General features: G+C 70.3%; 197 protein-coding genes, 6 tRNA genes, 2 rRNA genes, 3 pseudogenes, 2 riboswitches and 1 other annotated feature (1 of these 211 cut by a window edge). Of the genes and pseudogenes, 150 read left to right on the top strand and 58 right to left on the bottom strand.

The window, feature by feature from the left end; translation table 11 throughout:
* Both OG883_RS18400 and OG883_RS18395 read left to right on the top strand, forming a co-directional pair.
* A protein-coding gene (locus tag OG883_RS18400; RefSeq protein ID WP_266542262.1) for a sigma-70 family RNA polymerase sigma factor crosses the window boundary here: on the top strand, window positions 1–521 show its 3' portion. It extends 19 nt beyond the left edge of the window; the window shows 521 of its 540 coding nt (coding positions 20–540); the start codon falls outside the window, past its left edge; its stop codon occupies window positions 519–521.
* A gap of 36 nt (window positions 522–557) precedes the next feature.
* Complete coding sequence (locus OG883_RS18395; protein ID WP_266542261.1) at window positions 558–1,088, top strand: GNAT family N-acetyltransferase; 531 nt, start codon at window positions 558–560, stop codon at window positions 1,086–1,088.
* Between the two features lie 39 nt (window positions 1,089–1,127).
* Here the strand turns inward: OG883_RS18395 and OG883_RS18390 are convergent, their stop codons facing one another.
* Window positions 1,128–1,547, bottom strand: coding sequence for a hypothetical protein (locus tag OG883_RS18390; protein ID WP_266542257.1), 420 nt, complete (start codon window positions 1,545–1,547; stop codon window positions 1,128–1,130).
* 2 nt (window positions 1,548–1,549) lie between these two features.
* Window positions 1,550–1,909, bottom strand: a complete 360-nt coding sequence (locus tag OG883_RS18385; protein ID WP_266542255.1) for a hypothetical protein — start codon at window positions 1,907–1,909, stop codon at window positions 1,550–1,552.
* Window positions 1,910–1,992: 83 nt separating this feature from the next.
* Between OG883_RS18385 and OG883_RS18380 the strand changes: the two genes are divergently transcribed.
* The 9 genes from OG883_RS18380 to OG883_RS18340 all read left to right on the top strand — a co-directional run bounded on the left by OG883_RS18380 (window position 1,993) and on the right by OG883_RS18340 (window position 14,622).
* Entirely contained in the window at window positions 1,993–2,640 is a 648-nt protein-coding gene (locus OG883_RS18380; protein ID WP_266549166.1) for an HAD family hydrolase, read from the top strand.
* A gap of 373 nt (window positions 2,641–3,013) precedes the next feature.
* Window positions 3,014–4,102: a methionine ABC transporter ATP-binding protein gene (locus tag OG883_RS18375; protein ID WP_266542253.1), complete on the top strand. Its 1,089-nt coding sequence runs from the start codon at window positions 3,014–3,016 to the stop codon at window positions 4,100–4,102.
* Window positions 4,099–4,767 carry a methionine ABC transporter permease gene (locus tag OG883_RS18370; protein WP_266542251.1) on the top strand — a complete coding sequence of 223 codons (669 nt, stop codon included), beginning with the start codon at window positions 4,099–4,101 and terminating at the stop codon, window positions 4,765–4,767. Before OG883_RS18375 ends, OG883_RS18370 begins: the two co-directional genes overlap by 4 nt.
* A gap of 78 nt (window positions 4,768–4,845) precedes the next feature.
* The gene (locus OG883_RS18365) at window positions 4,846–5,706 is read left to right on the top strand and encodes a MetQ/NlpA family ABC transporter substrate-binding protein (RefSeq protein ID WP_266542248.1); all 861 of its coding nucleotides are present in this window, start codon (window positions 4,846–4,848) and stop codon (window positions 5,704–5,706) included.
* 147 nt (window positions 5,707–5,853) lie between these two features.
* Window positions 5,854–6,501, top strand: a complete 648-nt coding sequence (locus tag OG883_RS18360) for a GNAT family N-acetyltransferase (protein ID WP_266542245.1) — start codon at window positions 5,854–5,856, stop codon at window positions 6,499–6,501.
* A 272-nt stretch (window positions 6,502–6,773) separates the two neighbouring features.
* Entirely contained in the window at window positions 6,774–8,000 is a 1,227-nt protein-coding gene (gene cbiE / locus OG883_RS18355; RefSeq protein WP_266542243.1) for a precorrin-6y C5,15-methyltransferase (decarboxylating) subunit CbiE, read from the top strand.
* A gap of 333 nt (window positions 8,001–8,333) precedes the next feature.
* Window positions 8,334–11,771, top strand: coding sequence for a nicotinate-nucleotide--dimethylbenzimidazole phosphoribosyltransferase (cobT, locus tag OG883_RS18350; RefSeq protein WP_266542240.1), 3,438 nt, complete (start codon window positions 8,334–8,336; stop codon window positions 11,769–11,771).
* Window positions 11,772–12,506: 735 nt separating this feature from the next.
* The gene (gene cobA, locus OG883_RS18345; protein WP_266542237.1) at window positions 12,507–13,739 is read left to right on the top strand and encodes a uroporphyrinogen-III C-methyltransferase; all 1,233 of its coding nucleotides are present in this window, start codon (window positions 12,507–12,509) and stop codon (window positions 13,737–13,739) included.
* Between the two features lie 64 nt (window positions 13,740–13,803).
* Entirely contained in the window at window positions 13,804–14,622 is an 819-nt protein-coding gene (locus tag OG883_RS18340) for an RNA methyltransferase (protein ID WP_266542234.1), read from the top strand.
* A 136-nt stretch (window positions 14,623–14,758) separates the two neighbouring features.
* Here the strand turns inward: OG883_RS18340 and OG883_RS18335 are convergent, their stop codons facing one another.
* The gene (locus OG883_RS18335) at window positions 14,759–15,943 is read right to left on the bottom strand and encodes a serine/threonine-protein kinase (protein WP_266549164.1); all 1,185 of its coding nucleotides are present in this window, start codon (window positions 15,941–15,943) and stop codon (window positions 14,759–14,761) included.
* A 203-nt stretch (window positions 15,944–16,146) separates the two neighbouring features.
* On the opposite strand from OG883_RS18335, the gene OG883_RS18330 reads away from it, so the two are divergent.
* The 4 genes from OG883_RS18330 to OG883_RS18315 all read left to right on the top strand — a co-directional run bounded on the left by OG883_RS18330 (window position 16,147) and on the right by OG883_RS18315 (window position 18,382).
* On the top strand, window positions 16,147–16,404 hold the full coding sequence (locus OG883_RS18330) for a hypothetical protein (RefSeq protein ID WP_266542231.1): 258 nt from the start codon (window positions 16,147–16,149) through the stop codon (window positions 16,402–16,404).
* A 188-nt stretch (window positions 16,405–16,592) separates the two neighbouring features.
* The gene (locus tag OG883_RS18325; RefSeq protein ID WP_266542228.1) at window positions 16,593–16,799 is read left to right on the top strand and encodes a hypothetical protein; all 207 of its coding nucleotides are present in this window, start codon (window positions 16,593–16,595) and stop codon (window positions 16,797–16,799) included.
* 303 nt (window positions 16,800–17,102) lie between these two features.
* Entirely contained in the window at window positions 17,103–18,026 is a 924-nt protein-coding gene (locus OG883_RS18320) for a phosphotransferase family protein (protein WP_266549161.1), read from the top strand.
* A 68-nt stretch (window positions 18,027–18,094) separates the two neighbouring features.
* Window positions 18,095–18,382: a zf-TFIIB domain-containing protein gene (locus OG883_RS18315; protein WP_266542225.1), complete on the top strand. Its 288-nt coding sequence runs from the start codon at window positions 18,095–18,097 to the stop codon at window positions 18,380–18,382.
* Window positions 18,383–18,586: 204 nt separating this feature from the next.
* Here the strand turns inward: OG883_RS18315 and OG883_RS18310 are convergent.
* From OG883_RS18310 to OG883_RS18295, 4 genes are all read right to left on the bottom strand, one after another.
* Window positions 18,587–18,661 (bottom strand) — tRNA-Val (locus tag OG883_RS18310).
* A gap of 18 nt (window positions 18,662–18,679) precedes the next feature.
* Window positions 18,680–18,751 (bottom strand) — tRNA-Val (locus tag OG883_RS18305).
* A 1-nt stretch (window position 18,752) separates the two neighbouring features.
* Window positions 18,753–18,826 (bottom strand) — tRNA-Cys (locus tag OG883_RS18300).
* A 37-nt stretch (window positions 18,827–18,863) separates the two neighbouring features.
* Window positions 18,864–18,936, bottom strand: a tRNA-Gly gene (locus OG883_RS18295).
* A 145-nt stretch (window positions 18,937–19,081) separates the two neighbouring features.
* Here OG883_RS18295 and OG883_RS18290 point away from each other — a divergent pair.
* The 3 genes from OG883_RS18290 to OG883_RS18280 are packed head-to-tail and all read left to right on the top strand — an operon-like array spanning window position 19,082 to window position 21,855.
* Window positions 19,082–20,146 (top strand): chorismate-binding protein, encoded by a 1,065-nt coding sequence (locus OG883_RS18290; protein WP_266542222.1) that lies wholly within the window; start codon window positions 19,082–19,084, stop codon window positions 20,144–20,146.
* Entirely contained in the window at window positions 20,143–20,973 is an 831-nt protein-coding gene (locus OG883_RS18285) for an aminotransferase class IV (protein WP_266542219.1), read from the top strand. The genes OG883_RS18290 and OG883_RS18285 overlap by 4 nt, the downstream gene beginning before the upstream one ends.
* A gap of 42 nt (window positions 20,974–21,015) precedes the next feature.
* A complete protein-coding gene (locus OG883_RS18280) occupies window positions 21,016–21,855 on the top strand; it encodes a GNAT family N-acetyltransferase (RefSeq protein WP_266542217.1) in 840 nt (279 codons plus the stop codon).
* Here OG883_RS18280 and OG883_RS18275 read toward each other — a convergent pair.
* Window positions 21,852–22,376: a DsbA family protein gene (locus OG883_RS18275; protein WP_266542214.1), complete on the bottom strand. Its 525-nt coding sequence runs from the start codon at window positions 22,374–22,376 to the stop codon at window positions 21,852–21,854. The genes OG883_RS18280 and OG883_RS18275 overlap by 4 nt on opposite strands.
* A 180-nt stretch (window positions 22,377–22,556) precedes the next feature.
* Here OG883_RS18275 and OG883_RS18270 point away from each other — a divergent pair, with 180 nt between their 5' ends.
* Entirely contained in the window at window positions 22,557–23,009 is a 453-nt protein-coding gene (locus OG883_RS18270) for a hypothetical protein (RefSeq protein ID WP_266549160.1), read from the top strand.
* Between the two features lie 103 nt (window positions 23,010–23,112).
* Entirely contained in the window at window positions 23,113–23,265 is a 153-nt protein-coding gene (locus tag OG883_RS18265; protein WP_170146558.1) for a hypothetical protein, read from the top strand.
* 18 nt (window positions 23,266–23,283) lie between these two features.
* Here OG883_RS18265 and OG883_RS18260 read toward each other — a convergent pair whose 3' ends face one another.
* The gene (locus tag OG883_RS18260) at window positions 23,284–23,841 is read right to left on the bottom strand and encodes a CGNR zinc finger domain-containing protein (protein WP_266542207.1); all 558 of its coding nucleotides are present in this window, start codon (window positions 23,839–23,841) and stop codon (window positions 23,284–23,286) included.
* Between the two features lie 191 nt (window positions 23,842–24,032).
* Window positions 24,033–24,446, bottom strand: a complete 414-nt coding sequence (locus OG883_RS18255; RefSeq protein ID WP_003959770.1) for an SsgA family sporulation/cell division regulator — start codon at window positions 24,444–24,446, stop codon at window positions 24,033–24,035.
* A 190-nt stretch (window positions 24,447–24,636) separates the two neighbouring features.
* On the opposite strand from OG883_RS18255, the gene OG883_RS18250 reads away from it, so the two are divergent.
* Together OG883_RS18250 and OG883_RS18245 are read left to right on the top strand one after the other, a co-directional pair.
* Window positions 24,637–25,116 carry a TIGR02611 family protein gene (locus OG883_RS18250; protein WP_266542204.1) on the top strand — a complete coding sequence of 160 codons (480 nt, stop codon included), beginning with the start codon at window positions 24,637–24,639 and terminating at the stop codon, window positions 25,114–25,116.
* Window positions 25,117–25,196: 80 nt separating this feature from the next.
* Window positions 25,197–25,268: transfer RNA gene (locus OG883_RS18245), tRNA-Val, on the top strand.
* A 62-nt stretch (window positions 25,269–25,330) separates the two neighbouring features.
* On the opposite strand, the gene OG883_RS18240 is transcribed toward OG883_RS18245, so the two are convergent.
* Window positions 25,331–27,994 (bottom strand): SCO7613 C-terminal domain-containing membrane protein, encoded by a 2,664-nt coding sequence (locus OG883_RS18240; RefSeq protein ID WP_266542201.1) that lies wholly within the window; start codon window positions 27,992–27,994, stop codon window positions 25,331–25,333.
* A 35-nt stretch (window positions 27,995–28,029) separates the two neighbouring features.
* On the opposite strand from OG883_RS18240, the gene OG883_RS18235 reads away from it, so the two are divergent.
* Both OG883_RS18235 and OG883_RS18230 read left to right on the top strand, forming a co-directional pair.
* Entirely contained in the window at window positions 28,030–28,254 is a 225-nt protein-coding gene (locus tag OG883_RS18235) for a hypothetical protein (protein WP_266542198.1), read from the top strand.
* A gap of 39 nt (window positions 28,255–28,293) precedes the next feature.
* Window positions 28,294–28,365 (top strand) — tRNA-Val (locus tag OG883_RS18230).
* A 107-nt stretch (window positions 28,366–28,472) separates the two neighbouring features.
* Here the strand turns inward: OG883_RS18230 and OG883_RS18225 are convergent.
* Entirely contained in the window at window positions 28,473–29,198 is a 726-nt protein-coding gene (locus OG883_RS18225) for a 3'-5' exonuclease (RefSeq protein ID WP_266542194.1), read from the bottom strand.
* 171 nt (window positions 29,199–29,369) lie between these two features.
* Here OG883_RS18225 and OG883_RS18220 point away from each other — a divergent pair, with 171 nt between their 5' ends.
* The 4 genes from OG883_RS18220 (at window position 29,370) to OG883_RS18205 (ending at window position 34,097) form a co-directional block, all read left to right on the top strand.
* The gene (locus tag OG883_RS18220; RefSeq protein ID WP_266542191.1) at window positions 29,370–29,966 is read left to right on the top strand and encodes a DUF4365 domain-containing protein; all 597 of its coding nucleotides are present in this window, start codon (window positions 29,370–29,372) and stop codon (window positions 29,964–29,966) included.
* A complete protein-coding gene (locus tag OG883_RS18215) occupies window positions 29,966–31,213 on the top strand; it encodes a hypothetical protein (RefSeq protein ID WP_266542188.1) in 1,248 nt (415 codons plus the stop codon). Before OG883_RS18220 ends, OG883_RS18215 begins: the two co-directional genes overlap by 1 nt.
* A gap of 265 nt (window positions 31,214–31,478) precedes the next feature.
* The gene (thrS, locus tag OG883_RS18210) at window positions 31,479–33,455 is read left to right on the top strand and encodes a threonine--tRNA ligase (RefSeq protein ID WP_266542186.1); all 1,977 of its coding nucleotides are present in this window, start codon (window positions 31,479–31,481) and stop codon (window positions 33,453–33,455) included.
* Between the two features lie 84 nt (window positions 33,456–33,539).
* A complete protein-coding gene (locus OG883_RS18205) occupies window positions 33,540–34,097 on the top strand; it encodes an HIT domain-containing protein (RefSeq protein ID WP_266542183.1) in 558 nt (185 codons plus the stop codon).
* A 40-nt stretch (window positions 34,098–34,137) separates the two neighbouring features.
* Here OG883_RS18205 and OG883_RS18200 read toward each other — a convergent pair whose 3' ends face one another.
* Together OG883_RS18200 and OG883_RS18195 are read right to left on the bottom strand one after the other, a co-directional pair.
* Window positions 34,138–35,793, bottom strand: coding sequence for a hypothetical protein (locus OG883_RS18200; RefSeq protein WP_266549157.1), 1,656 nt, complete (start codon window positions 35,791–35,793; stop codon window positions 34,138–34,140).
* A 195-nt stretch (window positions 35,794–35,988) separates the two neighbouring features.
* Complete coding sequence (locus tag OG883_RS18195; RefSeq protein WP_266542180.1) at window positions 35,989–37,188, bottom strand: GTP-binding protein; 1,200 nt, start codon at window positions 37,186–37,188, stop codon at window positions 35,989–35,991.
* Window positions 37,189–37,450: 262 nt separating this feature from the next.
* Here OG883_RS18195 and pgsA point away from each other — a divergent pair, with 262 nt between their 5' ends.
* From pgsA to OG883_RS18120, 15 genes are all read left to right on the top strand, one after another.
* A complete protein-coding gene (pgsA, locus tag OG883_RS18190) occupies window positions 37,451–38,116 on the top strand; it encodes a phosphatidylinositol phosphate synthase (RefSeq protein WP_266542177.1) in 666 nt (221 codons plus the stop codon).
* Complete coding sequence (locus tag OG883_RS18185) at window positions 38,116–39,018, top strand: phosphatidylinositol mannoside acyltransferase (RefSeq protein ID WP_266542174.1); 903 nt, start codon at window positions 38,116–38,118, stop codon at window positions 39,016–39,018. Before pgsA ends, OG883_RS18185 begins: the two co-directional genes overlap by 1 nt.
* Window positions 39,015–40,178 carry a glycosyltransferase family 4 protein gene (locus tag OG883_RS18180; protein ID WP_266542171.1) on the top strand — a complete coding sequence of 388 codons (1,164 nt, stop codon included), beginning with the start codon at window positions 39,015–39,017 and terminating at the stop codon, window positions 40,176–40,178. The genes OG883_RS18185 and OG883_RS18180 overlap by 4 nt, the downstream gene beginning before the upstream one ends.
* A 579-nt stretch (window positions 40,179–40,757) precedes the next feature.
* A complete protein-coding gene (locus OG883_RS18175; RefSeq protein ID WP_266542169.1) occupies window positions 40,758–41,303 on the top strand; it encodes a hypothetical protein in 546 nt (181 codons plus the stop codon).
* 212 nt (window positions 41,304–41,515) lie between these two features.
* Complete coding sequence (pdxS, locus tag OG883_RS18170) at window positions 41,516–42,427, top strand: pyridoxal 5'-phosphate synthase lyase subunit PdxS (protein ID WP_266542166.1); 912 nt, start codon at window positions 41,516–41,518, stop codon at window positions 42,425–42,427.
* A gap of 3 nt (window positions 42,428–42,430) precedes the next feature.
* The gene (gene pdxT, locus OG883_RS18165; protein WP_323181023.1) at window positions 42,431–43,051 is read left to right on the top strand and encodes a pyridoxal 5'-phosphate synthase glutaminase subunit PdxT; all 621 of its coding nucleotides are present in this window, start codon (window positions 42,431–42,433) and stop codon (window positions 43,049–43,051) included.
* Window positions 43,052–43,137: 86 nt separating this feature from the next.
* Window positions 43,138–43,890 carry a YebC/PmpR family DNA-binding transcriptional regulator gene (locus tag OG883_RS18160; RefSeq protein ID WP_266542161.1) on the top strand — a complete coding sequence of 251 codons (753 nt, stop codon included), beginning with the start codon at window positions 43,138–43,140 and terminating at the stop codon, window positions 43,888–43,890.
* Window positions 43,891–44,035: 145 nt separating this feature from the next.
* Entirely contained in the window at window positions 44,036–44,584 is a 549-nt protein-coding gene (gene ruvC, locus OG883_RS18155) for a crossover junction endodeoxyribonuclease RuvC (RefSeq protein ID WP_266542159.1), read from the top strand.
* Window positions 44,581–45,213, top strand: coding sequence for a Holliday junction branch migration protein RuvA (gene ruvA, locus OG883_RS18150; protein WP_266542156.1), 633 nt, complete (start codon window positions 44,581–44,583; stop codon window positions 45,211–45,213). The genes ruvC and ruvA overlap by 4 nt, the downstream gene beginning before the upstream one ends.
* Before the next feature lie 119 nt (window positions 45,214–45,332).
* Entirely contained in the window at window positions 45,333–46,409 is a 1,077-nt protein-coding gene (gene ruvB / locus OG883_RS18145) for a Holliday junction branch migration DNA helicase RuvB (protein WP_266542153.1), read from the top strand.
* Window positions 46,410–46,575: 166 nt separating this feature from the next.
* Window positions 46,576–47,061: a preprotein translocase subunit YajC gene (yajC, locus tag OG883_RS18140; protein WP_266542150.1), complete on the top strand. Its 486-nt coding sequence runs from the start codon at window positions 46,576–46,578 to the stop codon at window positions 47,059–47,061.
* Between the two features lie 149 nt (window positions 47,062–47,210).
* Window positions 47,211–48,980 (top strand): protein translocase subunit SecD, encoded by a 1,770-nt coding sequence (secD, locus tag OG883_RS18135; RefSeq protein ID WP_266542148.1) that lies wholly within the window; start codon window positions 47,211–47,213, stop codon window positions 48,978–48,980.
* Window position 48,981: 1 nt separating this feature from the next.
* Window positions 48,982–50,076, top strand: coding sequence for a protein translocase subunit SecF (secF, locus tag OG883_RS18130; RefSeq protein WP_266542145.1), 1,095 nt, complete (start codon window positions 48,982–48,984; stop codon window positions 50,074–50,076).
* Window positions 50,076–50,618, top strand: a complete 543-nt coding sequence (locus tag OG883_RS18125; protein ID WP_266542143.1) for an adenine phosphoribosyltransferase — start codon at window positions 50,076–50,078, stop codon at window positions 50,616–50,618. The genes secF and OG883_RS18125 overlap by 1 nt, the downstream gene beginning before the upstream one ends.
* Window positions 50,619–50,775: 157 nt before the next feature.
* Entirely contained in the window at window positions 50,776–53,274 is a 2,499-nt protein-coding gene (locus OG883_RS18120) for a bifunctional (p)ppGpp synthetase/guanosine-3',5'-bis(diphosphate) 3'-pyrophosphohydrolase (protein ID WP_266542140.1), read from the top strand.
* Window positions 53,275–53,372: 98 nt separating this feature from the next.
* Here the strand turns inward: OG883_RS18120 and OG883_RS18115 are convergent, their stop codons facing one another.
* A complete protein-coding gene (locus OG883_RS18115) occupies window positions 53,373–54,602 on the bottom strand; it encodes a DUF349 domain-containing protein (protein WP_266542137.1) in 1,230 nt (409 codons plus the stop codon).
* Window positions 54,603–54,825: 223 nt separating this feature from the next.
* On the bottom strand, window positions 54,826–55,623 hold the full coding sequence (locus tag OG883_RS18110; protein ID WP_266542134.1) for a peptidylprolyl isomerase: 798 nt from the start codon (window positions 55,621–55,623) through the stop codon (window positions 54,826–54,828).
* A gap of 154 nt (window positions 55,624–55,777) precedes the next feature.
* Between OG883_RS18110 and OG883_RS18105 the strand changes: the two genes are divergently transcribed.
* From OG883_RS18105 to OG883_RS18090, 4 genes are all read left to right on the top strand, one after another.
* Entirely contained in the window at window positions 55,778–56,485 is a 708-nt protein-coding gene (locus OG883_RS18105) for an MBL fold metallo-hydrolase (protein WP_266542131.1), read from the top strand.
* A gap of 11 nt (window positions 56,486–56,496) precedes the next feature.
* Window positions 56,497–57,759, top strand: coding sequence for a histidine--tRNA ligase (gene hisS, locus OG883_RS18100; RefSeq protein WP_266542128.1), 1,263 nt, complete (start codon window positions 56,497–56,499; stop codon window positions 57,757–57,759).
* A 421-nt stretch (window positions 57,760–58,180) separates the two neighbouring features.
* Window positions 58,181–58,822 carry a vitamin K epoxide reductase family protein gene (locus OG883_RS18095; RefSeq protein ID WP_266542125.1) on the top strand — a complete coding sequence of 214 codons (642 nt, stop codon included), beginning with the start codon at window positions 58,181–58,183 and terminating at the stop codon, window positions 58,820–58,822.
* A 39-nt stretch (window positions 58,823–58,861) separates the two neighbouring features.
* Window positions 58,862–60,235: a replication-associated recombination protein A gene (locus tag OG883_RS18090; protein ID WP_266542121.1), complete on the top strand. Its 1,374-nt coding sequence runs from the start codon at window positions 58,862–58,864 to the stop codon at window positions 60,233–60,235.
* A gap of 27 nt (window positions 60,236–60,262) precedes the next feature.
* Here the strand turns inward: OG883_RS18090 and OG883_RS18085 are convergent, their stop codons facing one another.
* Complete coding sequence (locus tag OG883_RS18085; protein WP_266542117.1) at window positions 60,263–60,991, bottom strand: DUF2470 domain-containing protein; 729 nt, start codon at window positions 60,989–60,991, stop codon at window positions 60,263–60,265.
* 188 nt (window positions 60,992–61,179) lie between these two features.
* Here OG883_RS18085 and rpsD point away from each other — a divergent pair, with 188 nt between their 5' ends.
* A complete protein-coding gene (gene rpsD / locus OG883_RS18080; protein WP_266542113.1) occupies window positions 61,180–61,794 on the top strand; it encodes a 30S ribosomal protein S4 in 615 nt (204 codons plus the stop codon).
* A 22-nt stretch (window positions 61,795–61,816) separates the two neighbouring features.
* Here rpsD and OG883_RS18075 read toward each other — a convergent pair whose 3' ends face one another.
* The gene (locus OG883_RS18075) at window positions 61,817–64,006 is read right to left on the bottom strand and encodes a regulator (RefSeq protein ID WP_266542111.1); all 2,190 of its coding nucleotides are present in this window, start codon (window positions 64,004–64,006) and stop codon (window positions 61,817–61,819) included.
* Window positions 64,007–64,163: 157 nt separating this feature from the next.
* On the opposite strand from OG883_RS18075, the gene OG883_RS18070 reads away from it, so the two are divergent.
* The 15 genes from OG883_RS18070 to nusB all read left to right on the top strand — a co-directional run bounded on the left by OG883_RS18070 (window position 64,164) and on the right by nusB (window position 77,857).
* Window positions 64,164–64,595: a DUF948 domain-containing protein gene (locus OG883_RS18070; RefSeq protein ID WP_266542108.1), complete on the top strand. Its 432-nt coding sequence runs from the start codon at window positions 64,164–64,166 to the stop codon at window positions 64,593–64,595.
* A gap of 6 nt (window positions 64,596–64,601) precedes the next feature.
* On the top strand, window positions 64,602–64,937 hold the full coding sequence (locus OG883_RS18065; protein ID WP_266542105.1) for a DUF6167 family protein: 336 nt from the start codon (window positions 64,602–64,604) through the stop codon (window positions 64,935–64,937).
* Window positions 64,937–67,606, top strand: a complete 2,670-nt coding sequence (gene alaS / locus OG883_RS18060; RefSeq protein WP_266542102.1) for an alanine--tRNA ligase — start codon at window positions 64,937–64,939, stop codon at window positions 67,604–67,606. Before OG883_RS18065 ends, alaS begins: the two co-directional genes overlap by 1 nt.
* Window positions 67,607–67,614: 8 nt before the next feature.
* On the top strand, window positions 67,615–68,079 hold the full coding sequence (ruvX, locus tag OG883_RS18055) for a Holliday junction resolvase RuvX (RefSeq protein WP_266549155.1): 465 nt from the start codon (window positions 67,615–67,617) through the stop codon (window positions 68,077–68,079).
* 96 nt (window positions 68,080–68,175) lie between these two features.
* A complete protein-coding gene (mltG, locus tag OG883_RS18050) occupies window positions 68,176–69,900 on the top strand; it encodes an endolytic transglycosylase MltG (RefSeq protein ID WP_266542098.1) in 1,725 nt (574 codons plus the stop codon).
* Window positions 69,878–70,720, top strand: a complete 843-nt coding sequence (locus OG883_RS18045) for a shikimate dehydrogenase (protein ID WP_266542095.1) — start codon at window positions 69,878–69,880, stop codon at window positions 70,718–70,720. The genes mltG and OG883_RS18045 overlap by 23 nt, the downstream gene beginning before the upstream one ends.
* Before the next feature lie 39 nt (window positions 70,721–70,759).
* A complete protein-coding gene (locus tag OG883_RS18040; protein ID WP_266542092.1) occupies window positions 70,760–71,122 on the top strand; it encodes a hypothetical protein in 363 nt (120 codons plus the stop codon).
* A gap of 146 nt (window positions 71,123–71,268) precedes the next feature.
* The gene (gene aroC / locus OG883_RS18035) at window positions 71,269–72,453 is read left to right on the top strand and encodes a chorismate synthase (RefSeq protein WP_266542089.1); all 1,185 of its coding nucleotides are present in this window, start codon (window positions 71,269–71,271) and stop codon (window positions 72,451–72,453) included.
* A gap of 29 nt (window positions 72,454–72,482) precedes the next feature.
* Window positions 72,483–72,965 carry a shikimate kinase gene (locus tag OG883_RS18030; protein ID WP_266549152.1) on the top strand — a complete coding sequence of 161 codons (483 nt, stop codon included), beginning with the start codon at window positions 72,483–72,485 and terminating at the stop codon, window positions 72,963–72,965.
* Window positions 72,962–74,056: a 3-dehydroquinate synthase gene (gene aroB, locus OG883_RS18025; RefSeq protein ID WP_266542086.1), complete on the top strand. Its 1,095-nt coding sequence runs from the start codon at window positions 72,962–72,964 to the stop codon at window positions 74,054–74,056. The genes OG883_RS18030 and aroB overlap by 4 nt, the downstream gene beginning before the upstream one ends.
* Window positions 74,053–74,493 (top strand): type II 3-dehydroquinate dehydratase, encoded by a 441-nt coding sequence (locus tag OG883_RS18020; RefSeq protein ID WP_266542083.1) that lies wholly within the window; start codon window positions 74,053–74,055, stop codon window positions 74,491–74,493. The genes aroB and OG883_RS18020 overlap by 4 nt, the downstream gene beginning before the upstream one ends.
* A gap of 150 nt (window positions 74,494–74,643) precedes the next feature.
* On the top strand, window positions 74,644–75,606 hold the full coding sequence (locus OG883_RS18015) for an AAA family ATPase (RefSeq protein WP_266549150.1): 963 nt from the start codon (window positions 74,644–74,646) through the stop codon (window positions 75,604–75,606).
* An 82-nt stretch (window positions 75,607–75,688) separates the two neighbouring features.
* Window positions 75,689–76,795, top strand: coding sequence for an aminopeptidase P family protein (locus OG883_RS18010; protein WP_266542080.1), 1,107 nt, complete (start codon window positions 75,689–75,691; stop codon window positions 76,793–76,795).
* A 58-nt stretch (window positions 76,796–76,853) separates the two neighbouring features.
* Window positions 76,854–77,420 carry an elongation factor P gene (efp, locus tag OG883_RS18005; protein WP_266542077.1) on the top strand — a complete coding sequence of 189 codons (567 nt, stop codon included), beginning with the start codon at window positions 76,854–76,856 and terminating at the stop codon, window positions 77,418–77,420.
* Between the two features lie 2 nt (window positions 77,421–77,422).
* Window positions 77,423–77,857, top strand: coding sequence for a transcription antitermination factor NusB (gene nusB, locus OG883_RS18000; RefSeq protein WP_266542074.1), 435 nt, complete (start codon window positions 77,423–77,425; stop codon window positions 77,855–77,857).
* Window positions 77,858–78,096: 239 nt separating this feature from the next.
* On the opposite strand, the gene bldD is transcribed toward nusB, so the two are convergent.
* Window positions 78,097–78,597, bottom strand: coding sequence for a transcriptional regulator BldD (gene bldD / locus OG883_RS17995; protein ID WP_266542071.1), 501 nt, complete (start codon window positions 78,595–78,597; stop codon window positions 78,097–78,099).
* 223 nt (window positions 78,598–78,820) lie between these two features.
* Between bldD and pyrR the strand changes: the two genes are divergently transcribed.
* The 14 genes from pyrR to OG883_RS17925 all read left to right on the top strand — a co-directional run bounded on the left by pyrR (window position 78,821) and on the right by OG883_RS17925 (window position 95,496).
* Window positions 78,821–79,399, top strand: a complete 579-nt coding sequence (gene pyrR, locus OG883_RS17990; protein ID WP_266542068.1) for a bifunctional pyr operon transcriptional regulator/uracil phosphoribosyltransferase PyrR — start codon at window positions 78,821–78,823, stop codon at window positions 79,397–79,399.
* An 89-nt stretch (window positions 79,400–79,488) separates the two neighbouring features.
* Window positions 79,489–80,475 (top strand): aspartate carbamoyltransferase catalytic subunit, encoded by a 987-nt coding sequence (locus OG883_RS17985; RefSeq protein ID WP_266542065.1) that lies wholly within the window; start codon window positions 79,489–79,491, stop codon window positions 80,473–80,475.
* A gap of 2 nt (window positions 80,476–80,477) precedes the next feature.
* The gene (locus OG883_RS17980) at window positions 80,478–81,764 is read left to right on the top strand and encodes a dihydroorotase (RefSeq protein ID WP_266542062.1); all 1,287 of its coding nucleotides are present in this window, start codon (window positions 80,478–80,480) and stop codon (window positions 81,762–81,764) included.
* Window positions 81,761–82,342 carry a hypothetical protein gene (locus tag OG883_RS17975; protein WP_266542059.1) on the top strand — a complete coding sequence of 194 codons (582 nt, stop codon included), beginning with the start codon at window positions 81,761–81,763 and terminating at the stop codon, window positions 82,340–82,342. Before OG883_RS17980 ends, OG883_RS17975 begins: the two co-directional genes overlap by 4 nt.
* Window positions 82,339–83,490, top strand: coding sequence for a glutamine-hydrolyzing carbamoyl-phosphate synthase small subunit (gene carA / locus OG883_RS17970; RefSeq protein ID WP_266542056.1), 1,152 nt, complete (start codon window positions 82,339–82,341; stop codon window positions 83,488–83,490). Before OG883_RS17975 ends, carA begins: the two co-directional genes overlap by 4 nt.
* Window positions 83,483–86,794, top strand: coding sequence for a carbamoyl-phosphate synthase large subunit (gene carB / locus OG883_RS17965; RefSeq protein ID WP_266542049.1), 3,312 nt, complete (start codon window positions 83,483–83,485; stop codon window positions 86,792–86,794). The genes carA and carB overlap by 8 nt, the downstream gene beginning before the upstream one ends.
* 76 nt (window positions 86,795–86,870) lie before the next feature.
* On the top strand, window positions 86,871–87,980 hold the full coding sequence (locus OG883_RS17960) for a quinone-dependent dihydroorotate dehydrogenase (protein ID WP_266542046.1): 1,110 nt from the start codon (window positions 86,871–86,873) through the stop codon (window positions 87,978–87,980).
* A complete protein-coding gene (pyrF, locus tag OG883_RS17955; protein ID WP_266542043.1) occupies window positions 87,977–88,816 on the top strand; it encodes an orotidine-5'-phosphate decarboxylase in 840 nt (279 codons plus the stop codon). The genes OG883_RS17960 and pyrF overlap by 4 nt, the downstream gene beginning before the upstream one ends.
* A gap of 289 nt (window positions 88,817–89,105) precedes the next feature.
* Window positions 89,106–89,429 (top strand): integration host factor, encoded by a 324-nt coding sequence (locus OG883_RS17950; protein WP_003956414.1) that lies wholly within the window; start codon window positions 89,106–89,108, stop codon window positions 89,427–89,429.
* Window positions 89,430–89,467: 38 nt separating this feature from the next.
* The gene (gene gmk / locus OG883_RS17945) at window positions 89,468–90,031 is read left to right on the top strand and encodes a guanylate kinase (protein WP_266542040.1); all 564 of its coding nucleotides are present in this window, start codon (window positions 89,468–89,470) and stop codon (window positions 90,029–90,031) included.
* Between the two features lie 42 nt (window positions 90,032–90,073).
* Window positions 90,074–90,346, top strand: coding sequence for a DNA-directed RNA polymerase subunit omega (gene rpoZ, locus OG883_RS17940; RefSeq protein WP_005319902.1), 273 nt, complete (start codon window positions 90,074–90,076; stop codon window positions 90,344–90,346).
* Window positions 90,347–90,446: 100 nt separating this feature from the next.
* Entirely contained in the window at window positions 90,447–91,649 is a 1,203-nt protein-coding gene (gene coaBC / locus OG883_RS17935) for a bifunctional phosphopantothenoylcysteine decarboxylase/phosphopantothenate--cysteine ligase CoaBC (RefSeq protein ID WP_266549148.1), read from the top strand.
* A 242-nt stretch (window positions 91,650–91,891) separates the two neighbouring features.
* Window positions 91,892–93,100 (top strand): methionine adenosyltransferase, encoded by a 1,209-nt coding sequence (metK, locus tag OG883_RS17930; RefSeq protein WP_266542038.1) that lies wholly within the window; start codon window positions 91,892–91,894, stop codon window positions 93,098–93,100.
* 251 nt (window positions 93,101–93,351) lie between these two features.
* Window positions 93,352–95,496 (top strand): primosomal protein N', encoded by a 2,145-nt coding sequence (locus OG883_RS17925; RefSeq protein WP_266542037.1) that lies wholly within the window; start codon window positions 93,352–93,354, stop codon window positions 95,494–95,496.
* A gap of 310 nt (window positions 95,497–95,806) precedes the next feature.
* Here the strand turns inward: OG883_RS17925 and OG883_RS17920 are convergent, their stop codons facing one another.
* Entirely contained in the window at window positions 95,807–96,343 is a 537-nt protein-coding gene (locus OG883_RS17920; RefSeq protein WP_266542034.1) for a hypothetical protein, read from the bottom strand.
* 251 nt (window positions 96,344–96,594) lie between these two features.
* Between OG883_RS17920 and fmt the strand changes: the two genes are divergently transcribed.
* Complete coding sequence (fmt, locus tag OG883_RS17915; RefSeq protein ID WP_266542031.1) at window positions 96,595–97,539, top strand: methionyl-tRNA formyltransferase; 945 nt, start codon at window positions 96,595–96,597, stop codon at window positions 97,537–97,539.
* A gap of 83 nt (window positions 97,540–97,622) precedes the next feature.
* On the top strand, window positions 97,623–99,056 hold the full coding sequence (locus OG883_RS17910; protein WP_266542028.1) for an RsmB/NOP family class I SAM-dependent RNA methyltransferase: 1,434 nt from the start codon (window positions 97,623–97,625) through the stop codon (window positions 99,054–99,056).
* 431 nt (window positions 99,057–99,487) lie between these two features.
* Here OG883_RS17910 and OG883_RS17905 read toward each other — a convergent pair whose 3' ends face one another.
* Entirely contained in the window at window positions 99,488–99,898 is a 411-nt protein-coding gene (locus tag OG883_RS17905; protein WP_266542025.1) for a Fur family transcriptional regulator, read from the bottom strand.
* Window positions 99,899–100,121: 223 nt separating this feature from the next.
* Here OG883_RS17905 and OG883_RS17900 point away from each other — a divergent pair.
* The 6 genes and pseudogenes from OG883_RS17900 (at window position 100,122) to OG883_RS17875 (ending at window position 107,737) form a co-directional block, all read left to right on the top strand.
* Window positions 100,122–100,456, top strand: a pseudogene (locus OG883_RS17900) (transcriptional repressor).
* A 33-nt stretch (window positions 100,457–100,489) separates the two neighbouring features.
* Complete coding sequence (gene katG / locus OG883_RS17895) at window positions 100,490–102,721, top strand: catalase/peroxidase HPI (protein WP_266542023.1); 2,232 nt, start codon at window positions 100,490–100,492, stop codon at window positions 102,719–102,721.
* 493 nt (window positions 102,722–103,214) lie between these two features.
* Window positions 103,215–103,901 (top strand): ribulose-phosphate 3-epimerase, encoded by a 687-nt coding sequence (gene rpe, locus OG883_RS17890; protein WP_266542021.1) that lies wholly within the window; start codon window positions 103,215–103,217, stop codon window positions 103,899–103,901.
* A 97-nt stretch (window positions 103,902–103,998) separates the two neighbouring features.
* Window positions 103,999–105,042: a sugar-binding transcriptional regulator gene (locus OG883_RS17885; RefSeq protein ID WP_266542018.1), complete on the top strand. Its 1,044-nt coding sequence runs from the start codon at window positions 103,999–104,001 to the stop codon at window positions 105,040–105,042.
* Window positions 105,043–105,254: 212 nt separating this feature from the next.
* The gene (locus OG883_RS17880) at window positions 105,255–106,718 is read left to right on the top strand and encodes a GuaB1 family IMP dehydrogenase-related protein (RefSeq protein ID WP_266549140.1); all 1,464 of its coding nucleotides are present in this window, start codon (window positions 105,255–105,257) and stop codon (window positions 106,716–106,718) included.
* A 143-nt stretch (window positions 106,719–106,861) separates the two neighbouring features.
* Window positions 106,862–107,737, top strand: a complete 876-nt coding sequence (locus OG883_RS17875) for an RNA polymerase sigma factor SigF (protein WP_266542016.1) — start codon at window positions 106,862–106,864, stop codon at window positions 107,735–107,737.
* 47 nt (window positions 107,738–107,784) lie between these two features.
* Here OG883_RS17875 and OG883_RS17870 read toward each other — a convergent pair whose 3' ends face one another.
* On the bottom strand, window positions 107,785–108,189 hold the full coding sequence (locus OG883_RS17870; RefSeq protein WP_266542014.1) for an ATP-binding protein: 405 nt from the start codon (window positions 108,187–108,189) through the stop codon (window positions 107,785–107,787).
* Between the two features lie 28 nt (window positions 108,190–108,217).
* Window positions 108,218–109,261 (bottom strand): GDSL-type esterase/lipase family protein, encoded by a 1,044-nt coding sequence (locus OG883_RS17865; RefSeq protein ID WP_266542012.1) that lies wholly within the window; start codon window positions 109,259–109,261, stop codon window positions 108,218–108,220.
* A 438-nt stretch (window positions 109,262–109,699) separates the two neighbouring features.
* On the opposite strand from OG883_RS17865, the gene OG883_RS17860 reads away from it, so the two are divergent.
* From OG883_RS17860 to OG883_RS17830, 7 genes are all read left to right on the top strand, one after another.
* Window positions 109,700–112,138 carry a nitrate- and nitrite sensing domain-containing protein gene (locus tag OG883_RS17860; RefSeq protein ID WP_266542010.1) on the top strand — a complete coding sequence of 813 codons (2,439 nt, stop codon included), beginning with the start codon at window positions 109,700–109,702 and terminating at the stop codon, window positions 112,136–112,138.
* Window positions 112,131–112,553: a roadblock/LC7 domain-containing protein gene (locus OG883_RS17855; RefSeq protein WP_266542008.1), complete on the top strand. Its 423-nt coding sequence runs from the start codon at window positions 112,131–112,133 to the stop codon at window positions 112,551–112,553. The genes OG883_RS17860 and OG883_RS17855 overlap by 8 nt, the downstream gene beginning before the upstream one ends.
* A gap of 3 nt (window positions 112,554–112,556) precedes the next feature.
* A complete protein-coding gene (locus OG883_RS17850; RefSeq protein WP_266542006.1) occupies window positions 112,557–112,925 on the top strand; it encodes a DUF742 domain-containing protein in 369 nt (122 codons plus the stop codon).
* Window positions 112,926–113,172: 247 nt separating this feature from the next.
* Window positions 113,173–114,645, top strand: a complete 1,473-nt coding sequence (locus OG883_RS17845) for an amino acid permease (protein WP_266542004.1) — start codon at window positions 113,173–113,175, stop codon at window positions 114,643–114,645.
* A gap of 72 nt (window positions 114,646–114,717) precedes the next feature.
* The gene (locus OG883_RS17840; RefSeq protein ID WP_266542001.1) at window positions 114,718–115,170 is read left to right on the top strand and encodes an Lrp/AsnC family transcriptional regulator; all 453 of its coding nucleotides are present in this window, start codon (window positions 114,718–114,720) and stop codon (window positions 115,168–115,170) included.
* Between the two features lie 272 nt (window positions 115,171–115,442).
* On the top strand, window positions 115,443–116,255 hold the full coding sequence (locus tag OG883_RS17835; RefSeq protein ID WP_266541998.1) for a carbon-nitrogen hydrolase family protein: 813 nt from the start codon (window positions 115,443–115,445) through the stop codon (window positions 116,253–116,255).
* Window positions 116,256–116,368: 113 nt separating this feature from the next.
* Entirely contained in the window at window positions 116,369–118,075 is a 1,707-nt protein-coding gene (locus OG883_RS17830) for an NAD(P)/FAD-dependent oxidoreductase (protein ID WP_266541996.1), read from the top strand.
* Between the two features lie 46 nt (window positions 118,076–118,121).
* Here the strand turns inward: OG883_RS17830 and OG883_RS17825 are convergent, their stop codons facing one another.
* A complete protein-coding gene (locus tag OG883_RS17825; protein ID WP_266541994.1) occupies window positions 118,122–118,871 on the bottom strand; it encodes a DUF5995 family protein in 750 nt (249 codons plus the stop codon).
* Window positions 118,872–118,942: 71 nt separating this feature from the next.
* Window positions 118,943–120,400: a uracil-xanthine permease family protein gene (locus OG883_RS17820; RefSeq protein ID WP_266541991.1), complete on the bottom strand. Its 1,458-nt coding sequence runs from the start codon at window positions 120,398–120,400 to the stop codon at window positions 118,943–118,945.
* A gap of 163 nt (window positions 120,401–120,563) precedes the next feature.
* Here OG883_RS17820 and OG883_RS17815 point away from each other — a divergent pair.
* A pseudogene (locus tag OG883_RS17815) lies at window positions 120,564–120,677 on the top strand (acyl-CoA thioesterase); the annotation flags it as partial.
* On the opposite strand, the gene OG883_RS17810 reads toward OG883_RS17815, so the two are convergent.
* On the bottom strand, window positions 120,637–121,851 hold the full coding sequence (locus OG883_RS17810; RefSeq protein WP_266541988.1) for an MFS transporter: 1,215 nt from the start codon (window positions 121,849–121,851) through the stop codon (window positions 120,637–120,639). The pseudogene OG883_RS17815 and the gene OG883_RS17810 sit on opposite strands and share 41 nt — an antisense overlap.
* Before the next feature lie 93 nt (window positions 121,852–121,944).
* Between OG883_RS17810 and OG883_RS17805 the strand changes: the two genes are divergently transcribed.
* Window positions 121,945–123,135 carry an ROK family transcriptional regulator gene (locus OG883_RS17805; protein ID WP_266541986.1) on the top strand — a complete coding sequence of 397 codons (1,191 nt, stop codon included), beginning with the start codon at window positions 121,945–121,947 and terminating at the stop codon, window positions 123,133–123,135.
* Here the strand turns inward: OG883_RS17805 and OG883_RS17800 are convergent, their stop codons facing one another.
* A complete protein-coding gene (locus tag OG883_RS17800) occupies window positions 123,136–123,882 on the bottom strand; it encodes an SDR family oxidoreductase (protein WP_266541983.1) in 747 nt (248 codons plus the stop codon).
* 442 nt (window positions 123,883–124,324) lie between these two features.
* Window positions 124,325–124,455: riboswitch (FMN riboswitch) on the top strand.
* 206 nt (window positions 124,456–124,661) lie between these two features.
* Here OG883_RS17800 and ribD point away from each other — a divergent pair.
* The 10 genes from ribD (at window position 124,662) to OG883_RS17750 (ending at window position 133,123) form a co-directional block, all read left to right on the top strand.
* Window positions 124,662–125,735, top strand: a complete 1,074-nt coding sequence (ribD, locus tag OG883_RS17795; RefSeq protein WP_266541981.1) for a bifunctional diaminohydroxyphosphoribosylaminopyrimidine deaminase/5-amino-6-(5-phosphoribosylamino)uracil reductase RibD — start codon at window positions 124,662–124,664, stop codon at window positions 125,733–125,735.
* 1 nt (window position 125,736) lies between these two features.
* Window positions 125,737–126,354 (top strand): riboflavin synthase, encoded by a 618-nt coding sequence (locus tag OG883_RS17790; protein ID WP_266541980.1) that lies wholly within the window; start codon window positions 125,737–125,739, stop codon window positions 126,352–126,354.
* A complete protein-coding gene (locus OG883_RS17785) occupies window positions 126,351–127,004 on the top strand; it encodes a nicotinamide mononucleotide transporter family protein (protein WP_266541977.1) in 654 nt (217 codons plus the stop codon). Before OG883_RS17790 ends, OG883_RS17785 begins: the two co-directional genes overlap by 4 nt.
* Window positions 127,001–128,290, top strand: a complete 1,290-nt coding sequence (locus tag OG883_RS17780) for a bifunctional 3,4-dihydroxy-2-butanone-4-phosphate synthase/GTP cyclohydrolase II (RefSeq protein WP_266541975.1) — start codon at window positions 127,001–127,003, stop codon at window positions 128,288–128,290. The genes OG883_RS17785 and OG883_RS17780 overlap by 4 nt, the downstream gene beginning before the upstream one ends.
* A 49-nt stretch (window positions 128,291–128,339) precedes the next feature.
* Complete coding sequence (gene ribH, locus OG883_RS17775) at window positions 128,340–128,825, top strand: 6,7-dimethyl-8-ribityllumazine synthase (protein ID WP_266541972.1); 486 nt, start codon at window positions 128,340–128,342, stop codon at window positions 128,823–128,825.
* Between the two features lie 34 nt (window positions 128,826–128,859).
* The gene (locus tag OG883_RS17770; RefSeq protein ID WP_142215995.1) at window positions 128,860–129,132 is read left to right on the top strand and encodes a phosphoribosyl-ATP diphosphatase; all 273 of its coding nucleotides are present in this window, start codon (window positions 128,860–128,862) and stop codon (window positions 129,130–129,132) included.
* Window positions 129,133–129,179: 47 nt separating this feature from the next.
* Complete coding sequence (gene hisG / locus OG883_RS17765; RefSeq protein ID WP_266541970.1) at window positions 129,180–130,028, top strand: ATP phosphoribosyltransferase; 849 nt, start codon at window positions 129,180–129,182, stop codon at window positions 130,026–130,028.
* Window positions 130,029–130,030: 2 nt separating this feature from the next.
* A complete protein-coding gene (locus OG883_RS17760; protein ID WP_266541967.1) occupies window positions 130,031–130,501 on the top strand; it encodes a PH domain-containing protein in 471 nt (156 codons plus the stop codon).
* Between the two features lie 190 nt (window positions 130,502–130,691).
* The gene (locus OG883_RS17755) at window positions 130,692–132,032 is read left to right on the top strand and encodes a hemolysin family protein (protein WP_266541964.1); all 1,341 of its coding nucleotides are present in this window, start codon (window positions 130,692–130,694) and stop codon (window positions 132,030–132,032) included.
* Window positions 132,029–133,123 (top strand): hemolysin family protein, encoded by a 1,095-nt coding sequence (locus tag OG883_RS17750; RefSeq protein ID WP_266541962.1) that lies wholly within the window; start codon window positions 132,029–132,031, stop codon window positions 133,121–133,123. Before OG883_RS17755 ends, OG883_RS17750 begins: the two co-directional genes overlap by 4 nt.
* Before the next feature lie 12 nt (window positions 133,124–133,135).
* Here OG883_RS17750 and OG883_RS17745 read toward each other — a convergent pair whose 3' ends face one another.
* Together OG883_RS17745 and OG883_RS17740 are read right to left on the bottom strand one after the other, a co-directional pair.
* Window positions 133,136–135,052 carry an AAA family ATPase gene (locus OG883_RS17745; protein WP_266541960.1) on the bottom strand — a complete coding sequence of 639 codons (1,917 nt, stop codon included), beginning with the start codon at window positions 135,050–135,052 and terminating at the stop codon, window positions 133,136–133,138.
* A gap of 358 nt (window positions 135,053–135,410) precedes the next feature.
* Entirely contained in the window at window positions 135,411–136,133 is a 723-nt protein-coding gene (locus tag OG883_RS17740) for a uridine kinase (RefSeq protein WP_266541957.1), read from the bottom strand.
* Window positions 136,134–136,286: 153 nt separating this feature from the next.
* Between OG883_RS17740 and OG883_RS17735 the strand changes: the two genes are divergently transcribed.
* The 4 genes from OG883_RS17735 to OG883_RS17715 all read left to right on the top strand — a co-directional run bounded on the left by OG883_RS17735 (window position 136,287) and on the right by OG883_RS17715 (window position 141,110).
* Window positions 136,287–137,663 (top strand): peptidase C39 family protein, encoded by a 1,377-nt coding sequence (locus tag OG883_RS17735; RefSeq protein WP_266541954.1) that lies wholly within the window; start codon window positions 136,287–136,289, stop codon window positions 137,661–137,663.
* A 120-nt stretch (window positions 137,664–137,783) separates the two neighbouring features.
* Complete coding sequence (locus OG883_RS17730; protein WP_266541951.1) at window positions 137,784–137,963, top strand: SCO1431 family membrane protein; 180 nt, start codon at window positions 137,784–137,786, stop codon at window positions 137,961–137,963.
* A gap of 468 nt (window positions 137,964–138,431) precedes the next feature.
* Window positions 138,432–139,604, top strand: coding sequence for an acyl-CoA dehydrogenase family protein (locus OG883_RS17725; RefSeq protein ID WP_266541948.1), 1,173 nt, complete (start codon window positions 138,432–138,434; stop codon window positions 139,602–139,604).
* A gap of 381 nt (window positions 139,605–139,985) precedes the next feature.
* Window positions 139,986–141,110 (top strand): hypothetical protein, encoded by a 1,125-nt coding sequence (locus OG883_RS17715; protein ID WP_266541942.1) that lies wholly within the window; start codon window positions 139,986–139,988, stop codon window positions 141,108–141,110.
* Window positions 141,111–141,208: 98 nt separating this feature from the next.
* Here the strand turns inward: OG883_RS17715 and OG883_RS17710 are convergent, their stop codons facing one another.
* The gene (locus OG883_RS17710) at window positions 141,209–141,502 is read right to left on the bottom strand and encodes a hypothetical protein (protein WP_266541939.1); all 294 of its coding nucleotides are present in this window, start codon (window positions 141,500–141,502) and stop codon (window positions 141,209–141,211) included.
* Window positions 141,503–141,694: 192 nt separating this feature from the next.
* Here OG883_RS17710 and OG883_RS17705 point away from each other — a divergent pair, with 192 nt between their 5' ends.
* The gene (locus OG883_RS17705) at window positions 141,695–142,765 is read left to right on the top strand and encodes a phosphotransferase family protein (protein WP_266541937.1); all 1,071 of its coding nucleotides are present in this window, start codon (window positions 141,695–141,697) and stop codon (window positions 142,763–142,765) included.
* A 12-nt stretch (window positions 142,766–142,777) separates the two neighbouring features.
* Here the strand turns inward: OG883_RS17705 and OG883_RS17700 are convergent, their stop codons facing one another.
* On the bottom strand, window positions 142,778–143,182 hold the full coding sequence (locus tag OG883_RS17700) for a hypothetical protein (RefSeq protein ID WP_266541935.1): 405 nt from the start codon (window positions 143,180–143,182) through the stop codon (window positions 142,778–142,780).
* A gap of 205 nt (window positions 143,183–143,387) precedes the next feature.
* On the opposite strand from OG883_RS17700, the gene OG883_RS17695 reads away from it, so the two are divergent.
* The 4 genes from OG883_RS17695 to fxsA all read left to right on the top strand — a co-directional run bounded on the left by OG883_RS17695 (window position 143,388) and on the right by fxsA (window position 147,428).
* Entirely contained in the window at window positions 143,388–143,828 is a 441-nt protein-coding gene (locus tag OG883_RS17695) for an Lrp/AsnC family transcriptional regulator (RefSeq protein WP_266541932.1), read from the top strand.
* Window positions 143,829–143,837: 9 nt separating this feature from the next.
* Complete coding sequence (locus OG883_RS17690; RefSeq protein ID WP_266541929.1) at window positions 143,838–145,478, top strand: amidohydrolase; 1,641 nt, start codon at window positions 143,838–143,840, stop codon at window positions 145,476–145,478.
* A gap of 496 nt (window positions 145,479–145,974) precedes the next feature.
* Window positions 145,975–146,742 (top strand): polyprenol monophosphomannose synthase, encoded by a 768-nt coding sequence (locus OG883_RS17685; protein ID WP_266541926.1) that lies wholly within the window; start codon window positions 145,975–145,977, stop codon window positions 146,740–146,742.
* A gap of 101 nt (window positions 146,743–146,843) precedes the next feature.
* Window positions 146,844–147,428 carry an FxsA family membrane protein gene (gene fxsA / locus OG883_RS17680; protein WP_266541923.1) on the top strand — a complete coding sequence of 195 codons (585 nt, stop codon included), beginning with the start codon at window positions 146,844–146,846 and terminating at the stop codon, window positions 147,426–147,428.
* Window positions 147,429–147,645: 217 nt separating this feature from the next.
* On the opposite strand, the gene OG883_RS17675 is transcribed toward fxsA, so the two are convergent.
* The 4 genes from OG883_RS17675 to OG883_RS17660 all read right to left on the bottom strand — a co-directional run bounded on the left by OG883_RS17675 (window position 147,646) and on the right by OG883_RS17660 (window position 151,107).
* Entirely contained in the window at window positions 147,646–148,020 is a 375-nt protein-coding gene (locus OG883_RS17675) for an RNA polymerase-binding protein RbpA (protein ID WP_161311542.1), read from the bottom strand.
* A gap of 255 nt (window positions 148,021–148,275) precedes the next feature.
* Window positions 148,276–149,622, bottom strand: coding sequence for an MFS transporter (locus tag OG883_RS17670; protein WP_266541913.1), 1,347 nt, complete (start codon window positions 149,620–149,622; stop codon window positions 148,276–148,278).
* Window positions 149,623–149,662: 40 nt separating this feature from the next.
* Entirely contained in the window at window positions 149,663–150,427 is a 765-nt protein-coding gene (locus OG883_RS17665; protein WP_266541910.1) for a glycerophosphodiester phosphodiesterase, read from the bottom strand.
* Complete coding sequence (locus OG883_RS17660) at window positions 150,424–151,107, bottom strand: YitT family protein (RefSeq protein WP_266541907.1); 684 nt, start codon at window positions 151,105–151,107, stop codon at window positions 150,424–150,426. The genes OG883_RS17665 and OG883_RS17660 overlap by 4 nt, the downstream gene beginning before the upstream one ends.
* 64 nt (window positions 151,108–151,171) lie before the next feature.
* On the opposite strand from OG883_RS17660, the gene OG883_RS17655 reads away from it, so the two are divergent.
* Window positions 151,172–152,671, top strand: coding sequence for a PLP-dependent aminotransferase family protein (locus OG883_RS17655; protein WP_266541905.1), 1,500 nt, complete (start codon window positions 151,172–151,174; stop codon window positions 152,669–152,671).
* 1 nt (window position 152,672) lies between these two features.
* Here OG883_RS17655 and OG883_RS17650 read toward each other — a convergent pair whose 3' ends face one another.
* The gene (locus OG883_RS17650; protein WP_266541903.1) at window positions 152,673–154,271 is read right to left on the bottom strand and encodes an ATP-binding protein; all 1,599 of its coding nucleotides are present in this window, start codon (window positions 154,269–154,271) and stop codon (window positions 152,673–152,675) included.
* 55 nt (window positions 154,272–154,326) lie between these two features.
* Window positions 154,327–154,521: a hypothetical protein gene (locus OG883_RS17645; RefSeq protein ID WP_266541901.1), complete on the bottom strand. Its 195-nt coding sequence runs from the start codon at window positions 154,519–154,521 to the stop codon at window positions 154,327–154,329.
* A gap of 312 nt (window positions 154,522–154,833) precedes the next feature.
* Between OG883_RS17645 and OG883_RS17640 the strand changes: the two genes are divergently transcribed.
* The 6 genes and pseudogenes from OG883_RS17640 to OG883_RS17615 all read left to right on the top strand — a co-directional run.
* Entirely contained in the window at window positions 154,834–155,226 is a 393-nt protein-coding gene (locus OG883_RS17640) for an ankyrin repeat domain-containing protein (RefSeq protein ID WP_266541896.1), read from the top strand.
* A gap of 255 nt (window positions 155,227–155,481) precedes the next feature.
* A complete protein-coding gene (locus OG883_RS17635) occupies window positions 155,482–156,900 on the top strand; it encodes a HEAT repeat domain-containing protein (RefSeq protein WP_266541893.1) in 1,419 nt (472 codons plus the stop codon).
* Window positions 156,901–157,008: 108 nt separating this feature from the next.
* The gene (locus OG883_RS17630; RefSeq protein WP_266541891.1) at window positions 157,009–158,133 is read left to right on the top strand and encodes a glycosyltransferase family 1 protein; all 1,125 of its coding nucleotides are present in this window, start codon (window positions 157,009–157,011) and stop codon (window positions 158,131–158,133) included.
* Window positions 158,130–159,293 carry a glycosyltransferase gene (locus OG883_RS17625; protein WP_266541888.1) on the top strand — a complete coding sequence of 388 codons (1,164 nt, stop codon included), beginning with the start codon at window positions 158,130–158,132 and terminating at the stop codon, window positions 159,291–159,293. The genes OG883_RS17630 and OG883_RS17625 overlap by 4 nt, the downstream gene beginning before the upstream one ends.
* Before the next feature lie 623 nt (window positions 159,294–159,916).
* On the top strand, window positions 159,917–160,783 hold the full coding sequence (locus OG883_RS17620) for an SGNH/GDSL hydrolase family protein (protein ID WP_266549135.1): 867 nt from the start codon (window positions 159,917–159,919) through the stop codon (window positions 160,781–160,783).
* Window positions 160,780–164,367, top strand: a pseudogene (locus OG883_RS17615) (hydantoinase B/oxoprolinase family protein); the annotation flags it as partial. The gene OG883_RS17620 and the pseudogene OG883_RS17615, both read left to right, overlap by 4 nt.
* On the opposite strand, the gene OG883_RS17610 reads toward OG883_RS17615, so the two are convergent.
* From OG883_RS17610 to OG883_RS17595, 4 genes are read right to left on the bottom strand one after another with little or no spacing between them, the layout of a single operon-like run.
* Window positions 164,355–165,341, bottom strand: coding sequence for a biotin-dependent carboxyltransferase family protein (locus tag OG883_RS17610; protein WP_323180931.1), 987 nt, complete (start codon window positions 165,339–165,341; stop codon window positions 164,355–164,357). The pseudogene OG883_RS17615 and the gene OG883_RS17610 sit on opposite strands and share 13 nt — an antisense overlap.
* Window positions 165,338–165,973 (bottom strand): 5-oxoprolinase subunit PxpB, encoded by a 636-nt coding sequence (gene pxpB, locus OG883_RS17605; protein ID WP_266541883.1) that lies wholly within the window; start codon window positions 165,971–165,973, stop codon window positions 165,338–165,340. Before pxpB ends, OG883_RS17610 begins: the two co-directional genes overlap by 4 nt.
* A complete protein-coding gene (locus OG883_RS17600) occupies window positions 165,970–166,734 on the bottom strand; it encodes a LamB/YcsF family protein (protein ID WP_266541880.1) in 765 nt (254 codons plus the stop codon). Before OG883_RS17600 ends, pxpB begins: the two co-directional genes overlap by 4 nt.
* A gap of 20 nt (window positions 166,735–166,754) precedes the next feature.
* The gene (locus OG883_RS17595) at window positions 166,755–168,032 is read right to left on the bottom strand and encodes an MFS transporter (protein WP_266541877.1); all 1,278 of its coding nucleotides are present in this window, start codon (window positions 168,030–168,032) and stop codon (window positions 166,755–166,757) included.
* Window positions 168,033–168,204: 172 nt separating this feature from the next.
* Here OG883_RS17595 and OG883_RS17590 point away from each other — a divergent pair, with 172 nt between their 5' ends.
* The 4 genes from OG883_RS17590 (at window position 168,205) to OG883_RS17575 (ending at window position 176,848) form a co-directional block, all read left to right on the top strand.
* Window positions 168,205–168,921 (top strand): GntR family transcriptional regulator, encoded by a 717-nt coding sequence (locus OG883_RS17590; RefSeq protein ID WP_266541874.1) that lies wholly within the window; start codon window positions 168,205–168,207, stop codon window positions 168,919–168,921.
* 62 nt (window positions 168,922–168,983) lie between these two features.
* Entirely contained in the window at window positions 168,984–170,510 is a 1,527-nt protein-coding gene (locus OG883_RS17585) for a hypothetical protein (protein WP_266541871.1), read from the top strand.
* 274 nt (window positions 170,511–170,784) lie between these two features.
* Entirely contained in the window at window positions 170,785–171,687 is a 903-nt protein-coding gene (locus OG883_RS17580; RefSeq protein ID WP_266541869.1) for a hypothetical protein, read from the top strand.
* 37 nt (window positions 171,688–171,724) lie between these two features.
* Window positions 171,725–176,848 (top strand): hypothetical protein, encoded by a 5,124-nt coding sequence (locus OG883_RS17575; protein ID WP_266541866.1) that lies wholly within the window; start codon window positions 171,725–171,727, stop codon window positions 176,846–176,848.
* Window positions 176,849–176,927: 79 nt separating this feature from the next.
* On the opposite strand, the gene OG883_RS17570 is transcribed toward OG883_RS17575, so the two are convergent.
* Window positions 176,928–177,425 carry a hypothetical protein gene (locus tag OG883_RS17570; protein ID WP_266541863.1) on the bottom strand — a complete coding sequence of 166 codons (498 nt, stop codon included), beginning with the start codon at window positions 177,423–177,425 and terminating at the stop codon, window positions 176,928–176,930.
* Between the two features lie 422 nt (window positions 177,426–177,847).
* Between OG883_RS17570 and OG883_RS17565 the strand changes: the two genes are divergently transcribed.
* Genes OG883_RS17565 through OG883_RS17550 form a run of 4 tightly spaced genes read left to right on the top strand, consistent with a single transcriptional unit; the run spans window position 177,848 to window position 182,152 of the window.
* Window positions 177,848–180,625: a nitrate- and nitrite sensing domain-containing protein gene (locus OG883_RS17565; RefSeq protein WP_266541860.1), complete on the top strand. Its 2,778-nt coding sequence runs from the start codon at window positions 177,848–177,850 to the stop codon at window positions 180,623–180,625.
* Window positions 180,622–181,077 (top strand): roadblock/LC7 domain-containing protein, encoded by a 456-nt coding sequence (locus OG883_RS17560; protein WP_266541857.1) that lies wholly within the window; start codon window positions 180,622–180,624, stop codon window positions 181,075–181,077. The genes OG883_RS17565 and OG883_RS17560 overlap by 4 nt, the downstream gene beginning before the upstream one ends.
* A 9-nt stretch (window positions 181,078–181,086) precedes the next feature.
* Complete coding sequence (locus OG883_RS17555; protein ID WP_266541856.1) at window positions 181,087–181,566, top strand: DUF742 domain-containing protein; 480 nt, start codon at window positions 181,087–181,089, stop codon at window positions 181,564–181,566.
* Window positions 181,547–182,152: an ATP/GTP-binding protein gene (locus tag OG883_RS17550; RefSeq protein WP_266541854.1), complete on the top strand. Its 606-nt coding sequence runs from the start codon at window positions 181,547–181,549 to the stop codon at window positions 182,150–182,152. The genes OG883_RS17555 and OG883_RS17550 overlap by 20 nt, the downstream gene beginning before the upstream one ends.
* Before the next feature lie 224 nt (window positions 182,153–182,376).
* On the opposite strand, the gene glpK is transcribed toward OG883_RS17550, so the two are convergent.
* The 6 genes from glpK to OG883_RS17520 all read right to left on the bottom strand — a co-directional run bounded on the left by glpK (window position 182,377) and on the right by OG883_RS17520 (window position 188,056).
* Window positions 182,377–183,891 (bottom strand): glycerol kinase GlpK, encoded by a 1,515-nt coding sequence (gene glpK, locus OG883_RS17545; protein WP_266541852.1) that lies wholly within the window; start codon window positions 183,889–183,891, stop codon window positions 182,377–182,379.
* Window positions 183,892–183,921: 30 nt separating this feature from the next.
* Complete coding sequence (locus OG883_RS17540; RefSeq protein WP_266541849.1) at window positions 183,922–184,683, bottom strand: MIP/aquaporin family protein; 762 nt, start codon at window positions 184,681–184,683, stop codon at window positions 183,922–183,924.
* Between the two features lie 307 nt (window positions 184,684–184,990).
* A complete protein-coding gene (locus tag OG883_RS17535) occupies window positions 184,991–186,181 on the bottom strand; it encodes a lipid-transfer protein (protein WP_266541846.1) in 1,191 nt (396 codons plus the stop codon).
* A complete protein-coding gene (locus tag OG883_RS17530) occupies window positions 186,178–186,615 on the bottom strand; it encodes a Zn-ribbon domain-containing OB-fold protein (protein WP_266549132.1) in 438 nt (145 codons plus the stop codon). The genes OG883_RS17535 and OG883_RS17530 overlap by 4 nt, the downstream gene beginning before the upstream one ends.
* A gap of 66 nt (window positions 186,616–186,681) precedes the next feature.
* Window positions 186,682–187,029: a DUF962 domain-containing protein gene (locus OG883_RS17525; protein WP_266541844.1), complete on the bottom strand. Its 348-nt coding sequence runs from the start codon at window positions 187,027–187,029 to the stop codon at window positions 186,682–186,684.
* A 163-nt stretch (window positions 187,030–187,192) separates the two neighbouring features.
* Window positions 187,193–188,056, bottom strand: a complete 864-nt coding sequence (locus OG883_RS17520) for a M15 family metallopeptidase (RefSeq protein WP_266541841.1) — start codon at window positions 188,054–188,056, stop codon at window positions 187,193–187,195.
* A gap of 59 nt (window positions 188,057–188,115) precedes the next feature.
* On the opposite strand from OG883_RS17520, the gene OG883_RS17515 reads away from it, so the two are divergent.
* A complete protein-coding gene (locus tag OG883_RS17515) occupies window positions 188,116–188,619 on the top strand; it encodes an NUDIX domain-containing protein (RefSeq protein ID WP_266541838.1) in 504 nt (167 codons plus the stop codon).
* A gap of 57 nt (window positions 188,620–188,676) precedes the next feature.
* Here the strand turns inward: OG883_RS17515 and OG883_RS17510 are convergent, their stop codons facing one another.
* Window positions 188,677–191,037, bottom strand: a complete 2,361-nt coding sequence (locus tag OG883_RS17510) for a glycoside hydrolase family 31 protein (RefSeq protein WP_266541835.1) — start codon at window positions 191,035–191,037, stop codon at window positions 188,677–188,679.
* Window positions 191,038–191,254: 217 nt separating this feature from the next.
* Here OG883_RS17510 and OG883_RS17505 point away from each other — a divergent pair, with 217 nt between their 5' ends.
* Window positions 191,255–193,249: an acetoacetate--CoA ligase gene (locus OG883_RS17505; protein ID WP_266541832.1), complete on the top strand. Its 1,995-nt coding sequence runs from the start codon at window positions 191,255–191,257 to the stop codon at window positions 193,247–193,249.
* A 12-nt stretch (window positions 193,250–193,261) separates the two neighbouring features.
* Here OG883_RS17505 and OG883_RS17500 read toward each other — a convergent pair whose 3' ends face one another.
* Window positions 193,262–194,581 carry an aminotransferase class I/II-fold pyridoxal phosphate-dependent enzyme gene (locus OG883_RS17500; RefSeq protein WP_266541829.1) on the bottom strand — a complete coding sequence of 440 codons (1,320 nt, stop codon included), beginning with the start codon at window positions 194,579–194,581 and terminating at the stop codon, window positions 193,262–193,264.
* A 45-nt stretch (window positions 194,582–194,626) separates the two neighbouring features.
* Here OG883_RS17500 and OG883_RS17495 point away from each other — a divergent pair, with 45 nt between their 5' ends.
* Entirely contained in the window at window positions 194,627–195,919 is a 1,293-nt protein-coding gene (locus tag OG883_RS17495) for an MFS transporter (RefSeq protein ID WP_323180930.1), read from the top strand.
* 103 nt (window positions 195,920–196,022) lie between these two features.
* Window positions 196,023–196,886: a hypothetical protein gene (locus tag OG883_RS17490; protein ID WP_266541826.1), complete on the top strand. Its 864-nt coding sequence runs from the start codon at window positions 196,023–196,025 to the stop codon at window positions 196,884–196,886.
* A 62-nt stretch (window positions 196,887–196,948) separates the two neighbouring features.
* On the opposite strand, the gene ptsP is transcribed toward OG883_RS17490, so the two are convergent.
* Both ptsP and OG883_RS17480 read right to left on the bottom strand, forming a co-directional pair.
* A complete protein-coding gene (gene ptsP / locus OG883_RS17485) occupies window positions 196,949–198,619 on the bottom strand; it encodes a phosphoenolpyruvate--protein phosphotransferase (RefSeq protein WP_266541824.1) in 1,671 nt (556 codons plus the stop codon).
* Between the two features lie 76 nt (window positions 198,620–198,695).
* The gene (locus tag OG883_RS17480; RefSeq protein ID WP_266541821.1) at window positions 198,696–199,145 is read right to left on the bottom strand and encodes a PTS glucose transporter subunit IIA; all 450 of its coding nucleotides are present in this window, start codon (window positions 199,143–199,145) and stop codon (window positions 198,696–198,698) included.
* Between the two features lie 625 nt (window positions 199,146–199,770).
* Window positions 199,771–200,426: a sequence feature (16S ribosomal RNA rRNA prediction is too short), on the top strand.
* 316 nt (window positions 200,427–200,742) lie between these two features.
* Here OG883_RS17480 and OG883_RS17475 point away from each other — a divergent pair.
* The 12 genes from OG883_RS17475 to OG883_RS17420 all read left to right on the top strand — a co-directional run bounded on the left by OG883_RS17475 (window position 200,743) and on the right by OG883_RS17420 (window position 214,247).
* Window positions 200,743–203,865: ribosomal RNA gene (locus OG883_RS17475) — 23S ribosomal RNA — on the top strand.
* A gap of 79 nt (window positions 203,866–203,944) precedes the next feature.
* Window positions 203,945–204,061, top strand: a 5S ribosomal RNA gene (gene rrf / locus OG883_RS17470).
* A 141-nt stretch (window positions 204,062–204,202) separates the two neighbouring features.
* Window positions 204,203–204,811: a CDP-alcohol phosphatidyltransferase family protein gene (locus OG883_RS17465; protein WP_266541818.1), complete on the top strand. Its 609-nt coding sequence runs from the start codon at window positions 204,203–204,205 to the stop codon at window positions 204,809–204,811.
* A gap of 112 nt (window positions 204,812–204,923) precedes the next feature.
* Window positions 204,924–207,419 (top strand): mannose-1-phosphate guanyltransferase, encoded by a 2,496-nt coding sequence (locus OG883_RS17460; protein WP_266541816.1) that lies wholly within the window; start codon window positions 204,924–204,926, stop codon window positions 207,417–207,419.
* A 97-nt stretch (window positions 207,420–207,516) separates the two neighbouring features.
* Window positions 207,517–208,446, top strand: coding sequence for a DUF881 domain-containing protein (locus OG883_RS17455; protein WP_266541814.1), 930 nt, complete (start codon window positions 207,517–207,519; stop codon window positions 208,444–208,446).
* Window positions 208,443–208,775: a small basic family protein gene (locus OG883_RS17450; RefSeq protein ID WP_003970459.1), complete on the top strand. Its 333-nt coding sequence runs from the start codon at window positions 208,443–208,445 to the stop codon at window positions 208,773–208,775. The genes OG883_RS17455 and OG883_RS17450 overlap by 4 nt, the downstream gene beginning before the upstream one ends.
* Before the next feature lie 5 nt (window positions 208,776–208,780).
* Window positions 208,781–209,584, top strand: coding sequence for a DUF881 domain-containing protein (locus OG883_RS17445; RefSeq protein WP_266541812.1), 804 nt, complete (start codon window positions 208,781–208,783; stop codon window positions 209,582–209,584).
* Between the two features lie 148 nt (window positions 209,585–209,732).
* Window positions 209,733–210,617, top strand: coding sequence for an FHA domain-containing protein (locus tag OG883_RS17440; RefSeq protein WP_266549127.1), 885 nt, complete (start codon window positions 209,733–209,735; stop codon window positions 210,615–210,617).
* Window positions 210,618–210,658: 41 nt separating this feature from the next.
* The gene (locus OG883_RS17435; protein ID WP_266541809.1) at window positions 210,659–211,402 is read left to right on the top strand and encodes a MerR family transcriptional regulator; all 744 of its coding nucleotides are present in this window, start codon (window positions 210,659–210,661) and stop codon (window positions 211,400–211,402) included.
* A gap of 53 nt (window positions 211,403–211,455) precedes the next feature.
* Entirely contained in the window at window positions 211,456–211,929 is a 474-nt protein-coding gene (locus tag OG883_RS17430; protein ID WP_006123076.1) for a bifunctional nuclease family protein, read from the top strand.
* A gap of 168 nt (window positions 211,930–212,097) precedes the next feature.
* Window positions 212,098–212,694, top strand: coding sequence for a MerR family transcriptional regulator (locus OG883_RS17425; RefSeq protein WP_266541806.1), 597 nt, complete (start codon window positions 212,098–212,100; stop codon window positions 212,692–212,694).
* A 50-nt stretch (window positions 212,695–212,744) separates the two neighbouring features.
* Window positions 212,745–214,247: a DNA polymerase IV gene (locus OG883_RS17420; protein ID WP_266541804.1), complete on the top strand. Its 1,503-nt coding sequence runs from the start codon at window positions 212,745–212,747 to the stop codon at window positions 214,245–214,247.
* On the opposite strand, the gene OG883_RS17415 is transcribed toward OG883_RS17420, so the two are convergent.
* Entirely contained in the window at window positions 214,154–214,540 is a 387-nt protein-coding gene (locus OG883_RS17415; protein WP_266541801.1) for a PRC-barrel domain-containing protein, read from the bottom strand. The two genes, OG883_RS17420 and OG883_RS17415, sit on opposite strands and share 94 nt — an antisense overlap.
* A 123-nt stretch (window positions 214,541–214,663) precedes the next feature.
* Window positions 214,664–214,761: riboswitch (glycine riboswitch) on the top strand.
* Window positions 214,762–214,958: 197 nt separating this feature from the next.
* On the opposite strand from OG883_RS17415, the gene gcvP reads away from it, so the two are divergent.
* The gene (gene gcvP, locus OG883_RS17410; protein ID WP_266541798.1) at window positions 214,959–217,844 is read left to right on the top strand and encodes an aminomethyl-transferring glycine dehydrogenase; all 2,886 of its coding nucleotides are present in this window, start codon (window positions 214,959–214,961) and stop codon (window positions 217,842–217,844) included.
* An 85-nt stretch (window positions 217,845–217,929) separates the two neighbouring features.
* Here the strand turns inward: gcvP and OG883_RS17405 are convergent, their stop codons facing one another.
* Complete coding sequence (locus tag OG883_RS17405; RefSeq protein WP_323180929.1) at window positions 217,930–218,136, bottom strand: DUF5999 family protein; 207 nt, start codon at window positions 218,134–218,136, stop codon at window positions 217,930–217,932.
* A gap of 314 nt (window positions 218,137–218,450) precedes the next feature.
* The gene (locus OG883_RS17400) at window positions 218,451–219,038 is read right to left on the bottom strand and encodes a hypothetical protein (RefSeq protein ID WP_266541792.1); all 588 of its coding nucleotides are present in this window, start codon (window positions 219,036–219,038) and stop codon (window positions 218,451–218,453) included.
* 481 nt (window positions 219,039–219,519) lie between these two features.
* On the opposite strand from OG883_RS17400, the gene OG883_RS17395 reads away from it, so the two are divergent.
* A complete protein-coding gene (locus tag OG883_RS17395; RefSeq protein ID WP_266541790.1) occupies window positions 219,520–221,037 on the top strand; it encodes a glutamate-cysteine ligase family protein in 1,518 nt (505 codons plus the stop codon).
* Here the strand turns inward: OG883_RS17395 and OG883_RS17390 are convergent.
* Window positions 221,028–222,890: a substrate-binding domain-containing protein gene (locus OG883_RS17390; protein WP_266541787.1), complete on the bottom strand. Its 1,863-nt coding sequence runs from the start codon at window positions 222,888–222,890 to the stop codon at window positions 221,028–221,030. The genes OG883_RS17395 and OG883_RS17390 overlap by 10 nt on opposite strands.
* A gap of 160 nt (window positions 222,891–223,050) precedes the next feature.
* Here OG883_RS17390 and OG883_RS17385 point away from each other — a divergent pair, with 160 nt between their 5' ends.
* Window positions 223,051–223,851 carry a CPBP family intramembrane glutamic endopeptidase gene (locus tag OG883_RS17385; RefSeq protein ID WP_266541784.1) on the top strand — a complete coding sequence of 267 codons (801 nt, stop codon included), beginning with the start codon at window positions 223,051–223,053 and terminating at the stop codon, window positions 223,849–223,851.
* Between the two features lie 97 nt (window positions 223,852–223,948).
* Here OG883_RS17385 and OG883_RS17380 read toward each other — a convergent pair whose 3' ends face one another.
* Entirely contained in the window at window positions 223,949–224,770 is an 822-nt protein-coding gene (locus OG883_RS17380) for a PhzF family phenazine biosynthesis protein (protein ID WP_266541781.1), read from the bottom strand.
* A 160-nt stretch (window positions 224,771–224,930) separates the two neighbouring features.
* On the opposite strand from OG883_RS17380, the gene OG883_RS17375 reads away from it, so the two are divergent.
* From OG883_RS17375 to OG883_RS17365, 3 genes are read left to right on the top strand one after another with little or no spacing between them, the layout of a single operon-like run.
* The gene (locus tag OG883_RS17375; RefSeq protein ID WP_266541778.1) at window positions 224,931–225,692 is read left to right on the top strand and encodes a TnsA-like heteromeric transposase endonuclease subunit; all 762 of its coding nucleotides are present in this window, start codon (window positions 224,931–224,933) and stop codon (window positions 225,690–225,692) included.
* On the top strand, window positions 225,680–227,800 hold the full coding sequence (locus OG883_RS17370; RefSeq protein ID WP_266541776.1) for a Mu transposase C-terminal domain-containing protein: 2,121 nt from the start codon (window positions 225,680–225,682) through the stop codon (window positions 227,798–227,800). Before OG883_RS17375 ends, OG883_RS17370 begins: the two co-directional genes overlap by 13 nt.
* Window positions 227,801–227,802: 2 nt before the next feature.
* The gene (locus OG883_RS17365; protein ID WP_266549124.1) at window positions 227,803–228,861 is read left to right on the top strand and encodes a TniB family NTP-binding protein; all 1,059 of its coding nucleotides are present in this window, start codon (window positions 227,803–227,805) and stop codon (window positions 228,859–228,861) included.
* Between the two features lie 1,060 nt (window positions 228,862–229,921).
* On the opposite strand, the gene OG883_RS17360 is transcribed toward OG883_RS17365, so the two are convergent.
* On the bottom strand, window positions 229,922–230,686 hold a 765-nt coding region (locus OG883_RS17360), incomplete at its 5' end, for a hypothetical protein (protein ID WP_266541773.1).

Below are 230,686 nucleotides of genomic sequence, written 5' to 3'. Positions count from 1 at the left end.
CCCCCGCCCACGTGGTCAGCGCGCTCGGCCCGCTGGTGAGCGCCGAGGCGACGGCCGAGGCGCCGGGCACCGCGATGGAGGCCGGCGACCTCGAACAGGCCGTCTGGGTGCGCCTGCTGGAGCGGCTCGACGGGAACGGGCCGCCACCCGACGCCGCGCGCTGGGTGAAGACGGCCGTACGCGCGGAGGCGCGCCGCGCCCGGCGGACGGCCGCACGTGAACTCCCCTACGGCGACGAGTCCTCGGCGGAACCCGACCCGGCCTGCGGCCCCGAGCGCGCCGCGCTCAGGGCGGAACGCCGCCGCACCCTGCGGGCCGCGGTGGCGCGGACTCCGGGAAAGTGTCCGCGGCTGCTGACCGCGATGCTGTCGCCCGAAGACCCCACCTACCGGGAAATCGCAGGGGCGTTGGGTATCTCACAGGGCAGTTTGGGGCCGATGCGTTCCCGCTGCCTGGGATGCCTGCGCAGAATGCTCGCGGCAGAGGTTGCCGCTCCTGAACGCGGGGGAAAGGAGCGGTAGACAACCGGCGGACAGGTGAGCGGGAGGCATGCGCACATGGGCATGAGCGTGACCATCTCAGCGGCAGTGGAAGAAGATGCGGAGCACATCCTCAAGCTGCAGTATCTGTGCTACCAGAGTGAGGCAGAGCTCTACGGCGACTACGGCATCGAGCCTCTCACCCAGTCCCTCGCGGATCTTCGGGCCGAAATAGCCCAGGGGCACGCCCTGGTGGCCCGGCTCGGCGGCGAGGTGGTCGCCTCCGTGCGCGGCAGGGTCGACGAGAGCGGAACGGCCCGGCTCGCCAAGCTCATCGTCCATCCGCGGATGCGACGCCACGGCCTGGGCGGGCGGCTGCTCGACGCGATCGAGGAGACTTTCGCCGACGGCACGGCCACTCGGCGGTTCCAGCTCTTCACCGGTCACCGCAGCGACGGCAATCTGCGGCTGTACCGCAGCCGCGGCTATCTGCCGGTCTCCAGCGAGCAGGTCGGCCCGCGTCTCACGCTCGTCACGCTGGAGAAGGAGGCGGCGGCGCTGGGGGCACCTCCCGGACACGGCCCGGGGGAACTCGCCGCCAGCGCTTAGGCCCCCTGCCCGCGCGCGGCTCTCTGTGCCGGGTCCCGTTCAGTCCCTGCGGGACCGGCGCAGCCAGAGAATCCCGGTGACCGGAAGCAGAACCGGGATGAAGATGTAGCCCATCCCGTACTCCGACCAGACCGTCGAATCGGGGAAGGCGGACGGCTCCAGCAGCGTCCAGGTTCCGACGATCAGTACGCCCGCGAGCTCGGCGGCGCAGCACACCAGCGCCGCCCTGCGGGCCGTCTCCCCGCCGCGTACGAGGGTGTACGTGATGAACACGTACACCACCGCCGCGACGGCGGAGAGCGCATGGGCCAGCGGCGCCGCGTCGAAGTCGGTGAGGATCTGGTAGACCGAGCGCGACACCGCGCCCACCGACATGACTCCGTACAGCCAGACCAGCAGCAGTCCGGGGCCCTTGACCAGTGCGGACTGCCGCTTCTCGCCGGTGGTGGACTCGGCCATCGTCAGCCTCCCCAGATGTCGTGGAGCCGTACTTCCAGCACGGCCAGGACCACCGCGCCCGCCGCGACGGTCGCCGAACCCCAGCGGGTCCGCTCGCCCAGCGACAGGAAGCCGGACGCCGGCACGGCTGCGAACGAGCCGATCAGATAGGAGAGGAAGATCGCAGTGCCCTGGTGGGCCTCCTCGCCGCGCCCCAGCTGCACGATCCCGACCACCAGCTGTGCGAGCGCCAGCACCGACACCACGGCCATGCCGATGAAGTGCCAGTCCTTGGTGGGCTGATCGCGGTAGGCGGCGTAGCCGCACCAGGCGGCGAGGGCGAGCGCGGTCACGGCGACCGCGACCGTCAGGGCGTCAAGCATGGCTCCGAGAGTATTACGGGCCAAAAGGCCCGATGCGCGCGGGCCCCGCACGCCACGTAGGGTCGGCCTACATGTCCACGATCATGAAGATCCACGCCGAAGCCCTGCTGTTCGACAACGACGGAACCCTCGTCTCCTCGATGGAGTCCGTGAACCGCTGCTGGACCCGGTGGGCGCGGGAGTACGGGATCACGGCGGAGGACTTCGCCCGCGTCGAGCTGCACGGCCGCCCCGCCGCGGAGATAGCCGCCGACCTGCTGCCCGCCGACGTGGTGCCCGAAGCGGTGGCCCGTATCGAACAGCTCGAGGTCGAGGACGTGGCCGGGGGAGTCGTACTGCTCCCCGGCACCGCCGAACTGCTCGCGCAGCTGCCCGCCGACCGCTGGGCCGTGGTCACCTCCGCCAGCCGGCGGCTCGCCGAAGCCCGCCTCGAAGAGGTGGGTATCCGGCCCAAGATGCTGATCGCCGCCGATGACATCACGCGCGGAAAGCCCGACCCGGAGCCGTTCCTGCTCGGGGCCAGGCAGCTCGGGGCCGACCCGGCGCGCTGCGTCGTCTTCGAGGACGCCCCGGCGGGGCTGACCGCGGGGCGCGCGGCCGGGATGCGGACCGTGGCCTTGGCCACAACGCACCGGCGTTCCGAGCTGTTCGCCGACGTCGTCGTGCGCGACCTCTCCGCCGTGTCCGTGCAGGCCACCGACGGGGGAGTGGAGATCAGCGCAGCGGAATGACGAAGTCCATATGCTGTATCAAGCATGTCCGCTATTCGGACATGCTTGATCGGTTCATCCTTCTGTCTGCTTTACTTGCCCACATGACCACGACGAGCAGCCGCACCCTTGCGACCGAGGCGATCACGACGCCCGGTGCTCGTTGTATGTGTCGAATGTGCGCCTTCTGAGGGCCCCTGCCTGAGTCTCGCGCCCCGAAGCGGGACCGACAGCCGCGCCGACTCCGATCGTCCCGACGGAACGCATCGGACCGAGCCTGCCCCCGCGCCCGTGTTGTGCCCCGGCCACCAGCCGAATCAGCCGTGCGCGTCGGAACCGAATGCCCCGTGCCCGGCGGACACCGCGCCGTGCACTCGACAGTGACGGAAACCCTGTGATCACCACGACGGGCCTTACGAAAATCTACCGGGCCCACCAGTCCCGAGGCCGCGAGGTCACCGCTCTGGACGACGTCGACCTGCACGTCCGTGAGGGCGAGGTCTTCGGCGTCATCGGCCAGAGCGGCGCCGGAAAGTCCTCGCTCATCCGCTGCGTCAACCTGCTGGAGCGCCCCACCTCCGGCACCGTGACCGTGGCCGGCCAGGACCTCACCGCTCTGGCCGGGCGCGGCCGCCGCGCCGGCAAGGACCTGCGCGAGGCGCGCAGCCGCATCGGCATGGTCTTCCAGCACTTCAACCTGCTGTCCTCGCGCACCGTGAAGGACAACATCGAACTGCCCCTGGAGATCCTCGGGATCTCCGGCGCCGAGCGCTCGCGCAAGGCACTGGAACTGCTCGACCTGGTGGGCCTCTCCGACAAGGCGAAGGCGTACCCCGGGCAGCTCTCCGGAGGCCAGAAGCAGCGTGTCGGCATCGCCCGGGCACTGGCCGGCGACCCGAAGGTGCTGCTCTCCGACGAGGCGACCAGCGCCCTCGACCCGGAGACCACCCGCTCGATCCTGCAGCTGCTGCGCGACCTCAACCAGCAGCTCGGACTGACCGTGCTGCTCATTACGCACGAGATGGACGTCGTCAAGACGATCTGCGACTCGGCGGCCCTGATGAAGAAGGGGAAGATCATCGAATCTGGAACGGTGAGCGAACTGCTCGCGACGCCCGGCTCCGAGCTGGCCCAGGAGCTCTTCCCGGTCGGCGGCGAGTCCTCCGGCCCCGAGAGCACGGTCATCGACGTGACCTTCCACGGCGAGGCCGCCACCCAGCCGGTGATCTCGCAGCTCTCGCGTACGTACAACATCGACATCTCGATCCTCGGCGCCGCGATGGACACCGTCGGCGGCAAGCAGATCGGCCGGATGCGCATCGAACTCCCGGGCCGGTACGAAGAGAACGTCGTCCCGGTCGGCTTCCTGCGCGAGCAGGGCCTCCAGGTCGAGGTCGTCGACCCCGATCCGGACACGGCCGCCGCCGAGCCGGTCCTCCTGCCCGCGCAGAGCGGCCCCCTGGCGAAGGAAGGTGCCAAGTGACCTGGTCGGAGATGCAGCCGCTGCTCAGCCAGGGCACCATCGACACCCTCTACATGGTGCTGTGGTCCACCCTGGTCACCGTCGCCGGCGGACTGCCGCTCGGTGTGCTGCTCGTCCTCACCGACAAGGGGGGACTGCTGCAGAACACCCCGGTGAACAAGGTCGTCGGCGTGATCGTGAACATCGGCCGCTCGCTGCCGTTCATCATCCTGCTGATCGCGCTCATCCCCTTCACCACGTTGGTGGTCGGCACCTTCATCGGCCCGAGCGCGATGATCGTGCCGCTCGCCGTCGGCGCCATTCCGTTCTTCGCGCGGCTCGTCGAGACGGCGATCCGCGAGGTCGACCACGGGCTGGTCGAGGCCGTCCAGTCGATGGGCGGATCCATCCCCACGATCGTCCGCAAGGTGCTGCTGCCGCAGGCCCTGCCCTCGATCGTCTCCGCCGTGACCACCACCGTGATCGTGCTCGTCGGCTACTCGGCGATGGCCGGCGCGGTCGGCGGCGAGGGGCTCGGATCGAAGGCCGTGACCTACGGATTCCAGCGCTTCGAGACCCAGTTCATGCTCATCACGGTCGTCGTCCTGATCGCGATCGTCACCGCCGTACAGCTCATCGGCGACGGAGTCGTACGGCTCCTGGCGCGCCGCGGCCGTACCGCCTGACCCCCACAAACCTCACCCCACACAGCCCGCACTCCTTGTCCGGGCGCCGTTCCGCTCCACCAGAAAGAGGCACTTTTCGTGCGCAAGAACATCAAGCTCACCGCGGCTGCCGCCGCCACCGCCGCCCTCGCCCTCGGCCTCAGCGCCTGCGGCACCGCCTCCGACCCGGCCGCCAAGTCCGAGTCCGGCGGCAAGGCCGACGCGTCCGCGGTGCTGGTCGTCGCGGCCTCCCCGACGCCGCACGCGGACATCCTCAACTACGTCAAGGAAAACCTGGCGAAGAAGGCCGGACTCAACCTCGAGGTGAAGGAGTTCACGGACTACGTCCTGCCGAACACCGCCACCGAGAGCGGCCAGGTCGGCGCCAACTTCTTCCAGCACAAGCCGTACCTGGACGACTTCAACAAGAAGAACAAGACGACCATCGTCCCCGTGGTGAACGTCCACCTCGAGCCGCTGGGCCTCTACTCCAAGAAGTCCAAGGACATCAAGGACATCAAGGCCGGCCAGACCGTCGCCGTCCCCAACGACACCACCAACGAGGGCCGCGCGCTCAAGCTGCTCGCCGACAACGGCCTGATCACGCTCAAGGACGGAGCGGGCACCGACGCCAAGCTCTCCGACATCAAGGATGCCAAGGGCCTGAAGTTCAAGGAGCTGGAGGCCGCCACGCTGCCCCGCGCCCTGAATGACGTCGACGCCGCGGTCATCAACGGCAATTACGCCATCGAGGCCGACCTCAAGCCCGCCGAGGACTCCCTGGCGCTGGAGAAGGCCGAGGGCAACCCCTACGCCAACTTCCTTGCCGTCAAGGAGGGCAACGAGAAGGACGTCCGCGTGGAGAAGCTCGCGAAGCTCCTCAACTCCCCCGAGGTGAAGAAGTTCATCGAGGACAAGTACACCGGCTCGGTCGTCCCGGCGTTGGGCGCCGTCAAGTAGCGCTCGCCGCAAGCCCCTTGAACGAGGCCCCGCGCACACCATCGAGGTGCGCGGGGCCGCGTCGTACCGCCACCCGGTCATGCACATCCTCCACCCGATGCTGCATGCTGTGCCTTTACGGCTACGACCCTTACGACGGTCTTCGGCATGGAGCTGCGCATGACTACCACCTTCCCGGACGTGTCCATCAGCACGGAGCGGTTGGTGCTGCGCCCCTTCGAAGCGGCCGACATCCCGGCGCACACCGAGATGATGAACGACGAGCTGGTCACCGCCTGGACGTCGGCGCCCCATCCGTACACGGCCGCCGACGCCGATGCGTGGGTGGGCAGGATCGCTCCTGCAGAGCGCACTCAGGGCTGCGGCATAGTTCTCGCCGTCACCGAGTTCCTCACTCAGCGCCTTGTCGGCACCCTCCGCCTGCAGAACACGAACTGGCGCACGCTCTCCACCGAGGCCGCCTACGTCACCGCCCCCTGGGCCCGCGGTGAGGGGTACGCCACCGAGTCGCTGCTCGCCGTCGCGCAGTGGCTCTTCCGCGTCCAGAAGTTCGAGCGCATCGAACTGCGTACGGCCGCCGACAACACCGCCGCACAGCAGGTCGCGCAGAAGATCGGCTGCATCAGCGAAGGTGTGCTGCGCAACGCGTGGATAGCCCGTACGCAGACGGAGGACGGCGGCTGGACCGACATCCGCACCGACCTGATCGTGTGGAGCCTGCTGCCCGAGGATCTCGAAGGCGTCGCGGACCACATGGCGGACGCGGGATACGCCTCCTTCAGCGACTGGAACTGACCGGCCGGACCTCGGCGACCGGAAACTGACCGGCCGGACCTCGGTGACCGGAACTGATCGGCCGAACCGACCGGCGAACAGGCCGGGGACCGCACGGGGAATCGGCTGACGGGAACCGGCCGGGGACCGCACGGCGAACCGACCGACGGGAACAGGCCGACCGGAACCGACGGCTACCGCCCCGGGCCGTCCGATGCCCACTCCAGGTACTCTCGCCATGCCCCCCTTCGCGGGCGGCCCCCACCTGCGACAACACCAGGAGACTGAGGACGATGGCCGACCGGGTCACGGTGATCGGCTGGGACGGTTCGCCCCTCACCGCCGCCGCCAGGTCCGCTCTCTCCGCCGCCACCCTGGTGGCCGGGGCCGCGCACCATCTGGCGCTCCCCGAGATACCGCCGGGAGCCGAGCGCATCCGGCTGGGCAGTGTCGACCTCGCCGCCCGCCGGATCGCGGGGCACCGCGGCAGCGCCGTCGTCCTCGCCGACGGCGACCCGGGTTACTTCGGGGTCGTACGCACCCTGCGTGCGCCGGAGCACGGTCTGGAGGTCGAGGTCGTCCCCGCCGTCTCGTCCGTGGCCACCGCCTTCGCCCGGGCCGGAATGCCGTGGGACGACGCCCAGGTCGTCGTCGCCCACCGCCGCACGCTGCGCCGGGCGGTCAATGTCTGCCGGGCGCACGGCAAGGTCGGCGTCCTCACCTCCCCGGGAGCCGGTCCCGCGGAGCTCGCCCTGCTCCTCGAAGGCGTCCACCGCACCTTCGTCATCTGCGAGGAGCTCGGTACCGACCGTGAGCAGGTCACCGTCCTGACCTCCGACAAGGTCGCCGACCATGTGTGGCGCGACCCCAACGTGGTCATCGTGATCGGCGGGGCGGCGAGCGCGAGCGCGGCGGGGGCCGGCAGCAATTGGATCGCGGGCCGTGATCCCGGCTATCCGCCGGTGGCGCGGGGCTGGGCACTGGGGTGGGAGTCGTACGGGGCGGGGCTCGGCGAGGGCGACTCGGTGCAGCTGCGCGCCGCCCAGCTGGCCCGCCTCGGCCCGCGCATCGGGGACCTGGTGTGGGACATCGGCTCCGGCAGCGGGGCGCTCGCGGCGGAGGCGGCCCGCTTCGGAGCCGCGGTGATCGCCGTCGACGCCGATCCGGCCGGCTGCGCCCGTACCGACGCCGCCGCACGGCGTGCGGGCGTCCGGCTCCAGGTCGTGCAGGGGCGGGCGCCGCATGTGCTGGAGCGCCTGCCCGAGCCGGATGTCGTACGCATCGGAGGCGGGGGAGTACCCGTCGTGACCGCCTGCGCCGACCGGCGGCCGGAACGCATAGTGACCCATGCCTCGACCCGCGACGAGGCCGAGGCGATCGGCGCGGCACTGGCAGGGGGCGGATACGCCGTCGAGTGCGCGCTGCTGCAGTCCGTCGAGATGGACACCACGGCATGGGCGGAGCGGGAGCGTTCCGTCGTCTTTCTGCTCTCCGGCAGGCTGCCGGACCGCGCCCCCTGACCCTGCTGCCGAGCGGCGCGGGGTAGGCTGGCCGATCGTTGTACCGCTGCCGGGCGTTCGTCGCTTCGTTCGTCAATGTCCGGAAAAAGGGGTCGCTTTGACTCCTGTTTGTGGTACGTCGGAACCAGGGGACGCGCAACGTGGCGCAGCCCACAGTGGACCGTGACGGATCTCCCTGTCGCGGCGGCGAACGACCGCGACAATGCTTGGTGTCCGGGGGTCATCGTGCCGCGCGGCGCACACGCTCGTTCTTGTTGACGGGCATCAGGTGTGCCGCGATCGGGGGCCCTGGGCGATGGGCGAAGGAGCAGAACCGATGGGCGAGGGGTACGCATGACTGACACCGGCCAGATCCCGGGCGAGGGGCTGCCGGAGGATGCAGGCATGGTGGAGCAGCCGGGCAGCCCCGCTCCCGGCGCGTACACCTTCCTGGACCCCTCCGAGAACGGTCCCGAAGATGATCTGCTGCTGATGCCGGGTGCGCAGGGCGCGTGGAGCGACCCCCAGCCGGTGCAGCCGGGTGGGGTGGCGCAGGGCTCCGTGGCGCAGACGGCGCCCGGGGCGGTGCCCGTATCCGAGTTCCGGGTCGATGTGCCGGCTGTGGCGATGCCGATGCCCGTACAGGTGCCGGCCCAGATGCCGATAGACCGGTCGCCGGTCGCCGAGCATCACATCGCTGAGCACCAGATCGCTGAGCACCACGCTGGTGAGCACCAGGTCGCTGCGCCCGCGCCGGTACAGATGCCGGTCGGCCCGGATGCGGCTCCCGAATTCGTGACTCCTGAGTTTGTGGCTCCGGACTTTGCGACCGCCCCCGCACCGGCGCCGCTGGTGGAACCGGTGGCTCCCGCGTTCGCGGAGACGCACTTCGCCCAGTCAGAGGTATCCGTGTCGGTCGCCGAGTCCTCCGTGTCCGCGTCGGCCGCTCAGGCCGCCCCCGTCGAACCGGTTGCCGGGACCTCTCCGGCGACCGAGCAGTCCGCGCCCGCGTACGCAGGACAGGCTGCCGTGCAGGGGGAGACTGCGTATGCGGACCCCGTGCACGAGACGGGCGCGCACGAGGCCGGGGGCCGTGACTCCGGCCACGTCGATCTCAGTGGCGTACGCAACCCGCCCTCGTCGGCCACCCCGACTCCGCCGCCCGCCAGGCGCCCCCTGCACATGGGGCCGCCGATGCCCGACAGCTCGGGCGGCGTGGTGCGCTCCCTGGCCGACCGGGGCCCGGCCGGCGCGCCTGCGCAGGCCATGCCCGTACGCAGCCCCGGGCCGGCCACGGCGGGCCTGGAGTACCTCGACGTCCCGCGCGAGGAGACGGCGGCCGCGCTGCCGGGTCCGCAGCTGGGCGAGATCCCGCCGCAGGCCGGTGAGCCGTGGAACCCTCAGCCTCCGCAGTCCCACACGCCGCCCCCCGCCCCAGCAGAAACGGTCGTGCCGGAGCCCGCTCCGGTGTTCGCCGAGGTCTCGGCTCCCGTCCCGGCGCCCGCGCCGACGTCTGCAGGTGAGTTCGTCCCGGTCGACGGATCGCTCCCGAGCACACCGCACCTGGCGCCGACACCGGTCGCGGTGATGGTGCAGCCCGAGCCGGAGCCCGAACTCGCGCCCGAGCCCGTCCCCGTCTCGGAGGATGTTCCCGAGCTCGAGCCCGAGGCGGTCGCCGAGGCGACGGTGCCCGCGCCGCGTGAGGAGGTCGAGGTGAGCGAGATCGTTACCGTCGAGGTCGCCGAGGAGCCCGCGCCGGAGCCCGTAGAGCCCGAGACCGCTCCCCAGCTTGAGGTCGAGCCCGAGCCCGAGGCCGTTCTCGAGGCCGAGGTGGCTCCCGTTTCCGAGCCTGAGCCTGAGCCTGAGCCCGTTCCCGAGGCCGAGGTGGCTCCCGTTCCTGAGCCTGAGCCTGCGCCCGTTCCCGAGGCCGAGCAGGCCGAGCCCGAGCAGGCCGAGCCCGCCCCCGAGCCCGAGCAGGCCGAGCCCGTCCTCGAACCTTCTGCCGAATCTGCCGCGGAGCCCCAGCCCGCTCCCGAGCCGACCCCCGTCGGCGGCGGGACGCCGCCCGCACCCGGCTATGACGACGTCGATCGCGAAGCCGTACTCCGCGTCATGCGCGAGCGCCGGGACATCCGCAACGGCTTCCGTTCCGACCCCATCCCGCACGAGGTGCTGCTGCGCGTCCTTGAAGCCGCGCACACCGCGCCGAGCGTCGGTCACTCGCAGCCGTGGGACTTCGTCGTCATCCGTTCCGCCGAGACCCGGCGGACGATGCACGAACTGGCGCAGCGCCAGCGTGAGGCCTATGCCAAGTCGCTGCCGAAGGGCCGGGCCAAGCAGTTCAAGGAACTGAAGATCGAGGCCATCCTCGACACCCCGGTGAACATCGTCGTCACCGCGGACCCGACGCGTGGCGGCCGCCACACGCTCGGCCGCCACACCCAGCCGCAGATGGCGCCGTACTCCTCGGCCCTCGCCGTCGAGAACCTCTGGCTCGCCGCGCGCGCCGAAGGCCTCGGCGTCGGCTGGGTGAGCTTCTTCGACGAGCGCGAGATGGTACGCGCCCTGGGTCTGCCCGAGCACCTCGAAGTCGTGGCGTACCTCTGTGTCGGCTACGTGGACGAGTTCCCCGAGGAGCCCGAGCTGCTGCAGGCGGGCTGGTCGAAGCGCCGTCCGCTGTCGTGGGTCGTGCACGAGGAGACGTACGGCCGCCGTGCGCTGCCCGGCGAGGAGCCGCACGACCTGCTCCAGGAGACTGTCACCAACATCCGTCCGCTGGACGCGAAGGCGCTCGGCGAGGCGTGGGAGCGGCAGAAGCGGATGACCAAGCCGGCGGGTGCACTCGGCATGCTGGAGATCATCTCCGCGCAGCTGAGCGGTCTGTCCCGGCTGTGCCCGCCGCCGATCCCGGAGCCCGCGGCGGTCGCGATCTTCGCGGGTGACCACGGGGTGCACGCGCAGGGGGTCACCTCCTGGCCGCAGGAGGTGACGGCCCAGATGGTCGCCAACTTCCTCGGGGGAGGGGCGGTCTGCAACGCCTTCGCCAACCAGGTCGGCGCCGAAGTCTGTGTCATCGACGTGGGCGTGGCCGGGGACCTTCCCGCCACCCCGGGTCTGCTTCCGCGCAAGGTCCGGCCGGGTACGGCCGACTTCACGACGGGCCCCGCGCTGACCCGCGAGGAAGTCCACACGGCGATCGAGGTCGGCATCGAAACGGCGCGCGACCTGGTCGCCGCCGGCAACAAGGCGCTGCTCACGGGCGAGATGGGCATCGCCAACACGACTGTCTCCGCCGCGCTGATCTCGGTCTACACGGGCATCGACCCGAGCGAGATCACCGGCCGCGGGACGGGCATCAACGACGAGATGCACGCGCGCAAGGTCGACGTGGTGCGCCGCGCGCTGGACCTGCACGCTCCGGACCCGGCGGACCCGATCGGCGTTCTGTCGGCAGTCGGCGGCCTGGAGCACGCGGCGCTGGTCGGCTTCATCCTGGGCGGCGCGTCGCTGCGTACGCCGGTGGTACTGGACGGCGTGAGCGCGGGTGCGGCGGCACTGGTGGCACGCGCGATCGCCCACGAGGCCCTGGCAGCCTGTATCGCGGGCCACCGCAGCGCGGAGCCGGGGCATGTGGCGGCCCTCAACAAACTGGGCCTGCGCCCCCTGGTGGACCTCGACCTGCGCCTCGGCGAGGGCACGGGCGCGCTGCTGGCACTTCCTGTTATCCAGAGCGCGGCCAGGGCGATGCACGAGGTGGCGACGTTCGACTCTGCGGGCGTGACGGAGAAGTAACGGCCGAGCAGCCCTGGGCGGTTACCCGCCCGGGGCTGCCGCCGGGACCGGCCCAAGGACCCCTCTCCGTCCCCACGCCACACCGCGCTCCTCGGTACCTGTACGGCGATCGCTTCGCGGCGTACCTGCGCCGCAACCCGGGTGTGCCGGAGAGTGATCAAGCCCTGCGTCGCGAGCCCTGCGTCGCGAGCCCTGCGTCGCGAGCCCTGCGTCGCGAGCCCTGCGTCGCGAGGGCCGGCGGTTCTGGAGGACGAGCGGGCGATCCCTTGCCGCGCCGCAATGCATGGTGGTGCGGGGGAGGGAGCCCACCCATTGCCACGGAGCGCGGTGTTGCGGGGAGGAAGCCCGGTTTCTCCCAGCACCGCAATCCGCCGGTGCTGCCGGGGAGGGAGGTTCTCTCGTTTCACGCGCTGCGGGGTTTGCTGCTGCCGCGGGGAGCAAGCACACCTCCTCCCCGCACCGCGGAGCGGTGGCTCCGGGGCTGTGGGGGCGCCGGCCCCCCCACGGCGGGCCGGGGGCGCAGTCCCCCGGTTTCGGGAACGGGCGGGTTTCGGGAACGGGCGGGCAGGGGAACTCCCCCCGGGCGCCCCACCCAGCCCAGCCGCCGACCGCGCATCCACCTTCCGCCCCCTGCCCCGTAAGGTGGTCGCCGGGAACAACCCCCCGCCCACCAGCCGCTTCACCGCCGCAGCGGCTCCGTACCCCGCACGTCCCGCCCGAGGAGCCAGTACCGTCATGGCCGAGCACGCCGCCGAGCACCCTGAGCGCCCCGCCTACCCCGTCGGACTCCGCCTCTCCGGGCGGCGCGTCGTCGTCATCGGCGGAGGTCAGGTCGCCCAGCGCCGGCTCCCCGCGCTCATCGCGGCCGGCGCCGACATCGTCCTGGTGTCGCCGTCCGCCACGCCCTCGGTCGAGGCGATGGCCGACGCAGGTGAGCTCCGCTGGATCCAGCGCCCGTACGCCGACGGCGACCTCGCGGACGCCTGGTACGCCCTGATCGCGACGGGCGACGCGGACGCGAACAACGCCGCCTCCGCCGAGGCCGAACGCACCCGCACCTGGTGTGTACGTTCCGACGACGCGACCGCCGCCACCGCCTGGACCCCCGCCACCGGCCGGTCCGAGGGCGTGACCGTCGCCGTCCTCACCGGCCGTGACCCCCGCCGTTCCGCCGCCGTACGCGACGCCATCGTCGAGGGCCTGCGTGACGGCACCCTCGCCGCCCCGCACCACCGCACCCGTACCCCCGGCGTCGCCCTCGTCGGCGGCGGTCCCGGCGACCCGGACCTGATCACCGTCCGCGGCCGCCGCCTCCTCGCCGAGGCGGACGTCGTCATCGCCGACCGCCTCGGCCCCCGCGACCTCCTCGACGAACTCCCGCCGCACGTCGAGGTGATCGACGCCGCGAAGATCCCGTACGGCCGCTTCATGGCCCAGGAGGCCATCAACAACGCGCTGATCGAGCACGCCAGGGCCGGCAAGGCGGTCGTACGCCTCAAGGGCGGCGACCCGTTCGTCTTCGGCCGCGGCATGGAGGAGGCCCAGGCCCTCGCCGAGGTCGGGATCCCCTGCACCGTCGTTCCCGGCATCTCCAGTTCGATCTCCGTCCCCGGCGCCGCTGGCATCCCGGTCACCCACCGCGGAGTGGCGCACGAGTTCACGGTCGTCAGCGGCCATGTCGCCCCCGACGACGAGCGTTCCCTCGTCGACTGGGCGGCTCTCGCCAAGCTGCGCGGCACGCTCGTCGTCCTCATGGGCGTCGACAAGATCGGGGCCATCGCCGAGACGCTCGTCGCCCACGGCAAGTCCGCCGAGACCCCCGTCGCCCTGGTCCAGGAGGGTACGACGGCCGCGCAGCGCCGCGTCGACGCCACTCTCGCGACCGTCGCCGAGACGATCAGGGCCGAGGACGTACGCCCCCCGGCCGTCATCGTCATCGGTGACGTGGTGACCGTGGGAACCAAGTAACCAGCGGTAACCGATCACGGCCCCAGCCGTTGGCACCACATCTCGGAGAAGGCAGTATCACCCTGTGGCTGATCTCATCACTGTCGAAGACCCCGACGACCCGCGCCTGCGCGACTACACGGGCCTGACCGACGTCGAGCTCCGGCGTAAGCGCGAGCCCGTCGAGGGGCTGTTCATCGCCGAGGGCGAGAAGGTCATCAGGCGGGCCAAGGACGCGGGTTACGAGATGCGGTCGATGCTGCTCTCCGCGAAGTGGGTCGATGTGATGCGGGACGTCATCGACGAACTCCCCGCGCCCGTGTACGCCGTCAGCCCTGACCTCGCCGAGCGGGTCACCGGCTACCACGTGCACCGCGGGGCGCTCGCCTCCATGCAGCGCAAGCCGCTGCCGACGGCCGACGAGCTGCTCCGGACGGCCCGCAGGGTGGTCGTCATGGAGTCGGTCAACGACCACACCAACATCGGCGCGATCTTCCGCAGCGCCGCCGCGCTCGGCATGGACGCCGTACTGCTCTCCCCGGACTGTGCGGACCCGCTCTACCGCCGCTCCGTGAAGGTCTCCATGGGCGCGGTCTTCTCCGTCCCGTACGCCCGTCTCGAAACCTGGCCCAGGGGGCTGGAATCCGTACGGGAAGCGGGCTTCAAGCTTCTCGCCCTCACTCCCGACGAGAAGGCCGCCGCGATCGACGATGCGGCTCCGCACCGGCTGGAGCGCGTCGCGCTGATGCTGGGCGCCGAGGGCGACGGGCTCTCCACACAGGCGCTGGTCGCCGCCGACGAGTGGGTACGGATCCCGATGGCGCACGGAGTGGACTCGCTCAATGTGGGCGCGGCCGCGGCGGTCGCGTTCTACGCGGTGGCGACGGGCCGCCCGCAGTCCTGAACAGCTGCCGAGCCGGAGCTCCTCCACCGCAGCCACCGAGCGTCAGCAGCCACTCGACCGCAGCCACCGAACCCCAGCAGCCACCCGGACCCAGCAGCAGCTGAACCTCCGCAGCAGCCGAACCGCAGCAGCCGGGCTACAGCTGCTGAGCCGCCGCGATGCCCAGCGCCACGATCAGCGTCACCACGACGAAGACGATGATCCGCTGCCGCAGCAGTCGCGGATTGGCGGGCCGCCGGCCCCCGGTCGACGTCGTCCGCACACCGGGCCTGGTGCCCTGACGGCCGTTCGTACGGGAGGTGTTGCGGGGCGTCTGGGGGCGTGTGCCGCCGGTGCGCGGGGAGTGCGGGGGGTACGGGCGCGGCGCGGAGTTGCCGGCCGTACGCCGTTCCATGCGTTCCGTGCGCTCGTTCCGCTCGGTGCGTTCCGGGTAGCGCGAGGTCGGACGGTCCTGCTCGATACGCTCGCGCTGGGCCGGCGGCCGGGCCTCGGGCAGTCCGTGGGCCTCCCTGGCCGCGATCTCCTTGAGCCGCATCGACAGTTGCAGCGTGCTGGGCCGCTCCTCGGGGTCCTTCTCCAGGCAGGCCTGGACAAGCGGAGCCAGTGCATCCGGAACCCCGTACAGCTGTGGCTCCTCGTGCACCACCCGGTAGAGCATGACCTCCGAACTGCCGTGTCCGAAGGGTGAGTCGGCGGTCGCGGCGTACGCGAGTGTGGCGCCCAGCGCGAAGACGTCCGTGGCCGGGGTGACCGCCGCGCCGCGCACCTGCTCGGGCGCGAGGAAACCGGGGGAGCCCACCGCGGTGCCGACATGGGTGAGCGTGCTCGCGCCGGTCGCCCAGGCGATGCCGAAGTCGATGATCCGGGGGCCCTTGGGGGAGAGCAGGATGTTCGAGGGCTTCAGATCCCGGTGGACCACGCCGGCCTCGTGCACCGCGACCAGGCCCTCGGAGAGCGCCGCACCGATCGCGGCCACCTGGGCGGCCTGCAGCGGACCGTCCTCGGCCACCTTGTCGTGCAGCGAGGGCCCGGGGACGTACTGGGTGGCGAACCAGGGGCGGTCCGCCTCGAGATCGGCGGCCACCAGGCGGGCCGTACAGCCGCCGCGGATCCGCCGTGCGGCGGACACCTCGCGCGCGAACCGCGATCTGAACTCCTGGTCCTCCGCCAGATCCGGCCGGATCACCTTCAGGGCCACCCGCTGGCCGCGACGGTCGGAGCCGAGGTACACGACCCCCATGCCACCCGCGCCGAGCCGCCGGTGAAGTCTGAACGAGCCGACGACACGCGGGTCCTCGCGCCGGAGCCGCATCATCGCCATGTCCATCCCCGCTGCCCGGTCGCCGTTTGACGTGGCACAGCTTACGTACCCCTGCCCCGGTGTGCTCATAGGCCGCGCCCTCACTGTCCGATGGATTGTCAGTGCCGGGTGGGAAACTTGAAGAGTGGTCAGGAGGCTGCGGGTCCATGGCTCCTGACCCGTGCGAGATCTCAATGGTCCGTCGCAGAAGGGGGATTGGATCGATGAAGGGTGACCGCGTGGAGATAGTCGTGGACGCGGGAGACACGACTCGTACCTACGAAGTAGTGGCAAGCCGGGCGGGCCGCCGGGTGGAGACGGCGGTGCGCAGAGGTGTGGTGGAAGTGAGCGAAGTCACCCGAAACGGATCAGTGGTGCGGACGGCCCGTTTCATGGCCACCCGGGTGCTGGCTCTGGTCGAGCAGCCGGTGCCGCGGGAGGAGGTCTCGGAGCGACCCCTCCGGGAAGACCCCAAGGCCTAGGTCCGCGTCTCCACCCTGGGGAGTACGCCGTCGGGGGGTGGCTCATCCTCCGGGAGGCCCGGCAAGCGGTACGCGGGCATGACGCCGTGGCCTTGTCGTTTCCCTAATGTTGAAGTCAAGCGGCGGGTGCAGCACTCGTCCCCCGAGGTCAGACACCCGCCGCTGCTACATACGACAGGAGAGGGACCATGGCGGACACGGCGTCGCGGACGATGATCCGCATGCAGGGACGCAAGGCTTTCGCCGCGTTCGGCGGCCGCCCGTCCGGTAGGCGTCACCCGCTGGTGGCGACGGCCATGGTGCTTCCTCTTGCGGCCCTGCTGGTGGTCGTCTTCGGCGGCTGGGAAGCGGTGGTCACACAGGCGTCGTCCGTGGGCGTGATGCTGGGGCGCTGAGAGGCGCCCCGGACCCGGAAGAGCGGTCCGGGTCGGGGACATCCGGCCAACAACCCCGTGGGGACGGGGGTGCGGCGGACGGCAGCGTTTGGCCGGTCAGCTGGGGAGCTGACCGGCCATCGCGCTGTCCGGGCTCCCTTGCGAGGGGTGCCCTCCGCCTCCGCGTAGGCTCCCTGCCGGACCGCATCGCATCCGGGGGAGACCGTGACCGTATCCGTCGTACACGCGCTCGCCGGCGTCGCTCGCGACGCCGCGCATCTGCCCGCGCCGCATCTGCCCGCGCCGCATCTGCCCGCGCCGCATCTGCCCGCGCCGCGTCAGCCGTGCCGCGCCTGCGGCCGGGACGAGCCCGTGCTCGCGGACCGGTCCGACGGCGCGGTAGTACGGCACGGCACGGCCGTGGCCAAGGCACACGCTCCCGGCACCGACCCGGACGGCCACCGCATCCGGCTCGCCGTCGCCGCGCACCCGCGCCTCGCGGGCATCCTGCTGCCCCCGCTGCCACTCCCGTCCGGCACGCACGACGTGCACGGCCGGCCCGTCACGGCCTGGCCCTACGGCACCCCGGTCGACCCCGCGGACCCCGACGCCGCACCCTGGGAGGACGCGGCGGTCCTCCTCGCCCGGCTGCACTCGGTCGCCCCCGGCGAACTCCCCGGCCCCCTCCCGCCCATGCGCGGGCCCGCCAAGGCCGCCCTGGCCGTCGCGCGGATGAGGGCGGCAGCGAACGACCACCCCGCCGCCGCGGCCTCCCCCGTCCAGCGCGCCTGGGAGCGGCTCCCTGCCTGGGCCCGCGCCGAGGCCCCCGCGCCCCGCAGCGGGACGCTCTGCCACGGCGACCTGCACCTCGGCCAGCTCGTCCGCCACCCCGCCCCCGACGGCCCCTGGCTGCTGATCGATGTCGACGACCTCGGCCTCGGCGACCCCACCTGGGACCTGGCCCGCCCTGCCGCCTGGTACGCGGCAGGGCTGCTGCCCCCGGAGATCTGGCAGCGGTTCCTCGGGGCGTACACCGCCGCGCACGGCCCGGCGGTCCGCGGCGACGCCGACCCGTGGCCCCAACTCGACGTCCCCGCCCGCGCCCTGACCGTGCAGACCGCTGCCCTCGCCCTGGCGAAATCGGCCGCGGAGCAGCGGGATCTCGACGAGGTGGAGGAGATCATGATCGACGCCTGTGCCCGAATTGCGGCCCTCCCGCCCGAGTTGGAGTTCGAGTCGTGGTCGTAGGGTGAACTCATCGTCGCCGGGCATGCATCCCGGCGACGTCGACCGAACGGCGAGGAGCTGAGCAGACCATGCAGTGTCCCAAGTGCCATGCAGCAATGCACACGTACAACCGCAACGGCGTCCAGATCGAGCAGTGCAGCGGCTGCCGGGGGATATTCCTGGACTACGGCGAGCTGGAGTCGCTGACCCGTCTCGAGTCGCAGTGGTCGCAGCAGGCACCGCCCGCGCCGCCCGCCCCACAGGCCTACCCGGCCCCCGCCGCCCCCGCGCCCGCCTGGGGCGCGCCGCACCACGGCGGCCACCACGGCGGGCACTACCGCCAGAAGGGCTTCGGCCGGATGCTCTTCTCCTCCTGAGCCCGGCCGGAGCCCGGCCCGAGCCCCCTGCCTGGGCTTCTGCCGAGCCCTTCAAGAGCTCGTCCTGAACCTGCCCCGAACCTGCCCGGGCTGCTGCGGGCCCGGATCACGCACCTCCGGGCCCGCAACCGGGTCCGGAGGTGCGTGCGACAGGAGGCGCGTACGACGAAGCCCCCGGTCGTCGAGACGACCGGGGGCTTCGGCTGGTGCGCGATACTGGGATTGAACCAGTGACCTCTTCCGTGTCAGGGAAGCGCTCTCCCGCTGAGCTAATCGCGCGGGATCCTTGCGGATCAGTGGACGATACTGGGATTGAACCAGTGACCTCTTCCGTGTCAGGGAAGCGCTCTCCCGCTGAGCTAATCGTCCTTGGAGGTGGAGACGGGATTTGAACCCGTGTAGACGGCTTTGCAGGCCGTTGCCTCGCCTCTCGGCCACTCCACCAGGAGTGCAGGGGCTTCGGGAAAGATCCCCCACTTCGAGCGGACGACGAGATTCGAACTCGCGACCCTCACCTTGGCAAGGTGATGCTCTACCAACTGAGCCACGTCCGCTTGTCGTTTCCGGTCCACTCGCGTGTCCCGGCGACGTGTTGAACTCTAGCGGATTCCTGGGCCAGCACAAAAACGCGTTTCCGCAGCGTGCTGAGGTGTGTTTGCCTTGCAGCAGGTCATCGGCGCCCGTCCTAGACTCACAGACGTGCATGACCTTGCTCCTTTGGCCCGCTTCGGCCGCCTTGTCGCTTCCGACCTGCGCGATGTCACCAGCGACCCCGCAGCGCTCGACTCCGCCGGCTTCTGGGCCGTCGCCGCCGACTTCGAGGGCCGTCTGACCTGCGCCCGCTTCGGAACTGTACGCACCGAGCCGGTGCCCGAACCCGTGCCGGGACAGTGGCGCGGCCCGGCCGCCGACGACTGGACGTCCTCGCTCGACCGCGCTGCGTACATCGCCGGTGTACGCCGTATCCGCGAGCACATCGCGGCCGGCGAGGTCTACCAGGCGAACCTCTGCCGCATCCTGTCCGCACCGCTGCCCGACCCGGCAGCCGCCGACATGGACGCCCTCACGGCACTGCTGGCTCGCGGCAACCCCGCTCCGTACGCAGGGACGATCCGGCTGCCCTCGCACGGCGTGGAGATCGCCACCGCCTCGCCCGAGCTCTATCTGCGGCGTGACGGATACACCGTCGAGTCCGGACCGATCAAGGGCACCGGCCGCACCGCCGAGGACTTGCTGGACAAGGACCATGCCGAGAACGTGATGATCGTGGACCTGGTCCGCAACGACCTGGGCCGCGTCTCTGCCCCGGGCACCGTGAGCGTTCCCGCTCTGTGCGCCGTGGAGGCCCACCCCGGCCTGGTCCACCTCGTCTCCACCGTGCGGAGCGAGCTGACCCCCAAGGCGGGCTGGAAGGACCTCCTGGAGGCCACCTTCCCGCCCGGCTCGGTGACCGGAGCGCCCAAGTCCAGTGCGCTGAAGATCATCGAGGCACTCGAGACGGCGCCCCGCGGCCCGTACTGCGGAGGAATCGGCTGGGTCGATGCCGACCGGGGCACCGGCGAGCTCGCCGTCGGCATACGCACCTTCTGGCTGGACCGCACCGCCCACACCACCGGCACGCCGCTGCTGCGCTTCGGCACCGGCGCCGGGATCACCTGGGGTTCCGACCCCGAGCGCGAGTGGCAGGAGACCGAGCTGAAGGCATCCCGGCTGCTCGCGGTAGCGTCGGGAGTGTACGAGGCAAGCGGAAGGACAGCTGGATGAAGCTTTGGGTCAACGGCGGACTCAGGGATCCCGACGACGCGACGGTGTCCGTGTTCGACCACGGCCTGACCGTGGGCGACGGCATTTTCGAGACCGTCAAGTCGGTCCACGGGCGGCCCTTCGCCCTCACACGGCATCTCGACCGGCTGACCCGGTCGGCCCGCGGCCTCGGGCTGCCGGAGCCGGACCACGACGAGGTGCGCCGCGCCTGCTCCGCCGTACTGGACGCCAACCCCATGGAGCTCGGGCGGCTGCGCATCACGTACACCGGCGGGCTCTCGCCCCTCGGCTCCGACCGCGGCACCGACGGCCCCACCCTGGTCGTCGCGCTCGGCGAAAGCACCAGGCGCCCCGACACCACCGCCGTGGTCACCGTCCCCTGGACGCGCAACGAGCGTGGCGCCGTGACCGGCCTGAAGACGACCTCGTACGCGGAGAATGTCGTCGCGCTCGCCAGGGCGCGCGAGCACGGCGCATCCGAGGCGCTGTTCGCCAACACCGTCGGCCGGCTCTGCGAGGGCACCGGCTCCAATGTCTTCGTCGTACTCGACGGCGAGCTGCACACCCCGCCCGTCTCCTCCGGCTGCCTCGCGGGCATCACCCGCGCGCTGACCGTGGAGTGGGCGGGTGCCAAGGAGACCGACCTGCCGCTCGACGTCCTGGACCGGGCCGAGGAGATTTTCCTGACCTCCACGCTCCGCGACGTCCAGGCGGTGCGGTGGATCGACGGGCGGGAGCTCGCGGGCGCGCCCGGTCCGGTGACCGCCAAGGCCATGCGGATCTTCGAGGACCGCGCTGCCGCCGACCCGGATCCGAAGAGTGCGTAAAACCTGGTGACGGGCGGTCGCGGGCCAGGTACAACACATCTGATGACCACCACCCTGCGGCCGACCGGGCCGATTCAGCACGAGGCGGACGGTGCGCAGGCTCGCACCTACGAGGTCTGCGTGAACAGCCGTCCCGTGGGTTCGATCGAGATCGCCACCTTCCCGGCTTTCAGCCCCACGGCGGGCGCCATCCGCTCGTTGCGGATCGACGAGGCGGACCGGCGGCGCGGACGGGGGACCGTCGCCGCTCTGGCCGCCGAGGAAGTGCTGCGCGGCTGGAGATGCACCCAGGTGCTGACATCCGTTCCGCCCGGCGCCACCGCCGCCCTGCGGCTGACGACCGCGCTCGGCTACACCGAACGCAGCCGCAGCATGAGCAAGGAGCTTCCCGAGGAGCCGCCCGCTCTCCCCGCGCATGTCGAGGGGCGCCCGATGAGCGAGGCGGAGTTCGTGTCGTGGCGGGCCGCGGCCGTCGAAGGCTACGCACAGGGCTGGATCGACCGGGGGCTTTTGCCCGCGGAGGCCCGCGCCAAGTCAGAGGCCGAGCACCGCGAGACCCTGCCCGAGGGACTCGCCACCCCCGGGTTCTCGCTGAGTGTCCTGGTCCACGAGGGCGCGCCGGTGGGCCACCTCTTCGTCGGGCCGCGCGAGGCGCGCTTCGCGGAGCGGGCGTCGTACGTGTACGACGTCAAGGTCGTCGAGGGGCATCGGGGCCAGGGCCACGGGCGTTCCCTGATGCTGCTGGCCGAGCGCGTCTCGCTGGACGCCGGGACGCGCCGGCTCGCGCTCCAGGTCTTCACGGGCAACACACCGGCGATCAGGCTGTACGAGTCACTCGGCTACGAGGCGACCTCCGTGAATCTCGTCAAGCAGCTGCTCTAGGAGCCGGCCCCGGCCTCGGCGAGCAGCCGGTCGGCGATCTCCTCGATGCGCGCCCGCAGCCCCTGCTGGCTCTTGCCGCCGTCGAGGCGCTCGCCGTCGATGACATACGTCGGGGTGCCCGTGACGCCGATCGCCTTGCCCTCGGCCTGGTCGGCGTCGACGATCAGGATGTGCCGCCCGTCGATCAGCGCGGTGTCCAACTCTTCTGCGTCCAGGCCCAGTTCGCGCGCGACCTCGAGCAGCAGCGGCTCGCCCTTCGCCGCGAGGTCCTCGGTGCGCGCGAGCACGGCCTCCACGAACGGCCAGCCCCGGCCCTGCTCGGCCGCCTCCTCCGCGGCCTGGGCGGCGGCGAAGGCATGCTTGTGCTTGTCGAGGGGGAAGTGCCGCAGCCGCAGCTCCAGCCGGTCGCCGTAGCGCTCTCGCAGGGCCCGCAGGTCCTCCAGGGCGCTGCGGCAGTCGGTGCACTGGAGCTCGCACCAGACATCGAGGACGACAGGGCGGGCGGTGGTGGAGTCGCTCATGGGATCAGTCTCCCAGCCCTGATCCGCGGACCCCAACCGGGACCTGGGGAGGAGCCGGCCCCGGAGATCTCCCGGAGATCTCCCGGAGGTCGTGCGGCGCCGTGGCCGCGACGCGGTCCCACGGTGCACGATGGAGAGGTCGTACCCGCCCATGCCCGCCGAATGTGCCTGGAGGACCGGATGATTGCCGAGACCATTTGCTCCGCGGCGTCCGCGGCGGGCCTGGGCATCGCCGCGATCACGGCGTACCGCAAGCGTTTCCTCGCCGCGGCCCGGATCGCCGCCTACTCCCTGGTCCCCCTCGGCCTGGTGCTCACCGGCGCCGTCGAATGGGCCGTGGACACAGCCTTCAGCCCCACCGCCTGGCTCGGCTTCGGCCTGCTCGGCGGCGCCTGGCTGCTGTTCATGACGACCAGGGCCGTCGAGCGGCGCAGCGGGGTGGGCACCCGCAAGGAGCGCAAGGCGGCCGCGAAGGCGGCGCAGCGCGAGGCCGTCACCCCGGCGGCGTCCGCGCCTTCCCTCGGGCAGGCGGCCGGGCGTTCCGCCGCCCAGCCCGCGGCGAAGCCCGGGGCCACCGGTTCCGGCGAGGACTTCAGCGACATCGAGGCGATTCTCAAGAAGCACGGCATCTGACGTATCCGGCCGCGGCCGGAAGCGCGAGATCTGAGGAACTGCCGCACCCGCGGGGCGTGTTGGTCGATCACGAGGCTCCGCGCTGCGACATCATCACCCCGAGATGCTCGATACCTCCCGGGGCCAGGCCCCCGCACCGACCGAAGAGCCGCGTGGCTGCCTCTTCGCGCTCTCCCAGCCGCCCCTGATGATCTTCCTCGCGGTGATCGGCTTCCTGCTGCTCATGGCCGCGGTACACGACCTCTTCGTGCTGTGAGGAGTCAGCCCGTGATGATCAGCCGGCCGCTTCCTTGCGGCGCGCGCGGTACGCGGCGACATGCAGGCGGTTGCCGCAGGTGCGGCTGTCGCAGTAGCGGCGGGAGCGATTGCGCGAAAGGTCGACGAAGGCGCGCCCGCAGTCCGGCGCCTCGCAGCGCCGCAGCCGCTCCTGCTCGCCGGCGACGACGATGAAGGCCAGCGCCATCCCGCAGTCGGCGGCGAGATGGTCGGCGACCGAGGCGCCCGGCGCGAAGTAGTGCACATGCCAGTCGTAGCCGTCGTGGTCGGTGAGCTGCGGTGTGGTCCCCGCGGCCGCCACCAGCTCATTGACCAGCTCGGCCGCGGTACGGCTGTCGGGCGCCGCGAAGATGTCCGCGAACTGTGCCCGTACGCCCTGTACCGCCTTGAGGTCCCGCTGGCCGAGCTCGCCCACGCCGCTGACATTGTGGTTCTGCACGAAGATGTACAGCGCCGCGACGTCCGCGAGCCCGTCGTCCTGCTCGCTGTCCGGTGCGGTGTTCACCAGATCGACGACGGTGTCGAGGGCGATGCGGGTGTCGTGAGGGATCAGCACGATTCGCTCCCTGGCCTGCTGCGGGCCGGTGCCCGCCGAATTGCGCTGACTCTAGCGGTTCGTGCCCGGAGCGCAGCGGCGCCGTCACCGCGGTGGATTCCGCGGTGCCGGCGCCGGTGTCTGCCATATGTGGCTGTCCGCGCGGCGCCGTCTCCCCGAGTAGGACGGCGCCGTGCAGCTCTCGGCCTGGCTCAGCTTTCGGCCAGGATGTGCGAGAGCTCCGTGTCGAGATCGAAGTGACGATGCTCGGTACCCGGTGGCACCGCGGCGTCGGTCCGCTTCAGGAACGACTCCAGGGCCCGCGCCGGGGCCTCGAGCAATGCTTCGCCCTCCGGGGAGCTCAACGCGATGCAGACGACGCCCTGGCCATGACTACGGGACGGCCAGACTCTGACGTCACCCGTGCCGGTGGGCCGGTGCAGCCCTTCGGCGAGAAGATCGCGGGCGAATACCCACTCGACCGTCTCTTCGGCTCCGGTGTGGAAGGTGGCGTGCACGGCGTAGGGATCGGCCGTGTCATACCGCAGGCCCGCGGGTACAGGCAGTGAAGACTCGCTCGATACAACGAGGCGCAGGTGCAGCTCGCAGCTGACCGTGGTGTTCATAAGCGCCAGGGCCTTTCGCTCAGTGTGCGCTCGGGGATTCGCACGTCGGCGAAATCGACATGCCACCTACGGTGCCGTTGTAAACCCCTCTGACCGTTTTGTGATCCTTCATGTCGCTCGTACGGCGGTGCGTCACTATGTGTTATACGGCCATTCTGGTGACGGGGTTCAATCCGGTAGGTTTGGCTCCATGAATGCGGAGAGTGACGAGCAGGCAAAGGCCGTCGGAGCGACGGATCCGAAGCCTGCGACGGGGGACGTGACGGGAGACGTGGTGGACGTGGTGGCGGCGGAGGATCCCGAGCTCGGCTCCAAGGCGCCCCACTTCATCAAGCGGTCCAGGACGCTGCACCTGAGCTGGCAGGTCGGCGTGTTCGTCGTCGGCCTCGCGGTCGTCGGCGCCGGCATCGTGATGCTGCCGCTGCCGGGACCCGGCTGGCTGGTGATCTTCGGCGGTATGGCGATCTGGGCGACCGAGTTCGTCTGGGCCCAGCTGGTGCTGCGCTGGACCAAGCGCAAAGTGACCGAGGCGGCTCAGCGAGCCCTCGATCCCCGGGTGCGCAGACGGAACATCATCCTCACCACGATTGGTCTCGTGATCATTGCGGTGCTGGTCGGAATCTACGTCTGGAAGTTCGGGATCGTGATGCCCTGGAAGATCAAGGAGTGACCTGAAAATCGTCCGGGGGACCTCCCCCCAGCCTCCGGCCGGGGGGACCCCCACCATGGGGTAATGTTTGCGATGCGCCCGGGCGATTAGCTCAGTGGGAGAGCGCTTCGTTCACACCGAAGAGGTCACTGGTTCGAACCCAGTATCGCCCACCCGGACCGAAGGCCCGGAGACTCGAAGTCTCCGGGCCTTCGGCGTTTCCCGGCCCTGACGCTCAGTGCATCCGGCCCAGGGTGTCCCGCAGCCTCCGGGCATCGCGCAGCCGCTGCTCGTAGGTCGCGCCCACGGCGAGGAGCAGCAGGCCGGCCAGCGCGGGCGGCAGCCAGCGGGGCAGCGCCCCGACGACCTGGACGACGTACGGCGCGAGCTCGTGCAGTGCATCCAGTGCCAGCACCGTGCCGCCGACCACCAGCAGCGCCTGCAGACGCAGCCGGGCGCCGGCGAGTGTGAGCGTCAGGGCCGCGAGGCCGAGGAGCAGCGGACGCAGCCAGTGCTCGTCGCCCCAGGCGGCGATGAGGCTCGGCAGCAGGGTCGCGGCGAGGCCGGGGCCGTACGCCGTCCAGGAGGACGTCTGCGGGTCGTGGCGCCGGCGCAGCACGCCGACGACGAGCGCCGGGACGGTCACCGGCAGGGTGTACGCCTCCGGTGACGCGACGTCCCAGGCGACCAGCCGCACCCAGGTGGCGAGGACGAACAGCACGGCGGCGAGATACCCGGCGGCGGGGCGGCGCTCGCCCCGTACGGCGGTGCCCGCGGCGATCACGCCGCAGAGCGCGAGCACCACGGCCAGGGCCGGCATGTCCGGTACGGCGAGGCCGACGGCGAGGAGTCCCGCCGCGGCCCCGGTGAGCTCCAGGGGGAGGGCGACGGGGTGCCGGCCCAGCCGCGCGCCGAGGAGGGCCGCGGCGGCGGGAACGGCGAGGATCATCAATGCGGCCCGGTGGGGCGGGAGCCCGACGGCCGCGGCGATCGCGCCGACGAGACCGGTCGCGAAGACGGTGGCGCTGCAGGCGAGGACGGCCTGCACGGAGGAGGCCCGGGCGGCGAGCGCGGCGGCCACGAGCGCGGTGACCAGAGCACTGAGCACCGCGAAGGTGGCGGGGCGCGTGGCCAGGGCCAGCAGGCCGACGCTGACGGCGCCGGCGAGGCCACAGGCCAGGGCGAGGTCCGCGCCTGCCGGGGCGACCCGGGCGATCCGGCCGGGTCGTACGGCGAGTACCAGGGCGGCCGCAGCCAGGAGCAGCTGGAGCATCACGGTGGCCGGGTAGGCCAGATCCAGCGCGGGCGGCAGAACCCACAGGCCCGCCCAGGCGAGAGCGATGCCCGCGCCGGCGATCGCGCCCCGCCGATCAGCAGCCGGGACTGCGCCGGTGCCCGGGCCGGTCAGGTGCGCGGTGGCTCCCGGGGCGCCTGTGACCTCGACGCCGGGCGCGTCGGGGCGGCCGGTTGTGTCCGTGCTGGTGCTCGGGTCGCCCGTCGGGCCGACGCTGCTTCCCTCCGCGTGGCCGGAAGGGCGCGCTGCCGTGCCGGCGGCGTGCGTGGTGCTGCCCGGGGCGGGGGTCGGGCGGCCGTTGCCGGGTGCCCCGGCCGGCCGGGCGTTCCCCGCTGCCGTTGCCGGCTCGCGGCGGGATGCCGCAGTCAGGACCGCCGCCACGATCAGCAGAACCAGCGGCGCGGAGGTCAGGCCCGACGCGGGCAGGTCGAGTGCGAGCGCCTCGCGGGCGCCGGACGGGGCGTCCGACCAGATCGTGTCCAGCCGGGTCACCGGGCCCAGCAGGGTCAGGGCGACCAGAGGCAGGGCCGAGACCGCCGCCATGGCGTGGACCGCGGCCGCCGCGCCGGTGAGGCCGTGCATCACACGGCGCGGTATGCCCGCCCGTACGGCCCCCAACAGAGCGACCGCGCACAGCAGATAGCCCAGAACGGACCAGCCCTCCGGCACCGCGGCGCGGACGACGCCGCCCACGGCCGCGATCACCGTAAGACCGGCCACGGCCGAGGCGGCGACAGCCGCCGAAGGTGCGCGCCAGGCCGCGAACAGGGCCACCGCGGCCGCACAGAGCAGCAGCACGGCGGGCGCGGCCGCGTCGAGGGGAGCTTCCGCCGATACCGACTGCCAACCACCGATCAGCAGCGCCCAGCCACCCGTCGCCGCAGCACCGAAGCCGGCGATGGCCCGCACGGCCGCCGGCTTTGTCCACAGCGCGACCGCGACATCGAGCGCGGCGGTCGCCAGCAGAGCCCACTCCATCGGCGGCGCGCCCGCCCCGGCGGTCAGCGCCCAGAGCGGGAGGGGGAGTTGCGCGGTCAGGAGCGCCGCCGGCAGCGGGATCCGCAGCCGGCCGAGCGTCACGCCGTACACCGACCAGAGCGCGGCGAGTCCGGCCGAGGCGAACGCCGCGTACCCGAGCCCGTCCGTCCCGGGCAGCGCCACGCGGTGCAGCGCGTACGCGTCCAGCACCATCAGCACCAGGCCCAGCCCGGCCAGCGACTCCGCCGTCGAGACGAGCCCCCGGCGCAGCAGTGCGACCGGCGCCGCAAGCGTCGCCACGGTCACCGCGCCGAGCACGGCGGAGCGGCCGCCGATGCCCAAGTGGCCCCAGCTGACCAGGGTGAAGGCGATCGCGGCGATGGTCAGCAGGATGCCGCCGAGGGTGAGCAGCACGTTCTGCACATTAGGCGGGGACGTCTCGGGCGGTGGCGCGACGAAGGGCCGTGCGACCGGTACCGGCGACGCGGTGGCTGCGGTGACGCGTGTCTGCATCGCGTTGAGCAGCCACGCCCTGCGGGCCAGCAGCTGTGACCTGCGCGCCTCGAGCTGACTCAGCTCGCGGTCGAGGAGTGCCAGTTCCTCGGCGGGTGGCGGAACGTTGTTCATAGTCCGGGAGTGTGGCCGCCGCCACATGCCACGGCATGGGTTGGGATACTCACTTCCCGGATGAGTACGTCCCCGGAGTCACTTCCGCTGCCGAACTGCTCGTCACCGCCCCCGCCCTGCGGCGCGACCCGGCAGCCGGGGTGCGCAAGCCGCCGGTGAGGCGGCCGCCACTGGCGTGCCGCCCGGTCCTCGTCGCAGGCCGTGCTGTGATGATGCGCGAGGGGCGGCGCGGGTTCACGGCGTACCTCGGCGGAGTTTGAAGGAAACCCGCAGGGGCCTGTATGGTTCAGTCCGTTCCCGGGCGATTAGCTCAGTGGGAGAGCGCTTCGTTCACACCGAAGAGGTCACTGGTTCGAACCCAGTATCGCCCACCGGGAGAGGCCGGTCCGTCAGCTGACGGACCGGCCTCAACGCATTCCGGGGCAGCCGCTGTCACCGGAGCCCGCTGTGCGGGGCGCCGAGCAGGGCCTCACCGGACTCAGGCGGCCGCGGGGAGTTCGGGCCGCAGCGGCCACGCGGGGTCCACCGCCTCCGGAGTGCCGCTGCGCGCGAACCACGCCTGCAGCCCGCGTGCCTGGGCCGCATGCCACACCGCCTGCAAGGTGTGCAGTTCCGGAGGCGACAGCCGCTCCATACGGGAGGCGAAGCGGTGGCCCAACGCCCGCACCACCTCCAGTGCCGCCGTCGCGTCGGCGGCCGCGTCATGGGCTTCGTCCAGCACCACCTCGTACTGCGTGCACAGATCGGTGAGCGTGCGGCGGCCCTTGCGGTAGCGGTCCAGGTGCTTGTCCAGGACCCGCGGGTCCAGCACACACAGCGGGACGTGCTCCAGATAGCGGCCGAGCGACGAGGCGCGGTGGCGCCGCAGTTCGCGGTCGAGGATGGTCAGATCGAAGGGCGCGTTCATCACGACGAGCGGGCGCCCGGCGGCGCACTGCTCGGCCAGCGCCCTGGCTATCTCCTCCACCACAGGCGCGGGCCAGCGGCCGTTGCGCTGCAGATGGTCGTCGGTGAGCCCGTGCACCTCGGTGGCACCCGCCGGCACGGGCACCCCCGGATTGATCAGCCAGCGGGTGACCCGCGGCCGGCCGCCCGTCATGTCCTGGACGACGACGGCGGCCGAGACGATCCGGTCCCCCTCGACGTCAACTCCTGTGGTCTCTGTGTCAAATGCGGCCAGGGGGCCGTCGTACCAGAGCGTCATCCCCGAACTCCTCGCACGTGCCTGGCAGATGGCGTGATCCCCCTGCCCGAATTGGTGATACCCGGGCTGTTTGCGCTGTACGCGGGGCGGTGACAACACAGATGACGGGACGGAAGTTGACGCCCCGTCGAGGGGACACTGTTCGGCACAGCCCGGAAGGCACGAAGAGCCATGGCGCTCCCGAAGCCCGAACCTGGGGGCACCTCCCGTGCCGACGGACACGGGGGAGGGCTGCTGCCCCAGCGGACACCACCGCAGCGGGGCGCACTCGCCACCACCGCCTGCATGGAGACACTCCAGGTGGGCTATCTGCACGCGGTCGCGGCTGCGGCCGGATGCTCGCTCTCGCAGCCGTTTCCGGACAACGGCATCGACTGGCATGTCAGTCACAGCTCAGCCGGACACATGGTCGACGACGAGGTGACCATCAAGGTGCAGCTCAAGTGCACGTACCAGATCCCCCCGCACCCACCGGGGCCCGCCTTCTCCTTCACGCTCGACAACGACCACCTGGTGAAGCTCGCCCGCACACCCGTGTCCGTGCACAAGATCCTCGTCGTGATGCTCGTCCCCCGGACCCAGGACGAGTGGCTGCGTGCCAGTCACGACCGGCTCGATCTGCGGCACTGCTGCTACTGGACCAACCTGGCCGGCCAGCCGGTGACGGGCAGGCGCAGAACCACTGTGCGGATCCCGACCTCGCGGATCTTCGACGACCGGGCGCTCTGCGAGATCATGACGCGGGTCGGCGCAGGAGGGAGACCCTGATGCACCGGCCTTTCGACGACTCGGTACGACCCCGGCCACCGCACGGCCCCCGTCCGACGGGCGATGCGTCCGGGTCCTGGTACGGCGGGGGAGGGGGCGGGGAGTCCGACCCCGCGCAGGTCGATCCCGTCGTCCTCGGCGCGCTGCTGGACCGGCACGGCTGGCGGCGGCGCGGGGGAGTGGCGGGACGCTATGCACGCTGGACCCCGCCGGGCGCGGCCACGGGCGGTACGAGTCTGCTCGTGCCGGAGAGCAGGTCCTTCCCCGACTGCGAGGATCTGCTGAGCGAGGCGCTCATCGCGCTCGCGCGCAGCGCCGCACCCTCGGCCCGCGAGGTGCTGGTCGGGCTCACCGTGCCGAGTGACGAGATCCGCTGGTGGCGCGATGTGCCGCAGGGGCCGTTGGGCGCGGCCTCCTGGACCGTGCAGGAGCAACTGCGCGCGGCAGCCCGGCAGATGCTGCTGGCCGGGGCGCTCGCGGTGCGTGAGCGCGCCGGGTACTACGGCGTACGGCACCGGCGCCAGGCGCAGGCCTCGCTGGAAGAAGTCCTGGTGGGCCCCGCGCCGGGCGGCCGCAGCCTCACCGCCTTCGTGCCGGTGGCAAGCGGCCGGGCGGTCGCGGTCCGGCTCTATCGCGCGCTGCACGCCGCCCGGGAGGCCACCGACTACCAGCGGGCGACCGGCGGCATGGAAGCGTTCGACGCGGCCGTGCAGGCGGGTGTGAGCCGGGAGCTGACGGCGGCCGTCATCACGCTGGTGCGCGGCTCCGAGGGGGCTCGGATCGCGCTGGAGTGGTCGCCGGCCGCGGGAGTGCCGCAGGGGTGCGCGGCGCGGATGGAAGCGGTGGAGTTCTCGCCCGGGGACCTGCCCGCGCTGCGCGAGGCGGGCGCCCGCTATCTCCAGGACGAGCCGTCCGTGCCGGTACGCATCACGGGCACGGTGGTACGGATGCGGCGCTCGGGGCCGCGCGGTGAAGGGACCGTACGGCTGCGCGTACTGGCCGGGGCGGAGGTGCCGCACGTACGGGTGGCGCTGGACGAGGAGTCGTACCGGACCGCGGGCCACGCGCATCTGGTCGGCCTGCCGATCCGGGTGGTGGGGCGACTGGAGAGCCGCGGAGGCTTCCGGCGGCTGACGGACGCGTCGAACGTGGTGCCGGTGCAGGTCGACGAGACGGAACGGGACAGGCTGATGAAGTCCCTCCACGAGAACTTGGACTTCTTCGAGGACACGTGGCAGGGGGAGTGAAGAGGGAGCGGGGCGAGCTGCTGGTGCGCCGGCGCGTGGGTGCGGCGGGCCTCTCGCCCACCCGCCCTTTCCCGACCCGAACCGGGGCTCCGCCGCTCCGGATCCCGCGCCTCCCGGAGGGCGTAGGCGAGTCCGGGGTGTCCCCGGACAAGGGAAGGCGCGGGCACCGGAACAAACCGTTTCGCGGCGCACCCCGCCGGATCGGTACGATTCGTAGCGCGCGTGCAATACGAATGCGGCGCACCCCTTCAGTCAGGAGAAACCGGTGTCAGACGTCCGTGTGATCATCCAACGCGATTCCGAGCGGGAAGAGCGCGTGGTGACCACGGGCACTACGGCGGCCGAGCTCTTCGCCGGCGAGCGCACCATCGTCGCCGCGCGCATCGCAGGTGAGCTGAAGGACCTCGCGTACGAGATCAAGGACGGCGAGGAGGTCGAGCCCGTCGAGATCTCCTCCGAGGACGGCCTCAACATCCTGCGCCACTCCACCGCGCACGTCATGGCGCAGGCCGTGCAGGAGATCTTCCCCGACGCCAAGCTCGGCATCGGCCCGCCGGTCCGTGACGGCTTCTACTACGACTTCGACGTCGAGAAGCCGTTCACCCCCGAGGATCTCAAGGCCATCGAGAAGAAGATGCAGGAGATCCAGAAGCGCGGCCAGCGCTTCTCGCGCCGCGTCGTCACCGACGAGGCGGCCCGCGAGGAGCTCGCGGACGAGCCGTACAAGCTGGAGCTCATCGGCATCAAGGGCTCCGCGTCCTCCGACGACGGCGCGGACGTCGAGGTGGGCGGCGGCGAGCTGACCATCTACGACAACCTGGACGCCAAGACCGGGGACCTGTGCTGGAAGGACCTCTGCCGCGGTCCGCACCTGCCCACCACCCGCAACATCCCGGCGTTCAAGCTGATGCGCAACGCCGCGGCGTACTGGCGCGGCAGCGAGAAGAACCCGATGCTGCAGCGCATCTACGGCACCGCCTGGCCCTCCAAGGAAGAGCTCAAGGCGCACCTGGAGTTCCTCGCCGAGGCCGAGAAGCGCGACCACCGCAAGCTGGGCACCGAGCTCGACCTGTTCTCCATCCCCGACCAGATCGGCTCCGGCCTCGCGGTCTTCCACCCCAAGGGCGGCATCGTCCGCCGGGTCATGGAGGACTACTCGCGCAAGCGGCACGAGGAGGAGGGGTACGAGTTCGTCTACACCCCGCACGCCACCAAGGGGAAGCTGTTCGAGACCTCGGGCCACCTGGACTGGTACGCCGAGGGCATGTACCCGCCCATGCAGCTCGACGAGGGCACGGACTACTACCTCAAGCCCATGAACTGCCCGATGCACAACCTGATCTTCGACGCGCGGGGCCGGTCCTACCGTGAACTGCCGCTGCGCCTCTTCGAGTTCGGGACCGTGTACCGGTACGAGAAGTCGGGCGTCGTGCACGGCCTGACCCGGGCCCGCGGCTTCACCCAGGACGACGCGCACATCTACTGCACCAAGGAGCAGATGGCGGACGAGCTCGACTCGACGCTCACCTTCGTCCTCGGCCTGCTGCGCGACTACGGCCTGACCGACTTCTATCTGGAGCTCTCCACCAAGGACCCGGAGAAGTTCGTCGGCTCCGACGAGATCTGGGAGGAGGCCACCGAAACGCTGCGCAAGGTGGCCGAGAAGCAGGGGCTCCCGCTGGTCCCGGACCCGGGCGGCGCGGCCTTCTACGGCCCGAAGATCTCCGTGCAGGCGAAGGACGCCATCGGCCGTACCTGGCAGATGTCCACCGTCCAGCTGGACTTCAACCTGCCGGAGCGCTTCGACCTGGAGTACACCGGTCCCGACGGCACCAAGCAGCGCCCGGTCATGATCCACCGCGCGCTGTTCGGCTCGATCGAGCGCTTCTTCGCGGTGCTGCTCGAGCACTACGCGGGCGCGTTCCCGGCCTGGCTGGCCCCGGTGCAGGCCCTCGGCATCCCGATCGGCGACGCACACATCCCCTACCTCCAGGAGTTCGCCGCGAAGGCGAAGGCCAAGGGGCTGCGGGTCGAGGTGGACGCCTCCTCGGACCGTATGCAGAAGAAGATCCGCAACGCGCAGAAGCAGAAGGTGCCCTTCATGGTCATCGCCGGTGACGAGGACATGGCCGCGGGCGCCGTCTCCTTCCGCTACCGCGACGGATCCCAGGAGAACGGCATCCCGGTCGACGAGGCCATCGCGAAGATCGCGAAGGTCGTCGGGGACCGGGTCCAGCTCTGACAGCAGTCACACCAGGCGCAGGGGACCCCCGTAGTGCGATCGGCACTGCGGGGGTCTCTGGCCTGTGCACCCGGGTGAAGTCATATGCTGCACAGCATGACGAGTGAGCCGGAGCAGCAGATCGGAGTGGGGACGCAGGATGCGTTCCAGCGCCTGTGGACGCCCCACCGGATGGCGTACATCCAGGGCGAGAACAAGCCCACCGGGCCTGGGGCCGACGACGGCTGTCCCTTCTGCTCCATCCCGTCGAAGTCCGACGAGGACGGGCTCGTGATCGCGCGCGGCTCCCATGTCTACGCGGTGCTCAACCTCTACCCGTACAACGGCGGGCATCTGATGGTCGTGCCCTTCCGTCATGTCGCCGACTACACGGACCTCGACGAGGCGGAGACGGCGGAGCTCGCCGTGTTCACCAAGCGCGCGATGACCGCGCTGCGTACGGCCTCCGGAGCGCACGGCTTCAACATCGGCATGAACCAGGGCTCGGTCGCCGGCGCCGGCATTGCCGCGCATCTGCACCAGCACGTCGTTCCGCGCTGGGGCGGGGACACCAACTTCATGCCGGTCGTCGGGCACACCAAGGTGCTGCCCCAGCTCCTCGGCGACACCCGCAAGATGCTCGCGGAGGCGTGGCCCGCATAGCGCGGGCCACGCACCCCTGCCGCTCACGTCGTAGCGTCCGCTACGCGTCGTAGAGATCGGCCTTCCGCGGCGCCGCGTCCTGGACCATGCCGCTCACGATCATCGAGCGGTTGCCGAAGCGCTCGGTGTCCACGCCGTTCTCCTCGAGCACCTTCATCGCCGCGGTGTGCGCCACCCGCAGCACGGGCGTGGCCGCGCGCATCGCGTCGTCCGCCATGAACCGGTGCCGCCAGGGCTTCTCCGCCCAGGCATGACGCAGCCCGAAGGGCTCGGGGAGCACCAGCTTCCCGCCGAGGAAGTCGAGCAGCGGCGGGTACCAGGTGAAGGGCGCACGCACCGCGAGTCGTACCACCTCGGGCGTCTCCACCAGCGGCAGCTGGCGCTCGGTGGTCTCCCAGAACCGCACCGTCTTGCTCACCGTCACGGTCTTGGGCGCGGGCTTGGTGGTGAACAGGGAGTGCACCGGACCGAGCGCGTGCCCGGTCACCTCGATGCGCAGCGTCTCGTGCAGCACAGTGACGGTGATCATCATGGTGATCACCAACTGGCCGTCCCAGAGCGTGAACTGGATGCCCAGATAGTGGCGGTTGCCACCGCCGAACTGCTGGTGGTTGCAGATCCGCTGTATCTCGTGGCCCTTGACCTGGAAGGTCTCCACGTCCTGGCCGTCCGGCCGGGACACCTCCTTGGCGTTCTCGCCCACCGGCGCCACGATCCAGTGCTTGACCGACGGAGTCGGGAATCCGCCGGAATTCAGCGGACCGCGCTCCAGCATCTTCAGCCGGTCGTGCATCGCCCGTATCACGTCCCAGCTGCGGAACTGGTTGATGTCCTTGCCCGGCTCCTTGGAGACCAGCTCCTCGGCAAGATGCCAGCTGCCCCAGCGGGTGCCCATGCCGAGTATCCCCTTGGGGCCGGCGTAGAAGACGGAGTTGGACTGCTGCTCGGCGGTGAGCTTCTCCAGGCCCTGGCGCAGTTGCTCCCGCGCGGTCTCGTCGGGGTTCCCCGGTACGGCTTCGGGCACCTTCGCACCGATACCGCCACCCGCGAGGAGGTTGTCCCAGCGGGCCCGCATGTCCTTCGCCGTGGATTCGCAGATCCGCTTGGCCAGCAGCCAGCCGACGACCGGGGCGATGATCATGCCCCGGATGTAGTAGGCCCAGAGCCCCCCGAACGGCAGCCGGATCAGGAAGATCACGGCCAGGCCGCCGACGGCGACGAGCAGCAGCGTGCCCAGCGCCCCCGCGCCCTTGTTCTGCGCCCCCGCTATCGTCCGCCGGAGCTGGAAGACCGCCAGCCACAGCAGCAGCCCGGGCAGGAAGAGCAGCCCGAAGACCGCCATCACGGCGGTGAGTCTGGAATCCCGCTCCTTGCGGATGCGGGTGGCGGCCAGACAGTGCTCGACCACGGCCTGCGGCTCGGTGCCGAAGGACTGGATCAGCGCACCGCGGGCCCCGCCCAGCATCCGCACCTGCACCGCCCGCGAGAACGCCTCGCCCAGATTCGGCTCGAAGAGCGAGAACTTGCCCTTCTTCACCTCGGACTTGTGCCACTCGCTGTTCGCCTTGAGGATGTCGGCCACGGCGCTGTCGCGGTACGCGGCCGAGGCGAGCGCATGCGTCGCAGCCGTCTGCCCGGCCGAGCCCAGGAGCGGGACCTGAGCCCCCGGAGTGAAGTCGAATCCGTTGTTCGCCACTACCGCCCCCATCGCCGCACGCTTCCGCACTGCGGCCTGTTCCCAACTACCGCGCCCCGCACACCTTCTGAGCTGGGGCACCACAGCGTATCGGTGGTGTGCCGTCTTCGTCAGGGCCACCGCTGTGTTTCACCGTGACACCCCGGCCCCGAAGTGCCGCCCGCCGCAAGGGGGAGCGGCGGGCGGCACCGTCAACTAGGAACCGCTGTCGGCCTGTTCACGCAGCTTGTCGGCCTGCTGCGGTGGCATCGCCTCATGACGGGCGTACGAGCGGCTGAACTGCCCGGTCCCGTGCGAGACCGACCGCAGATCCACGGCGTACCGCCCGATCTCGATCTCCGGCACCTCGGCCCGGACCAGCGTGCGCGCGCCGCCGGCCTGCTCGGTGCCGACCACCCGGCCGCGCCGCCCCGACAGATCGCTCATCACCGGACCCACATACTCGTCGGGGACCAGCACCCGCACCTCGGCCACCGGCTCCAGCAGGTCGATGCGTGCCTCCCCGGCCGCCTCCCGCAACGCCAGCGCGCCCGCCGTCTGGAACGCCGCGTCGGAGGAGTCCACCGAGTGCGCCTTCCCGTCCAGCAGCGTGATCCGTACGTCGACGAGGGGGTAGCCGGCCGCGACACCGCGCGCCGCCTGGGCGCGCACCCCCTTCTCCACGGACGGGATGAACTGCCGCGGCACCGCACCGCCCACGACCTTGTCGACGAACTCGATACCGGACCCCGGAGGCAGCGGATCCACCGCTATCTCGCAGATCGCGTACTGCCCGTGCCCGCCGGACTGCTTCACATGCCGCCCGCGCCCCGCGGACTTCTCGCCGAAGGTCTCCCGCAGCGACACCTTGTACGGCACGACGTCGACCTGCACGCCGTACCGGTTGCGCAGCCGTTCCAGCGCGACATCCACATGGGCCTCGCCCAGGCACCACAGCACCACCTGGTGCGTGGCCTGGTTCTGCTCCAGCCGCATCGTCGGATCCTCGGCGACCAGCCGCGAAAGGCCCTGCGAGAGCTTGTCCTCGTCCGCCTTGCTGTGCGCCTGAATGGCGAGCGGCAGCAGCGGATCGGGCATCGTCCAGGGCTCCATCAGCAGCGGGTCGTCCTTCGCCGAGAGGGTGTCCCCGGTCTCGGCGCGGGCCAGCTTCGCGACACAGGCGAGGTCGGAACGCTGCTGCCGGTGTTCGATCTCGTCGTAGTCGGAGACTGTCCCGCCGTCCTCGACCCGGCCCGCCCGATTGACGGCTCCCGCGGTCAGCGCGAGCGCCTCGACCAGAGTGGTTTTTCCCGATCCGCTGTGGCCGACCAGCACCACGTTCCGTACCGATGACGGCTGGTCGGCCGTTGCTGCCCTGCCGGCGGCTCCGGGGTGTGCATTCGCCTTGTCGCCCATGATTCTTGCCTCCCGATCGATTCACGGTGAGGAGAGGGGCCGCGGGCGCGGGGAGCCATGGAGGTCCCGGACGGCGTCCGGGGGCAGCTCCGGCCATGCCCGCGGTGGTCTTTCGAGCTTTCCACTCCGGTCACGGTGCGTCCATACGTCGTACGCGATCGCGGGAGGCCGGGTGCCCGGCAGTGGAGCGCGACGGTCCTGGCTACGATGGGCCAGCCGGTGGCCAATGGGGCCATGCGGCCCACCGACCCTCGGGAAGGCCATGCTGAACAAGTACGCGCGTGCATTTTTCACGCGTGTCCTCACACCGTTCGCCGCATTTCTGCTCCGCCGTGGGGTGAGTCCCGACGCGGTCACCCTCATCGGCACGGCCGGAGTGATGGCGGGTGCGCTGGTCTTCTTCCCCCGGGGAGAGTTCTTCTGGGGCACGATCGTCATCACGCTGTTCGTGTTCTCGGACCTCGTTGACGGCAATATGGCGCGGCAGGCGGGGATTTCGAGCCGCTGGGGGGCATTTCTGGACTCGACGCTCGACCGGGTCGCCGACAGCGCGATCTTCGGCGGCTTCGCGCTCTGGTACGCGGGCACGGGGAACGACAATGTGCTGTGCGCTGTCGCCATCTTCTGTCTCGCCAGCGGCCAGGTCGTCTCGTACACCAAGGCGCGCGGTGAATCGATCGGCCTGCCGGTCGCCGTCAACGGACTGGTCGAGCGGGCCGAGCGACTGGTGATCTCACTGGTCGCCGCGGGCCTTGCCGGACTGCACGGATTCGGGGTGCCCGGCATCGAGGTACTGCTGCCGATCGCGCTGTGGATCGTCGCCGTCGGCTCTGTGGTGACGCTGGGACAGCGGGTTGTGACGGTACGCCGTGAGTCCGCGGAGGCAGACGCCGCCGCGGCACAGGGGAGCGGGGCTGAGGCGACGTGATGCGGGACCGTCTGACCGACGGGCTGTACGGACTGGGCTGGAGCACGGTCAAGAAACTGCCCGAGCCGGTGGCCGCCGGCCTCGGCAGGGCCATCGCGGACACGGCGTGGAAGCGGCGCGGCAAGAGCGTGCTGCGGCTGGAGTCCAACCTCGCCCGGGTGGTGCCCGACGCGGGTCCCGAGCGCCTCGCCGAGCTGTCGAAGGCCGGTATGCGCTCGTACATGCGGTACTGGATGGAGTCCTTCCGGATGCCCACCTGGAGCGCCGAGCGCGTCAGGAACAACGTCGAGATCAAGGACTCCCACCACCTGACCGACGGGCTCGACTCCGGCCGCGGGGTGATCGTGGCCCTGCCGCACCTGGCGAACTGGGACCTCGCGGGTGTGTGGGCCACCAGGGCGCTGGGCGTCCCGTTCACGACGGTCGCCGAGCGGCTCAAGCCCGAGTCGCTGTACGACCGCTTCGTGGCCTACCGCGAGAGCCTGGGCATGGAGGTCCTGCCGCACGCCGGCGGCTCGGCCTTCGGGACGCTGGCGCGGCGGCTGCGCTCCGGCGGCCTGGTGTGCCTGGTCGCCGACCGTGACCTGTCCGCCTCGGGCGTCGAGGTGAAGTACTTCGGGGAGACGGCGCGGATGCCGGCCGGACCGTCGCTGCTGGCCCAGCAGACCGGCGCGCTGCTGCTGCCGGCCACGCTGTGGTACGAGGACGCGCCGTTCATGAAGGGCCGGATCCACCCACCTGTCGAGGTGCCGGAGACAGGTACCAAGACCGAAAAGACGTCCTCCATGACACAGGCGCTGGCCGATGCCTTCGCCACGGGAATCGCCGAGCACCCGGAGGACTGGCACATGCTGCAGCGACTGTGGCTCGCCGACCTTGAGCCGCGTGGGGAGCAGACGTGAGGATCGGCATCGTCTGCCCGTACTCCTGGGACGTGCCGGGCGGCGTCCAATTCCATATCAGGGACCTGGCGGAGCATCTGATCCGGCTCGGCCACGAGGTGTCGGTCCTGGCGCCGGCGGACGACGAGACGCCGCTGCCGCCGTACGTGGTCTCGGCGGGCCGGGCCGTTCCCGTCCCGTACAACGGCTCGGTGGCCCGGTTGAACTTCGGCTTCCTGTCGGCGGCGCGAGTGCGGCGATGGCTGCACGACGGCACCTTCGACGTGATCCACATCCATGAACCGGCCTCGCCGTCGCTGGGGCTGCTGAGCTGCTGGGCGGCGCAGGGGCCGATCGTGGCCACCTTCCACACCTCGAACCCGCGCTCGCGCGCCATGATCGCCGCGTATCCGATCCTGCAGCCGGCGCTGGAGAAGATCAGCGCCCGGATCGCGGTCAGCGAGTACGCCCGGCGGACGCTCGTCGAACACCTGGGCGGCGACGCGGTCGTCATCCCGAACGGCGTCGACGTCGGCTTCTTCGACAAGGCCGAGCCGAAGGCCGAGTGGCAGGGGAACACCATCGGCTTCATCGGCCGCATCGACGAGCCCCGCAAGGGCCTGCCGGTGCTGATGAAGGCGCTGCCCAGGATTCTCGCCGAGTGTCCGGAGACCCGGTTGCTGGTGGCGGGCCGCGGTGACGAGGAGGAGGCAGTCGCCTCCCTGCCCAAGGAGATGCGCTCGCGGGTCGAGTTCCTCGGGATGGTCAGCGACGAGGACAAGGCGCGGCTGCTGCGCAGCGTCGATGTGTACGTGGCCCCCAACACGGGCGGCGAGAGCTTCGGCATCATCCTCGTCGAGGCGATGTCGGCGGGCGCGCCGGTGCTCGCGAGCGACCTGGACGCGTTCGCGCAGGTCCTCGACCAGGGGGCGGCGGGCGAGCTGTTCGCGAACGAGGACGCCGACGCTCTGGCGACGGCGGCGGTCCGCCTGCTGCGTGACCCGGAGCGGCTGGCGGAACTGCGCGAGCGGGGCAGCGCGCACGTACGCCGCTTCGACTGGTCGACGGTGGGGGCGGACATCCTGTCGGTGTACGAAACGGTGACGGACGGCGCGGCCTCGGTAGCGGCGGACGACAGAACCCCGAGCCTCCGCACCCGCTTCGGCCTGGCCCGCGACTGAGGGGGCGCCGGGGCGGGGCGCCGTGCCTGGGCCGGGGCGGGGGCCGGGGGTGCGGGCTGCCTCCGGCGGTCTGTGCGGGCTCGGGGCGGGCCGGTGGGGCTGACCGGTCTCCGGCTGCGGGGCGGGCCCGGTCTCGTGCGCCGGACGTTCGGGTCCGCTCCGGGGCTCGTGTGCGGGACTGCGCTCCCCCATGGGGGGCTCCACCGCGTGGTCACCGTCCTGCGCGGGCATGGCGAGGCTCGTACGTCCGCCTCCGCCCCCGCGGCTCCTCGTACTCCAAAGCCTGGGACGTCCGGCAGCCCGGGAAACCCCGGCCGCTGCGGCGCGAAGCTGCCGCCCCTTGGGCTACGGGCCCGGCCGCATGTCCTCCTGTGCCTTCGGGACGAGGCGGCCCACGGCTCGTCAGGAGCAGTCCGGGGCCCGGGGGCGTAGGGGCGTCAGCCCCAACGTTCTCCTCCCCCAGGGGGCTGGGGGCATCGCCCCAGCTTCGGGAAGGGGCGGTGTGGGGGGCACACAACACCCCGCACCCCGCAGGTCCGGTCATCGGTCCGCCCTCACCCCCCGGTAGCCTTGCCGCCCGTGACCGCAACCCTCATCTGGATCGTCGTCGCCCTCGTCGCGATCGGCCTGTATCTGAGCTGGACCGCCGGCCGGCTCGACCGGCTGCATACCCGTATCGACGCCGCCCGCGCCGCCCTCGACGCCCAACTCCTGCGCCGCGCCTCGGTCACTCAGGAACTGGCCACCTCCGGTGTGCTCGATCCGGCCGCGTCGATCGTGCTGTACGAGGCCGCGCACGCCGCCCGCCAGGCGGAGGAGGAGCAGCGCGAGGTCGCGGAGAGCGAGCTGAGCGCCGCACTGCGGGCCGTCTTCGGAGAGGTGGTGCAGGTCGAGGCGGTGCGCGAGGTCCCCGGCGGCGAGGAGGCCGCGGGCGAGCTCGCCCAGGCCGTACGCCGGGTCCCGATGGCGCGGCGGTTCCACAACGACGCGGTGCGCGCCGCGCGAGCACTGCGCCGCCACCGGACGGTGCGCTGGTTCCGGTTGGCCGGCCACGCGCCGTTTCCCCTCGCCTTCGAGATGGACGACGAGGCGCCGGTCGCGCTGGCCGACCGCCCGGGCACCTGACCCCGGGCACCTGACCCCGGGCACCTGACCTGGGCACCTGACCTGGGGAGCCCGCCCTGGGCACCCGACCCGGACCTCCGACCCCGGCCCCCGCGCCGCCGCCCGACCGGTCAAAACGATCCACCGGCTGTTCATTGGCCCTTGCTGTGGACTGGTCCGCGGGGGTTGCATCGGTGCGGCAACACACCCTCTTCACCGAGTGAGGTTCACCCGTGTCCAGCACGCTTCCCACCACGCACACCCCCGAGACCGGCACCGCACGCGTCAAGCGCGGCATGGCCGAGCAGCTCAAGGGCGGTGTGATCATGGACGTGGTCAACGCCGAGCAGGCGAAGATAGCCGAGGACGCGGGCGCCGTCGCCGTCATGGCCCTGGAGCGGGTCCCCGCCGACATCCGCAAGGACGGCGGCGTGGCCCGGATGTCCGACCCGAACATGATCGAAGAGATCATCGAAGCCGTATCGATCCCGGTCATGGCCAAGTCGCGTATCGGCCACTTCGTCGAGGCCCAGGTCCTGCAGTCCCTCGGCGTCGACTACATCGACGAGTCCGAGGTTCTGACCCCGGCCGACGAGGTCAACCACTCCGACAAGTTCGCCTTCACCACCCCCTTCGTCTGTGGTGCCACCAACCTGGGCGAGGCCCTGCGCCGCATCGCCGAGGGCGCGGCCATGATCCGCTCCAAGGGCGAGGCCGGCACCGGCAATGTCGTCGAGGCTGTTCGCCACCTGCGCCAGATCAAGAACGAGATCGCCAAGCTGCGCGGCTTCGACAACAACGAGCTGTACGCCGCCGCCAAGGAGCTCCGCGCCCCGTACGAGCTGGTCAAGGAGGTCTCCGAGCTGGGCAAGCTGCCGGTGGTCCTCTTCTCGGCCGGTGGCGTCGCCACCCCCGCCGACGCCGCACTGATGCGCCAGCTCGGCGCCGAGGGCGTCTTCGTCGGTTCCGGCATCTTCAAGTCGGGCGACCCCGCCAAGCGCGCCGCCGCCATCGTGAAGGCCACCACCTTCTACGACGACCCCAAGATCATTGCGGACGCTTCCCGCAACCTCGGCGAGGCCATGGTCGGCATCAACTGCGACACCCTCCCCGAGACCGAGCGCTACGCCAACCGCGGCTGGTAAGCACTGATGAACACCCCAGTCATCGGAGTCCTGGCTCTCCAGGGCGATGTACGGGAGCACCTGATCGCCCTGGCCGCGGCGGACGCCGTGGCGAGGCCGGTCCGGCGTCCCGAGGAACTCGCCGAGGTCGACGGCCTGGTGATCCCCGGCGGCGAGTCCACCACCATGTCGAAGCTCGCCGCGCTCTTCGGCATGCTGGAGCCGCTGCGCGAGCGGATCACGGCGGGCATGCCCGTCTACGGCACCTGCGCCGGCCTGATCATGCTCGCCGACAAGATCCTCGACCCGCGCTCGGGCCAGGAGACACTCGGCGGCATCGACATGATCGTCCGCCGCAATGCCTTCGGGCGGCAGAACGAGTCCTTCGAGGCGGCCGTCGAGGTCGCGGGCGTGGACGACGGCCCGGTCGAGGGCGTCTTCATCCGCGCCCCCTGGGTGGAGTCGGTCGGTGCGCAGGTCGAGGTGCTTGCCGAGCACGACGGCCACATCGTCGCCGTACGGCAGGCAAACGTCCTGGCGACCTCGTTCCACCCGGAACTGACGGGTGACCACCGGATGCACGCCCTCTTCGTGAACATGGTGCGCACGGGCAGTCCAACAGGTGCTCACGTCACTGCCCCGTGAGGGTGGTGGTCGGGAGACGGGTGGACAGATCCCGGTAGGATCTCTGCCGAACGACGCAGAATTGGTTACGCGAAGGAGACAGGCAGATGTCCGGCCACTCTAAATGGGCTACGACGAAGCACAAGAAGGCCGTGATCGATGCCAAGCGCGGCAAGCTCTTCGCGAAGCTGATCAAGAACATCGAGGTCGCGGCCCGCACCGGCGGCGTCGACCCCGAGGGCAACCCGACGCTCGTCGACGCCATCCAGAAGGCGAAGAAGAGCTCCGTCCCCAACAAGAACATCGACTCCGCGGTCAAGCGCGGTGGCGGTCTCGAGGCGGGCGGCGTCGACTACCAGACGATCATGTACGAGGGTTACGGCCCGAACGGTGTCGCGGTGCTCATCGAGTGCCTCACCGACAACCGCAACCGCGCCGCCTCCGACGTCCGCGTCGCGATGACCCGCAACGGCGGCTCGATGGCCGACCCGGGCTCCGTCTCGTACCTCTTCAACCGCAAGGGTGTCGTCATCGTCCCCAAGGGCGAGCTGTCCGAGGACGACGTCCTCGGCGCGGTCCTGGACGCCGGCGCCGAAGAGGTCAACGACCTGGGTGAGTCGTACGAGGTCGTCAGCGAGGCCACCGACATGGTCGCCGTCCGCACCGCGCTCCAGGGGGCGGGCATCGACTACGACTCGGCCGAGGCCAACTTCCTGCCGACCATGCAGGTCGAGCTCGACGAAGAGGGCGCGCGCAAGATCTTCAAGCTGATCGACGCGCTCGAGGACAGCGACGACGTGCAGAATGTCTTCGCCAACTTCGACGTCTCGGACGAGGTCATGGAGAAGGTCGACGCCTGACGGGCGCTCAGTAACGCGTACGAGGACGGGCCGACAGGGACACGCCCCTGTCGGCCCGTCCTCGTACCGTCCTCGTTGTCAGTGCGAGCGGATAGCCTGCAACGACGCAGGAACACATGGTCGAAAGCGGCAGGGGAGGGGCATCGTGCGGGTACTGGGCGTGGACCCGGGGCTGACCCGGTGCGGCGTCGGCGTGGTCGAAGGTGTGGCCGGCCGTCCCCTGACGATGTGCGGCGTCGGAGTCGTCCGCAGCCCCGCGGACGCGGAGCTCGGCAGCCGCTTGGTCGCCATCGAGCAGGGCATAGAGCAGTGGCTGGACGAGTACCGGCCCGAATGCGTCGCCGTGGAGCGGGTGTTCAGCCAGCACAACGTCCGTACGGTCATGGGTACCGCCCAGGCCAGCGCGGTCGCCATGCTCTGCGCGTCCCGCCGCGGTATCCCCGTCGCCCTGCACACCCCCAGCGAGGTCAAGGCCGCCGTCACCGGCAGCGGCCGGGCCGACAAGGCCCAGGTCGGCGCCATGGTCACCCGGCTGCTGCGGCTAAACGCCCCGCCCAAGCCCGCCGACGCGGCGGACGCCCTCGCCCTTGCCATCTGCCACATCTGGCGCGCCCCCGCGCTCAACCGCCTCCAGCAGGCGCACGCCGCGGCCAGGTCCGCCCCCCGCACTCCCGTACGGAAGGTCACGCGATGATCGCCTTCGTGAGCGGCCCGGTTGCCGCCCTCGCCCCCACCACCGCGGTCATCGAGGTCGGTGGCATCGGCATGGCCGTCCAGTGCACCCCGAACACCCTTGCCGAGCTGCGCATCGGCAAGGAGGCCAAGCTCGCCACCTCCCTCGTCGTCCGGGAGGACTCGCTCACTCTCTACGGCTTCGCTGAGGACGACGAGCGGCAGGTCTTCGAGCTGCTGCAGACCGCGAGCGGGGTCGGCCCGCGCCTCGCCCAGGCCATGCTCGCCGTACACACACCGGACGCCCTGCGCGTTGCCGTCGCGACCGGTGACGAGAAGGCGCTGACCGCTGTCTCCGGCATCGGCAAGAAGGGCGCGCAGAAGCTGCTGCTGGAACTCAAGGACCGCCTTGGCGAGCCGGTCGGCGCGCATATCGGCAGACAGGGCATCGGCGCCGCCGTCGCCACCGCAATGGGCTGGCGCGACCAGCTGCACGGCGCTCTGATCGGCCTCGGCTACGCCACCCGCGAGGCCGACGAAGCGGTCGCCTCGGTCGCCCCGCAGGCCGAGGCCGCGGTCGCGGAGGGCGGTGCGCCGCAGGTCGGACAGCTGCTCAAGGCGGCTCTGCAGACCTTGAACCGCACCCGCTGACCGCGCCCCACCGCCGAACCGCACCGGATGCACCGCCCCCCGCTGACCGCCCTCACTGCCGAACCGGCCCACCCGCTGAACCGGCCCACCCGCTGAACCGCTGATCTCGCGAGGCCTTTGTGAACTGGGACGACACCGCACCGCCCAACGACCCCGCCGCCGAGCGGCTCGTCGGCGCGTCCGCCGACGGCGAGGACCAGGCTGTGGAGGCGGCGCTGCGGCCCAAGTCGCTGGACGAGTTCGTGGGCCAGGAGCGCGTCCGTGAGCAGCTGGACCTTGTCCTGAAAGCGGCCCTCGCCCGTGGCGCCACCGCCGATCATGTCCTGCTCTCCGGGGCCCCGGGGCTCGGCAAGACCACCCTCTCCATGATCATCGCGGCGGAGATGAACGCCCCGATCCGGATCACCTCTGGCCCCGCCATCCAGCACGCCGGCGACCTCGCCGCGATCCTCTCCTCCCTCCAGGAGGGCGAGGTCCTCTTCCTCGACGAGATCCACCGGATGTCCCGGCCCGCCGAGGAGATGCTCTATATGGCGATGGAGGACTTCCGGGTCGACGTGATCGTCGGCAAGGGCCCGGGAGCCACCGCCATCCCGCTCGAGCTTCCGCCGTTCACCCTGGTCGGCGCCACCACCCGGGCCGGCCTGCTGCCGCCCCCGCTGCGCGACCGCTTCGGCTTCACCGGGCACATGGAGTTCTACGACCCCGTCGAGCTGGAGCGGGTCATCCACCGCTCCGCCCAGCTTCTCGATGTCGAGATAGAGGCCGACGGAGCGGCCGAGATCGCCGGCCGTTCCCGGGGCACGCCCCGTATCGCCAACCGTCTGCTGCGCCGTGTCCGCGACTACGCCCAGGTCAAGCTGGACGGCCGGATCACCCGTGAGGTGGCCTCCGCCGCCCTGCGGGTGTACGAGGTCGACGCGCGCGGACTCGATCGTCTCGACCGCGCCGTGCTCCAGGCACTGCTCAAGCTGTTCGGCGGCGGCCCGGTCGGACTGTCGACGCTCGCGGTGGCCGTGGGGGAGGAGCGGGAGACGGTCGAGGAGGTGGCGGAGCCCTTCCTGGTACGGGAGGGACTGCTGGCCCGAACCCCCCGTGGCCGGGTCGCCACTCCCGCCGCCTGGGCCCACCTCGGACTCGTACCGCCGCAGCAGGCGCAGGGCGCAAGGGGACAACAGGGGCTGTTCGGGACGTGACGGCGCGCATACTCGCCGGGGCAGGAACCACGGTGCGATGCTGGGCGTTGTTCCATTGATGCGGACTCGCTTAGACTCCGCCGGTGCCGCCCTTAAAGGTCGGCGTGCCCACCCCCGTAGATAAGGCCGCCTCACCAGCGCGGTCGTGCGAAGGAAGTTCCGTCCCGTGAGTCTCGTGACCCTCCTCCCCTTCATTGTGCTCATCGGGGCCATGTTCCTGATGACTCGGTCCGCCAAGAAGAAGCAGCAGGCGGCTGCGCAGATGCGTGACCAGATGCAGCCCGGCACCGGTGTCCGGACGATCGGGGGCATGTACGCCACCGTCAAGGAACTGCACGACGACACCGTTCTCCTCGAGGTGGCTCCCGGCGTCCACGCCATCTACGCGAAGAACGCCATTGGCGCGGTCCTCGCCGACGAGGAGTACAACCGCATCGTGCACGGCGACGGTGAGGGTGATCTCAAGGTCGACGGCCCGGTTGTGCCGGACGACGCTTCCTCGCTGACCGACGACACGGACTCCGCCCCCTCGGACGACGCCAAGATCGACCTCGGCAAGAAGCCCGAGGCCGACGACGCCGAGCCCAAGGACGGCAAGGCCGACGCCGAGCCCAAGGACGGCAAGGCAGACGGCGAGACCGACGCGAAGTAGTCACGATCGGGGACCGTGAGGGCGCCCACCGGCGCTCGGCGGTCCCCCGGCCGTGCTGACTTTCTGCGGGGGCAGGTCCCCACAACACTTCGTGGCCGCCCCGGCGCACACAGTCGGCGCGGGGCGGTTGGACAGGGAGAATCGAGAAGGTGGCAGCACCGAATAGGGGCCGAAGGCCCGCGGGGGCTCAGGGCAAGCCGGGGCGCACCCTGGTACTGATCCTGATCGCCATGGTCGCGCTCACGGGCGGGATGTTCTGGGCGGGTCAGCTCACACCGCGTCTGGGTATCGACCTGGCGGGCGGTACGACCATCACGCTCAAGGCCAAGAGCCAGCCCGGCCAAGAGAACGCCGTCAACGAGACCAATATGAAGACCGCGGTCGGCATCATCGAGCGCCGCGTCAACGGTCTGGGCGTCACCGAGTCCGAGGTCCAGACCCAGGGCGATGACAACATCATCGTCAACATCCCCAAGGGGACGAATTCCCAGCAGGCCCGTGAGCAGGTGGGCACTACCGCCCAGCTCTACTTCCGGCCCGTGCTGACCTACGCCCCCGGCACCCCCTCGGCACCGCAGCCCACCCCGGCCCCGAGTGCCTCGGCGGGCGACAAGGGCAAGGGCGACAAGGGCAAGGACGAGAAGGACAAGGCCACCCCGCCGTCCGGAACGCCCACGGCCACGCCGACCACGCAGGGCCGCGCGGTGACCGACGCTCTCAAGGCCCCGACGCCCACGCCGACCCCCTCCGGAGCGGACAAGCCCAAGTCCTCCGAGCCCCCGAAGCCGCCCCCCTCCGGTGACGCGGCCGGCGCCGCCAAGCTGGAGAAGCAGTTCACGGCGCTCGACTGCACGGACAAGAAGGTCCGGGGCGCCCTCGGCGACAACGTCAAGCCCAGCGACACCGCCCTCGCCTGTGGCAAGAACGCCGCCGGCGAGTGGGAGAAGTACATCCTGGGCCCGGCCGAGGTGAGCGGCAAGGACGTCGACGACGCCAAGGGCCAGCTCGACCAGCAGCGTGGCATGTGGATCGTCACCATGGACTTCACCGACAGCGGCTCGAAGAAGTTCCAGAAGATCACCAGCAAGCTCTCGCAGCAGCAGCCCCCGATGAACCAGTTCGCCATCGTCCTCGACGGTGAGGTGGTCTCGGCGCCTTCGGTGAACCAGACGCTCACCGCCAACGCGGAGATCTCCGGCAGCTTCGACCAGGAGTCCGCGCAGAACCTGGGCAACATCCTGTCGTACGGCGCGCTGCCGCTCTCCTTCGAGGAGCAGAGCGTCACCACCGTCACCGCGGCCCTCGGCGGCGAGCAGCTCAAGGCGGGCCTCATCGCCGGTGCGATCGGCCTCGCGCTGGTCATCATCTACCTGGTGGCGTACTACCGCGGCCTGGCTCTGGTCGCGATCCTCAGCCTCCTCGTCTCGGCGATACTGACGTACACGATCATGGCTCTGCTCGGCCCCGGCATCGGGTTCGCGCTGAACCTCCCCGCGGTGTGTGGTGCGATCGTTGCGATCGGTATCACCGCCGACTCGTTCATCGTGTACTTCGAACGTATCCGGGACGAGATCCGCGAGGGCCGTACACTCCGGCCGGCCGTCGAGCGTGCCTGGCCCCGTGCCCGGCGCACCATCCTGGTCTCCGACTTCGTGTCGTTCCTCGCTGCCGCGGTGCTGTTCGTCGTCACTGTCGGCAAGGTGCAGGGCTTCGCGTTCACGCTTGGTCTGACCACCCTGCTCGACGTCGTCGTGGTGTTCTTCTTCACCAAGCCGGTCATGACGCTCCTCGCCCGCAAGCCCTTCTTCGCGAACGGCCACCCGTGGTCCGGACTGGACCCGAAGCGGCTCGGCGCCAAGCCTCCGCTGCGCCGCTCCCGCCGCGCCTCCACCCCCACCGACCACCCGAAGGAGGCGTGAGATGTCGCGACTCGGCACTCTCGGCGCCCGGCTCTACCGCGGTGAGGTCGGCTACGACTTCGTCGCCAAGCGGAAGATCTGGTACGGGGTCTCGATCCTGATCACCATCACGGCCATCGTCGGCCTGGCGGTGCAGGGTCTCAATCTGGGTATCGAGTTCAAGGGTGGCGCCGTCTTCACCACCCCGAGCTCGAGCGTCTCCGTCTCCCAGGCCCAGGAACACGCGGAAGAGGCCTCCGGCCATGACGCGATCGTCCAGAAGCTGGGCAACGGCGCGCTGCGGATCCAGGTCAGCGAGCTCGACCAGGCCCAGGCGAACAAGGTCAACGAGGCCCTCGCGGAAGACCTGCAGATCCCGGTGGAAAAGATCAACGCCGAGATCGTCGGCCCCAGCTGGGGTGAACAGATCGCCAACAAGGCGTGGACCGGTCTCGCGGTCTTCATGCTCCTGGTGGTGGTCTATCTTGCGATCGCCTTCGAGTGGCGGATGGCCGTCGCCGCCCTGATCGCGCTGATCCACGACCTCACGATCACCATCGGTGTGTACGCACTCGTCGGTTTCGAGGTCACACCGGGCACCGTGATCGGTCTGCTGACCATCCTCGGTTACTCCCTCTACGACACCGTCGTCGTCTTCGACGGTCTCAAGGAGGGCGCGAAGGACATCACCAAGCAGACCCGCTACACCTACAGCGAGGTCGCCAACCGCAGCCTCAACGGCACGCTGGTGCGTTCCATCAACACGACAGTGGTCGCGCTGCTGCCGGTGGCCGGACTGCTGTTCATCGGTGGCGGCGTCCTCGGCGCCGGCATGCTGAACGACATCTCGCTGTCGCTGTTCGTCGGTCTCGCGGCCGGTGCGTACTCCTCGATCTTCATCGCCACTCCGCTGGTCGCCGACCTCAAGGAACGCGAGCCGCAGATGAAGGCCCTGAAGAAGCGGGTGCTCGCCAAGCGCGCCGCTGCTGCCGCCAAGGGCGAGTCGGCGGACGACTCCGACGCGGCGCAGGACGCAATCCCCGGCGACGCGGCAACGGCCGGAGCCGTCGTCGGCCCGCGCAACCGCGGCCGTGGCCGCTCCTCGGACAAGCGCTGATGACCGTCACCACGCAGGAGCTCCTGCTCAGCCGCATCCGTGACGTTCCGGACCACCCGAAGCCGGGAGTGACGTTCAAGGACATCACTCCGCTGCTCGCGGACCCGGAGGCCTTCACGGCCCTGACCCACGCGCTCGCCGAGCTGAGTGCACAGCACGGGGCCACGAAGATCGTCGGCCTGGAAGCGCGCGGCTTCATCCTGGCCGCGCCGGTCGCCGTCCGTGCCGGGCTCGGGTTCATTCCCGTGCGCAAGGCGGGCAAGCTGCCCGGAGCGACGCTCTCGCAGGCCTACGAGCTGGAGTACGGCTCCGCCGAGATCGAGGTGCACGCCGAGGACCTGAGCGCGGGTGACCGGGTCATGGTCATCGACGACGTCCTCGCCACCGGCGGCACGGCCGAGGCCTCGCTGGATCTGATCCGGCGGGCGGGTGCCGATGTCGCGGGTGTCGCGGTCCTGATGGAGCTCGGTTTCCTCGGCGGCCGGGCCCGTCTGGAACCGGCTCTGCGAGGGGCTCCGCTGGACGCTCTGATTACCCTCTGAGCAGCCGTTACGACGTCGAACGGGCACCCGGGAACAACCGGGTGCCCGTTCCGCGTTCCATCCACCCTCCGGTCCCGGGGCGAGTGTTCCGCCCGAGGTCGATACGATGGCCTCTCCGGGCCTGACCGGGGGACCCGGAACCGCACGAGGAGCGCTCTTGCCAGACGAGGCCCAGCCCGCCGCCGCGCAGCCCGACCAGCAGGCCGAAAAGGCCGCGGCAGCCCCTGCCACGCCCGAGAAGAAGCCGGCCGAGAAGCCCCAGTCGGCCGTACCCGAGCGTGCGAACGGTGCGGCCCCCGTCTCCGCCCCCAAGCCCACGCCCGCGCTCACTCCCAAGCCCACGCCTGCTGCCGCGCCCCGGTCCGGCGGTTCCTCGAACCGTGTACGGGCCCGCCTCGCGCGCCTGGGCGTGCAGCGCTCCTCCCCGTACAACCCGGTGCTGGAACCGCTGCTGCGGGCCGTGCGCGGCAACGACCCCAAGATCGAGACCGCCACGCTCCGCCAGATCGAGCGCGCCTATCAGGTCGCCGAGCGCTGGCACCGCGGTCAGAAGCGCAAGAGCGGCGACCCGTACATCACGCATCCGCTCGCCGTGACCACCATCCTCGCCGAGCTCGGCATGGATCCGGCGACCCTGATGGCCGGGCTGCTGCACGACACCGTCGAGGACACCGAGTACGGCCTGGACACCCTGCGCCGCGACTTCGGCGACCAGGTCGCCCTCCTCGTCGACGGCGTCACCAAACTCGACAAGGTCAAGTTCGGCGAGGCCGCGCAGGCCGAGACCGTACGCAAGATGGTCGTCGCCATGGCCAAGGACCCGCGCGTCCTGGTCATCAAGCTCGCCGACCGGCTGCACAACATGCGCACCATGCGCTATCTCAAGCGGGAGAAGCAGGAGAAGAAGGCCCGCGAGACCCTTGAGATCTATGCGCCACTGGCCCACCGGCTGGGCATGAACACCATCAAGTGGGAGCTGGAGGACCTCGCCTTCGCGATCCTCTACCCCAAGATGTACGACGAGATCGTGCGGCTCGTCGCCGAGCGCGCGCCCAAGCGCGACGAGTATCTGGCCATAGTGACCGACGAGGTCCAGTCCGATCTGCGCGCCGCCCGCATCAAGGCCACCGTCACCGGGCGGCCCAAGCACTACTACAGCGTCTACCAGAAGATGATCGTCCGCGGCCGTGACTTCGCGGAGATCTACGACCTGGTGGGCATCCGTGTCCTTGTCGACACCGTCCGCGACTGCTACGCGGCGCTCGGCACCGTCCATGCCCGGTGGAATCCGGTGCCGGGGCGGTTCAAGGACTACATCGCGATGCCCAAGTTCAACATGTACCAGTCACTGCACACCACGGTGATCGGTCCCAACGGCAAGCCCGTCGAGCTCCAGATCCGGACCTTCGACATGCACCGCCGTGCCGAGTACGGCATCGCCGCGCACTGGAAGTACAAGCAGGAGGCCGTCGCAGGAGCCTCCAAGGTGCGCACGGACGTCCCGAAGAACAAGGACGACGCCGTCAACGACATGGCGTGGCTGCGCCAGCTGCTGGACTGGCAGAAGGAGACCGAGGACCCCAGCGAGTTCCTCGAGTCCCTGCGTTTCGACCTGTCCCGCAACGAGGTCTTCGTCTTCACGCCGAAGGGCGACGTCATAGCGCTGCCGGCCGGAGCCACGCCCGTCGACTTCGCGTTCGCCGTCCACACCGAGGTCGGCTACCGCACCATAGGGGCGCGGGTCAACGGGCGCCTCGTACCGCTGGAGTCGACCCTCGACAACGGCGACCTGGTCGAGGTCTTCACCTCCAAGTCCGAGGGTGCGGGTCCGTCCCGCGACTGGCTCGGCTTCGTCAAGTCGCCGCGCGCCCGCAACAAGATCCGCGCCTGGTTCTCCAAGGAGCGCCGCGACGAGGCGATCGAGCAGGGCAAGGACGCCATCGCGCGGGCCATGCGCAAGCAGAACCTGCCGATCCAGCGGATCCTCACCGGCGACTCGCTCGTCACGCTGGCGCACGAGATGCGCTACCCCGACATCTCGTCCCTGTACGCGGCGATCGGCGAGGGCCACGTGGCCGCGCAGGGCGTCGTGCAGAAGCTGGTACAGGCCCTCGGCGGCGAAGAAGCCGCCAGCGAGGACATCGCCGAGAGCACACCGCCCACGCACGGCGGCCGCAGCAAGCGCCGCGCCAATGCCGACCCCGGTGTGGTGGTCAAGGGCGTCGAGGACGTCTGGGTGAAACTCGCCCGCTGCTGTACGCCCGTCCCCGGCGACCCCATCATCGGCTTCGTCACCCGCGGCAGTGGCGTATCGGTTCACCGCGCGGACTGCGTCAATGTGGACTCGCTCTCGCAGCAGCCGGAGCGCATCCTCGACGTCGAGTGGGCGCCGACCCAGTCCTCCGTCTTCCTGGTCGCCATCCAGGTCGAGGCGCTCGACCGCTCCAGGCTCCTGTCGGACGTCACGCGTGTCCTGTCCGACCAGCACGTCAACATCCTGTCGGCGGCCGTCCAGACCTCCCGCGACCGGGTGGCCACCTCACGCTTCACCTTCGAGATGGGCGACCCGAAGCATCTCGGGCACGTACTGAAGGCGGTGCGGGGCGTGGAGGGCGTCTACGACGTGTACCGCGTGACCTCGGCGCGCAGGCCCTAGGGATACGCGGAAGGGGCTCGGGCAGGCCCTGTGGACACACGCAAGGGGCTCCCGTACTTCTCGTACGGGAGCCCCTTACGTGTGTGCCTGCGGCTCTGTCAGCCGCCGAACTCCTCCAGGCCCTTCAGCGCCTGGTCCAGCAGCGCCTGCCGGCCCTCGAGCTCCTTGGCGAGCTTGTCGGCCTTGGCGTTGTTGCCGGACGCGCGGGCCGCGTCGATCTGCCCGCGCAGCTTGTCCACGGCGGCCTGCAGCTGTCCCGTCAGACCCGCGGCGCGCGCACGCGCCTCCGGGTTCGTACGGCGCCACTCGGTCTCCTCGGTCTCCTGCAGCGCCCGCTCCACCGCGTGAATCCGGCCCTCGACCTTGGGGCGGGCGTCGCGCGGTACGTGACCGATGGCCTCCCAGCGCTCGTTGATGGCCCGGAAGGCGGCACGCGCGGCCTTCAGGTCCGTCACCGGCACCAGCTTCTCGGCCTCGGCCGCGAGCTCCTCCTTGAGCTTGAGGTTCTCCGACTGCTCGGCGTCCCGCTCCGCGAAGACCCCGCTGCGCGCGGCGAAGAAGACGTCCTGGGCGCCGCGAAAGCGGTTCCACAGGTCGTCCTCGGCGTCGCGCTGGGCGCGGCCCGCGGCCTTCCACTCCGTCATCAGCTCGCGGTAGCGCGCGGCCGTGACACCCCAGTCGGTGGAGCCGGAGAGCGACTCGGCCTCGGCGACCAGCTTCTCCTTGGCCTTGCGGGCGTCTTCGCGCTGCGCATCGAGCGAGGCGAAGTGTGCCTTGCGGCGCTTGGAGAACGCCGAGCGGGCGTGCGAGAAGCGGTGCCACAGCTCGTCGTCGGACTTCCGGTCGAGCCGGGGGAGGCCCTTCCAGGTGTCCACCAGCGCGCGCAGCCGCTCGCCGGCGGCGCGCCACTGGTCACTCTGCGCCAGCTCCTCGGCCTCGGTGACCAGCAACTCCTTGGCGCTGCGCGCCTCGTCGTTCTGCTTCGCCTTCTGGACCTTGCGCTCCTCGCGGCGCTTCTCCACCGTCGCGACCAGGCCGTCCAGGCGCTTGCTCAGCGCGTCGAGGTCACCCACGGCGTGATGCTCGTCCACCTGCTGCCGCAGATGGTCGATGGCGGTCTGGGCGTCCTTGGCCGACAGGTCGGTGGTCTTCACCCGCCGCTCGAGGAGGCCGATCTCGACCACCAGGCCCTCGTACTTGCGCTCGAAATAGGCCAGGGCCTCCTCGGGAGTGCCGGCCTGCCACGATCCGACGACCTTCTCGCCATCGGCAGTACGCACGTACACGGTGCCCGTCTCGTCGACACGGCCCCACGGGTCGCTGCTCACAGCGCCTCCTCCACCTGATGCCTGCGAGGGGGTTCGCCCCCCGGGCATCGTCCACAGTTTCCTGGACGGGCCTCGCCCGCCCTCCACAACGCGAATCCAGCCCGCGCTGCACAACGCCAATCTAGGCGACCGGCCGCCCGGCTGTCCGCACTCAGCGCGTCCGAAATTCCCCGGCTCGCACCTCGGCCCGCACCGTGGCGGACAGCTCGGCCCGCGGCTCGTCTCACGCCTTCTGGACGGCCGCCTTCTCGATGGTGACGGCCTTCTTCGGAGCGCCGTCCTGGCCACCGTCCGCGACACCGGCCTCCGCCACGTCCTGCACGGCCTTCAGCCCCTTGTCGTCCATGATCCCGAACGGTGTGTAGCCGGGCGGCAGTTTGCTGTCCTTGTAGACGAGGAAGAACTGGCTGCCGCCGGAGTTCGGCTTGCCGGTGTTGGCCATCGCCACCGTGCCCGCGGCGTACGTCACCTTGCCGTCCGCGCCCGCCTTGCCCAGCGACACCAGATCCTCGTCGGGGATCGTGTAGCCCGGCCCGCCGAAGCCGTCGCCCTTCGGGTCGCCGCACTGGAGCACGAAGATGCCCTGTGTGGTCAGCCGGTGACACTTTGTGCCGTCGAAGAATCCCTTGTCCGCCAGTGACTTGAACGAGTTCACCGTGCGCGGGGTCTTCGCCGCGTCCATCGTGACCGTGACGTCGCCCTCGTTCGTCTTGAGCGACATCGAGTACTTCGCCTTCCTGTCGATCGACATGGCGGGCTCGGGGGCGGTGCTCTCGCTCTGCGACGGGGTGGCCTCGGGGGACTGACTCTCACCCACCGACGAGGCGCCGCCGCCCTTGGTGTCCCCGTCGGACAGCCCGACCGAGGCGTAGGCCGCGGCGCCCGCGGCGAGCACCACCGCGAGCGCGGCCGCGATGACCGTCTTCTGCTGCTTCGCCTTACGGGACTTCTGCCGACGCTGCTGCTGGCGCTCGAACTTCTCCCTGGCGAGCTGCCGCCGCCGCTGATCGCTGCTGACCACCGGGTCTTCTCCTTGTATGTCGCACGATGCCGACCGGCCGAGTGTGCCCCGTACCGTATACGGGTTGGCTGTGGGATGAGCAGCGCCGGTAGGCTCTGATCTGCTGGAATTCGATACAGCCAAATCCCGTCGGACGACCACACTGAGGACGATCGTGCTTATTGCCGGGTTCCCCGCCGGGGCCTGGGGGACCAATTGCTACTTGGTCGCCCCTGCCGCAGGCGAGGAGTGCGTGATCATCGACCCGGGCCACCAGGCCGCCCAGGGAGTCGAGGAAGCGCTGAAGAAGCATCGGCTCAAGCCTGTCGCCGTCGTGCTCACCCATGGCCACATCGACCATGTCGCCTCCGTCGTTCCGGTGTGCGGAGCCCATGACGTACCGGCGTGGATCCACCCCGCCGACCGGTACATGATGAGCGACCCGGAGAAGGCGCTCGGCCGCTCCATCGGGATGCCGCTCATGGGCGAACTCACCGTGGGGGAGCCGGACGACGTCAAGGAGCTGGCCGACGGTGCCGAGCTGAAGCTGGCCGGTCTCGACTTCTCCGTCGCGCATGCGCCCGGCCATACCAAGGGGTCGGTGACCTTCCAGATGCCCGAGACGGCGGACATCCCGTCCGTCTTCTTCTCGGGCGATCTGCTCTTCGCCGGCTCCATCGGACGCACGGACCTGCCCGGCGGCGACCACGCCGAGATTCTCGAGTCGCTGGCGCGTGTCTGCCTGCCGCTCGACGACTCGACCGTGGTGCTGTCCGGCCACGGCCCCCAGACGACCATCGGCCAAGAGCGTGCCGCCAACCCGTATCTGCGGGAAGTGGCCGCCGGCCTGGGAGCGCACCCCGCTCCTCGACGAGGAATGTGACGAGAGATTCCGTGAGCACTTTTCAGGCCCCCAAGGGCACGTACGACCTGCTTCCGCCGAAGTCCGCGAAGTTCCTCGCGGTGCGCGAGGCGATCGCGGCGCCGCTGAAGAACTCCGGCTACAGCTACATCGAGACGCCCGGCTTCGAGAACGTCGAACTGTTCTCGCGCGGCGTCGGCGAGTCCACCGACATCGTCTCCAAGGAGATGTACGTCTTCGAGACCAGGGGCGGCACCAAGCTGGCGCTGCGTCCCGAGGGCACCGCGTCCGTGCTGCGTGCCGCCCTGGAGGCCAATCTCCACAAGGCAGGCAACCTGCCCGTCAAGCTCTGGTACGCGGGCTCGTACTACCGTTACGAAAGGCCCCAGGCGGGCCGCTACAGGCACTTCTCGCAGGTCGGCGCGGAGGCGATCGGCGCCGAGGACCCGGCCCTCGACGCCGAGATGATCATCCTGGCCGACCAGGCGTACCGCTCGCTCGGCCTGCGTGAGTTCCGCATCCTGCTGAACTCGCTGGGCGACAAGGAGTGCCGTCCCGTCTACCGCGACGCGCTCCAGGGCTTCCTGCGCGGGCTCGAGCTGGACGAGGAGACCCGCCGCCGCATCGACATCAACCCGCTGCGCGTCCTCGACGACAAGCGGGCCGAGGTGCAGAAGCAGCTGGTCGGCGCGCCGATGCTGCGTGACTACCTGTGCGACGCGTGCAAGGCGTACCACGAGGAGGTGCGCGAGCTGCTGACCGGGGCGGGCGTTGCCTTCGAGGACGACGAGAAGCTGGTACGCGGCCTCGACTACTACACCCGCACGACCTTCGAGTTCGTCCACGACGGTCTGGGCTCCCAGTCCGCGGTGGGCGGCGGCGGCCGCTACGACGGCCTCTCCGAGATGATCGGCGGCCCGGCGCTCCCGTCCGTCGGCTGGGCGCTCGGCGTGGACCGTACGGTCCTGGCGCTGGAGGCCGAGGGCATCGAGCTCGACCTGCCCTCCACCACCAGCGTGTACGCGGTGCCGCTGGGCGAGGAGGCGCGGCGTGTGCTGTTCGGCGTCGTCACCGAGTTGCGCAAGGCCGGCGTCGCGGCGGACTTCAGCTACGGCGGCAAGGGCCTCAAGGGCGCGATGAAGAACGCCAACCGGAGTGGCGCGCGGTACACGATCGTGGCCGGCGAGCGTGACCTCGCCGAGGGATTGGTCCAGCTCAAGGACATGGAGTCCGGCGAGCAGACCGCGATCGCGCTGGCCGAGGTGGTCGCGGCAGTCGCCGCCCGCCTGGCCTGACGCTTGCTGCAGGACCGGAACGACCGGCCCGGGTGCGGGAACGCACCCGGGCCGTGTGTCATTTCCCCGCCCCGTCCCGCCCCGTCCCGCCCCGGGGTCATACCGGGGAAACAGGAGGCGATCTCCCGGACCGTCAACTCCCCGGGCGCGGATTCGTCCTGCCGGATGATGCCGATACGGGAGCGCCTGGGGAGGTTCCCCTCGTGGGATCCGCCCCCGGGAGCGTCACCTCGCCCGCGTACCGCTTGCCACGTCCGCGTACGTGCACCGCGCGTCCCGGCATGGTCCGAAGTGTCCTGCGGAGGCGGAGTCTTCCGGGGTGACCGTCCGTACATCCTTATGTCCATCGAACGGTGGACAGGTGCCCCGGTGCGGCAGAATGACCGTGCCCCACACAGCTACTGAGCGATGGAACGGCGATATGACGACTGCAGCGGTTGACGACGTGTCCTCGGGCCGGAAGGGGGACGGCTCCCAGGGCACGGTCGGTGCCGGCCGGGCCTTCGCGTGGTTGCTGGTGGTCACGGGCGCGGCGGGTCTGGTGGCCGCGTGGGTCATCACGATCGACAAGATCAAGCTGGCGGAGGACCCGACGTTCAAGCCGGGGTGCAGCCTGAACCCCATTGTGTCGTGCGGCAACATCATGACCAGCGATCAGGCGTCGGCGTTCGGGTTCCCGAACCCGATGCTGGGTCTGGTGACGTACGCGATGGTGATCGCCATCGGTGTCGGTGTTCTCGCGGGTGCCCGCTACCGCCGCTGGTTCTGGCTCGGTCTCAACGCCGGCACCCTCTTCGGTGTCGGCTTCTGCACCTGGCTCCAGTACCAGTCGCTCTACAACATCAACTCTCTGTGCCTGTGGTGCTGTCTGGCCTGGGTCGCCACGATCGTGATGTTCTGCTACGTCACCCTGCACAACATCAAGCACCGGATCATCAAGGTCCCCGAGGGCCTGCGCAACGGACTGCTGGAGTTCCACTGGGTGCCCTCGGTGCTGTGGATCGGCATAATCGGGATGCTGATCCTGACCCGCTGGTGGGACTTCTGGACCGGGACGGCCTGACCCCCGGCGCTGTCAGTGGTCTGACATAGGCTTCACAGCGTGGAGCCCGACCTCTTTACCGCCGCAGCGGAAGAACGCCAGGAGAAGGACCCGTCCAGCAGCCCCCTGGCCGTCCGGATGCGCCCGCGCACCCTCGACGAAGTCGTCGGACAGCAGCATCTGCTCAAGCCGGGCTCGCCGCTGCGCCGGCTCGTGGGTGAGGGCGGCGGTGGCCCCGCCGGACCCTCCTCGGTCATCCTCTGGGGCCCGCCCGGCATCGGCAAGACGACCCTGGCGTATGTCGTCTCCAAGGCGACCAACAAACGCTTCGTGGAGCTCTCCGCGATCACCGCGGGCGTCAAGGAGGTCCGGGCGGTCATCGACGGCGCCCGCCGTGCCGCCGGCGGTTTCGGCAAGGAGACCGTCCTCTTCCTCGACGAGATCCACCGCTTCTCCAAGGCACAGCAGGACTCCCTCCTCCCGGCCGTGGAGAACCGCTGGGTCACTCTGATCGCTGCCACCACCGAGAATCCGTACTTCTCGATCATCTCCCCGCTGCTCTCCCGCTCCCTGCTGCTCACGCTGGAGTCGCTCACCGACGAGGATCTGAGCGGACTGCTCCAGCGGGCACTCATCGAGCAGCGCGGTCTGGGCGGCGCGGTCGCCCTCCCCGAGGACTCCGAGGCGCATCTGCTGCGGATCGCGGGCGGCGACGCCCGCCGGGCGCTGACCGCGCTCGAGGCCGCCGCCGGTGCGGCGATCGACAAGAGCGAGGAAGAGATCACCCTCCAGACCCTGGAGGAGACGGTCGACCGCGCCGCGGTGAAGTACGACCGCGACGGCGACCAGCACTACGACGTGGCGAGCGCGCTCATCAAGTCCATCCGCGGCTCCGACGTGGACGCGGCGCTGCACTATCTGGCCCGCATGATCGAGGCGGGGGAGGACCCGCGGTTCATCGCCCGCCGGCTGATGATCTCGGCGAGTGAGGACATCGGCCTGGCCGACCCGACGGCTCTGCCGACCGCGGTAGCCGCCGCCCAGGCCGTGGCCATGATCGGTTTCCCCGAGGCGGCCCTGACTCTCAGCCACGCCACCATCGCGCTGGCGCTGGCCCCCAAGTCGAACGCCGCCACCACGGCGATCGGCGCCGCGCTCGCGGATGTACGAAAGGGGCTGGCGGGTTCGGTCCCGCCCCATCTGCGGGACGGCCACTACAAGGGCGCGGCGAAGCTCGGCCACGCCCAGGGGTATGTGTACCCCCACGATGTCGCGGGCGGTATCGCCGCCCAGCAGTACGCCCCCGACGAGGTGCACGGCCGGCATTACTACGAACCGACGCGGTACGGCGCGGAAGCACGGTACGCCGATGTGGTCGAGAAAGTGCGCGAGCGGCTGCGGGGCGAAGGCACATCCACCACGTCCGGCGCCTGAGGCCGGGAGGCGCGGGCATGCCCGGGGTCAGTGCGAGGCGGCCTCGAAGAGCGTGCGCATGGCCCGGCGCAGCTCGCTGACACTGCGCACCGGCTCGGGGAAGTCGAAGCGTGCGTCGAAGCACCTCTCCCCGACGAACCGCACCCGAAGGCCGAACCGGTCCAGCGCGAGGGGCACCGCCCGCTGTCCCTGTCCCTTCCCGCCCTTTCCGTCCGCCGCTTCCGCCCCGTCCACGGGCCCGTCCCCGCGCTCGCCGAGCAGCTCGCACAGTCCCTGCACCCGGTCGCTGTGTGCGGAGTGCAGATGCTGGAGCAGCTCGGCCTCGTGCGAGACAAGGGGATCGACAAAGGCCCTCGCGAAGTCCTCCGGTTCGACGCTCTCCGCACCCCAGAGGTCGTCGACGCACGCCTCCCCGACCTCGAGGCGCAGCATCATGAGGCCGGGCTCCGCCAGACCGGGTACGGCGGTGAGCCAGCCGGAGACCCATGCGCGGCCGCGGATACGATGGGGCACCGAGACGGGCGCGACGTCGGTGATCTCCAGCACAGCCGCCAGCTCGTCGTCCTGAGCGTGTGTTGCGGCGCGTACGGCCGGTGAATCCGCGGGATAGAGCAGGAACACCTCGCCGTCGGGCCCCACCACCCGCGCGTGCGGGGTCAGCTGCTCGGGGCGTGCGCCGTCCAGCCCTGGAACGAGCAGCACCGCGGAGCATGTACTCTGTACGAGAGTTCGTGTGCGCTCGGCTGCTGACGGCATCCGAGTGATTTCAAGCCCGCTGGGACGCGGCTGACCATGAGCTGATCGGACCTCCGTCGCATCGACGCTCTGAGAAGCGTCGACGTTCTTTGTGCTGTCCGTGACGCGCTTGGTGTTCCCAGGGCGAGACATGCGATCTCCTTTAGTAAGGTGAGCCTAACCTAACCTACAATGGAGGTCTGGAGAACGTGCCTAACCAGTCGCGTCCCAAGGTCAAGAAGTCCCGTGCGCTCGGTATCGCGCTGACGCCGAAGGCCGTCAAGTACTTCGAGGCTCGTCCGTACCCGCCGGGCGAGCACGGCCGTGGCCGCAAGCAGAACTCCGACTACAAGGTGCGTCTGCTCGAGAAGCAGCGTCTGCGCGCCCAGTACGACATCAGCGAGCGCCAGATGGCGCGCGCCTACGACCGCGCCAAGAAGGCCGAGGGCAAGACTGGCGACGCGCTGGTCATCGAGCTCGAGCGCCGCCTCGACGCCCTGGTCCTGCGTTCGGGCATCGCCCGCACCATCTACCAGGCCCGTCAGATGGTCGTCCACGGCCACATCGAGGTCAACGGTGGCAAGGTCGACAAGCCGTCGTTCCGCGTCCGTCCCGACGACGTCGTGATGGTCCGCGAGCGCAGCCGCGAGAAGTCGCTCTTCCAGGTCGCGCGTGAGGGTGGCTTCGCCGCCGACGGTGAGACCCCGCGCTACCTGCAGGTCAACCTGAAGGCCCTGGCGTTCCGCCTGGACCGTGACCCGCAGCGCAAGGAAGTTCCGGTCATCTGCGACGAGCAGCTGGTCGTCGAGTACTACGCCCGCTGATCACGGCGTAACTCACAGCGCTTCAGCCCGCCGCTTCCCCGCCCTTACCGGTGGGGGAGCCGGCGGGCTTCCGCGTTGTCAGGACCGCCGGACGGACGCCGCCCTGCCGGACCTCGGGCGGACGCGGGTGCTCCCGCACGGCGAGGGCACGCCGCACCGCCGCGTCCAGGGAGAGCTCCCGCCCTTCCCGTACGCAGGCCTGATAGTCCTCGGCACCCAGCACCTCGCCCGCCTGCTGCTTGCACAGGGCGCGCGGCGCACCGAAGTAGCCGGAGCCGAACAGAGGCAGACCGACCGCGGCCCACACCGGAGCCGCTGCCCCCTGCAGCACCGCGGCCTCCGCCGGATCACCCTCGCTCGCCGTCACCAGGGCCAGCAGCTCGATCGCGAGCACCAGCCCCACGAGGTCGTTGAACCGGTGGTCGATGGTGATGCACTCGGTGAGCAGCTCCCGCGCCCGGCCGTGATCGCCGCAGGCCCAGGCCGCGTATGCCAGCACATACATCGCGTAGGCGCGGCTCCACAGCTCACCGCGCTCCTCGCAGATCTCCTTGACCTCCTCGCACAGCGCGACCGCCGCGTCCAGCCGGTCCTGAAAGACCAGGGTCATGGCGAGCTCGACCTGGCCCATCAGTACATTGCTGTTCAGCTCGCCGATGTCCCGGTACGAGGCGAGGGCTGAGCGCAGCAGCTCCTCGGCGCGCGGCATGTCGTCGGAGAGCAGTGCCAGGCAGCCCAGGCGATGGGCGGCGTACGCGGCGGCCAGCAGGTTCCCGCTGCGGTCCGCCCCCTCCCGGCACTCGTGCAGCGCGCCCGCCGCCGCGATGTCGTCGCCCTGCAGGATCGCCACATAGCCGAGCACCCACAGCGCCTTGAGCCGTGACTCCTCGTGCCCGGCGTCCGCCGCCAGGGCCCGGTCCAGCCAGTGCCTGCCCTCGGCGAGCCGGCCGCATCCGGCCCAGTAGAACCAGAGCGTCCCCGCCAGATACTGGCCCAGATGCGCGTCGTCCGGATGCTCCAGGCAGAATTCCAGCGCCCCGCGCAGATTGGGCAGCGCGCTCTCCGTACAGGCCGCGACCTCGGCCTGGCGCGGGCTGAACCAGTCGAGCTCGCACCAGGTGGCCAGGCCCATGTACCAGTCGCGGTGCCGTCGGCGCATCCGCTCGTCGTCGCCGAGGGCCTCCAGCCACTCGGCGCCGTACGCACGGACCGTGTCCAGCATGCGGTAGCGCACGCCCACGGATGTCTCCTCGCGGAAGGCGACCGACTGGGCAAGCAGTTCACCGAACACATCCAGCACGGTGTCGGCGGGCAGGTCGGGCCCGCTGCAGACGTACTCCACCGCCTCCAGATCGAACTGGCCGACGAAGACCGACAGCCGCGCCCACAGCAGGCGCTCCTGCCCGGTGCACAGCTCATGACTCCAGCCCACCGCCGTACGGAGCGTCTGGTGGCGCGGCAGCGCACTCCTGCTGCCGCCGGTCAGCAGCCTGAACCGGTCGTCGAGTCGGTCGAGAAGCTGATCGAGGGAGAGGGCGGGCAGCCGTCCCGCGGCGAGTTCGAGGGCGAGCGGGATACCGTCGAGCCGGCGGCAGAGCTCCCGCACGGAGGCGTGGTTGTCCTCGGTCAGCCGGAAGTGCGGCAGCGCGGAGACGGCGCGGTCGGCGAAGAGCAGTACGGCGTCCTCCTGCGTCATCGGAGCCAGACACACGAGGTGCTCGCCGTCCACCCGCAGGGGTCTGCGGCCCGTGGCGAGGATCTGGGCATGGGGAGCGCGGCGCAGCACATCTCGTACGAGCCCGGCGCAGCCGTCGACCAGATGCTCGAAACCGTCCAGAACGAGCAGAAGTTGGCGTGGGGCGACGTGGTCGAGGAGCACATCGCCCGGCGGTCTGCTGGTGTGGTCGGTGACCGAGAGCGCCTCGACCACGGTGTGGGCCAGCAGTCCGGGATCGCGGAGAGTCGAGAGCTCCACCAGCCACACCCCGTCGAGGTACCGATTCTGCAGCGCGGCGGCGCCATGGGCGGCGAAACGGGACTTCCCCACACCGCCGGCCCCGGCAATGGTGACCAGCCGGGCATCGTCCAGGAGGCGGCCGAGCTCGGCCAGTTCTTCCGCCCGGCCCACGAAACGGTTCAGTTCTGCCGGGAGATTGCCCTGAACCGGAGGGTGATCATCGGAGGAGGAGCAGGAGCGATGGGGGTGCCGCATGAGACACGCAGAGTACCCGTGCGTGCGCACTCCGTACAATGTTCCTGCGTAACTCCCGTCCCCGCACTGGTAATGCGGTACGGGGTGCGACCCTGGGCGCGATAGGGTCGGAGGACGATTCTCGAGGTACCCATCGACGAGCAGAGAGCGGTGCAGAGTGACCGGTGGAGAGGTTGCCGGGATCCTGGTGGCCGTCTTCTGGGCGATCTTGGTCTCCTTCCTCGCCGTGGTGCTGGTGAGGCTGGCCCAGACGCTCAAGGCGACCACCAAACTCGTGGCGGACGTGACCGAGCAGGCCGTGCCGCTGATGGCCGACGCCTCCGCGACCGTGCGCTCCGCACAGACGCAGCTCGACCGGGTCGACGCCATCGCGTCGGACGTCCAGGAGGTCACCTCCAACGCCTCGGCGCTCTCTTCGACGGTCGCCTCGACCTTCGGCGGCCCGCTGGTCAAGGTCGCCGCCTTCGGCTACGGCGTACGCCGGGCCATGAGCCGCAAGAGCGACGACATGCCGGCCGCATCGTCCCGTCGTACGGTGATCACCGGCCGTACGGTGCCGTCCGCCCGGCGCAAGAACCGGAAGGGCTGAAGCTCGATGTTCCGCCGTACGTTCTGGTTCACCGCGGGCGCCGCAGCCGGCGTGTGGGCCACCACCAAGGTCAACCGCAAGCTCAAGCAGCTGACGCCCGAGAGTCTCGCCGCGCAGGCCGCGAACAAGGCGATCGACGCGGGCCACAAGCTCAAGGACTTCGCACTCGACGTCAGGGCCGGCATGGTCCAGCGCGAGGCCGAACTGGGCGAGGTGCTGGGCCTGGAGGCACCCGCCGACCCCGAACTGCCCGCGCAGCGACGCCTCGCGGCCGTCGACCGGCCGCAGCACCCGTACAACAAGAACTCGCAGAACTCGTACAACCGGAATGAGGACCACTGATGGAGTCGGCTGAAATCCGCCGCCGCTGGCTGAGCTTCTTCGAGGAGCGCGGTCACACCGTCGTCCCTTCGGCGTCGCTCATCGCGGACGACCCGACTCTGCTGCTGGTCAACGCGGGCATGGTCCCCTTCAAGCCGTACTTCCTCGGTGAGGCCAAGCCGCCCGCCCCGCGCGCCACCAGCGTGCAGAAGTGTGTCCGTACACCGGACATCGAAGAGGTCGGCAAGACCACCCGCCACGGCACGTTCTTCCAGATGTGCGGCAACTTCTCCTTCGGCGACTACTTCAAGGAAGGCGCCATCACATACGCCTGGGAGCTGCTCACCAGCTCCGTGGCGGACGGCGGCTTCGGCCTGGAGCCGGAGAAGCTCTGGATCACCGTCTACCTCGACGACGACGAGGCCGAGCAGATCTGGCGCGAGAAGGTCGGCGTACCGGCCGAGCGCATCCAGCGGCTGGGCAAGAAGGACAACTTCTGGTCCATGGGCGTCCCCGGACCCTGTGGCCCCTGCTCCGAGATCAACTACGACCGCGGCCCCGAGTTCGGCGTCGAGGGCGGTCCGGCCGTCAACGACGAGCGGTATGTGGAGATCTGGAACCTGGTCTTCATGCAGTACGAGCGGGGCGCCGGCGAGGGCAAGGAGGACTTCCCGATCCTCGGCGACCTGCCCTCGAAGAACATCGACACGGGTCTCGGCCTCGAGCGTCTCGCCATGATCCTGCAGGGCGTACAGAACATGTACGAGACCGACACCCTGCGCGTCGTCATGGACCAGGCCACCGAGCTCACCGGCGTCCGCTACGGCGACAAGAACGACTCGGACGTCTCCATGCGTGTGGTCGCCGACCACATCCGTACGTCCGTGATGCTCATCGGCGACGGAGTCACGCCCGGCAACGAAGGCCGCGGTTACGTCCTGCGCCGCATCATGCGCCGCGCCATCCGCAATATGCGGCTGATGGGCGCCACCGGACCGGTCGTCGCCGAGCTCGTCGACGTCGTGATCAAGACGATGGGGCAGCAGTACCCGGAGCTGATCACCGAACGCAAGCGGATCGAGACCGTGGCCCTCGCCGAGGAGGCCGCGTTCCTCAAGGCCCTCAAGGGCGGCACCAACATTCTCGACACCGCCGTGACGGAGACCAAGGCCACTGGTGGCACGGTCCTCGCCGGCGACAAGGCGTTCCTGCTCCACGACACCTGGGGCTTCCCCATCGACCTCACCCTGGAGATGGCCGCCGAGCAGGGGCTGTCCGTGGACGAGGACGGCTTCCGGCGTCTGATGAAGGAGCAGCGGGAGCGCGCCAAGGCCGACGCCAGGGCCAAGAAGACCGGCCACGCCGACCTCTCCGCCTACCGCGAGGTCGCCGACAACTCCGGCTCCACCGAGTTCACCGGCTACACCTCCACCGAGGGCGAGTCGACGATCGTCGGCCTGCTCGTCGACGGTGTGCCCTCGCCCGCCGCGACCGAGGGCGACGAGGTCGAGGTCGTCCTCGACCGCACTCCCTTCTACGCCGAGGGCGGCGGCCAGCTCGCCGACCAGGGCCGCATCAGGCTCGACACCGGCGCGGTCATCCAGGTCCGTGACGTCCAGCAGCCGGTCCCCGGCGTCAGCGTCCACAAGGGCTCGGTGCAGGTCGGCGAGGTGACGGTCGGCGCCTCCGCCTACGCCGCCATCGACATCACGCGCCGCCGCGCGATCGCCCGCGCCCACAGTGCCACGCACCTCACCCACCAGGCGCTGCGCGACGCTCTCGGCCCGACGGCCGCCCAGGCCGGCTCCGAGAACTCGCCCGGCCGCTTCCGCTTCGACTTCGGCTCGCCGAACGCCGTACCCGGCACGGTCCTCACCGACGTCGAACAGAAGATCAACGACGTGCTCGCCCGCGAGCTCGACGTCCAGGCCGAGGTCATGAGCATCGACGAGGCCAAGAAGCAGGGCGCCATCGCCGAGTTCGGCGAGAAGTACGGCGAGCGGGTCCGAGTCGTCACGATCGGCGACTTCTCCAAGGAGCTCTGTGGCGGTACGCACGTCCACAACACCGCCCAGCTGGGTCTGGTGAAGCTGCTCGGCGAGTCGTCGATCGGCTCCGGTGTGCGCCGTATCGAGGCCCTGGTGGGCGTCGACGCCTACAACTTCCTCGCCAAGGAGCACACGGTCGTCGCCCAGCTCCAGGAACTGGTCAAGGGCCGTCCCGAGGAGCTCCCCGAGAAGATCTCCGGCATGCTCGCCAAGCTGAAGGACGCCGAGAAGGAGATCGAGAAGTTCCGCGCGGAGAAGGTCCTCCAGGCCGCCGCCGGTCTCGCCTCGGGCGCCAAGGACGTGCGTGGCGTCGCTCTGGTCACCGGCCAGGTGCCGGACGGCACCTCCGCCGACGATCTGCGCAGGCTGGTTCTCGACGTGCGCGGCCGCATTCAGGGTGACCGCCCCGCGGTGGTGGCTCTCTTCACCACCGCCAACGGCCGGCCGCTCACCGTCATCGCCACCAACGAGGCCGCCCGCGAGCGCGGTCTCAAGGCCGGTGACCTGGTCCGTACCGCCGCCAAGACCCTCGGTGGCGGCGGTGGCGGCAAGCCGGACGTCGCCCAGGGCGGCGGCCAGAACCCGGATGCCATCGGCGAGGCCGTGGCCGCCGTCGAGCGTGCCGTCGCCGAGACGGCGTGACGACGCTGATGCGCAGAGGCCGTCGCCTCGCGATCGATGTCGGGGATGCCCGGATCGGGGTCGCCTCGTGCGACCCCGACGGGATCCTCGCCACACCGGTGGAGACCGTGCCGGGACGCGATGTCCCGGCCGCCCACCGGCGGCTGAAGCAGCTCGTCGAGGAGTACGAACCGATCGAGGTCGTGGTCGGCCTGCCCCGCTCGCTCAGCGGCGGGGAGGGCCCGGCCGCGATCAAGGTCCGCGGCTTCGCCCAGGAGCTCGCCCGCTCGATCGCCCCCGTTCCGGTACGACTGGTCGACGAGAGGATGACCACAGTGACGGCCAGTCAGGGGCTGCGCGCTTCGGGCGTGAAGTCCAAAAAAGGCCGGTCCGTCATCGATCAGGCTGCCGCTGTGGTGATCCTTCAGAACGCTCTGGAGTCCGAACGGACGTCAGGTACCGCACCCGGCGAGGGCGTCGAAGTGGTTGTCTGATCGCGATACGGTAACGTTCCGCGCGATGGGGCGGTGTTCGAACAGCTGCCCCACGGCAAATGAGGCGGATCGTCGTCTCGCGGCCCTAGGGGATCGATGACTGAGTATGGCCGGAGCCCCGGCTCCGAACCGTGGAATCCCGAGGACCCCTTGTACGGGGACCAGGGATGGGGAGGACAGCAGGCCGCAGCCGGCCACACTCCGTACGGCGGCCAGCCGCAGCAGCAGTACCCGCAGCCGACGCAGCAGCAGTACGACGGCCGACAGGCCCCGTACCAGCAAGATCCGTACCAGCAGGACCCGCACCAGCAGCAGTACCCCCAGCAGCCGCAGCAGCAGGACCCGTACCAGCAGCAGTACCCGCAGCAACAGCAGCAGTACAACCAGCAGCAGTACAACGGCGCGTGGGACACCGGTCAGCAGGCCGCCATGCCGTACGGCACCACCCCGGCCGACCCCTACGGTGCCCAGCAGCCCGGCTACGCCGACGAGAGTGCCGACTACTACCGCACGCCCGAGGCCTACCCGCCGCCGCAGCCCCCCGGCCGGCGTCGCCCCGAGCCTGAGGCCGAGCCCGAGCCCGAGGCTGAGGCCGACTGGCAGGCCGAGGCGCCGCAGGAGGAGAAGCACCCCTTCTTCACCGGCGACGACGGCCGCGACGACGACAGTGAGTACGACGACGACCCGCGCGAGTCGCGCCGGGCCGGCGGTGGCCGCGAGCGCCGCGGCAAAACCAAGAAGAAAAGCCGTAACGGCTGCGCGTGCCTGGTCGTCTCGCTGGTTCTCGCGGGCGGCGTCGGTGGTGTCGGCTACTTCGGCTACCAGTTCTGGCAGGGCCAGTTCGGCGCGGCCGAGGACTACACGGGTGCCGGGTCCGGCACGGTCCAGGTGGTGATCCCCGAAGGCGCGGGCGGATCTGTGATCGGCAACCTTCTGAAGGAGAAGGGGGTCGTCAAGAGTGTGGACGCCTTCGTCTCGGCCCAGAATCAGAACCCCAAGGGCAAGACCATCCAGGCCGGGGTCTACACGCTGAACAAGGAGCAGTCCGCGGCGAACGCCGTCACCGCGATGCTCAACCCCAGCAGCCGCAACGCCCTCATCATTCCCGAGGGCCAGCGCAATGTCCGGATCTACGAGCAGATCGACACGCGACTCGCACTCAAGGCGGGCACCACGAGCGCGGTCGCCCGGGCAGAGGCGAAGAATCTCGGCCTGCCCGGCTGGGCGAACAACCACGCGAACGTCAAGGACCCGCTGGAAGGCTTCCTGTTCCCGGCGAGCTATCCGATTGCCAAGGGCACCAAGCCCGAAGAAGTCCTCAGGCAGATGGTCGCCCGCGCGAACGAGGAGTACCGAGAGGTCGGTCTCGAGTCCAAGGCGAAGCAGCTCGGGCTCAAGGACCCGTGGCAGCTGCTTACGCTCGCCAGCCTGGTGCAGGTCGAGGGCAAGACGCACGACGACTTCCGCAAGATGTCCGAGGTCGTCTACAACCGCCTCAAACCCACCAACACCGAGACGAACCAGCTGCTCCAGTTCGACTCCGCCTTCAACTACCTCAAGGGTCAGAGCAAGATCGACATCTCTGAAAGCGAGATCAACAGCAACCAGGACCCGTACAACACGTACACCCAGAGGGGTCTGACACCGGGGCCGATCAGCAACCCGGGCAATGAGGCACTGGCGGCGGCCCTGAACCCGACGAAGGACGGCTGGCTGTACTTCGTGGCGACCGACGGTATGAGCAAGACCGAGTTCGCCAAGACGCACGCCCAGTTCCTGAAGCTGAAGGACAAGTTCGATGCAAGCCAGGGCAAGAACTGACGCTCGCCGCGCGGCGGTCCTCGGATCGCCCATCGCGCACTCGCTCTCCCCGGTGCTGCACCGCGCCGCCTACGCGGAGCTCGGCCTGGCCCACTGGTCGTACGACCGGTTCGAGGTGGACGAGGCCGGGCTTGCGGGATTCCTGGCAGGGCTCGACGGTTCCTGGGCCGGGCTGTCGCTGACCATGCCGCTCAAGCGCGCGATCATTCCGCTGCTCGACGGCATCAGCGACACCGCGGCCTCGGTGGAGGCCGTCAACACGGTGGTCTTCACCGAGGACGGCCGCAGGACAGGCGACAACACCGATATTCCGGGCATGATCGCCGCGCTGCGGGAGCGGGGCGTGGACAAGGTCGATTCGGCCGCCGTGCTCGGCGCCGGCGCGACGGCGTCGTCCGCGCTCGCCGCGCTCGCGCACATCTGTACCGGACCTGTCACCGCGTATGTACGCAGTGCGGCCAGGGCCGAGGAGATGCGCGGGTGGGCCGAGCGGCTCGGCGTCGAGGTGCGCGTCGCCGACTGGGCGGAGGCCGCGGGGGCGCTCGAAGCCCCTCTGGTCATCGCCACCACTCCGGCCGGGGCCACCGACGCGATCGCCGCCGAGGTGCCCGAGCGGCCCGGGACGCTGTTCGATGTGCTGTACGAGCCGTGGCCGACCACCCTGGCCACCGCCTGGTCGCGGCGGGGCGGCGCGGTCGTCGGCGGCCTCGACCTCCTGGTCCATCAGGCGGTACTCCAGGTGGAACAGATGACGGGCCGTTCCCCGGCGCCGCTGCGGGCGATGCGTATTGCAGGTGAACGGGCGCTCGAAGCCCGCTAGTATCTGCGCGTTCCGTCACAGCACCGGGGGAGAACAGTCGTGGAAACGGGCCAACCGCAGGCGTCGATAGCCAAGAACATCTTCGAGGGCGTGATCCAGTTTCTGCCCGACTGGCTGGAGATCCCGCTGCTCTGCCTGCTCGCCCTGATCATCGTGCTGGGCTGGGTGCAGTCGATCAGGGGGAAGATCGCGCGGCGGCGCGCGGCCAGGACGGCGCAGCCCGTCGGCGCACCGCAGCCCGTCGCCGCATCGCAGGGCGACCAGGGCCGCGGAGCCGACTATCTCGGCCCGTACGCCCCCGCACAGCCCCAGGCCCCGCAGCCGCCCCGCCAGGAGCCGCAGGGGGCCGACTTCCTTGGCGCGTACGCCCCTCAGCAGCGCCGGGACGGCGACTCCGGCTGACCGTCGGGCTGTCCACCGGACGTCCGTCTGCTGGACCGGAGATCAGGTCACGGCTCCGGACGTGGGAGGATCGGGGAAGGCGGGCCAGGGCCGCGCACCCGGTCGCGCCGTCGCAGTTCCAGGCGCGAGCATCATGAGGAGCACCGTTGAGCAGGTTGCGTTGGCTGACGGCGGGGGAGTCGCACGGACCCGCACTGGTGGCGACGCTGGAGGGTCTTCCCGCCGGTGTGCCCATCACCACGGAGATGGTGGCGGACCACCTTGCCCGGCGGCGGCTCGGTTATGGACGCGGTGCGCGGATGAAGTTCGAGCGGGACGAGGTCACCTTCCTGGGTGGCGTGCGGCACGGGCTGACCATGGGTTCGCCGGTGGCGGTCATGGTGGGTAATACGGAGTGGCCGAAGTGGGAGCAGGTCATGTCGGCCGATCCGGTCGATCCGGATGAGCTTGCGAAGCTGGCGCGTAATGCGCCGCTGACCCGGCCGCGGCCCGGCCACGCGGATCTGGCGGGTATGCAGAAGTATGCGCTGGATGAGGCGCGGCCGATCCTGGAGCGGGCCAGTGCCCGTGAGACGGCGGCGCGGGTTGCGCTCGGCGCGGTCGCCCGTTCCTACCTGAGGGAGACTGCGGGCATCGAGATCGTCTCGCATGTGGTCGAGCTGGCTGCCGCGAAGGCTCCGTACGGTGTGGTTCCGGTGCCTGCCGACGAGGCGAGGCTGGATGCGGATCCGGTGCGCTGTCTGGATGCGGATGCGTCGAAGGCGATGGTCGCGGAGATCGACCAGGCTCACAAGGACGGTGACACTCTGGGCGGCGTGGTCGAGGTGCTGGCGTACGGTGTGCCGGTCGGTCTGGGTTCGCATGTGCACTGGGACCGGCGTCTGGATGCGCGTCTGGCGGCGGCGTTGATGGGGATCCAGGCCATCAAGGGTGTCGAGGTCGGTGACGGGTTCGAGCTGGCGCGGGTGCCGGGGTCGAAGGCGCATGACGAGATCGTGCCGACCGGGGAGGGTATCCGTCGTACTTCGGGCCGTTCCGGTGGTACGGAGGGTGGTATGTCGACGGGTGAACTGCTGCGTGTGCGGGCGGCGATGAAGCCGATCGCGACGGTGCCGCGTGCGCTGGCGACTGTTGATGTTGCCACCGGTGAGGTGGCGGCGGCCCACCATCAGCGTTCCGATGTCTGTGCGGTGCCGGCGGCCGGGATCGTGGCCGAGGCGATGGTGGCGCTGGTTCTGGCGGACGCGGTCGGGGAGAAGTTCGGCGGCGACAGCGTCTCCGAGACCCGCCGCAACGTGCAGTCCTACCTCGACAACCTGCACATCCGGTGAGCGCCCCGCTGATCGTCCTGGTCGGGCCCATGGGCTCGGGCAAGTCCACCGTCGGCGAGCTGCTCGCCGACCGGCTCGGCGTTGCCTACCGGGACACCGACGCTGACATCGTCGCGGCCCAGGGCCGGGAGATCGCGGACATCTTCGTCGACGAGGGCGAGCCGTACTTCCGTGACCTCGAGCGAGCGGCCGTACGTGACGCCGTCGCCGGACACGAAGGAGTCCTCGCCCTCGGCGGCGGGGCGATCCTCGACGAATCGACGCGTGGGCTGCTGGCCGGACTGCCCGTCGTCTACCTCTCGATGGAAGTGGAGGAGGCGGTCAAGCGGGTCGGCCTCAACCAGGCGCGCCCGCTGCTGGCCGTCAATCCGCGCCGGCAGTGGCGGGAGCTGATGGACGCCCGCCGCCACCTCTACACCGAAGTCGCCCGCGTCGTCGTGGCCACCGACGAACGCACCCCCGAAGAGGTCGCCCAAGCGGTCCTCGACGCACTGGAGTTGAAGGACGTATGACGGACCAGGCAGTGACCCGTATCCAGGTAGGCGGCACGGAAGGCTCCGATCCGTACGAGGTGCTGGTCGGCCGGCAGCTGCTGGGCGAGCTGCCCGGGTTGATCGGGCCGCGTGCTCAGCGGGTGGCGGTGCTGCACCCCGAGGCGCTGGCGGGCACCGGTGAGGCGATCCGTGAGGATCTGGCGTCGCAGGGCTATGAGGCCATTGCCGTCCAGCTGCCCAACGCCGAGGAGGCCAAGACCGTCGAGGTTGCGGCGTACTGCTGGAAGGCGCTGGGGCAGACCGGTTTCACCCGCACTGATGTGATTGTCGGTGTCGGGGGCGGGGCGACCACCGATGTGGCGGGGTTTGTCGCGGCGACCTGGCTGCGAGGGGTGCGCTGGATCGCGCTGCCGACGACCGTGCTCGGCATGGTGGATGCGGCGGTCGGCGGCAAGACCGGTATCAACACCGCCGAGGGCAAGAACCTGGTGGGTGCCTTCCATCCACCGGCCGGAGTCCTGTGCGATCTGGCCGCCTTGGACTCGCTGCCGGTCAACGACTACGTCAGCGGCATGGCGGAGATCATCAAGGCGGGGTTCATCGCCGACCCGGCCATTCTCGATCTGGTGGAGGCGGATCCACAGGGCGCGCGGACGCCTGCCGGGCCGCACACGGCCGAGCTGATCGAGCGCTCCATCCGGGTCAAGGCCGAGGTCGTGTCCAACGACCTCAAGGAGTCCGGGCTGCGCGAGATCCTCAACTATGGGCACACCCTGGCCCACGCCATTGAGAAGAACGAGCGCTACAAGTGGCGGCACGGTGCCGCGGTGTCGGTCGGGATGGTCTTCGCCGCCGAACTGGGCAGGCTTGCCGGGCGTCTTGACGACGCGACCGCCGACCGCCACCGCTCGGTCCTGGAGTCCGTCGGGCTGCCGCTGACCTACCGCGGCGACCAGTGGCCCAAGCTCCTGGAGACCATGAAGGTCGACAAGAAGTCCCGCGGCAACCTGCTGCGCTTCATCGTCCTGGACGGGCTCGCCAAGCCGACCGTCCTGGAAGGCCCCGACCCGGCCGTGCTGCTCGCGGCGTACGGAGAGGTGTCCGCATGACCCGTCAGGTGCTGGTCCTCAACGGCCCCAACCTCGGGCGGCTCGGCTCCCGCGAGCCCGACGTCTACGGCGCGACCTCCTACGCGGGTCTGGTGGAGACGTGCCAGGAGCTCGGCAAGGAGCTCGGCTTCGACGTCGACGTCCGGGAGACGAACGACGAGGGCGAGATGATCCGCTGGCTGCACGAGGCAGCAGACGGTTCGATTCCGGTCGTTCTCAACCCCGGTGCCTTCACCCACTACTCGTACGGGATGCGTGACGCGGCCGCCCAGCGGACCGCGCCGCTGATCGAGGTGCACATCTCGAACCCGTACACGCGCGAGGCATTTCGGCACACGTCGGTGGTCGCGGCGGTCGCCAGCGGCACCGTCGCGGGCTTCGGTATCGGCTCCTACCGCCTCGCCCTGCGCGCGCTGGCCGAGGAATTGGCCGGCTGACGGGGGCACTTCGGTCCCTTCCCGGCCGTTGCCACTGTGGGGGCCGGAGGGGGCGCCTCCCGGCGGTGGCCGGGGGAGGTACCGTTCGGTAGCGAGGTGGCCGAACTGCCGCCTGACCAGCGTCAGTCGTACGAGACGGAGTGGCACCGGATGCAGCACGCAGTGGGGGCTCCGCTGCCGCCGCCCCACGGACCGGGGCAGGGACCGGCGGGATGGACACACAGCGCCCAGCACCAGGGACCTCACCCCGGCCCGCCGCACGGGTCACCCACGGGCCCTCCGCAGCACGCTCCGGCAGGACATCCGCCCGGCGCACCCGCCGGTCCTCCGCATCCTCCGCACGGGTCACCCGCGGGCCCTCCGCAGCACGCTCCCGCAGCGCCTCCGCCGGGGTCCCCGGCGCCCCATGGGCAGCCGCCCGCCCCCGGCTGGACCGGCTCCGTACCTCCGCACGCCCCCGCACCGCCCTCCCGCGACACGACCGGGCACATCCAGCTGCCGCCCGGCGGACCGGTTCCCATACCTGCCCCGCCACCGGCCGACAGCGGCACCGGAGCGACCACCCTGGCCGTCCTGCTGATCGGCCCGGCCGGCGCGGGCAAGACGACCGTGGCCCGTCACTGGGCCACCAGCCGCCGGGTCCCGACCGCGCACATCAGCCTCGACGACGTACGCGAATGGGTCTGCTCCGGCTTCGCCGACCCCCAGTCGGGCTGGAACGACCACTCCGAGGCCCAGTACCGGCTCGCGCGCCGCACCTGCGGCTTCGCCGCCCGGAACTTCCTGGCCAACGGAATCTCCTGCATCCTCGACGACGCCGTCTTCCCGGACCGGCCCGTCGTCGGGCTCGGCGGCTGGAAGCGCCATGTCGGCCCCGGGCTGCTGCCCGTCGTCCTGCTCCCCGGCCTGGAGATCGTGCTGGAGCGCAACGCCGAGCGCAGCGGCAACCGCCGTCTCTCGGACGAGGAGGTGGCCGGCATCCACGGCCGGATGGCCGGCTGGTACGGCTCCGGCCTGCCGATCATCGACAACTCCAAGTACGACGTGGAGACGACGGCACGGGTGCTCGACGACGTCCTGGCCCGTTCCATCGCCAGCCCGCCGAACTGGTAGTGGCAGCCGGGCGCACGCGCGTGCCACCCCGGTCGGACGCGCTGAACCGGCCGAGTCGCGCCCCCGCTCGTACGCTCGTGATATGTCAGAGGTGTTTGGAGCACGCCGCAGCCTGCTGCGCGCCCGGTGCGCGGCAACCGGCTGCGCGGCGGCCCTGGTCTCCCGCCCCGCCAATGTCCGCTATCTCGCCGGCGGAGCCCCGCCCGGCGCCGTACTGCTCATCGGACCCGGTGAAGACCTGCTGCTCTGCCCCAGTAAGCCCACGGGTGATCCCGCCGACGGCCGCCCCGACGAACAGCTGCGGCTGACCGTCCTGCCGTCCTCGGCCGGCGATCCGGCGGTCGCGGCCGCCGAGCTGACCAGAACGGCGGACGTGGAGTCGCTCGCCGTCGAGGAACACCATCTGACCGTTGCCAGGCACCGGGCGCTGGGCTCGGTCGCCCCCAGACTGCGTCTCGCCGATCTCGGTCTCGCCGTCGAGCAGCAGCGGATGGTCAAGGACGAGGACGAGATCGCCTGTCTGCGGATCGCGGCGGAGATCGCCGACCAGGCGCTCGGTGAGCTGCTGGAGTCGATCCTGGTGGGCCGTACCGAGCGGCATCTCGCCCTGGAGCTGGAGCGGCGGCTCGTCGACCACGGCGCCGACGGTCCCGCCTTCGCCACCTCCGTCGCCACCGGGATCAACGCCGGCCGCGGCGGCCATCGGCCCACCGACCGGAGGGTCGAGGAGGGAGACTTCCTGTCCGTCTGCCTCGGCGCCAACTATCGCGGGTACTGCTGCGAGATAGGGCGCACGTTTGTGATCGGGACGACCCCGGCGGACTGGCAGATCGAGCTGTACGACCTCGTCTTCGCCGCTCAGCGGGCTGGTCGGGAGGCTCTTGCCCCCGGCGCCGAGTGCCGCGATGTGGACCACGCGGCCCGCCAGATCCTGGACGCCGCAGGGCATGGAGAGGGCCTCGCAGCCCTCACCGGGCACGGTGTCGGGCTCGAAATCGACGAGGACCCGCAGCTGGGCCCTGCGGCCATGGGTAAACTGGACGCTTGTGTGCCGGTCACCGTCGAACCGGGGGTCCACCTCCCGGGCCGGGGCGGTGTCCGGATCGATGACACGCTCGTCGTGCGCCAGGTGGCGGACGGCGGACCCGAGCTACTCACCATTACGACCAAGGAGCTGCTCGCGCTCTAGCTCCGCTACGGCGCGCACCCTCGGTCCCACCAGCTTCAGTCCAGGAGATTCCGCAACCGTGGCTTCCACGAACGACCTCAAGAACGGCATGGTGCTCAAGCTCGACGGAGGCCAGCTCTGGTCCGTCGTCGAGTTCCAGCACGTCAAGCCCGGCAAGGGCCCTGCCTTCGTGCGCACCAAGCTCAAGAACGTGCTGTCCGGCAAGGTCGTCGACAAGACGTTCAACGCCGGCGTGAAGGTCGAGACGGCCACCGTCGACCGCCGCGACATGCAGTTCTCGTACATGGACGGCGAGTACTTCGTCTTCATGGACATGCAGACGTACGACCAGCTGATGGTCGACCGCAAGGCTGTCGGCGACGCCGCCAACTACCTGATCGAGGGCTTCACGGCCAGCGTCGCCCAGCACGAGGGCGAGGTGCTCTACGTCGAGCTGCCGGCCGCCGTCGAGCTGGTCATCCAGCACACCGAGCCGGGCGTCCAGGGCGACCGCTCCACCGGCGGCTCCAAGCCGGCCACGCTGGAAACCGGTTATGAGATCGGCGTCCCGCTCTTCATCACCACCGGTGAGAAGATCAAGGTCGACACCCGCTCCGGTGAGTACCTCGGCCGGGTGAACAGCTAACCGTGGCTGCCCGGAACAAGGCCCGTAAGCGCGCCTTCCAGATCCTCTTCGAGGCCGACCAGCGCGGTGAGTCCGTGCAGACGGTCCTCGCGGACTGGGTGCGGCACTCACGGTCCGACGACCGGCAGCCGCCGGTCGGCGAGTACACCATGGAGCTGGTCGAGGGGTACGCGCAGTACGCGGACCGCATCGACGACCTCATCGCCACCTACTCCGTCGGCTGGACCATCGACCGGATGCCGGTCGTCGACCGCAACATCATCCGGCTCGGTGCGTACGAGCTGGTGTGGGTGGACGAGACCCCGGACGCGGTGGTGATCGACGAGGCCGTGCAGCTTGCCAAGGAGTTCTCCACCGACGAGTCCCCGTCGTTCGTGAACGGCCTGCTCGGCCGCTTCAAGGACCTCAAGCCGAGCCTGCGCCGCGATCGCGACTAGGGCGCAGCCTGCTTCACCAGGCCCGAAGCCGAGGACGAACAGTCCTTGGCTTCGGGCCTCGTGCTTGTGCTGGCTGCCCCGTCGGGGCTCCGCTCCGAACGCCGCTCCTCAATCGCCGTAGGGGCTTGGTTTCCCGTCCGGTGGGAGAAACGCAGCGGAGGGCGAACCCGGAACAGCCGGGTTCGCCCTCCGACATGCCGCCGAGGTGACGGCGACGTGACGTTTCTCCTGAAGTGGCGTCAGCTCTCGTCGTGGGAGACTGCGCGCCGTGCGTCCGCGTCCAGAACGCCCCAGCTGATGAGCTGCTCGGTGAGGACCGACGGCGACTGGTCGTAAATGACGGCGAGGGTGCGCAGGTCGTCCTGGCGGATCGACAGCACCTTGCCGTTGTAGTCGCCGCGCTGGGACTGGATCGTGGCGGCGTAACGCTGGAGCGGGCCTGCCTTCTCCTGCGGCACATGGGCCAGGCGCTCCAGGTCCAGGACGAGCTTCGGCGGCGGCTCGGCCGCTCCGCCCGGCGTGGTGCCGGGAAGCAGTTCCTGCACCGGGACGCCGTAGAAGTCCGCCAGCTCGGCGAGACGCTGTACGGTCACGGCACGGTCGCCGCGCTCGTACGAGCCGACCACGACGGCCTTCCAGCGGCCCTGGGACTTCTCTTCCACTCCGTGGAGGGAAAGCCCCTGCTGGGTGCGGATGGCGCGGAGCTTGGCCCCGAGCTGTTTTGCGTATTCGCTGGACATATAGCTCCCCGGACGCTGTGACAACGTGCGGCTCCGCCGCGCGGCTGGTAACTCACTGTGAGGTTACGCAGCGTTACTTGGATGCGTCAAGCCGAATGGGTCCGGACCGGTATCCGCCGGGGGCGGGGCCGGGGCCCAGGCAAGGCCCTGGTAGCGTGGGTGGCGTAATTCCGACGTCCTTTAAGATCCGTCCCGTGAGGCGGAGAAGGAGGTCCGTTTCATAATGGACACGCACAACAGCTCCGATGTGGCGCGCCCCGTTCTCGAGGCTCCCGACATCGCGCGGGTACTGACCCGCATCGCCCACGAGATCGTCGAACGCGCCAAGGGTGCCGACGACGTGGTGCTCCTCGGCATTCCGACCCGCGGTGTGTTCCTCGCCCGCCGGCTGGCCGACAAGCTCGAAGAGATCACCGGCCGAAAGATCCCGGTCGGCTCCCTCGACATCACCATGTACCGCGACGACCTGCGCATGCGGCCCGCCCGCGCGCTGGCCCGCACCGAGATCCCCGGTGACGGCATCGACGGCCGGCTGGTCGTCCTCGTCGACGACGTTCTCTTCTCCGGCCGCACCATCCGCGCCGCACTCGACGCGCTGGGCGACATCGGCAGGCCGCGCGCCGTACAGCTCGCGGTCCTCGTCGACCGCGGCCACCGTGAACTCCCGATCCGCGCCGACTACGTCGGCAAGAACCTCCCCACGTCGCTGCGGGAGACGGTCAAGGTCCAGCTTGCCGAGGAGGACGGTCGCGACACCGTGCTGCTCGGTGTGAAGCAGACCGCTCCGGCCGGCGAGCAGTAGCACTTCTGCGCACGGACCCGGGGACCGGGGCCGTGCACACGCCTGCCCGCCCACGTTCCAGCGCCCCTCCACGACCCACGGAGCACCAGATGAAGCGTCACCTCATCTCGGCCGCCGACCTCACCCGCGACGACGCCGTCCTGATCCTCGACACCGCCGAGGAGATGGCCCGGGTCGCCGACCGGCCGATCAAGAAGCTGCCGACCCTGCGCGGCCGCACCGTCGTCAATCTCTTCTTCGAGGACTCGACGCGGACCCGGATCTCCTTCGAGGCCGCCGCCAAGCGGCTGTCCGCCGACGTCATCAACTTCTCGGCCAAGGGCTCGTCCGTCTCCAAGGGCGAGTCGCTGAAGGACACCGCGCTGACCCTGGAGGCGATGGGCGCGGACGCCGTCGTCATCCGGCACGGCGCCTCCGGCGCCCCCTACCGGCTCGCCACCTCCGGCTGGATCGACGGGGCGGTCGTCAACGCGGGCGACGGTACGCACGAGCACCCCACCCAGGCCCTGCTCGACGCCTTCACCATGCGCCGCCGCCTGGTGGGCCCCGACGCGGGCCTGGGACGCGATCTGGAAGGGCGCCGCATCACCATCGTCGGCGACGTACTGCACAGCCGGGTGGCCCGCTCCAACGTCCTGCTGCTGCACACCCTCGGCGCCCACGTCACCCTCGTCGCCCCGCCGACCCTGGTGCCGATCGGCGTCGAGAACTGGCCGTGCGAGGTCTCGTACGACCTGGACGACGTGCTTCCCAAGTCCGACGCGGTGATGATGCTGCGTGTGCAGCGCGAGCGGATGAACGCCGCCTTCTTCCCGACCGAGCGCGAGTACTCGCGCCGCTACGGCCTGGACGGCGACCGCATGGCCCGGATGCCCGAGCACGCGATCGTCATGCACCCCGGCCCGATGAACCGCGGCATGGAGATCACCGCGCAGGTCGCGGACTCCGACCGCTGTACGGCCGTCGAGCAGGTCGCCAACGGTGTGTCGACCCGGATGGCCGTCCTGTATCTGCTTCTGGGCGGCAACGAGTCCGCCATCAGCCCCACCCACGCGCGCACCGAGGAGAACAAGTAACCATGAGCAAGATCCTGATTCGTGGCGCGAAGGTGCTGGGCGGCGAGCCGCAGGACGTACTGATCGACGGCGAGACCATCGCCCGGGTCGGTACGGGTATCGAGGCGGGCGACGCCACCGTCATCGAGGCCGAGGGGAAGATCCTGCTCCCCGGTCTGGTCGACCTGCACACCCATCTGCGCGAGCCCGGACGTGAGGACTCCGAGACCGTCCTGACCGGCACCAAGGCGGCCGCTGTCGGCGGCTTCACCGCCGTACACGCCATGGCCAACACCTTCCCCGTCGCCGACACCGCCGGCGTCGTCGAGCAGGTCTGGCGGCTCGGCAAGCAGTCCGGCTACTGCGACGTACAGCCCGTCGGCGCCGTCACCGTCGGCCTGGAGGGCAAGAAGCTCGCCGAACTCGGCGCGATGCACGACTCCGCCGCCGGGGTGAAGGTCTTCTCCGACGACGGCAAGTGCGTCGACGACGCGGTGATCATGCGCCGCGCGCTGGAGTACGTGAAGGCCTTCGACGGCGTCGTCGCCCAGCACGCCCAGGAGCCCCGCCTCACCGAGGGCGCCCAGATGAACGAGGGCATCGTCTCCGCCGAGCTGGGGCTCGGCGGCTGGCCCGCCGTCGCCGAAGAGTCGATCATCGCCCGCGATGTCCTCCTCGCCGCCCATGTCGGCTCGCGCGTGCACATCTGCCACCTCTCCACCGCCGGCTCGGTCGAGATCGTCCGCTGGGCCAAGTCCAAGGGCTGGAACGTCACCGCCGAGGTCACCCCGCACCACCTGCTGCTCACCGACGAGCTGGTGCGTACGTACAACCCGGTCTACAAGGTGAACCCGCCGCTGCGTACCGAGGCCGACGTCCTGGCGCTGCGCGAGGCCCTCGCCGACGGCACCATCGACTGCGTCGCCACCGACCACGCCCCGCACCCGCACGAGGACAAGGACTGCGAGTGGGCCGCGGCCGCCATGGGAATGGTGGGCCTGGAGACCGCGCTCTCCGTCGTCCAGCAGACGATGGTCGACACCGGCCTCATCGACTGGGCGGGCGTCGCGGACCGGATGTCGTTCCGGCCTGCGAAGATCGGCCGCCTGGACGACCACGGCCGCCCCGTCTCGGCTGGCGAGCCCGCCAACCTCACCCTCGTCGATCCGGCATACCGTGGAGCCGTGGACCCCGCGGGCTTCGCCTCCCGCAGCCGCAACACCCCCTATGAGGGCCGTGAGCTGCCGGGACGCGTCACCCACACCTTCCTGCGGGGCCGGGCGACGGTCGTGGACGGGAAGCTGGCGTGACACCTGCACTGAGCAATCTGGCCGAAGTGGCTGCCGAACAGAAGTCGGCGGAAGTCACCGACTGGGCCGCGCGTCTCGGCTGGGTGGCCGGACTGGTGCTCTTCATCGCTTTCGTCTACTGGCTGATGCGCCAGGGATGGAAGTGGCGCGGCAGCCTCCAGTCCGACCTGCCCGCACTGCCCACCGCGCCCGAGGCGCAGGGCGAGGCGAAACTTGAACTGACCGGCCGCTACCACGGCTCCACGACCGCCGGACAGTGGCTCGACCGGATCGTCGCCCACGGCCTGGGCGTACGCAGCCGCCTCGAGCTCACGCTCACGGACGCCGGAGTGGCGGTCGTACGCCCCGGCGCGAGCGACTTCTTCATCCCCCGGGAAGCCCTGCGCGAGGCCCGGCTCGACAAGGGCATCGCCGGCAAGGTCCTTGCCGAGGGCGGACTGCTCGTCATCACCTGGGCGCACGGCGACAAGCTGATCGACTCCGGCTTCCGCTCCGACCGCGCGGCCGAGCACTCCGCCTGGGTCGAAGCCATCAACTCCATGAACCAGTTCCTTACGACGGAAGGCCCCGCACGATGACGACCTCCAATCCGGGGCACGCCTCGAAGAGGCAAGGGACTTCTCCCGCCGTACTTGTCCTGGAGGACGGCCGCACCTTCCGCGGCCGCGCCTACGGGGCCGTGGGGGAGACCTTCGGCGAGGCGGTGTTCAACACCGGCATGACCGGCTACCAGGAGACGCTCACCGACCCCTCGTACCACCGCCAGGTCGTCGTGATGACCGCCCCGCACATCGGCAACACCGGCGTCAACGACGAGGACGACGAGTCCAGGAAGATCTGGGTCGCCGGCTTCGTCGTACGCGACCCCGCCCGCGTGCCCTCCAACTGGCGCTCCCGGCGCTCCCTGGACGAGGAGCTCGTCAAGCAGGGAATCGTCGGCATCAGTGGCATCGACACCCGCGCGCTCACCCGCCATCTGCGCGAGCGCGGCGCGATGCGCGTCGGCATCTTCTCCGGCGAGGCGCTCGCCGGCGACGCCACGCTGCTGGCCCGTGTGATGGAAGCCCCCGAGATGAAGGGCGCCGACCTCTCCGCAGAGGTCGCCACCACCGAGGCGTACGTCGTGGAGGCGATCGGGAAGAAGAAGTTCACCGTCGCCGCACTCGACCTCGGCATCAAGGGCATGACCCCGCACCGCATGGCCGAGCGCGGCATCGAGGTGCATGTGCTGCCCGCCACCGCCACCGTCGAGGACGTGTACGCCGTCAACCCCGACGGTGTGTTCCTCTCCAACGGCCCCGGCGACCCGGCCACCGCCGACCTGACCGTGATCAAGGACGTCCTCGAGCGCAGGACCCCGCTCTTCGGCATCTGCTTCGGCAACCAGCTGCTCGGCCGCGCGCTCGGCTTCGGCACCTACAAGCTGAAGTACGGCCACCGCGGTATCAACCAGCCCGTTCAGGACCGCACCACCGGCAAGGTCGAGGTCACCGCGCACAACCACGGATTCGCCGTCGAGGCCCCGCTCGACAAGGTCTCCGACACCCCCTACGGACGCGCCGAGGTTTCCCACGTCTGCCTCAACGACAACGTGGTGGAGGGCCTGCAGCTGCTCGACCAGCCGGCCTTCAGCGTCCAGTACCACCCCGAGGCGGCCGCGGGCCCGCACGACGCCGCGTACCTCTTCGACCGTTTCGTCTCCCTGATGGAGGGCCAGCGTGCCTAAGCGCACCGATATCCAGTCCGTCCTGGTCATCGGCTCCGGCCCGATCGTCATCGGCCAGGCAGCCGAGTTCGACTACTCCGGCACCCAGGCCTGCCGCGTCCTCAAGTCCGAGGGCCTGCGCGTCATCCTGGTCAACTCCAACCCGGCGACGATCATGACCGACCCGGAGATCGCCGACGCCACGTACGTCGAGCCGATCACCCCGGAGTTCGTCGAGAAGATCATCGCCAAGGAGCGCCCCGACGCGCTGCTGCCCACCCTCGGCGGCCAGACCGCGCTCAACACCGCGATCTCCATGCATGAGCAGGGCGTCCTCGAGAAGTACGGCGTCGAGCTCATCGGCGCCAATGTCGAGGCGATCAACAAGGGCGAGGACCGCGACCTGTTCAAGGGCGTCGTCGAGGCCGTCCGCGCCAAGATCGGCCACGGCGAGTCCGCACGCTCGGTCATCTGCCACTCCATGGACGACGTCATCAAGGGCGTGGAGACGCTCGGCGGCTACCCCGTCGTCGTCCGCCCCTCCTTCACCATGGGCGGTGCCGGCTCCGGCTTCGCGCACGACGAGGACGAGCTGCGCCGGATCGCAGGACAGGGCCTCACGCTCTCCCCGACCACCGAGGTGCTCCTGGAGGAGTCCATCCTCGGCTGGAAGGAGTACGAGCTGGAGCTGATGCGCGACAAGAACGACAACGTCGTGGTCGTCTGCTCCATCGAGAACTTCGACCCCATGGGCGTGCACACCGGCGACTCGATCACCGTCGCCCCGGCGATGACACTGACCGACCGTGAGTACCAGCGGCTGCGTGACGTCGGCATCGCGATCATCCGTGAAGTCGGCGTGGACACCGGCGGCTGCAACATCCAGTTCGCCGTCAACCCCGACGACGGCCGGATCATCGTCATCGAGATGAACCCGCGCGTCTCCCGCTCCTCGGCGCTCGCCTCCAAAGCCACCGGGTTCCCGATCGCCAAGATCGCCGCCCGTCTCGCCGTCGGCTACACGCTCGACGAGATCCCCAACGACATCACCGAGAAGACCCCGGCGTCCTTCGAGCCCACGCTCGACTACGTCGTCGTCAAGGTGCCCCGCTTCGCCTTCGAGAAGTTCCCGTCCGCCGACGCCACCCTCACCACCACCATGAAGTCGGTGGGCGAGGCCATGGCCATCGGCCGCAACTTCTCCGAGGCACTCAACAAGGCCCTGCGGTCCCTGGAGAAGAAGGGCTCGCAGTTCGCCTTCACCGGGGAGCCGGGCGACAAGGCGGAGCTGCTCGAGACCGCGAAGGTCCCGACCGACGGCCGGATCAACACCGTCATGCAGGCCATCCGCGCGGGCGCCACCCCCGAAGAGATCTTCGACGCGACGAAGATCGACCCGTGGTTCGTCGACCAGCTCTTCCTGATCAAGGAGCACGCGGACGAGCTCGCCGCCGCCGAGAAGCTCGACCCCGAGCTGCTCGCGGACGCCAAGCGCCACGGCTTCTCCGACGCGCAGATCGCCGAGATCCGCGGGCTGCGCGAGGACGTCGTCCGCGAGGTCAGGCACGCGCTGGGCATCCGCCCGGTCTTCAAGACGGTCGACACCTGCGCCGCCGAGTTCGCAGCGAAGACCCCGTACTTCTACTCCTCGTACGACGAGGAGGGCGAGGTCGCGCCGCGCACCAAGCCCGCCGTGATCATCCTCGGCTCGGGCCCGAACCGCATCGGCCAGGGCATCGAGTTCGACTACTCCTGCGTCCACGCCTCCTTCGCGCTCAGCGATGCGGGCTACGAGACCGTGATGGTCAACTGCAACCCGGAGACCGTCTCCACCGACTACGACACCTCCGACCGGCTCTACTTCGAGCCGCTCACCCTGGAGGACGTGCTCGAGATCGTCCACGCCGAGACCCTCGCGGGCCCGATCGCGGGCGTCGTCGTCCAGCTCGGCGGCCAGACACCGCTCGGTCTCGCCCAGGCGCTCAAGGACAACGGCGTTCCGGTCGTCGGCACGTCGCCCGAGGCGATCCACGCCGCCGAGGACCGTGGCGCCTTCGGCCAGGTCCTTGCCGACGCCGGACTCCCGGCCCCCAAGCACGGCACCGCGACCACCTTCGCCGGGGCCAAGGCCATCGCCGACGAGATCGGCTACCCCGTCCTCGTACGCCCGTCGTACGTGCTGGGCGGGCGCGGCATGGAGATCGTGTACGACGAGATCCGCCTCGAGTCGTACATCGCCGAGTCCACCGAGATCAGCCCCACCCGACCCGTCCTGGTCGACCGGTTCCTCGACGACGCCATCGAGATCGACGTCGACGCGCTCTACGACGGCACCGAGCTCTACCTCGGCGGCGTGATGGAGCACATCGAGGAGGCCGGCATCCACTCCGGCGACTCGGCCTGCGCGCTGCCCCCGATCACGCTCGGCGGCTTCGACATCAAGCGGCTGCGCATCTCGACCGAGGCCATCGCCAAGGGTGTGGGCGTCCGCGGACTGATCAACATCCAGTTCGCGATGGCCGGCGACATCCTGTACGTCCTCGAGGCCAACCCGCGTGCCTCGCGCACCGTCCCCTTCACCTCGAAGGCGACGGCCGTACCGCTGGCGAAGGCCGCGGCCCGTATCTCGCTGGGCGCGACCATCGCCGAACTGCGCGCCGAGGGCATGCTCCCGGCGAACGGCGACGGCGGCACGCTCCCGATGGACGCGCCGATCTCCGTCAAGGAGGCCGTGATGCCCTGGTCGCGGTTCCGCGACATCCACGGGCGCGGCGTCGACACCGTCCTCGGCCCGGAGATGCGCTCCACCGGTGAAGTCATGGGCATCGACTCGGTCTTCGGCACGGCGTACGCCAAGTCGCAGGCCGGGGCGTACGGTCCGCTGCCCACCAAGGGCCGTGCGTTCATCTCCGTCGCCAACCGCGACAAGCGCTCGATGATCTTCCCGGCACGGGAGCTCGTCGCCCACGGCTTCGAACTGCTCGCCACGTCCGGCACGGCCGAGGTGCTCAAGCGCAACGGCATCAACGCCACCATCGTGCGCAAACAGTCCGAGGGCGCGGGACCGAACGGCGAGAGGACCATCGTCCAGCTCATCCACGACGGCGATGTCGATCTGATCGTCAACACGCCGTACGGCACCGGCGGCCGCCTCGACGGCTACGAGATCCGTACGGCGGCCGTGGCGCGATCCGTCCCGTGCCTGACGACGGTCCAGGCGCTCGCCGCCGCTGTCCAGGGCATCGACGCGCTCAACCGCGGCGATGTGGGAGTCCGTTCACTCCAGGAACACGCGGAACACCTGACCGCGGCCCGCGAGGCCTAGCAGCCAGGAGGGGGACACCGAAACCGGTGTCCCCCTCTGCGTGAGCCGTCCGATGAGCTGCCCGAGGAAAGCACCCATGTACAAACTCTTCTTCAACCTGGTCTTCAAGCGGATGGACCCGGAGCAGGCCCACTATCTGGCCTTCCGCTGGATCCGCCTCGCCGCCCGCATCCCGGTGCTGCGGACCTTCGTCGCCGCCGTCCTCGCGCCCCGCCACCAGGAGCTGCGGACCGAGGCGCTGGGCCTGCGGATGCACGGCCCCTTCGGCCTCGCCGCAGGCTTCGACAAGAACGCCGTCGCCATCGACGGCATGTCGATGCTCGGCTTCGACCACATCGAGATCGGCACCGTCACCGCACAGCCGCAGCCGGGCAACCCCAAGAAGCGGCTCTTCAGGCTCGTACCGGACCGTGCGCTGATCAACCGCATGGGGTTCAACAACGAGGGCTCGGCGGCCGTGGCGGAGCGTCTGGGGGCCCGCAGGGCCGTTTTCCGGACGACCGTCGGTGTCAACATCGGCAAGACGAAGGTCGTCCCGGAGGCCGAGGCGGTGGGCGACTACGTGACCTCGACGGAGCGCCTGGCGCGCCACGCCGACTACCTCGTGGTCAATGTCTCCTCCCCGAACACCCCCGGCCTGCGCAACCTCCAGGCCACCGAGTCCCTGCGCCCGCTTCTGACGGCCGTACGCGAGGCGGCCGACCGGAGCGTCACGGACCGCCGCGTCCCCCTCCTGGTCAAGATCGCACCGGACCTCGCCGACGAGGACGTCGACGCCGTCGCCGACCTCGCCCTCGAGCTGGGCCTGGACGGCATCATCGCCACCAACACCACCATCGCCCGGGACGGCCTGGGCCTGAAGTCGGACCCGGCGCTGGTGAAGGAGACGGGCGGCCTGTCGGGCGCGCCCGTCAAGGAGCGCTCACTGGAGGTCCTGCGCCGCCTGTACGCGCGCGTGGGCGACCGGATCACTCTGGTGGGGGTCGGCGGTATCGAGAACGCCGAGGACGCCTGGCAGCGCATCCTCGCGGGCGCGACGCTCGTCCAGGGCTACAGCGCGTTCATCTACGAGGGCCCCTTCTGGGGCCGGGCTGTCCACAAGGGCCTGGCCGCACGTCTGAAGGCCAGCCCGTACGCCACCCTCGCCGAGGCTGTCGGCGCCGAGACCAGGAAGGTGACCCAGTGAGTCCCGAACCCTTCGGCGCACGCCTGCGCCACGCCATGGACACCCGCGGGCCGCTCTGCGTCGGCATCGACCCGCACGCCTCGCTGCTGCACGCGTGGGGTCTGAACGACGACGTCGCGGGCCTGGAACGCTTCACGCGTACGGCCGTGGAGGCGCTGGCAGACCGGGTCGCCGTCCTCAAGCCGCAGTCGGCGTTCTTCGAGCGCTTCGGCTCGCGCGGCATCGCCGTGCTGGAGAAGGCCGTCGAGGAGGCGCGCGCCGCCGGTGCGCTGGTCCTGATGGACGCCAAGCGCGGCGACATCGGCTCCACGATGGGCGCGTACGCCGCGACCTACCTCCACAAGGACTCGCCGCTCTTCTCGGACGCCGTCACGGTCTCGCCGTACCTGGGCTTCGGCTCACTGCGCCCGGCGCTGGACGCGGCCGTGATCAACGGCTGCGGTGTCTTCGTCCTCGCCCTCACCTCCAACCCGGAGGGCGCCGAGGTGCAGCGCGCCACGGCCGCGGACGGGCGTTCGCTGGCCCAGCTGATGCTCGACCACATGGCCGCGGAGAACGCCGGCGCCGAGCCGCTCGGCCCGGTCGGCGCGGTCGTGGGCGCGACGCTCGGCGACGCGGGGGTGAATCTCGACATCAACGGCCCCCTGCTGGCCCCGGGCATCGGCGCCCAGGGCGCGACCCCGGCGGATCTGCCGGGCGTCTTCGGCGCGGCCGTCGGCAATGTCGTCCCGAGTGTCAGCCGGGGAGTGCTGCGGCACGGCCCGGACGTGGCCGCGCTGCGCGAGTCGGCGGAGCGGTTCGCGGCCGAGGTGCGCGAGGCGGTCTCGGGGGCGTAGTGCCCGCCACAGACCTCCGATGTACGCACCCGGAACGTGCCGTCGGCCACGCCGACCGGGTCCCTTGACACAATCTTGGCCGAAATCCCGGTCTTTTTGCCGGAAATGTCCCGGTCGGTCGATGCTGACCAGGACTTTTAGTCTGTTCTCGCTGACTGGAGCGGCCATGGCCGCTAGTCTCCGTCGAAGAGCGAACGCGCACTGTGTTGTTCGTTGCTCGCCTGGTGTGGGGCGACTAGGTTCCTCACCGGTCCGTATCCGACAGTTCGACATCCGAGGTGACGTAGGCGTGGCTCTTCCGCCCCTTACCCCTGAACAGCGCGCAGCCGCGCTCGAAAAGGCCGCCGCGGCTCGCCGGGAGCGGGCCGAGGTCAAGAATCGACTCAAGCACTCCGGCGCCTCGCTCCATGAGGTCATCAAGCAGGGCCAGGAGAACGACGTCATCGGCAAGATGAAGGTCTCCGCTCTGCTCGAGTCCCTGCCGGGCGTGGGCAAGGTCCGCGCCAAGCAGATCATGGAGCGGCTCGGCATCTCCGAGAGCCGCCGAGTGCGCGGTCTCGGCTCCAACCAGATCGCCTCTCTTGAGCGCGAGTTCGGCGGCGGCCCCGCCTGACGTTCTCGGGCACTCCCGAGAAGCTGGATAATCGCTGCATGGCAGCAGAGGTACGTCCGCGGCTGACCGTGCTCTCCGGCCCTTCTGGGGTCGGCAAGAGCACGGTCGTCGCCCATATGCGCAAGGTCCACCCCGAGGTATGGCTCTCGGTGTCGGCCACCACACGAAAGCCGCGCCCCGGCGAGCGCCACGGCGTTCAGTATTTCTTCGTCACCGACGAGGAGTTCGACAAGCTGATCGCCAATGGCGAGCTGCTGGAGTGGGCCGAGTTCGCGGGCAACCGCTACGGCACACCACGCCGTGCGGTCCTCGACCGCCTGGAGGCGGGCGAGCCCGTACTGCTGGAGATCGATCTCCAGGGCGCCCGGCAGGTCAAGGAGTCGATGCCGGAGTCGCAGCTGGTCTTTCTGGCCCCGCCGAGCTGGGAGGAACTGGTCCGTCGTCTCACCGGGCGCGGCACCGAGTCCGCCGAGGTCATCGAACGCCGGCTGGCGGTCGCCAAGGTCGAGCTGGCCGCCGAGTCCGAGTTCGATACCACCCTGGTCAACACCTCCGTCGAGGACGTGGCGCGTGAGCTGCTAGCCTTGATGGAAGTTGTCTGATCTTTTGTCCGATCTTTTTGCAAGTTCTTCGGAAGGCTAAGCGTGTCCTCCTCCATCACTGCGCCCGAGGGCATCATCAACCCGCCGATCGACGAGCTGCTCGAGGCTACTGACTCGAAGTACAGCCTCGTGATCTACGCGGCCAAGCGCGCGCGCCAGATCAACGCGTACTACTCGCAGCTCGGTGAGGGCCTGCTCGAGTACGTCGGTCCGCTGGTGGACACCCACGTCCACGAGAAGCCGCTCTCGATCGCCCTGCGTGAGATCAACGCGGGTCTGCTGACCTCGGAGGCCATCGAGGGCCCGGCTCAGTAGGTTCTACGCTCTTCACCACAGGCCCGGCGGCACATCCGCCGGGCCTGTGGTGTGTCATGGGGGAGTACGCATCCGAGTGCGGGGAGACGCAGCAGTGTCACTGGACAAGCCGAAGGTCGTTCTGGGTGTCAGCGGGGGCATCGCCGCGTACAAGGCGTGCGAGCTGCTGCGGAGGCTGACGGAGTCGGGCCATGACGTGCAGGTCGTGCCGACCGCCTCGGCGCTGCACTTCGTCGGCGAGGCGACCTGGTCGGCGCTCTCCGGCCACCCCGTCTCGACCGAGGTCTGGTCCGATGTCCACGACGTCCCGCACGTACGGATCGGGCAGCACGCCGACCTGGTCGTGGTCGCCCCCGCCACCGCCGACATGCTCGCCAAGGCGGCCCACGGCCTGGCCGACGACCTGCTCACCAATACGCTGCTGACCGCCCGCTGTCCGGTGGTCTTTGCACCCGCGATGCACACCGAGATGTGGGAGCACCCCGCCACCCAGGAGAACGTCGCGACGCTGCGCCGCCGCGGAGCCGTCGTCATCGAGCCCGCGATCGGGCGGCTGACCGGCGTCGACACCGGCAAGGGCCGGCTGCCGGAGCCGGGCGAGATCTTCGAGGTCTGCCGCCGCGTGCTCGCCCGCGGCACAGCCACCCCGGACCTCGCGGGCCGGTATGTGGTCGTCAGCGCCGGCGGCACCCGTGAGCCGCTCGACCCGGTCCGATACCTGGGCAACCGTTCCTCCGGCAAGCAGGGGTACGCCCTGGCCCGTACCGCCGCGGCCCGCGGCGCCCGGGTCACGCTCATCGAGGCCAACACCGGGATCCCGGACCCGGCGGGCGTCGACGTGGTGCACGTCGGTACGGCGGTCCAGCTGCGCGAGGCCGTGCTCAAGGCCGCGGCGGACGCCGACGCGGTGGTGATGGCCGCGGCCGTCGCGGACTTCCGCCCCGCCGCGTACGCCGCCGGAAAGATCAAGAAGAAGGACGGCCAGGAGCCCGCTCCGATCGTGCTGGTCCGTAACCCGGACATCCTCGCCGAGATCTCCACCGAGCGGTCCCGCCCGGCCCAGGTGATCGTCGGCTTCGCCGCGGAGACCGACGACGTCCTCGCCAACGGCCGTGACAAGCTGCGCCGCAAGGGCTGCGACCTCCTCGTGGTCAACGAGGTGGGGGAGCGCAAGACTTTCGGCTCCGAGGAGAACGAAGCCGTCGTACTCGCGACGGACGGCAGCGAGACGCCGGTGCCGTACGGCCCCAAGGAATCCCTCGCGGACACGGTCTGGGATCTGGTCGTCCCACGGCTCGGATGAATTCTTGGTGTCGCCGGAGCGGACGGGCGAATCTGGAGCAAATCCGGTGAATTTGCTCAGGATCGAGCCGTATCGTCGTATCCTTTGCCGTTGGACCACAGGTCACGCGACTTCCATGGAGCGAGACGGGTTGTCCCACGGTGGAACACGACCGATAAACTGGCCGTGGAACGTCGCGGGGCGCAGCCCCCGGCCGGTCCGCCAATGATCAGCCAGCAGCCGCTGCAACCCCAGGGAGCGATGTGTCCCGCCGTCTCTTCACCTCGGAGTCCGTGACCGAGGGTCACCCCGACAAGATCGCTGACCAGATCAGCGACACGATTCTCGATGCGCTTCTGCGGGAGGACCCGACCTCCCGGGTCGCCGTGGAGACGTTGATCACCACCGGTCTGGTGCATGTCGCCGGCGAGGTGACGACCAAGGCGTACGCCGACATCCCCAACCTCGTGCGCAACAAGATCCTCGAGATCGGCTACGACTCCTCGAAGAAGGGCTTCGACGGCGCGTCCTGCGGCGTCTCGGTCTCCATCGGCGCGCAGTCGCCGGACATCGCACAGGGTGTCGACACCGCGTACGAGAAGCGTGTCGAGGGCGACGAGGACGAGCTCGACAAGCAGGGCGCGGGCGACCAGGGCCTGATGTTCGGTTATGCCTGTGACGAGACGCCCGAGTTGATGCCGCTGCCGATCCACCTGGCGCACCGGCTCTCCCGCCGTCTGTCGGAGGTCCGCAAGAACGGGACCATCCCGTATCTGCGTCCGGACGGCAAGACGCAGGTCACCATCGAGTACGACGGTGACAAGGCGGTCCGTCTGGACACTGTGGTCGTCTCCTCGCAGCACGCGTCCGACATCGACCTGGACTCGCTGCTGGCTCCAGACATCCGTGAGTTCGTTGTCGAGCACGTGCTGAAGCAGCTGATCGAGGACGGCATCAAGCTGGACACCGATGGCTACCGGCTGCTGGTCAACCCGACCGGTCGTTTCGAGATCGGCGGCCCGATGGGTGACGCCGGCCTGACCGGCCGCAAGATCATTATTGACACGTACGGGGGCATGGCCCGCCACGGTGGTGGCGCGTTCTCGGGCAAGGACCCGTCCAAGGTCGACCGCTCGGCCGCCTACGCCATGCGCTGGGTCGCCAAGAACGTGGTGGCGGCCGGTCTGGCCTCGCGCTGCGAGGTCCAGGTCGCGTACGCCATCGGCAAGGCCGAGCCGGTCGGACTCTTCGTGGAGACCTTCGGCACCGCCACGCTGGAGGTCGACAAGATCGAGCAGGCCATCGCGGAGGTCTTCGACCTGCGTCCGGCCGCGATCATCCGCGACCTCGACCTGCTGCGCCCGATCTACGCGCAGACGGCTGCGTACGGCCACTTCGGCCGCGAGCTGCCGGACTTCACCTGGGAGCGCACCGACCGCGTGGAAGCCCTGCGCAAGGCCGCGGGCCTGTAAGTCACGTTCGCCTCGACGGCCCCGGACCGGTTCGGTCCGGGGCCGCCGTGTGTGCCGGACCGACTCCGTGGCGGGCCGGGGCCATACGGCCCCGGGCTGCCGCCGGTCCGGTGGTCCAGTGGTCCAGTGGTCCGGAGACCGGTGTGGCCGAGTGGTCCGGGGCGGACGCGCCCCTCGGGGCGTGAGCGATCCGCAGCCGGTGTGATCTCGGGCGCGCCGCTCTGTCAGTGGTGTCTGGTAGGAATTTGGCTGTGAGCAGCGACAACGAGCAGCCCGAAGAGCCTGCCGCCGGTGGGCCGGAGCAGCTTGCTCTCATCCGGGAGACCGTCCGGAAGGCCAAGGTGCCCAAGGCCAAGCCGCGCACATGGCGCGGGGCCGCGCTGGCCAAGGAGCTGCCCGTTGCGCGGGTCATGGTCAACAAGGGCGTACTCCATCTCGACCAGTACTTCGACTACGCCGTACCGGAGGAGCTGGACGCGGACGCGCAGCCCGGGGTGCGGGTGCGGGTGCGGTTCGGCGCCGGGGGGCACCGGGTGCGCGACGGGCGGCGTGAGGGCGGCGGGCTGATCGACGGCTTTCTGATCGAGCGGCGTGCCGAGACGGACTACGGGGGCGCGCTTGCCGCACTCGCCTATGTCGTCTCGCCCGAGCCGGTCCTCAGCCCGGAGATGCTCGCTCTCGCCCGCGCGGTCGCCGATCGTTACGCGGGAAGCCTGGCGGACGTGCTGCAGCTCGCCGTACCGCCGAGGAACGGACGGGCCGAGTCCAAACCGTCGCCCGAGCCGCTGCCTCCGCCCGCCGCACCCGAAGCGGGGAGCTGGGGGCGGTACGGCCGCGGAGCGGCGTTCCTGGAGGCGCTTGCGGGCGGGGGCGCGCCCCGGGCCGTATGGACGGCGCTGCCCGGGCCGCACTGGCCCGACGAGCTGGCGCGGGCCGTCGCGGCGACACTCGCCTCCGGGCGGGGCGCGCTGGTGGTCGTGCCCGACGGGCGGCGCGCGGCGCGGGTCGACGCCGCGCTCACCGCGCTGCTGGGGGAGGGGCGGCACGCCGTGCTGACCGCCGAGTCCGGCCCCGAGAAGCGGTACCGCCAGTGGCTGGCGGTGAGACGGGGATCGGTGCGGGCCGTTGTCGGGACCCGTGCCGCGATGTTCGCTCCCGTGCAGGATCTCGGACTCGTCGCGATCTGGGACGACGGCGACTCGAGCCACAGCGATGAGAACGCGCCGTTCCCGCATGTGCGGGAGGTGCTCGAGCTGCGGGCCACGCACGACACGTGCGGTTTCCTGCTGGGCAGTACGAGCTGCACGGTGGAGGCGGCCCAGCTCGTGGAGAGCGGGTGGGCGCTGCCGCTGATCGCCGACCGCGAGCAGGTGCGCAGTGCCGCGCCCCTCGTGCGTACCGTCGGGGACGCAGAGCTGGCCAGGGACGAGGCGGCGCGCGCGGCGCGGCTGCCGAGCCTGGCCTGGCAGGCCGTACGGGACGGGCTGAAGACCGGGCCCGTGCTGGTGCAGGTGCCCCGGCGCGGCTATGTGCCCAGGCTCGCCTGCGAACGGTGCCGTACGCCCGCCCGGTGCCGGCACTGTGCCGGACCGTTGGAGGCGCCGGACGAGCGCGATCTGCGGTGCGGCTGGTGCGGGAGCGGAGCGCCGGGCTGGCACTGCGACGCGTGCGGGAGTACGCGGCTGCGCGCCCGGATCGTGGGGGCGCGCCGTACGGCGGAGGAGCTGGGGCGTGCCTTCCCTGCGGTCCAGGTCCGGACCTCGGGCCGGGACCATGTGCTGGACAGTGTGCCGGGGCGGCCCGCGCTGGTGGTGAGCACGCCGGGCGCGGAGCCCGTCGCGGAGGGCGGGTACGCGGCCGCGCTGCTGCTCGACGGCTGGGCGATGCTGGGGCGGCCGGACCTGCGGGCCGGCGAGGAGGCGCTACGACGCTGGATGGACGCCGCCTCGCTGGTGCGGGGGCAGAGCGAGGGCGGCACGGTGGTGATCGTCGCCGAGCCGACCCAGCGGCCCGTCCAGGCGCTGGTGCGCTGGGACCCGGTCGGGCACGCACAGCGCGAGCTGGCGGAGCGGGCCGAGCTGGGTTTCCCGCCGGTGTCGCGGATGGCGGCGGTGACGGGCAGGGCGGAGGCGATCGCGGCGTTCGTGGCGGGCGCCGGACTGCCGGGCGACGCGGAGGTGCTCGGCCCGGTGCCGCTCCCGGTCACCGACCCGGGCAGACCCCGCAGACCCGGTGACCCCCCGGTGGGCGAGGTGTGGGAACGGGCGCTGCTGCGGGTGCCACCGGGCAGCGGGGCGGCGCTCGCCGCGGCACTGAAATCGGCACAGGCGGCCCGGCTGGCGCGCGGTGGAGCAGACCCGGTACGCATCAGGATCGACCCGCCGGACATCGGCTGACGGGGCCGGGAGTCGGTGACCGGGGCCGGATGGTCGCCGTGGTACGGAGCGGGCGCTCGGGCGATGCGGTGGGAACGGGGGGCTCGGGCGATGCGGTGGGAACGGCGCTGGGACGACGAGAGGGGAACGGCCCTCGGACGACGCCGCGACGTCTCTGAGGCGAGTCCGCCCGCCCGGGCGGCAGGTGTGCGGGACCGGCCGGCTCCCGCGGGCTGTGCCCTCGCCTGCCCGCCGCACCTCGGGGGAGACCCGAGCCGCGCACAGCAAGGGGCTGCCCCCGCCCGGGTCGGGCAGGGGCAGCCAGGGGAGGTCAGCCGTTGCGCGGGCCGGGGAAGGCACTCGGGCGGGCCTCCTCGCGGAGGGACTGGCTGATCGCTGTCGGCTGGGGCGGCATCGTGCGGGCCGCGGGGACGGCAGGCAACCCGGGGCCGACCGGCAGGGTGCGGGTCGTCGTCGCCTCCGTGTCATGGTCCACCTCGGCCGTCCCGGGCTGCTGCGTGGCCCGGCGCGCGCCGTAACGGCGGTGCACCGCCTGCTTGGTGACCCCGAGCGCCGAGCCCACCGCGTCCCACGAGAAGCCCAGCGAACGGTCGAAGTCCACCGCCGCCGTCACCAGTGTCTCGACGCTGTCCCGCAACTCCTGCGCAAGACGGACGGTCGGGGCCGGGGCCCTGCCGTAGACGACGAAGCCCGTGGACGGGCCTGAGCGGCGCGGGCGGTAGACATTGCCCAGCTGGGCGGTGAGTGTGCGCAGAGCGTCCACCTGCCGGCGGACCCGCTCGATGTCCCGCACCAACAGGTGCAGGCTTGCCCGGGCTTGGGCGTCGTGGGTTGCGTGGTCGGCCATTGACAAGCCTCTCGAACCGGCGTTGAAAAGGGGTCGGGCCGCATCACGGGCGGCCCGCTTCGGTCAATCTCTCTTGACCAACGCTCAACCGGGCGATGTGGTCACGCTGCGGGGGCGTATGGGCATACGCGCGGGGCGCACGGTCTTCCGTACGCCCCCTGCCGTCAGGGCCCATAGACTGGTGCGCTGCCCGTCACCGTACGGGCCGGCAGCTACCAGCACGCACCAGCCTGAGAGGCAGTCAGCCACCGATGAAGCTCGTCTTCGCAGGCACCCCCGAGGTCGCCGTACCCGCCCTGGACGCACTGATCGCCTCCGACCGCCACGAGGTGGCCGCCGTCGTCACCCGGCCGGACGCTCCCGCCGGACGCGGCCGCCATCTGGTGGCCAGTCCGGTCGCCCGGCGAGCCGAAGAGGCCGGGATCGAGGTGCTCAAGCCGGTCAAGCCGCGGGACGAGGAGTTCCTGGCGCGGCTGCGCGAGATCGGCCCCGACTGCTGCCCGGTCGTCGCCTACGGTGCGCTGCTGCCCAAGGTGGCCCTGGACGTCCCCGCCCGCGGCTGGGTCAATCTGCACTTCTCGCTGCTGCCCGCCTGGCGCGGCGCCGCACCCGTCCAGCACGCCATCCTGTCGGGAGACGAGATGACGGGCGCGTCCACCTTCCTGATCGAGGAAGGGCTCGACTCGGGCCCGGTCTACGGTGTGATCACCGAGAACGTACGGCCCACCGACACCAGCGGTGACCTGCTCACCCGGCTTGCCTTCGCCGGCTCCGGACTGCTCGCCGCGACCATGGACGGCATCGAGGACGGGACGCTGCAGGCCGTTCCGCAGCCGGCCGAGGGCATCACGCTCGCGCCGAAGATCACCGTCGAGGACGCCCATGCGGACTGGAAGTCTCCGGCGCTGCGCGTCGACCGCGTCGTCCGCGGCTGCACGCCCGCGCCCGGCGCGTGGACGGTGTTCCGCGGAGAGCGGCTCAAGCTGATCCAGACGGCGCTGGTGCCGGACCGCACGGGCCTGGCGCCCGGTGAGCTCGCCGCGGGAAAGAACAACGTGTACGTCGGTACGGGATCGCACGCCGTCGAGCTGCTCTGGGTCCAGCCGCAGGGCAAGAAGCCGATGCGCGCCGCGGACTGGGCGCGCGGGGTGCGGATCGCCCCGGGCGAGGCTGTGGGCGCCGCCGACGTAGGCTGAGGGAGTTCGACCTTTTCACCGAGGCGCCGAGGCAGCTGTCGGGCGCAGCGCTCCTCGGAATGACACAGCAAAGCGGAGCACCTTTGAACGAGCAGGCACGTCCCCGTACCCCGAAGCCGTACCGCCGCCCCAAGAAGGATCCCGTACGGATCCTCGCCTTCGAGGCGCTGCGAGCAGTCGACGAGCGGGACGCGTACGCGAATCTCGTGCTGCCGCCGCTGTTGAAGAAGGCCCGGGAGAAGGACGACTTCGACGGGCGGGACGCGGCGCTCGCCACCGAGCTGGTGTACGGAACGCTGCGCCGCCAGGGGACGTACGACGCCATCATCGCGGCGTGCATCGACCGGCCGCTGCGCGAGGTCGACCCACCGGTGCTCGATGTGCTCGCGCTCGGCGCGCACCAGCTGCTCGGGACCCGGATCCCGACGCATGCCGCGGTGTCGGCGAGTGTGGAGCTGGCGCGGGTGGTGCTCGGCGACGGGCGGGCGAGGTTCGTCAACGCCGTACTGCGGAAGATCGCGCAGCACGACCTCGACAGCTGGCTGGAGCGCGTCGCACCGCCCTACGACGAGGACGCCGAGGACCATCTGGCCGTGGTGCATTCGCATCCGCGCTGGGTGGTCTCCGCCCTGTGGGACTCGCTGGGCGGCGGGCGCGCCGGGATCGAGGACCTGCTGGAGGCCGACAACGAACGGCCCGAGGTGACGCTGGTCGCCCGGCCCGGCCGCTCCACGACCGATGAGCTGTTCGACATGCTCGGCGAGGAGTCCGGGCTGCCGGGGCGCTGGTCGCCGTATGCCGTGCGGCTGGCCGAGGGCGGCGAGCCCGGTGCCATCGAGGCCGTACGGGACGGCCGGGCCGGAGTCCAGGACGAGGGCAGCCAGCTCGTCGCCATCGCCCTGGCCAACGCACCGCTGGAAGGGACCGACGGGCGCTGGCTCGACGGGTGCGCGGGTCCCGGCGGCAAGGCCGCGCTGCTGGCCGCGCTCGCCGCGGGGCGGGGGGCGTCGCTGCTGGCCTCCGAGAAGCAGCCGCACCGTGCGCGGCTGGTCGAGCGGGCACTGGCCGGCAACCCCGGCCCGTACCAGGTCATCGCCGCCGACGGCACCCGTCCGCCCTGGCGTCCCGGCTCCTTCGACCGCGTACTCGTCGACGTCCCGTGCACGGGGCTCGGCGCGCTCAGGCGGCGTCCGGAGGCCCGGTGGCGGCGGCGCCCCGAGGACCTGGAGGGCTTTGCGCCGCTGCAACGCGCCCTGCTGCGCGAGGCGTTGCAGGCCGTACGGATCGGGGGAGTAGTGGGGTACGCGACGTGTTCGCCGCATCTCGCCGAGACCCGGGTGGTCGTCGAGGACGTGCTCAAGGGGCGCGCCGGCCCGGCCGCCGAGGCCGAGTGGGTGGACGCCAGGCCGCTGATGCCGGGCGTTCCCGCGCTGGGCGACGGGCCCGACGTCCAGCTGTGGCCGCATCTGCACGGCACGGACGCGATGTACCTGGCGCTGCTGCGGCGCACCGCCTAGGGCGCTGAGCCGACGGCGGTGTGGGTTCTGGGATGAATGACCCTTTCTCATTCCTGGTGGCCCCTGTCCGACCCATGGGCCACCGGCAGGAGACGAACGCGCGTACACGGTCTCACTCGCGGAGTTCTTGGGGTCGGTGCGTACGGGCATGGCGTGTCAGCGTGAACTTCGGAGCGAGGCCGGCGGCTTGCGGTCGTCGGTTCACCGCGCCCCGTAGTGCCAGCGGGGCGCACGTCTGCTGGCGTTGAGTCGGTCTCGATGAGACTGCCCCGCCCCGCCCCGCTCGGCCCCGTTCCCGCACCACCTTCGGCAGCCGCTCGGACTGTCCCGTCCGCAGCAGCACGGTGAGCGTCTCACCCCACCCCGGCCCGGTCCTCAACACCCCACGCATACACGTGAACCGGGCAGATCGCAGCTTTCTGCAACACGCTTCAGGCGCAGGTCGGGCACAGCCCGTGGTAGGTGATCTCGACCTCGGACACCGTGAAGCCGAACCTTTCCTCCGCCGGGAGGTCGTCCAGCGGACTGCCGGTCGGGTGGACATCGCGGATGGTGCCGCAGTGGGAGCACACCAGGTGCTGGTGCGGGTGGTGTGCGTTGGGGTCGTAGCGCTTGGCGCGGCCGTTGGTGGAGACCTCTGTGACCTCACCGAGGGAGACCAGCTCGCCCAGGGCGTTGTAGACGGTCGCGCGGGAGATCTCGGGCAGCCGCTGTGCCGCGCGGGCGTGCACCTCGTCGGCCGTGAGATGCACGTGGTCGCCGTCGAGGACCTCCGCAACGACACGCCGCTGGGAGGTCATCCGCCAGCCACGCCTTCGCAGTCGCTCCAGCAGGTCACTCATATCGGTTCACCTGTTCAGGTATTCGGGCTCGGTGGCGTACCCGAAGCCGGCCGGTGGACGTCCGGGTTCCTCTTGGATGCGGGCTTGGCGTGCTTATTGACTTGGACTCTGTCCATCGTAGGATCGGTTCCGGCAATAGCCAAGGGACAGGAAGACTCCAGTGCGGCAGGAGACAGAGACGTGCCGGGACCATCACCGAGGAGCTCGCGGTGCCGACCTGCGGGTGACGGCCGCCCGCGCCGCGCTTCGCGGGACCGTCAGGGACGGTGACCACCTCGGCGTCGAGGCAATCGGCTCCGGCGTGCGCGATCGCATGTCTTCCTGCACGTCGTGTGAGGCCCTTCACGCGCTCACGGTGGCGGGACTCGTACGCCGCATCCAACTGGCCGGCAGCCCGGCCCGGTTCGAAGGAAGGCGTCGTGTGGTCGCTGACGTCGACTGCGCGGCCGGCGAGCCCCCTGGCTGACCGCGTCCGAGGACCACGGCTTCTCGATCGACGAGGCCGAGGTCACCTGCTGGGGTCCGTGCCCCGGCTGCTCCACCGCCCACAGTTCCTGAGCAATGCGATCCGCCCAGTCCGGAAGGATTCCCATGTCTGAGAACCATGATGCAATCGTCACAGACGCGAAAACGGAGGGCGCAGGTGGCTGCCCGGTCGCGCACGGGCGCGCCACGCACCCGACTCAGGGCGGCGGAAACCGCCAGTGGTGGCCGGAGCGGCTCAATCTGAAGATCCTCGCCAAGAACCCCACCGTGGCCAACCCCCTCGGCGAGGAGTTCGACTACGCGGAGGCGTTCAAGACCCTCGAACTCCCGGCAGTGAAGCAGGACATCGCGGAGGTGCTGACGACCTCGCAGGAGTGGTGGCCCGCCGACTTCGGCCACTACGGCCCGTTCATGATCCGGATGGCGTGGCACAGCGCGGGCACCTACCGGATCAGCGACGGCCGCGGCGGCGGCGGGGCAGGCCAGCAGCGCTTCGCTCCCCTCAACAGCTGGCCGGACAACGGGAACCTCGACAAGGCCCGCCGCCTGCTGTGGCCGGTCAAGAAGAAGTACGGCCAGAGCCTCTCGTGGGCCGACCTCATGATCCTCGCCGGTAATGTCGCCCTGGAGTCGATGGGCTTCGAGACCTTCGGCTTCGGCGGCGGTCGTGCGGACGTCTGGGAGCCCGACGAGGACGTCTACTGGGGTCCCGAGACCACCTGGCTCGGCGACGAGCGTTACACGGGCGACCGGGAGCTGGAGAACCCCCTCGGCGCGGTCCAGATGGGCCTCATCTACGTCAACCCGGAGGGCCCGAACGGCAACCCGGACCCGCTCGCCGCGGCCCGCGACATCCGTGAGACATTCCGCCGGATGGCGATGAACGACGAGGAGACGGTCGCCCTGATCGCGGGCGGTCACACCTTCGGCAAGACCCACGGTGCGGGCCCTGCGGACAGTGTGGGCGCCGACCCCGAGGCCGCCTCGATCGAGGAGCAGGGCCTCGGCTGGAAGAACGCCTACGGCACCGGCAAGGGTGGCGACACGATCACCAGCGGTCTCGAGGGTATCTGGACGAACACCCCGATCGCGTGGGACAACACCTTCTTCGAGATCCTGTTCGGCTACGAGTGGGAGCAGTTCAAGAGCCCCGCCGGCGCGCACCAGTGGAGGCCGAAGGGCGGCGCCGGGGCGGGTATTGTCCCCGACGCCCACGACGCGTCGAAGAGCCACGCCCCGACGATGCTGACGACCGACCTCTCGCTCCGGTTCGACCCGGCCTACGAGCAGATCTCGCGGCGCTTCCTCGAGAACCCCGACGAGTTCGCGGACGCCTTCGCCCGCGCGTGGTTCAAGCTGACCCACCGTGACATGGGCCCGATCGTGCGCTACCTCGGCCCTGAGGTGCCGACCGAGACGCTGCTGTGGCAGGACCCCCTCCCCGCCGTGACGCACGAGCTTGTCGACGCCGAGGACATCGCCTCCCTCAAGAGCCGGATCCTCGCCTCGGACCTGTCGGTGTCCCAGCTCGTGTCCACCGCGTGGGCGTCGGCCTCGTCCTTCCGCGGCAGCGACAAGCGCGGCGGCGCCAACGGTGCGCGCATCCGCCTCCAGCCGCAGAGCGGGTGGGAGGTCAACGACCCCGACCAGCTGGCGACGGTGCTGCGCACCCTGGAGGGGATCCAGCAGGCCTTCAACGCCGCCCAGACCGGCGGCAAGCAGATCTCGCTCGCCGACCTGATCGTGCTCGCCGGTGGTGCGGCCGTCGAGCAGGCCGCCAAGGACGCCGGTTCCCACGTCGAGGTCCCCTTCACGCCGGGTCGCGCGGACGCGTCGCAGGAGCAGACCGACGTGGACTCGTTCGCCGCGCTCGAGCCGACCGCCGACGGGTTCCGCAACTACCTCGGGAAGGGCAACCGGCTGCCGGCCGAGTACCTGCTGCTCGACCGGGCGAACCTGCTGACCCTGAGCGCCCCCGAGCTGACGGTTCTCGTCGGCGGCCTCCGCGTGCTGGGCGCGAACCACCAGCAGTCGCCGCTCGGTGCGTTCACCACGACCCCTGGGTCCCTGACCAACGACTTCTTCGTCAACCTGCTCGACCTGGGCACGACGTGGAAGGCGACGTCCGAGGACGCGAACACGTTCGAGGGTCGCGACGCCGCCACGGGCGAGGTCAAGTGGACCGGCAGCCGTGCCGACCTCGTCTTCGGGTCGAACTCCGAGCTGCGCGCGCTCGCGGAGGTCTACGCGAGCGATGACGCGAAGGGGAAGTTCGTGAACGACTTCGTCGCGGCGTGGGTCAAGGTGATGAACCTCGACCGGTTCGACCTCGTCTGATCATGACGTCCGGGTCGGCCCGCGCCGGCCGACCCGGACGTCCTCGGTCCGTGGAAGATGCCGGCCCCGTGAGCCGCCGAAGACCGAGCGGCTCGCTGCCGAAATCCCCGAGAGACCGACCAGGATGGTGAGACAGATCAGGTGGCGCTGCCGGGCAGCCACGAGGCCGCGTCACTGTCCGGGCATCGCTAAGCGTCCTGGGTGTCGGTGAGCCCGGAGGCCGGCGGCAAGGCGAGCACCGTCACTACCAGCCACAGCACGACCACGATGCACGTGCTGCGCCGCCCGCAGACGAGATGCGCCACGCCTCGGCGTAGCGGTCGATGAAGCTCCTGCGCCCGCCATGGCGCCCCCAACAGCCCCTCATGCGAGCCCCTCATGGTGGGCCGAATTGCCGGGATCGTGCGGAGTGTACGGATCCCGAGGGTCTCTGGTCCGTACCGAGGGACGTACCGGGGAGGGGAAGAGCCGCGGAACATGGCAGGCTTGGCCCATGGCCGTTCAGATCAGTCCCAGCATCCTCTCCGCAGACTTCTCTCGCCTGGCGGAGGAGGCGAAGGCCGTCGACGGCGCCGACTGGCTCCATGTCGACGTGATGGACAACCACTTCGTGCCCAACCTCACCCTGGGCGTGCCGGTCGTGGAATCGCTCAGCCGGGCGACGGACACCCCGCTGGACTGCCATCTGATGATCGAGGACCCCGATCGGTGGGCTCCGCAGTACGTCGAGGCGGGGGCCGGATCCGTCACCTTCCATGTCGAGGCGGCGGCCGCACCCGTGCGGCTGGCGCGCGAGATCCGCGCCAAGGGCGCCCGCGCCTCGATGGCACTCAAGCCCGCCACCCCCATCGAGCCGTACGAGGACCTGCTCCCCGAGCTCGACATGCTGCTGATCATGACCGTGGAGCCGGGCTTCGGCGGCCAGGCGTTCCTCGACATCATGCTGCCGAAGATCCGCCGCACCCGTGAGCTGATCTCCAAGCACGGCCTGGAGCTCTGGCTGCAGGTTGACGGCGGAGTCTCGGTCTCCACCATCGAACGATGTGCCGAAGCCGGTGCCGATGTCTTTGTCGCCGGTTCTGCGGTGTACTCGGCGGACGACCCGGCCGCGGCGGTAAGGATGCTCCGCAACCAGGCGACCGAGGCGACCGCTTCCGCTGCCTGGGCGTGCAGTCACTGAGCCACGGGCTCGGCGCGCTGCGCTTGTTCAACCGTTGTTGGCCCATCAGGGCTGATCAAGGACCGCTGGATCTGACAGGATGGCGGATCCGGAGTGTGTGTACAGCAGTGAGGAGAACGCGGTGTCTGCTAGGCCGTCGGGACGGTCTGCCCTGCGGATGGGACCCGCGGAGCTGGTGCAGGCGGCGGCCATGGCCCGTCGCTTCTACCTCGAGGGCAAATCCAAGATCCAGATCGCGGAGGAGTTCGGCGTCAGCCGCTTCAAGGTCGCGCGGGTTCTGGAGACGGCCCTCGAGCGTGATCTCGTACGGATCGAGATCCGCGTCCCTGCAGAGCTGGACGCCGAGCGCTCCGACGCGCTCCGGGCACGCTACGGCCTGCGGCACGCGGTCGTCGTCGAGTCCCCCGCCGAGGCCGCGGACGAGTCCCCCGACCCGGAGAACCTGGGCGAGGTGGCCGCCGACCTGCTCGGCGAGCTGGTGAACGAAGGCGATGTGCTGGGCCTGGCCTGGGGCCGGTCCACCATCCACATGGCTGCCGCGCTGGACCGGCTGCCGCCCTGCACGGTTGTCCAGCTCACGGGCGTGTACGACGCCGGGACGGCCGAGCGCGGCTCCGTCGAGGCGGTACGGCGCGCCGCCCAGGTCTCCGGCGGCGAGGCCCACCCGATCTACGCCCCGATGCTGCTGCCCGACCCGGCGACCGCCGCCGCGCTGCGCAACCAGACCGGCATCGCCCGCGCCTTCGAGTACTTCGACAAGGTCACCGTCGCGGCTGTCTCCATCGGCTCCTGGGAGCCGGGGATCTCGACCGTGCACGACATGCTCAGCGACGAGGAGCGCGCGCACTACGCCTCGCTCGGTGTCGCCGCCGAGATGTCCGCGCACCTCTTCGACACCGACGGCCGGCGGGTCGGCCGTGACCTCGGCGAACGGTGCATCACGGTCGAGGCCGACCGGCTGCGCCGTATCCCCGAAGTGGTGGCCATCGCCGGCGGTCAGCGCAAGGCGGAGGCGATCGCGGCCGTACTGCGCTCCGGTCTGGTCACCAGCCTGGTGACGGACACGGCGGCGGCGGACCAGCTGCTGTCGGCGGCACCGGGCCCCCGGCCCGCCCTCGAGCGGGCCGACCCGGACGACTGAGCCGCACGGACGACTGAGCCGCACAGGCGTCCCGGAGGTCAGGGCCGACCGGTGCGTCGTGGCCGACCGGCAGGGTGGCCTGATCGTTTGGAGGATCCGCTCGACGGCACACCCGTGAGCTGGAGTTTTCTCCCAGGCAACACATTGGTACCGGCATGGGAGAATGAAGTACGTGCGATTTCCCCGGCTGAAATGCCCGGGGGCCAACTCCGATCGACTGGGATGTTCAGCACGTGCGTTTCCTCAATGACCTGAAGCCGCCGTACGACCTGACGTACGACGATGTGTTCATGGTGCCGAGCCGCTCGGCAGTGGGTTCCCGCCAGGGCGTGGATCTTTCCTCCCCCGACGGCACCGGCACCACCATCCCGCTGGTCGTCGCGAACATGACCGCCATCGCCGGCCGTCGGATGGCCGAAACCCTCGCCCGCCGCGGTGGCCTCGTCGTCATCCCCCAGGACATTCCGATCGACGTCGTCACCGACGTCATCTCGTGGGTCAAGACGCGTCACCATGTGCTGGACACCCCGATCGTGCTCGCCCCCCACCAGACCGTCGCCGACGCGCTGTCGCTGCTGCACAAGCGGGCACACGGCGCGGGCGTCGTCGTGGACGGCGACCAGAAGCCGGTCGGTATCGTCACCGAGCACGACCTGGCCGGCGTCGACCGCTTCACCCAGCTGTCCGAGGTCATGTCCACGGACCTGCTGCTGCTCGACGCGGACATCGACCCGCGCGAGGCGTTCAACAAGCTCGACGGAGCCAACCGCCGGTACGCCCCCGCGGTCGACACCGACGGCCGGCTGGCCGGTGTCCTCACCCGCAAGGGCGCGCTGCGCGCGACCCTCTACACCCCGGCCGTCGACTCTCTCGGCAGGCTGCGCATCGCCGCCGCCGTCGGCATCAACGGCGATGTTGCGGGCAAGGCCAAGCAGCTGCTCGACGCGGGTGTCGACACCCTGGTCGTCGACACCGCCCATGGCCACCAGGAGTCGATGATCAGCGCGGTCAAGGCCGTTCGGGGTCTTGACCCGAACGTTCCGGTCGTCGCGGGCAACATCGTCGCCGCCGAGGGTGTACGCGATCTCATCGAGGCCGGCGCGGACATCATCAAGGTCGGTGTGGGCCCCGGCGCCATGTGCACCACCCGCATGATGACCGGCGTGGGACGGCCGCAGTTCTCGGCCGTTCTGGAATGCGCGGCCGAGGCGAAGAAGCACGGCAAGCACGTCTGGGCGGACGGTGGTGTGCGCCACCCGCGCGACGTCGCCATGGCGCTCGCCGCCGGTGCCTCCAACGTCATGGTCGGCTCCTGGTTCGCCGGTACGTACGAGTCCCCGGGCGACCTTCAGCAGGCCCCCGACGGCCGTCTGTACAAGGAGTCGTTCGGCATGGCGTCCGCGCGTGCCGTCCGCAACCGTACGAGCGAGGAGTCGGCGTACGACCGGGCCCGCAAGGCGCTGTTCGAGGAGGGCATCTCCACCTCGCGCATGTTCCTCGACCCGGCCCGGCCGGGCGTCGAGGACCTGATCGACTCGATCATCGCGGGCGTCCGCTCCTCCTGCACGTACGCCGGTGCGAACACCCTCGACGAGTTCGCCGAGAAGGCGATCGTCGGTGTGCAGAGTGCCGCCGGTTACGCCGAGGGCAAGCCGCTGCACGCCAGCTGGAGTTAGTCACCACAGCACTCCGCGCCCGGCCCCCGCGATTCCTGCGGGGGCCGGATGCGTTCTTTCTCGCCAACCGGCCTGCACAGGCATGTGTGGCGAGAGCCGGGGTATACGCGCCCTGCACTGACCACAGAGCAGGGGAGGACGACGTGTCCACGGCGAGCACGGTCGCGACCGAACTCACACAGCCTGGAACACAGAGGCCGAACACGGCGGAACTGGATCTTCCGTTCGTCGGGAATCCGGGGGAGGTGGCCCCCAAGGATGCCCGAGAGATCTCGAAAGTCTTCTTCGTACGGCTTGCCTCGCTCGACGAGGGAACGCACGAGCACCAGTACGTGCGGAACACGCTCATCGAACTCAATCTGGCGCTGGTCAAGTACGCGGCCGGCCGGTTCCGCAACCGGGCCGAGCAGATGGAGGACATCGTCCAGGTCGGCACCATCGGGCTGATCAAGGCGATCGACCGGTTCGAGCTGAGCCGCGAGGTGGAGTTCGCGACGTTCGCCGTTCCGTACATCGTCGGCGAGATCAAGCGGTTCTTCCGCGACACGAGCTGGGCAGTGCATGTGCCGCGCCGGCTGCAGGAGTTGAGGATCGATCTGGCGAAGGCGGTCGACGAACTCTCCCAGCGGCTGGACGGCGCGCCGACCACGGCCGAACTCGCCGAGTACCTCGGGATCGACGAGGAAGAGGTCATCGAGGGCGTCGTCGCCAGCAACGGCTATACGGCCGGCTCGATCGACATGCCCATGGACGACGCCTCCGACCACGCGCCGGTGCCGCTGTCCGACCGGCTGGGCGCGCCCGACGCCGATCTGGAGACCGCCGAGAATGTTCAGGCGCTCAAGCCGCTCATCGAGGAACTCGGCGAGCGGGACAGGAAGATCCTGCAGATGCGCTTCGGCGAGGAGATGACCCAGTCGGAGATCGGCGTGGAGCTGGGCGTCTCCCAGATGCATGTGTCACGGCTGCTGAGCCGTATCACCGCGCGGCTGCGCGAGGGCCTGCTCGTAGTGGAGTGACACTCCTGCTCGTGGTCGAGTGACACCCGCCCTCGAGGCGGCGGGTGTCAGCAGGCGGCCGGTGCCAGTACCTGCACCGGCCGCATCCAGGTCGCCTGCACGCGCTTGCCGTACGGCAGGGGGCAGACCTCGACCCGGCCCGCGAGCCGCAGCACCATGTGCCAGCCGAAACCGCCGCCGCCCATGAAGTCGGGCTCGCGCGGCACGGGAGGCAACGGGCTGGAGTCGTCCATCTCCACCACCAGGGTGTCCTGTCCCGCCGTCAGATGCAGTCGCCACCAGCCGGTGGTGTGCCGGACCGCATTGGTGACCAGCTCGGAGACGACCAGCAGCACCGCGTCCAGATCGGCCCAGGGGCAGTGCTGCAGCAGAAACTCCGCGGTGGCCCGTCGGGCCCCCGCGCTGTCCCTGTGCGGTGATTCCTCGATCACCACATGCGGTTCTGCGTTCACACCGCTCGCATACCCAGTTCTCGGCCATCTATGAACCCGTGCACCTTACGTCTCGGACGGCTGGGCCGACGAGACCCTCCCTCCGCACGGATGCGGCCACTGCGGCCGCGAGTGCGGCATGTCCCTCGTCGTTGGGGTGCAGGCCGTCGGCCAGCTGCCCGGGGTGGAGCAGATCGCGGCCCGGCAGCAGCACGAGCCGCTTGTCGCCGGACCCGTTGCCGGACTCGCCGCCCCTGCGGTCGCGGACGGCCTCCTCCATCGCCGTACGCAGCTCGGCGAGCGTCGCGCCAAGACGGTTCGGACTCCGTTCGGCGTCGGGGCGCAGTACGGGGGAGACCAGCAGGATCGGGGTGTCCGGGTGCCCTTGGCGTACGAGCTCGACGAACGTGCGCGTCGTCTCGTAGAGAAGCGTGGCCGAACAGGGTGTGCCGGACCAGCAGTTGGTACCGAAGGCCAGGGTGATCAGATCCGCGGGGAGGGTGGAGAGCTGTTCCGCGATGGCCGGCTCGCCCCGGGCCGCGCCCGCGTACCCCAGGTTCACGGTGTCCAGGCCGAGGGTGCGCCCGGCGACGGCGGGCCAGGAGTGGGCGGGTCGGGTGGACCACCAGCCCTCGGTGATGGAGTCGCCGTGGACGACCCAGCGCGGGCGCGGCGCCGCGGGTGCGATCGATCCGCCGAGCGCACGCAGTCCCAGGATCACCGGAGACTGTGCTTCGGGCGGATGGACGGTGAACGGACCCTCGAGCCCGTGGGGGAGCCGGATCGTGACGACCGCCTCCGCGGCCGGCTGCGTGAAGGTCTCGGCCACGCAGCTGTCACCGTGCCAGAGTGCGAATCCATGGGCGAGGTCCCGCAGCGCGTCCGTCGGGCCCGGCACGGAGGCGCGGTAGCGGATCTCGACCGCCTCCGCGGCGCGCGCGGTGAACTCCAGGCGTACGCCGATGGGGAGCGCGGCGCGTTCCCCGGTGTCCCAGGGCAGCCTGGCCAGATCGGCGGGGTCCGCGCGCACCGGACGCCCGCCGTCCAGCCATGCCACTCCGCGCAGAAAGGGGCCGGGGTCGAGCCAGGTCACTGAGGGCCTCCGACGGTCGGTTACGGGAACGTGACGGCCGGGCAGCCGTCCACCACCAACATCTGCCCGGTGATCTACGTGGCCATGAGTGAGGCCAGGAAATACAGGCGGACGTGATGCCAGAGCTCTCGGCGACCCGGCCGCGGGGCGTTGCGTCGGCGGCATTGCGCCGCAGTCCTCCTGGCCCGGCAGCGCCGCGACGCGCGTGGTCCGGACCGTGCGCAGGTCCACGGAGGAGGACCTCGGGGGCGCGGGCAGGGTGAGCCGCCTTCGCGGAAATCGTCCTCCGCTGCCCAGACCGTACGGAGCCGGCCCGCGAGAGGTCGGAGGGGTTACCTGCAGGAACATTGCGTTACTCGTGCCAGGTCCCGTAGCTTGACTGCCCTTACCGGAGGGTAATGACCGCCGGGCAGTTGTTCTATGTGCTCTGGGGAGACCATGCTCCGGCGATTCCGCCGCCCCACGATCCGCGGGCGGATCGTGACCCTGACGCTCATCCCCGTCATCGCTCTGATGGCACTGTGGAGTTCCGCCATGGTGTCGGTGACCGGCGAGCTGCGGGCCCTGATCCGTGTCCAGGGCGTCTACGAGACCTTCGGCACCCCGGTCGACACCGCCGTGGGACAGATCCAGATCGAACGCCGGATCGCCGCCGGGTATCTGGGAGCGGGGCGCAAGGACAGCCCGGCGGCCATCGCCGCGCTGACCACCCAGCAGCGCGCGACCGACCGGGCCGTCGGCGCCATGCGCGACGCGATCGGCGATCAGGAGCGGCGCGAAGACCTCTCCGGGCGTCAGCGGCAGTCCCTGGCCGCGATGACCGACGCCGTCGACGGCCTCGAGCGGCTGCGCGAGCGGGTGATCGCCCGGACGATCACCTGGGACGGCGCGGTGGACGCGTACACCGCCATGGTCGAGCCGACCTTCGATGTGCAGTCCACACTGACCGCCCTCCAGGCCGGGCAGCTCGCGCGGGAGGGCCAGGTCGTCGTCGAGCTGGTGCGCGTCCGGGAGTTCGTGTCCCGCGAGGACGCCCTGGTCGCCGGGGCGCGGGCCGCGGGCAGCCTCACCGACCGCCAGTACGACACCCTCACCGCCACCATCGAGGACCGGCGGGTCTTCCACCGTACGTACGTCCCCGATCTGCCGGCCGACTCCCGGGGGCTCTTCGCCGACTTCGAGCGGGGTGCGGAGTACCGGGCTCTGACCGCCGGTGAGGATGCCCTGCTGCGGGCCGGTGCGTCCGGTGCCGGGCAGGCCATGGCCGCCGACTCCTGGCGGACCACGACGGACCGCGCGGTCAAGCGGTACATGCTGCTGTGCACCGAGTCGGCGCTCAACACCGCCGATCGCGGACGGGCGTTCGCCTACCGGGAGATGGTCAAGGCCGCCGTCGTGGGCGTGCTCGGCCTGATCGCGGTGGGTCTGTCCATCTGGTTCTCGGTGGCCAGCGGCCGGCGCATCTCGCGCCGCCTGGAGGAACTGCGCGACGCCGCCGATGTGCTGGCCACCCGTCAGCTGCCCGAGGTGATGGAACGGCTCGGCGCCGGCGAGGAGGTCGACGCGGCCGCGGCTGCCCCGCCGCTGGACTTCGGTGACGAGAGGGAGGGGCTCGACGAGATCGGCCAGGTCGGCCGGGCGCTCAACGCGGCCCGCCTGGCGGCCGTCGAGGCCGCCGTCAAACAGGCGACCCTGCGCCGTGGCATCTTCGCCGTACTGCTCAACATCGCCCGCCGCAACCAGGCGCTGGTTCACCGGCAGTCGAAGCTGGTCGACACCCTGGAGCGCCGGACCAACGATCCGGACACGCTGGAGGACCTGTTCCGGATCGACCATCTGACGACCCGGATGCGGCGCCACGCGGAGGGCCTGATCATCCTCTCCGGCGCCACCCCCGGTCGGCGGTGGCGCAAGCCGGTGCCCGTGGTCGACGTCGTGGCAGCGGCGGTCGGCGAGATCGAGGACTACACCAGGGTCGTGGTGCCGCCGATGCCCGCGGTGGGCGTCGGCGCTGACACCGTGGCCGACGTGGTGCACCTGATCGCCGAACTCGTCGAGAACGCCACCGTGTTCTCCCCGCCGCACACGCAGGTCACCATGCGCACCGGCCGGGCCCGTAACGGCTTCGTGCTGGAGATCGACGACCGCGGTCTGGGCATGGACGAGGACGAGCTCGCGCAGGCGCACGGGACACTGGCCCGCCCCGGCGACTTCGACCCGGCGCACGACGAGCGCCTCGGACTCTATGTCGTCGGCCGGCTCGCCGAGCGCCACGGCATCGCGGTCACCCTGACCCGGTCGCCGTACGGCGGCACCACCGCCGTGGTGCTCCTGCCGGAGGCGATCCTCGCCCCGGTCGAGCCGCCCGCGAAGCCTGCGGCGGCGGTACGGGACGAAAAGCCGCGGCTCGTCCGTGCCGTACCGCCGCCGCGTACGCGGGAGCCCCTACCGCCGGTGCACGACCCGGCACCGGACCCCGCGCCGCCGTCGGAGACCGCGCCGCCCCGGGAGAGTGCCCCGCACGCGGAGCCCGACGCGCCTGCGGAGACAGCTGCGCCGACGGGGCTCCGTCCCGTACCCCTTCCCCTTCGCTCCAGCGGGCGTGAGGTGACCCCCTCCTCAAGCGCCGGAGGGGCTGGGAATCCACTGCCCACCCGGGTGCGCCAGGCCTCGCTCGCCGCCCCGCTGCGTGACACACCCCCGCCGGCGTCGGAGCCCCAGGGCCCCGACCGCGAGGTGTCCCCGGAAGAGATGCGCTCCATCTTCGGCGCCTTCCAGCGAGGGCTCGACCGGGGCCGCAGGGGCGATCCTGTGGACCCGGCGTCGCAGGCACCGCGCCCCCGCACGAACGATGAAGGGACGGACGACGATGCTTGAGGAACGCAGGGAGGACCAGTCGGACCTCGGCTGGCTGCTGGACGATCTGCTGGACAGGACCGACCACGTCCGCCAGGCGGTGCTGCTGACGGCCGACGGCCTGGCCACCAGCGCATCCCGGGGCATGGCCCGGAAGGACATCGAGCATCTCTCGGCGGTGTGCGCCGGCTTCCACAGCCTTGCCAAGGAGGCGGGTACCCGCTTCGAGGCCGGGAGCGTACGGCAGACGATGGTGATGCTCGACCACGCCTTCCTCTTCATCACCCCGGCCGGCGACGGCAGTCGGCTGGCCGTGCTCTCCGACATCGAGACCGACGTCGGACAGCTGGCCCATGAAATGTCGCTGCTGGTCAAGCGGGTGGGCCGGCACATGGCCGTGCCCACGCGCTCGGCCCCCGAGGCCACCGACGTCTAACTCGTGAGCGACCACTGGTACGAGGACGAAACCGGTCCGATGGTGCGGCCGTACACCGTCACCCGCGGCCGGACCCGTCCCGCCTCCGAGCACACCATCGATCTGATGTCGCAGATCGCGGCCGTGGACCCGGCCGGTCCCGAGCCGCGGCTCGACCATGCCCGCAGCTCCCTGCTCGAGCTGGTGCGCCGCGCGCCGCGTCCGGTCGCCGAGATCGCGGCCGACGCGGATCTGCCGCTCACGGTCGTGCGCGTCCTGCTGGTCGACCTCGTGGAGGCCGGACTGGTCCGGGTCTCCGCGCCGGCCACCCACGAGGGCCTCAACGACCCCGAGTTGCTGCGCGAAATCGCCGACCGGCTGCGGGAGCTGTGACGCTGCCGTTCGCCCCGGCGCAATGTTTCCCCGTAGTGCCCGTCATCGCGCAATGATCGTCCGGCAATGCGCAACAACGATGCATTACGGGCGTGACCAGCGGACTCATAGGCTCGGGCCCCGTACCAGGAGTGGCGGTGACCGTCTGCTCGGCGGTCCCTCCCCTCATGCGCGGGCTCATCCGTGATGCCCGCGGGCCGCCGCCGGTCACCCGTCGCCGACCCGCAGCCACGAAGGAGCCCCCGAAGTGCTGGACCACGGCGCAGCCCCGCCCGAGACCGAGCCACTGCCCGCCGCGAGCCCGGGGCTCGGCACCCGGCTGATGCGGCGCAAGTCCGTCGAGCGCATGGTCGCCGAAGGCGGGCAGGGCGAAGGCGGCACGCTCCGCCGCTCGCTCTCCATGTGGCAGCTGACCATGATCAGCATCGGTGCCACCCTCGGCACCGGCATCTTCGTCGTCCTCGGCGAGGCCGTCCCCAAGGCCGGCCCGGCCGTCACCATCTCCTTCGTGATCGCCGGACTGACCGCGCTCTTCTCGGCGCTCTCCTACGCCGAACTGGCGGGCACCCTCCCGGTCTCCGGCTCCTCCTACTCGTACGCCTACGCCACGCTCGGCGAGCTCGTCGCCTGGATCTGCGGCTGGTGTCTGATCCTCGAGTACGGGGTGGCGGTCGCCGCCGTCGCCGTGGGCTGGGGCGAGTACCTCAACGAGCTGCTCGACGGAACGATCGGTGTGACCATCCCGGCCGCACTCTCCGCACCGCCCGGCGACGGCGGGATATTCAATCTGCCCGCGCTGATCGTCGTGCTGCTCGCCATGGTCTTCCTGCTCGGCGGGGCCCGTGAGAGCGCCCGCGCCAACACCGTCATGGTCGTGGTGAAGATCGCCGCACTGGTGCTCTTCTGCGCCATCGGCGTCCAGGGCTTCCGGAGCGGCAACTACGCGGACTTCATGCCGCTCGGCATGGCCGGGGTCAGCGCGGCGGGCGCCTCGCTGTTCTTCTCGTACATCGGCTTCGACGCCGCCTCCACGGCCGGCGAGGAGGCCAAGAACCCGCAGCGCGACCTGCCGCGCGCGATCATGCTCTCGCTGCTGATCGTCACCGTGCTCTACGTACTGGTCGCGGCCGTCGCCGTCGGCGCCCGTCCGTGGGACGGCTTCGGTGAGTCCGAGGCCGCGCTCGCCGGGATCATGAAGGACGTGACCGGTCAGAACGTGTGGGCCGTACTGCTCGCCGCCGGTGCCGTGATCGCCATCGCCAGCGTCGTACTGACCGTGCTGTACGGACAGACGCGCATCCTCTTCGCGATGTCCCGCGACGGCCTGGTCCCCCAGGTCTTCTCCAAGGTCCACGCGAAGACCGGCACCCCCCGCGCGGGCACGGTGATCGTCTCGCTCTTCTGCGGAGTGCTCGCGGCCGCGATCCCGCTCGGCCGGCTGGCCGACGCCACCAGCATCGGCACACTCTTCGCCTTCGCGCTGGTCAACGTGGCGGTCGTGGTGCTGCGCCGGACCCGCCCGGACATGAAGAGGACGTTCCGGGTGCCGCTGTCTCCGCTGTTCCCTGCGATCGGTTTCGGGCTCTGCGTCTGGATGATGTTCAGCCTCGACACGATCACCTGGGTGGTGTTCGGAGTGTGGATGGCGGTCGGCCTGGCGATCTACTTCGGCTACGGGGTGCGCCGCTCTCGGCTGGGATCCGACCCTGTTGCTGATTGATACTGTTGCGTGTTGCGGCAGCGACCGTAGCCCGTCGCGGGCCCTCCGCTGAGACCAAGCATGGTGTGAAAGTTGCTGAACGACCTCGACGAACGCATCGTCCACGCCCTCGCGGAGGACGCCCGCCGCTCCTTCGCCGACATCGGCGCGATGGTCGGCCTGTCCGCCCCCGCTGTGAAGCGGCGTGTGGACCGGCTGCGCGCCCAAGGGGCCATCACCGGATTCACCGTACGGGTGGACCCGAAGGCACTCGGCTGGGCGACCGAGGGCTTCATCGAGATCTACTGCAGCCGCAACACCTCGCCCGAGGCCATCGAGCGCGGTCTCAAGCGCTACCCGGAGATCGCGTCCGCCTCCACCGTCACCGGTGACGCGGACGCGATCGTCCAGGTCTTCGCCTCCGACATGCGCCATTTCGAGCGCGTGCTGGAGCGCATCGCGGGTGAGCCCTTCGTGGAGCGCACCAAGTCGGTGCTGGTGCTCTCCCCCCTGCTGCGGCGTTACACCTCGGGCTCACCCGCCTGAGGTCAGAGGTCCGGGTTCCAGGGGCCGAACCCCTCCGCCAGGTGATCGGACGCCTCTTCCGGCAGGGGGCCCGGCGGGCTGCCACCACAGTCGCAGGGGCGGGCGATCGCGGTCCGACTCCGCCGCACGCAACGAATCGCCGCCGCGGGCACCGATTGCGCAATGGATCGGCACTCAGGACGCAACGGTCGCGGCTTGTCCGGGTACGACACCGGACCGTACCGTCTTAAACGTCCTCCCACACCCCGCACACATCTGCCCGAGGTCTGCCCATGCCGCCGCTGCGCACCGCCCTGCTCCAGAGTTCCGGCCGACCGGGTTCGGTCGCCGAGAACCTCAAGGTGCTCGACGAGGCCGCGGGCCGCGCCGCGGCCGCCGGCGCCGGGCTGCTCATCTGCCCCGAACTGTTCCTGACCGGGTACGCCATCGGTGACGACCTGCCGCGTCTGGCCGAGCCTGCCGACGGCCCCGGCGCCCGGTCCGTCGCGGAGACCGCCGAACGCCACGGCATCGCGGTGATGTACGGATACCCCGAGCGCGAGGGCGAGCCGGGCGGCCCGGGGAGGATCTTCAACTCCGCCCAGCTGATCGGCCCGGACGGCGCCCGGCTGGCGAACTACCGCAAGACCCATCTCTTCGGCTGCTTCGAGCAGGAGTGGTTCACGCCGGGCGAGCAGCTCGTTGTCCAGGCAGAGCTCGGCGGGATCCGGATCGGCCTCATGATCTGTTACGACGTGGAGTTCCCCGAGAACGTCCGCGCGCACGCGCTCGCCGGTACCGATCTGCTGCTGGTGCCCACCGCCCAGATGCACCCCTTCCAGTTCGTCCCCGAGGCCCTCGTCCCGGTCCGGGCCTTCGAGAGCCAGATGTACATCGCGTACGTCAACAGGACAGGTCCGGAGGGCGAGTTCGAGTTCGTCGGACTCAGCTGCCTCGCGAGCCCCGACGGCGCCGTCCGGGCCCGCGCAGGACGCGGCGAGGAGCTGGTCTTCGGCGAGGTGGATCCCGTCTTCCTGAGCGCCTCGCGCGAGGCGAATCCGTATCTGCGCGACCGCCGCCCCGGGCTGTACTCGCCCCTCGTCTGATCCCCTCGCCCGACCCCGCGTCCGGCCCCCGCGTCCGGCACCGCCGTCCGACCGCCCGGCCGAACCCCTCGACCTGCTCACTTTCCGTCTTTCCGTGCAAGGAGTCCGCACCCATGACGTCCACGGTGCCCACCGCTGTCCAGCACACCGACGCGCAGCCGCCGATCACCATGTTCGGTCCGGACTTTCCGTACGCGTACGACGACTATCTCGCCCACCCCGCCGGCATCGGCCAGATACCGGCGACCGAGCACGGTGCCGAGGTCGCGGTGATAGGCGGCGGCCTCTCCGGCATCGTCGCGGCGTACGAGCTGATGAAGATGGGTCTCAAGCCGGTCGTCTACGAGGCGGACCAGATCGGTGGCCGGCTGCGTACCGTCGGCTTCGAGGGCTGCGACCCCGGGCTGACCGCCGAGATGGGCGCGATGCGCTTCCCGCCCTCCTCCACCGCGCTGCAGCACTACATCGACCTGGTGGGCCTGACCACCGAGCCCTTCCCCAACCCCCTTTCCCCCACCACCCCGTCGACCGTCGTCGACCTCAAGGGTGAGTCGCACTACGCCGAGACCATCGACGATCTGCCGCAGATCTACCGCGATGTGATGGACGCGTGGAACGCCTGTCTGGAGGAGGGCGCCGACTTCTCCGAGATGAACCGCGCCATGCGCGAGCGCGATGTGCCGCGCATCCGTGAGATCTGGGCGAAGCTGGTGGAGAAGCTCGACAACCAGACCTTCTACGGCTTCCTCTGCGAGTCCGAGGCCTTCAAGTCCTTCCGGCACCGCGAGATCTTCGGCCAGGTCGGCTTCGGCACGGGCGGCTGGGACACCGACTTCCCCAACTCCATCCTGGAGATTCTGCGCGTCGTCTACTCCGAGGCGGACGACCACCACCGCGGCATCGTGGGCGGCAGCCAGCAGCTGCCGCTCAGGCTCTGGGAGCGCGAGCCGCAAAAGCTCGTGCACTGGCCGATGGGTACATCGCTGTCATCCCTGCACGACGGCGAGCCGAAGCCCGCCGTGACCCGGCTGCACCGCACCGCAGGCAACCGCGTCACGGTCACCGACGCCTCCGGCGACATCCGTACGTACCAGGCGGCGATCTTCACCGCGCAGTCCTGGATGCTGCTGTCCAAGATCGCCTGTGACGACTCGCTCTTCCCCATCGACCACTGGACGGCGATGGAGCGCACCCACTACATGGAGTCGTCCAAGCTCTTCGTGCCCGTCGACCGGCCGTTCTGGCTGGACAAGGCCGTCGACGACAAGGGCGAGCCGACGGGGCGTGACGTCATGTCGATGACGCTCACCGACCGGATGACGCGTGGTACGTATCTCCTGGACGACGGCCCGGACAAGCCCGCCGTCATCTGCCTCTCGTACACCTGGTGCGACGACAGCCTCAAGTGGCTGCCGCTGTCAGCGAACGAGCGGATGGAGGTCATGCTGAAGTCGCTCGGCGAGATCTACCCGAAGGTCGACATCCGACGCCACATCATCGGCAACCCGGTCACCGTGTCCTGGGAGAACGAGCCGTACTTCATGGGCGCCTTCAAGGCGAACCTTCCCGGTCACTACCGTTACCAGCAGCGGCTGTTCACCCACTTCATGCAGGACCGGCTGCCCGAGGACAAGCGCGGCATCTTCCTGGCGGGCGACGACATCTCCTGGACGGCGGGCTGGGCCGAAGGCGCCGTGCAGACGGCGCTGAACGCGGTGTGGGGCGTGATGAACCACTTCGGCGGCATGACCTCCCCGACCAACCCGGGGCCCGGTGACCTCTACGACGAGATCGCTCCGGTCGAGCTGCCGGAGGACTGACCTGCCGTCCGGGGCCGGCCGCGATCGGGCCGGCCCCGGACGGTCATCACATACCGGGCAAACTGCCGTATACCGCAGGGCCGTTGAGCGGCGCGGGCCAGGGCGTGAGCAGACAGCGCCCGACCAGGCCGACTCCGGTGTCCAGCCGCTCGGTGAACTCCTCGGCCAGGTCAGGTAGTTCCCGGACACCCCACAGCAGCCGCGCCGCCGACCAGGCGCCGTCGCGGGCCCGCTCGAGGCTCCAGGAGCCGAGGAGATGGGTCAGCGGATCGGCGATCTCCAGCAGATCGGGGCCCGGCATCAGATCCTCGCGGATGCGCTCCTCCAGCAGGACGAGGATGTCGCCCACGCGGTCGAACTCACCCTCCAGGTCGGCCGGTGCGCAGCCCAGCGCATGACAGGAGTCCACCACCGCGAGCGCCAGATCGTGCCCGATATGCGCGTTGATGCCGGCCAGGGCGAACTGCACCGGCCGTACACCGGGATGGCGCCGGTACTGGAACAGCGGCCGCCAGCAGGCGGGCGGCCGGCGACCCGAGGCCGCCGTATCCACGGCGGTCAGATAGCGCCGGGCGAAGAGAACGTCCAGCGTGACAGCGGCCTGCCGGTCGGGGAAGGCCCCGCCCTCGATGTGCCGCCCGATCTCCTCCGTCACCGCCAGATAGACCCGGTTGAAGACCGCAACCCCGTCCGTGGCGGGCCAGCTGGAGCGGAACGAGTGCATGCGCTCCACCACGGATTCGACCGGGGAGCGGTCGCGGGCGTCCCGCGTTGCGAACTGTTCGGTCTGCGCCATGGAGGCAGCGTCCCAGCCGTGGGCGCGTGGGCGCGGTGCCGGGCCGGGGCTTCCCCAGAACGGGGGACGTCTCAGGGGGTCTGTGGCTCGGAGCCGGAGCCGGAGCCGGAGCCGGAGCCCGCGCCCGGACCGGAACCGGAGCCCGCGCCCGGACCGGAGCCGGAGTCGTACGTCGAGGTGCCCGCGTCCAGCAGTGGCCCCTGCTCCTTCATATGGGCCGGGGCGAAGGCGCGCAGCACGTGGTATCCGGTGATGACGACGATCGTGCCGAGCGCGATACCGCTGAGCTCGAAGTTGTCCGTGATCTTCAGGCTGACACCGCCGACGCCGATGATGATGCCCGCAGCGGCCGGCACCAGATTCAGCGGATTGCGCAGATCCACCCCGGCGCTGATCCAGATCTGGGCGCCGAGCAGGCCGATCATGCCGTACAGGATCACGGTGATGCCGCCGAGGACGCCGCCGGGGATCGCGGCCACGACCGCGCCGAACTTCGGGCAGAGACCGAAGAGGAGAGCGAAGCCGGCGGCCGCCCAGTAGGCGGCGGTGGAGTAGACGCGGGTGGCGGCCATGACGCCGATGTTCTCGGAGTACGTGGTGTTGGGCGGGCCGCCGACGGCGGTGGAGAGCATGGACCCCGCTCCGTCGGCCGCGATCGCCGTGCCCAGCTTGTCGTCGAGCGACGCACCGGTCATCTCGCCGACGGCCTTGACGTGTCCGGCGTTCTCGGCGATCAGCGCGATGACGACCGGCAGTGCGACCAGGATCGCCGACCATTCGAAGCTCGGCGCGTGGAAGGACGGCAGTCCGATCCAGTCGGCCTTGCCGACACCGGAGAGGTCGAGCCGCCAGTGGTCGACGGCCTCGGCGCCGCCCACCGGGGAGTTGATCCTGCCGAAGATCCTGTCGAGGACCCAGGAGAGCAGATAGCCGAAGATCAGCCCGAGGAAGATCGCGATACGGGAGAAGAAGCCGCGCAGACAGACCACGGCCAGTCCGGTGAACAGCATCACCAGCAGGGCGGTCCACTGGTCCTGCGGCCAGTACGTCGACGCCGTCACCGGCGCCAGATTGAAGCCGATGAGCATGACCACCGCGCCGGTCACGATCGGCGGCATCGCGGCATGGATGATCCGTGCGCCGAAGCGCTGCACGGCGAGGCCCGCGAGGAAGAGTGCGGCGCCGACGACGAAGACCGCGCCGGTGACGGTGGCGCTGTCGCCCCCCGAGGCCCGGATCGTCGCGGCCACGCCGACGAAGGAGAGCGAGCAGCCGAGGTAGCTGGGAACCTGGCCCCGGGTGGCCAGCAGGAAGATCACCGTCGCGACACCGGACATCATGATCGCGAGGTTGGGGTCCAGGCCCATGAGGACCGGCGCAACGAAGGACGCGCCGAACATCGCTACGACGTGCTGGGCGCCGAGTCCCGCCGTACGCGGCCAGGTCAGCCGCTCGTCGGGGCGTACCACGGCTCCGGGAGCGGGGGTCCGCCCGTCGCCGTGCAGGGTCCAGCGCACGCCGAGTGTCACGGGTGGCTCCATTTCTCCGGTCGCAAATGATCAGCGCAATGTTAGTGCGCCTTCCGGGGGCGGGCTCCATCCGTGAATCGTGCGCACGCCATTGTCCGGGCTCGGGTCAGTCACGCTCTCAGGGTCTCGTTCATGAACTCTGTTCACATATCCGACAGCCGCGTACACGCAGGGCAGCCGCGTGCTGGTCAGGCTCGACGCCGTCACCCTGTGGCCCGCCTCCTGGCGTGAGGCGTTCAGGACTGCCGGTCGGGAACCGCTGTGTCCGCAGCGCTGACCTTCGCACTCTCCCGCCCGGCCGAGCGCAGCACCCCCGCGCCCACCGTCAGGCCGAGTGCGAGTGCCGTCACCAGGGCGAACGACATCACCAGGCTCGTCGTGTCGGCGACCGCGCCGATCGCCGCGGGGGCGATCAGCCCCGAGGTGTACGTGATGGTGGCGACGCCCGCGATGGCCTGGCTGGGATGGGGGCCGCTGCGCCCGGCCGCGGCGAACGCGAGCGGCACGACGACGGCGACACCGAGCCCGATGAGCGCGAACCCGCCCATGGCCACAGCCGGATGGGGCGCCACGACCACCAGCAGGCCGCCCACCGTGGCCAGCACACCGCCCACCCGTACCGTGCGCACCGGGCCGAAGCGGTCCACGATCCGGTCGCCGGCGAGCCGCGCCACCGTCATGGTCAGCGCGAATGCGGTGGTGGAAGCGGCCGCGAGACCGGCCGAGGTGTCCAGTACGTCTCGCAGATACACCGCCGACCAGTCCAGGGACGCGCCTTCCGCGAACACGGCGCAGAACCCGACCGCGCCGATCACGACCGCCGACCTGGGCGGCAGCGCGAAACGTGGCGGCGGCTCCTCGCCGGGGGTGCTGCGCAGATCCAGTACGCCCTGACAGGCGATCAGCCCGAGCGCTGTCAGGGTCGCGGCCGCGAGGGCGTGGTGCAGCCGGGCGTCGCTGCCCAGATGGGCGGCGAGCATGCCGCCGGCCGAACCGATCAGCGCACCGGCGCTCCACATGCCGTGCAGACCGGACATGATCGAGCGGTCGAGACGGTTCTCGGTCTCGACGCCCAGGGCGTTCATCGCCACGTCCGACATTCCCGCCGTGGCGCCGTACACGAACAGCGCCGCGCAGAGCGTCAGTACGTTCGGGGCGAGGGACGGCAGGACCAGCGAGAGGGTCCACAGTGCTGTCAGTCCGCGCAGTGCGTTGCGGGCGCCGAAGCGGTGGCTGACCGCCCCGGCCAGCGGCATCGCCACGGAGGCGCCGAGCGCGGGGAAGGCGAGCGCGAGGCCGAGCTGGCCCGCGCTGACCGCGGCATGGTCCTGGATCCAGGGGATACGCGTGGCGAAGCTGCCGGTGACCGCGCCGTGCACACAGAAGACGGCGGCGACCGCGAACCGCGCCCGCTTCAACTGGCTCCTACCGAAGATCACTTCGCTCGGCATACTGACGTCCCTCCCCTGAGAATGTACGGCCCGTAAACTATCAGGGACCCTGCCTGATAAATAGTGGCGACAGTCGTCTGGAAGGATTCCGGCATGCCCGCATCCCCGAGTACCGCCCGGGCCATCAACGACAGGCTCGCCCTCCGACTGCTCCAGCAGGAGGGCCCGTTGACGGCAGGGCAGCTGAAGACCAAGACCGGACTCTCCCGTCCCACCGTCGCCGACCTGGTGGAGCGGTTGCAGGAATCCGGTCTGATCCAGGTCGTCGGCGAGTCGGGCGCGGAGCGCCGCGGTCCCAACGCCCGGCTGTACGGGATCGTCGCCGACCGCGCGCACCTCGCCGCCCTCGACGTACGCACGCAGAGCGTGAGCGTCGTCGTCGCCGATCTGCTCGGGGTCACCCTCGCCGAGGCCTCGCTGCCCATCGGCAGCGACACCGGCACCGAGCCCGCCGTCGAGCGGGCGGTCGCCCTGCTCGAGCGCACGGCCGAGGCGGCGGGTGCGGCCCGGCTGCACAGCGTCGGCATCGGCGCGCCCGGCCTGATCGACCCGGTCACCGGAGAGCTGCGCGACACCAGTGGCCTGCCCGCGTGGCACCGCCGGCTCGTCGCCGCCCTGCAGGAGCGGCTGCCCGCCAGGGTCGTCGTCGAGAACGAGACGAATATGGCGGCCGTCGCGGAACAGCGGCTCGGCGCGGCCCACGACCGCGACACGTTCGTCTTCCTGTGGCTCGGCCACGGGGTCGGAGCGGCCCTCTTCCTGGACGGCAGGCTCCGCCGCGGCGCGTCGGGCGGCGCGGGAGAGATCGGCTTCCTGCCCGTACCCGGCACGGCGGGCGTGCCGTCCGCTGTCGACTGCGACGGCGGCTTCCACTCGCTGGCCGGAGCCGCCGCGATCTGCGCGCTCGCCGCCCAGTACGGAATCGAGGGGACGGACTCCCAGGAGCCCCTGGCCGCAGGGCTCGTAGGGGCAGCCGTGACGGCAGGCCGGGGCGACTTCCTCGATGCCCTCTCCCGCCGCCTCGCCCTCGGTGTGGCTGCGGTCGCCGCCGTGCTCGACCCGGGCTGTGTGGTGCTGGGCGGGGAGGTCGGCCACGCGGGCGGTGCCGACCTGGCCGGCCGGGTGCAGGCGCGGCTGGCCGAACTCTCGCCGCTGCACACGGAGGTACGGGCAGGGAAGCTGGGGGGCGCCGCGGTCCTGAGCGGTGCCCTGCTCAGCGCGCGCGAAGCGGCCCAGGAAGAGCTCTTCGCCCCAGGGGCGGGGATGCGGGCAGTTCTCGGGTGATCAGCGGAGGCGCCGCTCCAGGAACTGCTCGAAAGTGACCTTCCCGACGACGTGGCCCGGTGTCAGATGCGCACCACTGCGGTAGCCCGCGTACGCCTTGCCGGCCAGCCGCACCGGCAGCACCGGACGGCGGCGGCCGCGCGCGCGGAGGTAGGCGCGCGCCAGATCGCCGAGCGGACGGATCTCGGGACCGCCCATGTCCTCGACCCGGCCCGCCGGAGCGCCGGTGGCCAACTCGGCCAGCCGGCCGGCTACTTCACCGGTGTCGATGGGCTGGATGCTCACCCCCGCGGGCAGCGGCAGCACAGGCAGCCGGGCCGCCCCCGCCACCAGACGGAACACCAGGTCGTGGAACTGGGTCGTCCGCAGGATCGTCCAGCCGGGCCCGGAGGCGCCGGCCTCCTCGATCATCCGCTCCACCCTGTGCTTCATGCCGTAGTAGCCGAGCGGCAGCCGGTCCACGCCGACGATCGAGATGTAGAGGAGGTGGGGGACCCCGGCCCGCCGTGCCGCATCGAGCAGCAGCGCCGCTGCCGTGTCGTCGCCGCCGCGTGGAGTGGAGGCGCAGTGGACGATCGCGTCCACGCCCTCGACCGCCGTGTCCAGGCCGGTGCCGTCGCGCAGATCGACGGCGTACGGCGGGGAGTGGCGGCTGAGTACCCGTACCTCGTGTCCGCGCTCGCGCAGCCGGGTGCTCACGGCACTGCCCAGGGTTCCGGTACCGCCTGTCACCAGGATCGAGGTCATGGGACCAGCCTGCCAGTGCCACGGGACCGGCGAGGCGGGCCCGGCGAAGTGAAGCCCGGCGACGGCAAGGGCCGTTACTCCGCCGCCGGGCGGTCCGCCCCCCTCGACCCGAGGAGGTGTCGCAGAGACTAAAAGGACTAGACCAGTATGGTCAATGGGTCGAACCGAGCAAACCGCTTCCGGGTCGCCCCGCCCGCACATCCCGCCCCACTCCCTTCGCATCCCGCTCGGTTCCCGCCCGGCTCCCGCCCGGCTCCCGCCCGGCTCCCGCCCGGCTCCCGCCCGGCTCCAGCTCGGTTCCCGCTCGGCTCCAGCTCGGCCGACTCGGTCACGCTCGGCCCCGGCTCGGTTCCGGCTCGGGTTCCGGGCTTGTGAGCCAGCCCACAGCCGCTCACCCGCATGGCCCACGACCGGGCGTGGCAGACTGGCCCTGTATCAGCAGCAGCGCACTCCGGGGTCGGTGTAATTCCGAACCGGCGGTTATAGTCCGCGACCCGTCCGCATCCAGCGGCCGGTTGACCAGGTGAAATTCCTGGACCGACGGTGAAAGTCCGGATGGGAGGCAGTGCGCGGCGGGCGACCCTTGCGGTACGCCGGCCGTTCTCGCTGGTCGTCGTTTCCGGCGACCGGTGTCTTCGGCCTCGGTGTTCCAGTGTGGCGTTGTCCCGCTCTCTGTCGTCATCGACAGGCCCCGGAGTCCGTGCCCGAAGAGGCAGGAGGATCCGGTGGCCACCGCAGATGGGGGCACCCCCAGGCAGAGCTCCGGGGGAGCACACGCCATGCGCCGGGCGATTCGGCTCGCCGCCCGCGGACTCGGTTCCACCAGCCCCAACCCGGTCGTCGGGTGCGTCATTCTCGATGCCTCCGGACAGCCCGCCGGCGCGGGCTTCCACCAGCGCGCGGGCGGCCCGCACGCCGAGGTCCACGCCCTGCGCGACGCCGGAGAGCGCGCCCGCGGCGGCACGGCGTACGTCACCCTCGAACCCTGCAACCACACCGGCCGCACCGGCCCCTGCGCCCAGGCACTCATCGACGCCGGGATCGCCCGGGTCGTCCACGCGGTGAGCGACCCGAACCCGCAGGCCACAGGCGGCGCGGACACCCTGCGCGCGGCCGGGGTCGAGGTGGAGCAGGGGCTCCTCGCCGACGAGGCGGAAGCGGGCAACATCGCCTGGCTCACCTCCGTACGCCTGGGCCGCCCCTATGTGCTGTGGAAGTACGCCGCCACCCTCGACGGCCGTATCGCGGCGCAGGACGGCACCAGCCGCTGGATCAGCTCGCCCGCATCCCGCGCCGACGTCCACCGGCTGCGCGCCGAGGCCGACGCGGTGATCGTCGGCTCCGGCACCGCCCGCGCCGACGACCCGCACCTCGCGGTACGCGGCATCGAAGGAGCGGTGCAGCCGCTCCGGGTGGTCGTCGACACCAACGCCGGCGCCGTGAAGCCCGGCGCGCGGGTCCTGGACGACGCCGCGGACACGCTCGTCGCGGTCGCCGAGGACGTCGCGTACGAGGACACCGCGTATCTGCCGGAGGTCGTACGCCTCCAGCGCACCGCCACCGGCCTCGACATCCTCGAACTGCTCGGCGTCCTGCACCGCAGGGGCGTCCGTTCCGTCCTCCTCGAAGGCGGCCCCACCCTGGCCGGCGCCTTCGTCGCCGCGGGCGCCGTCGACAAGGTCGTCGGCTATCTCGCCCCCGTACTGCTCGGCGCGGGCCCGGCCGCCCTCGCCGACGCCGCAATCACCACCCTTACCGAAGCGTTGCGGCTCGACGTCACCGAGACCGTCCGCATCGGCTCCGATCTCCGTATCACCGCCGTCCCTGTCACTCCTGCCCCGAAGGAGCACTGAAGTGTTCACCGGAATCGTCGAAGAGCTGGGTGAGGTCACCGCCGTAGAGAATCTCGGCGACTCCTACCGCTTCCGACTGCGCGGCCCCGTCGTCACCGAAGGGGCGAAGCACGGCGACTCGATCGCCGTCAACGGCGTCTGCCTCACCGTCGTCGACTTCGGCGAAGGCGAGTTCACCGCCGATGTGATGGCCGAGACACTCAACCGCTCCAGCCTCGGCGCGCTCGAGACCGGGTCCCGCGTCAACCTCGAGCGGCCGATGGCCGTCGGAGGCCGGCTCGGCGGGCACATCGTCCAGGGACATGTCGACAACGTCGGCACCGTCCTTGAGCGCAAGCCGTCGGAGAACTGGGAGATCGTCAAGGTCTCCCTCCCCGCCGACCTGACCCGCTACGTCGTCGAGAAGGGTTCGATCACCGTCGACGGCGTGAGCCTCACGGTCGTCGACGCGGGCCCCGACTACTTCACCATCAGCCTCATCCCCACGACCCTCGCGCTGACCACGCTCGGCATCAAGCAGCCGGGCGACCCGGTCAACCTCGAGGTCGACGTCATCGCCAAGTACGTCGAGCGGCTGCTCGGCGCCGACGCCGCGGGCAGCAGGGAGACGGCCGAGTGAGCGCCCTGTCCTGGCTGAACGCGGAGGCCTTCTCGGTCCTCGACCAGCGCATCATCTGGTCCGACATGATCGGCAACACGATCGGTCTCGTCGCCCTGGCCCTCGGCTGGCTGCGATCGATCTGGACCTGGCCCGCCCAGCTCCTGTCCGGAATCGTGCTGGTCGCGGCGAACCTCTCGGTGCAGCAGGCGGGCGGCGTCGGCAAGCAGATGGTGGTCATCGCCGTCGCCGTCTGGGGCTGGCAGCAGTGGACCCGCGGCCGGCAGCAGGCCCAGAACGGCTCCATCGCCGTCCGCTTCGCCACCTGGCGCGAGCGCGGCTACCTGCTGGGTGGCGCGGCCCTCGGCACCCTGGCCGTCGGCGGTCTCTTCACCGCCTACCCGTCGCTCTCCTGGAGCCCGTGGGCGGACGCGTACATCTTCGTCGGCACGCTCGTCGCCATGATCGCCCAGGCCCGCGGCATGGTCGAATTCTGGTTCGCCTGGCTGCTCGTCGACCTCGTCGGCGTACCGCTGAACTTCTCCGGCGGCCTTGCCTTCTCCGGTCTCATCTACGTCGTCTACGGCGCGCTCGTCCTGTGGGGCCTGCGCGACTGGTGGCTGCGCTCCCGAGCGAGCGTGAAGCCTGCCCTGGAAGGAGCAGCAGCATGACTGCACTGCCCGCCTGGTACTCCACCGACAACGTCGAGGATCTCTCCCTCGACCCGGTGGAGCAGGCCATCCGCGACATCGCCGCAGGCCGGCCCGTTGTGGTCGTCGACGACGAGGACCGCGAGAACGAGGGAGACCTCGTCATCGCGGCCGAGAAGGCCACGCCCGAGATCGTCGCCTTCATGATGAGCGAGTGCCGCGGCCTGATCTGCGCCCCCATGGAGGGCGAGGAGCTGGAGCGGCTCGACCTGCCGCAGATGGTCGAGCGCAACACCGAGTCGATGCGGACGGCCTTCACCGTCTCCGTCGACGCGGGCCCGGCCCACGGCGTGACCACCGGCATCTCCGCCGCCGACCGCGCCACGACCCTGCGCATGCTGGCCGGCGGCGAGTGCGAGCCGGCCGACTTCGTACGGCCCGGCCATATCTTCCCTCTCCGCGCCAAGCCCGGCGGCGTGCTCGTGCGCAACGGCCACACGGAGGCCGCGGTCGACCTGGCCCGGCTCGCGGGCCTGCGCCCGGCCGGTGCGATCGTCGAGATCGCGGGCGAGGACGGGGTGATGCTGCGGCTGCCCGAGCTGATCCCCTTCGCCCGCAAGCACGGCCTGACGATCATCTCCATCGAGGACCTGATCGCCTACCGTCGCTCCTCCGAGCCGACCGTCAAGCGCGAGGCCGAGGTCAACCTCCCCACCGCGCACGGCCTGTTCACCGCCTACGGCTACCGCTCCACCGTCGACGGCATCGAGCACGTCGCGCTCGTCCACGGCGAGATCGGCGACGGCGAGAACGTGCTGGTGCGCGTCCACTCCGAGTGCCTGACCGGCGACATCTTCCACTCGCAGCGCTGCGACTGCGGCCCCCAGCTGCAGGCCTCCATGGAGGACATCAACCGGGCCGGCCGCGGCATCGTCGTCTATCTGCGCGGCCACGAGGGCCGCGGCATCGGGCTGCTGTCCAAGCTGCGCGCGTACGAACTGCAGGAGCGCGGCCGCGACACCCTCGACGCCAATCTCGAACTCGGGCTGCCCGCCGACGCCCGCGACTACGCCGCGGGCGCGCAGATCCTCCAGGACCTCGGCGTACGCAGCCTGCGGCTGATGACCAACAACCCCGACAAGATCACCGCGCTTGTCCGGTACGGCCTCACGGTCCACGGCCGCGAGCCGATGCCGGTCCAGGCGGGCGAGCACAATCTCCGGTATCTGCGCACCAAGCGGGACCGGATGGGACACGACCTGCCCTGGCTCGACGCCGCCGGCGTGTCCACCTGCGGCAACCAGTAGGACAGCACAGCAGCACAACACGTACGTCAGTAAGCGTAAGAGGAGAGACATGAGCGGCAAGGGTGCACCCGAACTGTCCGTCCGCAACTGCGGCGATCTGCGGGTGGCGGTGATCGCGGCCCAGTGGCACGAGAAGGTCATGGACGGACTCGTCGACGGCGCGCTGCGCGCGCTGCACGAGCTGGGTATCGACGAGCCGACGCTGCTGCGCGTCCCCGGCAGCTTCGAGCTGCCGGTGGTCGCCAAGGTGCTGGCCGGCCGCGGCTACGACGCGATCGTCGCGCTCGGCGTCGTCATCCGTGGCGGCACACCGCACTTCGAGTATGTGTGCCAGGGCGTCACCAACGGCCTCACCCAGGTCACCGTGGACACCGGTGTCCCGATCGGATTCGGCCTCCTGACCTGCGACACCGAGGAGCAGGCGCTCGACCGGGCCGGCCTCGAGGGGTCGAACGAGGACAAGGGCCACGAGGCGGTCACCGCCGCCGTCGCCACCGCCGCCACGCTGCGCACCGTCAGCGAACCCTGGCGCTGAGTGGCCCGGGCTCACCCCTTACCCTGGGACCATCATGGCGAACAAAACCTTCGAAGAGCTCTTCGCCGAGCTGCAGCTCAAGGCCAAGAACGGCGACCCGGCCACCTCCCGTACCGCCGAACTGGTGGACAAGGGCGTGCATGCCATCGGCAAGAAGGTCGTCGAGGAGGCCGCCGAGGTGTGGATGGCCGCCGAGTACGAGGGCAAGGAAGCCGCCGCCGAGGAGATCTCGCAGCTGCTGTACCACGTCCAGGTGATGATGGTCGCCCGCGGGATCTCCCTCGACGACGTCTACGCCCACCTCTGAGCACCGCCCCTTCATCTCCGTACACGCGAACAAAGGAAGCCCGTCTCATGCTGCGCATCGCCGTGCCCAACAAGGGTTCACTGTCCGGACCTGCGTCGGCGATGCTCCATGAGGCCGGCTACCAGCAGCGCAAGGAGTCGAAAGAGCTGGTGCTGGTCGACCCCGAGAACGAGGTCGAGTTCTTCTACCTGCGCCCGCGCGACATCGCGATCTATGTGAGCTCCGGCAAGCTCGACATCGGCATCACCGGACGCGATCTGCTCCTGGACTCCGGCGCCAACGCCGAGGAGATCCTCCAGCTCGGCTTCGCCCGCTCCACCTTCCGCTACGCCACCAAGCCCGGCATCGCGACGGGCGTCGGCGACTTCGGCGGAATGACGATCGCCACCTCCTACGAGGGCATTGTCGCCAAGCACCTCGCCGACGAGGGCATCGACGCCTCCGTCGTCCACCTCGACGGAGCCGTCGAGACGGCGATCCAGCTGGGCGTCGCGCAGATCATCGCGGACGTCGTGGAGACCGGCACCAGCCTGCGCAACGCCGGGCTGGAAGTCATCGGCGAGCCGATCATGAAGTCCGAGGCGGTCGTCATCCGCCGCACCGGCTCGCCCGCCGACGACCCCAAGGTGCAGCAGTTCCTGCGCCGCCTCCAGGGCGTCCTGGTCGCCCGCAGCTACGTGATGATGGACTACGACTGCCGGGTCGAGCACCTCGAGCAGGCAGTCGCCCTCACCCCGGGCCTCGAGTCCCCGACCATCTCGCCGCTGCACCACGAGGGCTGGGTGGCCGTCCGCTCCATGGTGGCCGCCAAGGAAGCGCAGCGGATCATGGACGATCTGTACGACCTCGGCGCGCGGGCGATCCTCACCACGGCCATCCACGCCTGCCGCCTCTGAGGATGTCCGACACCATGCCCGCCCCCGCGCCCCAAATCCCCGCACTCCCGGTCACGTTCCGGCCGACCCGCACCCGGATCGTCCTGCTGACCGTGGGCGCGGTGATGTTCGCCGTGATCACCGCCGTCGCGCTGCTGCTGGAGAAGCTGAGCGCGGGGGAGCGGAGCAGCTTCATCTTCACCGCACTGGTCTTCTTCGGCGTACTGGCCCTGCTGAGCCGCCCCAAGGTCGTCGCCGACGACAGGGGCGTCACGGTCGTCAATCTCACCCGTACGCGCCAACTGGAGTGGGCGGAGATTCTGCGGGTCAACTTGCGCCCCGGCGACCCCTGGGTCTTTCTCGACCTCAGCGACGGCACCAGCCTGCCCGTGCTCGGCATCCAGCCGGGCATCGCCAAGGCGCACGCCATCAGCGACGCCCGCGCGCTGCGCGCCCTCGCAGAGACCCGCGGCACCCGCCCGGACGAGGTCTGAGCGGCGATGCCCCTGCCGCGTAGGCGCCCGGCTTGACTACTCTGGTGACGGCGGCGCCGAGTGCGCCCCGTCCCGCACCACACGGCCACGCCCGGCCCGCGGGACACCTGCGACCCGAGGAGTGACTCCCTCCAGCAATGGACGGATCGTCCGGTAGTACCTGCGCCGCCCCCTCCAAGGAGGCGGCGGCATGATCATCCCCCTGCTGCTGCTTGCCGCAGCGTTCCTCCTGATCCTCGCCAACGGCTTCTTCGTGGCGGCCGAGTTCGGCCTTGTCACGGTGGAGCGGCCCGATGCCGAACGCGCCGCCGCCGAAGGCGACCGCCGCGCCCGCCGCGTCGTCACAGCGCTGCGGGAGCTGTCCTTCCAGCTGTCCGGCACCCAGCTCGGTATCACCATCACCTCGCTCGTCGTCGGCATGCTCGCCGAACCCGCGCTCGCCCAGCTGCTGGACGGGCCGCTGACCGCGACCGGACTGCCCGAAGGGGCCGTCGCCGGAGTCGCGGTGGCGATCGGGATGCTGCTCGCCTCCGCCGTCCAGATGGTGATCGGCGAACTCGTTCCCAAGAACTGGGCGGTTTCCCGCCCGTTGCAGGTCGCGCGGTTCGTCGCAGGACCGCAGCATCTCTTCTCGACCGCCTTCCGGCCGGTCATCACCCTGCTCAACGCCGTCGCCAACCGTCTCGTGCGGCTGCTGGGTGTCGAGCCCACCGAGGAGCTGGCGTCCGCCCGTACCCCCGGTGAGCTGATGTCGCTGGCCAGACACTCGGCACGAGCCGGCACGCTGGAGCAGGACACCGCGGATCTGTTCGTACGGACCCTCTCGCTCGGCCATCTCACCGCGCAGCATGTGATGACCCCCCGGGTGAAGATGAGCGCCCTGCAGAGCGACGCCACCGCCGCCGACGTCCTCAACCTCACCCGCGCCACCGGCCTTTCGCGCTTCCCCGTCTACCGGGAGCGCATCGACGAGATCGTCGGCATGGTGCACCTCAAGGACGCCCTCGCGGTGCCGGCCGGCGAACGGCTGCGCACCCGGGTGGACCGGGTCGCCGTGCCGCCGCTGCTGGTGCCCGAGACGCTGCCCGTGCAGCAGCTCCTCGAGCGGCTGCGCAGTGAGCAGCCCATAGCCGTTGTCGTCGACGAGTACGGCGGCACGGCCGGGGTCGTCACCCTCGAGGACATCATCGAGGAACTCGTCGGCGAGGTCCGCGACGAGCACGACGCCGAGGCCGACGCGCGCCCCGAACTCGCCTCCGTGGCCGCGGAGGAGGGCAACCCCGCCTGGGAGGCGGACGGCAGCTGCCGCGTCCTCACCCTGCGCCGGATAGGCCTCGATGTGCCCGACGGCCCGTACGAGACGGTGGCCGGCCTCGTCGCCGATCTGCTGGGGCGCATCCCCGCCCCCGGCGACCGGGCCGAGCTCCCCGGTTGGCGGCTCTCGGTGCGTCAGGTCGACCGCTACCGGGCCGAGCGGGTACGCCTGGTGCGCACCGCCGCCGTCCCGGCCATGACGGAGGCGGCCCGATGAGCGTCCTCCCCCTCCTGTTCGCGATGCTGCTGGTGCTGGCGAACGGGTTCTTCGTCGGGGCCGAGTTCGCCCTCGTCTCCGTACGCCGCAGCCAGATCGAACCACTGGCCGCGGAAGGTTCCTCCCGGGCCCGGCAGGTGCTGCACGGGCTGGAGAATCTGCCGCAGATGATGGCGGCCGCGCAGTTCGGCATCACCATCTGCTCGCTGACCCTCGGCGCGGTGGCCGAGCCGACGGTGGCACACCTGCTGGAGCCGGTCTTCCACGCGGCCCATGTGCCCGAGGGGCTGATCCATCCCCTCGGCTATGTCATCGCCCTTGCCGTGGTCGTCTTCCTGCACCTCGTGATCGGCGAGATGGTCCCGAAGAACCTGGCAATGGCAGCCCCGGAGAAGACCGCGCTCTGGCTCAGCCCGGGCCTGGTCGGCTTCGCCCGGCTGTGCCGACCGGTCACGGCGGCGCTCGGCGCCTGTGCCCGGCTGGTGCTGCGGGCATTCCGTGTGGAGCCGAAGGACGAGGTGGAGGCCGTCTTCACCAGCGAGCAGCTCAACCGTCTTGTCGAGGACTCGGGCCAGGCGGGGCTGCTCGAGCCCGCCGAGCAGGAGCGGCTCGAGGACGCGCTGGAGCTGGGCAGCCGCCCGGTGATCGATGTGCTGATCGCCCGCTCCTCCCTGGTGACGGTCGCCCCTTCGGTGACCCCCCACCGGATCGAGGAGCTGACGGTACGCACCGGCTACTCCCGTTTCCCGGTCTGCGCGGAGGGCGAAGGCCCGTTCATGGGCTACCTCCATGTCAAGGACGTCCTCGATCTGGAGGACGGCGAGCGGGCGGTGCCGCAGCACATCTGGCGGCCCATGGCGACCCTGCGGGCGGAGCTCCCCCTGGACGACGCGCTCACCGTGATGCGCCGTGCGGCCACCCACCTCGCGCAGGTCGCGGACGCCTCCGGGCGGGTGCTGGGTCTGGTCGCCCTGGAGGACGTCCTGGAGAAGCTGGTCGGCGAGGTCCGTGATCCGTCCCACCGGGTGACGGTGCCCCGCGCGCCGGAAGCTCCCAGGGACACCGCCCTGGACAGTGCCCTGGCCGGCTAGCGCCCGCCGGGCTCAGCCCCGGGGAGGGTCCTGCGGGCCGCGGTCCACCGGACCGCGGCCCGACAGGACCTCGCCGTACGCCTGCATCAGATCGGGCAGCCGCAGTGTGGACAGGTCCTCCCGGGTCGGCGTACCCGGGTATCCGGACAGCCGCAGATCGCGGTAGGCGCAGCTCTTCTCGTACAGCGTGCGCAGAAAACGGCCGTTGCCGAGCTCGTCGATCCAGCCCTGGTCGACCACATGCCCGCTGATGGAGCGCAGTTCCTCGCGCACTTCCTCGTCCCACACATCGCCGTTGTCGGCGGCCAGCACCTCGCCGATGGCGGTCAGCTCCAGGGGGCGGTACGAGGGGAAGTCGACCCGGGTGGTGAAGCGTGAGGACAGGCCGGGATTGGTGGCGAGCAGCCGGTCCATGCCCTCCGGGTAGCCGGCGAGGATGACCACCAGGTGGTCGCGGTTGTCCTCGGCCCGCTTGAGGAGGACCTGGAGGGCTTCGTCGCCGTATGCGTCGCCCTTGGTGTAGCCGGAGTTGGAGAGGCTGTACGCCTCGTCCACGAACAGCACCCCGCCCAGCGCCGAGTCGATCAGCTCGTTGGCCTTCACCGCCGTCTGTCCCAGGAACTCGCCCACCAGATCCGAGCGCTGGGCCTCGACCAGGTGGTCGCCGCCGAGCAGACCGAGTGCGAAGAAGACCCGGCCGAGGATGCGGGCGACGGTGGTCTTGCCGGTGCCGGAGGGGCCGGAGAAGACAAAGTGGCGTTTGGGCGGCTGGACCGGGAGCCCCTGGCCTGCGCGCAGCCGGGCCATCTTCAGCTGCGCGGACAACGCCTTCACCTGCCGCTTCACCGGCTCCAGGCCCACCATCCGCTCCAGCTCCGCCAGCGCCTCGGCAAGCAGCACCGGATCGGTGGAGCCTGCCGGGAACTGTGGGGGAGCGGGCTGCGCGGGCACGACCGCCTTGTGCCGCAAGGCGTCGGCCGGCACCGCAGGCGTCGCGGGCACAGCGCCCGGGAGCTGCGTCTGCGCATCGGCGCCGAGCCGCGGCTCGGCCGCGAAGGGGGCTTCCCCGTCGGCCTGCGCGTCCACCGCGTCCTGGCCGAAGCCGGCCAGCGACACGGCCGCGAGGCCCGCCGAGTCCTCGTACCCGTCGATCCCGTCGTACTCGGCGATCGCCGCGAGCCGGGCCGAGGTGTCCATGAAGGCCGGGTCGATCCGGTGCACCGCCCGGTACAGCGGCAGGGCGGCCGCGCTGCGGCCGGTGCCCTCGTGAGCCCGCGCCAGCCAGTAACGCAGCTCCTTGCGCTGCGGCTGTTCGCTGCGGCAGCGCATCAGGGCGGAGGAGAGCAGCGGCTCCGCCTGGCCGTACATCTCCTGGCGCACCCGGGCCATGCCGCCGAAGAGCCCGGCTTCGATGCCCAGCATCGGATCGTTGACCAGCGGCTCGGTGTGGCGTACGAGCTGCTCCCAGTCCTTGACCAGATACGCCCGGCAGGCGTGCAGAAAACGCACCTGGGGGTCGGCATCGACCGGGGGGAGCCCGGCGAGCGCCCGGTCGAGCTCCGGCACATGGCGGCCGTCGAGCCAGTGGGAGGCGTGGGCGAGCAGCAGATCGCGGGGACTCTCCAGCACCGGCTGGACCCACCATCCCAGCCAGTACCAGGAGTTGAGGGTGCGGCGGTGACGGGCGCGCTGCTCGCCGAAGCGCTCGCGGGTGCGGTACATGCGCAGCAGTGCGGTGGTGGTGTCGACGCGCAGCGCGTGCAGGCCGAGCCAGCCGTCGGCCATCTCGGGATCGAGCCGCACGGCAGTGCGGAACTCCTCCTCCGCCTGTGGGTACGCACCCATGGTGTAGGCGTCCACGCCGCGAACCCAGGCGAGGTCGGCCGGGGCCTGTGCGCCGTGTGTGCCGATGTCCAAAGGGCCCGCCATATCCCCCCACAAACCGTGCACCTGTGATGTCCCGCCGGGCGAGCGCCCGTCGGCAGCGTACTGAACGACCGTGCCGTGGACGGGAATTGACCCCACCGAGGTGCATCGTACCTGCGCAAAGGGGTGGCGACTAAGACCGCCGCGAGTGACCCGGTGACGGTGACCCAGGGTGAGCGAGGGGTGGGGTGTGTCGCGGGAGAAGGGGGGTGGGGGCAGAACGAAGCCCCCGATCACGGGGGAACAACCGGGGGCTCCGCGTCTGCGGCGGCTCCGGAAAGCCGCACATTGAGAACGTAAGACCTGTACGCCCCCTCGGTCAAGCAGAGTTGAGGCACTCTTGAGGGCGATTTCCGACTGCTCAGTATGGTGGGGTGGCGCCGTCACTGTACGTGATGATCTGGTTCGGCCGTGCTGTCGCAGGAGGCCCCGGGAGCCACTCGTACCCCTCCTGCCACTCGCGTACCAGGGCATCTGCATACGGACGGGAGGGGTCCGCCGAGAAATGGCGTGTCTCCGCCACCGTCCATCCGTCCCAGAATGCGGACAGCTCGCTGCCGTCGCGGCACCGTCCCCGGGCCCAGGACTCCCCGGCGTCCCGCTCCATCCACAGCAGCCGGGCGAGGTGGGGGCGCAGGGCTCGTCGCCCCGCTCCCACTCCCTCGATGAGGACGACGGGGGACGGCGCGAGGAGCCGTGGGGGCCCGAAGCGGCGCAGATTCCAGTCGTACGGGTTGTAGTGCGCGACCTCGCCGCGCGAGAGCGGTTCGATCACCTGGGCCAGCAACCGGTCCGTCCAGGCGAAGAGCTCCTCGTGGGTGGCCAGATCGTCGAGATGCAGCACCGGCACCCCGCTGTCGCCCCCGCCCCCGTCGGCACCGTCCGCATCCGAGGCCGCATCTGTGGCTGCATCTGTGGCTGTGGCTGCGTTTGCGTCTGCGTGGCCGAGCGCCGCCGCGAGCCTGGCCGCGAACGTGCTCTTGCCCGACCCCGCGTGGCCGTCGACCGCGACCAGGCGCACCGGGCCGCACGAGGGCGCGAGCGCGCGCAGCGCCGCGGCCTGCCGGCAAAGGTCGTCGTCCATGGGGCCACCCTAGGAGAGCGGCGCAGCCCACCGCAGGTCACGCCCAGTGGGTCAGACCAATATTGGTCGAGCAACGCGGCCCGAGGTGCTGGCAGAAGTCCGCCCGGACCCGCGATAGTTGCCCCACTGTCGCGCACCCGATTTGGGGGTCCCATGGCCAGATCCACATCGCGCAGAACCGTGCTGGGCGCCGCCATCGCGGCTGCGGCAGGTGCGGGCGCGCTGTCCTCCGCCGCCCCGGTCGCTGCCGCCGCGCCGACCGCGGGGGCCGGGCGCTCCACCCGGATTCCCCGCGCCGCCCCCCAGGTGGACAACCGTTTCTGGGCCTCGTACGCCGACTGGCGCTCGGGTGTCGCGGCCGGCACTCAGGCGGTCGCGAGTCGCCGCCCCGCTCTGGTCATTGCCCACCCGGCGGGCCGCACCGCCTACACCGACCCGCACACCGGACGGAGTGCGACCTGGGAGTACGCCACCTGGACCTCGCCCGTCCACTCCTCGACGGTGCCCGCGACCGAGGTCATCGCCTCCTGGAACGCCCACACCCCGGCCGGGACCTGGCTCCAGGTCGAGCTGCGGGGCCGCTACTCCGACTCCACCCGGACGCCGTGGTTCGTGATGGGCCGCTGGGCGTCCGGCGACGGCGACATCCGCCGTACCTCGCTCGACGGCCAGAGTGACGGCAAGGCCGCCATCTGGACCGACACCTTCTCGATCGACGACGCGGCGAGCGGGCTGCGGCTGGACTCGTACGAGCTGCGGCTGACCCTCTACCGCAAGCCGGGCACCAAGCTCACGCCCACCGTGTGGCGGCTGGGTGCGATGGCGTCCGACATCCCGGACCGGTTCGGCGTCCCCGCATCCACGCCCGGCGTCACCCGTGAGCTGCCCGTACCGCGGTACTCGCAGAACACGCACGTCGGCCAGTACCCGGAGTACGACAACGGCGGCGAGGCCTGGTGCAGCCCCACCTCCTCCCAGATGATCGTCGAGTACTGGGGCCGTAAGCCCGCCGCCGCCGACCTGGCCTGGGTGAATCCCGCTTTCGCCGACCCGCAGGTCTGCCACGCGGCCCGCTTCACCTTCGACCACCAGTACGACGGCTGCGGGAACTGGCCCTTCAACGCCGCCTACGCCGCGACGTACCGGGACATGAGCGCCGTCGTCACCCGGCTCTCCTCGCTCACAGAGCTGGAGACGCTGATCCGGGCGGGTATCCCGGCCATAACGTCGCAGTCCTTCCTCAAGGAGGAACTGACCGGGGCGGGCTACGGCACTGCCGGGCATCTGATGACCGTGATCGGCTTCACCGCCGACGGCGATGTGATCGCCAACGATCCGGCCTCGCCCAGCAATGACGCCGTACGCCGTGTCTACCGGCGCGCCGAGTGGGAGAAGATCTGGCTCCGCACCAAGCGCCACAACGCGAGCGGCAATGTGGTCTCCGGCACAGGCGGTGTCTGCTACCTGTACTGGCCGGCCCATCCGACAGCCGCCCAACGCCGGGCTCTGGCGGCCGTCGGCATCCACTGAGGCACCGGGCCGGCCCTTGGGGGCAGTGACGTACGTCTCTACCCCGGGGCCGGTATCGCTGGCACTGTGGTCGGGTCACGGGGGGACGTCCACCTGCCAGACGACTGAACGAGACGCACCATGACCGCCACGGCCACGGCCACCGCCATAGCCACTGCCTCAGCCGCCACCGCCGAGCGTGCCGAAACCCGCACCCGCACCGGCGGCCCCGAGGACGGCTCCAAGATCCTCGAGCATGTCCTCGGCTGGACCCTCGTGGTCGTCCTCGCGATGCTCGTCACCCAGGCCGGACTGCTGTAGACACCTCGGCGAGAACGCCTGGCCCGCGGGGCCGGATCAGGACGCCTGCGGAGTCGTGCCGTTCGCCTGGGCGAGTGGGGGATGGTGCTGTCGGCCATCGGCCCGCTTGGCGTGAATGCGATCAGAACGGCCGGGGAACGACAGAAGGACCGGACCAGTCGAACTCATGGTTCGGACCAATTTCAACGAACGGCGACCGCGCGGTGCACGGGGTACCGAACCGCTCGGTGATCACCCGATGACCGCTCGGTGACCGGGTCGTGAGCCGGGCGACGGGAGGTTGCCGGAACGATTCCTGCCCACCCGTGACGGGCGCCCGCTGATCGGGCATACTCAACGCGCCACAGCCGCCGCCGAAGCTCTTTCGTGATCCGAAAGGGCAGCATCGGCCTGGCAGGAAGACCGGCGGCGCGCCCACACCCTTCGCGCGCGACCGTCGCAGCGCCCGACAGGGAGGAGAGCGCCGTAATGCCCGACCGCGCCCCGCAGCCGGTGGAACGTCAACTGCCCACCGAGGAGTCCAGGGATCTGATCACCCTGGTACGCGACATCGTCCAGCGGGAGATCGCCCCCCGGGCGGCCGAGGAGGAGGACTCCGGGCACTTCCCGCGCGAGATCTTCTCGCTTCTGTCCGAGTCCGGACTGCTCGGGCTTCCGTACGACTGCGAGTACGGCGGCGGTGACCAGCCGTACGAGGTCTACCTCCAGGTCCTCGAAGAGCTCGCCGCCGCCCGGCTCACCGTCGGCCTCGGCGTCAGCGTCCACTCGCTCGCCTGCCATGCGCTCGCCGGCTACGGCACCAAGGAGCAGCAGGCCGAGCATCTGCCCGCCATGCTCGGCGGCGGGCTCCTCGGCGCGTACTGCCTCTCCGAGCCCTCCTCCGGCTCCGATGCCGCATCCCTGCGCACCAAGGCGGTACGGGACGGGGATGCCTGGGTCATCACCGGGACGAAGGCGTGGATCACCCACGGCGGGGTCGCCGACTTCTACACCGTCCTGGCCCGCACCGGCGGGGAGGGCGCCCGCGGCATCACGGCCTTCCTGGTTCCGGGTGACGTACCGGGCCTGAACGCCGCCGCCCCCGAGAAGAAGATGGGGATGAAGGGCTCGCCCACCGCCCAGCTCCACTTCGGCGGGGTGCGAGTGTCCGATGCCCGCCGCATCGGTGAGGAGGGCCAGGGATTCGCGATCGCGCTCTCCGCGCTCGACTCGGGGCGGCTCGGCATCGCCGCCTGCGCCATCGGCGTCGCCCAGGCCGCACTGGACGAGGCCGTCGCGTACGCGACAGGACGTCAGCAGTTCGGCCGGCCCATCGCCGACTTCCAGGGGCTGCGCTTCATGCTCGCCGACATGGCCACCCGGATCGAGGCGGGCCGTGCGCTCTATCTCGCCGCCGCCCGGCTGCGGGACGCCGGACAGCCCTTCTCCCGGCATGCCGCCATGGCCAAGCTCTTCTGCACGGACGCGGCCATGAGCGTCACGACCGACGCGGTCCAGGTGCTCGGCGGCTACGGCTACACCCTGGACTTCCCCGTCGAGCGCTATATGCGCGAGGCCAAGGTGCTCCAGATCGTCGAGGGCACCAATCAGATCCAGCGCATGGTCATCGCCCGTCACCTGGCCGGGCCTGAGACGCGCTGACCCGCCCGCTCGGTGACGGCGGCGCCGTGAGCCTGCTCCACTCGGGGTCGCGGCGCCCCGGCAGCGTCTTGCCGCTGCTCGCCCACTGGCGCAGCAGCTCCCCGTAGATGGGCGGATCGGCCGGATGCGGAACCGATTCTTCAGGTGCCGGCGCCGCCAGCCGACGCCGACCGTGAGCGGTCGCGGAGTACAGCAGGGTCATGTCTGGCCAACGTCCTGCGCCCCGGCGGGGTTACCGCCGGGGCGAATCGGGCGCCAGTTCACTCCTTACTCATCCGTACTCATCCGCGACTCGGGGTGACACGAGAACGGCTCCCGGCTCTGGTCTCCGGCAGGGTTTCTGACGTACCGTCAATTCCCTTGCCGCCCAGGAGGTCAGCCGTGTCCGACGACCGCCCGGTCCCTCTCGACGAGTACCCCGTCCACCAGGCGCCGCTGTCGATGAAGCATCTCGTCACCGGCGACCGCAACGCCTACGACCGGTGCATCTTCCAGGTCTTCGATCACGAAGGCCGCGCCCTGCTCATCGCCGGCCTCGGCGTCTACCCCAACACCGGTGTGATCGACGCCTACGCCACCCTCAGACTCGGTGACCGGCTGCATGCCGTACGCGCCTCCGACGCCCTCGCCGACGACCGGATGAACCTCTCCGTCGGCCCGCTGCGCATCACCGTCGACGAACCATTGCGCCGCCTCACCCTGCACTGCGACGCGGACCCGGAAGACCCGGGCTCGCTCTCGTACGACATCACCTGGAACGCCGAATTCCCCGCCGTATGGGAACCGCACCACATCCAGCGCCGTGGCGACCGCCTCATGCTCGAAGGCCGCCGCTTCGTCCAGGCGGGCAGCTGCAGCGGCGTCATCCGCGCCGACGGAGAAGAGATACCCGTGACGGCGGGGGAGTGGACCGGAACCCGAGACCGCAGCTGGGGCGTGCGGCCCATCCCCGGCGAGGAGGGCGGCCGCGCCGCCGACGAACTGCGGCCCGCAGGCTTCCACTGGCTCTGGATCCCCGTCCGCTTCGAGGACCGCTTCCTGATGGTCATCGCCCAGGAGGACGCCGACGGCTACCGCACGCTCAATGAGGCCGTTCTCGTCCGCGAGGGCCGGCCCGACACCCAACTCGGCTGGCCGCAGGCTGATATCACCTACCGCCCCGGCATCCGCGACCCCCGGAGCGCCGTCGTCCACCTCACCGACCCGGCCCGCAAACCCCTCGAACTCGGTGTGGAGATCCTCGCCTCGTCGCCGCTCGCCGTAGGTGCGGGGTATCCGCCCGCCACCGACTGGCAGCACGGCACCTGGCAGGGCCGCGGCTGGCGGGACCGGCGTACCTACGACCTCTCCGACGCTGCCGCGCACCCCATGGCCGCGTACGGCGTCACCGACCACGTCGCCCGCTTCTCTCTGGATGGGCAGACGGGCTACGGAATCTTCGAGCACGGCACCTTCGGCCGCCACGACCCGAGCGGCTTCACCGGCTACGACTCGGTCGCCGGCTGAGGCGTGTGGTGGAAGCAGCGCCGTCCGCCCGCAGGGCGTGCGGGAGAAGTCCCGCACGCCCCGCAGGCCCCGGCCGGCCGGCCGCGGCGGGACACCGGTCAGAGGATGAAGACGCTCTGCGCGGTCTCCGTGTAGTACGTCTCACCCGGGTAGATGAGCCGCTCCACCCGGCCCGTGCAGTAGGGCCCGTTATGGACCTCGGCGATGGCGTTCGTGTGGTTGGTGACGGACGACGGGAACCAGTTGACGGGATAGCACCCGCGCGGGTCGATGTGCCCGACGCCGTTGATGAACAGCACCCCCTCGGCCGCATACGCGGAGTTCGGGACGGCGAGTGCAAGCGTCGCGGCGGCCGCGAGCGCCCCAAGGGTCGTCGCCAAACGTCGCATCATGCGCGTGCTCCTTCCGGTATCGCGAGCCGCCTCGATGCGACCCGCTGATGTCACTGAAAGTACGCGAACGGTCACGACAGGTCACCGGCGTGCGGAAGCAGCCGCCACCGCCGAATGCGCTGTTCACCACGCCCGTTCACCGGCAACGACCGACCGGCAGTTCCGGCAGATCCGACAGCGAGGAGCACCGCCATGGCCACCGCACCACGCCCCCGCACCACCACCCGCGATCCCGAGGAACTCGCCCGCCGGCTCACCGACTGGCTGCACGCGCGGCTGCCCGGCGCCAAGGTCTGTGGCGTGCGGGTCCCCGAATCCAACGGAATGTCGAGCGAGACGCTGCTCTTCGACATCGAGCATCCGGAACCGCCCGTCCGGGCCTGCGCGTTGCGGCTGGCCGCCGACCCCGCCGCGTACACGATCTTCCCGGTGTACGACATGGCCCTGCAGTACCGCACCATGCGTGACGTCGCCGAGCACACCGACGTCCCCGTACCGCGCGTGCTGTGGCTGGAGGAGGACCCGGGGCCCCTGGGGGCGCCCTTCTTCGTGATGGAGCGCGTCGAGGGCCGGGTGCCGCCCGATGTCATGCCCTATACGTACGAAGGCAATTGGCTGCACGCCGCGAGCGACGCCGAACGCGCCCGCCTCGAAGAGGCCACGATCTCGCTGATCGCCCGGCTGCACGACCAGCACCCGGTCCCGCCCCGGCAGGGCAGTGCGCTGCGCCGCCATGTCGATGCCCAACGGGCCTACTACGCCTGGGTGGTGGAGGGGCTGCCGCGATCACCGCTCATCGAGAGCGCCTTCGACCGGCTCGAGACCCACTGGCCCGAGAACACCGGTGAGACCGTCCTGAACTGGGGCGACGCACGTATCGGCAACATCATCTACGCCGGCTTCGAGCCCGCGGCCGTACTCGACTGGGAGATGGCCGCCTACGCCCCGCGCGAGACGGACCTCGGCTGGACGATCTATCTGCACCGGTTCTTCCAGGATCTGACGGTCGGCTTCGGTCAGCGCGGACTGCCCGACTTCCTGCGGCGGGACGCCGTGGAACAGCGCTATGAACAGCTCACCGGACACCGCCCGCGCGACATGGAGTTCTACACCCTCTATGCCGCGCTGCGGCACGCGATCGTGATGCTCCGAGTGGCCTACCGGCAGGTCCACTTCGGTGAAACACAGGTGCCGGACGACCCGGACAGCCTCATCCTGCACCACGCCACTCTCGCGGCGATGGTGCAGGGAAGCTACTGGTGACCGACCCGCGGCTCAGGCCGCGCCGCGCATGCGCGTCACCTTGAAGGGACGCGAGCCCGGACCGCCGACGTGCGAGAAGGGCTGCGTCCGCCAGTCGAGCCCCTGAGGGAGCGTCAACAGCAGTGCGGTGTCCTGCTCCTGGACCTCCAGCGTCTCGTCCGCGGGAGACGCGTCGCCGGCCGCCCGGCCGGTACCGGCGCACACGGTGAGGCCGAACGGATTCCATGGGGTGGGGCACAGCGCATGCTCCGGCAGGACGTCCTCGTCCGCCAGCAGCGCGATCGGCTGCTCGCAGTCCGGGCAGATCACCCGGTACATCTCAAAGGTGTCGTAGGCGTCCAGTTCGTCGGTATCCGCCGGATCGGCCGAATCGACAGGCTCCGGTTCGGTGCGTTCGGTGTTCTCAAGGCTCTGCATGGAGAATCTCCCCCTCTGGTGGGCCGACCAGGCACGTGCGGCCTCGACCACAGCAAGCAATTCCCCTCGCGCGAGCCAGGTAACCGTGCGGTCACGGCGGACCGGGCGCGGCGCCTGTGGCATTCGTCACATGCCTGCCGCAGGTGCCCCCTTCACGCTGCCGCCGACTGTGCCGGAAGCCATCCGGGGCAATAGGTTGATCCGCATGGAGGAGCTGGATCGTCAGATCGTGGATTTGCTCGTCAAGGACGGGCGGATGAGCTACACCGACCTGGGCAAGGCCACTGGCCTGTCCACCTCGGCGGTGCATCAGCGTGTCCGCCGCCTCGAGCAGCGCGGTGTCATCCGCGGCTATGCCGCCGTCGTCGACCCCGAAGCGGTCGGGCTGCCGCTCACCGCGTTCATCTCGGTCAAGCCCTTCGATCCCAGCGCCCCCGACGACATCGCGGAACGCCTCGCCGACGTCCCCGAGATCGAGGCCTGCCACAGCGTCGCGGGCGATGAGAACTACATCCTCAAGGTGCGCGTCGCGACGCCTTTGGAGCTGGAGCATCTGCTCACCCACATCCGCTCCCTGTCCGGCGTCTCCACCCGCACCACCGTCGTGCTCTCCACCCCGTACGAGGCACGCCCGCCGCGTATCTAGGCTGGTCCCATGACCGAGAGCGCCGCCCCCCAGAGCGACCACCGCACCGTGCTGCTGCGCGGTGGAGAAGTCCACAGCCCCGCCGACCCCTTCGCCACCGCGATGGTCGTCGAACGAGGACACGTCGCGTGGGTCGGCTCGGAAGGCGCCGCCGACGCCTTCGCGAGCGGTGTCGACGAGGTGATCGATCTCGACGGCGCCCTGGTCACCCCGGCGTTCACCGACGCACACGTCCACACCACAGCGACCGGCCTGGCCCTCACCGGCCTCGACCTGTCACGGGCCCGCACTCTGACCGATGCCCTCGGTCTCGTACGGGAGCACAGTGCCGCACACCCCGGCGACACGGTTCTCCTCGGCCACGGCTGGGACGCCACGCGCTGGCCCGAGCAGCGCCCCCCGTCCCGTGCCGAACTCGACGAGGCGAGCGGCGGCCGCCCTCTCTACCTGCCCCGGATCGACGTCCACTCCGCCGTGGTCACCACCGCGCTGCTGGACCTCGTCCCCGGCATCACCGGCCTGACCGGCTACCACCCGGACGCGCCACTCACCGCCGCCGCCCACCACGCCGTACGCAGCGCCGCCCACGGCGCCGTCACACCCGCCCAGCGTGCCGCCGCCCAGCGTGCCGCGCTCGCCCACGCCGCCTCGCTCGGCATCGGCACCGTCCACGAGTGCGCGGGGCCCGACATCTCCGACGAGGGCGACTTCACCGCACTGCTCAGGCTCGCCGCGGCGGAGCCCGGCCCGCGGGTCGTCGGCTACTGGGCCGAACACGTCGAGGGCGCCAAGGACGCGCGGCGCATCCGCGAGCTCGGCGCCATCGGCGCGGCCGGTGACCTCTTCGTCGACGGCTCCCTCGGCTCCCACACCGCCTGCCTGCACACCCCGTACGCCGACGCCCCCCACACCGGCGCCGCCCACCTGGACGCCGCGGCCGTCGCCGCCCATGTGACCGCCTGCACCGAGGCCGGACTCCAGGCCGGCTTCCACGCCATCGGCGACGCCGCCCTCACCGCTGTCGTCGGCGGCATCGGGGCGGCCGTCGAATCCCTCGGCCTCGCGCGCGTCCGCGCCGCCAGGCACCGCGTCGAACACGCCGAGATGCTCACCCCCGAGACCATCGCCGCCTTCGCCGAGTACGGTCTCACCGCCTCCGTCCAGCCCGCCTTCGACGCGGCCTGGGGCGGCGAGGACGGCATGTACGCCCAGCGCCTGGGCGCGGAGCGGGCCCGCACCCTCAACCCGTACGCCGCACTCCTGCGCGCCGGGGTCCCCCTCGCCTTCGGCTCGGACAGCCCCGTCACCCCGCTCGACCCCTGGGGCACCGTGCGCGCTGCCGCCTTCCACCGCACCCCCGAGCACCGCATCTCCGCACGGGCCGCCTTCACCGCCCATACCCGCGGCGGCTGGCGTGCCATCGGCCGCGACGACGCCGGTGTGCTGGTCCCCGGCGCCCCCGCCGACTACGCGGTCTGGCGCACCGAGGAACTCGTGGTCCAGGCCCCCGACGACCGGGTCGCCCGGTGGTCCACCGACCCCCGCTCCGGCACGCCCGGCCTGCCCGATCTCACCCCCGGCGGGGAACTCCCGCGCTGCCTGCGGACGGTGGTCTTCGGACAAACCGTCTTTGCGAGGCCGAACGAGTGACGTGCGGACATTTCGTACCGCCGATCGATGTTCTCCGCGCTCGTCCGCGACCTGCGGATCTTCTGCCCTGACCTGCTGATTCGGGCAAAGCGCGCAGATCGACCGACTGTTGACAGCGAGCGCCCACCGGCCGGTAGGTTCGGCCGAGTCCACCACAGGATGTCCGACCGGTTGGACCTCCACGCAGTCGTCGAACGCCGCTGGGTCATGGGGCGGTGTGCCGCACCGGCGCACCTCCACTGGGAGCCAGGTTCAGCGCCCGCGCCTCGGGGGCGAGGGAAGGTTTCAGCCGGCCGGCAGGTGCGACCCGGGTGGGGCCCGGCGTTCAGTAGACAACGGCTCTCGGTCGATCCGCAGCCAGCGGGTCCCAGGTCGGCCCGAAGGACGCCGGGCCCCGATCCGTTGCTCTTCACCCGGGCCCAGGTCCGTGCCGCGCGAGACCTGCCGCCGGCGCTCGCTATGGTGGGGCTCTGTGTACGGACATTAAGGGGCAGCAGTGAACGACGGCGGTCAGCGGCGGTACGGCCCGCTCGGCAGAGCCTTGGTGATCATCCCGACCTACAACGAGGCCGAGAACATCAAGCCGATCGTCTCCCGGGTGCGCACTGCCGTGCCCGAGGCGGACATCCTCGTCGCCGACGACAACAGCCCCGACGGCACCGGTAAATTCGCCGATGAACTCGCGGCCGAGGACGACCAGGTGCACGTCCTGCACCGCAAGGGCAAGGAAGGCCTCGGTGCGGCCTACCTTGCGGGCTTCCGCTGGGGAATCGAACACGGCTACGGCGTACTGGTCGAAATGGACGCCGACGGCTCACACCAGCCCGAGGAGCTGCCCCGGCTGCTGACCGCGCTCAAGGGCGCCGACCTGGTGCTCGGCTCCCGCTGGGTCCCCGGCGGCCGTGTCGTCAACTGGCCGAAGCACCGTCAGTTCATCTCGCGCGGCGGCAGCACCTACTCCCGGCTGCTCCTCGGTCTGCCGCTCCGTGACATCACGGGCGGCTTCCGCGCCTTCCGCAAGGAGACCCTCGAGGGTCTGGGCCTGTCCGAGGTTGCCTCCCAGGGGTACTGCTTCCAGGTCGACCTCGCCCGCCGGGCGGTCGCTGCCGGTTACCACGTCGTCGAAGTCCCCATCACCTTCGTCGAGCGCGAACTGGGCGACTCCAAGATGAGCCGGGACATCGTCGTGGAGGCGCTGTGGCGGGTCACCGCCTGGGGAGTCGGCGGCCGGGCGAATCGTCTCCTCGGCCGCAAGTCCGGCTGACCGCCGCCCTGCCCGCCCTCTTCCTGCCCTCTGTCCGTACGCGCGATCTTCCTGATCGCCCCCTTACGCCGCTCGGGCGGGCGTCCAGGCACACTGGGGGCATGACGACCGGCGCATCGCCCTCAACAGCCCCCAAGCGCTCTCGCGCCCGCTCCTTGGTCCCCCTCGGCATCGCCGCCTGGCTGGTGCTCGAGGTCTGGCTGCTGACCCTCGTGGCCGGAGCGGCCGGCGGATTCACCGTCCTTGCTCTGCTCGTCGGTGGCGGCATCCTCGGTGCCGTCGTCATCAAGCGGGCCGGCCGCCGCGCCTTCCGCAGTCTGAGCGAGACCCTCCAGCAACAGCAGACCGGCCAGAGCCCGCCCGCTGCCGCCGAGACCGGCAGCACCGGAAACGGCTTTCTGATGCTCGGCGGACTGCTCCTGATGCTGCCCGGCCTGATCTCCGACGCGGCGGGCCTGCTGCTTCTTGCGCCGCCCGTCCGCGCGAAGCTCGGGCGGTACGCGGAGAAGTCGCTGGAGCGCCGGATGCGCGCTGCGGCGCCCGGCAGTCTCGGCGATGCCTTCCAGCAGGCGCGTATGCGCCGCCCGGACGGAAAGGTCGTCCAGGGCGAGGTCATCCACCAGGACGGGACGCCGGCCCCGCGCCGCTACGAGAACGAGGGCCCCCGGCCCCCGCTGACGCACTGACCCGCCCCGCTGCTCAGGTCGCTCAGGTCTGCTCAGGAACGCACTGACCTGCCCCCTGTAGCCAGGGGGACGGCGACCGCAGGGGACCGAGGGGGAGGTCCGAGGTCCGCCCCCGGGCACAGCAGAGCCGCGGGCTGTGGCACACACTCCGTGTGTCACAGCCCGCGGCTCTTGTCGTGCTTGTGCTGTTGTGTTGCTTGATGCGGTGTTTACGCGGTCAGGCGGACTTCCGGCTGTCCCGCGGGTGCACAGCGATGTTCATGGCGCCGGAACGCAGGACCGCCAGCCTCTCGGCCAGCACTTCCTCCAGTTCCTCGCGAGTGCGCCGCTCCATGAGCATGTCCCAGTGCGTTCGCGCAGGCTTGCCCTTCTTTTCTTCGGGGCCGTCGCCGTCCACCAGGAGTGCCTGGGCGCCACACGCCTTGCACTCCCACTCCGGCGGAATGTCCGCCTCCACGGAGAACGGCATCTCAAAGCGATGTCCGTTCTCACATGCGTACTCCACCGCCTGGCGCGGGGCCAGATCGATGCCGCGGTCCGTCTCGTAGCTGGTAACCACGAGTCGCGTGCCGCGGAGAGCTCGCTCACTCATGAATCGTGCCTCCCGGGCTTGTCGCCCACAGGACAGGTGTCGCTGTCGTCGTCATCCGGTCAACGTCCGGTCGGCGGTAAAGATTCCCGTTCCGGGTCATGCGTCGCCCGTCGTGCCGCCCCTTGTTGTACCCACCAGTGCCCGGTTTGTCACATCTGACAGAAAGTGTCACCCAATGATTTCACTTCATCAGCACGCAGTAACGGTCCGCCTGGCAAGCCAAAGGCGTACACTACCGGCCTTTCACTTCAACGTCTAAATTCGTTCCGGCACGGGGTTGCCCGCGGCGGCCGCGGCCCGCCTCACCGGCACCCGCGCCAGCAGGACGAAGCCCAGCGCGAAGAAGACCACCAAAGAGATGATGGCATCCCGATAACTGCCGGTCAGCTGGTATGCGAGCCCGAACACCAGTGGCCCCAGCCAGCTCAGCCCACGGTCGCTCATCTCATAGGCCGAGAAGTACTCGGCCTCCTTGCCGCGCGGCACCAAATGGGAGAACAACGAGCGCGACAGCGCCTGACTGCCGCCCAGTACGAGTCCGATCGCCGCCGCCAGGCCGTAGAACCAGAGCGGTGCCCCGGCAGGCAGAAAGTATCCGGCCGCCAGAATCAGCGTCCAGACGGCGAGCGACGCCAGGATCGTCCGCTTGGCCCCGTACGTCCTGGCCAGTCGGCCCATGCCCAGCGCGCCCACCACCGCGAGCACCTGCACCAGCAGCACCGCCGTGATCAGTGTCGTCTGATCGAGACCCAGCTCCTCCGATCCGTAGATCGAGGCCTGCGAAATCACCGTCTGCACCCCGTCGTTGTAGACGAGATACGCCAGCAGGAACGACAGCGTCAGCGGATGCCGGCGCATGTCCCGCAGCGTGGCCGTCAACTGCCGCCAACCCGAACCCACCGCCCCGTCGCCGCTCGGCGCCATCCGGCGGTCCCGCAGCCGGCGCAGCGGCACCAGTGTGAAAGCGCCCCACCACACCCCGGCCGAGGCCAGACAGATCCGTACCGCCTCGGATTCCGAGAGTCCGAAGGAGTCATGGCCGGAGTACACGATCAGATTCAGGACGAGCACCAGTGCGCCCGACGTGTAGCCGAACGCCCAGCCCCGCGACGACACCGCGTCCCGCTCGTCCGGCTCCGCGATCTGCGGCAGGTACGCGTTGTACAGCACCATCGACACCGACAGCGACGCGTTCGCGACGATCAGCAGGAACGCGCCCAGCAGATACCGGTCGCCGTCCAGGAAGAACATGGCCGTCGTCGCGGCCGCCCCCACATATGCGGCGACCGCCAGCAGCGGCTTCTTGCGGCCCGTACGGTCGGCCTGCGCGCCTGCCAGGGGCATCAGCAGCACTGCCAGCATCATCGAGATCGACACCGCGTACGCGAACACCGAACCCGCCCGCACCGGAACGCCCAGCGGATGCACAAAACCCTCGGCATCGGCAGCTGCCTTCGCCACCGAGGTCAGGTACGGGCCCAGGAAGACAGTGAGCACACTCGTCGAATAGACGGAACACGCGAAGTCGTAGAAGTACCAGCCGCGTTGCTCGCGTCTGCGCTCGCTCGTCCCGGCAGTCCGGTCCGCGGTGTCGGCCGTCACTCCGCGCCCCCTCACTCGTCCCCGCACAGACGCGCGGGGCTCAGACCCAGACCCCCCGGTCGGTCAGTACCGTGCGCAACGTCTCCAGATGATCGGTCATGATGCCATCCACCCCGAGGTCCAGGAGAGCGGTCATCCGATCCGGGTCGTTGACGGTCCACACATGGACCTGGAGTCCGCGCTCGTGCGCCGCGCGTACGAAGCGCCGGTCCACCACCCGGATGCCGCCCTGGGTCTCCGGGACCTGCGCGGCGACCGCGCCCCGGCGCAGCGCGGCAGGTATCCCGTACGCGCGCAGCCGCAGACCCACCACGCCCCGCACCCCGTACGAGGTCGCCAGCCGCGGTCCCGCCAGCCGCAGCGCCCTCACCACCCGGCCCTCCGAGAACGAGCCGACACACACCCGGTCCCACGCGCCCGCCCGGCGGACCAGGTCGACCAGCGGAACCAGCGCGGACTCCGCCTTGATGTCCACATTCCAGCGCGCCTCGGGGAACTCCTCGAGCAGTTCCTCGAACAGTGCCAGCGGCTCCCTGCCCGCCACCCTGGCCTGCCGGACCTCGCTCCAGGGCAGCGCCGCTATCTTGCCGCGCGCATCCGTCACCCGGTCCAGCGTCGCGTCATGGAACGCGAGGAGCTTCCCGTCCGCGGTGGTGTGCACATCGGTCTCGAAGTAGCGGTAGCCGGTCTCGGCGGCCCGCCGGAAGGCGGCCGCGGTGTTCTCGATCCCGTCCGCCGCCCCGCCGCGATGGGCGAAGGCAAGGACGGAGGGATGGTCCAGGTAGGGGTGGCGTACGTGGGTCACTGCCGCAGTATCGCCTGCTCCGGTGTCCCGCCGGCGACCACGGTGCTGCCACCGTCCGCCTCGGGGATGGCGAAAACGCGCAGGAACAGCTGAGCCAGCGGGCCGATGGCCAGGGCGTACGCGACCGTGCCGAGGCCGACCGAGCCGCCGAGTACGAAGCCGGTCGCGACCACGGCCACCTCGATCGCCGTACGGACCAGCCGGATCGACCGGCCGGTGAGGCGGTGCAGCCCGGTCATCAGACCGTCCCGCGGGCCCGGCCCGAAACGCGCCGAGATGTAGAGGCCCGTGGCCACGCCGTTGAGCACGATGCCCGCGACCAGCAGCGGAATCTGCAGGCCCAGGCCGTGCACATCCGGGACCACGGCGAGCGTTCCGTCCATCGCGATGCCGATCACGAAGACATTGGAGACGGTGCCCAGCCCCGGCCGCTGCCTGATCGGAATCCACAGCAGCAGCACCAGCGCACCGACGATGATGGAGATGACACCGATCGTCAGCCCGGTGCGCTCTGCCAGCCCCTGATGCAGCACTCCCCACGGCTCGAGCCCGAGCCCGCCGCGTACAAGGAGCGCCGAGCTCACCCCGTACAGCGTCAGACCGATGTACAGCTGCACGAGCCTGCGGGTCAGATACGCGGACACAATGACGCCCCTTGTGGTGATCGTGGACTGATGCATGACACTCTGTGGCTACGGAACAGACGCCAACCATGGCCAATTCGAGGAAGGTGGACTGACTTTTATGACGCAGTGGACCTCAGCGGTGGGCGCGGCGCAGCTCGCCCGGCAGCTCACCTCCCAGCAGTCCCGCCCCGCCGGCCCCGGCACCCGAAAGCCGCCCGCCTACCGCGCCCTCGCCGACGGCATCCGGCTGCTCGTCCTCGAAGGCCGCGTCCCCGTGGCCGCCCGGCTCCCCGCCGAACGCGAACTCGCCCTCTCCCTCTCCGTGAGCCGCACCACGGTGGCGGCGGCGTACGAGGCGCTGCGCGCCGAAGGCTTCCTGGAGTCCCGCAGGGGAGCGGGCAGCTGGACCGCCGTACCGGCAGGAAACCCGCTGCCCGCACGTGGCCTGGAACCCCTGCCGCCCGAGTCGCTCGGCTCGGTGATCGACCTCGGCACCGCGGCGCTGCCCGCTCCCGAGCCCTGGCTCACCCGGGCCTTCCAGGGAGCGCTCGAAGAACTGCCCCCGTACGCCCACACCCACGGCGACTATCCGGCCGGCGTACCCGCGCTGCGCCAGATGCTCGCCGACCGCTACACCGAGCGCGGCATCCCCACCATGCCCGAGCAGATCATGGTCACCACCGGCGCGATGGGTGCCATGGACGCGATCTGCCATCTCTTCGCGGGGCGCGGCGAGCGCGTCGCGGTGGAGTCCCCCTCCTACGCCAACATCCTGCAGCTGATGCGTGAGGCAGGAGCCCGGCTCGTGCCGGTCGCCATGGCCGAAGGGCTGACCGGCTGGGACCTGCCCCGATGGCGGCAGGTGCTGCGCGACGCGGCACCCCGGCTCGCCTATGTGGTGGCCGACTTCCACAACCCCACCGGAGCCCTCGCCGACGAGGACCAGCGCCGCCGCCTCGTGGACGCCGCACGCTCGGGCGGCACGGTCCTCGTCGTCGACGAGACCATGAACGAGCTGTACCTGGACGCGGACGTCGACATGCCGCGGCCCGTCTGTGCCTTCGACCCGGCCGGCAGTACGGTCCTGACGGTCGGCTCCGCCAGCAAGGCGTTCTGGGCCGGCATGCGCATCGGATGGGTGCGCGCGGCGCCGGACGTGATCCGCTCGCTGGTGTCGGCGCGTGCGTACGCCGACCTGGGCACGCCCGTACTGGAACAGCTCGCCGTCAACTGGCTGATGCAGACCGGGGGCTGGGAACAGGCCGTCGCCCTCCGGCGCACCCAGGCCCGTGACAACCGTGACGCGCTGGTCACGGCGGTACGCAGGGAGCTGCCCGACTGGGAGTTCGATGTGCCGCAGGGCGGGCTGACGCTCTGGGCGCGTACGGGCGGTCTGTCCGGATCCCGGCTCGCCGAGGTCGGCGAGCGGGTGGGAGTGCGGGTGCCGTCGGGGCCCCGGTTCGGTGTCGACGGCGCCTTCGAGGGATACGTACGGCTGCCGTTCACGGTCGGCGGGCCGGTCGCCGAGGAGGCGGCGGTACGGCTGGCGGCGGCCGCGCGCCTCGTCGAGACCGGTGCGAGCACCGGCACGGAGGCGCCGCGGACCTTCGTCGCCTGACTCAGCCCTCGGCCGGTACGGGAGCCGGGGTGGCGGCAGCCGGGGCAGGAGCGGGGGCGGGAGCTGCGGCGGCCGGAGTGGCTGCCTCCACCCTCTCCTGCCGCTCCGGCAGCAGATCGAGCACGGCCTGCCGGTGCGCCTCGGTCGTCGCTTCGTCGTAGGGGTCCGGGGTCGCCGGCACCTGAAGCCTCAGGACGGGGCCCGTACCGAGCCGTGCGTATCCGCGGCCGGGCGGGACGTCGGACGTCGGCGTGGTGTGCGGCTTCATCCCGAGCACGGACTCCACCTGGTCGAACCCGGCCGGACCCAGGACCACCCGGGCCCGGGTGTGCGTCCGTACGGCCTCGGTGAGCACGTCCGTGCTGTCGGACTGCTCGGCCACCACCACCGTCACCTGGGCGGCCCGCCCGTGACGCAGCGGCACCTGCAGCAGCTCCTGCGGATCCGTGTGCCCGTCGGCCGCTGCCAGATGACCGAAGATGCTCGGCCGGTCCAGCAGAATCCACAGCGGACGCTTGGTGTCCTCGGGCACGGCATGCCCGGCCTGCCGGGCCCGGTTCGCCGCGATCAGCCGGCGCTCGGTCTCGTGCGCCGCCCACTCCAGGCTCGCCAGCGCCCCGGCCAGCCCGCACTCGAGGGCCAGCACGCCGGCGCGGCCCGCCAGGCAGGCGTACTCGCCGGTGCCACTGCCCTCGATGATCAGTACGTCTCCGTGCTGCAGGGCCTGGAGAGCGATCGAGCGCATCAGGGTCGTGGCGCCGCTGCCCGGCTCGCCGACCACGAGCAGGTGCGGCTCCGTCGAGCGGGGCCCGGTGCGCCAGATGACCGGCGGCGCGTCCCGGGTTTCCTCGCCCTCGGTCACCGGCACGGTGCGCTGCACCGCGTCGGCGTCGGTGAAGCCCAGAACCGTTTCGCCTGGGACGGCGACGAAACGCTGGGCCGCGATGGACGTGGGCAGGGCGGGCAGCACGCTCATCACGAGGTGGTTGCCTTCCTCCTCCCAGGTGAACAGATACTCGCGCCCGCGCCCGGACTTTGCGTGCAGCAGTTGCTCGATCCGGGCCCGGGACGCGGGCTCGCCGTCGGTGAAGTACGCGGGGTAGGTGACCTGGAGCCGGGTGAGCCGCCCGTTGTCGTCGAAGGTGAACTCGGTGAAGGCCTTGCTCCAGTCCCCGCCGTGGGCGAAGAGCGGATCCGGATCCTCCGCCACGGAGAAGTACGGCACGAGAGCCTCGTAGAGGGCCTGTAGCCGCCCTCTCTCCGCCTCGTCGGGCCCGGTCTTCACCGGCGTACGCACGCGCCCCTTCCAGGCGGCCGCGGCCATCACCGAGATCAGGGCGACCAGCGGCCCGTACGGGATGAGCGCGACCACCAGGACGCAGGCTGCGACCAGGAACAGCGTGGGACCACGCCGTTCCTTGGGGGCGCCCGCCCATTTGCGCCCGGCCTCGGCGGCCAGCCGCCGCAGACCACGGGTGATCGTGATCAACGGATGGAGGACATCCGTGGCGCTGTCGGCGGCCGTCCGCGCGATTTCGCGGCTCCGCGCGATCTGTGCGCTGCCGCTGCTCAGAATGCGGGGGAGTGGTCGCCGCGCCACATCGGTCTCCTGGGGGTGCTGATGGTGCTGAGGATGCTGAGCGGGTCGGCGGGCGTCAGAACTTGATCCCGCCCAGGAGGCCGGCGAGGCTCGCGCCGCCGGCCGTGATGCTCGGGGCGATGGCGGTGCCGGCCAGATAGAAGCCGAAGAGTGCGCAGACACATGCGTGGGACGCCTTGAGCCCGTCCTTCCGGAAGAAGAGGAAGGCGATGATTCCGAGCAGCACGACGCCTGAGATCGACAGGATCATGAGGTTCTCCTGGTTGAGGGGACAGTCACCATGAGTTCTTCCAGGATCACAGGAAGTATCTATGTGATAAAAGGTGCAAATGGGTGAAATTCTAGGTATTTCACTGCACTGGCGGACGTCGGCCCGCGGGTCGGCGGGCACACTGCGCGGCTGCACGGCACAGTGCCTGCCCCGGGACTTCGTCGCAGTGATCCTTGCCGCGGGCGGGCCACGTCATCCCGGCGTCCGGGCAGTACTCTGTCGATTCACTCGTACGGCTGCCCTTGCCGTGCGTGACAGGCCAGGTCAACGCAGGGAAAGGCGGTCAGTCCGATGAGTGAAGCCCCGGATCCCGAGGTGATCGAGCTCGCGACCAAGGTCTTCGATCTGGCGCGTCAGGGAGAGACCGAGGCCCTCGCCGCGTACATCGACGCCGGCGTCCCCGCGAACCTCACCAACGACCGCGGCGACACACTCGTCATGCTCGCCGCCTACCACGGGCATGCCGCGGCGGTGGAGGCGCTCATCGCCCGCGGCGCCGAGCCGGACCGGGCCAACGACCGCGGCCAGACCCCGCTCGCCGGAGCCGTCTTCAAGGGCGAGGACGCGGTCATCCGTGCGCTGCTGGCCGGCGGCGCCGACCCGACGGCAGGCACCCCCTCCGCGATGGATACTGCGCGGATGTTTGGGAAGACAGACCTCCTGGAGCTGTTCGGCGGCCAGTGAGCGGCAGCTGAGCGGCTTGCGACAGTCGCTGAGAGGGACGCCGTAAATGTGGTCGCGGTGGCGAAATGGGTGGGTCATCATGACGCCAGGCCCTACCCCGGACTTCATCCGGGAGTTCCCCTGGGGCCACCGACGAGAGGCAGAGGAAGATGGTCTACACCAAGCGGAAGACGGCGGGCGCCCTTACATGTTGCTGCGCGGCCTAGGCAATTCCACTCCCCGGTTGCGTCGACAGCTTGATGTGAGGCTTTTCCCATGTTCGATCCAGTCATAGCGCCGAGCGGCACGCTCCTCGGCCTGCTGCAGAGGGGCCGCGGTGACGGCACGCTGCACGCGCTCGCCGCGCCGCGGGCCGAAGCGCTCGCGGCCCTCAACCACTGCGTACTGAGCGATCCCCGCCACGACTGGCAGGTCGAGAACCGCTCCCTGTACTACGCACGCCTCTATCTGGATCTCCACGGCAGTCTCGAGGAGATCGAGCGGCATCTCTGCGATGCCGACGATCACCTCGACACCGACGAGGCCAGGACCGGTCTCGCGCTCGCGGTGCTCGGGCACCTCGCCTCGTACGGCAGGGGTGACGCCCTGTCCCTGCTGCGGCGGTACGCCGCCGGCGGCGCCAACTGGGCGTGGGCCCTCGACGAGCTGGCCCTGCGGGACAGTGATGCGGGTCTGCGCGCACTGGCCACCCCGGTCCTCGCCCGTTTCCCGGCCACCCCGGAGGGCGAGGCCGAACTGGCCGTCACCGTAAGGGACGCCTTCGAACCGCGGCCGTGGCGGCTGTGGGCCGAGGACCGGCGGGACACCGTCGGTGCCCGGATCCGGGCAGCCCAGGAGGCCGGCTCCTTCGACCGCTGGCAACGCCAGATGCGACCCACCGGGCCCCGGCCCGGCTGGAGCGTCCAAGCCGTCTTCGACTGGGCCGACCAGGGCCTCGAGCGCGGCAGCGCCCTGCATGTGCCTGCCGCACGGTGCCTGTCGGCCGTCGCCGGGCCCGAGGACCGGCCCGCCATCGTCGACGTCGCACGCGACGGCTCCGACGGGGCGCGCTCGGCCGCCCTGCACTACCTCGCGGAGTCACGGGACCCCGTTGTTCTCGACCTGATCGAGGCCGCGGTGCTCAGCGGCTCCCGTACCGTCGCCGACGCGGCGGTCGCCGCGTTCGAGCGGATGTGCGGCGACGAAGCCGTCGACCGGGCGCGCGGCTGGGTCCACCGGCCCGACGCGCTCGGAGCGTCCGCGGCCGGCGTGCTCGCCTGCCGCGGCGGCGCCCAGGACGCCCCGCTGGTGCTGGGCGCGCTGCGCGAGACCGTACGGGCCGACGGGCCCGACGCGCCGCTGCTGTGGAAACTCGTCGACGGGGCGGGACGGCTCGGCATCAACTGCGCCGCACCCGTGCTGCGCCATGTGTACCGGGAGACCGCCTCCTCGCAGCTGCGGGGACGCGCCGCCACCGCGCTCGCCGCCACCGATTCCTCCTTCGCCACCGGATTCGCCGTCGAATGCCTGTGGGACTGCGAGGAGACCACCCGGGAGCTCGCCGCGCTGCACGCCGAGACCGGCGATGTGAGGGTCGAGGAGCGATTGCGCCGACTGGCCGCGGACCCGGCCGAGGAGGCCGAGGTGCAGACGGCCGTACGGAGCAGAATCGGACCGGACATGCCCGCCGTGTGACGATCTGGGCGGGTCCGACAGGGCGCTGACACAAACGCTCATGGGACGTTTCACGGGCGGAAAGATCCACGTTGGCGCAGCCACCCCGGGCCCGACGACAACACGGGTATGCGTGTCGTCATCGTCACCGAATCCTTCCCGCCCGACGTCAACGGAGTGGCGCACTGCGCCCTGCAGACCGCCCGGCATCTCGCCGCACGCGGTCATGACCCGCTCGTCATAGCCCCGGCGGCGGCCGGGGCAGAGAGCTCCGACCGGAGCGCGCCCTGCCCCGTGGTGCGCGTTCCCTCCCTGCCGCTGCCCGGATATCCGCAAGTACGGGTGGCTCTGCCGAGCCGCCGGGTGGCGGCGGCGATCGCCGCCCACCGGGCCGAGCTCGTTCATCTCGCCAGCCCGTTCGTGCTCGGCGTGCGCGGTATGGCAGTCGCGGCACGGCTGGGGCTGCCGGCCGTCGCCGTCTACCAGACCGACCTGGCGGGCTACGCCCGTACCTATGTCGGCGCGGGCGAGGGCGCGGCCTGGCGGCGTATCCGCGCCGTGCACAGCGCCGCGGACCGCACCCTCGCGCCGTCCACCGCCGCGCTGCGCGATCTGGAGGAGCACGGCGTCGAACGGGTGCGGCTGTGGCCGCGCGGCGTGGACACCGCGCGCTTTCGGCCCGGACTGCGGGACGAGGCCCTGCGGCGCGAGCTCGCCCCGAACGGAGAGCTGCTCGTCGGCTATGTCGGCCGGCTCGCCCCCGAGAAGCAGGTCGAACTTCTCGCCGGAGTCTGCGGCCGGCCCGGAGTGCGGGTCGTGGTCGTCGGGGACGGGCCGAGCGAGACCACCCTGCAGGGTGCCCTGCCCGGTGCGGTCTTCCTCGGCCGCCGGACCGGCGACGAACTCGCCCGGATCTTCGCCTCGCTGGACGTCTTCGCGCACACCGGTCCGTACGAGACCTTCTGCCAGACCGTGCAGGAAGCGATGGCGAGCGAAGTGGCGGTCGTCGCCCCGGCCGCGGGCGGACCGCTCGATCTGGTCGACCACGGCCGGACCGGGCTGCTGGTGGAGCCGCACGACGCGGACGCGGTGGCGACCGCCGTGGCCACCCTGGCGGCCGACCCCGGCCTGCGGGCGGCGTACGGCCGGGCCGGCCGGGCCGCCGTCGAGGGCAGGACCTGGGCCGTGGTCGGCGACCTGCTGATCGACCACTACGCCGATGTGCTGAGCGAGCGTACGGCGGTGGCGGCATGAGCAGCGCGCTGCGGATCGTACGGCTGGCGAACTTCGTCACCCCCTCGTCCGGCGGCCTGCGCACGGCGCTCGTCGCGCTCGGCAAGGGCTACCGGGCAGCGGGCCACGAGCCCGTACTGATCGTGCCCGGCGACCTCGAGAGCGATCGGCTCACGGAACAGGGGCGGGTGATCACCCTGCCCGGACCTGAACTTCCCGGCACCGGCGGATACCGGGTACTGGCCGGCCGGCGGCGGCTGCGGGAGGTCCTGGAGACTCTCGCACCCGACCGGCTCGAGGTCTCCGACCGCACCACCCTGCGGTGGACGGGCGAGTGGGCGCGGCGCAACCGGATCCCCTCGGTGATGGTCTCGCACGAGACGGCGGACGGGGTGCTGAGGACCTGGGGCCTGCCGGAGGCGGTCGCGGCACGGACCGCGGACCGGCTCAACCGCCGCACCGCATGGGCGTACTCGCGGATCGTGTGCACCACGGAGTGGGCGGAGCGCGAATTCGTCCGTATCGGGGCTCAGAACGTGGTCCGCGCACCACTCGGTGTCGATCTGCACCGGTGCCGGCCCGGGCGGCGCAGCACGGTTCTGCGTGCCAAGCACGCCGCGGGGGCCCAGGTGCTGCTGCTGCTCTGCTCCCGCCTGTCGGTGGAGAAGCGCCCGGGCATGGCCCTGGACGCGCTCGCGGAGCTGCGCGAGCGGGGTGTGCGGGCCGCGCTGGTGGTCGCGGGCGAGGGCCCATTGCGGGGCGCGCTGACCCGCAGGGCCCGTACGGAGCGGCTGCCCGCTGTCTTTCTCGGCCATGTCGCCGACCGCGAGACGGTGTCCGACCTCCAGGCGGCGGCGGACCTCTGCCTGGCCCCGGGCCCGGCGGAGACCTTCGGCCTGTCGGCCCTGGAAGCGCTCGCCTGCGGCACCCCGGTCGTCGCGAGCGCATCATCGGCGCTGCCGGAGGTGATCGGGGACGCGGGTGCGGCGGCCCTCGATACGGCGGAGGCCTTCGCCGATGCCGTTCAGGAACTGCTTGCCCGTCCCGAGGACGACCGCCGCGCGGCGGCCCGGGCACGGGCCGAACTCTTCGACTGGAACCGGTCGGTGTCCGCTTTCCTGGCTGCCCACGACGCCTCGCAGGTGCGCGAGCCGGCGCGCGGAACGGGGGTGGCGGCATGACGGTGAGAGCCGACGGCGCCATCGGCTCTCACCGTCATGCCGGTAGGGGGCGGGTGCCCGGGGGAGACCTTGCTCCCGGGGACGGCCCTGCCGCGGTGACCGGGGAGGCCGTCGTTTCTGGGGGCCGGGGCCCGGTCGGTGGGGCCCGTACCGCTGTCGGTGCGGGAAGCACGGGCAACACCGCCGAATTCGTGTCCGGGCGTTCGGGGTACTCCGGGGAGGTGCCCGGGCACGTCGGCACACCCGTGGTTCCGCAGGGCGGTGCCGTCACGCGTGGAGAAGCCGGCGAACCCGCACATCTCGCGTGTGTGCTCCCGGCAGGCGGCGATTTGGCGACCGGGGACGGTGCGAAACCGACGGTTCCCGCCTGCCTGCCGTCGCCACGCGGCGACCTGGATAGCGGCGACCTGGAACGCGGCGACCTGAGGCGCGGGGACGCCGTGGAGCCCGCGGCTCCTGCCTGTCCGCCCCCGCCCCCGCCGAGCGGCGAGGTGGCACCTGGTGGCGGCGTGAGTCCCGCACATCCCGGGTGCTCGCTCCCGCCTCCCGTGTACGCGCTCCCGGCGCCCGCGGCCGCCGCCGAAACCGACGCTCCCGGGGGCGCGGATCCGGCGGGCGGCGACATGGTTCCGCGCGCCCTGCGGTTCGTTGCGCTCGGGGACTCGCTCACCGCGGGGGTCGGCGATCGTGTCGGCGGCGGGTGGCGGGGGTGGGCCGCGCTGCTCGCCGGCGGGCTCGCCGGGGCGGGCGTGGACGCCGACTTCCGTAACCTCGCCGTCAGCGGCGCCCTCACCGAGGACGTCGCCGAGCGGCAGACCCCCGAGGCCCTGGCCCTCGGGCCCGATATCGCGTCCGTCGTCGTCGGGGTCAACGACACCCTGCGCTGCACCTTCGACATCGAGGACCTCACCCTGCGGCTCGACACCGTATGTGCCGCGCTCGCCGCGCGCGGCACGGTACTGCTGACCGCATGTCTGCCCGACCCCGGCAGCATGCTGGGCCTGCCCGCGCCGCTCGCCCGCCCGTTGGCCAGACGGCAGCGAGCGGTCAACGCCGTCGTGCATGCCCTGTCCGAGCGCTACGGAGCCGTACATCTGCATGCCGCGGACGCGTCCTGGGTCGCCGACCGGTCCATGTGGAGCGCCGACCGGCTGCATCCGGGCGAGCGCGGACACCGGATGATCGCGCGGCGCTTCCATGAACTGCTGGCCGCGCGCGGGCTCGCCCACGGGACCGCGCCCGGATGCGAACCCGATCAGCCCCTGCCGACCCGCTCCGCGTCGCTCCTGTGGCTCGCCACGGCCGGTACCGGGTGGGTGGCGCGCCGGTGCACCGATCTGCTGCCGCAGTTGCTCCAACTGGCAGGCGCGGAAGTACGCCACTGGGCGCGCGGATCCAGCGCGCGCCTGGACCGCAGCGCCGAGCACGCGCTCTCGTCCGCGCTGGCTGCCGTGTCACTGGACGTTCCCCTTGCCAGAATGGGGGAATGAGCGGGCGCTGGGAGTTCTGGATCGACCGTGGCGGCACCTTCACCGACATCGTGGGCAGACGCCCCGACGGACGGCTCGTGACCCGCAAACTGCTCTCGCACAACCCGGAGCGGTACCGGGACGCGGCCGTCGCGGGCATCCGGCTGCTCCTCGGCACCGGCCCGGACGAGCCCGTCCCGTCCGGCCGGGTCGCCTGCGTCAAGATGGGCACGACCGTTGCCACCAACGCGCTGCTCGAGCGGCGCGGCGAGCCGACCGTCCTGGTCATCACCGAGGGCTTCCGGGACGCGCTGCGTATCGCCTACCAGAACCGGCCCCGGCTCTTCGACCGCCGGATCGTGCTTCCCGAGGCGGTGTACGACCGCGTCATCGAGGTCCCCGAACGCGTCGACGCGCACGGCGAAGTCGTCCGGCCGCTCGACATGGCAGCCGTCACCGAGCAGTTGAAGGCCGCGCGCGACGCAGGCTTCCTGAGCGCCGCCGTCGTGCTGATGCACGGGTACCGCCACCCCGCCCACGAGACCCGCCTCGCCGAAGAGGCCCGCGCGCTCGGCTTCAGCCAGGTCAGCTGCTCGCACGAGGTCAGCCCGCTGATCAAACTGGTGCCCCGCGGCGACACCACCGTGGTGGACGCCTACCTCTCGCCGATCCTGCGACGCTATGTCGACGAGGTCGCCGGCGAACTGGACGGCATCCGCCTGATGTTCATGCAGTCCAACGGCGGACTGCGCGAGGCCGCGCACTTCCGCGGCAAGGACGCCGTGCTCTCCGGCCCGGCGGGCGGCGTCGTCGGTATGGCCCGCACCGCCGAACAGGCCGGATTCGGGCGGGTCATCGGCTTCGACATGGGCGGCACCTCCACCGATGTGTCGCACTACGCGGGCGAGTTCGAGCGCGAGCTCGGCACCCAGGTGGCAGGTGTCCGGATGCGCGCGCCCATGATGAACATCCACACCGTTGCGGCCGGCGGCGGCTCCGTCCTCCACTTCGACGGCCGTCGCTACCGCGTGGGCCCCGACTCCGCGGGCGCCGAACCGGGCCCCGCCTGCTACCGCCGCGGCGGCCCACTGACCGTCACCGACGCCAACGTGATGCTCGGGCGCGTCCAGCCGGACCACTTCCCCGCGGTCTTCGGGCCGGGCGGCGACCAGCCGCTGGACGCCGACACGGTGCGCGAGCGCTTTGCCGAACTGGCCGAGGAGGTACGCAAGGAGAGCGGTAAGGAGCGCAGCCCCGAGGAGGTCGCGGCAGGCTTCCTGGAGATCGCCGTCCTCAATATGGCCAACGCCGTCAAGAAGATCTCCGTACAGCGCGGTCACGACGTCACCCGCTACGCCCTCACCTCGTTCGGCGGGGCCGGCGGCCAGCATGCCTGCGCGGTCGCCGACGCCCTCGGCGTCAACACGGTGCTCGTGCCGCCGCTGGCCGGGGTGCTCTCCGCGTACGGCATCGGGCTCGCCGACGCGACCGCCATGCGCGAGCAGTCCGTGGAGGCCGAGCTCGACGAGCCGGCGCTCGGACGCGTCCGCACGCTCTGCGACGACCTCGCCGAACGCACCCGCGCCGAACTGCGCGCCGACGCCGTCCCGGACGCCGCGATCACCACACACGCGCGCGTGCTGCTCCGTTACGCCGGTACGGACGCCGGCCTGCCCGTCCCGCTGGACACCGCCACCGCCATGAGAGAGACCTTCGAGTCGACCCACCGCACCCGCTACGCGTTCACCATGGACAAGCCGCTGGTCATGGAGGCGGTCTCCGTCGAGGCCGTGGGCACGGCGGGGGAGCACGGCGCGTACGTCGTCGAAGAGACCGCGGGCGATACGGAGTCCGCTCCGCGCGCCACGGTGCGGATGTTCGTGGACGGCGAGCGCCGGGACGCCCCGCTCCACCGGCGCGGGGACCTGCGGACCGGCGACACCGTGGAAGGGCCCGCGATCATCGCCGAGGCCGACGCGACCACTGTGGTCGACCCCGGCTGGCGGGCTGCCGCCGACGAAAGCGGCCATCTGCTGCTGACGCGGGTACGGCCCCGCCCCGGCCGGGTCGCTGTCGGCACCGATGCCGACCCGGTCCTCCTGGAGGTCTTCAACAACCTCTTCATGGCCATCGCCGAGCAGATGGGCGTACGCCTGGAGAACACCGCCCACTCCGTGAACATCAAGGAGCGGCTCGACTTCTCCTGCGCCCTGTTCGACGCGGACGGCAACCTCATCGCCAACGCGCCCCACATTCCCGTACACCTCGGCTCGATGGGTGAATCCATCAAGGAGGTGCTGCGCCGCAACGGGGGCACGATGCGGCCCGGTGACGTGTACGCGATCAACGACCCGTACCACGGCGGCACGCATCTGCCCGATGTGACCGTCGTGACGCCCGTCTTCGAGGGGGCGGAGCTGCGGTTCCTGGTCGCCTCGCGCGGCCACCACGCCGAGATCGGCGGCATCACCCCCGGCTCCATGCCCGCCTTCAGCCGCACCATCGACGAGGAGGGTGTGCTCTTCGACAACTGGCTGCTGGTACGGGACGGGCGGCTGCGCGAGGACGAGACCCGGGAGCTGCTGACCACCGCCCCCCACCCGTCCCGCGCACCCGACACCAACCTCGCCGATCTGCGCGCCCAGATCGCCGCGAACGAGAAGGGCATCGCCGAGCTGCGGCGCATGGTCGACCAGTTCGGGCTCGATGTCGTCCAGGCCTATATGCGGCATGTGCGGGACAACGCCGAGGAGTCGGTGCGCCGTATCGTCGCCGGCCTCAGCGACGGCGAGTACCGGTACGAGACCGATGGCGGGGCGGTCATCCAGGTCGCGCTCCGGGTGGACCGTGAAGAGCGCAGCGCGGTCATCGACTTCGCCGGCACCTCGCCGCAGCAGCCCGGGAACTTCAACGCCCCCAGGTCAGTGGTGATGGCGGCGGTGCTGTATGTGTTCCGGACCTTGGTCGCCGACGACATCCCGCTCAACAGCGGCTGTCTGGAGCCCCTCGACGTACGGGTGCCACAGGGCTCGATGCTCGCACCCGCCCACCCCGCGGCCACCGTCGCGGGAAACGTGGAGACCTCCCAGGCCGTCACCGGCGCGCTGTACGCCGCACTCGGCGTCCAGGCCGAGGGTTCGGGCACGATGAACAACCTGACCTTCGGCAATGAGCGCGTGCAGTACTACGAGACGGTGGCGAGCGGTTCGGGTGCGGGCGACGGCTTCGACGGCGCCGACGCGGTACAGACGCATATGACCAACTCGCGCCTCACCGACCCCGAAGTGCTCGAGTGGCGCTACCCGGTGCGTGTGGACGCCTTCGCCGTACGGGAAGGCAGCGGCGGCCGGGGAAGGTGGAGCGGCGGCAGCGGAGTCGTACGCCGGATCCGCTTCCTGGAGCCGATGACGGTGGCGCTGCTGACCGGGCACCGCCGCGTCCCGCCGTACGGCATGGCGGGTGGTGCGGCGGGCTCGCTCGGCAGCAACCTGGTGGAGCGGGCGGACGGTGGCGTGACGCGGCTGCGGGGCGTCGACTCGGTGGACGTCGCCCCCGGGGACGTACTGGTCATGAACACCCCGGGCGGTGGGGGCTACGGCACTCCCTGGTCAGCGGACGGGGAGGAAGCGGACGGGGAGGAAGCGGACGGGGAGGAAGCGGATGGGGACGAGGCGGACGAGGAGGAAGCGGACGGTGCCGAGCGGAGGTTGACGAAGCGGAGCGGGACGAAGCGGACGGGGGTGCCGGGCACGGCCTGAGCCGCCGCGGAGAGATCGCGACGGTCGACGACCGCCACCACCGGATAGCCGCCGGTGGTCGGATGGTCGGCGAGGAAGACCACGGGGCGCCCGTCCGGCGGCACCTGCACGGCCCCCAGCACCATGCCCTCGCTGGGGAGTTCGCCCGGGACCGCGCGTTCCAGGGGCGGCCCCTCGGTGCGCAGCCCGATGCGGTTGCTCGCCGACGACACCCGGTACGCGCCACGGCCCAACGTGCGCACAGCCGCATCCGTGAACCAGTCGTCGCGCGGACCGAGCCGCACCCGCAGCACCAGCTCGGCCGGCGGGGCGGTCCACGGAACGCTCCCGTCCATCCGCGCGGGCGGCCCGGCCGGCTTCCCCAGCGGCAGTACGGCGCCGTCCGTGAGCGGCGCAGGACCGAGCCCGGAGAGCAGATCGGTGGCGCGACTGCCCAGCACCGGTTCGACCGCGACTCCGCCGGCGAAGGCCACATAGGCACGGACGCCGCGCACCGCGGGCCCCACCTCCAGCACGGCGCCCGCGGCCACCCGCACCGGCGCACCCCATGCCACCGGCCGCCCGTCGACCGTGACGGCGCACGGCGCGCCGCCCACCACCACAGTCACCGCACAACGCGGCCGCACCGCACAGCCGTTGAGGGTGGTCTCCAGAACCGCCGCACTGTCCGCATTGCCCACCAGCCGGTTGACAAGGCGGGCCGAGTGCGCGTCGAGCGTGCCGGAGCGCGGCACCCCGAGATGGGCGTGGCCGGGCCGCCCCGGGTCCTGCACCGTGGTCAGCGCCCCGGACCGTACGACCGCGAAGGCCCGGTCGGTCATCGGCGGATCCCCGCGCCGGCGCGCTCCGGCACAAAACGCACCCGCGTCCCGGGCGAGAGCAGCGCGGCGGGCTCCCGCGCCGGATCCCACAGCACCGTGTCCGTCGTCCCGATCAGCTGCCAGCCGCCGGGCGACGACCGCGGATACACCCCGGTGTACGGACCGGCCAGGGCCAGCGACCCGGCCGGAACGGAGGTGCGCGGGGTGGCCCGGCGCGGCACCGTGTACTGCTGCGGGAGCCCGGTCAGATAGCCGAAGCCGGGCGCGAACCCGCAGAAGGCGACCCGGAATTCGGCCGAGGAGTGGATCCGTACGGCCTCCTCCTGAGTCACCTGCCACAGCGCCGCGACATCCGCCAGATCCGGCCCGTCGTAGCGGACCGGAATCTCGATCGCATCCTGCACGCGCGCGTGGAGCGCCGGTATCTCCCATGCGGCCAGCTCCCGCGCGAGGCGCCCGGGCTCCTCGATTCCGTCGAGCAGCACGGTCCGGGCGGCGGGCACGATCTCGCGGATCGCCGGAAGGGTGCCGGCGGCACGGCGGCGCAGCAGCTCGGCGTGGAACGCCCCGGCCTCCTGCGCGCCGGCCAGTTCGACCAGGAGGGCCCGGTCGCCCACGGGGAGGGTCTTCATACGAAGGCCTCCACGCGGACCCCCACGCTCTCCAGCTGCTGTCGCACCCGGCGGGCGAGCGAAACGGCCCCCGGGGTGTCGCCGTGCAGACAGAGCGAGCGGGCGCGTACCCAGACCGGCTGTCCGCACCGCGAGGTGATCACGCCGAACCTGGCCATGCTGACGGACCGTTCGACGACCGCGGCCGGATCGCTCACCACCGCACCGTCCTGGCCGCGCGGCACGAGCGTGCCCTCCGCGGTGTACGCGCGGTCCGCGAACGCCTCGGTGACGGTGGGCAGTCCGGCCTTCTCGGCCATCGCGTGCAGCTTCGAGCCGGGCAGCCCGAGCAGCGGCAGCCGCTCGCCCGAGAGGAGCACGCCGTCGACGACGGCCGCGGCCTGCTCCTCGTCGTGGACGACGCGGTTGTAGAGCGCGCCGTGCGGTTTGACGTACGAGACACGGGAGCCGGCAGCCCGGGCGAAGATCTCCAGCGCTCCTATCTGGTACGCGATCTCGGCGGACAGCTCGTCCGGGGGGACGTCCATGGAGCGCCGGCCGAAGCCCGCCAGATCGCGGTACGAGACCTGGGCGCCGATCCGCACCGAGCGCTCTGCCGCGAGTTCACAGACGCGGCGCATGGTGGGCGCGTCCCCGGCGTGGAATCCGCAGGCGACGTTGGCGCTGGTGACGACGGACAGCAGCTGTTCGTCGTCGGTCAGCTGCCAGCGGCCGAAGCCCTCGCCGAGGTCGGCGTTGAGATCGATGGACGCCCAGGTCATCGAAGTACCCCCAGTCGATGTCAGAGAAGTTCGCGGTCGCGGGTCTCGGGCAGGCCGAACAGGGCCAGCGCCGCGAGGCCGTAGCCGGCGGCGCCGAGCACGAGCGCGCCGCCCACTCCCCAGCTGTCGGACAGGAAACCGACCAGGGTGGGCAGGAACGCGCCCACGGCCCGGCCGCTGTTGTAAGTGAAGCCCTGGCCGGTGCCGCGTACGGCCGTCGGGTACAGCTCGCTGAGGAACGACCCGAATCCGCTGAAGATCGCGGACATGAAGAAGCCCAGCGGGAAGCCGAGGACCAGCAGCAGACCGTTCGCCCCGGAGGGGATGTTGGTGTAGGCCAGGATGCCGGCGGCGGACAGGAAGGCGAAGAGCGCGATGTTCTTCTTCCGGCCGATCCGGTCGGTGAGATATCCCCCGGTGAGATAGCCGATGAAGGCACCGGAGATGAGGAAGGCGAGATAGCCGCCCGTGCCGACGACCGTGAGGCCGCGCTCGGTCTTGAGGTAGGTGGGGACCCAGGTGGCGAGCGTGTAGTAGCCGCCCTGGACGCCGGTGGAGAGCAGCGTCGCGAAGAGCGTGGTGCGCAGCAGGTCCTTCTTGAAGATCGTGGAGAAGGATCCCCGCGCGGTGCTGGCGCGGCGTCGCTCGGCCGCCTCGGGGGCGTCGCTGACATTGCGCCGTACGTAGATCACCAGCAGGGCGGGCAGGGCGCCCGTCCAGAACATCACACGCCAGGCGGTGTCGGCGTCGAGGTAGTGGAAGACCAGTGTGTAGACGATGACGGCGAGTGCCCAGCCGGCCGCCCAGGCACTCTGGACGGCGCCGAGTGTGCGGCCGCGGTGCTTGGCGGTGGCGTACTCGGCGACCAGGATCGCGCCGACCGCCCACTCGCCGCCGAAGCCGAGGCCCTGCAGGGCGCGGAAGACCAGCAGCGTCTCGTAGTTGGGGGCGAAGCCGCACAGCACGGTGAACACCGCATAGGTGATCACCGTGATCATCAGGGCCTTCACCCGGCCTATCCGGTCGGCGAGGATTCCGGCGAGCGCGCCGCCCACCGCGGAGACGACCAGGGTGACGGTAGTGAGAAGCCCTGTTTGTCCGTTGTCGAGGCCGAAGTGCGCGGAGATCGCCACCATGCTCAGCGGCAGCGTGAAGTAGTCGTAGGAGTCGAGGGCGTACCCGCCGAACGCGCCCCCGAAGGCGCGGCGCCCACGCGGGCCGAGAGCCCGCAGCCAGGTGAACGCGCCGGTGTCCTCGGGGAGTTCGTCGTGCTTCTTCTCTACCTGGGTCGTGCTCATCTGCACCTCGCAGAGGGGGGAGGAGGGTGCTGCAGAGACTGTGCGAAGAGTGTGCGGTTCCGCCAAGGTAGGGGATTGTTGAACGATCCGACAAGAGTCATGTGGGGTTGTTCTTCCTTCTACGATGGAGCCCGCACGTCGGCGGGACGGCCGGCGGGGGAGAGAGGGCGTTGTGGGGACGACGGAGTCCGAGAGTGGCGGACTGGCGGACGACCGCCCGCTGTTGGGCCGCACCAGCACGGCGGAACGGGTCGCGGACATCCTGCGCACCCGCATCGCGGAGGGCTACTTCCCGCCGGGGGAACGGCTCTCCGAGGACAGCATCGGCAAGGCGCTCGGCGTCTCGCGCAACACGCTGCGCGAGGCCTTCCGGCTGCTCACCCATGAGCGGCTGCTCGTCCATCAGCTCAACCGCGGGGTGTTCGTCCGGATGCTCGCGGTCCAGGACGTCGAGGACATCTACCGCACCAGACGGCTGGTCGAGTGCGCCGTCGTCCAGGGGCTCGGCGAGCCGCCCTACGTACTGGAGAAGCTCGAGGCTGCCGTCGCCGACGGCGAGCGGTCGGCGCGCGCGCTCGACTGGAAGGGCGTCTCCACCGCCAACATCCACTTCCACCGTGAACTGGTCGCTCTCGCCGGCAGCGCCCGCACCGACGAGCTGATGCGCAGCGTCCTGGCCGAGCTGCGGCTCGCCTTCCATGTGGTGGACGACCCGCGCCTGCTGCATCATCCCTATCTCGTACGAAACCGGGCAATTCTGGAGGCACTCAGGGCCGGAGAGCGGTCGGGCGCGGAGCGGCTGCTCGCCGCGTACCTCGACGACTCGCGCACCCAGCTGGTGGAGACGTACGCGCATCTGGTCGCGGACGAGGATGCGGACGGAGCGTAGCGGGACGGGTCGCATCTGCGCCGTTTCGACCGTTGTCAGTGCGAGGACCTAATCTGTGCAGCGTGACTTCGCCTGCCTCGACGGAATTCGTTCCGCCCCAGCTCAGCGCGGGGCCGCGGCCCGCACAGGGCCCGGCCGCCGACGAGGGGCTGGCGCGGCGGCTGCGCGCGCTCGCCTGCACCGCGCCGCTGCACGACCTGGACACCCGCAAGGCGAACCTCGCGGGGGAGTACTCGGTGTACGCGATGGCGGAGGTCGCCCTCTCGGCCATCGACCTCGTCACACTCAACATGGACTTCGACACCGGCGCCGACCATGACCAGATAGTGGCCAGGCTGCTCCCGCGGGTCGCGGCGCAGGCCCCGCGGCGCCCGGTCGCGGAGCACGAGCGGGTCGCCCGCTGGGTGCTGGAGAACCTGATCAACGTGGGCAGCGTGGACCGCGGATTCCGCGCGGTGTACGGCACGTTCGGCCCCGACGGCGTCTACACCCGCCGTGACTACGACTTCAAGCTCATCGAGGAAGTGCCGGGATACGGCGGCACCGTCTATCTCCGTACGACCGACGAAGCGGTCAACGTCCTGGTCGGCGCCCTCGACACGGATGTCACCAGCGCGCAGATCGCGGCCGAGGTGAAGCTGGAGGTCCTCATCAGCCGGGGCCGGCTCGCCGACGCCCAGCTCGCCGCCGAGCAGGCGCGCTACCGCACCGTGCAGTACGCCGAGACGCTGCGCCGGACGCTGGAGGCCACCCGGCGCAATGTGCGGGCCGTCGACTGGCTCAATGCCGTCCCCGACATGATCGCCGAGGCGCTCGACCATGTCGCCGACCGCTACCGCCACGAGAACGCGATCCTGACCAATATCCGCAAGGCGCGCGACGAGGCCGAGGACCCGGAGCACAAGCGGCGCGCCGCCGAGCTCGTCGACATCGTCAAGGACTGCATCCGCCGTCACACCCAGCTGCAGTCCCGGCTCCTCGAGGCCGGCCCGCTGTTCCGCGCCGAACAGGACCGCCAGGCCTTCGCCCGCCCCACCGCGCGGTCCGGACTCGATCTGTACGGCCAGCTCCTCGCCCCGCTCCTGCCGCTCCCCATGGAAGCGGCGATCCGTGTCACGGACGCTTTCTTCGCCCGCGGCACCGGGCTGCGCACTCCCTCGTCCGTACGGGTCGGCGACCTGGTCGACATGCTGCTGACCCCGCCGCTGGAGCGCGAGTACCTCGGCGCGGAGATGCCGGAGCCCGATCTGATCGCCACCCCCGACGACAGCCGGTTCAGCGAGGAGCAGCTGGCGAGCGCGATGGAGCTGCTCGACCTGGAGCACGACGCACCACGGCGGCTCTCGGGCCTGCTCGCCGAAGCGCGCCGCCGCGACCCCGAACTGCCGTATCTGGTGGCACTGCTGGCCGTCCACGCGGCGAGCCCACCGGTGGGCACCGCCTACCGCCAGGGCGAGGAGCGGCTGCTGTTCGCCGTCGACGACGGCACCGAACTCGACGACCCGGAGTTCGGCGGGGCGGACCTGATAGTGGGCACCGCCCTGCTGGACGCGGCGGGCATGGCCGCGGACCGTTCGGAGGCGGCGTGAGCACCAGGACCGGGGCTCCGCCCCGACCCCGCCCCGCGATCTCCCCCGGACGTGGTCCGGAGGGACCCCCACGAGGCTGGAGTGTCCAGTCCGTCCGGAGTTTGAGGACACTGCCCCTACGCCCCGTGGGCGTGGGGGGACCCTCAGCGGGCCTTCACGGGTCTGGGGGCGAAGCCCACAGCCACGGGAAGGGGCGGGTAGGGGAAAGCGCCGCAGGCCTCCCGTCCCGACCCGCAGCCCACCCCTTCACCTCAGAGCTTCCGCAGGAGCCCCAGTGACCGACCACCACGCCGAACAGCACGCGTGGCGTGAGACGGACGCCCCCGAGGCGTCGGTCCCGGCCGCCACCGGCGCCGCGATCACACCCGCCGACGCGGCCGACGCCGCGCGGCTCGTCTCCTTCGGGCTCCAGCCCAAACTGCTGCCCGCGCGCGACGCCGAATACACCGAACTGCTGCGCCGCTACCGCGAGGACGCAGCCTTCGCACGGCTGGCCGACGCCGTCGCGACCGGCCTCGGCCTCATCGTCCTCGAAGTCTCCCCGCGCGCCGGTATGGCCGTGGCCGCCGGAGAGGACTCGGTGTTCGCCGTCCGCATGGGCGACTACGCCCGGCGCGCCTCCCCGGACTCCGCGGACCGCTTCCTGCACGGCCTGGCGCATCTGGCCGTGGCGGCCATGGCGTTCCCCCGCCCCGAAGACCTCGCCGACGACGGCTACATCGGCCGCATCACCGTCAACGGCGTCGACGCCTTCGTACGCCAGGCCTGCCGGCGTCTCGAAGAGCGCGCCGAGGAGCAGGGCGAGAACACCGACCCCGCCACCGAAACCCCCGGCCTCGAAGCGGCCTGGCGGATCTACGCACGCCGCAGCGCCACCGGCGCCACCAAGGACGCGCGCAGGCTCGCCGGATCCACCACCGGCATCGTCGGCAAGGCCGTCGCCTTCCTCACCGACTCGGGCTTCCTGCAGCGGACCGGCGACGACGCCGGAGGCGCGTACCGCACCACCGCCCGCTACCAGCTGCAGGTCCGTGACATGGCGGGCAGCGCCGCCATGGCCGAGCTGCTGGAGCTCGGCGTCGTCCCGGTCAGCGACGGCACCGCCACCCTTGTGCCGCCGTCCGACGCGGACGACCTGGAGCTGGCCGCCGACGCCGGCCTGCCCTTCCACGCCTGAACCCCTGCCGCTTCACTTACGACGAGAGTCCGCCGCCATGTACGAGCTGTCCCGGGTACGCCTCTACTCCATCGGGCCCGCCGGTGCGCGCTACGCCGACACCGTGCTCGACCTGCGCGGAGTCGGCGAGCCCGTGCCGCACCCCGCCCCCACCCAGGCGGAGTTCTTCGAGGAGGAGCCGGTCGGCCCGCCGCGCCGCCCCGCCCCCGCGGGCGTGCTCTTCCTGGAGAACGGCGGCGGCAAGTCCGTGCTGCTGAAGCTGATCTTCTCGGTGATGCTGCCGGGGCACCGCAACACTCTCGGCGGCGCAAGCTCCGGCGTACTGCGCAAGTTCCTGCTCGCCGACGACTGCGGACATGTCGCCCTGGAATGGCAGCACACCCTCACCGGCGAGCTGGTGGTGGTCGGCAAGGTCAGCGAGTGGCGGGGCCGCCAGGTCTCCAACGACCCGCGGAAGTTCGCGGAAGCCTGGTACTCCTTCCGGCCTGGCCCCGGACTCAGCCTCGACTCGCTTCCGGTCGCCGAGGCCACGGCCGTCCGCCCGCCCGTCGAGGGCGTTTCGGGCGCAAAAGGCCGCCGTCGCACGATGAAGGGCTTCCGGGACGCCATCACCGAGGCGGGCAAGGCGTATCCGCACCTCGACGTGTACTGGGAGGAGATCCACGACCGCTGGAACGAGCACCTCGGCGACGTCGGCCTCGACCCCGAACTGTTCCGCTACCAGCGGGAGATGAACGCCGACGAGGGCGAGGCGGCCGGGCTCTTCGCGGTCAAGAAGGACTCCGACTTCACCGACCTGCTGCTGCGCGCCGTCACCGACACCCGCGACACCGACGGCCTCGCCGACCTCGTCAGCAGCTTCGGGAACAAGCTCGGCCGCCGGGCCGAGCTGACCGCGGAACGGGACTTCACGGCGGGATCCGCCGATCTGCTCGGCCGGATCGTGGAAGCGGCCGAGACCCGCACGCGGGCCCGCGAGATCCACGCGGGCGCCGAGCGCCGGACCCGTACGCTCGCGAGCCGGCTCTCCGCCCGCGCCGCGGCGGAGCGGGGCCGCAGCGCCGACCTCGCCCAGCAGGTCACCTCGGCCGCCCATACCGTGACCGAGGCCGAGCAGGCCCGCAGCCGCAGCTCGCTGATTGCCGCGGAACTGGCCTACCGTCATGCGTCGTTGGCGCTGACCGTGGCGGAGAAGGGAGCCGCGGCGCAGCGCCGTGAGCTGACCGACGCCCGCACCCTGCACTCCGCGTGGCAGGCCGCCGAGGCCGTACTGCGCCACCGTGCCGCCGCCGACCGCTCGGCGCGCGTCGCCGTCGCGATCCGTGAGGCCGAGCGGGACGCGGCCCCGGCGCTCGCTGCCCGCGCCACGGCCGCCGCCGACCTCGTGCGCGCGCTGCACTCCGCGGCGGAGGACGGCGAGCGCCTGGCCAACGAGGAGGAGGAGCGTTCCGCGGCGCTCCAGGAGGTGGGCGAGGCCGCCCACCGCGACGCGACGGTCGCCGCCACCGAAGCCCAGCGCGCCCGCAGCGAGATCGGTCATCTGCGCCAGCGGCTGAGCGAGGTCGAGCAGGAGACGGCGGAGGCGGTACGGGCCGGGTGGCTGGACGACACCGCACCCGACGCCGACCCGGCACGGGCGGCACTCGCGGCGAGCGACGCGGAGAAGACGGCGGTCGCGGCCTGGGACACGGCCCGTGAGGCGGGGCGCGCGACGGCGGACCGGGCCAAGGATGCGGCCGCGGCGGAGGCACGCGCGGAGCTGGCCGCGGCCCGCGCCGCGGACGCCGCGCTGGCCGCGGAGAACGCCTACGAGGCGGAGCGCCGCGCGGCGGAGTCGATCGCCGAGGACGAACGCCTGGGGGAGCTGCTGAGCCTGCCCTCGTCGGCTCCGGCTCTCCCGTCGCCCCGCCGTGGAGCCGCCGGGCCCACGGCCGATGACGGTACGGGCGACGGTCCGACGGCCGGGAGCGACGCGTCCGGCCCCCCGGCGGCGCGCTCGGCCGGCGACGGCCCGTCACCCCAGGGGCACGCCGACGGCGGTTCCACGGCGGGCCATGCGGCCGATGCCGGTTCCGTGACGGGCCACGGTGCGGGCGCCGCTGCGCAGGCCGGGGACGGGCACCGTACCCCCGCCGCTGCCGGAATGCCGCCGGCCACGGGCAACGGGCTCGCCGTTCCGGGGCAGAACGGCCGCGCCGACGCCGCAGCGGGGGGCGAGGCGGCCGGCTCCGAGGCCCACCACAGGTCCGGGGACCTGTCGCGAGCCGTCCCCGCGGCGCACCGGACCGCCACCGCCCTGACCGGCCTGCCCCTCCGCGCGGCCGAAGGTCCCCTCACCGCCGAGGAGTTGGACCGGTACGCCGACGAGCTGCGCGAACTGCTCGACCAGTCCGTCGCGTCCGCCGAGCGACAGCTGTTCGACCTGCGTACCGCTGCCGCCGACGACGCCCGCATCCTCGGCGCGCTCGGCGACGGCGGGCTGCTTCCCCCGGGGCCCGACGTCCTGGCCACCGTCGAATACCTCGGCGAGCACGGCATCCCCGCGCTCCCCGGCTGGCGTTACCTCGCCCAGGCAGTCGACCCGGCCGACCACGCCGCCGTACTGGCCGCGCGGCCCGAGCTCGTCGACGGTGTCGTGATCACCGACCCCGACTCGCACGCCCGCGCCCGTGAAGTCCTCGCCGGTGCCGCGCTGCTGCCCCGGTCCGCCGTGGCCGTCGGCACCGCCGCCGCGCTGCTCGCGCCGGTGCCCGGCCCGGGCACCGGCGATGAGGGCGACAGCGGCGTGTTCCTCGTACCGCCGAACCCGGCCATGCACGACGAGCACGCCGCCGACGAGGAGCGGCAGACGCTCCGGGCCCGGGCCACCGCCCGGGACGAGGAGATCCGTGCGCTCGCGGCCCGGCTCGCCGGGGACCGTTCGATCGCCGCCCGGCTCGGCTCGTGGCGCGCCGACTGCCCGCCCGGCATGCTCGCCGAGCTCGCCCAGGGCGCACACACGGCACGTGCAGCCGCCGAGGAGGCGCAGGCGACGCTCACCGAGGCCCGTACGGTACGCGCCGAGGCGGACGAGGCCGCCGCGGACGCCGCCCGCGCGCGTGACGAACGCCAGGACGTCGCCCAGCGCGCCCGCCGGGCCGCCGACGCCCTCGCAGGTCTCGCCTTCCGCCTCCGCGAACGCGCGGGCTGGCAGCTCAAACTGCGTGAACTCGCCGACGAGGCCGCCGAGTCCGAGGCGCGTGCCACGACCTGCCTGGAGCGGGCGAAGGCCGCCGACGAGGACCGCCGGGCCGCCCAGCGCGCGGGCGACGACGCCCGCCGTACCTCCCGCGCGCTCCGCGCCGAGCGGGCCGAGATCGCCGGGGCCCCCGAGAACCTGCCGGAGGCTGACGCCGACGCCCCGCGCACCGCGCTGCCCGCACTGCGCGAGGCCTACCGGGCCGCGTCCCAGCTGTACGAGAAGGTGGGCGTCGGCGCCGACCTGCGCGCCGAACAGGCCCGTGCCGAGAGCGACGAGAGCGCCGCCGTCGCCGAGCTCGACCGGCTCACCAACAAGGTCCGTATCCGCGCCGCCCAGCTTCTCGAGGGCACGGACGGCGCCGACGGGCCCTCCCGCCAGGCGGCCGCAGCCCGTGCCGAGTCCCTCGTCCAGATGCTGGAGTCGCGTGCCACGGAGGCCAGCGAGAAGCTGGGCCGGCTGCGCGGCGAGGCCGAGCGGCTGGCTCCGGCCGACGGCGAGGCCCACACCGAACTCCCCGAGGAGCTCGTTCCCGCGAACGCCGAGCAGGCCCAGGCCCTGCTGCGTACCGCCACGTCGGAACTGGCCTCCCGCACCGATGCGTTGGAGACCGCCCGCGCCGCCCACACCCGGCTGCTCCAGGCCCACCGGGCCGCCGAGGACGCGGCGGGCGGCTTCGACGAGACGGCCGCCCTCCTGCGCGACCTGCTCAGGGACCATCAGGAGGAGGAGACGGCCGAAGCCCCCGAGCCGTACCCCGGCAGCCTGGAGGAGGCACGGCACTCCGCCGCCGAGGCCCGCCGCTCGCTGCGTGGCTGCGCGACCGAGCTGTCCGCCGCCGAGGCTGCTGTACGGGAAGCGAGCGACGTGCTCGTACGGCACGCCAACTCCACTCGCTACGAGCAGGTGCGCACCCCCGCCCGCCAGCAGATCCGCGAACTGCCCGCCGCCGCGCTGCCCGAGCACGCCGCGAAATGGGCCCAGGCCTTCGCACCCCGGCTGCGCGTACTGACCGACGAACTGGAGCAGTTGGAGCGCAACCGCGACACCATCGTCGACCGGCTGCGCGGTCTCGTGGAGTCCGCGCTGGCCACGCTCCGCTCGGCGCAGCGGCTCTCCCGCCTGCCCGAGGGGCTGGGGGAGTGGTCCGGCCAGGAGTTCCTGCGGATCCGCTTCGACGAGCCGGACCAGGCGACGCTCGCCGAGCGGCTCGGCGAAGTCATCGACGAGGCGACCCGCGCCGCCGTGAAGAAGAACGCGGCCGCGGTCTACGGAGAGGGCCGCCGGGACGGGATGTCCCTGCTGCTGCGCGGAGTCCAGGCGGCGCTGCAGCCGAAGGGCATCGCGGTGGAGATCCTCAAGCCGGACGCCGTGCTGCGCGCCGAACGGGTTCCGGTCGGTCAGATGGGCGATGTCTTCTCCGGCGGCCAGCTGCTGACCGCTGCCATCGCCCTGTACTGCACGATGGCCGCCCTGCGCAGCAACGACCGTGGCCGGGACAGGCACCGGCACGCCGGCACGCTCTTCCTCGACAACCCGATCGGCCGGGCCAACGCGACCTATCTGCTGGAGCTCCAGCGCGCGGTCTCCGACGCCCTGGGCGTCCAGCTGCTCTATACGACAGGGCTCTTCGACACCACGGCCCTCGCGGAATTCCCGCTGGTCATCCGGCTGCGCAATGACGCCGACCTGCGCGCGGGCCTGAAGTACATCAGCGTGGAGGAGCATCTGCGTCCAGGGCTGCCGCAGCCGGATCCGGCCGGTGAGACGGTGCACGGCGAGATCACGGCGACGAGGATGTTCAAGCGCACCCCGGCCCCGGCGGTGCCCGCTCAGCTTCCGGAGCAGGCCACCCCGGCCACGGAGGTGCCCGCTCAGAATCGAGAGCCCTCCCCGGATCGGGAACAGTCTCGGGGGCAGTAGGCCGGTCCGACGGCTTCCGGCGGCCTGCTGGGTCCATCCATGTCCCAGCGGGCCCATGTCGCCCACGGGGCAAGGGCGTTCAGGCCTCCGAAAGCCTGCCCGTGCCGCGTCGCCGTATCCGTGAGGCCTCACGCGCGGCCGTGCGGGCCGTCCGCCGCGCCCCGCGGCGCTCGCGCCGCAGCTGCCGCGCCGTGCTGCTGGGCACGGAGACGACGCCATTGCGCTGGTTCCACACCTGGCGGGTCACCCATACGTCCAGCACCGCCCAGGTCGCGACCACTGTGCTGCCCACGCTGCTGAGCATCATCGGGAAAGCCAGCCAGGACCCCGCGAGAGTACAGAGAAAGGCCACCATCGCCTGGATCATCGTCAACGACGCGATGATCACCGCACGCACCGCGGCCGTACGGACCGGGTCGGCCAGGCGCCGTCTCACCGCCGGCTCCTCGACCCAGAGCCGTCGCGGGACATCCGCATCACTCGCCGCTCCGGCCGGCGACGCGACGGTCGCCCTCGCGGTCGCAGCCCGCGTCCGTACCGACTCCGGCACTGCTGTGCGACGTTCCTCCGTGCCCATGGACCGTGTCACTCCCCACCTCTGTCCGACTTCAGGGTGGCTGCCCGGATTCCGCTGCTCTACTCCGGCCGTCGGCGAATCGACTGCGGACCGATGCCGAACCGAATGCGATGTGCGCGGTGCCTGCGGGCCCCCGAACCGCCCCGTAAAGAAAGACGATTGACCTGGCAGGATGATTCCCAGGGAGGGAAGAATTCCAGCCATCTATGGTGGTCCGAAAAATGACGTGCCGCCAGGTGTCCTCCACCACAGTGGGGAATGCCATCTCCCCGAATACCAGGACAACCCATGATCAAGGCATCCGTCGTCGGCCGAAAAACGTCCGGACCTGTCTTCGAGTTGCCTGTGTGACAGTAGTAGGCTCGCGCCGTTTGTTGACGGAACACCACCCGCACCCGGCGGGGGTTGAGCAGGGGGAGGCCATGCGCTTTCGCGGGAAGTCCATCCGCCGGAAGATCGTGGCGTTGCTACTGGTGCCGCTCGTCTCCCTCACCGCCCTATGGGGATTCGCCACCGTACTGACCGGTCGGGAAGCCAATCAGCTTCTGGATGTCAGCTCCGTGGTGGAGCAGGTCGGTTATCCCATCGAGGACACCGTCCACGACATTCAGGAAGAACGCCGGCAGACACTCGTCTACCTCGCGGACCGCCGCGCTTCCGACGCCCTGCCCGCGCTGCGCCGCCAGCGCGCGGCCACCGACAAGGCCGTCGCCCGGATCAGGGAGAACGTGGAGAAGTCCGGAGTCCGCGACGACATGCGGCCCGAGACCTCGCAGCAGCTGACCTCCCTCCTCGAAGCCCTCGAAGGCCTGGGCGCCCTGCGCCGCGCCGTGGAGGCGAGCTCCGTCTCCCGCAGCCAGGCGCTGAAGTTCTACAACCGCCTCGTCGACCCCTGCTACAGCTTCATGCTCTCGCTCCACGTCCTCGAGGACGTGGAGATGGAGCGGCAGGGCCGCGCCCTCGTCGGTCTCCTCCGCGCCCGCGAAATGCTCTCCCGCGAGGACGCGCTGATCGCCTCCTCCCTCACCACGCGCAAGATCACGTCCGTGGAGATCCGCGCGCTCACCGACCACGTCGCCCATCGCACTCTGTACTACGAGGTCAACCTCGAGAACCTGCCCGCCAAGGACCGCGAGATCTTCCAGCAGTACTGGCGGAGCCCGAAGACCTCGCCCCTGCGCGACGTCGAAGAACGCCTCATCGCCGCCGGACCGGCCGACAAGCTGGGCGCGTCCGAGGTGGAGCGGTGGCAGGAGGCGGCCGCGCCCGTCCTCGACGACCTCGCCCGCGAGAGCGACGAGGCGGGCGACCGGTACCAGGACCGCGTGGAGCCCGCCGCGTACGGCGTCCTGGTCGAGGCGGGTGTGGCAGGCGTACTGGGCTTCCTCGCCCTCCTCGTGTCGGTGATCGTCTCCGTACGCATCGGCCGTGACCTCGTCCGCTCCCTGTCCCGGCTGCGCAAGGAGGCCCACGAGGTCTCCGGCGTACGTCTCCCGAGCGTGATGCGCCGCCTCGCCGCCGGCGAGCATGTGGACGTCGAGACCGAGGCGCCGCGCCTGGAGTACGAGAACGACGAGATCGGCCAGGCCGGCCAGGCGCTCAACACCCTTCAGCGGGCCGCGGTCGAGGCCGCCGTACGGCAGGCCGACATGCGGCGCGGTGTCTCCGAGGTCTTCGTCAACCTCGCCCGCCGCAACCAGGTTCTGCTGCACCGCCAGCTCACGCTCCTCGACACCATGGAGCGCCGCACCGAGGACACCGAGGAACTCGCGGATCTGTTCCGCCTCGACCACCTGACCACCCGTATGCGGCGGCACGCCGAGGGCCTGGTGATCCTCTCCGGAGCCGCCCCGTCCCGTCAGTGGCGCAAGCCGATCCAGCTGATGGACGTCGTACGGGCCGCGGTGGCCGAGGTCGAGGACTACGAGCGCATCGAGGTGCGCCGGCTGCCGCGCATCGGCGTCGGCGGCCCGGCGGTCGCCGACCTCACCCACCTCATCGCCGAACTCCTCGAGAACGCCACCGTGTTCTCGCCCCCGCACACCGCCGTCCAGGTGCACGGCGAGCGGGTCGCCAACGGCTTCACGCTCGAAATCCACGACCGTGGCCTCGGGATGGCGCCCGAAGCGCTGCTCGACGCCAATCTGCGGCTGGCGGAGACCCCCGAGTTCGAACTCTCCGACACCGACCGGCTCGGCCTGTTCGTCGTCAGCCGGCTCGCCCAGCGCCAGAACGTCCGGGTGTCGCTGCAGCCCTCTCCGTACGGAGGGACCACCGCGATCGTCTTCATCCCGGCGGCCCTGCTGACCGAGGCACCCGAGACCCAGGGCACCGGCTTCCGCCTCGACCGCAAGAGCGAGAGCGCGGCCGGACGCCGCGCCGGCGACGGCAAGCTGGCCACGCTCTCCAAGGTCCCCAGCCAGCTCAACGGCGCCGCGCTGCTCGACGGGCCGGTCGAACTGGAACCGCCCGTCGGCGCATTGGGATTCGACGACCGGCCGGTACTGGGCGGAGTCGACCCTCTCGCCGACATCGAGGACACCGAGAGCGAGCGCGGCGGGATCTTCCGTGCCCGGGGCGCCCGCAACAGGCGTCGTGAGTCCTCGGACGAGCAGCACCAGCAGGCGCTGGACCAGGCACCCGAGCAGCTCTCAGGACCGGTGCCGCTGCCGCGCCGCAAGCCGCCGACCCTGGTGACCGACCACGGCCGCAGGGTGGACGAGCGGGGCCGTACCCACCCGGCCCCGGCCCCTGGACCAGGGCGCGCCGACGAGCCCGGCCGGGCGTCCGCTCGGGATCTGCGCCCCGCGGCGTGGCCCGCACCGGCATCCGCGCCGAGGCCCGGGCAGGCACCCGCACCCGGGCAGGGTCCGGAAGCCGCGCGGGAACCGGAGCCCGCTGCCGAGGCACCGCCCCTGCTCGACGGCCTGCCCCGCCGGGTCCGCCAGGCGAGCCTGGCCCCTCAGCTCAGGGAGGGAGCCGGCGGCGCGGAGGCCGGGCAGTCGACCGCCCCCGCGGACGAGCAGCACATCGAGCGGGACGCGGACGAAGTACGCAACCGTATGGCTTCCATGCAACGAGGCTGGCAGCGCGGCCGCCGGCAGAACGCCGAAGAAGCCGAAGTGGCCGTAGACATCGACCAGGCCAACGGCCCCGGCCGGACCGCACGACGAACGACATCGGAGGGGGACGGTCGATGACCGCACCGCACGCCGCAGCACCCAACGCCGCAGGCACCCAGTTCACCGCCAACGGCTCCGGAGAGCTCAACTGGCTCCTTGACGAGCTGGTCGACCGCGACGCCAGCATCCGCAAGGCACTGGTGCTCTCGAGCGACGGCCTCGCCACCGGCACGTCCCGGGATCTCACCCGCGAGGACAGCGAGCATCTGGCGGCCGTCGCCGCCGGATTCCACAGCCTCGCCAAGGGCGTCGGCCGGCACTTCGAGGCGGGCCGCGTACGTCAGACCGTCGTCGAGCTGGACGAGGCCTTTCTCTTCGTCACGGCGGCGGGCGACGGCAGCTGTCTGGCCGTACTCGCCGACGCCGACTCCGACGTCGGCCTGGTGGCGTACGAGATGACGCTCATGGTCAAGCGGGTCGGAGCCCACCTCGCCACCGCGCCACGGACCGGTCTGTCAGCCGGAGGGTGAGTGGATGGCATGAGTGACTCGGCTCAGAACGCCCATAGCACCCATAACGCTCACGATGCCCGCAGTGCCCGGAACGGTGGTCACGGTGGCCACAGGGCTCAGCAGGCTCAGCACCCGCATCACTACTTCGATGCCGACGCGGGGCCGGTGGTCCGCCCGTACGCGATGACGCGCGGCCGTACGAGCACGGCAACCCGCCACCGCCTCGACCTGATCGCCCTGGTCGTGCCGGAAGCCGCGGCCGACGACCCCGGCCGCGACCAGACGCTCTCCCCGGAGCACGTCGAAATAGTCGAACGCTGCGGTGGCATCCCCCAGTCGATCGCCGAGCTCGCGGCCGGTCTTGACCTCCCCGTCGGAGTGGTCCGGGTCCTGGTCGCCGATCTCGTCGAGGACGCACTGGTCCATGTAACCCGTCCCGTTCCGCCGGCCGAACTGCCGGATGTGAGCATTCTCCGCGAGGTGATCAATGGTCTTCGGGCGCTCTAGCCGCCGAAAGACGCCTGTCGAACCGGTGACGCTGAAAATCCTGGTCGCGGGTGGTTTCGGCGTCGGCAAGACGACCCTGGTGGGCGCGGTCAGCGAGATCAGGCCGCTGCGCACGGAGGAGACGCTGAGCGAGGCGGGCCGGCCCGTCGACGACATCGAAGGCGTCGAGAGCAAGACGACCACCACGGTTGCCATGGACTTCGGACGCATCACGCTCCGCGAGGACCTGGTGCTCTACCTCTTCGGCACACCGGGGCAGGACCGCTTCTGGTTCCTCTGGGACGAGCTGGCGCAGGGCGCGCTGGGCGCGGTCGTCCTCGCCGACACCCGGCGCCTGGAGGACTCCTTCGCGGCCATCGACTACTTCGAGCGCCGGGGCATCCCCTTCACCGTCGGCGTCAACTGCTTCGAAGGGGCCGGCCGCTTCCCGGGCGAGACCGTACGGGCCGCGCTCGACCTCGACCCCGAAGTTCCGCTGATGATGTGCGACGCGCGCGAACGTGAGTCCGCCAAGGAGGTACTGGTGGCGGTGGTGGAACACGCACTGACCCGCGTCGACCGTCAGCGCGAGCACGCGACCACCTGAGCAGACCGGAGCGAGGTCCGGAGGCGAGGCCCCGAAGCGAGGCCCCGAGCGTGAACACGGCCCGTACCCCCACCGACTGGGGTACGGGCCGTGAGCTCTACGCCGCCGGCTCAGGCACGACGGCCGAAGGCGCGCCGGCTCGGGCGAGGCTGCTCAGCACGGCTGCTCGGCACGGGCACCTCAGGACCGGTACTTCAGCACTGGCTGCTCAGCACGTGCGCGCCTCAGGACTGGCCGCCCTCCTCCTCCCAGCCGAGGCTCCGCTCCACCGCCTTGCGCCAGTTGTGGTACTCGCGGTCGCGGATCTGCGGCTCCATCCGTGGCGACCACTCCACATCGCGCTGCCAGTGCGTCTTGAGCTCGTCGAGGTCCGACCAGACGCCGGTCGCGAGCCCCGCCGCGTAGGCCGCGCCCAGACACGTCGTCTCCGAGACCTTCGGCCGGATCACCGGCACCCCCAGCACATCCGCCTGATGCTGCATCAGCAGATTGTTGGACGTCATACCGCCGTCCACCTTCAGCGTGGTGATCTGCACCCCGGAGTCCTGGTACATCGCGTCGACGACCTCACGCGTCTGCCAGCTCGTCGCCTCCAGCACCGCCCGCGCCAGATGTGCCTTGGTGACATACCTCGTCAGCCCGGTGATGACGCCCCGCGCGTCGGAGCGCCAGTACGGCGCGTAGAGCCCGGAGAAGGCCGGGACGATGTACGCCCCGCCGTTGTCGTCCACGCTCGCCGCCAGCGTCTCGATCTCGTCGGCGCTGCGGATGATGCCCAGTTGGTCCCGGAACCACTGCACCAGCGCGCCGGTGATCGCGATCGACCCCTCCAGGCAGTACACCGGCGCCTCGTCGCCGATCTTGTAACCCAAGGTGGTGATCAGCCCGCTCTTCGAGGGCACGGGCCGGCTGCCGGTGTTGAGCAGCAGGAAACTGCCGGTGCCGTAGGTGTTCTTGGCAGTGCCCGTGTCGTAGCAGGCCTGCCCGAAGATCGCGGACTGCTGGTCGCCGAGCGCGGAGGCCACCGGCACGCCTCCCAGCTGGCCGACGGCCGTCCCGTACACCTCGGCCGAGGACCTGATCTCCGGAAGTATCGACTCCGGCACATTCATCGCCGACAGGATCGCGGGATCCCACTGGAGGGTTCCCAGATTCATCAGCATGGTGCGCGACGCGTTGGTCACATCGGTGACATGGACCCCGCCGTCCGTACCGCCGGTGAGGTTCCAGATCAGCCATGAGTCGATGGTGCCGAAGGCGATCTCGCCACGCTCGGCCCGACCGCGCAGACCGGGCACGTTGTCCAGCAGCCAGGCTGCCTTGGGCCCGGAGAAGTAACTCGCCAGCGGCAGCCCGGTCGCGTCCCGGAAGCGGTCCTGTCCGTCCGTGCCCGCCAGTTCGTGGCAGAGCGCCGAAGTACGGGTGTCCTGCCAGACGATCGCGTTGTGCACCGGCTTGCCGGTCGCCCGGTCCCACAGCACCGTGGTCTCGCGCTGGTTGGTGATGCCGAGCGCGCTGAGCTGCGCGGCCCGCAGGCCGGCCTTGGCCAGGGCACCCGCCACCACCGCCTGCACCTTGGACCAGATCTCGGTGGCGTCGTGCTCCACCCAGCCCGGCTTGGGGAAGATCTGACGGTGCTCCCGCTGGTCGACAGCGACGATCGCGCCGTCCTGGTTGAAGATGATGCAGCGGCTGGACGTGGTGCCCTGGTCGATCGCGGCGACGAATTTGTCCGTCATGACGTCCCTTTGTCGAAGAGGCCGGAAGGCCTAGAAGGCAGCGTTGAAGATGAGGCCGGCCAGAAGCCCGCCGATGACGGGCCCGGCCACCGGCACCCATGCGTAACCCCAGTCGGATGTTCCCTTGTTGGGGATCGGGAGCAGTGTGTGAGTGATGCGGGGCCCCAGATCACGAGCCGGGTTGATCGCGTAACCGGTGGGTCCGCCGAGCGAGAGACCGATTCCGACGACGAGCAGCGAAACCAGCAGGATGGAGATTCCGGAGCCGTAAATTCCGGCGTTCTGTCCGGGGATCTGGCCGATGCCGATGCCGTCGTTCTTCCCGAAGGCGAGAATGGGGAGCACCAGACCGATCGTCGCGATGATCTCGGTGATCAGATTGGCGGCCGGATTGCGGATCTCCGGACCGGTCGAGAAGATCCCGAGCGTGGGCTGGGAGTTCTTGATGTCCGCGTTGGCCCGGAACTGCGCGTAGTAGGCGAGATAGGCGAGTACGGCGCCGAGGATCGCGCCGATCATCTGCGCCAGGACGTAGAGCGGCACCTTGCCCCACTCGCCGGTGTCGACGGCGACGCCCAACGTCACGGCCGGATTGAGATGTCCGCCCGAAAGGGGGGCGGCGGTGTACGCGCCGGCCAGCACGCCGAATCCCCAGCCGAAGGCGATGACGACCCAGCCCGCGGCCTTCGCCTTGGAGTGGTGGAGCGTGACGGCGGCGCAGACGCCGGCGCCGAACAGGATGAGTATCGCGGTGCCGATGATCTCGCCGACGAAGATGTCCCCATTGCTCATGGCGGCTCCTAGGCCCTCGCCCGGGGCACCGGCCCCGGTCCTGCGTGCAGGGTGCGTGCTCCATGGCGTCCGTGCTCCATGGCGTTCCATGGCTACGGAGCCGGAGGCAGGGGAGTTCCGTACCCTGTCCGGCGTCCGTGACGAGCGTGGTGAGCGTGGTGAAGTGCGGCGGATGACGCCGGTGAAGAGGCAGTGTTCACCGGCGGTGATGGGGCGTCAAGGTCGTTGACAGCCAACGCAGTTCACGGACGGTAAGTGGACACTGCCCGGGAGTGCGTAAGGCGTGGTGCGCGGCCCGGAGGGAGAGTCAGCGGACTGCGACGACCGCCGAACCATGGCCGAAAAGCCCCTGGTTCGCGGTGATTCCGGTACGGGCTCCCGGGACCTGGCGCTCCCCGGCGGTGCCGCGCAGCTGCCAGGTGAGCTCGCAGACCTGGGCGATGGCCTGGGCGGGCACCGCCTCTCCGAAGGAGGCAAGTCCGCCGCTGACGTTCACCGGGATGCGCCCGCCGAGCGAGGTGGCGCCGTCGCGTACCAGCTTGGCGCCCTCGCCCGCCCCGCACAGCCCGATGTCCTCGTACCACTCCAGCTCCAGTGCGGTGGAGAGGTCGTACACCTCGGCGAGGCAGAGGTCCTGGGGGCCGATGCCCGCTTCCTCGTACGCGGCCCGGGCGATCGAGGCCCGGAAGGAGCGCGGGGGTGCTTCCACTGCGGCGGCCGAGTCGGTCGCGATGTCCGGGAGGTCGAGTACGGCCCTGGGATAGGCCGGGGTGACGGTGGACACGGCGCGGATGCGGACCGGATCGGCCGCCCCGTGCCGGCGTGCGAAGTCCATGCTGGAGAGCACCAGCGCGGCCGCGCCGTCCGAGGTCGCACAGATGTCGAGCAGCCGCAGAGGATCGGCGACCACGGCCGAGGCGGCGACGTCCTCGGCCGACACCCTCTTGCGGTAACGGGCGTTGGGGTTGAGCGCCCCGGCTGCCGCGTTCTTCACCTTGACCAGGGCGAAGTCCTCGGGTGTGTCGCCGTACAGAGCCATCCGGCGGCGGGCGTACAGCCCGAAGTAGGCGGGGTTGGTCGCCCCGAGTGCCCGGAAGCGGAACCAGTCCGGATCGTCGGGCCGGTCGCCCCCGGCCGGCGCGAAGAAACCCTTTGGCGCCGAGTCCGCGCCCACCACCAGCACCACGTCCGCCATGCCCGCCAGGATCTGGGAGCGCGCGGCGTTGATCGCCTGGGCACCCGAGGCACAGGCGGCGTATACGCTGGTGACGCGCGCACCCTGCCAGCCCAGCGCCTGCGCGAACGTGGCCCCCGCCACATATCCGGGATACCCGCATCGCACGGTGTCCGCGCCGACCACCGACTGCACCTGCTGCCAGTCGACCGCGGCGTCGGCGAGCGCGGCGCGGGCGGCTGCCGTGCCGTACTGGACGAAGCTGCGGCCCCACTTGCCCCAGGGGTGCATTCCGGCCCCGAGGACCGCGATGTCCCCGGTCATGACGCCACCCCCACGGGCCGCCAGTGCCAGGTCGTCCAGACCGTCCCGGTGTCCTTGTCCTCGTTCAGTACGCCGGGTACGACCTCGACCTCCATCCCCACCTCGAGATCCGCGACGCGGACGCCGGGAACGGCCTGACCGAGGACCACCATCCGCTCGGCCTCGAGCTCGACGGCGAGGAGGGTGTACGGCTCCCACTCCGCCTCCGGATCGGAGACGTACGGCGCCGGGGGACGGTAGCGCCCGTCCGTGTAGGACCACACCCGCCCCCGCTTGGAGAGCGGCACCTCCGACAACTCCCCGCCCGCGCAGGCCGGGTTGCGGCAGAACGAGTCCTCGCGCGGGAAGAACACCGACGAGCATTCGAGGCAGCGGGTGCCCAGCAGCCGGAAGTCCTCCTCACCGTTGTCGTGTGTGAACCATCCGGCCACCACGGGCGTGCGCGTCACGGGCCCTCCCCGGCACAACAATCTGACGGAACGTCAGAAGTGTGCCACGGGTCAGCGGTTCTCGGCGAGCCACTTGGCGGCGGTCTCGGCCAGTTCCCTGTCCCGGCCCGCCAGCATCATCCGGATCATCTGCACGTCACCCCGCAACGACCAGGCGGGATGTCCGAAGGTGGCGGGGTTGTTCTTCTCGATGAAGAAGTGCGCGGGCCAGGCGGTGCCGTAACCGATCAGCGGCAGGGCCGCCGCATAGCGTTTCCGCCCGCGCGCCAGCCCGTACGCGCTGACCGCGAGACCGGTCAGCGTGCCCGTCAGATGGACCCATCGCGTCGCGGCCCTGGAGTGCATCGCGACGTAGTAGGGCCAGAACTCCTCGTACGAATCACATGTCTGCTGCGCCATGGCGGCACCGTATTCGCTCCCGGGTGAACCGGATACGGCCGAGGTGCGTCCGATATCTATGAGCGGCGCGGCCGGAGCCCACGGGGGTGGTCCCGGCCGCCCGTTCTCCCGCTCTCACCTCTCCCGCTCTCACCTCTCCCGCCTCACCTCTCCCACTCTCACCTCAGTGCCCGGCGACCGAGCGCCACGCGACGGGGAAGTCGAAGAAGGTGTCCGGGAACGGCTCCGGCTTGTAGGTGAAGTGCCACCACTCCTCGGGCAGATTGACAAAGCCGACCGTGGCCAAGGCTCCCTTCAGCAACTGCCGGTTGGCGCGCTGCTTGCCCTGAATCCTCGGGTCATCGGTGTGCGACAGCGTGTCGAAGCAGTCGTAACCGGTCCCCATGTCGACGGAATTGTCAGGGAACCGCTCGGGCTTGGGCGCGAAGCACGGGACGAGTGGCTCACCCGGGACGTACGGCCGGGTCGGCAGGGCAGGCAGCTTCACCAGGGTGAGGTCGACGGTGCTGCCCCGGCTGTGCCCGGACTTCTCCGCGATGTAGCCGTCCTCGAACAGCCGCGACTTGTCGACTTGGGGATAGAACTCCTTCTTCATGGTCTCGTCCTCCAGGTCCTTCGCCCACCGTACGAAGTGGTCGACGGCCCGTTGCGGCCGGTAGCAGTCGTACACCTTGAGCGAGTAGCCCTGGCTCAGCAGCTTCAGCTGCGCCCGGCGCAGCGCCTCGGCGGCGGGCCGGGTGACGATGCAGAGCGGCCGGCGGTAGCCGTCCACCCGCTCGCCCACGAAGTTGTGCCCGGTCGTGTAGCGCATCTCCTGAAGGATCGTGGGGGCCACGGTGCGCAGCGCCACGAACTCCCTCGGAACCGTCGGCTCGGCCGCCGGGGCCGCCGGGACTGCCGGGGCCGCCGGGACTGCCGAGGCCGGTGCGGGCGGCTCGGCCCGTGCCGCAGGGGCGGCCGCGGTGACGGCGAGCGCCACCGCGGCCGTGGCGGCCAGGGTGCGGAATGCGGAACCAAGTCCTGTCATGGGCACATCGTTTATCAGTTCCCGGCCCCGTGGGAAAGGCGATCGGATACAGTCCGCGCGTGCCCAAGGACTTCTACTGCGGCAACTGCGGAGCGTCGTACGGCCCCGTTGCCGGCTGGCCCCGCACGTGTGCGGCCTGCGGCTACACGGCCTACCGCAATCCGCTGCCGGTCGCCGTCGCTCTCGTGCCCGTCCATGACGCGCAGGGCAGCGGACTTGTCGTCATCACCCGCACGATCGAACCCCGGCGCGGCGGCATCGCGCTCCCCGGCGGCTTCATCGACCACGCCGAGGAATGGCAGCAGGCGGTCGTACGGGAACTGAAGGAGGAAACCGGCATTGAGGCGGCGCGGGAGGACGTCCGGCTCGCGGACGCGCTGAGCTCGCCGCACGGACATCTGCTGCTGTTCGGCCTGCTCCCCGAGCGTGCGGTGTCGCAACTGCCGTCCCCGGCACCGACGGACGAGACGGAAGGCTGGCATCTGCTGCACGCACCGGCGGAACTGGCGTTCCCGCTGCACACGACGGTGGTACGCAACTGGTTCGCGGGCCGCTACACCTGAGGGCCGGTCGTCCCGCGGGCCACTGCGCGTGAGGGCCGGCGCACGCGCAAGCGTCCACTACAGCCGCATGCCCCGCCCCCGTACGCGCACCGGCCACCGCGGCGCCTTCGCGCCGGTCCCCACGATCTGCTCCACCACCACCCGGTTGTCCACCAGCCGCGTGGTGTACCGCTCCACCTCGGCCTGCTCCCAGCCGTCGCCCACGTCCGCAACCACCAGTCCGCCGCCCGAACGCCCGGCAGCGGGCGCCCACACCTCCAGCTCCAGCCCGCCGTCCGTACCCCTCACCGGGATCACGGAACCGCCCCGGGCCAGTACCGGGACACGTGAGAGGGGAGCGTCCACCAGCACCTGCCCGGGCCCCTCGTACGCCTGCTCCGTCGCCGTGTCGTACCACCGGCCACGCGGCAGTCGCACCGCCCTCCGGTCCGTCCCGCACTCCAGCACCGGTGCGACCAGCAGCGCGTCACCGAGCAGGAAGGCGTCCTCGCAGTCGCGCAGCACCCGGTCCTCCGGGCACCCCCACCACAGCGGCCGCGCATACGGCGCACCCGTCAGCCGGGCCAGCTGCGCCAGCGTGACGAAGTAGGGCCGCAGCCGCTCCCGTTCGTCGAGCGCCGCGCGGGCATGGGAGAGCACCTCGGGCCCGAACTCCCACGGCTCCCTGCGCCCCGCGTCGATCGCCGCATGCGTACGGAACAAGGGAAGGTACGCCCCCAGCTGGAACCAGCGCAGATACAACTCGGGCGACGGACTCCCGTCGAAGCCGCCCACATCGGGCCCGGAGTACGGGACACCGCACAGCCCGAGCCCGAGCACCAGGGAGAGTGAGGCCCGCAGCCCGGGCCAGCTGGTGGTCACATCTCCGGACCAGGTGCCTCCGTACCTCTGCATTCCCGCCCATCCGGAGCGGGAGAAGAGGAACGGCCGCTCCTGCGGGCGCAGTCGCCGCAGCCCTTCGTACCCGGCGCGGGCCATCGCCAGCCCGTACACATTGTGGGCCTCCCGGTGGTCGCCCCCGTGCCCCTCCAGCACATGCCGGGCCGAGCGTGGCAGCGTCATGTCGCCGAACGGAGTGAAGGACACCGGCTCGTTCATGTCGTGCCACACCCCGCAGAAGCCCTGCGCCAGCCGCTCCTCGTACAGCTCGCCCCACCACTCCCGCACCCGCGGATCGGTGAAGTCCGGATAGACGCTTTCGCCGGGCCAGACCACGCCCCGCACTTCTCTGCCGCGCGGATCCCGTACGAAGGCCTCTGCCGCCACCCCGCTGTCGTACACCGCGTTGCCGGGCTCCGCCTTCACCGCCGGATCGACGATGGAGACCAGCCGCACCCCGTCCTCGCGCAGATCCTTGGCCATCCCGGGCAGATCGGGGAAGTGCTCCCGGTCGACGGTGAAGACCTGATGCGCGTCGTAGTGGTCGATGTCGAGATGGACCGCGGACAGCGGCAGCTCGCGCTCCCGGTACCCCCCGACGATCCGCCGCACTTCCTGCTCGCTGCCGAAGCCCCACCGCGCGTGCTGCGGGCCGAGTGCCCAGGACGGCGGAAGCGCGGCCGCGCCGGTCAGCTGTGCCCATCCGGCCAGTACGCGCGCGGGAGTGCCCACCACCACCCAGCAGCGCAGCGGACCGCCGTCCATGCGCACCTCACTGGTGCCCGGCCGGTCGTGCCCGGAGCCCGCGCCCTCCTCGCCCTCGCGCAGGGTGACCCGGCCCTCCCAGGAGTTGTCGTGGAAGGCGAGATGCGTGCCCGCGTCGGCGACCACCAGCTGCACCGGCATGGTGATGTACAGCGGGTCGTCGTCGGGACCGAAGCCGCCCCTGGGGTCGGTGTTCCACAGCCGGTACGTGCCGTCCCGCAGCCGCGGCCCCGAAGCCCGTCCGCCGAGCCCGAAGAAGCGCGCGTCCGCGGGCACTTCGGTCCGCTGCACCCATCGTGCCGCGCCGCCCCGCACCGGCTCCCACCAGCGCGGCGGCAGATCACGGCGCAGTACGACACCGCCGGGCGTCCGGATCTCGACGGCGCCGTTGCGGGAGACCTCCACCGTCACCCGCTCCGACACCACACGCCAGCCGCCGTCCTTGTCCGGTTCCAGTTCGGCCCGCGGATCCGGTTCGGGAGAGACACCGGCGAGCGCGTACGAGGGCTCGGGCTCCGCGCCGTCCCAGCCCCAGAAGACCGCGCCGCCCGCCGTGACTCGGATGCGCAACTCCGAACGGGCGAACCGTACGATTCCGCCCCCGGGAAGCGGCTCCGCGCCGCTCACCGGCCCCGGCACTCTGGCCCGCTCCGCACCTCTGGCCGGCAGCCCCCGCGCGTCGGTCCTGCGCTGCCGCCAGGCCGAGCGTGCCGCGCGCAGCCCCTGCACCGTTGTGAAGGTCCTCACCGAGCGCACCAGATCACGAGCATCCATGCAGCTCACCCTGCCATCCGGCCGGGGCTGCGCGGGCTCTGTTCAACTCCCGTTCACCCGTGGTGGGAGCACATAGTCCCTCGCCCGGCCATGGGTGGTGAGCCCTGGTGCGAAAGACGATCACATGGCATCGTCCGTGTCAGCCGCGTCACGCGCACACCCCGCTCGTGCGCATGACACACGCAGACACCGCGTAGAGCCACCCGGGAGCCGCCCCATGACCTCAGCAGCGAACCCTGCCCCTCTGTGGCAGCCGGACCCCGACCGCATCGCCGGCGCCCGGATCACCCGGTTCCAGGCCTGGGCCGCCGAGCGTCACGGCGCCCCTGCCGAGGGCGGCTACGCGGCGCTGCACCGCTGGTCCGTCGACGAGCTCGAGACGTTCTGGCAAGCGGTCGCCGACTGGTTCGACGTGCGGTTCTCCACCCCGTACGAGCGCGTCCTCGGCGACCGGTCCATGCCCGGCGCGCAGTGGTTCCCCGGCGCCACCCTCAACTACGCGGAGCACGCACTGCGCACCGCCGAGGACCCGGCACGCGCCGATGACGCAGCACTCCTGTATGTGGACGAGACCCATGAGCCGACCGCGATCAGCTGGACGGAGCTCCGCCGCCAGGTGGGCGCGCTCGCCGCCGAACTGCGGGCCCTGGGCGTACGCCCCGGAGACCGCGTCAGCGGTTACCTCCCGAACATCCCGCAGGCAGTCACCGCCCTGCTCGCCACCGCGGCCGTCGGCGCGGTGTGGACCTCCTGCGCCCCCGACTTCGGCGCCCGCAGCGTTCTGGACCGCTTCCAGCAGGTCGAGCCCGTCGTACTCTTCACCGTCGACGGCTACCGCTATGGCGGCAAGCAGCACGACCGCACCGAGACCGTCGCCGAGCTCCGCCGTGAACTTCCGACCCTGCGCGCGGTCGTCCATATCCCGCTGCTCGGGACGGAGGCCCCCGAGGGCGCCCTCGATTGGTCCGCGGTCACTGCCGGCACCGCGTCATCGAATGAGGGGCCACCCGTTTTCGAGCAGGTCCCCTTCGACCACCCGCTGTGGGTCCTGTACTCCTCCGGCACGACGGGTCTGCCGAAGGCCATCGTCCAGTCGCAGGGCGGCATCCTGCTGGAGCATTTCAAGCAGCTCGGCCTGCACTGCGACCTCGGCCCCGAGGACCGGTTCTTCTGGTACACCTCCACCGGCTGGATGATGTGGAACTTCCTCGTCTCCGGCCTGCTCACCGGCACCACCGTGGTGCTGTACGACGGCAGCCCCGGCCATCCCGACACCGGAGCCCAGTGGCGTATCGCCGAGCGCACGCGGGCCACCCTCTTCGGTACCTCCGCCGCGTACGTCATGGCCTGCCGCAAGGCGGACGTCCACCCCGCCCGCGATCACGATCTGTCCCGTGTCAAATGTGTCGCCACCACGGGCTCACCGCTCCCGCCCGACGGCTTCCGCTGGCTCCACGACGAGGTGGCCGAAGACCTCTGGATCGCCTCCGTCAGCGGCGGCACCGACGTGTGCAGCTGCTTCGCCGGCGCGGTGCCCACGCTGCCTGTACACATCGGTGAACTCCAGGCCGCCTGCCTGGGCACCGACCTGCAGTCCTGGGACCCCCACGGCAAGCCAGTCATCGGTGAGGTCGGGGAACTGGTGGTCACCAACCCCATGCCGTCCATGCCGATCCGCTTCTGGAACGACCCCGACGGCAGCCGCTACCGCGACAGCTACTTCGAGATGTTCCCCGGCGTCTGGCGGCACGGCGACTGGATCACCATCACCGACCACGGCTCCGTCGTCATCCACGGCCGCTCCGACTCCACTCTGAACCGTCAGGGCGTCCGGATGGGCTCGGCCGATATCTACGAAGCGGTCGAGCGCCTCCCCGAGATCAAGGAATCCCTCGTCATCGGCCTGGAGGAGCCGGACGGCGGCTACTGGATGCCACTCTTCGTCCACCTCGCCGACGGCGCCGCGCTCGACGACGATCTGCGGTCGCGCATCAAGCGGACGATCCGCGAGCAGCTCTCCCCGCGCCACGTCCCGGACGAGATCATCGAGGTCCCCGGCGTCCCGCACACCCTCACCGGCAAGCGCATCGAGGTCCCGGTCAAGCGCCTCCTCCAGGGCACGGCCCTCGCCAAGGCGGTCAACCCGGGCTCGGTCGACAACCTCGAGCTCCTGCGCTTCTACGAGGAACTCGCCCGCACCCGGAAGCAGTAGTCAAGCCGTGCCCTAGCCCCCGTACGTGGCCTCGGACTCGCCCAGCACCTCCGCGAAGTCCGAGGCCAGCCGCGTGGCACCGACCGCGTCCAGGTCCGCCGTCGTGACCCGCACCCCGGGTCCCGCAGCAATCCGGAACCGCGCGCCGGCCGCAACCCACCATCCCCTGGACCGCAGCCCGTTGACGACCGCGGACTCGTCCAGCACGGGCACCCACACATTCATCCCGCTCGCTCCATGTGCCGGGACACCGTGTGAGTCCAGCGCGGCCACCAGGGCGCGCCGCCGCTCCCCGTAGACGGAACGCGCCCTGCCGACCTGGGTCATCGTGTCCTGGTCGGTCATCAACCCGAGCACGGTCCGCTGCAGCAGATGACTGATCCAGCCGGACGTCAGCAGCAGGCGCCCGTCGTGGCGGGCCAGCGTCGTCGGATCGCACGCGGCCGCGGCCCAGCGCAGATCCGTCCCCAGGAACTTGGTGACGGTCCGCACATGGGCCCAGCGTGAAAGCCCGCCCGCGGTAAGTGAGTTGAGCGGTGCGCCCGCGATGTCCGACGCATGGTCGTTCTCGATCAGCAGCACGTCGGGCGCCTCCCGCAGTACGTCCAGCAGCGCATCGCGCCTGTGGGCCGAGAAGCACCCTCCGTACGGATTCTGCGCCCGCGGACTGCACACGACGGCTCGCGCCCCCGTCCGCAGCGCGGCGCCCAGTGCCTCGGGGCGCATCCCCTCGTCGTCCACCGCCACGGGCACGGAGCGCAGACCCAGCGCCTGTACGAGATCGAGCAGATGGTGGTAGCCGGGGTCCTCCATCGCCACCGCGTCGCCCGGCCGTAGCTCGGCGGAGAGCAGCCGCGCCACACAGTCGAGCGCCCCGTGCGCGAACGTGACGTGCTCGACGGGCACCCCCTCGCCGCCGAGCCAGGCTCTGACGGCATCCTCGAGCTCGGGCAGGCGCGGCGACGAGCGGTGGGACCGGGCGCCGGGGGAGAGCCGGGCGGGTGGCACCAGATCCGGCAGGAAGGCGGGATCGGGGTGTCCGCCCGCAAGGTCCCGCAGTCCTTCCGGCACCTTCGGCGGCCGCCTCGAGGTGACGGCGGGAGCCGCGGCGACCACCGTTCCGCCCCGTCCGCGCGTGACGACGAGACCGCGCTGCCGCAACTCCTTGTAGGCGGTGGCGACCGTGCCGGGGCTGACCCCGAGTTCGTCGGCAAGTCTGCGTACCGGCGGCAGCGCGTCGCCCGGCCCCAAGTCGCTCTGGGTCACTGCCCGTTCGACGGAAGCGGCAATTGTCTTGGCGGTTGTACCGCCGATCGAATATTGTGTTGCCACGTAGCTAATTATGTACCGGTACATAACTCGCGTCAAGGGGGAACGTTGAGCCTGCAGCAGCGCCGGACAGCATTGAAGGACCGCATCCCCGGCGGCACCGACGGCCGCCGGATGCTCTGGATCGCCCTGGTCGACAAGTCGGGCAACGGCCTGTGGGCCGCCACGGCAGCCCTGTACTTCACCTATGTCACCGGCCTCTCCGCCGCCCAGGTCGGCATCCTCGTCGCGGTCTCCGCGGGCATCGGCATCGCGGGCGCACCCCTGGCCGGCCGCGTCGCCGACCGGCTGCCTCTCACCCGCGTCCTCATCGCCATGCAGCTCCAGCGTGCCGTGGCCGCCCTCGCCCTGCTCACCACCGACAACTACACGCTCCTGATCGCCTTCTCGGCCGTCGGCAGCCTCGGCGACCGCGCGGCCAACGTCCTCACCAAGCTGTACGCCGCCCGCATCGCCGGCCCCGACAGGGTCCGCTACCAGGCCGTGAGCCGCACCGTCGCCAACATCGGCTTTGCGCTCGGCGGCCTCGCCGCGGCATCCGCCCTCGGGATCGGCACGACCCTCGCGTACCAGGCGCTGGTCGTCGGCAGTGCCCTCCCCTCCCTGGGGGCCGCCCTCCTCACCCTGCGCTGCGCAGAAGCCCCGTCCCCCACGCGCATCGTCACCGGCTCCGCGTCCAGAGTCTGTGACGCGAACCCCGAGACAACCGCGAAACCCGCGAGCCCCTGGCGCGACCCCACCTACCTCTTCTATACGGCCAGTGAGAGCGTGCTCTTCCTCCATGACGCCGTCTTCAAGGTCGGGCTTCCGCTGTGGATCGTGCACGCGACCGACGCCCCGCACGGCCTCGCCCCCCTGCTCCTCGTGCTCAACAGCGTCATGGTGGTGACCCTTCAGATCCCTCTCGCCCGCTTCGGAGGGACGACGAAAGCTGCGCGGCGCCTTCTCGTCCCGCTCGCTGCGGTCTTCGCGGCAGGTGCGCTGGCAATGAGCCTGTCGGCCGTCGCCGGAGGGCGGACCACGATCGCCGCACTCGTGGCCGCCTCCATCGTCCTGACCCTGGCCGAGATCCTGCACGCCACCGCATCCTGGGAGCTCTCCCTCGCCCTGGCTCCCGACGATGCCCAGGGCGCGTACCTCGGAGTCCACGGCCTGGCCCAGGCGGCCCAGCGCAGCGTCGGCCCGCTGGTCATGACCGCCGTGATCGCGACGGGTCCTGTCGGCTGGGCGCTGCTGGGCGCGGGACTGGCCGCGACCTGCCTCGCCCAGAGCCGTCTTGTACGTGACCACCTGCCCGGACCCGCGTTGTCAGTGGCGCCGGTTACGGTGAGTCACCAGTAGTCCACTGCACCCAGGGGGAGAAATGGCGTACACCCGGCAGTCACGGCAGTCACGGCAGTCCAAGCGGCCCAAGCAGACCGGCCGGCCCAGGAACAGCACATCCATGCGACGCACCCTGCGCCGTGAAGCACCCAGCACCGTCGGCCTGCTGGCCGACGAGCAGGACTTCACCGCGATGCGCCAGTACCGCACCTTCACCTTCGACAACCACGCGACCTACCTCCGGCAGGCCGAGGCCCTGCTGAGGAGCCTCGCCTCCCAGCAACTGCACACCAGCGTGGCCCTCTTCGACCCGGACGAGTTCGCGGAGTTCTGCGGAGAGGAAGGACTCGACCCCGACGCGGCCGCGAGCCGCAGCCGTTTCACCGCCGACATCGCAGGCCGCGGCGCCCGCATCGAGTACACCGGACAGCCCCTCGGCAGCCTGCTGCCCCAGCTCATCAACCAGGCGGTCCGCCGAGCCACCTGGGAGTACGCAACGATGCTCCTCGCCGACCTCGGAGAGTGCGCCGACTGCGCCCAGGACATCGGCCGGGCCGCATTCGACCGGGCGTCCCGCCTCCTGATGCACCTGCTCGAAGACGCCGGGCCCGGCACACACCACCTTGTCTGCAGCGTCCCCGGCCCCGACGAACAGCTCCTCGCCGTCCTCCATGCAGAGACAGCCACGGCAGCACCCGCCCACCTCGACGCCTCCGAGGGCACGGAATTCGTCACCGTCCTCGCAGCGGGCATCGCCCTCGAAAGCCCAGGGGGAGTCGTGCTCCGCACGAGCGCCCCGGACATCCCGGACCGCCTCCGCGGGTGGCGGCTCCATCAGGGCCTGCTCCTCCCGCTCACCGCGGGCGAGGTGTTCAGCGCCTACTGCACCGACGCCGCCACCGGCGAACCACTGTCCCCCGAACCCGGCGTGGAGTACTGCGCGGGCTTCCCGATCGCCACCGACGACCCGGACAACCACCACTGAACGCCGAAGGGGCTTCCCGCCGTCCCCGGCAGGAAGCCCCTTCGACCAATCCGACTGCGTGCCTACTCTCCGGAGAGCACTGCCTGGGCAGCCACCCGTGCCTCCTCGGCGGTGTCCGCGGCACGCGCCGCGGCGGCAGCACGCTCGCACTGCGCGAGCGTGTTCTTCGCCAGCGTCGCCCGTACATAAGGAATGGACGCCGCACCCATCGACAGCGAGGTCACACCCAGACCGGTGAGCACACACGCGAGCAGCGGATCGGAGGCAGCCTCACCACACACACCACAGCTCTTGCCCTCGGCCCTCGCGGCGTCGGCCGACAGCGCCACCAGGTCGAGCAGCGCCGGCTGCCACGGGTCCTGCAGCCGCGACACCGCACCCACCTGACGGTCGGCGGCGAAGGTGTACTGCGCGAGGTCATTGGTGCCCAGTGAAAGGAACTCGACCTCCTGCAGGATCGAGCGAGCGCGCAGCGCGGCGGACGGGATCTCCACCATCGCGCCGAACTTCGCCCGCAGCCCCGCCTCGCGGCACGCGTCCGCGAACGCCTTGGCGTCCGTACGGTCGGCCACCATCGGCGCCATGACCTCGAGGTACACCGGCAGACCCTTGACGGCCTTGGCCAGCGCCGTCAGCTGGGTCCGCAGCACCTCGGGGTGGTCCAGCAGGCTGCGCAGCCCGCGTACACCCAGCGCCGGGTTCGGCTCGTCGGCCGGAGTCAGGAAGTCGAGCGGCTTGTCGGCACCCGCGTCCAGCACCCGCACGACCACCCGGCCCTCGGGGAAGGCCTCGAGCACCTTGCGGTACGCCTCGACCTGCTTCTCCTCGGACGGCGCCTGCTTGCTGTCGTCCAGGAAGAGGAACTCCGTACGGAACAGCCCGACACCCTCGGCACCGGCCTCGACCGCGGCCGGCACATCTGCGGGGCCGCCGACATTCGCCAGCAGCGGCACCTTGTGCCCGTCCGAGGTCGCCCCCGGCCCGATGGAGGCCGACAGCGCGGCCTTGCGCTCGGCCGCGGCCTGCTCGAGCCGGCTCCGCTTCTCGTCGCTCGGCTCGACGAAGATCTCGCCGGTGCTGCCGTCGACCGCGATCAGCGTGCCCTCGGCCAGCTCACAGGCGCCCGGCAGCGCCACCACCGCGGGAACCCCGAGCGCCCGCGCCAGAATCGCGCTGTGACTGGTCGGCCCGCCCTCCTCGGTGACGAACCCGAGCACCAGCGTCGGGTCGAGCAGCGCCGTGTCCGCAGGCGCGAGGTCACGCGCGATCAGTACATACGGCTCGTCACTGTCCGGCACCCCCGGCATCGGCACACCGAGCAGCCGCGCCACGATCCGGTTCCGCACGTCGTCAAGGTCCGCGACACGTCCGGCCAGGTACTCCCCGGCACCCGCCAGCAGCGCCCGGTACGCGGCGAACGCGTCGTACACCGCACGCTCAGCGGTGCTGCCGACGGCGATGCGCCGGTCCACGTCGGCCATGAGCTCCGGGTCCTGCGCCATCATGGCCTGCGCCTCGAGCACATGCTGCGCCTCGCCACCTGCCAGATTGCCCCGTGCAATCAGGTCGGCGGCCACTGCTTCCACGGCCTTGCGCGCGCGCCCCTGTTCACGCCCCGCGTCCTCCGCCGGAATCTGCTTGGCCGGCGGCTCCAGTACCGCCGTGCCCATGAGCCGAACCTCGCCGATCGCCACACCGTGGCTCACGCCTACGCCTCGCAGCGTTGTCTGCATTTCACCCGTCTCCGATTGAGCGACGGCCTCGGCCGCCGCGATGGATGTCCGACCTGCCGTCACCGCGGCGTCGGCGTCACTGCCAGCCGAAGAGCGAGTCGCCGGCCTTCACGTCGCCGTCCTCGCGGAGTTCGGAGAGGGACTCCGCCGTGGCCTCGAGTGCCACGACCGGACAGATGGGGGACTTGCCGGCTTCCTCGACGGCCGACGGATTCCAGCGGACCACAGCTTGTCCGCGCTGGACGGTGTCGCCCTTGTTGACGAGCAGCTCGAAGCCCTCACCGTTGAGCTGGACCGTGTCGATGCCGAGGTGCGTCAGGACACCGTGCCCCTGGTCGTCGACGACGACGAACGCGTGCGGGTGAAGGGAGACGATGATTCCGTCCACGGGGGACACGGCCTCCGACGGCTCACGCACGGGATCAATAGCAGTACCGGGGCCGACCATCGCACCGGAGAACACCGGATCGGGCACAGCCGCGAGTCCGATGGCACGTCCGGCAAGAGGGGACGTCACTGTGGTCATGGGGCCTCCCAGGGGCGGAGATCGAACGGCGCCGTCACTGCCTGTCCTGGACGACGCGCTGTTCAGAAGGGTAAGTCATAAGAAGTCCTAGTTCCGCACGAGAGTTACCAGTTGGCGGACCTAGGGTGCACCGGAAACGATTTGCCTCAACTCCCGGTGACAGGTACTGTCGTAGGCCTGCCTGACCCCAACGCGACGTTGAGTCGGGGGTCGGCAGCGTCTATCAAGCCGAGATACTAACTGGTCTAAACCTCTGCATGCCCGCAGGGCGGTGGTCAGGAAGAACGAAAAAGCCTGATAGAGTTTGGAAACACCGAAGGGAAGCGCCCGGAGGGCCCGTGAAAAGGTCCAAAGGAAGCGTCCGTTCCTTGAGAACTCAACAGCGTGCCAAAAGTCAACGCCAGATATGTTGATACCCCGACCTGCTTCGGCAGGTTCGAGGTTCCTTTGAAAGTCCTGCACGCCCATGCGGCGGGCAGGCAATAACACAGCGAGGACGCTGTGAACGATCGGTCATATTCCGACCTGATCGTTCCGCTCTTGTGGTGTTGCCCCCGCAGTCTTTAATCGGACGGCTGTTGTTCCACGTCGTCGGTGCCGCAGCTAACGCATTAAGTTCCCCGCCTGGGGAGTACGGCCGCAAGGCTAAAACTCAAAGGAATTGACGGGGGCCCGCACAAGCAGCGGAGCATGTGGCTTAATTCGACGCAACGCGAAGAACCTTACCAAGGCTTGACATATACCGGAAAGCATCAGAGATGGTGCCCCCCTTGTGGTCGGTATACAGGTGGTGCATGGCTGTCGTCAGCTCGTGTCGTGAGATGTTGGGTTAAGTCCCGCAACGAGCGCAACCCTTGTTCTGTGTTGCCAGCATGCCCTTCGGGGTGATGGGGACTCACAGGAGACTGCCGGGGTCAACTCGGAGGAAGGTGGGGACGACGTCAAGTCATCATGCCCCTTATGTCTTGGGCTGCACACGTGCTACAATGGCCGGTACAATGAGCTGCGATGCCGCGAGGCGGAGCGAATCTCAAAAAGCCGGTCTCAGTTCGGATTGGGGTCTGCAACTCGACCCCATGAAGTCGGAGTTGCTAGTAATCGCAGATCAGCATTGCTGCGGTGAATACGTTCCCGGGCCTTGTACACACCGCCCGTCACGTCACGAAAGTCGGTAACACCCGAAGCCGGTGGCCCAACCCCTTGTGGGAGGGAGCTGTCGAAGGTGGGACTGGCGATTGGGACGAAGTCGTAACAAGGTAGCCGTACCGGAAGGTGCGGCTGGATCACCTCCTTTCTAAGGAGCACTTCTAGGCCGGTTTTCCGGTCCAGGGGCCAGTACATCGGCGAATGTCCGGTGCTGGTTGCTCATGGGTGGAACGTTGACTATTCGGCACGATTGGTTCGGGACTGTTAGTACTGCTTCGGCGTGGAACACAGAATCTGGATCGAACGTGCCGGGCGCGCTGTTGGGTATCTGAGGGTACGGACTACGGTCTGGAACCTTCGCGATGCCGGCCCCAGTGAACTCGCCCGTGAGGGTGGGGTGGTGGGTGGCTGGTCGTTGCTTGAGAACTGCACAGTGGACGCGAGCATCTGTGGCCAAGTTTTTAAGGGCGCACGGTGGATGCCTTGGCACCAGGAACCGATGAAGGACGTGGGAGGCCACGATAGTCCCCGGGGAGCCGTCAACCAGGCTTTGATCCGGGGGTTTCCGAATGGGGAAACCCGGCAGTCGTCATGGGCTGTCACCCACTGCTGAACACATAGGCAGTGTGGAGGGAACGAGGGGAAGTGAAACATCTCAGTACCCTCAGGAAGAGAAAACAACCGTGATTCCGGGAGTAGTGGCGAGCGAAACCGGATGAGGCCAAACCGTATGCGTGTGATACCCGGCAGGGGTTGCGCATACGGGGTTGTGGGATCGCACTTCAACAGTCTGCCGGCTGTTGGGCGAGTCAGAAACCGTTGATGTAGGCGAAGGACATGCGAAAGGTCCGGCGTAGAGGGTAAGACCCCCGTAGCTGAAACATCAACGGCTTGCTTGTGCGACACCCAAGTAGCACGGGGCCCGAGAAATCCCGTGTGAATCTGGCGGGACCACCCGTTAAGCCTAAATATTCCCTGGTGACCGATAGCGGATAGTACCGTGAGGGAATGGTGAAAAGTACCGCGGGAGCGGAGTGAAATAGTACCTGAAACCGTGTGCCTACAAGCCGTGGGAGCGTCGCTGTATGTGCTTGCGCATACAGTCGTGACTGCGTGCCTTTTGAAGAATGAGCCTGCGAGTTTGCGGTGTGTTGCGAGGTTAACCCGTGTGGGGAAGCCGTAGCGAAAGCGAGTCCGAACAGGGCGATTCAGTAGCGCGCTCAAGACCCGAAGCGGAGTGATCTAGCCATGGGCAGGTTGAAGCGGAGGTAAGACTTCGTGGAGGACCGAACCCACCAGGGTTGAAAACCTGGGGGATGACCTGTGGTTAGGGGTGAAAGGCCAATCAAACTCCGTGATAGCTGGTTCTCCCCGAAATGCATTTAGGTGCAGCGTCGTGTGTTTCTTGCCGGAGGTAGAGCACTGGATAGGCGATGGGCCCTACCGGGTTACTGACCTTAGCCAAACTCCGAATGCCGGTAAGTGAGAGCGCGGCAGTGAGACTGTGGGGGATAAGCTCCATGGTCGAGAGGGAAACAGCCCAGAGCATCGACTAAGGCCCCTAAGCGTACGCTAAGTGGGAAAGGATGTGGAGTCGCAGAGACAACCAGGAGGTTGGCTTAGAAGCAGCCACCCTTGAAAGAGTGCGTAATAGCTCACTGGTCAAGTGATTCCGCGCCGACAATGTAGCGGGGCTCAAGCGTACCGCCGAAGTCGTGTCATTCGTACATATATCCCCAACGGGAGTACGGATGGGTAGGGGAGCGTCGTGTGCCGGGTGAAGCAGCCGCGGAAGCGAGTTGTGGACGGTTCACGAGTGAGAATGCAGGCATGAGTAGCGATACACACGTGAGAAACGTGTGCGCCGATTGACTAAGGGTTCCTGGGTCAAGCTGATCTGCCCAGGGTAAGTCGGGACCTAAGGCGAGGCCGACAGGCGTAGTCGATGGACAACCGGTTGATATTCCGGTACCCGCTTTGAAACGCCCAATATCGAGCCCATTAATGCTAAGGCCGTGAAGCCGCCCTGGAGCCTTCGGGCAAAGGGGAGTGGTGGAGCCGCCGGTCCAAGGTGGTAGTAGGTAAGCGATGGGGTGACGCAGGAAGGTAGTCCAGCCCGGGCGGTGGTTGTCCCGGGGTAAGGGTGTAGGCCGTGTGATAGGCAAATCCGTCACACATTAAGGCTGAGACCTGATGCCGAGCCGATTGTGGTGAAGTGGATGATCCTATGCTGTCGAGAAAAGCCTCTAGCGAGTTTCATGGCGGCCCGTACCCTAAACCGACTCAGGTGGTCAGGTAGAGAATACCGAGGCGTTCGGGTGAACTATGGTTAAGGAACTCGGCAAAATGCCCCCGTAACTTCGGGAGAAGGGGGGCCATCACTGGTGAGAGGACTTGCTCCTTGAGCTGGGGGTGGCCGCAGAGACCAGCGAGAAGCGACTGTTTACTAAAAACACAGGTCCGTGCGAAGCCGTAAGGCGATGTATACGGACTGACGCCTGCCCGGTGCTGGAACGTTAAGGGGACCGGTTAGTCACATTTCGGTGTGGCGAAGCTGAGAACTTAAGCGCCAGTAAACGGCGGTGGTAACTATAACCATCCTAAGGTAGCGAAATTCCTTGTCGGGTAAGTTCCGACCTGCACGAATGGCGTAACGACTTCTCGACTGTCTCAACCATAGGCCCGGTGAAATTGCACTACGAGTAAAGATGCTCGTTTCGCGCAGCAGGACGGAAAGACCCCGGGACCTTTACTACAGTTTGATATTGGTGTTCGGTTCGGCTTGTGTAGGATAGGTGGGAGACTGTGAACTCTGGACGCCAGTTCAGGGGAGTCATCGTTGAAATACCACTCTGGTCGTGCTGGATGTCTAACCTGGGTCCGTGATCCGGATCAGGGACAGTGTCTGATGGGTAGTTTAACTGGGGCGGTTGCCTCCTAAAGAGTAACGGAGGCGCCCAAAGGTTCCCTCAGCCTGGTTGGCAATCAGGTGTTGAGTGTAAGTGCACAAGGGAGCTTGACTGTGAGACCGACGGGTCGAGCAGGGACGAAAGTCGGGACTAGTGATCCGGCGGTGGCTTGTGGAAGCGCCGTCGCTCAACGGATAAAAGGTACCCCGGGGATAACAGGCTGATCTTCCCCAAGAGTCCATATCGACGGGATGGTTTGGCACCTCGATGTCGGCTCGTCGCATCCTGGGGCTGGAGTCGGTCCCAAGGGTTGGGCTGTTCGCCCATTAAAGCGGTACGCGAGCTGGGTTTAGAACGTCGTGAGACAGTTCGGTCCCTATCCGCTGCGCGCGCAGGAGTCTTGAGAAGGGCTGTCCCTAGTACGAGAGGACCGGGACGGACGAACCTCTGGTGTGCCAGTTGTCCTGCCAAGGGCATGGCTGGTTGGCTACGTTCGGAAAGGATAACCGCTGAAAGCATCTAAGCGGGAAGCCTGCTTCGAGATGAGGACTCCCACCTCCTAGAGAGGGTAAGGCTCCCAGTAGACGACTGGGTTGATAGGCCAGATGTGGAAGCCGGGCAACCGGTGAAGCTGACTGGTACTAATAGGCCGAGGGCTTGTCCTCAGTTGCTCGCGTCCACTGTGTCAGTTCTGAAGTAACGACCGTATTTGTAGCTGTTGCTCCGGTCAGAATTTCATAGAGTTTCGGTGGTCATTGCGTTAGGGAAACGCCCGGTTACATTCCGAACCCGGAAGCTAAGCCTTTCAGCGCCGATGGTACTGCAGGGGGGACCCTGTGGGAGAGTAGGACGCCGCCGAACAATTATTGTGGGAAAGCCCCGCACCTTATGGTGCGGGGCTTTTCTGCGTTCAGGCCTGATTGACCCCTGTGTACGAGCCGGCCGTGGCTGAGGGTAGGGTCAGGGGGAATCGTTGGCACGTTCCTCACAGGAGGCCCCCGGGTGGAGGTCCAGGAGACCCGCGTTCAGACGGACCGGGTACTCACCATCCCCAACATCCTCAGCATGGCACGCCTCCTCGGTGTGCCGCTCTTCCTGTGGCTGATTCTCCGCCCTGAGTTCGGCGGGCCCAAGAGCGATGGCTGGGCATTGCTGGTGCTGATGCTGAGCGGCGTCAGCGACTATCTCGACGGCAAGCTCGCCCGGCGATGGAACCAGATCAGCAACCTCGGACGCATCCTCGACCCGGCCGCCGACCGGTTGTACATCCTCTCCACCCTGGTCGGACTGACCTGGCGGGAGATTCTCCCCATCTGGCTCACTGCTGCCCTATTGGCGCGGGAACTGATGCTGCTGGTGATGGTGGGGATCCTCCGCAGGCACGGCTATCCGCCGCCCCAGGTGAACTTCCTCGGCAAGGCAGCCACCTTCAACCTGATGTACGCCTTCCCACTGCTGCTCCTGAGTGACGACAGCGGGTGGCTTGCGTCACTGGCTGCTATTTTCGGATGGGCGTTCGCCGGATGGGGTACAACTCTGTATTGGTGGGCAGGGATCCTCTATGTGGTCCAGGTCCGCCGACTCGTCAAGGCGGACGCAGCGGCCGATTGACCTCGTCGGTGCGGTGCCGTGCAGTGTTGCCGGCCGCACATGACGCCAGAGTGCCTCTTTGGGCGGGTGAAGTCGGCCAGACCGTCGTTTCTTCAAGGAGGAAGCTTCCGACATGAAGGCCGTCGTGATGGCCGGTGGCGAAGGAACTCGACTTCGCCCCATGACCTCGAGCATGCCCAAGCCGCTCCTGCCTGTGGCCAATCGGCCGATCATGGAGCATGTGCTGCGACTGCTCAAGCGGCATGGACTCAATGAGACCGTCGTAACCGTGCAGTTTCTCGCCTCTCTCGTCAAGAACTACTTCGGCGACGGCGAAGAGCTCGGGATGGAGCTCACCTATGCCAATGAGGAGAAGCCACTCGGCACTGCGGGCAGTGTCAAGAATGCCGAGGAAGCACTGAAGGACGATGCGTTCCTTGTCATCTCGGGTGACGCTCTCACCGACTTCGATCTCACCGATCTGATCGCCTTCCACAAGGAGAAGGGCGCACTGGTCACGGTGTGCCTGACCCGCGTGCCGAATCCGCTGGAATTCGGCATCACCATCGTGGACGAAGCAGGCAAGGTCGAACGCTTTCTGGAGAAGCCGACCTGGGGACAGGTCTTCTCCGACACCGTCAATACGGGCATCTACGTCATGGAGCCCGAGGTGTTCGACTATGTCGAGGCCGATGTGCCCGTGGACTGGTCCGGCGATGTCTTCCCGCAGCTCATGAAGGAAGGCAAGCCCATCTACGGGTATGTCGCCGAGGGCTACTGGGAGGATGTCGGCACCCACGAGAGCTACGTCAAGGCACAGGCCGACGTCCTCGAGGGCAAGGTCGATGTGGAGCTCGACGGCTTCGAGATCTCGCCGGGTGTGTGGGTGGCGGAAGGCGCCGAGGTACACCCGGACGCCGTTCTGCGGGGCCCCCTGTACATCGGCGACTACGCCAAGATCGAAGCCGATGTGGAGATCCGCGAGCACACGGTCGTGGGCTCCAACGTGGTCGTCAAGAGCGGGGCCTTTCTCCATAGGGCCGTGATCCACGACAACGTGTACATCGGGGAGCACTGCAACCTTCGGGGCTGCGTGATCGGCAAGAACACCGACATCATGCGGGCCGCGCGTATCGAGGACGGCGCCGTGATCGGCGACGAGTGCCTCGTAGGCGAAGAATCGATCGTTCAGGGCAATGTGCGGGTCTATCCGTTCAAGACCATCGAGGCCGGCGCTTTCGTCAACACCTCGGTGATCTGGGAGTCGCGGGGGCAGGCGCATCTCTTCGGGGCCCGGGGAGTCTCCGGGATCCTCAATGTGGAGATCACGCCCGAGCTCGCGGTGCGGCTCGCCGGTGCGTACGCCACCACGCTCAAGAAGGGGGCGACAGTCACCACGGCGCGTGACCACTCCCGCGGTGCGCGGGCGCTGAAGCGGGCCGTGATCTCGGCGCTGCAGACCAGCGCGATCGACGTACGCGACCTGGAGAATGTGCCGCTTCCCGTCGCACGGCAGCAGACCGCGCGCGGCAGCGCGGGCGGCATCATGATCCGTACGTCGCCGGGTGTGTCGGACTCCGTGGACATCATGTTCTTCGACGAGCGTGGGGCCGACCTGTCACAGGCCGGACAGCGGAAGCTGGACCGGGTGTACGCGCGCCAGGAGTACCGTCGGGCGTTCCCGGGCGAGATCGGGGATCTGCATTTCCCGTCCAGCGTCTTCGACTCGTACACCGGCTCTCTGCTGCGCAACGTCGACACCTCGGGGATCACCGAGTCCGGTCTGAAGGTCGTCATCGACGCCTCCAACGGCAGCGCGGGGCTTGTCCTGCCCAGCCTGCTCGGACGGCTCGGCGTGGACGCGCTGACGATCAATCCCGGCCTCGACGAGTCCCGGCCCACGGAATCGGCCGACACACGCCGGTCCGGGATGGTGCGGCTCGGCGAGATCGTGGCCTCCGCACGGGCGGCCTTCGGCGTTCGCTTCGACCCGGTGGGTGAGCGGCTGTCGCTGGTCGACGAGCGAGGACGGATCATCGAGGACGACCGCGCGTTGCTGGTGCTGCTCGACCTGGTGGCGGCGGAACGGCGCAGCGGGCGGGTGGCTCTGCCGGTGACGACCACCAGGATTGCCGAGCAGGTGGCGGCGTACCACGGTACGCAGGTGGAGTGGACGACCACATCGCCGGACGACCTGACGCGGGTCGGGCGTGAGGACACCACGATCTTCGGCGGCGACGGGCGCGGTGGCCTCATCATTCCCGAGTTCAGCAGCGTCTTCGACGGCTCGGCGGCCTTCGTACGGCTCCTCGGCCTGGTGGCCCGTACGCAGCTCACGCTCAGCCAGATCGACGCCCGGATCCCGCGGGCGCATGTGCTCAAGCGTGACCTCGCAACGCCGTGGGCGGTCAAGGGGCTGGTGATGCGGCGGGTCGTCGAGGCGGCCGGGGACCGGCACGTGGACACCACTGACGGTGTGCGGGTGGTCGAGGCCGACGGACGGTGGGTGATGGTGCTTCCCGACCCCGCCGAGGCAGTCACTCATCTGTGGGCGGAAGGCCCCGATGACGCATCGGCGCAGGCGCTCCTCGACGAATGGTCGGCAGTGGTGGACAGCGCAGGTCACTGAGGTGAGGCAGCAGTGCCGGAAGTTGCCCGTGGGCGGCTTCCGGCACGCCGGTGGGGCCATTCGGCGGTAGCAGCTGCGACGTGCGACGATGTGCGGCATGTCGCAGCAGCCCCCCGTTCGGAGCACCGGCTCTCCACCTCCGCGCCCTGATGCGTCCATGTCGCTGCTGACGAATGTGATGGAGCACAGCCTCGACGACGGTTACGCGGAGGCGGCGGCCCGCAGAGAGGCCGAGGGCGGCGGACTTCCCCGTACGCTGCGGGCCAAGCTGGGCCTCGCAGCCGGCCTTCTGCTGGCAGCCGTCATCGTCACCGTCGGCGCCGCGGAGGCGCGTATATCGGCGCCGGTCGTGGCGAAGGAGCGCGAGGAGCTCATCGACCGAATCGGGGCCGAGACCTCGGCCGCCGACGACCTTGAGCAGAGCGTCGACACGCTCCGTAACGAGGTGGAGGACCGGCAGCGCAAGGCGCTCCGGACGCAGGGCGGGGACCAGGGGGCACTCGTCGCGCTGCTCTCCGGCGCCACCGAGGTGCAGGGGCAGGGTGTGAAGCTTGTCGTCGACGATGCGAAGAACACGGATCAGGGCGGCGGCGGGCCGCGGGAGAGCAGCGGCTTCTCCGATACGGGCCGGGTACGGGACCGCGACATGCAGCGGGTCGTCAACGGCCTGTGGGAGTCCGGCGCCGAGGCCGTTGCGATCAATGGACAGCGTCTGACCGCCCTGTCGGCGATCCGTGCTGCGGGGGACGCCATACTGGTCGACAACAAGCCGCTGGTGCCGCCGTACACGGTGCTGGCCGTGGGGAACGGGAAGAAGCTGAGCATCGCGTTCCAGGACAGTGCCGACGGGCAGTATCTGCACGCGTTGCAGGAGAACTTCGGTATCCGCACCAGCATTTCCACCGAGGACGAGGTGCGTCTGCCCGCGGCGCCGAGCTTGATCGTACGTACAGCAGAGCCGAAGACCTCCGACGCCGGGAAGGCCACCGGGCAGGGAACGGCTGACACAGGGAAGGGCACATCGTGATCGCCGTACTGGGCCTCGTCGTGGGAGTCGTGGTCGGACTGTTGGTCCGGCCCGAGGTACCGGCGGTGGTCGAGCCCTATCTGCCGATCGCCGTGGTCGCTGCTCTGGACGCTGTCTTCGGTGGCCTGCGGGCCATGCTCGACGGCATCTTTGTCGACAAGGTCTTTGTCGTCTCCTTCCTGTCGAACGTCGTGGTTGCCGCGCTGATCGTCTTTCTGGGCGACAAGTTGGGCGTCGGCGCCCAGCTGTCGACAGGTGTGGTGGTCGTGCTCGGCATCCGGATCTTCTCCAACGCTGCCGCGATCCGCCGGCATGTGTTCCGGGCGTGAGGCCGATGAACAGCGAAGAGAATCCGCAGGGCGAGGAGCCGCAGACGGTGCAGCCGCCGGCGGACGAGCAGCCCGAGCAGCCCCAGAAGCAGACCGGCCGGCAGCGGCTGGTCGCCGGGCTGTGGCCACCGCGGGTCACGCGCGCCCAACTCATCGTCGCGGTCCTGCTGTTCGTCCTGGGGCTTGGACTCGCCATCCAGGTCCGCTCCAACAGCGACAACAGCGCGCTGCGCGGCGCCCGCCAGGAGGACCTGGTCCGCATCCTCGACGAGCTCGACAACCGCACCCAGCGGCTCGAGGACGAGAAGCAGCGTCTGGAGGACCAGCGCACCGAGCTGGAGAACAGTTCGGACCAGGCGGAAGAGGCGCGTAAGCAGACTCTGCAGAAGGAGCAGCAGCTGGGCATCCTGGCCGGCACGGTCGCGGCGCAGGGGCCGGGTATCACGCTGACCATTCAGGACGCGTCCGGCACCGTGGAGTCGGACATGCTGCTCGACGCGATTCAGGAGCTGCGCGCGGCGGGTGCGGAGGCGATTCAGGTCAACGACATCAGGGTCGTGGCCGACACGCATTTCTCCGGCAGTGGCGGTGCCATAGAGGTGGACGGCAAGCGGATCACCGCGCCGTACCGCTTCAAGGTCATCGGCAAGCCGCAGGATCTGGAGCCCGCCCTGAACATCCCGGGCGGTGTGGTGCAGACGCTGGAAAAGGAGCAGGCCACCGCCACGGTAGCCCGGTCGGAGAAGATCGTCGTCGACGCCTTGCGACCTGCGAAGCGGCCTGACTACGCTCGGTCGTCATCGCAGTGAGGCGGGGGCACATGGGGTCTGCCGGACCAGGGCAGGAGATTGCGGGGGGTCGACGCATCGCAAGCGTGGTGCGTGGTGGAAACTGTCTGGTGGATACGGACGTTGTGAGAATGTCCGGGTCGGCAGGTGTGGTCATTGAGGGTTCGTCCTGCCCCACGGGCGGGTCTATTTCGGTCAAGGGGAATCGCCCGTGAAGTTGTTTGGGAAGTTGTTCGGCAAGAGCGCACGCGAGGACGGCGGCAACGCCAAGCATCGCGCGCCGCGCCATGGCCAGGGTGAGGAGCAGGGTGCTGAGCGGCCGCTCTTCCGGGATGAGGTTGCTGGTCCGGGCGGTGACAATTCGGGCGGCCAGGGCGCGTCGTCTGTTGACCCTGCCGGTCCCGGCCGCATAGGTTTCGGGGAACCATCAACCTCAAGTACGGGTGGAGGGTTTGCCTCCGATCCGTATGCGACCAATCCCCACGCGGGGCAGCCGCGGCAGGAGGATCCGTCCATGTCGGCCTTGCCGGTTTGTACGAGGTGCGGGCACCGCAACGCCGAGGCCAGTCGGTTCTGCTCCAACTGCGGCGCGCCGCTGCGGGGCGGGGCGCCCGCGGAGCGCGCCTCGGAGACGACCTCGACCATCTCCATCTCCGGCATCGAGGCCTACGACTCGGAGGTGACGGGCCAGACCGCCCTGCCTTCGCTCTCTCCGGAGGCCCAGGCGGCCGTCGACGCCCTGCCGCTCGGTTCGGCACTCCTGGTGGTGCGCCGCGGGCCGAATTCGGGCAGCCGCTTCCTGTTGGACGGCGAGCTGACCACGGCCGGCCGCCACCCGCAGAGCGACATCTTCCTCGACGACGTGACCGTGTCGCGGCGGCATGTGGAGTTCCGCAGGGGCCCGGACGGCCGCTTCACCGTCTCCGACGTGGGCAGCCTCAACGGCACGTATGTCAACCGTGAGCGGATCGACTCCGTCGTTCTGTCCAACGGTGACGAGGTTCAGATCGGCAAGTACCGGCTGGTCTTCTACGCAAGCCAGCGGGGCGTGTGACCCTTCCCCGGACTCCGTCCGGGGGGACCCCAGGAAGGTACATGCTGCGAACACCGACGGGCGGTGCCGGTCACGGCACCGCCACCTCGGGCGAGCGGCTGATGAGCATCGGTTCGGTGCTCGGCCAGCTGCGCGACGAGTTTCCCGAAGTCACGATCTCCAAGATCCGCTTCCTGGAGGCGGAAGGGCTGGTCGAGCCGCGCCGGACGCCCTCGGGGTATCGCAAGTTCAGCCCGGAAGACGTGGAGCGGCTGGCTCAGATCCTGCGGATGCAGCGGGACCACTATCTTCCGCTGAAGGTCATCCGGGAGCACCTGGACGCACTGGTCCGCGGCGACCAGGTGCAATTGCCTGCCCAGGCGCCGCAGCGGGAACTGCTCGATGCCTCCTGGGAGTCCGAGTCCGAGCGTCCGACCGCTGCCCGGGTGGGCCGGGCGGAGCTCCTGGCCGCCGCGGAGGCGAGCGAGGAGGAGCTGGCCGAGTGGGAGGCGTACGGCCTTCTTGCGTCCGATCAGGACGGTGGCTACGACTCCGAATCGGTGACCGTAGCCAGACTTGTCGCGGACCTGGGGAGATTCGGCCTCGAGCCGCGGCATCTGCGCGTCATGAAGGCTGCGGCCGAGCGTGAGGCCGGGCTGGTCGAGCAGGTGGTGGCACCGCTGCGGCGGCACCGTAATCCGCAGACCAGGGCACATGCCGAGGCGACCACGAAAGAGCTTGCGGCGCTCGCCGTACGGCTGCATGCGGCACTGGTGCAGACGGCACTCGGAGTACGGCTGCACTGATCTTGGGGGAGCCCGACTACCCAAACCGGCCGGGCACGACCTAGGGTTGCTGTGTGAACGAGCTCGACGTTGTGGGTGTCCGGGTGGAAATGCCCTCCAACCAACCGATCGTGCTCCTGCGTGAAGTGGGAGGCGACCGGTACCTCCCCATCTGGATCGGTCCCGGGGAGGCGACCGCCATTGCCTTTGCCCAGCAGGGCATGGCACCTGCCAGGCCGCTGACCCATGACCTCTTCAAGGACGTGCTGGAGGCGGTGGGCCAGGAGCTCACCGAAGTCCGCATCACGGACCTGCGCGAAGGGGTTTTCTACGCGGAGCTGGTCTTTGCCAGCGGAGTCGAGGTGAGCGCCAGGCCGTCCGATGCCATAGCGCTTGCGCTGCGCACCGGTACGCCGATCTACGGCAGTGACGGGGTGCTCGACGACGCCGGGATTGCCATCCCGGACGAACAGGAGGACGAGGTGGAGAAGTTCCGCGAGTTCCTCGACCAGATCTCGCCGGAGGACTTCGGCACCAACAGCCAGTGACCGCCGAGCCGGGCGCCGTTAGCGCATTCGAGTAGCCTTTCCCCGAATAGGGGCACGGGAAACCACTCTCAGGGTGATTATCACTCGGCGTGCCGAGTGTGGCGATCGTTGACGCGCCCCTGGTGACTGCCTACCGTCGAGAGGGCAGGTCTAGGACGGAGGGTCGGCGTGAGAAGCAGCGGCGACGGTACGGTTGGGGGCACCCCCGGACGAAGTCTGGGGGAGGGCGGGCCGTATCCGCTTCACGAGAGTGCGGCCGACCCCTGTGCGGAGACAATCGGCTACCGGGGACCGACCGCGTGTGCGGCGGCGGGCATCACCTATCGGCAGCTCGACTACTGGGCCCGTACGGGTCTGGTCGAGCCCAGCGTGCGGCCTGCGTACGGCTCCGGTACCCAACGGCTCTACAGCTTCCGCGATGTGGTCGTCCTCAAGATCGTCAAGCGTTTCCTGGACACGGGCGTCGCGCTGCAGAACATCCGCACCGCGGTGCAGCATCTGCGGGCCCGCGGCTTCAGCGACCTCGAGCGGATGACGCTCATGAGTGACGGCGCGACGGTCTACGAGTGCTCCTCGCCCGACGAGGTGGTCGACCTGCTCCAGGGCGGCCAGGGGATCTTCGGGATCGCCGTGGGCGTGGTGTGGCGGGATGTGGAGGCAGCGTTGTCGCAGCTGCACGGCGAGCGCATCGACACCGGCGAGACCCTGGTCGGGAACAACCCCGCCGACGAGCTGGCCAGGCGCAGACGCGACCGGGCAGTCTGAGCGGAATTCATTCGGCGCCGTTGTCAGTGGCGTAGGGCAGCATCGGTCGTGTGAGAACCGCGCCGACGATTCTGCATCTGGACATGGATGCCTTCTTCGCCGCCGCCGAACAGGCGGCGAAGCCGAGTCTGCGCGGAAAACCGGTGGTGGTCGGCGGGCTGGGGCCGCGCGGAGTCGTGGCCACCGCCTCGTACGAGGCCAGACGCTTCGGGGTGCACTCGGCGATGCCGATGGCGCAGGCCAGACGGCTGGCACCCAATGCCGCCTATCTCGTGCCGCGCTTCTCCCTGTACCGCACAGTCAGCGAGCAGGTGATGGAGCTCCTGGGCAGCCTCTCGCCGCTCGTGGAGCCGCTGAGCCTGGACGAGGCCTTCGTGGACCTGGAAGCAGGGGGCACGGCCGATGACGCCCGGTCCGCCCGGGAGACCGGTGAGCGGCTGCGTACGGACATCCGTGCTGTCACCGGGCTCACCGGGTCCGTCGGGCTCGCCGGTTCCAAGATGCTCGCGAAGATCGCCTCCGAGCAGGCCAAGCCCGACGGGCTGGTGCTCATAGAACCGGGCACGGAGCGGGAAATGCTCGGGCCGATGCCGGTGCGGACGCTGCCCGGGGTGGGGCCGGCGACCGGGGAGCATCTGCGGCGGGCCGGCATGACCACGATCGCGGACCTGGCGGAGGCGGGCGAGGACGAGCTCGTACGGTTGCTGGGCAGGGCCCACGGGGCCTCACTGTTCCGGATGGCCCTCGGGCACGACGACCGGCCGGTGGTGGCCGAGCGGGATGCGAAGTCGGTGTCGGTGGAGGACACCTTCGACGTGGATCTGCACGACCGGGTGCGGGTGCGGATCGAGGTGGAGCGGCTCGCCGAGCGATGTGTAGCCCGGCTGCGGGCCTCCGGGCACTCGGGCCGGACCATTGTGCTGAAGGTGCGGCGCTACGACTTCTCGACGCTGACACGCTCGGAGACGCTGCGCGGGCCGACGGACGACCCCGGGGTGGTGCGGGAGGCCGCCGGGCGGCTGCTGGAGGCCGTGGACACCACGGGCGGGGTGCGGCTGCTGGGGGTCGGTGTGACCGGGCTGGCCGACTACACCCAGGAGGATCTCTTCGCGCAGGCCGCCGCCGGTGAGCACGCCATGGCCGCGGAGGCGGAGGCGCGGGCCGGAGCGGGGGAGGAGGGCGAGCCGGAGGCGCCCGAGAGCCAGGAAGCGGGGGGAGCGGTCACTGCGGAGCCCGAGGCGCTCGCCGAGCGGCGCTGGCCGGCCGGACACGACGTACGGCATGCGGAGTACGGGGCGGGGTGGGTGCAGGGCAGTGGGGTGGGGCGGGTCACCGTGCGGTTCGAGGAGCCGGGGTCGGAGCCGGGGCGCGTACGCACCTTCCGGGTGGACGACCCCGACCTGGAGGCGGCCGAGCCGTTGCCGCTGGTGGCGCTGCCCCCGGCGGCCGGTGGCCCCGGTCAGTCGTCCTGGCCGGCCAGCCGCCCGAAGTCCCGGTCGGAGCCGGAGGAGGGGGTGGGCGTCTCGGGGGGCTCGGAGAGTTCGAGGCCGTAGTGGTGGTAGAGCTGGAGCTCCTGCTCGGGCGAGAGATGGCGGCCGACGCCGAAGTCCGGGGCATCCTTGATCAGCGCGCGTTCGTACGGGACGTGGAGGGTGTTGTCGACGAGCTCGCTGGGCTCGAGCGGGACGAAGGCGTCACGGCTGAACAGGCCGGTGCGCACAGCAGCCCACTCGGGCGCCCCGGTGGCGTCGTCCAGATACACCTCGTCCACAGTCCCGATCTTGCTGCCATTGCGGTCGAACGCCTTGCGGCCGATCAGGCTGCGCGGATCGATATCGGTCTGCACGGTCCCTCCTACAGGTCGCATTGCTCGCAACTGCTCTGTGAATACTACAAAAGTGCACATCCTGGGCGTCGGCCACTCGAGGGATCGCCGAGGGGGCGCGCTGGTAGGCTGGCAGACGGCTGCTGACCCTGTGCGGGAGAGTCCTCCGGTGAAACTGCCGGCGGCGCCGAAGGAGCAAATCCTCCCCGGAATCTCTCAGGCCCCTGTACCGCACGGACGAGGTCACTCTGGAAAGCAGGGCGGGCGTCGGACGGCATCCGCTCTCACCGACGGTGAAAGCCGGAGCGTCGTATGCGCGAAAACGCGTGTGCGGACGGTCCGGTGAAGCTCTCAGGTTGAGATGACAGAGGGGGAGGCCGTCCGGGCATCCGCGCCGTGGTGCCCCTCGCAGGTCGTGTCAGACCAGGAGGCCTCCTTAATGACCGCCAACCGCATTTCGCTCTCCCAGCTGGAGCGAGGCACCCCCTTCGAGCAGCGCCACATCGGGCCCGATGCCGAGGCCCAGGCGAAGATGCTCGCGCAGGTGGGCTACGGCTCGCTCGACGAGCTGACCGCCGCCGCGGTGCCTGATGTGATCAAGAGCACGGAGGCGCTGAACCTCCCGGACGCGCGCACCGAGGCCGAGGTTCTCGCCGAACTGCGCACCCTCGCCGACCGCAACCAGGTGCTGGCACCGATGATCGGGCTCGGCTACTACGGCACCTTCACGCCGCCGGTCATCCTGCGCAACGTCATGGAGAACCCGGCCTGGTACACGGCGTACACGCCCTACCAGCCGGAGATCTCGCAGGGCCGTCTCGAGGCGCTGCTCAACTTCCAGACGGTGGTCGCCGACCTGACCGGCCTGCCCACCTCCGGCGCCTCACTGCTCGACGAGGGCACGGCTGCCGCCGAGGCCATGTCGCTGGCCCGGCGGGTCGGCAAGGTCAAGAACGGCGTCTTCCTGATCGACGCCGACGCGCTGCCGCAGACTCTGGCCGTGATCGAGACCCGCGCCGAGCCGACCGGTGTCGAGATCGTCACCGCGGACCTGAGCGAGGGCATCCCGGCCGAGATCGCCGAGCGCGGCGTCTTCGGCGTGCTGCTGCAGTACCCGGGCGCCTCCGGAGCCGTGCGGGACCTCAAGCCCGTCATCGAGCAGGCCCACGAGCTCGGCGCGATCGTGACCGTCGCCGCCGACCTGCTGGCGCTGACCCTTCTCACCTCGCCCGGCGAGCTCGGCGCGGACATCGCGGTCGGCACCACTCAGCGCTTCGGCGTCCCGATGGGCTTCGGCGGTCCGCACGCCGGCTACATGGCCGTCCGTGAGAAGTTCGCGCGCAGCCTGCCCGGCCGGCTCGTCGGCGTCTCCGTGGACGCGGACGGCAACAAGGCCTACCGGCTCGCGCTGCAGACCCGCGAGCAGCACATCCGCCGGGAGAAGGCCACCAGCAACATCTGCACGGCCCAGGTGCTGCTCGCCGTCATGGCGGGCATGTACGCCGTCTACCACGGTCCCGACGGCCTCCGGGGGATCGCCCGACGCACCCACCGCTTTGCGACGCTGCTCGCCGAGGGGCTCAAGGCCGGCGGTGTCGAGGTCGTGCACGGTTCGTACTTCGACACGCTGACCGCCCGCGTGCCCGGCAAGGCCGCCGAGGTGGTCGCCGCCGCCCGTGAGGGCGGGGTCAACCTCCACCTCGTCGACGCCGACCACCTCTCCATCGCCTGCGACGAGACCACCGGACGCAGCCAGCTGGCCGCCGTCTGGACCGCCTTCGGCGTCGAGGCCGACATCGAGGCACTGGACGAGGCCGCGGCGGACGCGCTGCCCCGGGACCTGCTGCGCAGCGACGACTACCTGACCCACCCCGTCTTCCACCAGCACCGCTCCGAGACCGCGATGCTGCGCTACCTGCGCAAGCTCGCCGACCGTGACTACGCGCTGGACCGCGGCATGATCCCGCTCGGCTCCTGCACCATGAAGCTGAACGCGACCACCGAGATGGAGCCGGTCACCTGGCCGGAGTTCGGGGCGATGCACCCCTTCGCGCCGGTCGAGCAGGCCGCCGGGTACCTCACGCTCATCCGCGAGCTGGAGGAACGTCTCGCCGAGGTCACCGGGTACGACGCGGTGTCCATCCAGCCCAACGCAGGCTCGCAGGGCGAGCTCGCCGGCCTGCTGGCCGTACGCGCGTACCACCGCGCCAACGGCGACACCCAGCGCACCATCTGCCTCATCCCCTCCTCCGCGCACGGCACCAACGCCGCCAGCGCAGTGATGGCGGGCATGAAGGTCGTCGTGGTCAAGACCGCCGACGACGGCGAGGTGGACATAGAGGACCTCCGCGCCAAGATCGAGCAGTACCGTGACGAGCTGTCCGTACTGATGATCACCTACCCGTCCACGCACGGAGTGTTCGAGGAGCACGTCGCCGACATCTGCGCGCAGGTGCACGAGGCCGGTGGCCAGGTGTACGTCGACGGCGCCAACCTCAACGCGCTGGTCGGCCTCGCCAAGCCGGGCAAGTTCGGCGGCGACGTCTCGCACCTCAATCTGCACAAGACCTTCTGTATCCCGCACGGCGGTGGCGGACCGGGTGTCGGTCCGGTCGGTGTGCGGGCGCACCTGGCCCCGTACCTGCCCAACCACCCGCTCCAGCCGACCGCGGGTCCCGAGACCGGCGTCGGACCGATCTCGGCCGCTCCGTGGGGCTCGGCCGGCATCCTGCCGATCTCCTGGGCGTACGTACGTCTCATGGGCGGCGAGGGCCTCAAGCGCGCGACGCAGGTCGCCGTGCTCGCGGCCAACTACATCGCCAAGCGCCTGGAGCCGCACTACCCGGTGCTCTACACGGGCCCGGCCGGTCTGGTCGCGCACGAGTGCATCGTGGACCTGCGGCCGCTGGCGAAGGCGACCGGCGTCAGTGTCGACGACATCGCCAAGCGGCTGATCGACTACGGCTTCCACGCGCCGACGATGTCGTTCCCGGTGGCCGGCACGCTGATGATCGAGCCCACCGAGAGTGAGGACCTGACCGAGATCGACCGCTTCTGCGACACGATGATCGCGATCCGCGGGGAGATCGAGAAGGTTGCGTCGGGCGAGTGGCCCGCGGAGGACAACCCGCTGCGCAACGCCCCGCACACGGCGTCCGCGCTGGGCGGGGAGTGGGAGCACCCCTACAGCCGTGACGAGGCGGTCTTCCCGGCCGGCGTGAGTGCCGCGGACAAGTACTGGCCGCCGGTGCGCAGGATCGACGGTGCGTTCGGCGACCGTAATCTCGTCTGCTCCTGCCCGCCGCTGGACGAGTACGACAACTGACGTACGGCTGACGTAACGGCGCGTATGCGTCGGGGCCGGTGCGGAGAGCAGTCTCCGGGCCGGCCCCTTGTCGTACGGACGGCGCTCAGGCGGCCGTCATCACCTGCCCTGGCTGCGTCGGCCGGTGCGGCGCGATGATCTGCCCGTCCGGCAGCAGCTCGCCGGTGTCCTCGAAGAGCAGGACGCCGTTGCACAGCAGGCTCCAGCCCTGCTCCGGGTGATGCGCCACGAGACGCGCTGCTTCCCGGTCGGCGGAGTCGGAGGTCGGGCAGGCTGGCTGGTGCTGGCACATGGGTGGGTTCTTTCGCTGCGTTGTGGTGAGTGTCCTGCGGCTCGATGAGGTGTTCATGGCCGCCCCCCGTATCTGTCGGTCCGATCCCAGTGTTGCCCCACGGGCGTCAATCCGCAGGGATTTCGCGGCAGCTCTTCTTACTGCTTAATGACGTATCACCCGGGCGGACGGTTCAGCTCAACTCCACTGTCCTTTTGGGTGGTTCGGGGGGCCGGTCTGGACTAGTCCGGATGGGGCAGCGATGCGCCCCGCGACCGGGCGGTCACGGGGCGCAAGAGCGCCGTGCAGGCGGGCGGCTTTCGGGCGGGCGGTGGTCAGGCCGGGGAGCCGAGCAGTGGGGCCGACGTCAGCCGCAGGGTCATCACCGGCAGCAGATCGGCGACCCGGTGCGGCAGGTGGGCCGCGATTCCGGGCGGAGCGGGGGCGAGTGGCACCAGGAAGTCCGACGGCTCGGGTGTACCGGCCGAGGCGTCGGCGTCCGTATCCCCGTGCAGCCAGAGCGTGAGCATGTAGAGCTCGGGGATGGAGAGCAGGCGCGGCTGAAAGGGGGTCCTCATCGACTCCGCCTGGCGCAGTGCGCGTTCGGTGGAGGCTATGTAAGGCCCTTCGAAGAAGTGCGAGAAGGTCCAGCCGTCGGGGGTGAGCATCGTCTCCGCAGCGGCGACGGCTCGGTCGCCGCTGCGGATCAGGAAGCGCCAGCCCGTGAGCCGGGTGTACGGAGTGCCGTTGTTCGGCACGATCCGGTCCAGCACATGGACGGGGAGGGGGAGTTCGGGGCTCAGAGGTCCCTGGACGGACCTGAGGGCGGGTGTGCGGGCCTCGCGTACGGCTGTGGGGGAACTGAGTGCCGCGAGGACGCTGCGCAGGGCAGGCGCGGGGGCCGGGGGGACATGCAGCGGCATGGTGGGTCGCCTCTCGCTTCGGAGACACGTTGGAGCGTGGGCAGGTGCGGAGGGCACTGTCGGCGTGCGCGGCCGGAGGGGGCTGGAAAGGCTGCCGGGCGCCAACTCTCTGCCTCGTTCACGAAGTTTATACGACACGTGTTCACGCAGTGTTTCTGCTAGCCGTCGTGCGTATTTCTGGCAAGGCGGTATCAGGTCCTTTTCCTGCGGAGTATCTGCCGATTTTTCGAGAAGGCAGAGCTGCGGCCTGGGATTATGCCTGCGAAGCGGTAGGCCGAAACCAGTCGGTGTTTTTCACCAGGCAGTGGGCAGTGGAAACTGCGCCCTGCATCATGCCGCAGGAATGTGCCGCTCGAGTGCTCTGTTCACACTACCGGCCGCGGGCCGTCTGTGGGACGTTATGGATCAGTCAGTCTGGGCATTATCGTCCGTGACACGAGCGGCCGACGCCACGTGTGCCCACCCGAGGAGGGACCCTTCGATGGGGAAGAAGGTCGAGGCAGGCGGAGTGGACCTGTCCGATCGGCAAAAGTATCGGAGAAAGTTGCAGCAGTGCCTGGAGGGACTGGGACGGCTGCTGGCGGAGAAGAGGTTCGACCGCCCCAAAAATCTCATGGGACTCGAGATCGAGCTGAATCTCGCAGGTGCCGACGGTATGCCGCGGATGATGAATGCGGAGGTTCTCGAGCGAATCGCGAGCCAAGATTTCCAGACCGAGCTCGGAATGTTCAACCTGGAAGTGAACATCGTTCCTCACCGGCTCGGCGGGCGCGTTCTCGATCAGCTGGCCGAGGAGCTGCGCACCGGTCTTGGATATGCCCATCGCAAAGCCACCGAGATCGGCTCGGGGATCGTAATGATCGGAATTCTGCCGACCCTCACCCAGCAGGACCTGGTCTCCGCGAACCTGTCGGACGTTGATCGGTACATGCTGCTCAACGACCAGATCGTTGCGGCGCGCGGCGAGGACTTCATACTCGACATCGACGGCGTTGAGCGCCTGACCTGCACCTCGACGTCCATCGCACCCGAAGCCGCCTGTACTTCCGTGCAGTTGCACCTTCAGGTGACCCCGGGCCGGTTCGCGGATGTATGGAACGCGGCCCAGGCAGTGGCGGCGGTGCAGATCGCGGTGGGTGCCAATTCCCCCTTCCTGTTCGGCAAGGAGCTGTGGCGCGAGTCCCGGCCGCCCCTGTTCCAGCAGGCCACCGACACCCGCCCGCCAGAGCTCCAGGCCCAGGGCGTACGGCCGCGGACCTGGTTCGGCGAACGGTGGGTGGACTCGGCGTACGACCTCTTCGAGGAGAACCTGCGCTTCTTTCCCGCCCTGCTGCCGATCTGCGACGACGAGGATCCGCTGCGGGTCCTCGACGACGGCGGCGTACCGCGGCTGCAGGAACTCGTCCTGCACAACGGCACGGTCTACCGCTGGAACCGCCCGGTGTACGGAGTCGTCGACGGCGTCCCGCATCTGCGGGTGGAGAACCGCGTGCTGCCCGCCGGACCCACGGTCACCGATGTGGTCGCCAATGCCGCCTTCTACTACGGGCTGGTGCGCGCGCTCGCCGAGGAGTCCCGGCCGGTGTGGTCGCGGCTGCCCTTCGCCGCCGCGGCCGAGAACTTCGACACCGCGTGCCGCTACGGCATCGACGCCGAACTCCGGTGGCCGCGCCCGGGCCGGGCCGGTGGCATCACCCAGGTGCCCGCCGTCAAGCTCGTACGTGACGAACTGCTGCCGCTTGCCGCGGCCGGGCTCGACGCGTGGAACGTCGAGCCCGCGGACCGCGACCTCTATCTGGGAGTCATCGAGGAGCGGTGCAGGCGACGGGTGAACGGGGCCTCGTGGCAGGCGGAGACCTACCATCGCGCGCTGGAGGCCGGACTGGAGAGGGATGCGGCACTCGCGGCGACCACCCGCCGCTACTGCGAGCTGATGCAGGAAGGCGAGCCGGTGCACACGTGGCCGGTCGGTTTCCCCGGCCCCGGCCGTCACTCCTGAGCGGTCCGCCCCGTCTGCTGCGTCTGCCCGATCGCCATGATTGCCTTCAGGATCACCGCCTGGATTTCTGCCGGGTCGCTGACCTGGTACCCCGCGCCGCGCGTAGCCCTGGCGATCTCGTCGGCCTCTTTCCGGTCGGCGTCGGGGCCCACGGCGATGGCGATCAGCGGCACCGGGCGCTCCGGGTCCCCGAGCTTCTTGAGCCGGGAGATCAGCTCGTCGCGGGAGATGCTGAACCGGTCCTGGTCGGAGCCGTCTGTGAGGATGACCACGGCGTTGAACTTGCCCTTCACATAGGTGGCCTGCGCCTCCTTGAAGGCCGCCAGCGTCGTGTCGTACAGACCGGTCGCGCCGTCCGGCACGGGAGCGAGCCTGCCGAAGGCGGCCGACAGCTGTGCGCGCTGGGTGCCGCCGCCCTTCGCGGGGCCGCCGAGCCGGGCCGTTTCCACCAGCTCGCGGTAGTCGCGCGAGCCGTCCAGGCCCGTCGCGAACTCCCACAGCCCGATCTCGTCCTCGGACGTGAACTGCCCGAGCCCCTCGAGCAGCGACTCCTTGGTGACATCCAGCCGGCTCTGCGGTTCACGGCCCGGCACGGGCTGCTGCATGGATCCCGAGACATCGACGACCGTGGTCAGCCGGGCGTTCTGTACGGTGATCGTCCACATGCCGAGCGTCTCCTGGAGGGTGTCCGGAGACAGTGGTTCGGCCGGGGCCGCGGTCGTGGCGTACGGCTGGGGCGCGCGCCCTCCCGCGGTGCGTACGAGGGATTCCCCGACGGGGCCGTCGGCCGGGCGGAAGCCGTGGGCGGACAGGGTGCGCCGGGACTGTGTGTCGGCAAGGAGCGCCATGAAGCGGGTGGCCGCCCGGCTCTCGTCGGTGCTGAGCTCGGTCTCGTCGACCAGGTGGTACGGGTAGTCCAGCTGTGGCGCGCCGTCCTTGGGGTAGAAGAGCGCAAGGTCGCGGCCACTGCCGTCGGCGGCGGAGTTGTGGGCGAAGGCCGCCTGCTCGGAGAGGAACACCGCCTGGTTGCGCCGGGCGTCGTCGTCGCCGTCCTTGCTGTTGCCGCCGCCCTTGCCGCCCTTGCCGCCGTCCTCCGCCTCGCCCTTGCCCGGCTCGTCCGGCGCCAGCGTGCGCACGACCTGAGAATCCGCCTCGGACACCCGCTGCGACAGCAGTTTGGCGGTGGCCGCGACCCTGGTGTCGGCCTCGGGGCCCTCCTTCCGCGCGGACTGCGAGACGCTGGTGAGCGCGAGCAGCCCGGTGGCGCTGCGGGCGGGGTCGGCGGTGCCCAGGCGCACCGAGTCCGTCTCGGTGGCGGCCGCCGTCAGCTGCGCCCAGGTGTACGTCTTCTTCGGCCAGCCCAGTGTGCTGCCCGCCGAGGGCACCGTGGCCAGGGCCACGCGCGTCGTCGCGACATTGCCGGCCGGTGTCAGGGGCACTCCGTCCCCCAGGTCCTGCACACGCTCGGCCCAGACGGCCGAATCGGGCAGCCACACCTCGTACTCGGGCTTGCCGGCGTCGACTGCCAGCTCCTGTGCGACCTTGTGGTTCTCGCGGGCCACGACGCGTACGTCCATGCACTGGCCGTCGGAGGTGATCTGCTCCTCACGGGCCCGCACGGCGGCTTCGCGCACGGCCGGGGCGATGTCGGGGGAGGCGATCAGATCCAGGCGTACGGCGGAGTCCTCGCACGAGCCGGTGAAGGACAGCAGGCCATTCTGCGCGGCGATGCCCGTCCCTGCCGCCACGGCGAGGACGAGTGTCGTGGCGATGGCGATCGTGCGACGGCGTACGCGCGGGCGGGACCTGCCTCCGTCCGTCGCGTCGTCGTCGGGCAAGCTGTGACGTCCCATGCGGTAGTGCCCCTCCTTGAACGATGAACAAGGAAAAGGGGACTGCGTCATCTTGATGACGCTCGTCCCCGGCCTGTCGCGCGCGATGTTCGTACCTGTATTCGAGACCCTAGCGGGGCGAGGATGGGGATGAGACGCGATTACTCAACTGGAGGCAGGTGTGCAGGCGAAGGCGGGAGGCGTGGCTGATTCTCTTCCTCAAGAGGGCATGTCACGAGAGATCTTGCGGTGCGAGACGCTTCTGGTGCTCGCCCTCTCGCTGGGCGCGAGCGGAGTGTCGGCGCTGATCAGCTTTGTCGGATCAGTGACGAAACCGGGGGGTTTGAAGGACCAGGCGGCAACGCTGAACGGGTCGTACGCCCCCGGCCGGCCGTGGCTTGATCTCGCCTGGCAGCTCTTCGGGATCACGACGGCGCTGGTGCCTGTCGCGCTCGTCGCGTATCTGCTGCTGAGGGAGGGTGTGGGGCTGCGGGCGATCGGATTCGACCGGACCAGGCCGTGGCCGGATCTGGGGCGGGGCGTGCTCGTTGCGGCGGGTATCGGCAGCGCCGGACTCGCGTTCTATCTCGTGGCGCGCGCCGCCGGGTTCAACCTCACCGTGGTGCCCGAAGCGCTGCCCGATGTGTGGTGGAAGTACCCGGTGCTCATCCTCTCGGCGATCCAGAACTCCGTGGTGGAGGAAGTGATCGTCGTCGGGTATCTGCTGCGCAGACTCGGGCAGTTGGGGTGGACGCCGATGGCGGCGCTGGTGGCGAGTTCGGTGCTGCGCGGCTCGTACCACCTCTATCAGGGCATCGGCGGCTTCATCGGCAACATGGTGATGGGTGTGGTGTTCGTACTGCTCTACCGGCGGTGGGGGCGGGTGGGGCCGCTGGTGGCGGCGCATGCGCTGCTCGACATCGTCGCCTTCGTCGGGTACGGGCTGCTCGCCGGGAAGGTGGGGTGGCTGCCCACACCGTGACCGGGGCGGGCGGTGCCGGAGTGTGCCGCGGGCGCACGGTGAAGGACATGGGGCGTACGGCGGGTGCCGTACGCCCCGAGGTGTGTCCGGGGGCGGATCAGGGCGCGGCGAGCAGCTCGCCGTCGAGGACGGTCACGGCACGGCCGGTCAGCAGAGTGCGCTCACCCCGCAGGGCGGTGTGGACCAGGCCGGTGCGGGCGGAGGCCTGGAGACCTGTCAGTTCGTCGCGGCCCAGGCGTGCGGACCAGAAAGGGGCGAGGGCGGTGTGTGCGCTGCCCGTCACCGGGTCCTCGTCGATGCCGACCCCGGGGAAGAAGCAGCGCGAGACGAAGTCGTAGGCGCCGGAAGGGTTCTCGGCGACGGCGGTGGCGATGATGCCGCGTTCGGAGTGCGCCACGAGGGCGGAGAGGTCCGGCGTCAGCTCCCGTACGGCTCGCTCGTCGGGCAGCTCGAGGACCAGATCGCCGATGTGGGGGCCTGTGTCGTGGGCCGACAGGACCTTCGCGCCCAGAGCCTCGGCCACACCGTCCGGGACCTCGACCGGGGTGAGCGGGGACGTGGGGAAGTCGAGCGTGAGCGTGCCGTCCTCGTCTGCGGTGGCGGACAGGGTGCCGCAGCGCGCGGCGAAGCGCACCGTGCCGCTCGCGGTCCCCGTCGTGTGCAGCACATGGGCGGTGGCGAGGGTGGCATGGCCGCACATGCCGACCTCGGTGGTCGGCGTGAACCAGCGCAGCGCCCAGTCGGCCTCGCCGCCGGCGGGCAGCGGGTGGGCGAAGGCGGTCTCCGAGAGGTTCACCTCCGCCGCCACCTGCTGGAGCCAGGAATCGGCGGGGAAGCCGTCGCGGTCCAGCAGAAGGACTCCCGCGGGGTTTCCGGTGAAGGGGCGGTCAGTGAAGGCGTCGACGATTCGAATCCGCATGGAGTGACCGTAGAGCCCGGTCAAAGCCGCAGGCCAAGGCCAATCCGGGGTTGCTGACCTGTCTCAGCGAAGATTCCGCGAATCTCAGCGAAGTTGCTGAAGCGCTCGTTAGTCTCACCGAAGGTTGAGGATCCGCTCGGCCTGCCGGGTTGGGGGTGCGGTGGAGGCGCTGTCGCGTGCGTACGGCGATGAAGCGTTAACAGCGTTTGAGCTGGACTTTCTCAGTAACGGCGAGCGTCGCAAGCACGCTCTGGGGGCGAGTTGGCAGGTTCCGTTCGAGGCAGTCGAACCTGTCCGACCGTTTCGCTGGGACAAGGGAACGCCGGGTTTCGCAGGCTGGTACTACTCGACGACCGTACGGGATCACGTGGGCTATGAGTCCTGGCTCGAGCGAGACCGGTTGATCCTGCTCGATAAAGATCCGCAGGTCAGGGCGATATCTTCGCAGCCCTTCTGGCTGCACTGGCATGACGGCAAACGGCGGCGCCGTCATGCTCCCGACTACTTTGTCCGGCTGGCTACGGGCCAGGCTCGGATTGTGGATGTCCGCGCCGAGGACGACATGGACGAGGACACACGGGAGTCCTTCGCAGTGACTCAGCGGGCCTGCGCGGCGGTGGGCTGGGAGTTCGAGTGGGCGGGCCGTCCGCAGCCGATTCTCATGGCTAACGTTCGGTGGCTGGCGCGGTATCGCCGGGCACGCTGCGGTCGACCGGAGGCGGTAGTCGAGCGACTCCTGGAGGTCTTCAGCGAGCCGAGGCGCCTGTGGGATGGTGCTGCGCTGGTCGGCGACCGGATCCAGGTCTTGCCGGTGCTGTTCCACCTGTTGTGGTTGGGGAAGCTGAAGGTGGATCTCTCGGGAGGGCTGCTGAAGACCGGAAGCCTGGTCTGGGCGAAGGGGCGGCGGCAATGGACCGGCTGAGGCGTCCGCCGATTCTGACAGTTGGCGAGCGGGTTCGGTTTGACGGGCAGGTCCGCGGAGTGCTCGAAGTGACCGCGCAGGCCGCAGTCCTGGAGGACGCGGAGGCTCCGCATCGCGTGGTGGCTCTGCTTGAGCTGTTCGCGGCGGAGGACTTCGAGGTCTTGTTCCGACCGGAGCAGATGCCGTTGCCTGCCTCATCCGGCTTGGACCTGCTGCCTGCCGCGGCGGTCAAGCAGGCTCTGTGGTGGGAGGGCCACATTCTGGAAGTCGTACATGGACTCCCGCCGGACGCGGAGCCCGGCGCGACGCCACGCGAGGAATACGGGGCGGGCACGTCGTTGGCCGCACGGGACGAGGCCAAGGCGGCCGAGCTGTCCCGGTCCGGTCGCCTGGTGACGGCCCACACGGTCGCCCGGCTGCGTCGCCGCTACCTCAAGGAAGGGGTTGCCGGGCTGGCAGATCGCCGGGCGGCCCGCAAGCGACCGGAGTTCGGGGCGGTGGACACCAGAGTGGTCGAGGCGATGCGCCAGGCCATCGAGGAAGGTGCCGACCCCTCCACTCGGACCGCGTCTTACCTGATCTGGCGGACGAAAGAGATCCTCACGCACACCGAGGACGAAGACGAGACGGAGACCGAAGACGAGGCCGAGGACGGACAAGCGGAGCCCAAGTGGCCTTCCCGGGCCACGCTCTACCGGTTGGTGGAGAAACTGACGGCGGGTACTCACGCCCTGGGCTCGGCGGTGACGCGCCGTTCGAAGGCTCATACGGCGGGCACGACCTTGGGAGAGCTGACGGTCACCGCTCCGGGTGAGGTCATGCAGATCGACTCCACTCCGCTGGACGTGATGGTTCGCCTCGACAACGGGGTGGTCGGCAAAGTCGAGCTCACAGGCATGATCGATGTCGCGACCCGGACCCCGACGGCGCTTGTCCTGCGGCCGTCGACGAAGTCCGTCGATGCCAGTGTGCTGCTGGCGCGGACCGTCACGCCCGAGTTGATGCGGCCGGGCTGGGTGGACGCGCTCAAGATGTCCCGCTCTGTGCTGCCTCACCGCCGACTGCTGACACTGGATGAGCGTCTGGAGCACGCGGCTGCCAAGCCGGTGATCGTCCCGGAGATGATCGTCTGCGATCACGGAAAGGCGTTCATCTCGCACAACTTCCGGGCATCGTGCAGGTTTCTGGAGATCGATTTCCAGCCGACCCACAAGGGCTCGCCCTTCGAGAAGGGCCACATCGAGAAGATGCTGGGCTCGGTTGCCACGATGTTCGTGCAGTTCCTCCCCGGATACACCGGCCGTAACACTGACCGTCGCGGCCGGCACCCGGAGAAGGAAAACCTGTGGTCACTGCCCGAGTTGCAGGATCTCCTCGACGAGTGGGTGGTCGCCAAGTGGCAGAACCGCCCTCATGACGGACTGCGAGACCCCGACCACCCGGGGCGGCTGTTCACTCCGAACCAGAAGTATGCCGCGCTGGTGGAGTCCAGTGGCTATGTCCCGGTCGCGCTCAGCGCAGACGACTACACCGAGCTTCTGCCCGCTGCCTGGCGGGTCGTCAACTCCTACGGTATTCGCATCAACAACCGCACCTACGATGCTCCGGGACTCGGGCCCATGCGTCGGCGCGATTCAGGTGTCACGGCCAAGCGGGGGCTCTGGGAGGTCCATCGCGACCCCTACGACGTCTCTCGTGTCTGGGTACGCAACCACCGCGGTGAAGGCGAGTGGATCCAGGCCACGTGGAAGTACTTGAACCGGGCGCCTGTTCCCTTCGGCGATCTCGCCTGGGACCACGTCAGTCACCAGCTTCCCAAGGCCACCGAGGAAGAACTCGCCGAGGCCGTGGCCGCTTTGCTGACCCGTGCGAACGCCGGACCGGATCCGGCCGAGCCCGGCCAGAAGAGGAAGAAGAACAGGCCCTCCAAGCGTGACCGCCAAGTGGTGGCCCGGACCAAGGTGACGGCTCCTGCCCCTGCCGTCCTTCCCGAGCCGCAGCCCGCAGACGCGTCAGCCGCCGAGGAATCCGTGGACGAGGAAGAGATGGCTGAGGTGATCCCACTGGGACTCTTCGACCCGCTTGAGGACCCTTGGAGACGTTCGTGACCATGCCGCTGTCCGGCCAAGCCAGCGACGACTTCGGCCGGCATCTGACCACCCTGCTTGGATGGCGCTCGTTTATCGCGACCTTCCTGAGCCAGCCGATGGTCATCATGAGCGAGAGCGAGTACGAGGCGCTCGTCGAGGCGGCCGAGTCCGATCCGCTGGCGAAAGAGAAGAAGAATACGTACGACGACGATCGGCTGAACCATCACGCGCGCCTGCAAGTGATCGCCACGTCCACGGTCCGGCACACCGTGACCTGCGGACGTCGCCTGATCATCCTGAACCGGGGCGCGATCAGTGCCCGCCGCGGACTTCTCGTCTCAGGGCCTGCGAACACCGGCAAGACGATCGCTCTCACCCAACTCGGCTTGGCCCACGAACTCGTGGACCGGCGCCGACACCCAGGCCAGGACGAGCGCATTCCGGTCATCTACATCACCGTTCCGCCGGCCGCGACGCCTCGCATGATCGCAGCCGAGTTCGCTCGTTTCCTCGGCCTCCCCGTCACCCGCAGCCTGAACATCACCGACTTGACCGAGGCCGTGGTCGGCGTCTGCACCACCGCCCGCACCGGCCTCGTCCTGGTCGACGAGATCCACAACATCTCCCTGCACACGCGGCACGGAGCCGAGGCATCCGACACCCTCAAGTACTTCTCCGAGCGCATCCCGGCGACGTTCGCCTATGCAGGAATCGACGTCGAGTCCGGAGGCCTCCTCTCCGGCACCCGCGGTGACCAGATCGCAGGGCGCTTCACCCCCGTGGCCACCCACCCGTTCCCCTACAACAAGGAATGGAAGGGACTGGTCGCGCAGATGGAGGAAACCCTCCTCCTGCACCGGCACAAGCGCGGCACGTTGGCCCGCCTCGATCGCTTCCTCAACACCCGGACCGGCGGCATGATCGGCACCCTCGCCCACCAGATCCGCGGGGCTGCCGTCGATGCCATCCTGACTGGCAGCGAGAAGATTACCAAGAGCGGGTTGTTGGCCGTCGACCTGGACATCGCCTCGGGACGTGACCGCCCGAACAACCCGCCAACGGCGGGCAATCGGTGGTGACAGCGCCTGTCGAGGTCGGCCTGCAGCTTGTTCCACTCCCCTTTCAGGTCCGGCCGAAGGCGGGAGAGGGAGGTCCCACTTTCATCAGACGCCTCGCGCAAGCCAACCATCTCCCGTCGCCCTACCTGCGGAAGTTCCTCAACGAACCACCTGGCCCCCGCGGCACACCGTCCTGGGACCGCCTTGCTGCCGTCACCGGTCGTGACCCCGACTTCCTGCGAACAACACTCGAGACGAAGAAGTGCGTTGAATGCGGCACGGACATTCCGCCCAGCAATGCCTTCGGCCGACGGGCGATCCTCTGTTCCATGCGCTGCAGGACCCGGGCCCACCGCCGGAGGCAAACCACGGAGGCCTGCCGCATCTGTCAGAAGCCGATGAAGATCCAGATCGGACAACGCCACCGGCTCTGTTCATCGGCATGCCGTCGCTCTGCCTACCTCCTTCGCCAGCAGGGAGGCGCTTCCTCGACGGCATCCAGCGCTGACGATGATCCTGCCCACCAAGCAGGCCGTCGCTGCATAGCCTGCGAAAAGCCTCTGCCTCCAGGCTCTCGATCGCACCGCCAGACGTGCTCAGCGGCCTGCCGACAGCACGCCCGCCGATGGAGCCGTCTCACTTCACCCGAACAGTTCCTCCGCCCGCCGGCCGAGACCTGTGAGTTCTGCCAGGACCCTCTCCCGAAGGCAAACTCCAGTGTCGGCCAGCGTCGCTGGTGCTCATACCTCTGCGGGCAACGAGCCCGCCGCGGAGTCGACCCAGCCCCCTACAGGATCCGGACCTGCGAACACTGTCAGGAGCCCATCGAGAGGGATGAGTCCGGAAGGGCCCGTCGGTGGTGCTCAAGGAGCTGCCGCGAGAAGGCCCAACGGCGCCGACACAAGGCCGCGGCCGCCGGAAGCCAGTCCGCCGGCACCGGCACGACGAAGGCCAGGACAGGGCAGTCAGCAGAAGTGTCGGAACGCGTGAAGATTACATTCGGTAACGCGGTGCTGACGCTGGCCCGCGCCGACCACACCGACTGACGTCGGCGCGGCACGGCGCAGAAGCGCGACTGGTCTCAGGCCATGCGCCCGGTGTGACGCAGGACAACGGCGATGACGGAGGCGAGCCGCACGAAGAGGTAGTCCCTCGCGTCATCGGAGGGCGGCGGCGTCTTCGCCAGCTCATGATGCCGAATCGTGAAGTTGTTGCCGACCTGCGTGAGCAGGTGGAACTCATCCGACAGCAGCTTGCGGAACGGCTCGGAGCTCAATGCGGCATCTTCGATCAGCTTCGGACCTGCCACCGCCTTGTTGTTGCCCTCCAGCGTCTTGAGCCGTTCGAAGGCATCCCAGAGCTTCTCCACCGCGTCCTGCCGGTCGGCCGGCTTCCGGGACAGGAAGCGCCCCATGGCGTCATCCAACAGGCCGTCGAGCCTGGCGTCTCCCGTCGAAGGCCTGAACTCGGACACCAGCAGGCGCGCCTCAACGGGCCCGAGCCGTTGGACCTGCATGGTGTCGCTGACGATGTACGCGATGCCGTTCCGCTCGAAGATCTCGTTGACCTTGTCCCGGAGCTCAGCCTCGCCCGGGGACAGCTTGCGGTCAGAAAACGGGTCCGGGCCGTCCCCGTGCCGGAACGTGTAGTCGGTGTGGTTGCCGCCCCAAGGGTGGTTGGTGGCGTCGATCGGTTTGTCGATGTAGCGGGCGACGAACTCGATGAGGTCCAGCACGGAGGCGGTGTCGGGCATCGAGTACGGGTCGAGCGGAGATCGCTCTAGTTCAAGCCCGTCCGGCTGCGGAGTCACGGCCAGATCAGGGATGTGCCCCGTGATGGCGCGGAG

It is taken from the genome of Streptomyces sp. NBC_01142, assembly GCF_026341125.1.
Classification (GTDB): domain Bacteria; phylum Actinomycetota; class Actinomycetes; order Streptomycetales; family Streptomycetaceae; genus Streptomyces.
The sequence above is the reverse complement of the archived record's forward strand: the minus strand, read 5'-3'. Positions and strand labels throughout refer to the sequence as shown.

Coding starts and splice junctions, on each gene's coding strand:
- OG883_RS18395 (WP_266542261.1), top strand. CDS start 558: ATGGGCATGAGCGTGACCATCTCAGCGGCAGTGGAAGAAGATGCGGAG.
- OG883_RS18390 (WP_266542257.1), bottom strand. CDS start 1,547: ATGGCCGAGTCCACCACCGGCGAGAAGCGGCAGTCCGCACTGGTCAAG.
- OG883_RS18385 (WP_266542255.1), bottom strand. CDS start 1,909: ATGCTTGACGCCCTGACGGTCGCGGTCGCCGTGACCGCGCTCGCCCTC.
- OG883_RS18380 (WP_266549166.1), top strand. CDS start 1,993: ATGAAGATCCACGCCGAAGCCCTGCTGTTCGACAACGACGGAACCCTC.
- OG883_RS18360 (WP_266542245.1), top strand. CDS start 5,854: ATGGAGCTGCGCATGACTACCACCTTCCCGGACGTGTCCATCAGCACG.
- cbiE (WP_266542243.1), top strand. CDS start 6,774: ATGGCCGACCGGGTCACGGTGATCGGCTGGGACGGTTCGCCCCTCACC.
- cobT (WP_266542240.1), top strand. CDS start 8,334: ATGACTGACACCGGCCAGATCCCGGGCGAGGGGCTGCCGGAGGATGCA.
- cobA (WP_266542237.1), top strand. CDS start 12,507: ATGGCCGAGCACGCCGCCGAGCACCCTGAGCGCCCCGCCTACCCCGTC.
- OG883_RS18335 (WP_266549164.1), bottom strand. CDS start 15,943: ATGGCGATGATGCGGCTCCGGCGCGAGGACCCGCGTGTCGTCGGCTCG.
- OG883_RS18330 (WP_266542231.1), top strand. CDS start 16,147: ATGAAGGGTGACCGCGTGGAGATAGTCGTGGACGCGGGAGACACGACT.
- OG883_RS18325 (WP_266542228.1), top strand. CDS start 16,593: ATGGCGGACACGGCGTCGCGGACGATGATCCGCATGCAGGGACGCAAG.
- OG883_RS18315 (WP_266542225.1), top strand. CDS start 18,095: ATGCAGTGTCCCAAGTGCCATGCAGCAATGCACACGTACAACCGCAAC.
- OG883_RS18285 (WP_266542219.1), top strand. CDS start 20,143: ATGAAGCTTTGGGTCAACGGCGGACTCAGGGATCCCGACGACGCGACG.
- OG883_RS18280 (WP_266542217.1), top strand. CDS start 21,016: ATGACCACCACCCTGCGGCCGACCGGGCCGATTCAGCACGAGGCGGAC.
- OG883_RS18275 (WP_266542214.1), bottom strand. CDS start 22,376: ATGAGCGACTCCACCACCGCCCGCCCTGTCGTCCTCGATGTCTGGTGC.
- OG883_RS18270 (WP_266549160.1), top strand. CDS start 22,557: ATGATTGCCGAGACCATTTGCTCCGCGGCGTCCGCGGCGGGCCTGGGC.
- OG883_RS18265 (WP_170146558.1), top strand. CDS start 23,113: ATGCTCGATACCTCCCGGGGCCAGGCCCCCGCACCGACCGAAGAGCCG.
- OG883_RS18255 (WP_003959770.1), bottom strand. CDS start 24,446: ATGAACACCACGGTCAGCTGCGAGCTGCACCTGCGCCTCGTTGTATCG.
- OG883_RS18250 (WP_266542204.1), top strand. CDS start 24,637: ATGAATGCGGAGAGTGACGAGCAGGCAAAGGCCGTCGGAGCGACGGAT.
- OG883_RS18240 (WP_266542201.1), bottom strand. CDS start 27,994: ATGAACAACGTTCCGCCACCCGCCGAGGAACTGGCACTCCTCGACCGC.
- OG883_RS18235 (WP_266542198.1), top strand. CDS start 28,030: ATGGGTTGGGATACTCACTTCCCGGATGAGTACGTCCCCGGAGTCACT.
- OG883_RS18225 (WP_266542194.1), bottom strand. CDS start 29,198: ATGACGCTCTGGTACGACGGCCCCCTGGCCGCATTTGACACAGAGACC.
- OG883_RS18220 (WP_266542191.1), top strand. CDS start 29,370: ATGGCGCTCCCGAAGCCCGAACCTGGGGGCACCTCCCGTGCCGACGGA.
- OG883_RS18215 (WP_266542188.1), top strand. CDS start 29,966: ATGCACCGGCCTTTCGACGACTCGGTACGACCCCGGCCACCGCACGGC.
- OG883_RS18205 (WP_266542183.1), top strand. CDS start 33,540: ATGCTGCACAGCATGACGAGTGAGCCGGAGCAGCAGATCGGAGTGGGG.
- OG883_RS18195 (WP_266542180.1), bottom strand. CDS start 37,188: ATGGGCGACAAGGCGAATGCACACCCCGGAGCCGCCGGCAGGGCAGCA.
- pgsA (WP_266542177.1), top strand. CDS start 37,451: ATGCTGAACAAGTACGCGCGTGCATTTTTCACGCGTGTCCTCACACCG.
- OG883_RS18185 (WP_266542174.1), top strand. CDS start 38,116: ATGCGGGACCGTCTGACCGACGGGCTGTACGGACTGGGCTGGAGCACG.
- OG883_RS18160 (WP_266542161.1), top strand. CDS start 43,138: ATGTCCGGCCACTCTAAATGGGCTACGACGAAGCACAAGAAGGCCGTG.
- ruvA (WP_266542156.1), top strand. CDS start 44,581: ATGATCGCCTTCGTGAGCGGCCCGGTTGCCGCCCTCGCCCCCACCACC.
- secF (WP_266542145.1), top strand. CDS start 48,982: ATGTCGCGACTCGGCACTCTCGGCGCCCGGCTCTACCGCGGTGAGGTC.
- OG883_RS18125 (WP_266542143.1), top strand. CDS start 50,076: ATGACCGTCACCACGCAGGAGCTCCTGCTCAGCCGCATCCGTGACGTT.
- OG883_RS18095 (WP_266542125.1), top strand. CDS start 58,181: ATGACGACTGCAGCGGTTGACGACGTGTCCTCGGGCCGGAAGGGGGAC.
- OG883_RS18085 (WP_266542117.1), bottom strand. CDS start 60,991: ATGCCGTCAGCAGCCGAGCGCACACGAACTCTCGTACAGAGTACATGC.
- OG883_RS18075 (WP_266542111.1), bottom strand. CDS start 64,006: ATGCGGCACCCCCATCGCTCCTGCTCCTCCTCCGATGATCACCCTCCG.
- OG883_RS18065 (WP_266542105.1), top strand. CDS start 64,602: ATGTTCCGCCGTACGTTCTGGTTCACCGCGGGCGCCGCAGCCGGCGTG.
- alaS (WP_266542102.1), top strand. CDS start 64,937: ATGGAGTCGGCTGAAATCCGCCGCCGCTGGCTGAGCTTCTTCGAGGAG.
- ruvX (WP_266549155.1), top strand. CDS start 67,615: ATGCGCAGAGGCCGTCGCCTCGCGATCGATGTCGGGGATGCCCGGATC.
- mltG (WP_266542098.1), top strand. CDS start 68,176: ATGACTGAGTATGGCCGGAGCCCCGGCTCCGAACCGTGGAATCCCGAG.
- OG883_RS18045 (WP_266542095.1), top strand. CDS start 69,878: ATGCAAGCCAGGGCAAGAACTGACGCTCGCCGCGCGGCGGTCCTCGGA.
- OG883_RS18030 (WP_266549152.1), top strand. CDS start 72,483: ATGGGCTCGGGCAAGTCCACCGTCGGCGAGCTGCTCGCCGACCGGCTC.
- aroB (WP_266542086.1), top strand. CDS start 72,962: ATGACGGACCAGGCAGTGACCCGTATCCAGGTAGGCGGCACGGAAGGC.
- OG883_RS18020 (WP_266542083.1), top strand. CDS start 74,053: ATGACCCGTCAGGTGCTGGTCCTCAACGGCCCCAACCTCGGGCGGCTC.
- OG883_RS18015 (WP_266549150.1), top strand. CDS start 74,644: ATGCAGCACGCAGTGGGGGCTCCGCTGCCGCCGCCCCACGGACCGGGG.
- OG883_RS18010 (WP_266542080.1), top strand. CDS start 75,689: ATGTCAGAGGTGTTTGGAGCACGCCGCAGCCTGCTGCGCGCCCGGTGC.
- bldD (WP_266542071.1), bottom strand. CDS start 78,597: ATGTCCAGCGAATACGCAAAACAGCTCGGGGCCAAGCTCCGCGCCATC.
- pyrR (WP_266542068.1), top strand. CDS start 78,821: ATGGACACGCACAACAGCTCCGATGTGGCGCGCCCCGTTCTCGAGGCT.
- OG883_RS17985 (WP_266542065.1), top strand. CDS start 79,489: ATGAAGCGTCACCTCATCTCGGCCGCCGACCTCACCCGCGACGACGCC.
- OG883_RS17980 (WP_266542062.1), top strand. CDS start 80,478: ATGAGCAAGATCCTGATTCGTGGCGCGAAGGTGCTGGGCGGCGAGCCG.
- carA (WP_266542056.1), top strand. CDS start 82,339: ATGACGACCTCCAATCCGGGGCACGCCTCGAAGAGGCAAGGGACTTCT.
- OG883_RS17960 (WP_266542046.1), top strand. CDS start 86,871: ATGTACAAACTCTTCTTCAACCTGGTCTTCAAGCGGATGGACCCGGAG.
- gmk (WP_266542040.1), top strand. CDS start 89,468: ATGGCAGCAGAGGTACGTCCGCGGCTGACCGTGCTCTCCGGCCCTTCT.
- OG883_RS17920 (WP_266542034.1), bottom strand. CDS start 96,343: ATGGCCGACCACGCAACCCACGACGCCCAAGCCCGGGCAAGCCTGCAC.
- fmt (WP_266542031.1), top strand. CDS start 96,595: ATGAAGCTCGTCTTCGCAGGCACCCCCGAGGTCGCCGTACCCGCCCTG.
- OG883_RS17905 (WP_266542025.1), bottom strand. CDS start 99,898: ATGAGTGACCTGCTGGAGCGACTGCGAAGGCGTGGCTGGCGGATGACC.
- katG (WP_266542023.1), top strand. CDS start 100,490: ATGTCTGAGAACCATGATGCAATCGTCACAGACGCGAAAACGGAGGGC.
- rpe (WP_266542021.1), top strand. CDS start 103,215: ATGGCCGTTCAGATCAGTCCCAGCATCCTCTCCGCAGACTTCTCTCGC.
- OG883_RS17860 (WP_266542010.1), top strand. CDS start 109,700: ATGCTCCGGCGATTCCGCCGCCCCACGATCCGCGGGCGGATCGTGACC.
- OG883_RS17855 (WP_266542008.1), top strand. CDS start 112,131: ATGCTTGAGGAACGCAGGGAGGACCAGTCGGACCTCGGCTGGCTGCTG.
- OG883_RS17835 (WP_266541998.1), top strand. CDS start 115,443: ATGCCGCCGCTGCGCACCGCCCTGCTCCAGAGTTCCGGCCGACCGGGT.
- OG883_RS17830 (WP_266541996.1), top strand. CDS start 116,369: ATGACGTCCACGGTGCCCACCGCTGTCCAGCACACCGACGCGCAGCCG.
- OG883_RS17825 (WP_266541994.1), bottom strand. CDS start 118,871: ATGGCGCAGACCGAACAGTTCGCAACGCGGGACGCCCGCGACCGCTCC.
- OG883_RS17810 (WP_266541988.1), bottom strand. CDS start 121,851: ATGCCGAGCGAAGTGATCTTCGGTAGGAGCCAGTTGAAGCGGGCGCGG.
- OG883_RS17805 (WP_266541986.1), top strand. CDS start 121,945: ATGCCCGCATCCCCGAGTACCGCCCGGGCCATCAACGACAGGCTCGCC.
- OG883_RS17800 (WP_266541983.1), bottom strand. CDS start 123,882: ATGACCTCGATCCTGGTGACAGGCGGTACCGGAACCCTGGGCAGTGCC.
- ribD (WP_266541981.1), top strand. CDS start 124,662: ATGCGCCGGGCGATTCGGCTCGCCGCCCGCGGACTCGGTTCCACCAGC.
- OG883_RS17780 (WP_266541975.1), top strand. CDS start 127,001: ATGACTGCACTGCCCGCCTGGTACTCCACCGACAACGTCGAGGATCTC.
- ribH (WP_266541972.1), top strand. CDS start 128,340: ATGAGCGGCAAGGGTGCACCCGAACTGTCCGTCCGCAACTGCGGCGAT.
- OG883_RS17770 (WP_142215995.1), top strand. CDS start 128,860: ATGGCGAACAAAACCTTCGAAGAGCTCTTCGCCGAGCTGCAGCTCAAG.
- hisG (WP_266541970.1), top strand. CDS start 129,180: ATGCTGCGCATCGCCGTGCCCAACAAGGGTTCACTGTCCGGACCTGCG.
- OG883_RS17760 (WP_266541967.1), top strand. CDS start 130,031: ATGTCCGACACCATGCCCGCCCCCGCGCCCCAAATCCCCGCACTCCCG.
- OG883_RS17755 (WP_266541964.1), top strand. CDS start 130,692: ATGATCATCCCCCTGCTGCTGCTTGCCGCAGCGTTCCTCCTGATCCTC.
- OG883_RS17750 (WP_266541962.1), top strand. CDS start 132,029: ATGAGCGTCCTCCCCCTCCTGTTCGCGATGCTGCTGGTGCTGGCGAAC.
- OG883_RS17745 (WP_266541960.1), bottom strand. CDS start 135,052: ATGGCGGGCCCTTTGGACATCGGCACACACGGCGCACAGGCCCCGGCC.
- OG883_RS17740 (WP_266541957.1), bottom strand. CDS start 136,133: ATGGACGACGACCTTTGCCGGCAGGCCGCGGCGCTGCGCGCGCTCGCG.
- OG883_RS17735 (WP_266541954.1), top strand. CDS start 136,287: ATGGCCAGATCCACATCGCGCAGAACCGTGCTGGGCGCCGCCATCGCG.
- OG883_RS17730 (WP_266541951.1), top strand. CDS start 137,784: ATGACCGCCACGGCCACGGCCACCGCCATAGCCACTGCCTCAGCCGCC.
- OG883_RS17725 (WP_266541948.1), top strand. CDS start 138,432: ATGCCCGACCGCGCCCCGCAGCCGGTGGAACGTCAACTGCCCACCGAG.
- OG883_RS17710 (WP_266541939.1), bottom strand. CDS start 141,502: ATGATGCGACGTTTGGCGACGACCCTTGGGGCGCTCGCGGCCGCCGCG.
- OG883_RS17705 (WP_266541937.1), top strand. CDS start 141,695: ATGGCCACCGCACCACGCCCCCGCACCACCACCCGCGATCCCGAGGAA.
- OG883_RS17700 (WP_266541935.1), bottom strand. CDS start 143,182: ATGCAGAGCCTTGAGAACACCGAACGCACCGAACCGGAGCCTGTCGAT.
- OG883_RS17695 (WP_266541932.1), top strand. CDS start 143,388: ATGGAGGAGCTGGATCGTCAGATCGTGGATTTGCTCGTCAAGGACGGG.
- OG883_RS17690 (WP_266541929.1), top strand. CDS start 143,838: ATGACCGAGAGCGCCGCCCCCCAGAGCGACCACCGCACCGTGCTGCTG.
- fxsA (WP_266541923.1), top strand. CDS start 146,844: ATGACGACCGGCGCATCGCCCTCAACAGCCCCCAAGCGCTCTCGCGCC.
- OG883_RS17675 (WP_161311542.1), bottom strand. CDS start 148,020: ATGAGTGAGCGAGCTCTCCGCGGCACGCGACTCGTGGTTACCAGCTAC.
- OG883_RS17660 (WP_266541907.1), bottom strand. CDS start 151,107: ATGCATCAGTCCACGATCACCACAAGGGGCGTCATTGTGTCCGCGTAT.
- OG883_RS17655 (WP_266541905.1), top strand. CDS start 151,172: ATGACGCAGTGGACCTCAGCGGTGGGCGCGGCGCAGCTCGCCCGGCAG.
- OG883_RS17645 (WP_266541901.1), bottom strand. CDS start 154,521: ATGATCCTGTCGATCTCAGGCGTCGTGCTGCTCGGAATCATCGCCTTC.
- OG883_RS17640 (WP_266541896.1), top strand. CDS start 154,834: ATGAGTGAAGCCCCGGATCCCGAGGTGATCGAGCTCGCGACCAAGGTC.
- OG883_RS17635 (WP_266541893.1), top strand. CDS start 155,482: ATGTTCGATCCAGTCATAGCGCCGAGCGGCACGCTCCTCGGCCTGCTG.
- OG883_RS17630 (WP_266541891.1), top strand. CDS start 157,009: ATGCGTGTCGTCATCGTCACCGAATCCTTCCCGCCCGACGTCAACGGA.
- OG883_RS17625 (WP_266541888.1), top strand. CDS start 158,130: ATGAGCAGCGCGCTGCGGATCGTACGGCTGGCGAACTTCGTCACCCCC.
- OG883_RS17620 (WP_266549135.1), top strand. CDS start 159,917: ATGGTTCCGCGCGCCCTGCGGTTCGTTGCGCTCGGGGACTCGCTCACC.
- OG883_RS17610 (WP_323180931.1), bottom strand. CDS start 165,341: ATGACCGACCGGGCCTTCGCGGTCGTACGGTCCGGGGCGCTGACCACG.
- pxpB (WP_266541883.1), bottom strand. CDS start 165,973: ATGAAGACCCTCCCCGTGGGCGACCGGGCCCTCCTGGTCGAACTGGCC.
- OG883_RS17600 (WP_266541880.1), bottom strand. CDS start 166,734: ATGACCTGGGCGTCCATCGATCTCAACGCCGACCTCGGCGAGGGCTTC.
- OG883_RS17595 (WP_266541877.1), bottom strand. CDS start 168,032: ATGAGCACGACCCAGGTAGAGAAGAAGCACGACGAACTCCCCGAGGAC.
- OG883_RS17575 (WP_266541866.1), top strand. CDS start 171,725: ATGTACGAGCTGTCCCGGGTACGCCTCTACTCCATCGGGCCCGCCGGT.
- OG883_RS17570 (WP_266541863.1), bottom strand. CDS start 177,425: ATGGGCACGGAGGAACGTCGCACAGCAGTGCCGGAGTCGGTACGGACG.
- OG883_RS17565 (WP_266541860.1), top strand. CDS start 177,848: ATGCGCTTTCGCGGGAAGTCCATCCGCCGGAAGATCGTGGCGTTGCTA.
- OG883_RS17560 (WP_266541857.1), top strand. CDS start 180,622: ATGACCGCACCGCACGCCGCAGCACCCAACGCCGCAGGCACCCAGTTC.
- OG883_RS17555 (WP_266541856.1), top strand. CDS start 181,087: ATGAGTGACTCGGCTCAGAACGCCCATAGCACCCATAACGCTCACGAT.
- OG883_RS17550 (WP_266541854.1), top strand. CDS start 181,547: ATGGTCTTCGGGCGCTCTAGCCGCCGAAAGACGCCTGTCGAACCGGTG.
- glpK (WP_266541852.1), bottom strand. CDS start 183,891: ATGACGGACAAATTCGTCGCCGCGATCGACCAGGGCACCACGTCCAGC.
- OG883_RS17540 (WP_266541849.1), bottom strand. CDS start 184,683: ATGAGCAATGGGGACATCTTCGTCGGCGAGATCATCGGCACCGCGATA.
- OG883_RS17535 (WP_266541846.1), bottom strand. CDS start 186,181: ATGACCGGGGACATCGCGGTCCTCGGGGCCGGAATGCACCCCTGGGGC.
- OG883_RS17525 (WP_266541844.1), bottom strand. CDS start 187,029: ATGGCGCAGCAGACATGTGATTCGTACGAGGAGTTCTGGCCCTACTAC.
- OG883_RS17520 (WP_266541841.1), bottom strand. CDS start 188,056: ATGACAGGACTTGGTTCCGCATTCCGCACCCTGGCCGCCACGGCCGCG.
- OG883_RS17510 (WP_266541835.1), bottom strand. CDS start 191,037: ATGGATGCTCGTGATCTGGTGCGCTCGGTGAGGACCTTCACAACGGTG.
- OG883_RS17505 (WP_266541832.1), top strand. CDS start 191,255: ATGACCTCAGCAGCGAACCCTGCCCCTCTGTGGCAGCCGGACCCCGAC.
- OG883_RS17490 (WP_266541826.1), top strand. CDS start 196,023: ATGCGACGCACCCTGCGCCGTGAAGCACCCAGCACCGTCGGCCTGCTG.
- ptsP (WP_266541824.1), bottom strand. CDS start 198,619: ATGCAGACAACGCTGCGAGGCGTAGGCGTGAGCCACGGTGTGGCGATC.
- OG883_RS17480 (WP_266541821.1), bottom strand. CDS start 199,145: ATGACCACAGTGACGTCCCCTCTTGCCGGACGTGCCATCGGACTCGCG.
- OG883_RS17460 (WP_266541816.1), top strand. CDS start 204,924: ATGAAGGCCGTCGTGATGGCCGGTGGCGAAGGAACTCGACTTCGCCCC.
- OG883_RS17455 (WP_266541814.1), top strand. CDS start 207,517: ATGTCGCAGCAGCCCCCCGTTCGGAGCACCGGCTCTCCACCTCCGCGC.
- OG883_RS17445 (WP_266541812.1), top strand. CDS start 208,781: ATGAACAGCGAAGAGAATCCGCAGGGCGAGGAGCCGCAGACGGTGCAG.
- OG883_RS17435 (WP_266541809.1), top strand. CDS start 210,659: ATGCTGCGAACACCGACGGGCGGTGCCGGTCACGGCACCGCCACCTCG.
- gcvP (WP_266541798.1), top strand. CDS start 214,959: ATGACCGCCAACCGCATTTCGCTCTCCCAGCTGGAGCGAGGCACCCCC.
- OG883_RS17405 (WP_323180929.1), bottom strand. CDS start 218,136: ATGTGCCAGCACCAGCCAGCCTGCCCGACCTCCGACTCCGCCGACCGG.
- OG883_RS17400 (WP_266541792.1), bottom strand. CDS start 219,038: ATGCCGCTGCATGTCCCCCCGGCCCCCGCGCCTGCCCTGCGCAGCGTC.
- OG883_RS17395 (WP_266541790.1), top strand. CDS start 219,520: ATGGGGAAGAAGGTCGAGGCAGGCGGAGTGGACCTGTCCGATCGGCAA.
- OG883_RS17390 (WP_266541787.1), bottom strand. CDS start 222,890: ATGGGACGTCACAGCTTGCCCGACGACGACGCGACGGACGGAGGCAGG.
- OG883_RS17380 (WP_266541781.1), bottom strand. CDS start 224,770: ATGCGGATTCGAATCGTCGACGCCTTCACTGACCGCCCCTTCACCGGA.
- OG883_RS17370 (WP_266541776.1), top strand. CDS start 225,680: ATGGACCGGCTGAGGCGTCCGCCGATTCTGACAGTTGGCGAGCGGGTT.
- OG883_RS17365 (WP_266549124.1), top strand. CDS start 227,803: ATGCCGCTGTCCGGCCAAGCCAGCGACGACTTCGGCCGGCATCTGACC.